Origin of the sequence: Gemmobacter sp. 24YEA27 (assembly GCF_030052995.1) — a bacterium.
In the GTDB taxonomy this organism is placed as follows: Bacteria; Pseudomonadota; Alphaproteobacteria; order Rhodobacterales; family Rhodobacteraceae; genus Pseudogemmobacter.
Map to the genome: position 1 here is coordinate 1,826,804 of NZ_JASJPW010000001.1, position 226,325 is coordinate 2,053,128.

At 63.6% G+C, this 226,325-nt stretch carries 207 protein-coding genes, 3 tRNA genes, 18 pseudogenes and 1 riboswitch (2 of these 229 running past the window's edge); of the genes and pseudogenes, 144 read left to right on the plus strand and 84 right to left on the minus strand.

From position 1 onward, the window contains the following. Positions 1-898, minus strand: a protein-coding gene (locus QNO18_RS09065; RefSeq protein ID WP_283177405.1) for an IS3 family transposase whose coding sequence is annotated in 2 segments (ribosomal slippage) — positions 1-637 and positions 637-898 — 1,104 coding nt in all; it reaches 205 nt to the left of the window's first position. Because the reading frame shifts where the segments join, the coding sequence is not laid out codon by codon here. A gap of 5 nt (positions 899-903) precedes the next feature. Next, positions 904-2,095, minus strand: a pseudogene (locus QNO18_RS09070) (IS3 family transposase). Positions 2,096-2,184: 89 nt separating this feature from the next. Here QNO18_RS09070 and QNO18_RS09075 point away from each other — a divergent pair. Continuing rightward, positions 2,185-2,310, plus strand: coding sequence for a hypothetical protein (locus QNO18_RS09075; protein WP_283177406.1), 126 nt, complete (start codon positions 2,185-2,187; stop codon positions 2,308-2,310). Between the two features lie 1,501 nt (positions 2,311-3,811). Here the strand turns inward: QNO18_RS09075 and QNO18_RS09080 are convergent. Continuing rightward, positions 3,812-5,080 (minus strand): annotated as a pseudogene (locus tag QNO18_RS09080) (DEAD/DEAH box helicase); the annotation flags it as partial. Between the two features lie 362 nt (positions 5,081-5,442). On the opposite strand from QNO18_RS09080, the pseudogene QNO18_RS09085 reads away from it, so the two are divergent. Continuing rightward, a pseudogene (locus QNO18_RS09085) lies at positions 5,443-5,564 on the plus strand (zf-TFIIB domain-containing protein); the annotation flags it as partial. Positions 5,565-5,582: 18 nt separating this feature from the next. Further along, positions 5,583-5,882 (plus strand): hypothetical protein, encoded by a 300-nt coding sequence (locus QNO18_RS09090; protein WP_283178767.1) that lies wholly within the window; start codon positions 5,583-5,585, stop codon positions 5,880-5,882. A gap of 98 nt (positions 5,883-5,980) precedes the next feature. On the opposite strand, the gene QNO18_RS09095 is transcribed toward QNO18_RS09090, so the two are convergent. Beyond that, positions 5,981-7,579, minus strand: a complete 1,599-nt coding sequence (locus tag QNO18_RS09095) for a peptide chain release factor 3 (protein WP_283177407.1) — start codon at positions 7,577-7,579, stop codon at positions 5,981-5,983. 153 nt (positions 7,580-7,732) lie between these two features. On the opposite strand from QNO18_RS09095, the gene QNO18_RS09100 reads away from it, so the two are divergent. Further along, positions 7,733-8,665, plus strand: a complete 933-nt coding sequence (locus QNO18_RS09100; RefSeq protein ID WP_283177408.1) for a hypothetical protein — start codon at positions 7,733-7,735, stop codon at positions 8,663-8,665. Positions 8,666-8,677: 12 nt separating this feature from the next. Here the strand turns inward: QNO18_RS09100 and QNO18_RS09105 are convergent, their stop codons facing one another. Beyond that, positions 8,678-9,829 carry a Hint domain-containing protein gene (locus QNO18_RS09105; protein WP_283177409.1) on the minus strand — a complete coding sequence of 384 codons (1,152 nt, stop codon included), beginning with the start codon at positions 9,827-9,829 and terminating at the stop codon, positions 8,678-8,680. Positions 9,830-10,242: 413 nt separating this feature from the next. On the opposite strand from QNO18_RS09105, the gene QNO18_RS09110 reads away from it, so the two are divergent. Then, positions 10,243-11,022: an SDR family oxidoreductase gene (locus tag QNO18_RS09110; protein ID WP_283177410.1), complete on the plus strand. Its 780-nt coding sequence runs from the start codon at positions 10,243-10,245 to the stop codon at positions 11,020-11,022. An 18-nt stretch (positions 11,023-11,040) separates the two neighbouring features. Here QNO18_RS09110 and QNO18_RS09115 read toward each other — a convergent pair whose 3' ends face one another. Continuing rightward, positions 11,041-11,412, minus strand: coding sequence for an HTH domain-containing protein (locus tag QNO18_RS09115; RefSeq protein ID WP_283177411.1), 372 nt, complete (start codon positions 11,410-11,412; stop codon positions 11,041-11,043). Between the two features lie 245 nt (positions 11,413-11,657). Here QNO18_RS09115 and QNO18_RS09120 point away from each other — a divergent pair, with 245 nt between their 5' ends. From QNO18_RS09120 to QNO18_RS09140, 5 genes and pseudogenes are all read left to right on the plus strand, one after another. After that, positions 11,658-11,879, plus strand: coding sequence for a twin-arginine translocase TatA/TatE family subunit (locus tag QNO18_RS09120; RefSeq protein ID WP_198837520.1), 222 nt, complete (start codon positions 11,658-11,660; stop codon positions 11,877-11,879). Positions 11,880-12,037: 158 nt separating this feature from the next. Then, positions 12,038-12,331 (plus strand): annotated as a pseudogene (tatB, locus tag QNO18_RS09125) (Sec-independent protein translocase protein TatB); the annotation flags it as partial. A 590-nt stretch (positions 12,332-12,921) separates the two neighbouring features. Further along, a complete protein-coding gene (gene tatC / locus QNO18_RS09130; RefSeq protein ID WP_283177412.1) occupies positions 12,922-13,830 on the plus strand; it encodes a twin-arginine translocase subunit TatC in 909 nt (302 codons plus the stop codon). Then, the gene (locus tag QNO18_RS09135; protein WP_283177413.1) at positions 13,827-14,699 is read left to right on the plus strand and encodes an ATP-binding protein; all 873 of its coding nucleotides are present in this window, start codon (positions 13,827-13,829) and stop codon (positions 14,697-14,699) included. The genes tatC and QNO18_RS09135 overlap by 4 nt, the downstream gene beginning before the upstream one ends. A 64-nt stretch (positions 14,700-14,763) precedes the next feature. After that, positions 14,764-16,047, plus strand: a complete 1,284-nt coding sequence (locus tag QNO18_RS09140; RefSeq protein WP_283177414.1) for a hemolysin family protein — start codon at positions 14,764-14,766, stop codon at positions 16,045-16,047. Positions 16,048-16,192: 145 nt separating this feature from the next. Here the strand turns inward: QNO18_RS09140 and QNO18_RS09145 are convergent, their stop codons facing one another. From QNO18_RS09145 to surE, 3 genes are all read right to left on the minus strand, one after another. Continuing rightward, positions 16,193-17,323, minus strand: coding sequence for a peptidoglycan DD-metalloendopeptidase family protein (locus QNO18_RS09145; RefSeq protein WP_283178768.1), 1,131 nt, complete (start codon positions 17,321-17,323; stop codon positions 16,193-16,195). Positions 17,324-17,478: 155 nt separating this feature from the next. Continuing rightward, positions 17,479-18,159 carry a protein-L-isoaspartate(D-aspartate) O-methyltransferase gene (locus tag QNO18_RS09150; protein ID WP_283177415.1) on the minus strand — a complete coding sequence of 227 codons (681 nt, stop codon included), beginning with the start codon at positions 18,157-18,159 and terminating at the stop codon, positions 17,479-17,481. Further along, positions 18,156-18,941 (minus strand): 5'/3'-nucleotidase SurE, encoded by a 786-nt coding sequence (gene surE / locus QNO18_RS09155; protein WP_283177416.1) that lies wholly within the window; start codon positions 18,939-18,941, stop codon positions 18,156-18,158. Before surE ends, QNO18_RS09150 begins: the two co-directional genes overlap by 4 nt. 246 nt (positions 18,942-19,187) lie before the next feature. On the opposite strand from surE, the gene QNO18_RS09160 reads away from it, so the two are divergent. From QNO18_RS09160 to QNO18_RS09200, 9 genes are all read left to right on the plus strand, one after another. Continuing rightward, positions 19,188-19,985 carry a S49 family peptidase gene (locus tag QNO18_RS09160; protein ID WP_283177417.1) on the plus strand — a complete coding sequence of 266 codons (798 nt, stop codon included), beginning with the start codon at positions 19,188-19,190 and terminating at the stop codon, positions 19,983-19,985. A gap of 162 nt (positions 19,986-20,147) precedes the next feature. After that, positions 20,148-20,951, plus strand: coding sequence for an SDR family oxidoreductase (locus QNO18_RS09165; RefSeq protein WP_283178769.1), 804 nt, complete (start codon positions 20,148-20,150; stop codon positions 20,949-20,951). 326 nt (positions 20,952-21,277) lie between these two features. Continuing rightward, positions 21,278-23,131, plus strand: a complete 1,854-nt coding sequence (gene uvrC / locus QNO18_RS09170) for an excinuclease ABC subunit UvrC (protein WP_283177418.1) — start codon at positions 21,278-21,280, stop codon at positions 23,129-23,131. Positions 23,132-23,218: 87 nt separating this feature from the next. Beyond that, positions 23,219-23,728, plus strand: a complete 510-nt coding sequence (locus tag QNO18_RS09175) for a hypothetical protein (RefSeq protein WP_283177419.1) — start codon at positions 23,219-23,221, stop codon at positions 23,726-23,728. Positions 23,729-23,956: 228 nt separating this feature from the next. After that, positions 23,957-24,286 (plus strand): hypothetical protein, encoded by a 330-nt coding sequence (locus tag QNO18_RS09180; protein ID WP_283177420.1) that lies wholly within the window; start codon positions 23,957-23,959, stop codon positions 24,284-24,286. Between the two features lie 193 nt (positions 24,287-24,479). After that, on the plus strand, positions 24,480-25,214 hold the full coding sequence (locus QNO18_RS09185) for a hypothetical protein (RefSeq protein ID WP_283177421.1): 735 nt from the start codon (positions 24,480-24,482) through the stop codon (positions 25,212-25,214). A gap of 485 nt (positions 25,215-25,699) precedes the next feature. Further along, positions 25,700-26,365, plus strand: a complete 666-nt coding sequence (gene pgsA / locus QNO18_RS09190; RefSeq protein ID WP_198835600.1) for a CDP-diacylglycerol--glycerol-3-phosphate 3-phosphatidyltransferase — start codon at positions 25,700-25,702, stop codon at positions 26,363-26,365. After that, positions 26,362-26,610 (plus strand): molybdopterin converting factor subunit 1, encoded by a 249-nt coding sequence (moaD, locus tag QNO18_RS09195; RefSeq protein WP_283177422.1) that lies wholly within the window; start codon positions 26,362-26,364, stop codon positions 26,608-26,610. The genes pgsA and moaD overlap by 4 nt, the downstream gene beginning before the upstream one ends. A 3-nt stretch (positions 26,611-26,613) precedes the next feature. Continuing rightward, positions 26,614-27,066, plus strand: a complete 453-nt coding sequence (locus tag QNO18_RS09200; RefSeq protein ID WP_283177423.1) for a molybdenum cofactor biosynthesis protein MoaE — start codon at positions 26,614-26,616, stop codon at positions 27,064-27,066. A gap of 18 nt (positions 27,067-27,084) precedes the next feature. Here the strand turns inward: QNO18_RS09200 and QNO18_RS09205 are convergent, their stop codons facing one another. Beyond that, entirely contained in the window at positions 27,085-28,095 is a 1,011-nt protein-coding gene (locus QNO18_RS09205; RefSeq protein ID WP_283177424.1) for a P1 family peptidase, read from the minus strand. Positions 28,096-28,412: 317 nt separating this feature from the next. On the opposite strand from QNO18_RS09205, the gene QNO18_RS09210 reads away from it, so the two are divergent. Continuing rightward, positions 28,413-29,285: a L,D-transpeptidase gene (locus QNO18_RS09210; RefSeq protein ID WP_283177425.1), complete on the plus strand. Its 873-nt coding sequence runs from the start codon at positions 28,413-28,415 to the stop codon at positions 29,283-29,285. A gap of 171 nt (positions 29,286-29,456) precedes the next feature. Here the strand turns inward: QNO18_RS09210 and QNO18_RS09215 are convergent, their stop codons facing one another. Next, the gene (locus tag QNO18_RS09215) at positions 29,457-29,804 is read right to left on the minus strand and encodes a cupin domain-containing protein (protein ID WP_283177426.1); all 348 of its coding nucleotides are present in this window, start codon (positions 29,802-29,804) and stop codon (positions 29,457-29,459) included. Positions 29,805-30,020: 216 nt separating this feature from the next. Between QNO18_RS09215 and panB the strand changes: the two are divergent. Together panB and panC are read left to right on the plus strand one after the other, a co-directional pair. Continuing rightward, positions 30,021-30,859, plus strand: a pseudogene (gene panB, locus QNO18_RS09220) (3-methyl-2-oxobutanoate hydroxymethyltransferase). Further along, positions 30,856-31,695 (plus strand): pantoate--beta-alanine ligase, encoded by an 840-nt coding sequence (gene panC, locus QNO18_RS09225; protein ID WP_283177427.1) that lies wholly within the window; start codon positions 30,856-30,858, stop codon positions 31,693-31,695. Before panB ends, panC begins: the two are co-directional and overlap by 4 nt. A gap of 165 nt (positions 31,696-31,860) precedes the next feature. Here the strand turns inward: panC and QNO18_RS09230 are convergent, their stop codons facing one another. After that, on the minus strand, positions 31,861-32,910 hold the full coding sequence (locus QNO18_RS09230; protein ID WP_283177428.1) for a substrate-binding domain-containing protein: 1,050 nt from the start codon (positions 32,908-32,910) through the stop codon (positions 31,861-31,863). Positions 32,911-33,197: 287 nt separating this feature from the next. Between QNO18_RS09230 and QNO18_RS09235 the strand changes: the two genes are divergently transcribed. The 7 genes from QNO18_RS09235 to mdoH all read left to right on the plus strand — a co-directional run bounded on the left by QNO18_RS09235 (position 33,198) and on the right by mdoH (position 41,555). Continuing rightward, positions 33,198-33,437, plus strand: a complete 240-nt coding sequence (locus QNO18_RS09235; protein WP_283177429.1) for a hypothetical protein — start codon at positions 33,198-33,200, stop codon at positions 33,435-33,437. Between the two features lie 249 nt (positions 33,438-33,686). After that, on the plus strand, positions 33,687-34,601 hold the full coding sequence (locus QNO18_RS09240; protein ID WP_283177430.1) for a LysR family transcriptional regulator: 915 nt from the start codon (positions 33,687-33,689) through the stop codon (positions 34,599-34,601). Between the two features lie 132 nt (positions 34,602-34,733). Then, complete coding sequence (locus QNO18_RS09245; protein ID WP_283177431.1) at positions 34,734-35,108, plus strand: pore-forming ESAT-6 family protein; 375 nt, start codon at positions 34,734-34,736, stop codon at positions 35,106-35,108. Between the two features lie 120 nt (positions 35,109-35,228). Next, positions 35,229-36,662: a protein adenylyltransferase SelO gene (locus tag QNO18_RS09250; RefSeq protein ID WP_283177432.1), complete on the plus strand. Its 1,434-nt coding sequence runs from the start codon at positions 35,229-35,231 to the stop codon at positions 36,660-36,662. A gap of 302 nt (positions 36,663-36,964) precedes the next feature. Next, positions 36,965-38,227, plus strand: a complete 1,263-nt coding sequence (locus tag QNO18_RS09255) for an OpgC domain-containing protein (protein ID WP_283177433.1) — start codon at positions 36,965-36,967, stop codon at positions 38,225-38,227. After that, the gene (locus QNO18_RS09260; RefSeq protein WP_283177434.1) at positions 38,224-39,825 is read left to right on the plus strand and encodes a glucan biosynthesis protein; all 1,602 of its coding nucleotides are present in this window, start codon (positions 38,224-38,226) and stop codon (positions 39,823-39,825) included. Before QNO18_RS09255 ends, QNO18_RS09260 begins: the two co-directional genes overlap by 4 nt. Positions 39,826-39,827: 2 nt before the next feature. After that, positions 39,828-41,555 (plus strand): glucans biosynthesis glucosyltransferase MdoH, encoded by a 1,728-nt coding sequence (mdoH, locus tag QNO18_RS09265; protein ID WP_283177435.1) that lies wholly within the window; start codon positions 39,828-39,830, stop codon positions 41,553-41,555. 198 nt (positions 41,556-41,753) lie between these two features. Here mdoH and QNO18_RS09270 read toward each other — a convergent pair whose 3' ends face one another. Then, positions 41,754-43,397 (minus strand): CTP synthase, encoded by a 1,644-nt coding sequence (locus QNO18_RS09270; RefSeq protein ID WP_283177436.1) that lies wholly within the window; start codon positions 43,395-43,397, stop codon positions 41,754-41,756. Between the two features lie 151 nt (positions 43,398-43,548). Next, positions 43,549-44,016, minus strand: a complete 468-nt coding sequence (secG, locus tag QNO18_RS09275) for a preprotein translocase subunit SecG (protein WP_283177437.1) — start codon at positions 44,014-44,016, stop codon at positions 43,549-43,551. Between the two features lie 365 nt (positions 44,017-44,381). Between secG and QNO18_RS09280 the strand changes: the two genes are divergently transcribed. Next, complete coding sequence (locus QNO18_RS09280) at positions 44,382-45,365, plus strand: DMT family transporter (protein WP_283177438.1); 984 nt, start codon at positions 44,382-44,384, stop codon at positions 45,363-45,365. On the opposite strand, the gene QNO18_RS09285 is transcribed toward QNO18_RS09280, so the two are convergent. Beyond that, positions 45,344-46,036 (minus strand): thiamine diphosphokinase, encoded by a 693-nt coding sequence (locus tag QNO18_RS09285; RefSeq protein ID WP_283177439.1) that lies wholly within the window; start codon positions 46,034-46,036, stop codon positions 45,344-45,346. The two genes, QNO18_RS09280 and QNO18_RS09285, sit on opposite strands and share 22 nt — an antisense overlap. A gap of 135 nt (positions 46,037-46,171) precedes the next feature. Here QNO18_RS09285 and QNO18_RS09290 point away from each other — a divergent pair, with 135 nt between their 5' ends. Continuing rightward, positions 46,172-49,339 carry a hypothetical protein gene (locus QNO18_RS09290; RefSeq protein WP_283177440.1) on the plus strand — a complete coding sequence of 1,056 codons (3,168 nt, stop codon included), beginning with the start codon at positions 46,172-46,174 and terminating at the stop codon, positions 49,337-49,339. A 610-nt stretch (positions 49,340-49,949) separates the two neighbouring features. Beyond that, a complete protein-coding gene (locus tag QNO18_RS09295; RefSeq protein WP_283178770.1) occupies positions 49,950-51,554 on the plus strand; it encodes an APC family permease in 1,605 nt (534 codons plus the stop codon). Between the two features lie 73 nt (positions 51,555-51,627). Here the strand turns inward: QNO18_RS09295 and QNO18_RS09300 are convergent, their stop codons facing one another. The 3 genes from QNO18_RS09300 to QNO18_RS09310 are packed head-to-tail and all read right to left on the minus strand — an operon-like array spanning position 51,628 to position 53,465. After that, positions 51,628-51,912, minus strand: coding sequence for a putative quinol monooxygenase (locus tag QNO18_RS09300; protein WP_092896387.1), 285 nt, complete (start codon positions 51,910-51,912; stop codon positions 51,628-51,630). A gap of 1 nt (position 51,913) precedes the next feature. Continuing rightward, complete coding sequence (locus tag QNO18_RS09305; RefSeq protein ID WP_283177441.1) at positions 51,914-52,168, minus strand: DUF2842 domain-containing protein; 255 nt, start codon at positions 52,166-52,168, stop codon at positions 51,914-51,916. A gap of 4 nt (positions 52,169-52,172) precedes the next feature. After that, positions 52,173-53,465: an adenylosuccinate synthase gene (locus QNO18_RS09310; protein WP_283177442.1), complete on the minus strand. Its 1,293-nt coding sequence runs from the start codon at positions 53,463-53,465 to the stop codon at positions 52,173-52,175. 225 nt (positions 53,466-53,690) lie between these two features. Here QNO18_RS09310 and QNO18_RS09315 point away from each other — a divergent pair, with 225 nt between their 5' ends. From QNO18_RS09315 to QNO18_RS09340, 6 genes are all read left to right on the plus strand, one after another. After that, positions 53,691-55,070: an L-serine ammonia-lyase gene (locus QNO18_RS09315; RefSeq protein WP_283177443.1), complete on the plus strand. Its 1,380-nt coding sequence runs from the start codon at positions 53,691-53,693 to the stop codon at positions 55,068-55,070. A 205-nt stretch (positions 55,071-55,275) separates the two neighbouring features. Continuing rightward, positions 55,276-56,061, plus strand: a complete 786-nt coding sequence (gene rpiA / locus QNO18_RS09320; protein WP_198835579.1) for a ribose-5-phosphate isomerase RpiA — start codon at positions 55,276-55,278, stop codon at positions 56,059-56,061. After that, positions 56,061-57,485, plus strand: a complete 1,425-nt coding sequence (gorA, locus tag QNO18_RS09325) for a glutathione-disulfide reductase (RefSeq protein WP_283177444.1) — start codon at positions 56,061-56,063, stop codon at positions 57,483-57,485. The genes rpiA and gorA overlap by 1 nt, the downstream gene beginning before the upstream one ends. Positions 57,486-57,604: 119 nt before the next feature. Further along, a complete protein-coding gene (gene hflK / locus QNO18_RS09330) occupies positions 57,605-58,834 on the plus strand; it encodes an FtsH protease activity modulator HflK (protein WP_283177445.1) in 1,230 nt (409 codons plus the stop codon). Then, positions 58,831-59,796, plus strand: a complete 966-nt coding sequence (locus tag QNO18_RS09335) for a protease modulator HflC (RefSeq protein WP_283178771.1) — start codon at positions 58,831-58,833, stop codon at positions 59,794-59,796. Before hflK ends, QNO18_RS09335 begins: the two co-directional genes overlap by 4 nt. A gap of 467 nt (positions 59,797-60,263) precedes the next feature. After that, positions 60,264-61,670, plus strand: a complete 1,407-nt coding sequence (locus tag QNO18_RS09340; protein WP_283178772.1) for a Do family serine endopeptidase — start codon at positions 60,264-60,266, stop codon at positions 61,668-61,670. A gap of 102 nt (positions 61,671-61,772) precedes the next feature. Here QNO18_RS09340 and QNO18_RS09345 read toward each other — a convergent pair whose 3' ends face one another. After that, positions 61,773-62,378, minus strand: coding sequence for a peptidoglycan-binding domain-containing protein (locus tag QNO18_RS09345; protein WP_283177446.1), 606 nt, complete (start codon positions 62,376-62,378; stop codon positions 61,773-61,775). Positions 62,379-62,724: 346 nt separating this feature from the next. On the opposite strand from QNO18_RS09345, the gene QNO18_RS09350 reads away from it, so the two are divergent. Continuing rightward, positions 62,725-63,048: a 2Fe-2S iron-sulfur cluster-binding protein gene (locus QNO18_RS09350; protein ID WP_092896405.1), complete on the plus strand. Its 324-nt coding sequence runs from the start codon at positions 62,725-62,727 to the stop codon at positions 63,046-63,048. A 120-nt stretch (positions 63,049-63,168) separates the two neighbouring features. Here the strand turns inward: QNO18_RS09350 and QNO18_RS09355 are convergent, their stop codons facing one another. The 3 genes from QNO18_RS09355 to QNO18_RS09365 all read right to left on the minus strand — a co-directional run bounded on the left by QNO18_RS09355 (position 63,169) and on the right by QNO18_RS09365 (position 65,277). After that, positions 63,169-63,567, minus strand: a complete 399-nt coding sequence (locus QNO18_RS09355; protein ID WP_283177447.1) for a hypothetical protein — start codon at positions 63,565-63,567, stop codon at positions 63,169-63,171. 98 nt (positions 63,568-63,665) lie between these two features. Further along, the gene (locus QNO18_RS09360) at positions 63,666-64,028 is read right to left on the minus strand and encodes a bleomycin resistance protein (RefSeq protein ID WP_283177448.1); all 363 of its coding nucleotides are present in this window, start codon (positions 64,026-64,028) and stop codon (positions 63,666-63,668) included. Positions 64,029-64,074: 46 nt separating this feature from the next. Further along, positions 64,075-65,277 carry a pyridoxal phosphate-dependent aminotransferase gene (locus QNO18_RS09365; protein ID WP_283177449.1) on the minus strand — a complete coding sequence of 401 codons (1,203 nt, stop codon included), beginning with the start codon at positions 65,275-65,277 and terminating at the stop codon, positions 64,075-64,077. Between the two features lie 96 nt (positions 65,278-65,373). On the opposite strand from QNO18_RS09365, the gene QNO18_RS09370 reads away from it, so the two are divergent. The 3 genes from QNO18_RS09370 to QNO18_RS09380 all read left to right on the plus strand — a co-directional run bounded on the left by QNO18_RS09370 (position 65,374) and on the right by QNO18_RS09380 (position 66,692). Then, positions 65,374-65,796 (plus strand): helix-turn-helix transcriptional regulator, encoded by a 423-nt coding sequence (locus QNO18_RS09370; RefSeq protein ID WP_198835573.1) that lies wholly within the window; start codon positions 65,374-65,376, stop codon positions 65,794-65,796. Between the two features lie 3 nt (positions 65,797-65,799). Next, positions 65,800-66,093, plus strand: a complete 294-nt coding sequence (locus QNO18_RS09375; RefSeq protein ID WP_233092598.1) for a succinate dehydrogenase assembly factor 2 — start codon at positions 65,800-65,802, stop codon at positions 66,091-66,093. A gap of 101 nt (positions 66,094-66,194) precedes the next feature. Continuing rightward, positions 66,195-66,692, plus strand: coding sequence for a winged helix DNA-binding protein (locus QNO18_RS09380; protein ID WP_283177450.1), 498 nt, complete (start codon positions 66,195-66,197; stop codon positions 66,690-66,692). A 1,231-nt stretch (positions 66,693-67,923) separates the two neighbouring features. On the opposite strand, the gene QNO18_RS09385 is transcribed toward QNO18_RS09380, so the two are convergent. Together QNO18_RS09385 and QNO18_RS09390 are read right to left on the minus strand one after the other, a co-directional pair. Continuing rightward, the gene (locus QNO18_RS09385) at positions 67,924-68,391 is read right to left on the minus strand and encodes a DUF1178 family protein (RefSeq protein ID WP_283177451.1); all 468 of its coding nucleotides are present in this window, start codon (positions 68,389-68,391) and stop codon (positions 67,924-67,926) included. Positions 68,392-68,516: 125 nt separating this feature from the next. Continuing rightward, the gene (locus QNO18_RS09390) at positions 68,517-68,975 is read right to left on the minus strand and encodes an NUDIX hydrolase (protein WP_283177452.1); all 459 of its coding nucleotides are present in this window, start codon (positions 68,973-68,975) and stop codon (positions 68,517-68,519) included. A gap of 260 nt (positions 68,976-69,235) precedes the next feature. On the opposite strand from QNO18_RS09390, the gene thpR reads away from it, so the two are divergent. From thpR to neuC, 3 genes are all read left to right on the plus strand, one after another. Continuing rightward, entirely contained in the window at positions 69,236-69,802 is a 567-nt protein-coding gene (gene thpR / locus QNO18_RS09395) for an RNA 2',3'-cyclic phosphodiesterase (protein WP_283177453.1), read from the plus strand. An 84-nt stretch (positions 69,803-69,886) separates the two neighbouring features. Further along, a complete protein-coding gene (locus QNO18_RS09400; protein ID WP_283177454.1) occupies positions 69,887-70,927 on the plus strand; it encodes an N-acetylneuraminate synthase family protein in 1,041 nt (346 codons plus the stop codon). After that, a complete protein-coding gene (gene neuC, locus QNO18_RS09405; protein WP_283177455.1) occupies positions 70,924-72,048 on the plus strand; it encodes a UDP-N-acetylglucosamine 2-epimerase in 1,125 nt (374 codons plus the stop codon). Before QNO18_RS09400 ends, neuC begins: the two co-directional genes overlap by 4 nt. A 21-nt stretch (positions 72,049-72,069) precedes the next feature. Here neuC and QNO18_RS09410 read toward each other — a convergent pair whose 3' ends face one another. The 5 genes and pseudogenes from QNO18_RS09410 to QNO18_RS09430 form a co-directional block, all read right to left on the minus strand. Next, positions 72,070-72,861, minus strand: a complete 792-nt coding sequence (locus tag QNO18_RS09410; RefSeq protein ID WP_283177456.1) for an SDR family oxidoreductase — start codon at positions 72,859-72,861, stop codon at positions 72,070-72,072. Continuing rightward, entirely contained in the window at positions 72,854-73,564 is a 711-nt protein-coding gene (locus QNO18_RS09415) for an acylneuraminate cytidylyltransferase family protein (RefSeq protein WP_283177457.1), read from the minus strand. Before QNO18_RS09415 ends, QNO18_RS09410 begins: the two co-directional genes overlap by 8 nt. Next, positions 73,561-74,508, minus strand: coding sequence for a Gfo/Idh/MocA family oxidoreductase (locus QNO18_RS09420; RefSeq protein WP_283177458.1), 948 nt, complete (start codon positions 74,506-74,508; stop codon positions 73,561-73,563). The genes QNO18_RS09415 and QNO18_RS09420 overlap by 4 nt, the downstream gene beginning before the upstream one ends. A gap of 146 nt (positions 74,509-74,654) precedes the next feature. Then, positions 74,655-75,326: an amidase family protein gene (locus tag QNO18_RS09425; RefSeq protein ID WP_283177459.1), complete on the minus strand. Its 672-nt coding sequence runs from the start codon at positions 75,324-75,326 to the stop codon at positions 74,655-74,657. A 113-nt stretch (positions 75,327-75,439) separates the two neighbouring features. Beyond that, a pseudogene (locus QNO18_RS09430) lies at positions 75,440-76,120 on the minus strand (amidase family protein); the annotation flags it as partial. A gap of 151 nt (positions 76,121-76,271) precedes the next feature. After that, positions 76,272-76,510, plus strand: a riboswitch (cobalamin riboswitch). A 137-nt stretch (positions 76,511-76,647) separates the two neighbouring features. Here QNO18_RS09430 and QNO18_RS09435 point away from each other — a divergent pair. The 9 genes and pseudogenes from QNO18_RS09435 (at position 76,648) to QNO18_RS09475 (ending at position 84,535) form a co-directional block, all read left to right on the plus strand. Next, positions 76,648-78,546, plus strand: a complete 1,899-nt coding sequence (locus QNO18_RS09435; RefSeq protein ID WP_283177460.1) for a TonB-dependent receptor — start codon at positions 76,648-76,650, stop codon at positions 78,544-78,546. A 116-nt stretch (positions 78,547-78,662) separates the two neighbouring features. Next, positions 78,663-79,187 (plus strand): annotated as a pseudogene (locus QNO18_RS09440) (ABC transporter substrate-binding protein); the annotation flags it as partial. Between the two features lie 86 nt (positions 79,188-79,273). Next, positions 79,274-79,405, plus strand: coding sequence for a hypothetical protein (locus QNO18_RS09445; RefSeq protein ID WP_283177461.1), 132 nt, complete (start codon positions 79,274-79,276; stop codon positions 79,403-79,405). Beyond that, complete coding sequence (locus tag QNO18_RS09450; protein ID WP_283177462.1) at positions 79,402-80,385, plus strand: iron ABC transporter permease; 984 nt, start codon at positions 79,402-79,404, stop codon at positions 80,383-80,385. The genes QNO18_RS09445 and QNO18_RS09450 overlap by 4 nt, the downstream gene beginning before the upstream one ends. Further along, positions 80,382-81,125 (plus strand): ABC transporter ATP-binding protein, encoded by a 744-nt coding sequence (locus QNO18_RS09455; protein WP_283177463.1) that lies wholly within the window; start codon positions 80,382-80,384, stop codon positions 81,123-81,125. Before QNO18_RS09450 ends, QNO18_RS09455 begins: the two co-directional genes overlap by 4 nt. Beyond that, on the plus strand, positions 81,122-81,808 hold the full coding sequence (locus QNO18_RS09460) for an adenosylcobinamide amidohydrolase (protein ID WP_283177464.1): 687 nt from the start codon (positions 81,122-81,124) through the stop codon (positions 81,806-81,808). The genes QNO18_RS09455 and QNO18_RS09460 overlap by 4 nt, the downstream gene beginning before the upstream one ends. Positions 81,809-82,541: 733 nt before the next feature. Then, complete coding sequence (gene rpmG, locus QNO18_RS09465) at positions 82,542-82,709, plus strand: 50S ribosomal protein L33 (protein WP_023666545.1); 168 nt, start codon at positions 82,542-82,544, stop codon at positions 82,707-82,709. 87 nt (positions 82,710-82,796) lie between these two features. Continuing rightward, the gene (locus QNO18_RS09470; protein WP_283177465.1) at positions 82,797-83,465 is read left to right on the plus strand and encodes an AAA family ATPase; all 669 of its coding nucleotides are present in this window, start codon (positions 82,797-82,799) and stop codon (positions 83,463-83,465) included. A gap of 22 nt (positions 83,466-83,487) precedes the next feature. Further along, positions 83,488-84,535, plus strand: a pseudogene (locus QNO18_RS09475) (IS5 family transposase). Positions 84,536-84,620: 85 nt separating this feature from the next. Here the strand turns inward: QNO18_RS09475 and QNO18_RS09480 are convergent. The 3 genes and pseudogenes from QNO18_RS09480 to QNO18_RS09490 all read right to left on the minus strand — a co-directional run bounded on the left by QNO18_RS09480 (position 84,621) and on the right by QNO18_RS09490 (position 87,716). Then, positions 84,621-85,884, minus strand: a pseudogene (locus QNO18_RS09480) (IS3 family transposase). A gap of 592 nt (positions 85,885-86,476) precedes the next feature. Then, complete coding sequence (locus tag QNO18_RS09485; RefSeq protein WP_283177466.1) at positions 86,477-87,253, minus strand: Bax inhibitor-1/YccA family protein; 777 nt, start codon at positions 87,251-87,253, stop codon at positions 86,477-86,479. Between the two features lie 241 nt (positions 87,254-87,494). Beyond that, positions 87,495-87,716, minus strand: a complete 222-nt coding sequence (locus QNO18_RS09490; RefSeq protein ID WP_283177467.1) for a DUF1127 domain-containing protein — start codon at positions 87,714-87,716, stop codon at positions 87,495-87,497. A 127-nt stretch (positions 87,717-87,843) separates the two neighbouring features. On the opposite strand from QNO18_RS09490, the gene QNO18_RS09495 reads away from it, so the two are divergent. Next, positions 87,844-88,707 carry a LysR family transcriptional regulator gene (locus QNO18_RS09495; RefSeq protein ID WP_283177468.1) on the plus strand — a complete coding sequence of 288 codons (864 nt, stop codon included), beginning with the start codon at positions 87,844-87,846 and terminating at the stop codon, positions 88,705-88,707. Positions 88,708-88,718: 11 nt separating this feature from the next. Here QNO18_RS09495 and QNO18_RS09500 read toward each other — a convergent pair whose 3' ends face one another. Then, positions 88,719-89,696: an NADPH:quinone oxidoreductase family protein gene (locus QNO18_RS09500; protein ID WP_283177469.1), complete on the minus strand. Its 978-nt coding sequence runs from the start codon at positions 89,694-89,696 to the stop codon at positions 88,719-88,721. 419 nt (positions 89,697-90,115) lie between these two features. Here QNO18_RS09500 and QNO18_RS09505 point away from each other — a divergent pair, with 419 nt between their 5' ends. Beyond that, positions 90,116-90,472 (plus strand): helix-turn-helix transcriptional regulator, encoded by a 357-nt coding sequence (locus QNO18_RS09505; protein ID WP_092896451.1) that lies wholly within the window; start codon positions 90,116-90,118, stop codon positions 90,470-90,472. A gap of 170 nt (positions 90,473-90,642) precedes the next feature. Next, positions 90,643-91,509, plus strand: a complete 867-nt coding sequence (locus QNO18_RS09510; RefSeq protein WP_283177470.1) for an inositol monophosphatase family protein — start codon at positions 90,643-90,645, stop codon at positions 91,507-91,509. A 91-nt stretch (positions 91,510-91,600) separates the two neighbouring features. On the opposite strand, the gene QNO18_RS09515 is transcribed toward QNO18_RS09510, so the two are convergent. After that, positions 91,601-92,071: a hypothetical protein gene (locus QNO18_RS09515; protein WP_283177471.1), complete on the minus strand. Its 471-nt coding sequence runs from the start codon at positions 92,069-92,071 to the stop codon at positions 91,601-91,603. A gap of 118 nt (positions 92,072-92,189) precedes the next feature. On the opposite strand from QNO18_RS09515, the gene QNO18_RS09520 reads away from it, so the two are divergent. The 4 genes from QNO18_RS09520 (at position 92,190) to QNO18_RS09535 (ending at position 95,327) form a co-directional block, all read left to right on the plus strand. Further along, on the plus strand, positions 92,190-92,342 hold the full coding sequence (locus QNO18_RS09520) for a hypothetical protein (protein ID WP_283177472.1): 153 nt from the start codon (positions 92,190-92,192) through the stop codon (positions 92,340-92,342). Between the two features lie 32 nt (positions 92,343-92,374). Then, positions 92,375-92,704 carry a ribonuclease E inhibitor RraB gene (locus tag QNO18_RS09525; RefSeq protein ID WP_283177473.1) on the plus strand — a complete coding sequence of 110 codons (330 nt, stop codon included), beginning with the start codon at positions 92,375-92,377 and terminating at the stop codon, positions 92,702-92,704. 321 nt (positions 92,705-93,025) lie between these two features. Beyond that, positions 93,026-94,888, plus strand: coding sequence for a divergent polysaccharide deacetylase family protein (locus QNO18_RS09530; RefSeq protein WP_283177474.1), 1,863 nt, complete (start codon positions 93,026-93,028; stop codon positions 94,886-94,888). After that, positions 94,878-95,327, plus strand: a complete 450-nt coding sequence (locus QNO18_RS09535; protein WP_283177475.1) for a GNAT family N-acetyltransferase — start codon at positions 94,878-94,880, stop codon at positions 95,325-95,327. The genes QNO18_RS09530 and QNO18_RS09535 overlap by 11 nt, the downstream gene beginning before the upstream one ends. Positions 95,328-95,352: 25 nt before the next feature. On the opposite strand, the gene QNO18_RS09540 is transcribed toward QNO18_RS09535, so the two are convergent. Then, positions 95,353-96,066, minus strand: a complete 714-nt coding sequence (locus tag QNO18_RS09540) for a nuclear transport factor 2 family protein (protein ID WP_283177476.1) — start codon at positions 96,064-96,066, stop codon at positions 95,353-95,355. Positions 96,067-96,161: 95 nt separating this feature from the next. Beyond that, complete coding sequence (locus QNO18_RS09545; protein ID WP_092896463.1) at positions 96,162-96,623, minus strand: Lrp/AsnC ligand binding domain-containing protein; 462 nt, start codon at positions 96,621-96,623, stop codon at positions 96,162-96,164. Between the two features lie 103 nt (positions 96,624-96,726). Between QNO18_RS09545 and putA the strand changes: the two genes are divergently transcribed. The 4 genes from putA (at position 96,727) to QNO18_RS09565 (ending at position 101,480) form a co-directional block, all read left to right on the plus strand. Beyond that, positions 96,727-100,167 (plus strand): bifunctional proline dehydrogenase/L-glutamate gamma-semialdehyde dehydrogenase PutA, encoded by a 3,441-nt coding sequence (gene putA / locus QNO18_RS09550; RefSeq protein WP_283177477.1) that lies wholly within the window; start codon positions 96,727-96,729, stop codon positions 100,165-100,167. A 292-nt stretch (positions 100,168-100,459) separates the two neighbouring features. Beyond that, complete coding sequence (locus QNO18_RS09555; protein WP_283177478.1) at positions 100,460-101,083, plus strand: hypothetical protein; 624 nt, start codon at positions 100,460-100,462, stop codon at positions 101,081-101,083. Next, a complete protein-coding gene (locus QNO18_RS09560; protein WP_283177479.1) occupies positions 101,080-101,265 on the plus strand; it encodes a hypothetical protein in 186 nt (61 codons plus the stop codon). The genes QNO18_RS09555 and QNO18_RS09560 overlap by 4 nt, the downstream gene beginning before the upstream one ends. Next, positions 101,253-101,480, plus strand: a complete 228-nt coding sequence (locus QNO18_RS09565; protein WP_283177480.1) for a hypothetical protein — start codon at positions 101,253-101,255, stop codon at positions 101,478-101,480. Before QNO18_RS09560 ends, QNO18_RS09565 begins: the two co-directional genes overlap by 13 nt. 61 nt (positions 101,481-101,541) lie before the next feature. Here the strand turns inward: QNO18_RS09565 and QNO18_RS09570 are convergent, their stop codons facing one another. Then, a complete protein-coding gene (locus tag QNO18_RS09570; protein ID WP_283177481.1) occupies positions 101,542-101,910 on the minus strand; it encodes a hypothetical protein in 369 nt (122 codons plus the stop codon). Here QNO18_RS09570 and QNO18_RS09575 point away from each other — a divergent pair. Continuing rightward, entirely contained in the window at positions 101,903-102,124 is a 222-nt protein-coding gene (locus QNO18_RS09575; RefSeq protein WP_283177482.1) for a glutaredoxin family protein, read from the plus strand. The two genes, QNO18_RS09570 and QNO18_RS09575, sit on opposite strands and share 8 nt — an antisense overlap. 144 nt (positions 102,125-102,268) lie before the next feature. On the opposite strand, the gene QNO18_RS09580 is transcribed toward QNO18_RS09575, so the two are convergent. Then, positions 102,269-102,343 (minus strand) — tRNA-Thr (locus QNO18_RS09580). A 186-nt stretch (positions 102,344-102,529) separates the two neighbouring features. Here QNO18_RS09580 and QNO18_RS09585 point away from each other — a divergent pair. From QNO18_RS09585 to QNO18_RS09595, 3 genes are all read left to right on the plus strand, one after another. Continuing rightward, positions 102,530-102,709, plus strand: coding sequence for a hypothetical protein (locus tag QNO18_RS09585; protein ID WP_283178773.1), 180 nt, complete (start codon positions 102,530-102,532; stop codon positions 102,707-102,709). A 200-nt stretch (positions 102,710-102,909) separates the two neighbouring features. Continuing rightward, positions 102,910-104,178, plus strand: a complete 1,269-nt coding sequence (gene murA / locus QNO18_RS09590; RefSeq protein WP_283177483.1) for a UDP-N-acetylglucosamine 1-carboxyvinyltransferase — start codon at positions 102,910-102,912, stop codon at positions 104,176-104,178. Positions 104,179-104,188: 10 nt separating this feature from the next. Continuing rightward, entirely contained in the window at positions 104,189-104,665 is a 477-nt protein-coding gene (locus QNO18_RS09595) for a DUF2948 family protein (RefSeq protein ID WP_283177484.1), read from the plus strand. A 45-nt stretch (positions 104,666-104,710) separates the two neighbouring features. Here QNO18_RS09595 and QNO18_RS09600 read toward each other — a convergent pair whose 3' ends face one another. After that, positions 104,711-105,229: a hypothetical protein gene (locus tag QNO18_RS09600; RefSeq protein WP_283177485.1), complete on the minus strand. Its 519-nt coding sequence runs from the start codon at positions 105,227-105,229 to the stop codon at positions 104,711-104,713. Further along, entirely contained in the window at positions 105,226-106,476 is a 1,251-nt protein-coding gene (gene tyrS, locus QNO18_RS09605; protein WP_283177486.1) for a tyrosine--tRNA ligase, read from the minus strand. The genes QNO18_RS09600 and tyrS overlap by 4 nt, the downstream gene beginning before the upstream one ends. A 78-nt stretch (positions 106,477-106,554) precedes the next feature. Between tyrS and QNO18_RS09610 the strand changes: the two genes are divergently transcribed. Then, positions 106,555-107,700, plus strand: a complete 1,146-nt coding sequence (locus QNO18_RS09610; protein WP_283177487.1) for an anhydro-N-acetylmuramic acid kinase — start codon at positions 106,555-106,557, stop codon at positions 107,698-107,700. Between the two features lie 187 nt (positions 107,701-107,887). After that, a complete protein-coding gene (locus QNO18_RS09615) occupies positions 107,888-108,904 on the plus strand; it encodes a Hint domain-containing protein (RefSeq protein ID WP_283177488.1) in 1,017 nt (338 codons plus the stop codon). Between the two features lie 65 nt (positions 108,905-108,969). Here QNO18_RS09615 and purN read toward each other — a convergent pair. Together purN and purM are read right to left on the minus strand one after the other, a co-directional pair. Next, a pseudogene (gene purN, locus QNO18_RS09620) lies at positions 108,970-109,562 on the minus strand (phosphoribosylglycinamide formyltransferase). Beyond that, positions 109,559-110,627 (minus strand): annotated as a pseudogene (gene purM / locus QNO18_RS09625) (phosphoribosylformylglycinamidine cyclo-ligase). Before purM ends, purN begins: the two co-directional pseudogenes overlap by 4 nt. Before the next feature lie 205 nt (positions 110,628-110,832). On the opposite strand from purM, the gene QNO18_RS09630 reads away from it, so the two are divergent. After that, positions 110,833-110,908, plus strand: a tRNA-Ile gene (locus tag QNO18_RS09630). Positions 110,909-111,001: 93 nt separating this feature from the next. Next, on the plus strand, positions 111,002-111,271 hold the full coding sequence (locus QNO18_RS09635; RefSeq protein WP_283177489.1) for a DUF6538 domain-containing protein: 270 nt from the start codon (positions 111,002-111,004) through the stop codon (positions 111,269-111,271). A 482-nt stretch (positions 111,272-111,753) separates the two neighbouring features. Here the strand turns inward: QNO18_RS09635 and QNO18_RS09640 are convergent, their stop codons facing one another. Together QNO18_RS09640 and QNO18_RS09645 are read right to left on the minus strand one after the other, a co-directional pair. Beyond that, positions 111,754-112,641, minus strand: a complete 888-nt coding sequence (locus QNO18_RS09640) for a hypothetical protein (protein WP_283177490.1) — start codon at positions 112,639-112,641, stop codon at positions 111,754-111,756. Between the two features lie 3 nt (positions 112,642-112,644). Further along, entirely contained in the window at positions 112,645-114,231 is a 1,587-nt protein-coding gene (locus tag QNO18_RS09645; RefSeq protein WP_283177491.1) for a hypothetical protein, read from the minus strand. A 142-nt stretch (positions 114,232-114,373) separates the two neighbouring features. Between QNO18_RS09645 and QNO18_RS09650 the strand changes: the two genes are divergently transcribed. Next, a complete protein-coding gene (locus tag QNO18_RS09650; protein ID WP_283177492.1) occupies positions 114,374-115,072 on the plus strand; it encodes a hypothetical protein in 699 nt (232 codons plus the stop codon). On the opposite strand, the gene QNO18_RS09655 is transcribed toward QNO18_RS09650, so the two are convergent. The 7 genes from QNO18_RS09655 to QNO18_RS09685 all read right to left on the minus strand — a co-directional run bounded on the left by QNO18_RS09655 (position 115,043) and on the right by QNO18_RS09685 (position 121,728). Next, complete coding sequence (locus tag QNO18_RS09655; protein ID WP_283177493.1) at positions 115,043-118,474, minus strand: phage tail protein; 3,432 nt, start codon at positions 118,472-118,474, stop codon at positions 115,043-115,045. The genes QNO18_RS09650 and QNO18_RS09655 overlap by 30 nt on opposite strands. Beyond that, a complete protein-coding gene (locus tag QNO18_RS09660; protein WP_283177494.1) occupies positions 118,471-118,917 on the minus strand; it encodes an NlpC/P60 family protein in 447 nt (148 codons plus the stop codon). Before QNO18_RS09660 ends, QNO18_RS09655 begins: the two co-directional genes overlap by 4 nt. A gap of 3 nt (positions 118,918-118,920) precedes the next feature. Then, the gene (locus QNO18_RS09665; protein ID WP_283178774.1) at positions 118,921-119,166 is read right to left on the minus strand and encodes a DUF2312 domain-containing protein; all 246 of its coding nucleotides are present in this window, start codon (positions 119,164-119,166) and stop codon (positions 118,921-118,923) included. A gap of 151 nt (positions 119,167-119,317) precedes the next feature. Beyond that, a complete protein-coding gene (locus QNO18_RS09670) occupies positions 119,318-119,842 on the minus strand; it encodes a hypothetical protein (protein WP_283177495.1) in 525 nt (174 codons plus the stop codon). Further along, a complete protein-coding gene (locus tag QNO18_RS09675) occupies positions 119,839-120,258 on the minus strand; it encodes a hypothetical protein (RefSeq protein ID WP_283177496.1) in 420 nt (139 codons plus the stop codon). The genes QNO18_RS09670 and QNO18_RS09675 overlap by 4 nt, the downstream gene beginning before the upstream one ends. Further along, the gene (locus QNO18_RS09680; RefSeq protein WP_283177497.1) at positions 120,255-121,181 is read right to left on the minus strand and encodes a phage tail tip lysozyme; all 927 of its coding nucleotides are present in this window, start codon (positions 121,179-121,181) and stop codon (positions 120,255-120,257) included. The genes QNO18_RS09675 and QNO18_RS09680 overlap by 4 nt, the downstream gene beginning before the upstream one ends. Next, the gene (locus QNO18_RS09685; protein ID WP_283177498.1) at positions 121,072-121,728 is read right to left on the minus strand and encodes a hypothetical protein; all 657 of its coding nucleotides are present in this window, start codon (positions 121,726-121,728) and stop codon (positions 121,072-121,074) included. The genes QNO18_RS09680 and QNO18_RS09685 overlap by 110 nt, the downstream gene beginning before the upstream one ends. A gap of 323 nt (positions 121,729-122,051) precedes the next feature. Between QNO18_RS09685 and QNO18_RS09690 the strand changes: the two genes are divergently transcribed. Then, positions 122,052-122,969 carry a DUF2971 domain-containing protein gene (locus QNO18_RS09690; RefSeq protein ID WP_283177499.1) on the plus strand — a complete coding sequence of 306 codons (918 nt, stop codon included), beginning with the start codon at positions 122,052-122,054 and terminating at the stop codon, positions 122,967-122,969. A 7-nt stretch (positions 122,970-122,976) separates the two neighbouring features. On the opposite strand, the gene QNO18_RS09695 is transcribed toward QNO18_RS09690, so the two are convergent. The 5 genes from QNO18_RS09695 to terL form a co-directional block, all read right to left on the minus strand. Further along, positions 122,977-123,510: a phage virion morphogenesis protein gene (locus QNO18_RS09695; RefSeq protein WP_283177500.1), complete on the minus strand. Its 534-nt coding sequence runs from the start codon at positions 123,508-123,510 to the stop codon at positions 122,977-122,979. A gap of 101 nt (positions 123,511-123,611) precedes the next feature. Further along, positions 123,612-125,087, minus strand: coding sequence for a PBECR2 nuclease fold domain-containing protein (locus QNO18_RS09700; protein WP_283177501.1), 1,476 nt, complete (start codon positions 125,085-125,087; stop codon positions 123,612-123,614). 104 nt (positions 125,088-125,191) lie between these two features. Beyond that, the gene (locus QNO18_RS09705; RefSeq protein ID WP_283177502.1) at positions 125,192-126,586 is read right to left on the minus strand and encodes a DUF935 family protein; all 1,395 of its coding nucleotides are present in this window, start codon (positions 126,584-126,586) and stop codon (positions 125,192-125,194) included. Then, positions 126,583-126,723: a hypothetical protein gene (locus QNO18_RS09710; RefSeq protein ID WP_283177503.1), complete on the minus strand. Its 141-nt coding sequence runs from the start codon at positions 126,721-126,723 to the stop codon at positions 126,583-126,585. Before QNO18_RS09710 ends, QNO18_RS09705 begins: the two co-directional genes overlap by 4 nt. Continuing rightward, a complete protein-coding gene (terL, locus tag QNO18_RS09715) occupies positions 126,720-127,337 on the minus strand; it encodes a phage terminase large subunit (protein ID WP_283177504.1) in 618 nt (205 codons plus the stop codon). Before terL ends, QNO18_RS09710 begins: the two co-directional genes overlap by 4 nt. 515 nt (positions 127,338-127,852) lie before the next feature. Here terL and QNO18_RS09720 point away from each other — a divergent pair. The 8 genes from QNO18_RS09720 (at position 127,853) to QNO18_RS09755 (ending at position 134,572) form a co-directional block, all read left to right on the plus strand. Beyond that, on the plus strand, positions 127,853-129,385 hold the full coding sequence (locus QNO18_RS09720) for an acyl-CoA carboxylase subunit beta (protein ID WP_283177505.1): 1,533 nt from the start codon (positions 127,853-127,855) through the stop codon (positions 129,383-129,385). Positions 129,386-129,410: 25 nt separating this feature from the next. Further along, positions 129,411-129,830: a DUF6497 family protein gene (locus QNO18_RS09725; RefSeq protein ID WP_283177506.1), complete on the plus strand. Its 420-nt coding sequence runs from the start codon at positions 129,411-129,413 to the stop codon at positions 129,828-129,830. 211 nt (positions 129,831-130,041) lie between these two features. Then, positions 130,042-130,182 (plus strand): hypothetical protein, encoded by a 141-nt coding sequence (locus QNO18_RS09730; RefSeq protein WP_171909468.1) that lies wholly within the window; start codon positions 130,042-130,044, stop codon positions 130,180-130,182. 222 nt (positions 130,183-130,404) lie between these two features. Further along, on the plus strand, positions 130,405-130,533 hold the full coding sequence (locus QNO18_RS09735) for a hypothetical protein (protein ID WP_255532374.1): 129 nt from the start codon (positions 130,405-130,407) through the stop codon (positions 130,531-130,533). Positions 130,534-130,686: 153 nt separating this feature from the next. After that, positions 130,687-131,085 carry a hypothetical protein gene (locus QNO18_RS09740; RefSeq protein WP_198836207.1) on the plus strand — a complete coding sequence of 133 codons (399 nt, stop codon included), beginning with the start codon at positions 130,687-130,689 and terminating at the stop codon, positions 131,083-131,085. Between the two features lie 181 nt (positions 131,086-131,266). Continuing rightward, entirely contained in the window at positions 131,267-131,521 is a 255-nt protein-coding gene (locus QNO18_RS09745) for a hypothetical protein (protein WP_092896514.1), read from the plus strand. Between the two features lie 129 nt (positions 131,522-131,650). After that, positions 131,651-133,654 (plus strand): acetyl/propionyl/methylcrotonyl-CoA carboxylase subunit alpha, encoded by a 2,004-nt coding sequence (locus tag QNO18_RS09750; RefSeq protein ID WP_283177507.1) that lies wholly within the window; start codon positions 131,651-131,653, stop codon positions 133,652-133,654. Between the two features lie 270 nt (positions 133,655-133,924). After that, on the plus strand, positions 133,925-134,572 hold the full coding sequence (locus QNO18_RS09755; RefSeq protein ID WP_283177508.1) for a restriction endonuclease: 648 nt from the start codon (positions 133,925-133,927) through the stop codon (positions 134,570-134,572). A gap of 7 nt (positions 134,573-134,579) precedes the next feature. Here QNO18_RS09755 and QNO18_RS09760 read toward each other — a convergent pair whose 3' ends face one another. Further along, positions 134,580-135,077 carry a DUF4174 domain-containing protein gene (locus QNO18_RS09760; RefSeq protein WP_283177509.1) on the minus strand — a complete coding sequence of 166 codons (498 nt, stop codon included), beginning with the start codon at positions 135,075-135,077 and terminating at the stop codon, positions 134,580-134,582. Between the two features lie 92 nt (positions 135,078-135,169). Between QNO18_RS09760 and scpA the strand changes: the two genes are divergently transcribed. The 4 genes from scpA to QNO18_RS09780 all read left to right on the plus strand — a co-directional run bounded on the left by scpA (position 135,170) and on the right by QNO18_RS09780 (position 146,813). Continuing rightward, positions 135,170-137,311, plus strand: a complete 2,142-nt coding sequence (gene scpA, locus QNO18_RS09765; protein ID WP_283177510.1) for a methylmalonyl-CoA mutase — start codon at positions 135,170-135,172, stop codon at positions 137,309-137,311. 203 nt (positions 137,312-137,514) lie between these two features. After that, the gene (locus QNO18_RS09770; RefSeq protein ID WP_283177511.1) at positions 137,515-137,742 is read left to right on the plus strand and encodes a hypothetical protein; all 228 of its coding nucleotides are present in this window, start codon (positions 137,515-137,517) and stop codon (positions 137,740-137,742) included. Between the two features lie 438 nt (positions 137,743-138,180). Next, the gene (locus QNO18_RS09775) at positions 138,181-138,315 is read left to right on the plus strand and encodes a hypothetical protein (protein ID WP_283177512.1); all 135 of its coding nucleotides are present in this window, start codon (positions 138,181-138,183) and stop codon (positions 138,313-138,315) included. Positions 138,316-138,467: 152 nt separating this feature from the next. Next, entirely contained in the window at positions 138,468-146,813 is an 8,346-nt protein-coding gene (locus QNO18_RS09780) for a glucoamylase family protein (protein ID WP_283177513.1), read from the plus strand. A gap of 39 nt (positions 146,814-146,852) precedes the next feature. Here QNO18_RS09780 and QNO18_RS09785 read toward each other — a convergent pair whose 3' ends face one another. The 3 genes from QNO18_RS09785 to QNO18_RS09795 all read right to left on the minus strand — a co-directional run bounded on the left by QNO18_RS09785 (position 146,853) and on the right by QNO18_RS09795 (position 149,581). Further along, complete coding sequence (locus QNO18_RS09785; protein ID WP_283177514.1) at positions 146,853-147,740, minus strand: transglutaminase family protein; 888 nt, start codon at positions 147,738-147,740, stop codon at positions 146,853-146,855. A 545-nt stretch (positions 147,741-148,285) separates the two neighbouring features. Next, entirely contained in the window at positions 148,286-148,567 is a 282-nt protein-coding gene (locus tag QNO18_RS09790; protein ID WP_283177515.1) for a hypothetical protein, read from the minus strand. A gap of 279 nt (positions 148,568-148,846) precedes the next feature. Next, a complete protein-coding gene (locus QNO18_RS09795; protein WP_283177516.1) occupies positions 148,847-149,581 on the minus strand; it encodes a Crp/Fnr family transcriptional regulator in 735 nt (244 codons plus the stop codon). 152 nt (positions 149,582-149,733) lie between these two features. Between QNO18_RS09795 and QNO18_RS09800 the strand changes: the two genes are divergently transcribed. The 3 genes from QNO18_RS09800 to QNO18_RS09810 all read left to right on the plus strand — a co-directional run bounded on the left by QNO18_RS09800 (position 149,734) and on the right by QNO18_RS09810 (position 152,330). Beyond that, entirely contained in the window at positions 149,734-149,976 is a 243-nt protein-coding gene (locus QNO18_RS09800; RefSeq protein ID WP_283177517.1) for a hypothetical protein, read from the plus strand. Positions 149,977-150,106: 130 nt separating this feature from the next. After that, positions 150,107-151,687, plus strand: coding sequence for a chaperonin GroEL (groL, locus tag QNO18_RS09805; RefSeq protein ID WP_283177518.1), 1,581 nt, complete (start codon positions 150,107-150,109; stop codon positions 151,685-151,687). 289 nt (positions 151,688-151,976) lie between these two features. Further along, positions 151,977-152,330 carry a hypothetical protein gene (locus QNO18_RS09810; protein ID WP_283177519.1) on the plus strand — a complete coding sequence of 118 codons (354 nt, stop codon included), beginning with the start codon at positions 151,977-151,979 and terminating at the stop codon, positions 152,328-152,330. Positions 152,331-152,729: 399 nt separating this feature from the next. Here QNO18_RS09810 and QNO18_RS09815 read toward each other — a convergent pair whose 3' ends face one another. The 3 genes from QNO18_RS09815 to ccmI all read right to left on the minus strand — a co-directional run bounded on the left by QNO18_RS09815 (position 152,730) and on the right by ccmI (position 154,954). Next, the gene (locus tag QNO18_RS09815) at positions 152,730-152,969 is read right to left on the minus strand and encodes a DUF1289 domain-containing protein (protein ID WP_283178775.1); all 240 of its coding nucleotides are present in this window, start codon (positions 152,967-152,969) and stop codon (positions 152,730-152,732) included. 103 nt (positions 152,970-153,072) lie between these two features. Next, positions 153,073-153,549 carry a Holliday junction resolvase RuvX gene (gene ruvX / locus QNO18_RS09820; RefSeq protein WP_283177520.1) on the minus strand — a complete coding sequence of 159 codons (477 nt, stop codon included), beginning with the start codon at positions 153,547-153,549 and terminating at the stop codon, positions 153,073-153,075. After that, complete coding sequence (gene ccmI / locus QNO18_RS09825) at positions 153,539-154,954, minus strand: c-type cytochrome biogenesis protein CcmI (protein WP_283177521.1); 1,416 nt, start codon at positions 154,952-154,954, stop codon at positions 153,539-153,541. Before ccmI ends, ruvX begins: the two co-directional genes overlap by 11 nt. Positions 154,955-155,289: 335 nt before the next feature. Between ccmI and QNO18_RS09830 the strand changes: the two genes are divergently transcribed. The 7 genes and pseudogenes from QNO18_RS09830 to QNO18_RS09860 all read left to right on the plus strand — a co-directional run bounded on the left by QNO18_RS09830 (position 155,290) and on the right by QNO18_RS09860 (position 163,162). Then, a complete protein-coding gene (locus QNO18_RS09830) occupies positions 155,290-156,537 on the plus strand; it encodes a sarcosine oxidase subunit beta family protein (RefSeq protein WP_283177522.1) in 1,248 nt (415 codons plus the stop codon). 85 nt (positions 156,538-156,622) lie between these two features. Further along, positions 156,623-156,946, plus strand: a complete 324-nt coding sequence (locus tag QNO18_RS09835; protein WP_092896530.1) for a sarcosine oxidase subunit delta — start codon at positions 156,623-156,625, stop codon at positions 156,944-156,946. Next, positions 156,943-159,952, plus strand: a pseudogene (locus QNO18_RS09840) (sarcosine oxidase subunit alpha family protein). The gene QNO18_RS09835 and the pseudogene QNO18_RS09840 overlap by 4 nt, the downstream one beginning before the upstream one ends. After that, on the plus strand, positions 159,945-160,508 hold the full coding sequence (locus tag QNO18_RS09845; protein ID WP_283177523.1) for a sarcosine oxidase subunit gamma family protein: 564 nt from the start codon (positions 159,945-159,947) through the stop codon (positions 160,506-160,508). The pseudogene QNO18_RS09840 and the gene QNO18_RS09845 overlap by 8 nt, the downstream one beginning before the upstream one ends. A 196-nt stretch (positions 160,509-160,704) precedes the next feature. Next, the gene (locus tag QNO18_RS09850; RefSeq protein ID WP_283177524.1) at positions 160,705-161,118 is read left to right on the plus strand and encodes a hypothetical protein; all 414 of its coding nucleotides are present in this window, start codon (positions 160,705-160,707) and stop codon (positions 161,116-161,118) included. A 144-nt stretch (positions 161,119-161,262) separates the two neighbouring features. Continuing rightward, complete coding sequence (locus QNO18_RS09855) at positions 161,263-161,862, plus strand: superoxide dismutase (protein WP_283177525.1); 600 nt, start codon at positions 161,263-161,265, stop codon at positions 161,860-161,862. A gap of 235 nt (positions 161,863-162,097) precedes the next feature. Continuing rightward, positions 162,098-163,162 (plus strand): TraB/GumN family protein, encoded by a 1,065-nt coding sequence (locus QNO18_RS09860; protein WP_283177526.1) that lies wholly within the window; start codon positions 162,098-162,100, stop codon positions 163,160-163,162. 73 nt (positions 163,163-163,235) lie between these two features. Here the strand turns inward: QNO18_RS09860 and QNO18_RS09865 are convergent, their stop codons facing one another. Beyond that, positions 163,236-163,802 carry a TIGR00730 family Rossman fold protein gene (locus tag QNO18_RS09865; RefSeq protein ID WP_283177527.1) on the minus strand — a complete coding sequence of 189 codons (567 nt, stop codon included), beginning with the start codon at positions 163,800-163,802 and terminating at the stop codon, positions 163,236-163,238. A 168-nt stretch (positions 163,803-163,970) separates the two neighbouring features. Here QNO18_RS09865 and QNO18_RS09870 point away from each other — a divergent pair, with 168 nt between their 5' ends. Together QNO18_RS09870 and QNO18_RS09875 are read left to right on the plus strand one after the other, a co-directional pair. After that, entirely contained in the window at positions 163,971-165,305 is a 1,335-nt protein-coding gene (locus QNO18_RS09870; RefSeq protein ID WP_283177528.1) for a hypothetical protein, read from the plus strand. Further along, positions 165,296-165,457 (plus strand): annotated as a pseudogene (locus QNO18_RS09875) (LysM peptidoglycan-binding domain-containing protein); the annotation flags it as partial. The gene QNO18_RS09870 and the pseudogene QNO18_RS09875, both read left to right, overlap by 10 nt. Here the strand turns inward: QNO18_RS09875 and QNO18_RS09880 are convergent. Continuing rightward, positions 165,438-166,061 carry a metalloregulator ArsR/SmtB family transcription factor gene (locus QNO18_RS09880; RefSeq protein WP_283177529.1) on the minus strand — a complete coding sequence of 208 codons (624 nt, stop codon included), beginning with the start codon at positions 166,059-166,061 and terminating at the stop codon, positions 165,438-165,440. The pseudogene QNO18_RS09875 and the gene QNO18_RS09880 sit on opposite strands and share 20 nt — an antisense overlap. A gap of 114 nt (positions 166,062-166,175) precedes the next feature. Between QNO18_RS09880 and QNO18_RS09885 the strand changes: the two genes are divergently transcribed. The 5 genes from QNO18_RS09885 (at position 166,176) to der (ending at position 175,451) form a co-directional block, all read left to right on the plus strand. Next, positions 166,176-168,008 carry an ABC transporter ATP-binding protein/permease gene (locus tag QNO18_RS09885; protein WP_283177530.1) on the plus strand — a complete coding sequence of 611 codons (1,833 nt, stop codon included), beginning with the start codon at positions 166,176-166,178 and terminating at the stop codon, positions 168,006-168,008. 234 nt (positions 168,009-168,242) lie between these two features. Continuing rightward, entirely contained in the window at positions 168,243-171,650 is a 3,408-nt protein-coding gene (locus tag QNO18_RS09890; RefSeq protein WP_283177531.1) for a caspase family protein, read from the plus strand. Between the two features lie 156 nt (positions 171,651-171,806). Next, a complete protein-coding gene (locus QNO18_RS09895) occupies positions 171,807-172,517 on the plus strand; it encodes a hypothetical protein (RefSeq protein WP_283177532.1) in 711 nt (236 codons plus the stop codon). An 83-nt stretch (positions 172,518-172,600) separates the two neighbouring features. Next, positions 172,601-173,929, plus strand: coding sequence for a PQQ-binding-like beta-propeller repeat protein (locus QNO18_RS09900; RefSeq protein ID WP_283178776.1), 1,329 nt, complete (start codon positions 172,601-172,603; stop codon positions 173,927-173,929). Positions 173,930-173,972: 43 nt separating this feature from the next. Continuing rightward, positions 173,973-175,451 carry a ribosome biogenesis GTPase Der gene (gene der, locus QNO18_RS09905; protein WP_283177533.1) on the plus strand — a complete coding sequence of 493 codons (1,479 nt, stop codon included), beginning with the start codon at positions 173,973-173,975 and terminating at the stop codon, positions 175,449-175,451. 139 nt (positions 175,452-175,590) lie between these two features. On the opposite strand, the gene serS is transcribed toward der, so the two are convergent. Further along, entirely contained in the window at positions 175,591-176,883 is a 1,293-nt protein-coding gene (gene serS, locus QNO18_RS09910) for a serine--tRNA ligase (RefSeq protein WP_283177534.1), read from the minus strand. A 384-nt stretch (positions 176,884-177,267) separates the two neighbouring features. Here serS and yajC point away from each other — a divergent pair, with 384 nt between their 5' ends. From yajC to QNO18_RS09955, 9 genes and pseudogenes are all read left to right on the plus strand, one after another. Continuing rightward, complete coding sequence (gene yajC / locus QNO18_RS09915) at positions 177,268-177,594, plus strand: preprotein translocase subunit YajC (RefSeq protein WP_092896554.1); 327 nt, start codon at positions 177,268-177,270, stop codon at positions 177,592-177,594. A gap of 92 nt (positions 177,595-177,686) precedes the next feature. Beyond that, positions 177,687-179,354 carry a protein translocase subunit SecD gene (gene secD, locus QNO18_RS09920; protein ID WP_283177535.1) on the plus strand — a complete coding sequence of 556 codons (1,668 nt, stop codon included), beginning with the start codon at positions 177,687-177,689 and terminating at the stop codon, positions 179,352-179,354. Positions 179,355-179,369: 15 nt separating this feature from the next. Beyond that, positions 179,370-180,344, plus strand: coding sequence for a protein translocase subunit SecF (secF, locus tag QNO18_RS09925; protein WP_283177536.1), 975 nt, complete (start codon positions 179,370-179,372; stop codon positions 180,342-180,344). 24 nt (positions 180,345-180,368) lie between these two features. Beyond that, positions 180,369-180,725 carry an Mth938-like domain-containing protein gene (locus QNO18_RS09930; RefSeq protein ID WP_198836465.1) on the plus strand — a complete coding sequence of 119 codons (357 nt, stop codon included), beginning with the start codon at positions 180,369-180,371 and terminating at the stop codon, positions 180,723-180,725. 82 nt (positions 180,726-180,807) lie between these two features. Next, positions 180,808-181,458: a heme ABC exporter ATP-binding protein CcmA gene (gene ccmA, locus QNO18_RS09935; RefSeq protein WP_283177537.1), complete on the plus strand. Its 651-nt coding sequence runs from the start codon at positions 180,808-180,810 to the stop codon at positions 181,456-181,458. Continuing rightward, positions 181,455-182,110: pseudogene (gene ccmB, locus QNO18_RS09940) on the plus strand (heme exporter protein CcmB). The gene ccmA and the pseudogene ccmB overlap by 4 nt, the downstream one beginning before the upstream one ends. 63 nt (positions 182,111-182,173) lie before the next feature. Then, on the plus strand, positions 182,174-182,905 hold the full coding sequence (locus tag QNO18_RS09945; protein WP_283177538.1) for a heme ABC transporter permease: 732 nt from the start codon (positions 182,174-182,176) through the stop codon (positions 182,903-182,905). Positions 182,906-183,073: 168 nt separating this feature from the next. Beyond that, positions 183,074-183,601 carry a DsbE family thiol:disulfide interchange protein gene (locus QNO18_RS09950; protein WP_283177539.1) on the plus strand — a complete coding sequence of 176 codons (528 nt, stop codon included), beginning with the start codon at positions 183,074-183,076 and terminating at the stop codon, positions 183,599-183,601. Then, positions 183,598-184,038: a hypothetical protein gene (locus QNO18_RS09955; RefSeq protein WP_283177540.1), complete on the plus strand. Its 441-nt coding sequence runs from the start codon at positions 183,598-183,600 to the stop codon at positions 184,036-184,038. The genes QNO18_RS09950 and QNO18_RS09955 overlap by 4 nt, the downstream gene beginning before the upstream one ends. Before the next feature lie 112 nt (positions 184,039-184,150). On the opposite strand, the gene QNO18_RS09960 is transcribed toward QNO18_RS09955, so the two are convergent. Both QNO18_RS09960 and acnA read right to left on the minus strand, forming a co-directional pair. Further along, on the minus strand, positions 184,151-184,393 hold the full coding sequence (locus QNO18_RS09960; RefSeq protein WP_283177541.1) for a hypothetical protein: 243 nt from the start codon (positions 184,391-184,393) through the stop codon (positions 184,151-184,153). 148 nt (positions 184,394-184,541) lie between these two features. Beyond that, positions 184,542-187,306, minus strand: a pseudogene (gene acnA, locus QNO18_RS09965) (aconitate hydratase AcnA). Between the two features lie 358 nt (positions 187,307-187,664). Between acnA and QNO18_RS09970 the strand changes: the two are divergent. Continuing rightward, positions 187,665-188,429, plus strand: coding sequence for a DUF1223 domain-containing protein (locus tag QNO18_RS09970; protein WP_283177542.1), 765 nt, complete (start codon positions 187,665-187,667; stop codon positions 188,427-188,429). 185 nt (positions 188,430-188,614) lie between these two features. Here QNO18_RS09970 and QNO18_RS09975 read toward each other — a convergent pair whose 3' ends face one another. From QNO18_RS09975 to purB, 5 genes are all read right to left on the minus strand, one after another. After that, a complete protein-coding gene (locus QNO18_RS09975) occupies positions 188,615-189,523 on the minus strand; it encodes a lysophospholipid acyltransferase family protein (RefSeq protein WP_283177543.1) in 909 nt (302 codons plus the stop codon). Positions 189,524-189,548: 25 nt separating this feature from the next. Further along, positions 189,549-190,415 (minus strand): DMT family transporter, encoded by an 867-nt coding sequence (locus QNO18_RS09980; RefSeq protein WP_283177544.1) that lies wholly within the window; start codon positions 190,413-190,415, stop codon positions 189,549-189,551. 990 nt (positions 190,416-191,405) lie between these two features. Next, on the minus strand, positions 191,406-192,407 hold the full coding sequence (locus QNO18_RS09985) for a FliG C-terminal domain-containing protein (protein ID WP_283177545.1): 1,002 nt from the start codon (positions 192,405-192,407) through the stop codon (positions 191,406-191,408). A 259-nt stretch (positions 192,408-192,666) separates the two neighbouring features. Then, positions 192,667-192,843, minus strand: coding sequence for a hypothetical protein (locus QNO18_RS09990; protein ID WP_283177546.1), 177 nt, complete (start codon positions 192,841-192,843; stop codon positions 192,667-192,669). A 134-nt stretch (positions 192,844-192,977) separates the two neighbouring features. Further along, on the minus strand, positions 192,978-194,282 hold the full coding sequence (purB, locus tag QNO18_RS09995; RefSeq protein WP_283177547.1) for an adenylosuccinate lyase: 1,305 nt from the start codon (positions 194,280-194,282) through the stop codon (positions 192,978-192,980). Positions 194,283-194,396: 114 nt separating this feature from the next. Here purB and QNO18_RS10000 point away from each other — a divergent pair, with 114 nt between their 5' ends. The 4 genes from QNO18_RS10000 to QNO18_RS10015 all read left to right on the plus strand — a co-directional run bounded on the left by QNO18_RS10000 (position 194,397) and on the right by QNO18_RS10015 (position 196,795). Next, on the plus strand, positions 194,397-194,741 hold the full coding sequence (locus tag QNO18_RS10000; protein ID WP_283177548.1) for a hypothetical protein: 345 nt from the start codon (positions 194,397-194,399) through the stop codon (positions 194,739-194,741). 139 nt (positions 194,742-194,880) lie between these two features. Beyond that, positions 194,881-195,438: a hypothetical protein gene (locus QNO18_RS10005; RefSeq protein WP_283177549.1), complete on the plus strand. Its 558-nt coding sequence runs from the start codon at positions 194,881-194,883 to the stop codon at positions 195,436-195,438. Then, on the plus strand, positions 195,435-195,758 hold the full coding sequence (locus tag QNO18_RS10010; protein WP_283177550.1) for a hypothetical protein: 324 nt from the start codon (positions 195,435-195,437) through the stop codon (positions 195,756-195,758). Before QNO18_RS10005 ends, QNO18_RS10010 begins: the two co-directional genes overlap by 4 nt. A gap of 272 nt (positions 195,759-196,030) precedes the next feature. Further along, a complete protein-coding gene (locus tag QNO18_RS10015) occupies positions 196,031-196,795 on the plus strand; it encodes a hypothetical protein (RefSeq protein WP_283177551.1) in 765 nt (254 codons plus the stop codon). Between the two features lie 118 nt (positions 196,796-196,913). On the opposite strand, the gene QNO18_RS10020 is transcribed toward QNO18_RS10015, so the two are convergent. The 3 genes from QNO18_RS10020 to QNO18_RS10030 all read right to left on the minus strand — a co-directional run bounded on the left by QNO18_RS10020 (position 196,914) and on the right by QNO18_RS10030 (position 199,318). Further along, the gene (locus tag QNO18_RS10020; RefSeq protein WP_283177552.1) at positions 196,914-197,708 is read right to left on the minus strand and encodes a DUF3445 domain-containing protein; all 795 of its coding nucleotides are present in this window, start codon (positions 197,706-197,708) and stop codon (positions 196,914-196,916) included. Positions 197,709-197,874: 166 nt separating this feature from the next. Then, entirely contained in the window at positions 197,875-199,209 is a 1,335-nt protein-coding gene (tig, locus tag QNO18_RS10025) for a trigger factor (protein WP_092896590.1), read from the minus strand. A 24-nt stretch (positions 199,210-199,233) separates the two neighbouring features. Beyond that, a tRNA-Leu gene (locus QNO18_RS10030) sits at positions 199,234-199,318 on the minus strand. A gap of 282 nt (positions 199,319-199,600) precedes the next feature. On the opposite strand from QNO18_RS10030, the gene QNO18_RS10035 reads away from it, so the two are divergent. After that, positions 199,601-200,083: a Hint domain-containing protein gene (locus QNO18_RS10035; protein ID WP_283177553.1), complete on the plus strand. Its 483-nt coding sequence runs from the start codon at positions 199,601-199,603 to the stop codon at positions 200,081-200,083. Positions 200,084-200,136: 53 nt separating this feature from the next. Here the strand turns inward: QNO18_RS10035 and QNO18_RS25660 are convergent, their stop codons facing one another. The 3 genes from QNO18_RS25660 to QNO18_RS25665 are packed head-to-tail and all read right to left on the minus strand — an operon-like array spanning position 200,137 to position 201,808. Then, the gene (locus QNO18_RS25660) at positions 200,137-200,475 is read right to left on the minus strand and encodes an NAD(P)H-hydrate dehydratase (protein ID WP_349293848.1); all 339 of its coding nucleotides are present in this window, start codon (positions 200,473-200,475) and stop codon (positions 200,137-200,139) included. Continuing rightward, positions 200,469-201,662, minus strand: coding sequence for an NAD(P)H-hydrate epimerase (locus QNO18_RS10040; protein ID WP_349293849.1), 1,194 nt, complete (start codon positions 201,660-201,662; stop codon positions 200,469-200,471). The genes QNO18_RS25660 and QNO18_RS10040 overlap by 7 nt, the downstream gene beginning before the upstream one ends. After that, entirely contained in the window at positions 201,644-201,808 is a 165-nt protein-coding gene (locus QNO18_RS25665) for a hypothetical protein (RefSeq protein WP_349293850.1), read from the minus strand. Before QNO18_RS25665 ends, QNO18_RS10040 begins: the two co-directional genes overlap by 19 nt. A gap of 177 nt (positions 201,809-201,985) precedes the next feature. Here QNO18_RS25665 and QNO18_RS10045 point away from each other — a divergent pair, with 177 nt between their 5' ends. Together QNO18_RS10045 and glnA are read left to right on the plus strand one after the other, a co-directional pair. Further along, the gene (locus tag QNO18_RS10045) at positions 201,986-202,324 is read left to right on the plus strand and encodes a P-II family nitrogen regulator (protein ID WP_092896596.1); all 339 of its coding nucleotides are present in this window, start codon (positions 201,986-201,988) and stop codon (positions 202,322-202,324) included. A gap of 91 nt (positions 202,325-202,415) precedes the next feature. Further along, positions 202,416-203,825 (plus strand): type I glutamate--ammonia ligase, encoded by a 1,410-nt coding sequence (gene glnA / locus QNO18_RS10050; RefSeq protein ID WP_283177554.1) that lies wholly within the window; start codon positions 202,416-202,418, stop codon positions 203,823-203,825. A gap of 51 nt (positions 203,826-203,876) precedes the next feature. Here glnA and QNO18_RS10055 read toward each other — a convergent pair whose 3' ends face one another. The 4 genes from QNO18_RS10055 to rpsF all read right to left on the minus strand — a co-directional run bounded on the left by QNO18_RS10055 (position 203,877) and on the right by rpsF (position 205,980). Next, positions 203,877-204,548 (minus strand): metal-binding protein ZinT, encoded by a 672-nt coding sequence (locus tag QNO18_RS10055; protein WP_283177555.1) that lies wholly within the window; start codon positions 204,546-204,548, stop codon positions 203,877-203,879. Positions 204,549-204,745: 197 nt separating this feature from the next. Next, the gene (gene rplI / locus QNO18_RS10060; RefSeq protein ID WP_283177556.1) at positions 204,746-205,318 is read right to left on the minus strand and encodes a 50S ribosomal protein L9; all 573 of its coding nucleotides are present in this window, start codon (positions 205,316-205,318) and stop codon (positions 204,746-204,748) included. A 13-nt stretch (positions 205,319-205,331) separates the two neighbouring features. Further along, a complete protein-coding gene (gene rpsR / locus QNO18_RS10065) occupies positions 205,332-205,559 on the minus strand; it encodes a 30S ribosomal protein S18 (RefSeq protein ID WP_022704737.1) in 228 nt (75 codons plus the stop codon). A 28-nt stretch (positions 205,560-205,587) separates the two neighbouring features. Further along, entirely contained in the window at positions 205,588-205,980 is a 393-nt protein-coding gene (gene rpsF, locus QNO18_RS10070; RefSeq protein ID WP_092896604.1) for a 30S ribosomal protein S6, read from the minus strand. A 302-nt stretch (positions 205,981-206,282) separates the two neighbouring features. On the opposite strand from rpsF, the gene QNO18_RS10075 reads away from it, so the two are divergent. Beyond that, positions 206,283-206,864 carry a YceI family protein gene (locus tag QNO18_RS10075; RefSeq protein ID WP_283177557.1) on the plus strand — a complete coding sequence of 194 codons (582 nt, stop codon included), beginning with the start codon at positions 206,283-206,285 and terminating at the stop codon, positions 206,862-206,864. Between the two features lie 199 nt (positions 206,865-207,063). Here QNO18_RS10075 and QNO18_RS10080 read toward each other — a convergent pair whose 3' ends face one another. Continuing rightward, positions 207,064-208,296, minus strand: a complete 1,233-nt coding sequence (locus QNO18_RS10080) for a cytochrome b/b6 domain-containing protein (protein WP_283177558.1) — start codon at positions 208,294-208,296, stop codon at positions 207,064-207,066. A gap of 165 nt (positions 208,297-208,461) precedes the next feature. Here QNO18_RS10080 and fabD point away from each other — a divergent pair, with 165 nt between their 5' ends. The 22 genes and pseudogenes from fabD to QNO18_RS10190 all read left to right on the plus strand — a co-directional run. After that, a complete protein-coding gene (gene fabD, locus QNO18_RS10085; protein ID WP_283177559.1) occupies positions 208,462-209,394 on the plus strand; it encodes an ACP S-malonyltransferase in 933 nt (310 codons plus the stop codon). Positions 209,395-209,532: 138 nt separating this feature from the next. Then, on the plus strand, positions 209,533-210,270 hold the full coding sequence (gene fabG, locus QNO18_RS10090; protein ID WP_092896612.1) for a 3-oxoacyl-[acyl-carrier-protein] reductase: 738 nt from the start codon (positions 209,533-209,535) through the stop codon (positions 210,268-210,270). Between the two features lie 228 nt (positions 210,271-210,498). Continuing rightward, on the plus strand, positions 210,499-210,732 hold the full coding sequence (locus tag QNO18_RS10095) for an acyl carrier protein (protein WP_092896614.1): 234 nt from the start codon (positions 210,499-210,501) through the stop codon (positions 210,730-210,732). A 406-nt stretch (positions 210,733-211,138) separates the two neighbouring features. Continuing rightward, positions 211,139-212,398 carry a beta-ketoacyl-ACP synthase II gene (gene fabF, locus QNO18_RS10100; RefSeq protein WP_283177560.1) on the plus strand — a complete coding sequence of 420 codons (1,260 nt, stop codon included), beginning with the start codon at positions 211,139-211,141 and terminating at the stop codon, positions 212,396-212,398. Between the two features lie 3 nt (positions 212,399-212,401). Next, the gene (gene mltG / locus QNO18_RS10105) at positions 212,402-213,583 is read left to right on the plus strand and encodes an endolytic transglycosylase MltG (protein WP_283177561.1); all 1,182 of its coding nucleotides are present in this window, start codon (positions 212,402-212,404) and stop codon (positions 213,581-213,583) included. A 243-nt stretch (positions 213,584-213,826) separates the two neighbouring features. Further along, the gene (locus QNO18_RS10110; protein ID WP_283177562.1) at positions 213,827-214,171 is read left to right on the plus strand and encodes a hypothetical protein; all 345 of its coding nucleotides are present in this window, start codon (positions 213,827-213,829) and stop codon (positions 214,169-214,171) included. Beyond that, on the plus strand, positions 214,122-215,465 hold the full coding sequence (locus tag QNO18_RS10115; protein WP_283177563.1) for a terminase family protein: 1,344 nt from the start codon (positions 214,122-214,124) through the stop codon (positions 215,463-215,465). The genes QNO18_RS10110 and QNO18_RS10115 overlap by 50 nt, the downstream gene beginning before the upstream one ends. Before the next feature lie 127 nt (positions 215,466-215,592). Then, entirely contained in the window at positions 215,593-216,837 is a 1,245-nt protein-coding gene (locus tag QNO18_RS10120; RefSeq protein WP_283177564.1) for a phage portal protein, read from the plus strand. Further along, positions 216,834-217,058 carry a hypothetical protein gene (locus QNO18_RS10125; protein ID WP_283177565.1) on the plus strand — a complete coding sequence of 75 codons (225 nt, stop codon included), beginning with the start codon at positions 216,834-216,836 and terminating at the stop codon, positions 217,056-217,058. Before QNO18_RS10120 ends, QNO18_RS10125 begins: the two co-directional genes overlap by 4 nt. 29 nt (positions 217,059-217,087) lie before the next feature. Beyond that, positions 217,088-217,651, plus strand: coding sequence for an HK97 family phage prohead protease (locus QNO18_RS10130; protein WP_283177566.1), 564 nt, complete (start codon positions 217,088-217,090; stop codon positions 217,649-217,651). Between the two features lie 40 nt (positions 217,652-217,691). Beyond that, positions 217,692-218,885, plus strand: a complete 1,194-nt coding sequence (locus QNO18_RS10135; RefSeq protein WP_283177567.1) for a phage major capsid protein — start codon at positions 217,692-217,694, stop codon at positions 218,883-218,885. A 74-nt stretch (positions 218,886-218,959) separates the two neighbouring features. Beyond that, on the plus strand, positions 218,960-219,559 hold the full coding sequence (locus QNO18_RS10140) for a hypothetical protein (RefSeq protein ID WP_283177568.1): 600 nt from the start codon (positions 218,960-218,962) through the stop codon (positions 219,557-219,559). Then, a complete protein-coding gene (locus QNO18_RS10145; protein ID WP_283177569.1) occupies positions 219,556-219,894 on the plus strand; it encodes a head-tail adaptor protein in 339 nt (112 codons plus the stop codon). The genes QNO18_RS10140 and QNO18_RS10145 overlap by 4 nt, the downstream gene beginning before the upstream one ends. Continuing rightward, on the plus strand, positions 219,891-220,286 hold the full coding sequence (locus QNO18_RS10150; protein WP_283177570.1) for a DUF3168 domain-containing protein: 396 nt from the start codon (positions 219,891-219,893) through the stop codon (positions 220,284-220,286). The genes QNO18_RS10145 and QNO18_RS10150 overlap by 4 nt, the downstream gene beginning before the upstream one ends. 31 nt (positions 220,287-220,317) lie before the next feature. After that, positions 220,318-220,731, plus strand: a complete 414-nt coding sequence (locus QNO18_RS10155) for a phage major tail protein, TP901-1 family (protein WP_283177571.1) — start codon at positions 220,318-220,320, stop codon at positions 220,729-220,731. Next, entirely contained in the window at positions 220,731-221,051 is a 321-nt protein-coding gene (locus QNO18_RS10160; protein WP_283177572.1) for a gene transfer agent family protein, read from the plus strand. Before QNO18_RS10155 ends, QNO18_RS10160 begins: the two co-directional genes overlap by 1 nt. After that, a complete protein-coding gene (locus tag QNO18_RS10165) occupies positions 221,048-221,185 on the plus strand; it encodes a phage tail assembly chaperone (RefSeq protein ID WP_349293851.1) in 138 nt (45 codons plus the stop codon). Before QNO18_RS10160 ends, QNO18_RS10165 begins: the two co-directional genes overlap by 4 nt. 71 nt (positions 221,186-221,256) lie before the next feature. Further along, a pseudogene (locus tag QNO18_RS10170) lies at positions 221,257-221,909 on the plus strand (phage tail tape measure protein). Positions 221,910-221,919: 10 nt separating this feature from the next. Beyond that, positions 221,920-222,549: a DUF2460 domain-containing protein gene (locus QNO18_RS10175; RefSeq protein WP_283177573.1), complete on the plus strand. Its 630-nt coding sequence runs from the start codon at positions 221,920-221,922 to the stop codon at positions 222,547-222,549. A 32-nt stretch (positions 222,550-222,581) separates the two neighbouring features. Further along, positions 222,582-223,459: pseudogene (locus QNO18_RS10180) on the plus strand (DUF2163 domain-containing protein). After that, complete coding sequence (locus tag QNO18_RS10185) at positions 223,446-223,901, plus strand: NlpC/P60 family protein (RefSeq protein WP_283177574.1); 456 nt, start codon at positions 223,446-223,448, stop codon at positions 223,899-223,901. Before QNO18_RS10180 ends, QNO18_RS10185 begins: the two are co-directional and overlap by 14 nt. Positions 223,902-223,919: 18 nt before the next feature. Beyond that, positions 223,920-226,325: pseudogene (locus QNO18_RS10190) on the plus strand (glycoside hydrolase TIM-barrel-like domain-containing protein) (it continues 1,493 nt past the right edge of the window).

Sequence of the window (226,325 nt, forward strand, 5' to 3'; positions counted from 1 at the left end):
GTGGGTTTCCCCGGTCGGGAGAAGTCCAATGTGACACCATTGGCATAGGCCCACAGATCCAGGTCGCGGGAGATAAACTCGCTGCCGTTATCGACCCTGATCGTCTGCGGGTAGCCGATCTGCCGACAGACCCGTTCGAGCGTCTGAACCACATCCTCGCCCCGGTAAGCAAATCGGGGATCCGTCGCCGGGCAATAACGCGAATGGATATCCACGATGGTCAGGATCCGCAGTTTCTTGCCCAGGGCGAGCTGGTCATGGACAAAATCCATCGCCCAGACCTCGTTCGGTCCGGAGGCCTCCTGTCGGTCCTCGCGCAGCCTCGCCTTCACCCGGCGCTTCGGATGCCTGTTGCGCAGCTGCAGGCCCAACTCATTGTAAATCCTGCGTGTCTTCTTGATGTTCACCTGCCAGCCCTCCCGCCGCAGCAGCACATGGATGCGCCGGTAGCCATAGCGCACACGCGTTTCGCAGATCTCGCGGATCCGCAGTTCGAGGCCGGCCTGCCCGGTGCGACGGGATTTGTAATGGTAGCTCGAAGTGTCGAACCGCTGCGCCTGGCAGGCCCGTCGGATCGAGACACCCCAGTCAACCAGAAGCCCGTCAACAAGCTTGCGCGTCCGGACAGGCCTCAGAGCTTTCGGCGGATGACGTCCTGCAGCATCTCGCGGTCGAGCGTCAGGTCCGCCACGATCTTCTTCAGCCGTGCATTCTCGTCCTCAAGCGCCTTCAACCGCCGCATCTCATCGGGAAGCAACCCGCCATAACGCTTCTTCCAGTTGAAGTATGTGGCCTGGCTGATCCCCGCCTTGCGGCAGATCTCGGCAACAGGCGTGCCTTCCTCGCCCTGCTTCAGAATGAACGCCTTCTGCGCTTCCGTGAACTTCGATGCCTTCATCGTCTTCAGCTCCTCTCCCAGCCAGGGAAAACTAGCCGAAAACTCCAGCTTAAGACGGTCCAGTTTCCAGGGGGCAGAGCAGATTGCACAAGCGTCCGGCGCGTTCTGAGCGGCGTCTTGTTTCCCAGAGACGAATGCGGTCTGACGGCGTTGTAATCGCAGCGCCAGAGCGCCAGCTTGCGGCGGGCGTCGTCCAGGGCATCGAGGATCCCCTCATTCAAGAGCTGGTCGCGCAGACTGCCATTGAAGCTTTCGCTGAAGGCGTTCCGCTGCTGTTTGCCCGGGTCGATGTAATGCCAGGGCACCTCGTTCTTGTTGGGCCAATTCAGGATGGCACGGCTGGTGAACCCGGTGCCGTTATCGCTGACTATGCAGGCGGGCTTTCCGTCGATCCGCACCAGCGCATCCGGCTCGCAGGCGACAGACATGCCCGAGATGCAGGTATCGGCAGTCAGGCAGAGGTTCTCCCGGCAGCAATCGTCGATCACCGCCAGACTGCGGACCTTGCGCGAGGCGTCGAAGCTGTCGGCGAGGAAGTCGCGCGAGCAGCGGGCCTTGGGATGTGGCCCCCGGCATAGGCATGCGTGACCCGCGGGCCCGCTTGCGCCCGCGCCGCCGCTTCACCGAACGCCCTTCCTCCCGATAGAGCCGGCAGAGCTTTTGAGGGTCATGAGCATGCCCTTGCGCTCAGGCAGGATACCGGTCCGACAATAGCCGAAGCGGAGCCGCTTCCCGGCGATCTCCTTCATTTCCTCGCGGATTTCGGGCCTTGCCAGTGGGCCTGACCCAATGGCGCCGTAATGGCTCGATCCGGCGGGCATGTGCGCCGGATCGTTTTGGGGTCGACACCGACAAGCTGGCAGCCGCGGCGTTGCGAGATATCCTGATCCTGCATGGCCCCGGGCGCGGCCTCTTGCCGCCTGGTCAATGTCGTCAGTTTTTTGCCGGAAGATCCCTCAGGACGACATTGTCGGGCATCGTGTCGGCCAGCAGGCGCATGAGCCTCGCGTTCTCATCTTCCAGCGCCTTCAGCCTGGCGGCCTCGGAGACCTCCATGCCACCATACCTGGCTTTCAGCTTGTAGAACGTCGCCGGGCTGAGGCCATGCCTGCGCCATACCTCAGTTGTTGGCATGGCCGTCTCTTGCTCCCTGATCATCCCGATTATCTGTGCCTCGGTGAAACGGCTCTTCCTCATGCGTCTGCTCCTTCGCGGTTGAGCAGACCCTACATCAGACTCGGGGACCTCGCGGGGGGCTGGTCAGGAGTGCAACGCTGCGTGCTGCCATGGCACAGACGGTCGTCGCGGTTTTCACGCGACGGCTTCGGGAACACGCGACCGAACGCGCGGCGCTGATCGCTGCCTATTTGCTCGAAGGACTTTTCCGTCCCGTGCTGGAGAAGGCGATGTGAGACGTCATCGGCCCCTGCTCGAGCTGGCTGAAGGAGCACCAGATGCGCCAGGTCCCTTCGCCTGGCATGTCGGGAAGATTGGCGGAGCCTCCTTTCATGCATGTCGCAATGATGATTTGCTGACTATACTCCACCGGCTGCTCGACAATGAGGAAGCGGAAGGCGAGGCGGCGTTCGAGCTCGGCCTCGCGCATACGGTGTGCGCGTTCGATGGCGGAGATGTGGTAACAATTCTTGCCGGCTAGGACACGGCGAGGCTGCTTTTCGCGCGCGCGCATGGCCGATGATGAAAGGTCCGACGCGCGAGCCCATAGGTCATCGATTGATCTCGTTCCCGGCTTTGCGGCGAAGCGGAGTGCGGCGGATATGCAAGACAGTCTGACCGATCTGGCCACCGCAGCGCGGGTTAGAACAAAAGCGTTGCGAACTGGCTGCGTGGCGCGATGGCTTGCGCCCCATCAGGACGTGGATCTTGAATGGACCGAACTCGCACGCACTGTCCAGCGAGCGGCCGACAATTTTGCCCGTCTCAGCTGGATTAATGCCGCTACAACCATGGATCGCATCCTGGCCGTCTTTGACGCAGGCTGCGCCACCGCGCATGGCAACGGCTTGCGGTCCATGCAACGGGCCTGTGGCGATGCGTCTTTCCTGTCTGCGGCTGCGGCCTCTTCGATACTGACGGGCTGGCTGTGGCCATTATCATCCGGAGATTTGACCGCAGGGGGATAGTGGCGCGGCGCGCGCGCGGGGCAAGGTGATGCTTTGGCGCAGGGAAGCTGTCGCAGGAGTGTCGGCTTCAGGGCCTTGAGCTGCGCAGTCTTTCCGGTTTCAGGCGCGAGATGGCCCAAGCATAGGGTCTGCGCGCATCAGATAACAGCTCGGATGCGCGCAGATCTGTTCAGATCGGCTGAAGCCAGTCTTCGCTTTCGCCAGCCTCATCTGCGGCCTCGTTTCCGGCCACATCTGCCACCGCCGGAGCCAATGCCGAAACCTCTGCGGCAGCCGGGGTGCTTTCCGGGTCGCGGGCGGCACTCTGTGCTGCCATTGCGGGCGCGGCTGCGGGCGTCTCTTCCGGGCTGTGGTCCGGGGCGGGATTGTCTTCCGCCGCGCTGTCCTCGGTGGGGGAGGGCGTGCTGATCCGGAAGCTGCGCAGCAGGAAGTCGGGAACATGGTCGCCCATGCCGATCACGGCGGGGCCATCGTCGCGGCGGTCGCGGCGGTCGTTACGGCGGCCACCTGCATCCCGGCTGCCAGTATCACGGGCGAGCGATTCGCGGCCAGCGGACTCGCGGTTGCCATCGCGGGCGACCGGCTCGCGGCGGGGTTCGCTGTATGAGGGGCTGCGCGAGCCGCCTTCACGTCCGGAGCTGCCCCTTGCACTGGCCTCTTTCTGGGGGGCCTCGCTGCGCTCGGGCTGCGCCTTCGGCGCGACGGCGTCTGCCTGGGGGGCTGCAGCGGCGCGGTCTTCGTCCTGAGCGCGTTCGCGCCCGCCGCGGGACCGTTCGCGGCCCTTGCCACTGCGCGAACGCTCACCACGCTCACTGCGGTCCCCGCGGTCAGACCGCTCGCCACGCGGTTCGCGGCTGGTGCGCGACGAACCGGCGTTTTCGAGATCGAGCCCTTCGGGCAGCTCTGCGCGCGGGATTTCCTGTTTCACCAGGCTTTCCACCGCAGCCAGCTGCTTGGCGTCAGACGGTGTGGCCAGGGTGAAGGCGCGACCATGGCGGCCGGCGCGGCCGGTGCGGCCGATGCGGTGCACGTAATCCTCGGGATGGCCGGGCACATCGAAGTTGAACACATGACTGACCGCCGGAATATCAAGCCCGCGCGCCGCCACATCAGAGGCCACGAGGATATGCAGCGAGCCGTCGCGGAAGGCATCGAGCGTTTTTGTCCGCTGCGACTGGTCAAGGTCACCATGGATGGGAGCTGCGTTGAAACCGTGCGATTTCAGCGATTTGGCGACAACATCTACATCCATCTTGCGGTTGCAGAACACGATGCCATTGGTGCAGGTTTCGCCTTCTGCCGCGATCAGCGACCGCAGCACGGCGCGCTTTTCGGTGAAGGACCGGTCTTTGCGCGACGGTGTGAAATACACGACCTTCTGGTCGATATTCGTATTGGTGGTGGCCTGACGCGCAACCTCGATCCGCGCGGGGGCGGTCAGGAATGTATTGGTGATCCGTTCAATCTCGGGCGCCATGGTGGCCGAGTAGAACATCGTCTGGCGGGTGAAGGGGGTGAGCTGGAAGATGCGCTCGATATCGGGGATGAAGCCCATGTCAAGCATCCGGTCGGCCTCATCGACCACCATGATCTGCACGCCGGTCAGCAAAAGCTTGCCGCGTTCAAAATGGTCGAGCAGCCGGCCCGGCGTCGCGATCAGCACGTCGACGCCACGGTCAATCAGCTTGTCCTGTTCGCCAAAGGCCACGCCGCCGATCAGGAGCGCCTTGGTCAGCTTTGTATGTTTGGCATAGGTGTCGAAATTCTCGGCCACCTGGGCTGCAAGTTCGCGCGTCGGCGCCAGCACGAGGCTGCGCGGCATCCGGGCGCGCGCCCGGCCCTGGCCGAGCAGCGTGATCATCGGCAGCGTGAAGCTTGCGGTTTTACCGGTGCCGGTCTGGGCGATCCCAAGCACATCGCGGCCCTTCAGAGCTTCGGGAATGGCTTCAGCCTGGATCGGCGTGGGCGTCTCATACCCTGCTTCGGAAACGGCCTGGAGAACCCGGGGATCAAGGGCGAGGTCGGAAAATTTGGTCATATGCGTCCAATAGTGGCGGCAAGGGTCATGAGGACCGGCCGCGAGTGGGGGCGGGACGCAGGATTTCAGGCGCCCCATCGGAACAGCCCGCCGGATTGCGGGTTCCGGCGCCAGATAGCGTGATTTTGTACAATGGTCAATCTGAGGCACCTTTTTGTGCCGGATTGTGACCTTCTGGTTGCGAGTTCAGCGTGTTTTCGGCGGATTGGTTCCGCTCTGAGGGCGGTGCAAAGGGGCACCCCGGGGCAGGCAGCGGATCTGCGCCTGTTTCGCCGGGCGACCGCAGATTGAGGGCGCGCGGGGCTTGCGCGGGAGAGCAGCTATCCCGACATGCGCAAAGGAAACCCAGTTCGGAGACGAGAATGAAATGTCCGGTCGACAACGAGACGCTGCTTATGACAGAGCGCCAGGGGGTCGAGATCGACTACTGCCCAAAATGCCGGGGCATCTGGCTCGACAGGGAGAGCTGGATAAGCTGATCGAGGTCGCCGCCAGCAAGGCGATGCCGGCTGTGACCCAGGCCGAGCCGCAGCGCGCCAGCCCGCCACCTCCTCCGCCGGTCAGCGAAGCGGCCAGGCCGCACCCTGAACAGGACCGCTCTGTCTCTCCCGCCGCCCGCGCGTCAGAGCGGATGGGCTTTGATCAGCGCGCGCGCCATACGCCGATCCCGGATCCGAGGGATCAGGACATGTCCGGCAGCCGCAAACGCTATGATGACGATGACGAAGATTATGATGACCGCAACCGGGGGCGCCGCAAACGCGGAATGGGGAGTATCCTGGGCGAAATATTTGATTTTTGATAAAAAAAGGGCCGGGACAGGGATCTCCCGGCCTTTTCAGTCAGTCCTGGTGATGCTTCGCTCTTGCGCTCGGGTCGGTATCCCGGGCGCAGACCAGCTCAGGCCATCATTTCTTTCGTCGCCGTCAGCCGCAGCGCGGGATAGTCGCGCGCCACGCGGTCGATGTCCCATTGCAGCCGGGTGAGGAACACGAGGTCGCCGTCATTATCGGTGGCGATATGCTGCTTGTTCAGATTGACCATCTTTTCGATCTCGTCCCTGTCGCCCGAAATCCAGCGCGCCGAGGCGAATTGCGAGGGCTCGAACCGCACCGGGATCTGATATTCCAGCCCGATCCGCGAGGCGAGCACGTCGAATTGCAGCGCGCCGACCACGCCGACGATAAAACCAGAGCCGATGGCGGGCTTGAAGACCTTGGCTGCACCTTCCTCGGCGAACTGCATCAGCGCCTTTTCCAGGTGTTTGGCCTTCATCGGGTCGGTCGCGCGGATATTTTGCAAGAGCTCGGGCGCGAAAGACGGGATCCCGGTGAAGCGCAGCGTCTCGCCCTCGGTCAGCGCGTCGCCGATCCTGAGCTGACCGTGATTCGGGATGCCGATAATGTCGCCGGCCCAGGCCTCATCCGCCAGTTCGCGGTCGGCGGCGAGGAACAGTACCGGATTGGTCACCGCCATCAGCTTTTTCGAGCGCACATGCGTCAGCTTCATGCCGCGTTCAAAATGGCCCGAGGCGAGGCGGACAAAGGCCACGCGGTCGCGGTGTTTCGGGTCCATATTGGCCTGGACCTTGAAGACAAAGCCGGTGACCTTTGGTTCTTCGGCGGCCACGGCGCGTTCGGCCGCCTTTTGCGGCTGCGGTTCGGGGCCGAAATTGCCGATCCCCTCCATCAGCTCTTTGACGCCAAAGGAATTGATCGCCGAGCCGAACCAGATCGGCGTCATCGCGCCTTGCAAAAACGCCTCGCGGTTAAAGGCGGGCAGCAATTCCCGCGCCATGGCGATTTCCTCGCGCAGCTGCGCCAGCTGGTCTGCGGGGATATGATCGGCAAGGCGCGGGTCATCCAGCCCGTTCAGCCTGATCGATTCCGCCACTTTGTTGCGGTCGGCGCGGTCCATCAGCTCAAGGCGGTCATTCAGCAGGTCATAGGCGCCGAGGAAATCGCGCCCCGAGCCGATCGGCCAGGAGGCCGGTGCCACGTCGATCGCCAGATTCTCCTGGATTTCGTCTATGATCTCGAATGTGTCGCGCGCCTCGCGGTCCATCTTGTTGCAGAAGGTCAGGATCGGCAGATCGCGCAGCCGGCAGACCTCGAACAGTTTCCGCGTCTGGCTTTCCACGCCTTTCGCCCCGTCGATCACCATGATCGCGGCATCGACGGCGGTCAGCGTGCGATAGGTGTCTTCGGAAAAATCCGAGTGGCCGGGCGTGTCGACCAGATTGTACCGGAACTCGCGATATTCAAACGACATCGCCGAGGCCGAGACCGAGATGCCCCGGTCCTGTTCCATCTTGAGAAAGTCCGAGCGCGTGCGCCGCGCCTCGCCCTTGGCGCGCACCTGGCCCGCCATCTGGATCGCTCCCCCGAACAGGAGAAACTTTTCGGTCAGCGTGGTTTTGCCAGCATCCGGATGCGCGATGATCGCGAAGGTCCGGCGGCGGGAAATCTCGGGCGGAAGGGTGGGGGCGTTGTCCAGCATGGCCGGGCTTTTAGCGCCTGTCGCTGTCGCCGTCTATCGCGCAGGCGGGCCGGGGGAAAGATCCGCTCCCGAAACCGGCCAGGCGTTGCCGGCTGGACAAAGCGGGGCCCGCATGTTTGCCTTTTGCGCAGGTGTGTTACGAGGATCTGGTCGATGCGTCTTCTGGCTGTTGTTTTCGCGCTGATGTCCGCGCTTCCGGTGCAGGCGGCCTGGTTCACCGACAATGGCGCGCGCGAAGCGATGTCGGTTCTGCGCGCGAAGCCTGTCGCAGATCTCAGCCCGACCGAACGCGAGATCCTGACGGCGGCGAACCGCATCGGCTGGATTGCTGTGCCTGACTGTGGCTGGGGATCGAACGCGGTTCTGGTCACGGTAGAGGGCCAGGATTACGCGGTGACCTCACTGCATCTTCTGACCGGAAGGGGGCCGGGCCAGGTGCATTGCGACCCGGGTCTTGACGCGATTTTCCTGCCCAATGCCTCTTACATCTTGCCAGACATTTCGTACCAGACCGGCGACGAGGCTGTCCGCCGCATGGAATTCGAAAACAGGATTGTCGATCTGGAGCCGGATCCGGTGAATTTCACCCGCTCTGGTGCGGGGATGCCCTGGGTCGGGGACTGGGTCGCCTATCGGCTGACCGAGACCGTCTCGGATGATATCATGCCCGATTTCGCCTGGGGGGCCGGGGGACTGCGCGGGTCGATGCCCTGGTCCGCGCAGCAGAACCCGGCCGGGCCGGTCTGGGTGATCGGCTATGACGGGCGGTTCGAGCAGGAAAACGGCTGGGAGTTTTCCTGGCAGGGCTGTGAACAGCGCAAGACGCGGCCCGATAACGGCATGATCTATTTCACCTGCGATGCCGCGCCCGGCGCAAGTTCCTCGCTGATTGCGGTGATGGAAGACGGGCGGCTGACCTTTCAGGGTATCGTGACCGGGGTGATGGATCCGGCAATCGGCACTGATATTCCGGTCCCGAACAGCGCGCTGATGTGGAACATCGGCACGCAAAGCGCAGGCATCCAGGCGAAACTCGACCCCGGATCCCTGCCAGAACCAGACGGCTGGCGCGGCCTCTGGCGCTGATCCGCGCGCCGCTCAGCCCGGTTTGTTGTTTTGCCCGCTGCTCTGTCCCGTGCTCTGTCCGGCGACACCTTGTGCCGGGTTCCGGTTGCCGCCTGCGCCACGGCTGTGCCAATGCGCCGGGCCTCCGATGGAATCGAGAAATTGCCGCCCGGCCTCGGTGCCGAAATGCTGCAGATGCGCGAGGCCGGGAAATTGTGCGCGCACCTCGGAGGCGAATTGCGGTGGCAGCCGCGAGATGGTGGCGTCGTTCACCATCAGGCTTTCGACCGGGATACCCTCGGCATAGATGATCTCATGACGGTCGAAGATCAGGCTGAACCAGTCTGTCACTCCGGATTCGCGGATGAAAACATGTTCTTCATCAACCAGATGGCGGGCCTGGACCAGCAGCTCGGACGTGGCCAGCCCCGGCAGTTTATGACGCTGGTAAAGGAACATACGGTGATGCTGTCCGACGATCAGATCGCCGGAATTGCCCAGCGTTCCGGCCAGAATCACCACCGGCGCGAAGGCCCCGATGGCGCGCAGGCTTGCCCGCCCGATATGGCGCAGTTCCTGCGGGCCATGATCGCGGGTCAGAAGCTTCATCCCCGGGCGCAGCGTCTCGATTGCGACCATCTGACCGCTGGCGAGCGAGATCCTGGTGCCGCGCGCGAAGGAAAGGCTCATCATCGCCGTCAGCCGGGCATCGCGGGGCGAGATCTCGACCGCCAGCAGCGCATATTCCGCGCGGTCCGAGACCGGAGACAGCGGCAGCACCCAAAGCGCGTCCGCCCCGTCCTCGCCGATCCGGATCAGCAAAAGTTCCACCCGGTCACCATCATCGGCCATCAGGGTGTAGCGCGCGATCAGCCGCACAAGATCCCCCGCCTGACCGACCGCCGAGCCGGCAGCAACCCGCTGCGCGCCGCAGTCACCGGCGGCCTCAAGCAGCAGGCGCGACGGGGCTGCGCCCAGCTCAAGCTGATAGATGTCGCCGCTTTCGACGTCATCGGGCAGGCCGAGCCCGTCGCCACTGTTCACACCGGAAGAGACGAAAATATCCCCGGCCGCAAAAACCTGGCAGGCCTGGCCCGGCGCCGCGCCGCCCGCCGTTGCGGCAGATGCGGTATGGTGCTCCTGGCCGGGGCTCTGGCCGGGGCTCTGGTCGGGGAGAGTAGTCATTTTGCCGGATCTGTCCTGAAACTATGCCCATGAAAACGAGGCCTGCTAATCTGAAATCAGGCCCCAAAAATCGCCCTTGCCGCCATCTTGACGTCGCCGGCCAGGGTTTGACCGCAAGGTGTTTCCGACTGGTTATTACGCTGATCTATAACAGTCCGCGTCGCGCGCGGTCAAACGCGGCTTGTGATAAACACCCGGGAAGAAGCGCATTTTCCTGGATTTTCCTGCGCGGCCGCAACGGCGTTGCCCCCGACGCGACTGTGCGTCTGGCCCCGGTCGCGCATAACCGCGTCGCGCAGAGGCCGATCCTGTGCCGCAGCGCCCTTGCGCGAGGTACTGAGTTTGAACGGGGGCTTGCAACCCGGCAGGGGCATTGTCAGGCTGGCCGCCGTAAAAGCGCGAAAGGAAGCGACATGGATCTGGGCATCAGGGGTAAGACCGCGCTGGTCACGGCGGCGTCAAAGGGGCTTGGCCGGGGCTGTGCGGAGGCATTGGCGGCGGCGGGGGTCGATCTGGTGATCTGTGCGCGCGGCGAGGCGGCTTTGGTGAAGACTGCCTCGGAACTGTCTGAAACCTATGGGGTTTCGGTGACGCCGGTCGTTGCGGATATCACCGATGCGGCGGCACGGGCGCGGGTGCTGGAGACCGCCGGCGCGGTGGATATTCTGGTGACCAATGCCGGCGGCCCGCCTCCGGGCGTCTGGAGCGACTGGGACCGCGACGATTTCATCCGCGCGCTTGATGCGAATATGCTGACGCCGATCGCGCTGATGCAGGCGCTGGTGCCGGGGATGATGGAGCGGGGCTGGGGCCGGGTGGTCAATATCACCTCGGCTTCGGTGCGGGCGCCGGTGGATGTGCTGGGTCTCTCAAACACCGCGCGCACCGGGTTGACCGGCTTTGTCGCCGGCACCGCGCGTCAGGTGGCGGGGAAGGGGGTTGCGATCAACAATCTCTTGCCCGGCATCCATGCCACCGACCGCGCCGTGGCGCTGGATCAGGGGGTCTCGGCCAAAACCGGGCTCAGCCCTGAAGAGGCAAAGCGCCAGCGCGAAGCCACGATCCCGGTGCAGCGTTACGGCACAGCGGCGGAGTTTGGCGCGACCTGTGCCTTCCTCTGTTCTGTCCATGCCGGGTTCATCATCGGGCAGAATATCCTCGCGGATGGCGGGGCGACCAATCTGACGATCTGATCACCTCCCCCGGCGGGGTCACTCATCCGCCGGGTCCATATCGTCCGGACCTATCCCGGCCTGGGGCAAGAGCGTGGTGATCTTGTAAAGCAGATTGCGCGCCGCCCGGGCGAGGCCGGGATCATTGGCCTCGACATGTCTGAGCCCGCAGGCGAGTGCTTCCAGCTCATCGGGCGTCAGCACGGTCGGCGGCAGCATCAGTGGCGAGCGCAGGATATAGCCCAGCCCGCGTTCGCCCGTCACCGGCAGGCCGGTCGCCGCCATCATCGCCATGTCGCGCCAGACCGTGCGGGTCGAGACCCCAAGGCTGACTGCCAGCTCTTCCGCCGTATGCAGCTTGCCGTCGCGCAGGATCTGCACGAGGTCGTAAAGCCGGGCATCGCGTTTCATCTCATCGACCTCTCAGCCCTGGGGCGCCCGTGCCGCGCCTCCTGTGGTGCCGCCCGGGCCGGGCATCCCCGTCAGGGCAACTGACAAAATACTGTCAGTTGACCAGAGGGCACAAGTGGAATGGCTCTTTTATCCGCCCGTCGATTGGCCCTACCCTGGGACCATATCGCGGTCACAGCGGCCGCGAAGACGTGAATCACGCCCTGGCTGTCAACCACCGGGGCCCCGTTTGGATGGAGGTTTCCATGCTTCAGAATATCGGCCTTCCCGGCCTTCTGCTTATCGCCGTTGTTGTTCTCGTGCTCTTTGGCAAGGGCAAAGTGTCCTCGCTGATGGGTGAGGTCGGCAAGGGCATCACCGCCTTCAAGAAAGGCGTGTCTGATGGCACTGCCGAGATCGAGAAAGAGCGCGCCGAGGTTGCCAAGGATGTGACCCCGGCCGAGACCGTGGCAAAAGACAAGGTCTGAGCCGCAAGGGTCATCGCTTCCTCTGACGACCCCTTACCGGGCCGGGCAGAGACGGGCGAGGCAGCCTTGTTGCAGGCAATGCGCCGGCCGGATGGCTGGCCGCAAGCCTTGCAGGCGGGGTGACCCTGGGGACAACACGCATTTAAGGAGAGGCGCGGATGGAAGTCGGCTGGTCCGAGCTTCTGGTCATTGGTGTGGTGGCGCTTGTCGTCATCGGACCGAAAGACCTGCCCGAGATGTTCCGCACTTTGGGGCGGTTCACGGCAAAACTCAGATCCATGGCACGGGAATTCTCGCGCGCCATGGAAGATGCCGCAAAGGAGAGCGGTGTCCAGGATGTCGCCAATGACCTGCGCAAGGTGACGAGCCCCAAAAGCATGGGGCTCGACGCGGTGAAATCGGCGGCGGATAAGTTCGAGAAATGGGATCCGCTCAAGACCGCGCGGGGCAGCACGCCTGCCACGACGGCGGCAGCGGGCGGGGCTGTGGCACCTGCTGCGGCGGTCGGGCTTGGATCCGCCGTTGCGGCCGATCCCGCCGGGGCTGAGACGGGCGCGATCCCGGATCCCAATGCGCCTGTTTCTCCCGGTGCCGCTGCTGGCCCGAACACCACCGATCTCGCAATGAAACGCGCCGAGCGTGAGGCCATTGCCCGCGAAGCGGCAGAGCGGCTGCGCAATACTCCGCCTCCGGCGCAAAGCACCGCGAGTGCTTTCGAGGATGCGCCAGAGACAATCCCGGCGACGATCATCGCGCCGCCGGTGACCAGCACACCGCTGGGCGTGGCGCCCGCCGCAAAGCCCGCCGCAAAGCGCAAGGTCGCGGCGGCGAAGGCCGAAGCCGCTGGCGATCCCGGCACCAAAGCCAGCGCGAGGACCGCCGCAAAGACCAAAGCGGCACCTGCCCCGAAGTCTGAAAAGCCGGCGGCAAAACCCAGAACGGCAGCGGCAAAGGCAGAGACCGGCACAACCGCCGCGAAGCCCCGCAAGACTGCCGCAAAACCGGCTGTAAAAACTGGCCTCGATAAGGCGGAGGATCAGGCATGACCCAGGAGATCGAAGACAGCTCCGCCCCGCTGATCGAACATCTGATCGAACTCCGGAACCGCATTCTCTGGTCGGTCGGGGCCTTCCTCGTCGCGATGCTGGCCTGTTTCGTGGTGGCGGAACCGATCCTCGGCTTCCTGCTCAAGCCGATCGAAAATGCGATGCGCGCGCTCGGAAATCCCAATCCGGTGATGCAATATACTGCGCCGCAAGAATATTTCTTTACCCTGATCCATGTCTCGGTGATCGCGGGTCTGGTCGTCAGCTTCCCGGTGATCGGCTATCAGATGTGGCGTTTCGTGGCGCCGGGGCTTTATAAAAGCGAGAAGCGCGCTTTTCTGCCCTTCCTGCTGGCCTCACCGGCGCTGTTCCTGCTGGGGGCCGCCTTCGCGCAATTCGTCGTCACCCCGATTGCGATGCAGTTCTTCCTGGGCTTTGCCTCGGTCACCTCGATGTTCAACGCGGTCTTCGGCCAGGTCGCAGGGGCGCTGCATGACAGCTCACAGGTGGTGATCCCCGGCGCGGCACCGGCGGTGCCGGCTGCGACCGGCAGCGGGATCGGCATCGTCTTCCAGGGTAAGGTCAATGAGACGCTTGATATTTCGCTCAAGCTGATCTTTGCCTTCGGTCTGTGTTTCCAGCTGCCGGTGCTTCTGACCCTGATGGGGCGCGCCGGGCTGGTGACGGCAAAGGGCCTGGCCGGCGTGCGCCGCTATGCCATCGTGATCATCCTGATCGTGGCCGCAGTCGTCACCCCGCCCGATATCATGTCGCAACTGATCCTGTTCGCCGCCGTCTATCCGCTCTATGAAGTTTCCATTTTCCTCGTGCGCCGTTTCGAGAAGAAACAGGAAGCCGAGGCACGTGCGAATGGCGAATGGGAAGAGGACGCGGACGAAGCATGACGGATACTCTGAGCGGGGGCGATCTGGCCCCCCAACTCACCCGGATCGCAGCGGCGCTGGAGCGAATGGCTCCGGCGCCTTTGCCCGATCCTGATTTCACCGAGGCCGAGGCCTTTGTCTGGGCCACGGGGCCGGAACGGCTTGACCCCGTTCCGCATGTCTCGCGCGTTGATATCTCGCTGCTGGTGGGCGTCGACCGGTCGCGCGACACGCTTCTGGAAAACACCCGCCATTTCGCGCGCGGGCTGCCCGCGAATAACGCGCTTCTGTGGGGCGCGCGCGGCATGGGGAAATCGAGCCTCGTCAAAGCCGCCCATGCGCAGATCCTCGCAGAAGGGCTGAGCCTCAAGATCGTGGAACTCGCGCGGGAAGACCTGCCGACGGTGGCGCGGCTCCTGTCGCATCTGCGCGCGGCGCCGGAGCAGCGGTTCCTTCTTTTCTGCGACGATCTCTCTTTCAGCCATGACGACCAGCATTACAAATCGCTGAAAGCTGTGCTGGATGGCGGGATCTCGGGCCGACCGGAAAATGTGCTGTTCTACGCCACTTCGAACCGCCGTCACCTGATGCCGCGCGATATGATCGAGAATGAGCGTTCTTCTGCGATCAATCCCGGCGAGGCGGTCGAGGAAAAGGTCTCGCTTTCGGACCGGTTCGGGCTCTGGCTCGGCTTCCATCCCTGCAGTCAGGATGAATATCTGGAGATGATCCGGGGCTATTGCGACGCGCATGGCGTGACCGTCAGCCCCGAGCGGCTGCGCGCCGAGGCGATTGAATGGCAGGCGACGCGCGGCTCGCGCTCGGGCCGGGTGGCCTGGCAGTTCTTCTGCGATCTGGCGGCGCGCGAAGGCGTGACGCTGGCGGCATGACAACAGACTGAATGTGGCGCGGGCCGGCCACTTTGCGCCCGTTGCGCAAAGAAAGGGCGGCCCGATGCTGACGGAAATCCTGGTCCTTCTGGCGCTGATCGCGTTGAACGGCGTCTTTTCGATGTCAGAGCTGGCGGTCGTGTCCTCGCGGCCGGCGCGGCTGAAAAGCATGGCCGCCACGTCGCGCGGCGCCGCCCAGGCGCTGCGGCTGTCGGAAAATCCGGGGCGGTTCCTCTCGACGGTGCAGATCGGGATCACCGGGGTCGGGGTGCTTTCGGGCGCGCTGGCGGGGGATACGCTGGGCGGGCGCCTTGCCGCCTGGCTGGCGGCGGGGGGGATGAGCGACGCCTGGGCCTCGCGGATCGGGGTCGGCGGTGCCGTGATCGCGATCACCTATGTCTCGCTGATCATCGGAGAACTGGTTCCGAAACAGATCGCCTTGCGCAATCCCGAGGCGGTGGCGGCAAAGGTCGCGCCGATGATGGCGCTTTTGTCGGTCGTGGCGGCGCCGGTCGTGTGGTTTCTGGAAAATTCCGGCCGGCTGATCCTGAGGCTTCTGGGGCAGCGCGGCGAGAGCGGTAACAGGGTCACCGAGGAAGAGGTTAATGTGCTTTTGACCGAAGCGCAGCAGGGCGGCGTTCTCGAAGAAGAAGAGCGCAATATGATCTCGGGCGTGATGCGGCTGTCCGATCGCACCGCACGCGCGCTGATGACGCCGCGCCAGGAGGTGACGACGCTGCCGGTGGATCTGGAACCCGATGAGGTGGCGGCGCGGGTCAGCGGGATCAGCCAGAGCCGTATCCCGGTTGCCGATTCGGCGGGAGATGTGCTGGGGGTGATCCGGCTCGCGGATCTCTATGGCGTATTGGCGCGGGGCGATCTGCCGGATCTGCGCAGGCTTTTGCGCAATGTTCCGGTGATCTCCGACCGGATGGAGGCGCTGGATGTCGTCGCAGTGCTGCAGCGGTCGGGCGAACACCTCGCGCTGGTCTATGATGAATATGGCAATTTCGAAGGGCTGATCACGCAAAGCGACCTCTTGCAGGCCATCACCGGCGCCGAGGCCGGGGCGGACCCACGCGAGCCCCCGGTCTTTGAACGCACCGACGGATCGCTCCTCGTCGCAGGCTGGATGCCGGCTGATGAGTTTTGTGACCGTATGGGCCTGCCGCGCGATGCGGCCGGCGAATATGACACCGTGGCGGGTCTGGTCCTGCACCAGCTCGGCCATATGGCGGGTCTTGGCGAGCGTTTTGCCCTGCAGGCGCCGGATGGCGTGGCCCTAAGCTTCGAGGTCGTGGATCTCGACGGGCTCAGGATCGACAAGGTGCTGGTGTCAAAGCTCTGATGCCGGCGCGTCTGGCTGGCTGCGGATGCCTCCGGCGGGGATATTTAAGAGACAGATGAAATCCGCTCTTCGTCTTTTCATCTGTCTCTAAATATCCCGGGGGGTCTGCGTCAGCAGACGGGGGCAGCGCCCCCTTCCGCAGGTGTCACTGGAGATAGGGCATCGGATCCAGGCTGTCGACGCCCTTGCGGACCTCGAAATGCAGGAAGGACGGGTTGCCCGAACGCACCACACCGATCTGCTGTCCGCGGCTGACAGAGTCGCCCTTCTTAACCTTCAGCTGGTCGACGCCGGCATAGACCGTCATCAGCCCGTTCGAATGCCGGATCACCACGATCTGCACCTGTTCAGTATCGCGGGTGATCGCGGCCACCGTGCCGCCATCTGCGGCCTTGACGGCAGAGCCCGCCGCCGCGCCGATATTGATGCCCTGGTTCGACTTTCGGTCATAGCCTTTGACGATGCTGCCCGAGGCCGGCATCGTCATGCGCGAGGCCGAAGCGCCGGTGCGGCTTGCCCCCATATCGGGAGACGATGGGGTGCCTGCGGGTTTCGTGCCGGTTGGCGTCGTCTTCTCATCGGGCAGGGGTTTTGAGGCCGAGGGCGGCACCGGGGTCGCGCTGCCGGAGCCCGGAGCCGAAGGTTTCGGCTCGGGGTTCGGGGCGGCGCCGGTGGCGACCGGGATGATCAGCGTCTGACCCTCGCGGATCGCCATATCCGATCCCAGCCCGTTCCATTCCGCCAGCGACTTCGCCGAAACATTATAGGCGCGCGCGATGATGAAGGCGGTTTCGCCGCGTTTCACCGTGTGGCGGGTCGGTTCCTTGCCGCCGCCTGGCGTGCTCACGGCCACCGGTTTCGTGCTGGCCGGAGGCGGCAGGGCCGAGCTTTCCACCCGGTCAAGCGCCGCCGTTGCGCCTGCGGTGATATCGACCGGGGCAGTTGCGACCATCGGCTGCGGCGCCGCGGCGACCCGGCCGGGGAGCAGCAAAAGCTCGCCCTCGCGCAGCGGGTCGTTGATCTGCAGCGAGTTGGTGCGCGCCACATCGGTTGCACTCAGCCCCAGCCGTGAGGACATGGTGGCGACCGTTTCGCCGCGCCGCGCCTGTGCCATCTGATAGCCAGGGTAGGACAGCACGCCATTGCCATCGGGGACCGGGCGCGAAGCTGTCGCCTGGCGCGCCTCTTCCGAAGTGCCGCCGGGGCCGCCGCGCAGATCCCAGTCGAAATTATTGTTGTTCACGCAGCCCGTCAGCGCCATCGTGGCACAGGACATGAGAACCAGCCCCAGCCGCGTCCGTCCCTTGCCTTCGCCTGGCAAAACGCTGCGCCTCACGGGATCATGGGAAATCTGGGTCATCTGCTCCGCCTTTTGCCTTTTCGCCTCATTCTTCCGGGATTTGCCCCCGGTTCTGCCTGTTTCAGCTGATTCTACTCATTCCCGAGCCCTTCGACCAGAGGGACAAACCGCACCGGGCGAAGTTCCTCGTAGTCGAAGCCGTTCGGCAGCCGTTTCACCCGGATCAGCTGTTGCACCGTATCGGATTGCCCGACCGGCAGCACCATGATGCCACCCGGTTTCAGCTGCGCGAGCAACGGTCCCGGCGGGTCTTCGGCGGCGGCGGTCACGAGGATGCGGTCGAACGGTGCCTGATCGGGCAGGCCGAAAGAGCCATCCCGCGCCAGCGCCGTCACATTGGTCAGGCCCATCGCTGCGAAAATATCCTGCGCTTCGCGCGAGAGGCGCCGCCAGCGGTCGACCGTATAGACCCTTCGCGCCAGCGAGGACAGGATCGCCGCCTGGTAGCCCGAGCCGGTGCCGATCTCGAGCACGGTATCGCGCGGCCCGACCTGAAGCGCCTGGGTCATCAGCCCCACAATCGAGGGCTGCGAGATCGTCTGGCCGCAAGAGATTGGCAGCGGCATGTCATCATAGGCGCGCGCGGCAAAGACGCCTTTCACAAAGCGGCCGCGATCGACTTTTTCCATGGCCGAGAGCACGCGGCTGTCGGTCACCCCATGCGAGCGCAAGGCAAAAAGAAAACGCATTTTTCGTTCGGCATGGCTGCCGGAGGCCTCATCTTCCGTATCCTCCGGCTGCCATGCGCTCATCCGAGGCGCGCCGCCAGATCGGCGAGCAGGTCATGGGCGGTCAGATCGGCGCGCAACGGCGTGACCGAGATATGACCGGCAAGGTTCACCTCGGCATCGGTCCCGGGAAGAGTGGGGCTGTGTTGCGGCCCGCCTTTGATCCAGAGGAACCGGCGCCCATTGGGCGAGACCTGACCTTCGGCCGAGAAAGCCGTGTCGCGGCGGAAGCCCTGGGCGGCCACGCGCAAGGGTTTGGTCTCCGCCGCCGGCAGCGGCGGGAAATTCACATTGTAAAAGATGCGGTAATCATCTTCGGTCCAGATGCCATTTTCCAGCAGGCGGCGGATCACCCCGGCGCCATGGACCCGCGCGCTTTCGAACTGGTCGGGAAGACCCTCAGTCTCGGGCCCCATATATTGCGACAGGGCGATGGCGGGGATGCCTTGCAGCGCGCCTTCCATCGCGGCGCCGATGGTGCCGGAATAAAGCACATTCTCGGCCGAGTTATTGCCGCGGTTCACGCCCGACAGCACCAGATCGGGCCTGGCGCCCTGAAGCACATCATAGATCGCCGCCAGCACGCAATCGGCGGGGCTGCCTTCGGCCGCATAGCGGCGATGGCCGAGTTTCGCGATGGCCATGGGCTTGTTGTAGCTGATGCAATGGCCGACGCCGGATTGCTCGAAAGCGGGGGCGACGGTCCAGACTTCTCCGCCCGGTCCGGCGATCTCGGTGGCGATCTCGTACAGCACTTCAAGCCCCTGGGCGTTGATGCCGTCATCATTGGTGATCAGAATGCGCATGATATCCTCTGGCTGGACTTCTGATTAGCCGCATCGGGGCTTTGCTACAAGCTATGTGGCCCCGAAAGACCCGTCTGCCGCCCTGAATGATGTGTATATGCCCGGTGCCAATACCGCAGATTGCGGCAAGGCGGAGCCCTGTCGCGTTAAGCCTGCCGCGCTGAACCCGCCGCGTCTGATGTCGCAAAGCTGCGTGACGGCGGTGGGGGACTTGCCGCGAGAGGGCAGAGGCCTTAGCTCTGGGCCATGCGCAAATTCATCCCCTTTCTGAAAAAACCGCCGCTGGTTCCGGTGATCCGTCTTGAGGGCCAGATCGGCCAGGGAGGGCGGGCGCTCAATGATGCGGGCCTTGCTCTGGCGATCGAGCGCGCCTTTTCGCGCGGCAGGCCTGCGGCTGTGGCACTGGCGATCAATTCGCCCGGCGGCTCGCCGGTGCAATCAAGCCTGATCGCGGCGCGGATCCGCCGGCTGGCCGAAGACAAGAAGATCCCCGTCCATGCCTTTGTCGAGGATGTGGCAGCCTCGGGCGGCTATTGGCTGGCGACGGCTGCCGACGATATCTGGGTCGATGCAAGCTCGATCATCGGCTCGATCGGGGTGATCATGGCGGGCTTTGGTCTGACCGATCTGATTGCCCGCCACGGGATCGAGCGCCGCGTCCATACGGCTGGCACGTCGAAAAGTTTTGCCGACCCGTTCCGGCCGCAGAGCGAGGAGGATGTCGCCCGCATCCGCGCGCTGCTGACGCCGCTGCATGAAAACTTCATCGCCCATGTAAAGGCCCGGCGCGGGGCCAGGCTGGATGCCGGGGCCGATCTCTTCAACGCCGATATTTGGCTGGGCCAGCAGGCGGTGGATCTGGGCCTTGTCGATGGCGTCGCGCATCTGAAACCGAAGCTGCGCGAGATCTACGGCGACAAGGTCCGCCTGCTGCCGGTGACCACCCGCAAACGCGGGCTGCTCAGCCGTTTCGGCCTCAACCTTGGCGAGGCGGCGCTGGCTGCCGCAGAGGAGCGCGCGATGTTTGCACGTTACGGGCTCTGACATGGTGTGGAAAATCATCCTCATTTTTCTCTGCGCCATGGCTCTAGTCGGGATGATCGGCAAGATCCTGTTCCCCGATGCGCGGATGCTGCGCGGGCGCCCGGCAAAGGCCGGAAAATGCGGGCAGTGTGGCCGGCCATTGCTGGGGCGCTCGCCCTGTGACTGCCGCAAGGGGAAAAAGTGAAGACGGCGCTGGTCACCGGGGCCGGGCGCAGGCTTGGCCGCGCGATGGCGCTCTATCTGGCCGGTCGCGGCTGGGATGTGGCGGTGCATTACCAGCGCTCCGGGGCGGCGGCGGCAGAGGTGGCGGCAGAGATCACCGCGCTTGGCCGGCGCGCGGTGGCCTTAAAGGCCGATCTGCTGGATGAGGCCGCCTGTGAGGCACTGATACCTGCGGCAGTGGCAGAACTTGGGCCGCTGACGCTTCTGGTGAACAATGCCTCGATTTTCGAGGCGGACACGATCCGCACAGCAACACGCGAAAGCTGGGATCGCCATATCGGATCGAACCTGCGCGCGCCCTATCTGCTGATCCAGGGCTTTGCCTGCCAATGCCCGCCTGCGCTGACCGATGCGGCTGGCGAGCGGCTGGCGCGGGGGATGGTGGTCAATATGATTGACCAGCGGGTGCTGGCACCGGGGCCGGATTTCTCGACCTATACGATTGCCAAAATGGGCCTCTGGGCGCTGACGCAAACGGCGGCGCAGGAGCTTGCGCCCGATATCCGCGTCAATGCCATCGGGCCGGGGCCGACTTTGATCGCGGAGAGCCAGTCCGAGGCCGATTATGGCGCGGAACGCCGCGGCACGGTTTTGCAGCGCGGTGTCGGTCTGGATGACATCACTTCCGCGCTTGGCTACCTGACAGAGAGCCCCGCCGTGACCGGCCAGATGATCGCGGTTGATGCCGGTCAGCACCTCGGCGCCCGGGGGGCGGGCGCGTTCCGGCCGGGGCAGGGGCGTTAACTTGTCCACTTTCGCCCCTTGCTTCACAAGCCTGTTACGAAAAGGCCTGATTTCTCAACGCCTTGTCGTGAGTGAGAAAATATTCTGCTGTTTTTCAATGCCTTATGAAAATGCACAAAAATTAGGCAAATCGGTGAGGCCTGCCGAAAACAAGGAAAATTCCGGCTTCCGGAAAGTTTCTCCTCATACTTATCCACAGAAACGGTGGACTTCTTCCCTCTTGCTCCTGGCTCTGGTTCATTGCAGCGCGGAGGCAGAATCGTGACCTTCTGCATTTGTCTTTTGCCGGGAACGGAAATGTCAGCGGATGCGCCACGGGGCAGGCCATGAGCACAGCGACACGCAGCGGATATGAGGTGATCCAGGACTATCTGCGGCTGCTTGACGGCAGCCCGGGGGTGTACCGGATGCTCAATGCCGCCTCCGAGGTGCTTTATGTCGGCAAGGCGCGCAATCTGAAGGCGCGGGTGTCGAATTATGCGCGCCCGACCGGCAATTCGAACCGTATCCAGCGGATGATCTCCGAGACGCAGTCGATGATGTTCCTGACGACCCGCACCGAGGTCGAGGCGCTGCTTTTGGAACAGAACCTGATCAAGCAGCTGAAGCCGCGCTACAATGTGCTGATGCGGGACGACAAGTCCTTCCCCTATATCCTGATCGGCGGCGCGCATGATTTCCCGCAGCTGAAAAAGCATCGCGGCGCGCGGAAGGAAAAGGGCAGCTATTTCGGGCCGTTTGCGAGCGCCGGCGCAGTGAACCGGACGCTAAACCAGTTGCAGAAGGTGTTCCTGCTGCGCAATTGCACCGACAGCGTGTTCGCCAGCCGGACGCGGCCCTGCCTGCAATATCAGATCAAACGCTGTGCGGCTCCTTGCGTGGGGAAGGTGTCAGAGGCGGAATATGACGCGCTGGTCCAGGATGCCGGGCGGTTTTTGTCGGGGAAATCCTCGACCATCCAGGCCGAGCTTGCGGGGCAGATGCAAAAGGCCTCGGATCAGCTGGAATTCGAACGTGCGGCGGCTTTGCGCGACCGGATCCAGGCGCTGACGGCGGTGCAGACTTCGCAGGGGATCAACCCGCGCACGGTTTCCGAGGCGGATATCGTGGCGCTGCATCTCGATCATGGCCAGGCCTGTGTGCAGGTGTTTTTCATCCGCGCGAATCAGTCCTGGGGCAATCAGGATTTCTACCCGAAAACCGGCTCGGGCGCGGAGGAGGCCGAGATCATCGAGGCCTTCCTGACGCAGTTTTACGACAATAAGGAACCGCCGCGCCTCGTGTTGCTGTCACATGCGCCGGAAGACCCCGATCTGGTCAGCGCGGCACTGAGCGAGCGCGCCGGCCATAAGGTCGAGCTTGCGGTGCCGCAGCGGGGCGAAAAGGCCGAGCTGGTCGAGAATGCCGCGAGGAATGCCCGTGAAAGCCTTGCGCGGCGGATGTCGGAATCGGCGACGCAACGGCGGTTGCTTGACGGGCTGGCCGAGGCCTTCGGGCTGGAAGGCCCGCCTGACCGTATTGAGATCTATGACAACGCCCATATCCAGGGCGCGCATCCGATCGGCGGCATGGTGGTGGCGGGGCCGGAGGGCTTTCTGAAATCGCAATATCGCAAGTTCAATATCAAGGGCGCGGCCGGTGCGGCCGGTGACGATTTCGGCATGATGCGCGAGGTGATGACGCGGCGGTTTGAACGGCTGGTGCGCGAAGATCCGGACCGGCAATCCGATGCCTGGCCGGATCTCCTGCTGATCGACGGCGGCGCGGGGCAGATTTCGGCGGTCGAAGAGATCCTTGCCGATCTGGGGATCGAGGATATGCAGGTGATCGGGGTCGCGAAGGGCATTGACCGCGACCACGGCAAGGAAGAATTCCACCGCAAGGGCCAGCGTCCCTTCGCGCTGCAACGCAATGATCCGGTGCTCTATTTCATCCAGCGTCTGCGCGATGAGGCGCATCGCTGGGCCAATGGCGCGCATCGGGCGAAACGCGCGAAAGTGGTCAGCGCAACGCCGCTCGATGAGATCCCGGGCGTTGGGGCGGCGAGGAAACGCGCCTTGCTGGCGCATTTCGGCTCGGCCAGGGCGGTCAGTCGGGCGGCCTTGCCGGACCTGATGGCGGTCGAGGGGATTTCCGAAGCGATGGCCGAAACAGTCTATAATTTCTTCCATCGCGAGTAGGGGCCTGTCGCCAGGGGTTTCGTACCCCCGGACCCCCGCGGGATATCTATCGACAGAAAATGAGCGGAGCTTCAGGCGGGGGGCAATATGCGGTTTCTGGATTTCACCTCATGGCAGACATTGCTGGCGACGGTTGCCAGTTTGCTGCTGGTGACGCTGATCGGTGTGGGGATCCGCATTGTTATGATGCTGACGATTCAACAGCGTCAGCAACGGATGAACCGTCAGATCAATGAGCGGCTGAAAGTGCTGATCGCGGCTTACAAGGTGCTGGGCGGATCATTCACGGGCACGCTGACGGTCGATCCGACCCATTTGCGTGACCTGCGGGCCCGGCTGGAAGCCGAGGGCGCCGAGGCAGAGGTGATCACCTCTTCGGCCAGCCGGCTGGAGCGGACGCGGGTGGTGCGCGATGCGGTCGAGGCGGCGCTGTCGGATATCATCCTGCTCGGGACAGAGGAGCAGGTGCGGCTTGCGGCCGCAGCCGCGGCCGATATGGCGGCGGGCGGCCGGTGCCGACGGCGGAGCTGGTCGTCTCACTGCGCGCCTATATCCGCGTGGCGCTGGATCTGGAGCCGGTGCCGGGGGATGTGGTGATCCCGTCCCAGGGGCCGACGCGGGGCGGCGCTGCGGCGGGAAAATCCGGGGGCGTGGCGGGGATGGCGGCGGCTCTGGTGGCGGTGGCGGCGGTATGGGCGGCGGTGGCATGGGGGGCATGGGGATCGGACCGGGTCGGCGCGAGGGCGAAAACGGCTGAGGCGGCTGGAAAGGAGTCCTTAAACCTCTGGCGGCACTATGGGGTGATTCTGATCGACAGGTGCCGATGTGACCCGCCCGACCGAGCTGACCGATAATTGTGAGGCTGAATTCGCCTTTTCCGAACTGATCTATTCGCGCACCTGTCCGCGCGGGCTGATCCGGTCGGGGAATTCCGTGTTCCGACGCATGGCAGGGATCCCCTGGTCCGATCTGATCGGGGCACCGCACCGGGTTATCCGCCACCCCGATATGCCGAAAGGGTTCTTCTACCTGTTCTGGCAAATGCTGAAAGCGGGCGAGCCTGCGGTCGGCTATGTAAAAACCGCAAAGCGGATGGCGGCTATTACTGGGTCCTCGCGGCGGCAATGCCCTGCGAAGGGGGGTTCTTTTCGGTAAGGTTGCGCCCCTCAAGCCCGATTTTTGAAAAGATCCGGTCGGAATATGCCGGTTTGCGCGAGCGCGAACAAAGCGAGGGACTGACCCCGAAGCCTCGTCGCAGATCCTGCTGGCGCGGCTCGCAGAGCTGGGGTTCCCGAGCTATGATGCCTTTGCGGCCCAGGCGCTCGCGACAGAAATCCGGTCGCGGGATATGCAGCTGAAACGGTCGGTGGATCGCAGCACCGAGACGCTGGCCTCGCTCCTGAACCTGCTTGTCGAAACACTATCGGAACAGGCGCGGCTGGTGTCGCAGTTTTCCGATCTGGTGCTGCTGCCGGTGAATATGCGACTGGTTGCGGCCAGGCTGGAACCCCAGGGCGGGCCGATCAGCCAGATTTCGGTGAATTACAAGAATTCCTCGGAAGAGATCTCGCGCCGGCTTGCGGAATTCGTATCTGGCAAGGGCAATCTTTGTGGCCAGATGGCCAGCGCCGTGCGCCGAAGCCTGATCCTCGCCGGCACGTCGCGGCTCCAGGGCGAGCTGGTCGAGATCTACAATACTGGCGAAAGGGTTGAACGCGAAAAAGACGGCGAGGAGCGACGGGTCGAAGGCAAGGTTCTGGAAGGGGTGATCCGCGATTCCCGCAGCTCGGCTCAGGTTTCCCTGAAAGAGGCCGGCAAGCTGGCGGGGATTCTCAATGAGGCCAGCATGGATCTCAGGCGGATGATCCTGGGCCTTGATACGATCCGCATTCTGGCCCGCGTGGAAAGCCGCAAGACCCAGAACAGCCAGACCGCGCTGACCGCCACAATTGACCGCATTGACGAGGTGCAGGCGTCGGTCTCGGAAAGCCTGAAGGCATTGATGGATCGTTCTGCCGCGATTGATCAGGCACTGACCCTGCTGCGTGCGCCTGACCGCAGCAAGGCCCTGGCTGCGAGCTGACTGAAATGGGTAGCGGATACCTGTCCGTTTCCCGGCAGCAGGAAAGGTCTTCTGAAAAGCGGGGCTACCGACGACATCAGTATCACCTGTCTGGCAGCGGGCCGCGCCAGACGCCGCCCGCGCCGAAAAGGGGAGGCTGTGAGAGGGCTGGGCCTTTGCAGCAGGTGACCCTGGCAATCACGGGCACCAAACCGGGACTGGTGCCTTCCGGCAACAGGAGGCAACCGATATGTGCAGTCAAGAACCCGCGGGCGGATTTCAGCTGTCGCAGGTTCACCCTGATCAGAACGCTGCTTCGGCCTGCAACCGGAAAAGAACGTGACGCGTTTCTTCTCTTTCTGACCGGCGAGCCGGGCAAAGAGATCTGGCCTGCCTGCGATAACGAGTGGTCGACAGCGGTATAAAGGTCACCCTGTCGGGCCAGGTCTTTGTCAAATCCTTTGTCCCCCTTTCCAGAGGCCGAAGCCTCGGCTACGAATGGCGGCATGCGCTGGACGATCCCAAATACCCTCACTTTCATGCGGCTGCTCGCGGCTCCCGGCGTAGCTGTGTTGTTTCTGTATTTTCACAGGCCATGGGCCGACTGGCTGGCGCTTGCGCTTTTCATCGGCGCGGCGGTGACCGACTATTTCGACGGCTATCTTGCGCGCTTGTGGAAACAGGAATCCAAATTCGGGGCCATGCTGGATCCGATTGCCGACAAGGCAATGGTGGTGATCGCGATCATGGTTCTTACAGGCTATAACGGCATGAACCCCTGGCTGATCCTGCCCGCCACCGTGATCCTCTTCCGTGAGGTCTTTGTCTCGGGGCTTCGCGAGTTTATCGGGGCTAAAGCCGGCACGCTGCGCGTGACACAGCTCGCCAAATGGAAAACCACCGCGCAAATGGTTGCGATTGCAGCGCTTTTTCTTGGGACCGGGCTCGATTACGTCAACGGGATTGCGGCGCGTGGCATGACGGTCGAGCAATATGTCGATGCGGTCCGCGCCGGCACGGCCGATCCGATCCGGGCCTGCGTCACACAAAACTGCGCTTCTTATGCCAATTCCATCGGCCTTGTGCTGATCTGGATCGCGGCCATCCTCACCGCCTTCACCGGCTGGGAGTATTTTGCGAAATCAAGACCATATCTGCGGGATGATCCATGATCGAGATCCTCTATTTCGCCTGGCTGCGCGAAAGGATCGGTCTGCCACGCGAGAGGGTCGAGACCGGGGCGGCAACGGTTGCCGATCTCGTGCAGGAGCTCGCGCTGCGCGACGAGGCCTACGCTCTGGCCTTCGCCGATCTGACCAGCCTGCGGGTGGCGCTTGATCATGAACTGGCGGATTTTGACGCCCCGCTTGCAGGCGTGCGGGAAGTGGCTTTCTTCCCGCCAATGACCGGGGGCTGAGCCGTGACCGCGCCACAGATCCGGGTGGAGGCGGAGGCGTTTGACCAGGGGGCAGAGCTGAACCGCTTTACCTCTGCCGCCGCTCCGGCTGGCGCGGTTGTCAGCTTTTCCGGCCTTGTACGCGATGAGGGCGGCATACTCGAAGCGCTTGAAATTGAACATTATCCTGCGATGACCGCCGTCGCGATCCAGGCCATTGCCGAAGAGGCCGCGCGCCGCTGGTCGCTGACCGCGACGCTGGTGATCCACCGTTTCGGGCGACTGGTTCCGGGCGAGGCGATCATGATGGTTGCCACTGCCGCCCGGCATCGTCGTGAGGCCTTCGAGGCGGCAGAGTTCCTGATGGATTATCTCAAATCGCGGGCGCCGTTCTGGAAAAAGGCCTTCACCGCCGGGGGCGCCGAATGGGTTGCCGCCAAAGACAGCGATGAGGATGCGCTGGGCCGCTGGGGCTGAATCTCCTGTCCTGACCGGCTAGCCCTTCCGACCAAACCGTTCAGACCAGCAGGGTTGCAGATCGCCGCGCTGCGGGCTGGCGAGCCAGACCGCCCGGGCAATGGCGCGCGACAGGCAGACCGCCGCCGCATGGCCGATCTGGAACAGATCGGTCAGCGGGTCCTGCAAAGCCCGTGCGCCACTCGCGGCTGCAAAGACCAGATCTCCGTCGAGCAGCGTGTGCGAGGGGCAGATCGCCCGCGCCATGCCATCATGTGCCGCAACCGCGACCCGATGCGCCTCGGCTTTGGTCAATACGGCGTCTGTGGCGACAATCGCGATGGTGGTGGCCTCGCCCATCCGCTTCATCGGCAGGGGAGCGGCGGGTGCGGGCAGCGCCGGTGCGGGGCCGAGGCCGCCGAATTCGGCGCCCTCTTCGAACGGGGCGGCGAGAAACCAGGGGCCGTTACCCGCCGTCACCTGACCAAGCGCATTGACCGCGACCAGGGCCCCGACCGTGATCCCCGAGGGCAGCACCGCCGAGGCCGAGCCAAGCCCGCCCTTCAGCGTGCCGGTCATTGCGCCGGTGCCGGCACCGACGCTTCCGAGGCCGAAATCTGCGGCCGCCGCCTCCAGCGCGGCGCGGCCAAGGGCGGGGTAGGGGCTGGTCACGGCCGCTTCGGGCCAGGACTTGTCACCGCCATTCAGCAGGTCGAAGAGGATGGCACCAGGCACGATCGGCACCCGCTGATCGCCCACCGCATAGCCACGGCCCATCGCGCGCAGCCCCGCCATCACGCCGGAACAGGCGTCAAGACCAAAGGCTGATCCGCCGGACAGCACAAGCGCGTCCACCCCGTTCACCAGCCGGTCGGGCGCGAGAAGATCGGTCTCGCGGCTGCCCGGGGCGCCGCCCATGACATGTACCGCCGCCGTGAAGGGGCGGTCCGCCGTCAGGACGGTGACGCCTGATCGCAGGACCGGATCCGAGGCATTGCCGACCCGAAACCCTGCGACATCGGTGATCAGATTGCCTGGTCCTGGCCGCATCCGCCGCATCCCTTCCGCATCTTCTGCTCGACCCTGTTCAAGGCGCAGACTGCCCGCATTTCTGTCATTGATCCAGTGCCTGCACCCGTACTTGCGCCCGCGCCGCATGGTCCGGCCCGGGCAAAGCCCGCTGCGGGGGGATGGCTGATTTGTTGCCTCAGTCGCAACACTTAACCTGTGCATTGGCTGCTCTGGCACCTGAATCGACGCGCGCGGCCCTTCGGGACTTGACGTGGCGCGGAGGGCGTGGCGCATGGACTCTATGCGGGACGGCGGGGGCCGTCCTGAGTCGTTTTCACCACACCGGGATGATCTTCGTGATTTTCACACTGCCCCGCCTTGTTGCCGTGCTTGCCCTTTCCGCCCTTGCTGCCTGTGGCGCGAAACCGCAAATCGAAGAGACGCCGGGCGTGGTCGCCGGCTATGAGGCCGTCGATGACGGCGCCATTCATATTCCGGCGGTGGCGCCGAAATATCTGATGGAGGACCATCGCCGCGCCGAGGTCGCCTATAACGGCGATGACGCGCCCGGCTCCATCGTGGTCGATGTCTATTCGCGCAAGCTCTATTGGGTGATGCCTGACGGGCGCGCAGTACGCTATGCCATCGCGGTGGGCCGCGAGGGCACCTCGTTCCGTGGCAATGGCTATATCGGGCGCAAGGCGGAATGGCCGTCCTGGACGCCGACCGCCAATATGATCCGCACCCGCCCCGATCTTTACGCGGAATATGCCGGTGGTCTGCCGGGTGGCCTTGAAAACCCGCTGGGCTCGCGCGCGCTTTACCTTTATCGCGGCGGCCGTGACACCATGTTCCGCATCCATGGCACCATCGACAATGCATCGGTCGGGCTGGCGACCAGCGCGGGCTGCATCCGTCTTTACAACCAGGATGTGATGGATCTCTACACCCGCGCCGGCAATGGCACCCATGTGAAGGTCCGCAGCGAAGCCGAGAGTGTCGCGCTTGAGGGTCCCTATATGGATGACGCCTTTGGCCGTGCCGTGCCGGAGACCGAGGCGAATATCGCGAAGAAGGCGGCAGATGAGGCGGCCATCGTGAAAGCCGAGGCAGCTGCCCGCGCCGCGGCTGAAAAGGCCGAGGCAAAGCGCCTGAAACAATGCAAGCGCAAGAAGATCGCGGCCGAGGATTGCCCGCTGCCAGAGGCCGATACAGCCGCTGCGGGCTGAACCCGCCCAAACCTGAACAGATGAAAACCGCGCCAGATCCTGGCGCGGTTTTTTCATGTGGAGGACCGTTTGCGGCTGTCATATTCGCGGTCAAAGTCCAGATCACCGCCCCTGATATATGGGCATTGACCGGGGCATTGTCCGGGGTATTCCCGGGGCCTCAGGCGATGTTCAGGCGACGATCACATAGTCTTTCAGCGTGGTTTCGATCACCTCCCAGGTGCCGGCATAACCGGGGCGGATGATGAAACTGTCGCCCGCTTTCAGATGAGTTTCAGCGCCATTCTGGTCGGTCACCACCGAATGGCCCTCATGGATATAGACATATTCCCATTCGTCATAAGAGACCTTCCACTTGCCTTTGGTCGCCTGCCAGAGGCCGGAATAAAGCCCCTCCTTTTCCTCAAGGCTCCAGGTCGTATGGACCGGATCGCCCGCGATCACCTTTTCGGCCGAAGGGCGGTCGGTTTCGGGCGTGATGCCGTCACGGGTGACGCGCAGGATCAGGGGATGGGTCATCAATTGCTCCGTGGCTGAAAGGGGCTGCACGGGGCGTAAGCCCTGGCGCAAACCGGTTTGGCCCATTGGCGCCGGGAGGCGCAGCGCCGTCAAGAGGGGGCGACGGAGGGGCGAAAGCCCAGGTGCTGCACTGCGGCGCTTAATTCTTGCACAAGTTGCAGCGCTATGCCCTTATGCCGCGCAATCTGTTAACGAAGCCCGGGACCTGCACCGCCCATGAGCGCCACTTCCTCCGCCAGGGCGGTTCTGCCGCCCGATATCAGGGCCATGAAAGGGGGGCGCCGATCGTCACCCTCACCGCCTATACGACACCGGTCGCGCGGCTGGTCGATCCGCATTGCGATGTGATCCTGGTGGGTGACAGCCTTGGCATGGTGATCCACGGACTGCCCTCGACCATCGGCGTGACGATGGAGATGATGATCCTGCATGGCCGCGCCGTGGTCCGGGGCGCATCAAAGGCCATGGTGGTGATCGACATGCCCTTCGGGTCTTATGAGGAAAGCCCGGCTCAGGCCTTTCGCAATGCCGGCCGGCTGATGGCCGAGACCGGCGCGACCTCGGTCAAGCTTGAAGGCGGCGCGCATATGGCGGAAACAATTGCGTTCCTGACCGCGCGCGGCGTGCCGGTGATGGCGCATATCGGGCTGACGCCGCAATCGGTGAATACGCTGGGCGGCTATAAGGTCGTCGGGCGTGACGGTGAGGCTGAGAAAGTTATGGCCGATGCCCGGGCAACCGAGGCGGCGGGTGCCTATTCGGTGGTGCTGGAAAAGGTGCCCGCTGGGCTCGCGGCGCGGATCACCGGGGCACTTGCGATCCCGACCATCGGGATCGGCGCGGGTGTCGATTGTGACGGCCAGGTTCTGGTGGTCGATGATATGCTGGGGCTCTTTACCGAATTCCGCCCGAAATTCGTCAAGCGCTATGGCAATCTGGGCGAGGCTGCGGATCAGGCCATCGCGACCTATGCCGCCGAGGTGCGCGCACGCGCCTTCCCTGGCCCTGATCATTCCTTTGCTGACACTATGCCAGGACCAAAGACTTCCAAATGACTGAAATCATTCATACTGTGGCCGAGCTGCGCCAACGTGTGCGGGCCTGGCGGGCGGCTGGCGATATGACCGGCGTGGTGCCAACGATGGGCGCTTTGCATGAGGGACATCTTTCGCTTGCGCGGCGGGCGCGGCTGGAATGCGAGCGCGTGATCACCACGATCTTCGTCAACCCGCGCCAGTTCAATAATCCTGACGATCTGAGCCGCTATCCCCGCACGCTGGACTCCGATGCGGCGCTTTTGAAATCGGTGCCGGTGGATGTGGTCTTCGCGCCGGATGTCGATGAGGTCTATCCAGATGGCTTTATCACCACGGTCTCGGTCGGTGGCGTGTCAGAACCGCTTGAGGGACGCATGCGCCCGGGCCATTTCGACGGGGTCGCGACGGTGGTGACCAAGCTTCTTGGTATGACCGAGGCGCAGCGCGGCTATTTCGGCCAGAAGGACTGGCAGCAGTTACAGGTGGTGACGCGGCTGGTGGCTGATCTCAACCTGCCGGTGCAGATCGTCGGCTGCGAGACGGTGCGCGAAGCGGATGGTCTCGCCATGTCCTCGCGCAACCGCCAGCTGACCGGGGCGGGCCGCAACATCGCGCCGGTTCTATACGCCGCGATCAGCCGCGCCGCCGATGAGATCCGTGACGGCCAGAGCGACCGTATGGCGATCCGCGAGGCGGCGGAAACCATGCGCAATGCCGGGTTCGAGCGGGTGGAATATATCGAATTGCGCGATGCCGGCACGCTGATGCCCTCGGATGACCCGAAGCGCCCGCGCCGGATGCTTGCCGCCGCCTGGCTCGACGGCGTGCGCCTGATCGACAATATCCCGGTCTGACCCTTCCGGGTGGAGGATAGCAGCCAGGAGGACCTGTCGGCTTCCTTCTGATCCGCACAGTCCCGGGGGGCGGCCGCGCCGCCTTGCACCGTCAGAAAGAAAAAGGCGCCCGGATATCTTCCGGACGCCTTTCGTTTTTCGTGAAGTCACCAGTCCCGGCAGGGATCAGTTCAGCGGGCCCATCGGGGTTTCTGCCTCGACCATAGCCTGGGTTGCGGCCAGTTCCGGATCCGAGACGAGGCCGTAAGCGGCGAGCGGGCCATCCGGGCCAGCCACTTCATCCGAGACGAAGAACTGGACGAAATCCTTCAGGCCAGGCACCACGCCGAAATGGGCTTTCTTGACGTAGATATAGAGCGGGCGCGAGATCGGGTATTCGCCGGCCGCGATGGTTTCCACCGAAGGCACGATACCGTCGATGGTGGCAACGCGCAGTTTGTCGGTGTTGTTCTGGTAGAAGCTCAGGCCGAAGACGCCGATGGCGTTCTTGTCGGCGTCGATGCGGGCGAGGGTCTCGGTATAGTCGCCGTCGATATCGACCGAAACGCCATCGGTACGCAGGGCGTGGCAGCCCGAAACTGCGGCTTTTTTCTTCGCATCGTCGTCGCCTTCGGCCGCGGCGAAGAACAGGTCATAGGCGCCGGTGGCCTTGCAGCCGACTTCCAGAACCTTCACGTCGAACACTTCGCGGGTGCCGTGCTTGGTGCCCGGGATCATGGCGAGGATGTTTTGCGCCGGGAAATCGGCCTTCACATCGGCCCAGGCCTTGTTCGGGTTGGCAACCAGAGCGCCGTCTTTGACGACCTGAGCGGCGAGCGCATTGTACCAGTCAGCCGGTTCAAAAGCGAATTCCGGGCCATCCACGGCCGAAGCGAAGACGATGCCGTCATAGCCGATGCGGACTTCGAGGATCTCGGCCACGCCGTTTTTGGCGCAGAGGTCGATATCCGATTGCGAAATGCGCGAGGACGAATTCGCGATGTCGATGGTGTTTTCGCCAACGCCTTCGCAGAGTTTCTTGCGCCCGCCGCCCGAACCGCCACCTTCCACAACCGGGGTCGGGTGGTCGAAATTCTCACCGAAAGCTTCGGCGACGATGGTGGCATAGGGCAGAACGGTGGACGAGCCCGACAGCTGGATCTGGTCGCGCGCAGAGGCGGCCGAGGCCGCAGCAGCCATCGCAAGAGCGGAGACGGCGAGTTTCACGGTGTTCATGGATCACTCCTGATGTGCAGACCGGCGAGTCGGCCTTCGCCTGCCGGAATATGCGGGTTCGGTAACGGCAATCCTGCATTTGTGTAACAGGGTCATGACGATTTCGGTCTCGCGGCCCGCAGATCTCGTGGGCGCGCAGTGCCAGGACAGCTTCTGCGCTGCGGCATTGATCAGCATATATGAACACAGATGTCGAGAAAGCGGGCCTGATGTTAGCGGATACGCAGGTCTATATCCCTCTCATCCGACGCAGAACAGCGTCACGAAAAACCCGAAAGGACAATAAAATGAAACGCTTCGCTACCATCGCCACCGCTGCCGCCCTCATCGCTGCTTCGAGCCAGTTCGCTCTGGCCGCTCTGCCGGCTCCGAAAATCACCCGCGCTGCTCCGGAAATCGTCGAAGTGCCGGCAGCCCAGATCAAATCCAGCAAAGAGCTGCATCAGCTTGGTCTGGAACGCTCGACCCCGGTTGAAGTGACCAAAATCCCGGCTGGCCCGCGCGACACCAGCAAAGGCCGTGGCTGAACCAGGATCCGGGCGCAAGGCGGCCGGATGGCAAAAGGGGCAGCTGCATCAGCGGCTGTCCCTTTTTTAAACAGGAAGGCGGCAAAGGGCCGGTATCTGTGCCGCGCATGTTCTGCTGTCATTTAACAGTAACATTGATGTGAAATTCGCGCTCTGCCGCACAGATGCGCCGCGTGGTCTCCGGTTGTCGGAAGACCTTCGCATGCCTAAGTCCTGCACGTATAAATCACCGGAAACCGGGTACGTGTTATGGATACGGCAGTTCTGCGCACTTATGTTCATATTATCGAAGAGGGCAGCTTTGCGGGGGCTGCCAGGCGGATGGGGGTCTCGCGCAGCCTTGTCAGCAAATATGTCTCGGATCTTGAGGCGCGGCTTGGAGCGCAGCTCCTGACCCGGTCGACCCGCTCGCTGAGCCCGACGGAGCTGGGGCGTTCTTATTTCGAACAGGTACGCGAGATCCTGCAACATCTGGATGACGCAGATGATTCCGTCCGTCAGGGCGTCGGTATGGTGGCGGGGAAGCTGCGGATCGGGGCGCCGGTCACGTTCACGCTCCAGGTTCTGAACCCGCATGTGATGCGCTTTATGGAAGCCTATCCCGATGTGCGGCTGGATCTCTCGCTTGATGATGGCTGTGTTGATCCGGTTGCGGCGGGGTTTGATGCCACCATCCGGGTGGGGGTGCTGGATGACAGCAGCATGCGGGCCCGGCATCTGTGCGAGGTCGATACGGTGCTGGTCGCCTCGCCGGATTATCTTGCCGAACATGGCACGCCGACAGAGCCGGCCGATCTGAGCGAACATCGTATTCTCTATTACACCAATACGAAAAGTGCCGGCACCTGGCCGTTCCGTCGCGGCAATGAGGTGATCCATCAGAAGGTGACGCCGGCATTCTCGACCAATAACGGCGATATGATCCGCACGGCGGCGCTGGACGGGCAGGGGGTCGCGCTGACGGTCGGCTTTCAGGTTGCGGCGGATCTGGCGGCGGGGCGGCTGGTGCCGATCCTGACGAATTACGGCCTGCCGGAACTGCCGGTGAGTGTGATCTGGCCCAGCTCGCGCAATATGGGGGCGGCGCTCCGGGCCTTTGTCGATTTCCTTGGTCAAAGCGATTTCCACACCCGTCGGGTCGTCTCTCCGGAATTGGTCAAGTAGCGAAATCCCGCCGTTTCATCTTGAATTTCAGCAGGTTCTTGCCTTGCTGCGGGCGCCGCGCGATGAGAACTTGCTCTTTGCGTGGCGGCCCTGTTTTGTGCCGCAGCAATGATCCCAATTGTGGAGTTTGATATGCGTAAGTCTCTGGTTCTGTCTTCGGCTGCTCTGGTGGCTTCTCTTTTTGCCGCGCCGCTGATGGCGCAAACGATGGATGACGCCGTGGCTGCGGCGCGCAATCAGCTTGGTTTGCTGGAATACTGCCAGACCGAGGGTCACACCGATGGCGCGGCCGTCGAGGCTCAGACCAAGATGATGGCGCTGCTGCCGGCAGCGACCGATGCTACCAAAGGCGACGAAGCCTATGCCAAAGGCAAAGAGGGCAAGCTCTCGGTCGGCGGCGTCGAGCAGGATCTGGCCGCGGCGGAAGCCCAGGGCAGCAGCATTGCCGATATGTGCAAGCAGATGGCGGATGCTGTCGTTGCGGCTTCGGCCCAGATGGGCGGCTGATCGCCCCGGCTGGTCAGGGATCGTGACGCGGTCCCGGCGTGTCAAAGGCCCCCTCAGGGGGCCTTTTTCATTGCCCGCCAAACCCCTATCTTTTGTATTGGATTTTAAGGGGACCGTGCGATGCAGCTTCACCACAGCTATCTGACCGAGCTTCCGGGCACATTCCTGCGTCATATGCCGGATGTGGCGCCGTCGCCTGCCCTGATCGTGCTGAATGAAACACTGGCAGAGGCCCTGGGTCTGGATCTGACTGAGTTGCGGGACGAGGGCGCGGCATGGTTTTCGGGGGGCACGGTGCCGGAAGGCGCGGATCCTGCGGCGCTGGCCTATGCCGGGCATCAGTTTGGCGGCTTTTCCCCGGCTCTGGGCGACGGACGGGCGCATCTTCTGGGTGAGATCCGGGGGCCGGACGGGCGGCTTTGGGATTTGCAGCTGAAAGGCTCGGGCCGCACACCGTTTTCGCGTGGTGCGGATGGCAAGGCAGCCCTTGGGCCAATGCTGCGCGAATATCTGATCTCCGAAGCGATGGCGGCGCTTGGCGTGCCAACGACCAGGGCGCTGGCGGTAACAACGACGGGCGAGCGCATCGCGCGCGATGGCGCGCTCTTGCCCGGCGCGGTTCTGGCGCGGGTGGCCGCGAGCCATATAAGGGTCGGCACTTTCCAGTATTTCGCCGCGCGTGGTGACAACGAGAGGCTGCGCGCGCTCGCCGATTACGCGATCCGCCGCCATTATCCGGAAATCCCCGCCTCGCCAGAGCGTTACCTTGCGTTCTTCGATCAGGTTTGCGCCCGCCAGGCCGCGCTGATTGCCGAATGGATGGGGCTTGGTTTCATCCATGGCGTGATGAATACCGACAATATGGCGATCTCGGGCGAGACCATCGACTATGGCCCCTGTGCGTTCATGGAGGCCTTTACCCCGGGAACGGTGTTTTCCTCGATCGACCGCCAGGGGCGCTATGCCTGGGCCAACCAACCGCTGATCCTTGCCTGGAATCTCGCGCGGCTGGCGGAATGCCTGCTTCCGCTGATCGCGGAGGATGAGGCGGCGGGGGCAGAGCTGCTGAACACCCGGCTTGAAGGGATCGCGGGGCTTTACCGGCGCGAATGGCTGCGGGTGATGCGGCGCAAACTGGCGCTTTCGGGCGAGGATGACGCGGATGACGCGGATGGCGCGCTGATCGACGATCTGCTGGCGGCGATGACCGGAGCGGACTGGACCCTGACCTTCCGCCGCCTTGCACCCCTGGTTGAGGGCGATCCGGTGCCGCTGAAAGCGCTGTTCGAGGATTTCACGAAGATGGAGGCCTGGCTGCCACGCTGGCAGGCGCGGCTTTCGCCCGACGCGGCGGCGCAGCTGCGGGCCGCCAATCCGGCGGTGATCCCGCGCAATCACCGGGTCGAAGAGGCGCTCGCGGCTGCAACGGAGGGCGACCTTGCGCCCTTCCGGGCGCTGCTGGCTGCGGTGCAGAATCCGTGGGAAGAGGCGGAATATTACATGCTGCCCGCGCCGCAGGGGTTTGGGCGATATGTGACTTTTTGCGGCACCTGACCCGGGAAACGGTTCCATCACATCTTTTTTGCAGAGGCAGCAACCGCCCCATCGGCGGAAAGCTGCACAAAGACGTGCCCCGGGGTCGTGGTTTCCCGCACGAACGGGTGTTTTCAAACACTTATCAGTTGAAGGAAATGTGTCACAGCAGTATCGAATCGCCCGATGATCCCAATGCTGCAGGTGCGAAATGCTCGATTCGCACCCTGTGGCAGAAGGATCGCCCAGCAAGACGGGAACCGGCAGTCAGGACGTCCTGACCCGCAAGGCCCGCCAGCCAGCACAGGGTGCAGAGGCGAGACGTGAGCGACAAACCAGTGACCGCCAGAGCCGAAGGCGGTGAGCGGCGTGAACGCGACATAAGGCTGGATTTTTTCCGCGGCCTCGCGATGATCGTCATCCTCATCGCCCATATTACCGATAACCCCTGGACCCTCTGGATGCCGGGCCGGTTCGGATTCTCGGATTCCACCGAGATCTTCGTGTTCTGCTCGGGCATGGCTTCGGCGCTGGCTTATGGCGTGATTTTTCACCGCGCCGGCTGGCTGATCGGTACAGGGCGCATCTTTTACCGCATCTGGCAGGTCTATTGGGTGCATATCGGCGTCTTCCTTGTCGCCGTTTTCGCGATGCTGTCCCTGAATATGTCGGGGATCTTCCCTCGCGACGAGGTCGGTTCGCTGAACCTCTATCCCTTCCTGAAAAACACCGCGTCGAACTTCTTCGGGCTGATGACGCTGACCTATGTGCCGAATTATTTCGACATTCTGCCGATGTATATGGTGCTGCTGGCCCTGGTTCCGGTGATGATCGCGCTGGCCAAGATCGATCCGCGCCTCGCGCTGGCGGCCTCGGTCGTGCTTTGGCTTTGCGGCACCACAGGCAGCCTCTGGCTGCCGGCGGAATGGTGGTTCGTGAACAATTCGACCCGGCCCTGGTTCTTCAACCCCTTCGCCTGGCAGCTGGTCTTTTTTACCGGCTTTGCACTGATGTCGGGCTGGATCCCGGCGCCCCCCCTGCGGCGTGAGCTGGTGGTCCTGGCGCTGGCCATCGTGATCCTGACCGTGCCCTTCGCCTGGCATGTGGTGATCGGCAAATCGACGATCCTGCAGGACTGGCGCAATGAATGGCGCCTGCTTTACGACAAGACCGGCTTTGGCCTGCTGCGCTATGTGCATTTCCTTGCGCTGGCCTATCTCGCCTGGGCGCTGGCGGGCGAAAAGGGCGCAAGGCTGCGCGGTCTCTCCGCCGACTGGCCGCGCGTTGTTGGCATGGTCACCGATATCGGGCGGCAATCGCTGGCGGTTTTTGCCGTGTCGATGGTGCTGGCGCGGGTGCTGGGCGCCTTCCTCAAGCTTTTCGGACCGGGCGTGATCGTGACCCCGGCCATCAATTTGACCGGCCTTCTGCTGATCTGGCTGACGGCGCGTATCGCCGCCTGGTTCAAGGGGCAGGGCTGGAGACGTCATATGAGCGCTGGCGCAGCACCGGATCCGGTGCCAGCCCAGGCGCCACACATACATGAGACCGGCAGCGTTGTGCCGTCCCAGGGAGCCAAGGCATGACCAGGACCGTTTCCGATTTCCTCACCTCGGCCGCGCTGAACCGGCGCGGCGCGCTTGGCCTCGTGCTGGCCATGGCGGCGGCCGGCGTCTTGCCGCGGGCAGGGCGGGCCGAAGAGCTGCCTGAGGGCGGGATCGTCACCCCTGAAGGCGTGAAACTCGGCGCGGCCGAGCCCTTTGCCGATGGCATGGTCGAGGCGCTGGCCCGCGCCATGGCCGAACAGCCCTATGCGCCCCCGACCGAGATTTCGCCGGAATGGAAGGGCCTGACCTATGACCAGATCCGTGAGATCTGGTTCGATGGCAAACATGCGCTTTACGGTGCGACCGAAAGCCCGGTCCGGGCCGAAATGTTCGTGGCGGGCCTCTATCAGCATTTCCCGGTCGAGATTTTCGCCGTCGCCCGGGGCGAGGCGCGCGCGATCCTGTTCGATTACGATCTCTTTGTCCGCACCGACCGTTTCCCCGAACTGCCCGAGACCGGCACCGGTTTTTCGGGTTTCCGCCTGACGGGCGAGATCGAGACCAGGGGCACCTTCCAGGAATATGCCGTCTTTCAGGGCGCGACCTATTTCCGCGCGGTGGCCAAAGGTCAGCAATACGGGCTTTCGGCACGCGGTTTCGCGCTGAACACCGCAGCGCCGGATCAACCCGAAGAATTTCCGCAGTTCCGCCGCTTCTGGATCGAAGAGGGCAAGCTGCATGACGAAGAGGCGGTGGTCTGGGCGCTGATGGACAGCCCGTCTTTGACCGGAGCTTACCGTTTCGCGATCCGCAAGGGCGATGTGACCACGATGGATATCGAAGCCGTCGTTTTCCCGCGCGTCACGCTGACGGCGACGGGTCTGGCGGCGGGGACGTCGATGTTCCTGTTCAATGATATGAACCGGATCGCCTTTGATGATTTCCGCGAAGGCGTGCATGACAGCGACGGTTTGCTGGTCGCGACCGGCTCGGGCGATCTGCTGTGGCGCCCGCTCAACAACCCGAAATCGGTCGAAACATCCTGGTTCAGCGATGAGAACCCGCGCGGGTTTGGCCTGATGCAGCGCGCGCGCGATCCGGGCAGTTATAACGACTTTGCCGCGCATTATGAGCGCCGTCCCTCCTTGTGGGTCGAACCCAAAGGCGACTGGGGCAAGGGCTCGGTGGTGCTGGTCGAGATCCCGGCGGATAAGGAAATCTATGACAATATCGTCGCCTTCTGGCGCCCCGAGGCGCCGATGGAGGCCGGATCGGAAAACCGCTTCGCCTATCGCCTTTACTGGGCCGATGGCGCGCCGCCGGTCGATGGTGAAAAGGCCCGCGTGATTGCGTCCCGTCAGGGAGACCGGGTCTTTGAGGCGGGCCGTATGTTCGCGATTGATTATGAGGCGCATCCGGCGCTCGGCTCTGATCCGGGCGCGCTGGAGGCGCGGGTCACGGCCTCGGCCGGAGACGTGACCGGCACGCTGATCCACAGGAATGATGCGACCGGTGGAATGCGGGTCGATGTGACGCTGATCCTGCCGGAGGACCGACCGGTGGAGCTGCGGGTAGAGCTGTGGCGCGGTGGCGTGACCATGGTTGGTGAAGTCTGGCTTTATCGTTGGGTGGCCTGAACATGTCTCGTGCCTTTCGTCCGCAATATGGCTTCCGCCCGGTCACGCTGCCGGCGCCTCTGTCGATGCCTGACCAGCTGCTCGACCGGCCCGCGCATGACCCGGCCGCGCGGGCAGGCGGGCCGATCCGCAGCCATTCGCGGCTGGCCCGCGCCGCCGTGCTGCTGGTGCCGCCGCCCTTTGCGATCGGCTTTGGCTATATGACCGGCACGGTGCTGGCGGCGGATGGCATCTTTACGCCGGCCGATCTGCTGCTGGCGGCTTTGTCGGGCTTTGCGGTGTTCTGGATGGCGATGTCGGTCGTGTCGTCTTTCTTTGGCCTGTTCTGGCGCGCGCCGGCCAAGGCCAATGCGGCGGCCCCCGGCCTTCGGATCGCGATCCTTTTGCCGATGTATGGCGAGGATCCCGAAGCGACGCTGGCGCCGTCGGTGGCGCTTCTCGACAGCCTGCGGGCGCCGGGCCACGCGCATCGCTTTTCGCTTCATGTTCTGTCGGATACCCGCAACGGTCGGGCGGCGCTGGACGAGGCGGCTATGGTTGCGAAACTGACCGCGAGCCGTCCGGATCTGGCGATCACCTATCGCCACCGGCTGAAGAATACCGATTATAAACAAGGGAATGTGCGGGACTGGATCACCCGTCAGGGCGCGGCCTATGATGCAGCGCTGATCCTTGATGCGGATTCGGTGATGGGGCGCGAGACGGTGCTGACGCTGGCGGACACGCTGGTCGCCGATCCCGGCTGCGCGCTGGCGCAGACCCTGCCGATCACCGGCGCGGGCGAAAGCCGCTGGCAGCGTATGCAGAGCTTCGCGAGCCGGGTTTACGGCGGCCCGCATGGTCGTGGCTTTGCGATCTGGACAGGGTCTGACGGCAATTTCCTCGGCCATAATGCGATGGTGCGGATGAAGGCTTTTGCCACCAATTGCGGCTTGCCGCATCTTCCGGGCCCGCGCCCGATGGGGGGCGTGATCCAGAGCCATGACTTTGTCGAAGCGGCTTTGTTGCGCCGGGCCGGCTGGGGCGTACGGATCATCCCCGAAGCCGCTGACAGCCATGAAGAGGCGCCGTCGAACCTGCTGGCCCATATCAAGCGGGATGCGCGCTGGTGCCAGGGCAATCTGCAACATATGCGGCTGTTGAAAGTGCCAGGGCTGCACTGGGTCTCGCGGCTGCATTTCCTCTCGGGCGCGATGGCCTATATCGGTTCGGTGCTGCTTTTGGTGATGCTGGTGCTCTGGGCAATGGCTGATCAGGGGCGGACGGGGCAGACAACGGACCGGCTGGAGATCTGGCTGGCAGGCACGGTGATCTTCCTGCTGTTTGCGCCGCGGGCCTTTGGGGTGCTGGATTACCTGCGCCGGGTGGGCGTGGCGAAGGGGCGGCGGCTTGGCTTCGTGAAGCTCTTGCTGATCGAGACGGTGGTGGCGGTGCTGTCGGCACCGGTGATGATGCTGCATCATGCAAAGATCATCTTCCGGGCGCTGACCGGGGCCGATACCGGCTGGCCGCAGCATATGTCGGGGCGGATCCCCCTGAAGGCGCTGCTGAAGTTCCATGCCGGCGAGACCGGGCTTGGGGTGCTGCTGAGCGGGATGATCGCGCTTGGCATCCTGAGCGTCTGGTTCCTGCCGGTGGCGGCCGGGCTTTTGCTGGCGGTGCCGGTTTCGGCCTGGGTCTCGGAACCGGCGGGGGACCTGGCAGTGGTGCCGCTCGTGCCGGAGCGCTGAGGCTTGCAGCCTGAAGGGGAATTCAGGCTGAGGCAGAGCTGTTTCTGAGGCAAAGCAAAAGGGCGACCCGACCGGGTCGCCCTTTTGCTTTATGGCGGGCCGGGAAGGGGGCTCTGCCCCCGTCTGCGCCTGTGGCGCAGACTCCCCCGGGATATTTTGAGACAGATGAAAGGGCGGGTTGCGCCCCAGATCCTGAGGTCAGACCAGGCGGCCGCTGTCTTTCGCGGCGCGGACGAAATCGGCAAAGAGCGGGTGCGGCGAGAAGGGTTTCGACTTCAGCTCCGGGTGGAACTGGACTCCGATGAACCAGGGATGTCCCTTGATCTCGACGATTTCCGGGAGTTTGCCATCGGGCGACATGCCCGAGAAGGTCAGGCCGCAGGCTTCAAGCTGCTCGCGATATTGGATATCGACCTCGTAGCGGTGGCGGTGGCGTTCCTCGATCACGGTGCCGCCATAGACTTCGGCGACGCGCGAGCCTTCTTTCAGCTGTGCGGTATAGGCTCCCAGACGCATGGTGCCGCCTTTGTCATCCGAGGCCTTGCGGCGGACCTTGTGATTGCCCTGCACCCATTCTTTCAGGTGATAGACCACCGGGACGAAGCGATTCCCGCCCGCCTCATGGTCAAATTCTTCCGAGCCGGCGCCTTCGATCCCAGCAAGGTGGCGCGCGGATTCGATCACCGCCATCTGCATCCCAAGGCAGATGCCGAGATAGGGCACGCCCTTTTCGCGGGCGAATTGCGCGGCGCGGATCTTGCCTTCGGTGCCGCGTTCGCCAAATCCGCCGGGGACGAGGATGGCGTCATAGCCATCGAGCCAGGCAGCAGGATCTTCTTTCTCGAACAGGGTCGAGTCGATCCATTCGGCCCGCACCCGCACCCGGTTCGCCATGCCGCCATGGGTCAGCGCCTCGGCGATCGACTTATAGGCATCTTCGAGCTGGGTATATTTGCCGACCACCGCGACGCGGACCTCGCCCTCGGCATGGTCGAGCCGGTCCATCACATCTTCCCACCGTTCAAGATTGGGGCGCGGCGCCGGCGAGATGTCGAAGCAGTCGAGCACAGCCTGATCGAGGCCGGCGCGGTGATAGGCCAGCGGCGCCTCATAGATTGATTTCAGATCATAGGCGGGGACCACATGTTCCTGACGCACATTGCAAAAGAGCGCGATCTTTTCCCGCTCGCGGTCCGGGATCGGATGTTCCGATCGGCAGACCAGCACATCTGGCGCGAGGCCGATCGATTGCAATTCCTTGACGGAATGCTGGGTCGGTTTGGTCTTCAGCTCTCCGCTCGCCGCCAGATAGGGCAGGAGGGTGAGATGCATCAGGATGCATTCGCCGCGCGGGCGTTCATGGATGAACTGGCGGATGGCCTCGAAGAAGGGGAGGCCCTCGATATCTCCGACCGTGCCGCCGATCTCGCACAGCATAAAATCGACCTCATCCTCGCCGATGCGGAGGAAATCTTTGATCTCATTCGTTACATGCGGGATGACCTGGATCGTCTTGCCGAGGTAATCGCCGCGACGTTCCTTTTCGAGCACGTTGGAATAGATCCGCCCCGAAGAGATCGAATCCGTCATCCGCGCCGAGACGCCGGTGAAGCGCTCATAATGGCCGAGGTCGAGATCGGTCTCGGCACCGTCATCGGTCACGAAGACCTCGCCATGTTCAAAGGGCGACATCGTGCCGGGATCGACATTCAGATAGGGGTCAAGCTTGCGCAGGCGCACCGTATAGCCCCGGGCCTGCAACAGCGCGCCCAGAGCCGCAGACGCGAGACCTTTCCCGAGTGACGATACAACGCCACCGGTGATGAAGACATAACGCGCCATTGGGGACTCCCGTAGTTCTGGAAACAGGCGATTCGGACAGGTGGAATCGCATCACCACGGGAGTCGGCAAATAGCCTGATGCGCGTCAGAACGCAACCGCCTGCCGCAAGATCATGTTTGCGGCAGGCGAAACCCGTCAATGGATTGTAGATCAGTTGGCCGGTTGGGCCGGTGTGGTTTCGGGGGCCGCTTCAGGCGCCGCTTCGGCCGGAGCGGTCTCCGCAGGGGCAGGCGCGGAAGGTGCAGGCGCGGCAGGAGGAGCGGCGGGATCCGCAGCAGCAGGCGGTGCTGCCGGATCGGTGCTGCCCGAGGCCGGAGGCGGCATCATGCCCGAGATGTCCGGATTGCTGCTGTTGGTCTGCGCGGCCGGGGGCATCAGCCCGTCAACCACCGAGCCGGTGCTTGCCCCGCGCGTGGCCAGCACGGTCAGCGCCAGCGAGGTCACGATGAAAGCGCCCGCAAGGATCCAGGTCACGCGGGTAAGGGCATTGGGCTTGGCGCGCGCCTGCATATTGCCACCGCCGGACAGCAGGGCGGAGCCTTCGCTCTTCTGGACCAGCACCACTCCGATCAGCAGCAAGGCAAGGATCAGGTGGATCGTAAGGACAAAGGTTTCCATCGGGCAGAGGCTCCATCAGCGGATGCGGCTATCTATTCACAAGATCGCGCCTGCGCAAGGGCAAGGCGGTCTTGCTTGTGGCAAAGGCTTCGGGAAGCGGGGGGAGCCTGTGGTCCTGACCTCGTCAGGGCGGCAGTCGCCGGGGGGCGGCCTGATCGCGCGGCGGCCCCGGCGTATGCCGGACCTTACCCGGTGCAGGGCAGGGTCGAGGCGCGCGGCGCCCGCCCCGCGCCCGCCCCGCGCCCGCGTCGTCATATCGCGTATTGCTATCCGGAGGTCTTTGCGGGCGGTCTTTGCTGTGAAAACGCGCTGCGCGCTGTCGCTTTCAGCATGGCAGCGACCGGCGGGGCAGGATAGCCAGACACATGACCCAGGCCCTTTCCCCCTCTCGCCCGACCGGCGCCCAGGCCGCCTCGGCCGGCGCCCGCGCCACCGACCGCATCCTGCCCGGCATCATTCTGATGCTGGCCTTTTGCACGCTCGCGCCGTTGCTGGATGTCTCGTCTAAGCTTGCGGCCGAGGCGGGCGTGCCGGTCGGCTGGATCACGGCGGCGCGGTTCATCGTCCAGGGGCTGATGATGGCGCCGGTGATCCTCTTGATGGGGATCTCGCCTGCGCTGAACCTGCGTGCGCTTGGCCTTGTGTTCCTGCGCGCTTTCCTCCTGGTCTTTTCGACCTTTTCCTTTGTCTCGGGGCTGACGGTGATGCCGATTGCCGATGCCCTTGCCGTCGCTTTTCTTGAACCCTTTATCCTGCTGCTCCTCGGCAGCTGGATCTTTGGCGACGAGGTCGGGCCGCGCCGGATCGCCGCCTGTATCGTCGGCTTTGCGGGGTCGCTTCTGATCATCCAGCCCTCGATCACCGTTTTCGGGCTGATGGCGCTCTGGCCGCTCGGGACGGCCTTTGGTTTCGCGCTCTATATGCTGGTCACGCGCGGCATGTCGTCTTTCATGCATCCGGTTGCGATGCAGTTCCACACCAGCTGGGCGGGGGTGGTGCTCTGCCTGCCGGTTCTCGCGGTGCTGTGGAACGGCCCCCTGCCACAATTCGCCTTTGTCATGCCCGAGGGGATTACATGGCTCTGGCTGATCGGTGTCGGCTTCTGGGCCTGCATCAGCCATATGTGCATGACCATGGCGCTGAGCTTTGCGCCCTCGGCCACGCTTGGGCCGCTGCATTACTTCGAGATCGTGATCGCGGTGATTCTGGGCTACCTCGTTTTCCACGATCTGCCAAATGCGCTGAGTTTCGCAGGCATCGCCATCATCATCGCCTCGGGCCTCTATCTTGTGCATCGTGAGCGGGTGGCGATCCGCGAGCGGGTGCGTCAGACCGCCGCCGCCGGATAAAGCGCCCGGATCACCTTACGCAGACGACGGCGCGGCAGGATCGCCACCATGCCCGGCTGATCCAGCCTGAGCACCACATCCGCAACTGAGGCACGGTTCGAGGTGGCGATAAAGCCGTCGGGCTGAAAGACATGGCCATCCAGCGGCCATTCCAGCCCCTCGCTTCTGCCCGTCACACGCGCGAAGGGGAACAGGGACACCCGGTCTCCGGCCTTCAGCCGCAGCCGTGTCTCGCCCGGGGGCAGCGCAAAGGCCACATCCTGCGGGCCAAGCACCAGGCAGGGGCGCTCGGGATGGCGCACGAGGCTGTTGAGGACGGCAAGCCCGTGATCCATCCTCGCCCCGGTAAAGCCCAGCCCGAGGATGAAAGGCGCCGCAATCCGCCGCAGCGCCTTGTCGAAATCGGTGCTGTCCTGTTCCGCAATCCGGTGCAGCCGGTCGGACGGGATCTGCGCCAGTGCTGCGGGCGAGATCGAATCAAGGTCGCCGATCACCGCCTCGGGGGCGATCCCTGCCGCAATCAGCCGGTCGGCGCCGCCATCTGCCGCAATTGCGACCGGCGCCAGCCGCAGCGCCAGTGCGAGGTCGCGCGCCGGCACCGGGCCGCCGCCCACCAGCGTAATCCCAGCGGAGAAGTGAAGGTTCGGGCATTGATCAAGAGGCAATTTCATGCGGATACTGTTCGAATTAAGGCAAAACCCGGGGCGGGCGAACACAATCAATCCTTCAAATTACCCCGGTCTGTCCATGGATTCGCACAAAGCGCCAGCAATGTTTCCGTGATGGAAAGTATGAGGTCCGCGTCGATGAATGATGCCAGCAAGATCCTGACTGTCTCTTATGGGACCTTTAGCTGCACGCTCGAGGGCTTTGATGAGCCCTTTACCACGATGCGGGCGATTGCCGAATATTTCCGCGATCTCGCCGCCGAGGATCGTTATTTCGGTGCAGAACCGCCGCAGCCCGATGCCGCCATGCTGCACCGGATAGCCGAACGCGAGATCCAGCGCCGGGTCGAGGCGAAGATCACCGATAACAGAGTGGTGCTGCGCGCCGGCGACCAGGACGAGGCCGTTCCCGCCGGGGATGCGTCTGCACCGCTGACGGCTGCGCCTGTTGCTGCCGCGACGGTTGTGCAGGCCCCGGTCGCCCCGGAAGAAAAGAACCTCCCGGCTGCGGTGCTTAGGCCGGTGGCGGAAGAGGTTATTGAAGGGGTTACAGAAGTGGCTCCGGCTGAGGCACCCGCGCCCGCCACGGCTGGGGACCGCACGGCTGGCGACCGTAAGGTTGCGCGCGACTCCGTGATGCGCGCCACGCCCGAGAACCACGCATTGACGGCAGAAGATCCGGCACAGGTTGCACCGGCCCAGGCGGCGAAAACGCGGCGTGACGATCCGGTGGGCAATGCTGCGCCTGCGCTTCGTGATACGGTCCCGGAAGGGGTGGCCGCAAAACTCGCCCGTCTGCGCCGCGCAATCGAGCCGGCCTCGCGCATTGAAGAAGCTTCGGCGGCACCACTGGCAGCTGCGGCGGCGGCTTTTGCCGATATCGCTGAAGACCCTGATCTGGCAGAGCCCGACCTGGTTGCGCCCGACCTGGAGGAAGCTGCCGCGTTTGTGCCAGGCATGGGTAAGCCGGAATTTGGCAAAGATGAGGAATTCGAGCCTGAACTGGGCGATCAATCGGACGACGCCATTCTCGCGGCGGTCGATGAAGACCTGCGCGCAGCCTTTACCGAGGTAAGCGATGCGGCCGAAACGGCGGTGGCGCCTGAAGCGGGCGAGGTCGGCCTGGCCATGTCGGCTGAGTCACTGGGTGAAAGCGCTGAGGACGATCTTGCGCAGGCTCCTGCATCCCCGCCGCGCGCGGAGGGCACCAGTGCTGCCGCTCTGGCCGAGCTGCGGGAACTGGCGGCCGAACTCACCAGCGCACCCGCCGCAGGGCAAAGCGAGGCTGCTCACACCGCCTCCGCTGTGGCAGAAGAGGCTGTGGCGGAAACCGCTGCGGATGATGTCGACATCGGCAGCCTGATCGCCAGCCTCTCGCGTGAAGCATCGCCCGAAGAGGCCGCCTCGGCCGCTGCGGCAGAGGCGCAGGCGGAAGCTGATGCGGGAGAGGCCGCGCAGAAAGCAAAGGCGAAAGCCGCCGGGATCCCGGACGATGCCTTTGCCGATGACCCTGAATATGATGAAAACGAGGCGGCCTGGGAGGCCGTGCTGGAAGAAACCCCGCCAGGGGGTGGTGCAGCAATGTCTGCGGCTACGGCGGAGGATCTTTCGTCCGCGGAGCTGATTGCCGGGCTGGACCAGGATCTGCGCGCCGAACTGGCACAAATCGAAAGCGAGCTTGGCACGCCCCCTGGTGACGTCGTGGCTGACCGCGGTTTTGAAAGCGATCTCGCGGCAGCGCTGATGGCGGATGCACCGGCTGCGGCGCGTGATCTTGCGGACAGGGGGGAAGAGGCAAAAGCACCTGTTGGCGCTGATACCGCCTTGCGCGCGGAAACGCTGGAAGACCCGGAAGAGGCTGCGCGCAGCGCCGCGCGCGACGCATCGGCCCGCGATGACGCCGAGGATGCGGATCACAAGTGGCGCGATGCGGCAGAAAGCCGGGCCGTGGCCGATGATCTCCCGGCACAGTCAGCTGGTGACGTCACCCGGGACAGAGAGGTTGCCCGTTCCAAATCGGATCAACCGGTGGCGGCGGAGACCTCTGATGCGCCCACAGGCCTGGATATGAAAGCCCGCCCCGGCGCCGGTCTGCCCGAAGATGGCGCCGCAAGCCCCGCGCCGGAGGCGCCGCCGCTTGAACCGGCCGCCGCTGCCCGGCTGGAGCGCGCCCGTGCCCGGGTGATCCGGATCCGCCGTGTCGATGCTGTTGTTGCAAGCCCCGAGGCAGCAGCCCCCGGCACCGAAGCCGTCGCCGCAGAGGTGACAGGTCCGGTTGAATCCCCCGCTCCGGCCCCGGAAACGGTTCCGGCACGATCGGACGAAGATCTCGCCCGGCTGATGAAACAGGCCGATGACGAAATGGCCGGGCCGGAAAACAAGCGCCGCATCGCCTCGATTCAGCATCTGAAGGCGGCTGTGGCGGCTGCCATCGCGGATCGCCGCGCCGGCGTGACGCCGGCGGATCCCGGCAAGCGCGAAGGCGCCTACCGCGACGACCTCGCGCAGTCGGTGACCCAGTCGATCACGCCGCCCATGCCGCATGCGCCGCGCCCTGTGCGTCCGGTCCGTCCGGTGCGGCCGATGCGCGAAAGCGGTGAGGCCACCCCGGCCACGGTCGCAGCTGCGGGCATGGAACAGGAGCCCGGGACTGTCGCCCAGTCGCAGCCACAGACATCGCCCGCCGCCGCCCGCCCGGCGCCGCTGGTGCTGGTCTCGGAGCAGCGGATTGACCAGTCGAAGCGCAGTGATCTGCGCGAAACCGGCCCGCGCCCGCATCTGGTGCATGGCTCTGCCGCAGTGGCGACGCCGCTTGGCAGTTTTGAGGCAGAGCTGGATGAGGCCGCAGCGGCGCCCGGGATCGCAGAGGAAATCCAGGAGACTGCAAGCCGTCCGGACGCCGATACCGCAGCTTTCGCGCTGAATGATCTGGCCGATGACAGCGCTGATCTGGCCGCAGAAGACAGCGCAGAAGATGATGACATCGCCGATGACGGCAATATCTTTGCGACCAACGGCGCATTCGCGGCCTTTACCGAAGAGGTTGGCGCCCGCAGCTTGCCCGATCTGATGGAAGCTGCCGCCGCCTGGGCCGCCTGTGTCGACAAGCGTGAACATTTCACCCGTCCCTATCTCATGAGCCGGGTCATTGCGGGCGAACTGGGGGAGATCTTCACCCGCGAGGAAGGTTTGCGCGCCTTTGGGACCCTCCTGCGCGAGGGCCGTCTGGTGAAGCTGCGCCGTGGTCAGTTTGCCATCGCTGAAACCTCTGCGATCCTCGCCGAAGCGCGCCGCAGTCTCGGCTGACCGCATCCGGGCCTGAACCCGGTACTGGGGCCGATCCTGTTCTGTGGCCACTGCAATCAGATGAAAGGCCGGTGCCGCAGGGTGCCGGCCTTTGTCTTTTTGGCCGCCCTTCGGCGCTGATTTCCTGAAAATCCCAGCATTCCGCGGCTGGTTCCGCCCGTATTTTCTGCAATCAGAGCGGGAGTGGCGTTTCTTCTCCTGGGAATTAATTTCCTGAGATTAAAATTAAGCTTCCCGAATCGGACCTGAGGCCGCATCGTCCGGCTGGTATTTCGCAGCCCCGGCCTGGCGTCCTGAACGTCCGGCTGGTTCGGGCGTCGGGCAGTCTTGGGTGTCGGGGAGGTCCAGGGTCGTGATTTCGGCGAATTCCTCTGCTCCGGTCTTTGGGCCGGTGGCTGCCCACTCAGCCTTTTTCAACAGCGTGCAGCGGCTTTTTGCGCCCCGGGTCTTTCGGTCCCGAGCTGCGCCGGACGGCACGCGACACTTCCGGCGGCACGGGAATAACCCGGGCCGGAAAAAGGGTGGCCCCTGAGCGCCACCTTCCAAAAGGGCACCGCAAAATAAAAGCCGCGGGCCCATCAACTCTGACCAACAGGAGGGGGATTTGAGCATGAATGATGCGGGAACGGGGCGTGAGGAGAACACGCTTCATCGGGTGATTGGCTGGCCTGCGGCCTTTTGGGTGGCCGCGGGCGTCCCCGCGCTGGTCTTGTTTTCGATTGGCGGGATCGCGGCGACTGTCGGCACGCCGAGCTGGGTGATCTGGATCATCTCGGTCGCTTTCGGCTTTATCCAGGCGCATACCTATGCCGAGATCGCGGGGCTTTTCCCGTCGAAAAGCGGCGGCGCCTCGGTCTACGGGGCTTCGGCCTGGGTGCGTTATTCCAAGGTGATCGCGCCTTTGTCGGTCTGGTGCAACTGGCTGGCCTGGACGCCGGTCCTGGCGATCGGATCAGGTCTGGCGGCGGGCTATATGCTGAACGCCTTTGCCCCTGCCGATTCGGCGCTGCTGTCCTGGCAGATCACGCTAGCGGATCTGGGCTTCCTGAAAGAGGGCATCACGCTGAGGATCAACGCCACCTTCTTCATCGGGGCGGCGGTGCTGCTGGTGGTGTTTGCGATCCAGCATCGCGGTATCCTTTCAACCGCGCGGATCCAGACAATTTTCGGCATTGCTGTGATCGTGCCGTTGCTGGTGGTGGGTCTCGTGCCGCTGCTGTCGGGCAATGTCCATTCCGAGAACCTCTTCCCGCTGGTGCCGATGGCGACCGATGAGGCCGGGAATGTGGTCGACGGGATCTGGGACCGCCACGGCATCACGCTGTTCCTCGGTGGCCTCTTTATCGCGGCCTGGTCGACCTATGCGTTCGAGACGTCGATCTGCTACACCTCCGAATTCCGCCGTCCGGAGCATGACACCGTGCGGGCGATCCTTTATTCGGGCCTGCTTTGCGTGGTGATCTTCACGCTCGTGCCGCTGGCCTTCCAGGGCTATCTGGGGGTTGACGGTATCCTGCAGCCGGGCATTGTCGATGGCACGGCGGTTGCCGGCGTCATGGGCGAGATGGTTGGAGGCGGTGCATTCATCACCAAGCTGATGGTGGTATTGCTGATCCTTGCGACCATGCTGGCGATCATGACCTCGATGGCGGGCTCGTCGCGCACACTCTACCAGGGCTCGGTTGATGGCTGGCTGCCGAAATACCTGTCCCGCGTCAATGAACACGGGGCACCGGTCACGGCCATGTGGACGGATCTTGGCTTCAACCTGATCCTGCTGATGATGTCGGATTACCTGTTCGTGCTGGCGGTTTCCAACTGCTGCTACCTGATCTTCAACTTCCTCAACCTCAATTCCGGCTGGATCCACCGCATCGACAATGCGGATGTGCCGCGCCCCTGGCGCTGCCCGACGATCCTGATGGCGGCAGGTGTGGCGCTCAGCTTCGTCAATATGGTGCTGCTTGGCGCCGGGGCGAACGTCTGGGGGGCAGGGACGCTGATGTCGGGCATCGTGGCGGCGGCTTTGATCATCCCGGTCTTTGCCTGGCGCCATTATGTCACCGACAAGGGCAAATTCCCCGACCGGATGCTCGAAGATCTTGGCGTCTCGTCGCGCGATCTGCTGGTGAAGAAGGCCGGCATCCTGCCCTATCTGGTGCTGGCGGCCGGTGTCGCGGTGGCAGCGGCCTCGAATATGTATTTCACCCTCTGATCCAGGGGCAAAAATGAAGAAGGCGCGCAGGGGAGGTCCCTTGCGCGCCTTTTTGCATGAGCTGAGGATCGTATCAGAACGCATCCATCAGAAGGAAGGTCCCCTCCTGCCGGCGCAGCGCGTCAATCTGCGGCACCAGACGGCGGAAATGCTCGGTCTCGCAATGCAGATCAAGAGCGGCACGATCCGGCCAGGTCTCGACAAAGATGAAATGGCCTGGATCTTTCTGATTGGTGAACAGATCATAGCTGATGCAAAGGGCTTCGGCCTGGCTCAGCCGCACCAGTTCCTCATACAGCGGACGCACTTCGGCAAGCGCCTCGGGGCGGATGAAATCCTGCGCGATGACTTTCAGCATGTCACGGCTCTTTCGGCGCCCCGGGGTCGGGCTGGCCGATCCCGAGGAAGATCCTGCGCAAAGGCAACGCCCAGGCAAGGCCGAGGCCGATAAAGATCGCCGCTTCGATGAACAGAGGCATCCGCTCGCCGGGCTCAGACCACCAGGTGTCATTCGCCAGCCCGATCAGCACCAGCGTGACAAAGCAATAGACCGGCACCCCGATCACAAGGATCAGGAGCGCCAGATTTTTGCGTTTGCGGTAGCTGAGCGCCATCAGCTCAGTCCGCGAAAGGGTCGGTGACGAGGATGGTGTCGTCGCGTTCCGGGCTGGTCGACAAAAGGGCAACCGGGCACTGGATCAGCTCTTCGATGCGGCGGACATATTTCACCGCAGCCCCGGGGAGGTCATTCCAGGACCTGGCCCCTTGCGTCGATTCGCTCCAGCCTTCCATCTCTTCATAGATCGGCGTGACGCGGGCCTGAAGGTTTGCGGCGGTTGGCAGATAGTCATAGCGTTCGCCATCAAGATCATAGCCGACGCAGATTTTCAGCGTTTTGAACCCGTCAAGCACGTCGAGCTTGGTGAGCGCAATGCCCGACACGCCCGAGGTCGCGCAGGTCTGGCGCACCAGCGTGGCATCGAACCAGCCACAGCGGCGCTTACGCCCGGTGACGGTGCCGAATTCATGACCGCGCTGGCCCAGACGCTCGCCGTCCTCATCGAACAGCTCGGTCGGGAAGGGGCCTTCGCCGACGCGGGTCGTATAGGCTTTGACAATTCCGAGCACGAAATCAATCGAGGTCGGGCCAAGGCCCACGCCGGTTGCCGCCATACCTGCAAGGGTGTTCGACGAGGTGACATAGGGATAGGTCCCGAAATCGACATCCAGCAGCGAGCCTTGGGCGCCTTCAAAGAGGATCCGTTTGCCGGCGCGGCGCGCCTCGGTCAGGACTTTCCAGACCGGTTTTGCATAGGGCAGGATCTTGCCTGCAACTTCTTGCAGGGCCGCTTTCAGCGCCACCACGTCAACCGGCTCCAGCCCGAGGCCGTTGCGCAGGGCGTTGTGATGCGTCAGCAGCCGGTCGATACGGGTATCCAGCGTTGCCTCATCGGCCAGATCCGCCACGCGGATCGAGCGGCGTCCCACCTTGTCCTCATAGGCCGGCCCGATGCCGCGCCCGGTGGTGCCGATCTTGCCAACCGAATTCTGCGCCTCGCGGGCGCGGTCCAGCTCGCCATGGATCGACAGGATCAGCGGCGTGTTTTCCGCAATGATCAGGTTGTCTGGGTTGATCTCGACGCCCTGCGCCGAAAGCTTTTCGATTTCGGCCAGCAGCGCCCAGGGGTCGAGCACCACCCCATTACCGATCACCGACAGTTTGCCGCCCCGCACAATGCCCGAGGGCAACAGCGAAAGCTTATAGACATTACCGTCGATCACCAGCGTATGGCCGGCATTATGGCCGCCCTGGAATCGGGCAACGATATCGGCCCGCTCCGAGAGCCAGTCGACGATCTTGCCTTTACCCTCGTCACCCCATTGGGCGCCTACGACAACCACATTGGCCATTGAGCAGCCTGCCTTTGCGAAAGAAAAAATGCGGCTGAGCTATAGCGGCTGTGTCGTCCGGGGGAAACAGGAAAAACCGGTGGCACGCCAATCCTGCCCGCACCCGCACAAATACATGCAGGTCAAGGAAAGCCGCTCGCAGGATTGCTTCTGTCGTTTTAGCGCTTACCTGTAAAGCCGCGCCCGGTCATTCTGGCGCGAGAAAACAAGCCAGGATTCGCGCGAATGTTCCTTTCGGTCTTTGATATGTTCAAGGTGGGGATCGGCCCCTCGTCGAGCCATACGATGGGCCCGATGGTTGCGGGCGCCCGCTTTCTTGACCGACTGCGCAATTCGCCTTTCCAGGTGAAAGGGGTGCGGGCGGTGCTGCATGGTTCGCTGGCCTTTACCGGGGTGGGCCATGCGACCGACCGCGCGACGGTGCTGGGCCTCGCAGGCTTCGTGCCGGAAAGCTATGACAACGACAAGGCCGAGGCGGCATTGGCCGCGATCCGCGCGACGAAGACGGTGACGCCGCCGGGTCTGCCGCCGCTGGCCTTTGATCCGGCCACCGATCTCAGCTTTGATTTCGGCCCGTCTTTGCCGGGTCACGCCAATGGCATGGTGCTGAAAGCGACCGATGCCGAGGGTGATGTGATATTCGAAGAGATCTATTACTCGATCGGTGGCGGTTTCGTCCTGACCGCCGGAGAGCTTGCAGATCAGGCCGGTGGTGGTGCCCGGGCAAAGGCTGATGTGCCCTGGCCCTTTGAATCCGCAGCTGAAATGCTAGAGATGTCGAAGAAATCCGGCCTTACGGTTGCGGCGATGAAACGGCAGAACGAGCTGAAATTCCGCTCGGCCCCGGATCTTGATCGCGGCATGGCGCGGATCTGGGAGGTGATGAACAGGTGCATCGACCGCGGCATCGAGGTCGATGGCATCCTGCCCGGCGGGCTGAAGGTGCGCAGACGGGCAAAAGGCATCTATGACGCGCTCCAGGCCGAGCGCGGCCTGAACCTTGTGGCGCCGCATACGATCAATGACTGGATGTCGCTTTACGCAATGGCGGTGAATGAGGAAAATGCGGCCGGAGGCCAGGTGGTGACCGCGCCCACCAATGGCGCGGCAGGTGTGGTGCCGGCGGTGATCCGCTACTGGCTCGACCATGTGCCGGGCGCCTCTGCGTCGAGAGTGGGCGATTTCCTGCTGACCGCTGCCGCCATCGGGGGGCTGTGCAAACATAATGCCTCGATCTCGGGCGCGGAATGCGGCTGCCAGGCCGAGGTCGGCTCCGCCGCTGCTATGGCGGCGGCCGGCCTCTGCGCGGTGATGGGCGGCACGCCGGAACAGGTTGAAAATGCAGCAGAAATTGCGCTCGAACACCATCTCGGCATGACCTGCGACCCGGTCAAAGGCCTCGTCCAGGTCCCCTGTATCGAGCGCAACGGCCTCGGCGCGATCAAGGCGGTCTCCGCCGCCTCCCTCTCTTTGCGCGGCGATGGCCAGCATCTCGTCAGCCTCGATGCCTGTATCGAGACCATGCGTCAGACCGGACATGACATGCATGAGAAATACAAGGAAACCTCGCTTGGAGGCCTTGCGGTCAACGTACCCAATTGCTGACCGCCGCGCCGCTTGCTGGCTCCGGAAGCCTCCGGCGGGGATATTTAAGAGACAGATGAATGGAGCAGCTTCTTTCATCTGTCCTTAAATATCCCGAGGGGGCAGGGCCCCCTCTCTCTGCGGCCAAAAGCCTTTTGCCCTCCGGCTGCGATTGGGGTAAGCCCGGGCCCAGGCCGCGCGCCGCTGTCACAGCCCGGAGACCCCCATGCCTGCCGATCTGAACCCTATCGACAAAGCTAAATTCGTTGCCGCCAAACGGGCGGTGGAATTCGTCGAGGACGGGATGAAACTCGGGCTCGGCACCGGATCGACCGCGGCCTGGATGGTGCGCTGCCTGGCGGAGCGCGTGCGCGAAGAGGGGCTGCGGGTCACCTCGGTTGCGACCTCCAGCCGTACGGCTGAGCTGGCCACCAGCCTCGGGCTGAGTGTTCGCAGCCTTGATGAGGTGCGCTGGCTCGACCTGACGATTGACGGCGCCGATGAATTCGACCCGGATCTGAACCTGATCAAGGGTGGCGGCGCCGCGCTTTTGCAGGAGAAGATCGTCGCCACGGCCTCGGATCAGATGATCGTCATCGCCGATGCCGCGAAAGAGGTCACGCGGCTTGGTGCTTTCCCGCTGCCGGTCGAGGTGATTCCCTTTGGCTGGCAGACCACCAGGGCGCTGATCGAGGAAACCCTTGTCGCGATGGATGTGATGACACGCGATGTCAGTCTTCGGATGACCGGCGAGCGGGCGCTTGTCACCGATGAGGCCAACCATATTCTCGACCTTCATCTGGGCCGGATCGGTAATCCGCGCCAGCTGGCGCTGGTGCTGAACCAGATCCCGGGCGTGGTGGAAAACGGTCTTTTCATCGATATCTGCGATATCGTGGTGATCGGAGCTCCGGATGGCAAAGTTACGGTGCGCGACATCAATACGGGCTCGGTCACCGATGATCAGATCGTGTTCGCTCCCACCGACAATATTTTTGCGGATCTCGACTGATGGCTTTTGATTGCGATCTCTTCGTTATCGGCGGCGGCTCCGGGGGCGTGCGCGCCGCGCGGATGGCGGCGGCCACCGGCGCATCTGTCCAGCTGGCCGAGGAAAGCCGGATGGGCGGCACCTGCGTCATCCGGGGCTGTGTGCCGAAAAAGCTGATGGTTTTCGCCTCATCCTTCCGCGAATTGCCTTCGCAGGCCCGCGCCTATGGCTGGGATATCCCCGAGGGCCATTTCGACTGGCAGGCTTTCCGCACCCGCCTTCATACCGAGCTGGACCGGCTGGAAGGCGTCTATCGCCGGCTGCTGGACGGGTCGGGTGTCACCATCCATGACAGCCGCGCGATGCTTGTCGATCCGCATGAGGTCGAACTGGCCGATGGGCGCCGGATTTCGGCGAAACACATCCTGATCGCCACCGGCGGGCGTCCCGAACGCCCCGATCTGCCCGGTGCGGGTCTGGGGATCGTCTCGGATGACGTGTTCAATTTTGAAAAGCTGCCTGAGCGGCTGCTGATCGTCGGCGGCGGTTTCATCGCTTGCGAGATGGCCTGTATCCTCCAGGGCCTCGGCGTCCGGGTTACGCAATTCTACCGCGGTGCCCAGATCCTGCGCGGCTTTGACGAAGAGGCGAGGGGCCTTGTGGCCGAGGCGATGCGCGCCTCTGGCATCAACCTGCGCGTCGGCACCAATATCGCGGCGATGGGGCCGAAGGGCGCTTTGGAGGACGGGTTCGACGCGCCGGTCTCGGAACTGCAACTCGAAACACGCCGGGCGCTCGCCACTGCAGGGCCCTGCGCGGTCCGCTCGACCACGGGCGAATTGTGCGAGGTTGACCATGTGCTCTTTGCGACAGGGCGGCGGCCGAACAGTGACGGTCTCGGGCTGGAAGAGCTGGGCATCGGTATCGGGCGGCGTGGCCAGGTCGAGGTGAACGAGTACAGTCAGACCGCAGTGCCCTCGGTCTATGCCATAGGCGATGTCACCGACCGGGTGAACCTGACCCCGGTCGCGATCCGCGAGGGTATGGCATTTGTCGATACCGTGTTCCATGGCCGCCCCACGCCGGTCGATCACGACCTGATCCCGATGGCGGTCTTTACCCAGCCTGAACTGGGCTCGGTCGGGCTGACCGAAGAGGCGGCGCGCGATCTGGGCCCGATCGAGGTCTATGCGACCAGCTTCCGTCCGATGCGCACTGCCTTTGCCGGCTCGGATGGGCGGGTGCTGATGAAGCTGATCGTCTGTGCCGACACGCGCCGTGTGCTTGGCTGCCATATCGTCGCGCCCGAGGCGGGCGAGATGATCCAGCTTGCGGCCATCGCGATAAAAATGGGCGCGACCAAGGAAGATTTCGACCGCACCTGTGCGGTGCATCCCACCATGGCCGAGGAACTGGTGACGATGCGCAGCCCTGTGCGCCGGTAACAATTGCGAAAATCCTGACTTTCCCGCGAGATCGGACCGCAGCGACCCTGCTGTGGCTTGAATTCCGGGGCGGGATGCACAATTGAGATCATGATATTGTGAAGGAAAAGGACGTATCGATGGCAGGAGGTCCCTGGGGCGGAGGCGGCGGCGATGATGGTCGCGGCGGGAACCGTGGTTCTGACGACGACGGGCGCCGCGGCCCGAACGGGGGTCCGAATGGGGGCCAGAACAGCGGCCCCAATGGTGGCCGGCGTCCGGAAGGCGGGGTGCCGGAAGTCGATGATCTTCTGCGCAAGGGCCAGGAGCAGCTGCGTGTCCTGATGGGCGGGCGCGGCGGCCAGCGTGGCAATGGCGGCGGCGGGCCCCGTGGTCCGCAGGGACCGGGCCTTGGCCCGATCTTTACCAAACAGGGGCTTGTCTTTGGCGCCCTCGCGGCGGTGGCGGCCTGGGCCTTCATGTCCTTCTATACGGTGCGCCCGGAAGAACGCTCGGTCGAGCTGTTCCTCGGCGAGGCTTCGGGCATCGGCAATCCTGGTCTGAACTTTGCGGCCTGGCCGGTTGTGACCTATGAAAAGGTCCAGGTGACGGGCGAGCGCACCACCGATATCGGTGCTGCCGACGGCAATGCCGGCGAGCTGATGCTGACCCGCGACCAGAATGTCGTCGATATCGGCTTCCAGGTCGTGTGGAACATCACCGATCCGCAGGCCTATCTCTTCAGCCTGGCTGATCCCGAGGAAACCATCCGCGCTGTGTCGGAATCCGCGATGCGCGACATCATTGCGCGTTCGGAACTGTCGCCGATCCTCAACCGCGACCGGGGTGCGATTTCTTCGGATCTGCGGATCGCGGTGCAATCCACGCTCGACACCTATAATGCCGGGATCCAGGTCATCCGTGTCAACCTGCGGCGCGCGCAGCCGCCATCTGACGTGGCCGACGCTTTCCGTGCGGTGCAATCGGCGCAGGCCGAACGCTCGCGGCTGGAAAACGAGGCGGACGGTTACGCCAATAAGGTGACCGCAGGCGCTCGCGGTGAGGCAGCACGCCTGACCGAAGAGGCCGAAGCCTATCGCGCCAATGCGGTGAACTCCGCCGAGGGTGAAGCCGCGCGCTTTGTCTCGGTCTATACCGAATATGTCAAAGCGCCGGAAATCACCCGCCGCCGTCTCTATCTCGAGACGATGGAGCGTGTTTATGCCGGCATGAACAAGGTGATCCTTGACGGGGTCAGCGGTGGCCCCAATGGCCAGGGCGTGCTGCCGTTCCTGCCGCTCAATGAACTGGGACGCGGCTCTGCCGCCACCCCCGCCGCACCTGCAGCGGCAGCCGGAGGGTCCAACTGATGCGCTCGATTGTCATTGTTCCCGTCCTGATCGCCATCGTTGTCACGGCGCTGTCCTCGGTCTTCATCGTCGATGAACGCAAAAAGGCGCTGGTGCTGCAATTCGGCCAGGTCCGGCAGATCAAGGAAGATGCCGGCCTTGGCTTCAAGATGCCCTTCATCCAGGAGGTGGTCTATTATGAGGACCGTATTCTGGGTCTGAAAACCGCGCCGATCGAGGTCACGCTGCTGTCGGATCGCCGGCTGGTGGTGGATGCTTTCGCACGCTGGCGGATCAGCGATCTCCAGGCATTCCGCCAGGCGGTCGGGGCTGGTGCCGAAGACCGCGCCCAGGCGCTGCTGAACAACATCCTGCAACAGGCGATCCCCGAGGTGCTGGGCAATACCACCCAGGACCGCGTGCTCAGCCAGGACCGTAATGCGCTGATGAACGAGATCCTGACCATCGCGCGGCGCGAAGCGCAGTCGATGGGGGTCCAGGTGATCGACGTGCGTCTGACCCGCACCGACCTGCCGGATGCCAACCTCAAGGCCACCTTTGACCGGATGCGGTCGGAACGTGACCGTGAGGCAGCTGACGAGATCGCACGGGGTGGCGAAGCCGCACAGCGCGTGCGTGCCGCCGCCGACCGGACCGTGGTCGAGGAAACCTCCTTCGCGCGTCGCAGCGCCGAGGTGATCCGAGGTGAGGCCGATGCAGAACGTAACTCGATCCTTGCCGAAGCCTATGGCGCGGACCCGGAATTCTTTGCCTTCATCCGCTCGCTCACGGCTTATGAGCAGGCGCTGAGGGGGCAGAATTCCTCGATCGTGATGGAGCCGGACAGCGATTTCTTCGCCTATCTGCGCTCGCCGGGCAGCACGGCCTATACGCCGGTCGAGACGCCGGAAAACCTGCCTGCCCCGCCGGTCGCGCCAGAGGTCGTCCCGGCGCCGCAACCGGTCCCGGCTCCGGTGGAGTGAGGCAGACCCCCGCGCGAATGTGCGCAGAAATACAGGAAAAGGGCTGGCTTTTGCCGGCCCTTTTGATTTTCAGGGCGGTGATCGGGAGGAGGGGCGGTCCTGGGGGAGTGGACCAGGATCACAGCGGTCTTTCGTGATCCTCTCAGCGTGATGCAATCTGTGCGCTTATCTCGCCTGCGGGCAGGGTTGTTCCCGATGGACCGAACGCCTGCGACAGGGTGCAGTCACGCGCCGATCCGCGCTGTTCACGCGGCTTTGACAGGACGCGACAGGGTTTGCATTGCGCGCCGCTTTGGCTCAGAGTTTCTTATGCACTTATCCGGACCGGCCTCAGGCGACTCCAATCCTTGACGATCCGGCTGCACGTCCAAAGGAGACCAGATTTGTCCCGCCCCCACACCGTTTCCCTGCGGCCAGCCCGCTCGTCCATCCGGTCTTCCGTCCTGACCGGGTTGCGCAACAGCACGATGCTGGCGCTCGCGCTCAGCGCCGGGCTTGCCTTTACTGCGCCGGCCCCGGTGCTGGCCTTCGGCGCCCCGGATACTTTCGCCGATCTTGCCGAAAAGATCAGCCCTGCGGTGGTCAATATCACAACCTCTTCCGTGGTCTCGCGCCCCTCGGATGGGGGCCCGATCGTGCCCGAAGGCAGCCCGCTTGAAGATTTCTTCAAGGATTTCGGGGGCAGGGGCAATTCCGGCCCGCAACGCTCTGAAGCGCTCGGATCGGGTTTCGTGGTCTCGGAAGACGGCTATATCGTCACCAATGATCACGTCATCAAAGGCGCCGATGAGATCACCATCGAGTTTTTCGGCGGCGATAAACTGCCGGCGAAACTGATCGGCACCGACCCGCAGACCGATATCGCCCTGTTGAAGGTCGAGACGGATAAGCCGCTGGCCTTCGTGTCCTTCGGCAATTCCGATCTGGCCCGTGTGGGCGACTGGGTGGTCGCGATGGGCAACCCGCTTGGCCAGGGCTTCTCGGTCTCGGCGGGGATTGTTTCTGCCAGAAACCGTGAGCTTTCGGGTACTTATGACGACTATCTGCAAACCGATGCTGCGATCAACCGCGGCAATTCGGGCGGGCCTTTGTTCAATCTGGACGGCCAGGTGATCGGGGTGAACACGGCGATCCTGTCGCCAACCGGCGGCTCGATCGGGATCGGGTTCTCGATGGCCTCGAATGTGGTGACTAAGGTTGTCGATCAGCTGAAACAATATGGCGAGACGCGGCGCGGCTGGCTGGGGGTGCGCATTCAGGACGTGACCCCGGATATTGCCGAGGCGATGGGGCTGGCCACTGCCACCGGTGCGCTGGTGACGGATGTGCCGGAGGGCCCTGCCAGAGAGGCGGGCATGATCGCAGGCGACGTGATCCAGCTATTCAACGGTCAGGATGTGAAAAGCGCCGGCGATCTGACCCGGCGTGTCGCCGATGCGCCGGTGGGCGAGGCGGTTCCGGTCGTGGTGATCCGCGATGGTGGTTCCGAGACGCTGAACGTGACGCTGGGGCGGCGCGAAGAGGCAGAGCCGAAGACCTATCCGGCCTCGGCCGACCCGCAGGAGGTGCTGCAGGGGCAGCTTGAGATCCTCGGGATGCAGCTGGAACTGGTGACAGATGCGCTGCGCGATCAGCTTGGCCTGCCGGGTTCGACCGAGGGTCTGGTGGTTGCGGGCATCGATCAGACCTCGGAAGCCTGGACCAAGGGGCTGCGCGAGGGCGATGTCATCACCGAAGTCGGCCAGCAGAAAATCGCGCGCGTGCAGGATCTGAAGGACCGGATCGAGGACGCGAAAAAGGCGGGCCGTAAATCGGTGCTGCTGCGCTTCAGCCGTGGTGGCGATCAGCGCTTCGTGGCCCTGCTGGTGAAGTGAGCCTGGCCCTGAACCGGGCCTGACATCGGGGCGGCGGGGGAAACCTTGCCGCCTTTTTGCGCGGGCGGGGCCAGCGTCTCAGGGCAAAGCTGCGGGACGCGGTCAGAAGTCCCCGACCACAAGACCCAGCTCGCGCGCGGCTGCAAGCGAGAGGTGGTCGGAATCGAGCCCCCGGCTTTGCTGCCAGCTCCGCAGCGCCTTGCGGGTTGGCCCGTCTGTCACCCCGGTCAGCGGCAAAAGATAAAGGCCGCGCGCCTTGAGCGCCCGTTGCAGGGTGGCGATGAATTCGGGCGTCATAACCTCGGGGCAGGGCACGCGGAACCAGACCGTGCTGCGATCCGTGACAATGCGCTGCCGGGCCTCGGACGCAAAGCGCGCCGGGGTGAGAAGCGTACCGGCCTCGTCCCGGGTCTCGGGCGAGACCAGGACCTGTTCCGTGACCGTCTCGATGACCGCCGGGCGGATGTCAGATTGCCAGCAGGCGCCCTTCGGCCCCTGGGGCGGCCCGGGTTTTCCCTTCAGATCTACCAGCTCGGCCGAGAAATCGGCGCGGGTCGGGCCTTTGGGAGTGCCCGCGCCGGTGCAGGCGGCGAGGATCAGCACGACAGGGATAAGGCAGGCGAGATACCGCTTGCGATATGGGTTTGCCCTGTCATGGGCGAAGCCCTGATGCGGCGCAGCGAGGCAGGGCAGGTCAGAGGGGGTCATCGGCTTCTGCTCTTGTTTTCCGGTCACCGGCAGGCCCGATCAGTCCCTGAGGATCCTGTCTGGTCCGGCGCTGCTGCGGGCACCCGCTCAGGCTGTAAGGCTATCCGCATCGGGAGAGGGTGGCAACAAGCGGCACGCGCCGGGCAAGGAAAACACATGGTCATTCTGTACATGGCGATCCTGCGGGGGCCGGAGGCGTGGGGAAACCCTGTTTGTCGCAATTCGACTGTGTGGTGACTGCTCTGGCACAGCGGCGCGGGATGACATATGTCATGGGCAAGACAGGGAATTCAGCGCCGGGCCCGGCTTACGGGCCCCAGAAAACAGACGGAAACCGGGGACGGCAATGGCGAAGATCACCTATATCGAATTCGGCGGCAAACAGCATGAGGTCGAGGTCGCCTCTGGCCTGACGGTCATGGAAGGGGCCCGCGACAATGGCATTCCGGGCATCGAGGCCGATTGCGGCGGTGCCTGCGCCTGCTCGACCTGCCATGTCTATGTCGATCCGGCCTGGGTGGATAAGATCCCTGCCAAGGATGCGATGGAAGAGGATATGCTGGATTTCGCCTGGAATCCGGATCCGCTGCGATCACGCCTGACCTGCCAGCTGAAGGTAACGCCGGCAATGGACGGGCTGATCGTGCATATGCCCGAGAAGCAGATCTGACCCCGCATGAGGGGCGTCGACGGGCGGGCTAAGATTTTTCAGAAAAAATCTTAGAAAATTTCTTAAAAGAAATTTGACCGGAATTCGATGAATTCCGGCGCCTCTGGCCGCTGTTGCACCTCAGGTCGTCAGTCGCTCGGCCTTCCTGCGCACCAGGACGCTGCGCAGGTCATGCATCGCAAGCAGCAGGGCATCGGTGACCTCGTCAAGCTGCGCATCACTGGCCTTTGACTGGGCCCATTGCGAGGTCATGTTCAGATGATCCACGGTGCGCAGGATGTCATCCGTCTCGCGGGCGTCGAGCAGCGCGCGCCGCTTTGCAATCCAGGTGCGGATCGCCTCAAGATCTGCCTCTGAAAGCTCGCGATCCCCATGTGGCCGGATATTTCCATTCTTCACATTGACGCTGGCGATCTCGTCCAGCTCGATGCGGCGCTGGCGGTTTTCCGTGTCCACCCGGCAGACCGAGGCCCCATTTTCCCGGATACGAAAGTAATAGGGGGGTAAGCTGTCGGACATGTCGGGACTATTCCTGGCGCCATGGGCAAAAACCGTCAATCCGGCTGATTTAAGCGCAAATTCCTATAAAAACCAGCCCCTGCTGATGCCCGCCCAACTCAGTCGCGATTGTCGATCACCCGCAGCAAAGACCCATCAGGATCGATCAGTGCGAACATTCGCGGCGCACCATCCGGGCGGAAAAAACCGGTGAGGCGCGGGATCCCCTCGGCGGGGAGGCCGAGCTTTTGCCATTCCCCAAGCAAAGCATCCGGGTCATCCACCCGGATACAGGCCGAGAAACTGCTCTGTGCCGGATCAAGATCAGGCCAGGCAAAAAACTCCAGCTCCAGTGCGCCCCGTCCGAGGATCATCCAGCCCTCGCTGAAATAGCGCGTGGCAAAGCCAAGCCTGGCATAGAACTCTGCCGTCGCCCGCATATCGCGCGACGGCAGATTGGCGGTGATCCGGTCCCGGGTCATGGCTCCCCCATGCTGCGCTCCACCGATCATGATCGGAGGTTATCACTCAGACGAGGCTCGCGCAAAACCGCTGGATCCGGTCGCAGGCGTCGCGCAGCACCTCATCCGAGGTGGCGTAGCTCACGCGGAAATTCGGGCTGAGGCCGAAGGCCGATCCGAAGACGACAGCAACCCCGGTCTCTTCCAGAAGTGCTGTTGCAAAGACTTCGTCATTGGTGATCACCACGCCTGCGGGTGTCGCCTTGCCGATACAGCCCGAGATGTCCGGATAGACATAGAAGGCGCCTTCCGGTTTCGGGCAGGTGATGCCGGTCGCCTTGTTCAGCATCGAGACCACCAGATCGCGGCGGCCCTGGAAGACGCGGCGCCAGTCGGCGAGGAAATCCTGCGGCCCGCTCAGCGCCTCGAGCGCCGCCCATTGGCTCACGGAACAGGTGTTCGAGGTCGATTGCGACTGGATCGTCCCCATCGCCCTGATCAGCGCCACGGGGCCTGCCGCATAGCCGATCCGCCAGCCGGTCATCGCATAGGCTTTCGAGACGCCATTGCAGGTCAGAGTGCGGTCATAAAGCCCCGGCTCGACCTGGGCGGGGGTGGTGAATTCGAAATCGTCGAACACCAGATGTTCATACATATCATCCGACATCACCCAAACATGCGGGTGGCGCATCAGGACATCGGTCAGACCCTTCAGCTCGGCGCGGCTATAGCCCGCCCCGGTCGGGTTCGAGGGCGAGTTGAAGATCAGCCATTTGGTCTTTGGCGTGATCGCGGCCTCAAGCTGTTCGGGGGTGATGCGGAAGTTATTCTCAAGCGTCGCGACCACCTCGACCGGGGTGCCGCCCGCCAGCTGCACCATATCGGGATAGCTGACCCAGTAGGGCGCCGGGATGATCACCTCATCGCCCTTGTTCAGCGTGGCGATCAGCGCGTTAAAGAGGATCTGCTTGCCGCCGGTGCCCACCGTCACCTGGTTCGGTGTATAGGTCAGCCCGTTCTCGCGCAGGAATTTCGCGCAGATCGCGGCTTTGAGCTCCGGGATGCCATCGACGGCGGTATAGCGGGTCTTCCCCGCATCAATCGCGCGCTTTGCGGCATCGCGGATATGTTCCGGCGTGTCGAAATCCGGCTCGCCGGCACCAAGGCCGATCACATCCTTGCCGGCTGCCGCCAGTTCTCGCGCCTTATTTGTGACCGCGATCGTGGCCGAGGGTTTCACGCGGGCAAGCGTATCGGACAGAAAGGCCATTTCCGGGTCTCCGGTGGGATTGTTTGCATTTTCCGGTCTCGGGTCTTAAGTTCGCCCCCCCGTTCATACAAGCGATATCAGCAAAGGAGAGGCGTGATGGCGGAAAGCAGCACAGGACGTGAGCCGGGTGTGGATCTGGCACCCGAGGACTGGTTCTCGGCGGATGTGGCAACCTTTGGCGACCGGCTTGCCGGCGCGCGTGAGGCGGCCGGGCTGAGCCAGGAAGATCTGGCGCAACGGCTGGGGGTGCGGCTGACCACGCTGCAGGCCTGGGAAGACGATATGGCAGAGCCGCGGGGCAACCGGCTTTCGACGCTGGCGGGGATGCTGAATGTCTCGCTCGCCTGGCTCCTCACGGCCGAGGGCGACGGGCTGGGCCTGCCGGAGGCGGAGGCAATGCCAGTGGCGCTGAGCGATGCCCTGGCCGACCTGACGCGGCTCAGGGCAAAGGCGGCGGGGCTTGTGCAGGAGATCGCAACGGTGGAAAAGCGGCTCAGACAGGCTTTGCGGCAGGAGTGAGCGATGGTTGCGAAAGAGGGGGCGGTGCCGGGAGAAAGCCATGACGCCCGGCTCCGCCGGATGCGGATGCGCAGCTGGCGCCGTGGCATTAAAGAGATGGACCTTGTGTTCGGGCCCTTTGCCGATGCCGGGCTGGCGGGGCTGACGGCGGAAGAGCTGGATCTTTATGACCGGCTTTTATCCGAGAATGATCAGGACCTTCTGACCTGGGTTCTGGGCACGGTTCCCGCCCCGGACTGGACCGCGCCTTTGCTGCCGCGCATCGCGGATTTTGCGGCGACCCGGCTCGCAGGCTGATCCTTTCGCGATAAATCGCGGTAAAATCGTCGCGAGTTTACGGAATGTTTGTGCTTTGTGCTGATTCTGTCTCCGTCTGTTACGTGCGGAGCAAAGTACAAATGTCCCTCCATCAATCCGTCCTCGATGGATCGCAGAAAGCGTTCCTCTCCTGCTATCTCGACAATCTGGGCCTGGTAGAACGCCTGCACAGATTGCTGCTTGATGTCATCAAGGATGAGTTCGAGCGCCTGCGCGTGTTGGAGGTCAACCCGGTCCAGGCCCTGCTCCTGTTCAACATCGGCGAAAACGAGGTGACCGCGGGCGAGCTGAAAAGCCGCGGTTACTACCAGGGCTCGAATGTCAGCTACAATCTCAAGAAGCTGGTCGATCTTGGCTATATGCACCATCAGCGGTCTGAAATCGACCGGCGTTCGGTGCGGGTGCGTCTGACGGAAAAGGGCCGGATCCTGCGCAATCAGGTCTCGGACCTGTTCCTGCGCCATGCCGAGGGCCTCGAAAAACGCGGTGTGATCGATGTCAGCGGCATGGATGAGATCAATACCTCGCTGCGCCGGATGGAGCGGTTCTGGACCGAACAGATCCGCTATATCTACTGAGATATCACCTTGCCTGCGGGGATGGCGTCCGGGGCGCACCTCTCCCGGACCGGCGCGAGGACATGGCAGTGAAAGCCGTCCTGCCGCCGTTTATCTCAACGGCCTGAAGGGCCTCACATTTCCGCAGGGGGCACTTTGCTGGTCGTGCGGGAATGTGGCCTGCTGTCGCAATGCCGCACAGGAAGATAGGATCGTCACGAGGGCTCCGGATCGTGCAGATCTGGATAATTAAGGTCAAAGCCGGGGCGGTGGGGCCACCGAGGGATCGAGGTGTCTTTGTGGTGCAGTCCAGGCGCGACCTCAATGTCGCAGGGCGCGAGTTGCGCCGCCGGATGCGGTTTGCAGAGGACCGAGCAGAGGATCTGCATCAGGCCCACCAGGTTTAACCGTTCCGGCTTGTCCAATGGGCCGCCGAAGTCGGGGTGATGCCCCGAAAATCCGCGTCGAGGCTATACGGCGCCACGTTGATCACCTGCCGGGTCCTGCGCGGCGGGAGCCGCGCGGGGCTGCGGGCCTCACCGGATCGAACGGCTGATGCGGATCATGGTCCTGAAGGCCCGGCCAGGATGCCGGGAAAAGCAAAAGACGTCATCGAGCGCTCGGACATCGCAGATAACATCCACAACCCGGGCATTCAGGCGGACTGACCCCAGCAGAATTGGCAGGCCGGTTTCACCCGCATCGGCGCCGCGAACGGCTGGCACTGCATCGCAGTTACAACGGACCGTTTGTCAGGAAAATGCCCCTTCTCCCTCTGGCAGGAGATTGTCGGGCGGTCCATGAAGGCGGACACGGCGCCACTCTGGCCAGGGATGCACTGACAGTGGGGATCGGGCGGCGCAGCCGGCTCGATGCGCTCCTTCATCCTTCGAAAACTGGTGCGTTTCATGGCTAAACAATTTCAATGAGGTAACTTCAAAGAAACGGGATACCCTTTCCTCAGAGCCAGGCGGGGAATGTCCGGGAACTGGCTCTGGAAGCCCCACGGAGCCGGGGGCTCAGCTGGTCGCGCGAAGGAGAGCGTCTTCTCGTCGCCGGAGACAGTACGGACGAACCGGAAGGTCTGCCGAGGCGGCGACGCAGCGCATGCTGGAATGTCCGGTAACGCCGAACGCTTTCACGACCCACAGCACTGACAGTCAAAACCCGAACAGTTCCACCCTGCAGAGCGCGAGGCCGGATCAGGAATGGCCTGCCTCGCTGGTCGCGTCGCCTCCCGCGGGAGGGGGGCTCAGTTGGCTTTGCGGCGTGGCAGGAACGGCAAAGGCATCACATGCACGCCGTCTTCCAGCAGTTTCTTTGCCTCTTCCGGCCTGGCCTCGCCATAGATCGAGCGCTCGGGCGCATCGCCGTCATGGATGCGGCGCGCCTCGGATGCGAAATTCATCCCGACATATTCCGAGTTCTTTTCGACCTCGCGGCGCAAAACAGCCAGGGCATTTTCGATCTCGGCGCGCGAGGGGACCGGTGACGCAGCAGGGGGGGCTTCGGGCGTGCCCGAAGACGGCGTTACCCCGCTGGGTGCAGCCTTGCGGGCGGGGCCAAGCGAGGGGGTCATCAGCGCCTTTTCAACGCGCGCGCTGCCGCAGACCGGGCAGGCGAGGTGGCCGGCGCGCGACAGGCTGTCAAAGGCCTGGCCGTCGGCGAACCAGCTCTCAAACCCATGGCCTGCCTCGCATTGCAGCGTGTAGCGGATCATTCTTCGTAATCTCCTGCTGGCCCGGGCCTTTGGTGCCGGGCCATATAGCGGGGAAGCTAGTGTTTCCCGGGCGCGGGTCAAGGCCACTGCCGCCGGATCCTGTCAGAGCCGGTGCAAGGAGCAGGTCAGACCTGACCGCCATCCTGCTTTGTCCCGCTCTGTTTTGAATTGCCAGCCGCGAAGGCAAGGATCAGCTGTTGCAGATCTGGCTCGTCAACCTTGCGCGCCGCTTTTTCCGGGCTGAACCATTTGCGGCGGCGCTGACGATATTCGGGATATTTGCGGGCAAGGCTGGCGACCCGTACCGGATAGACCTCGACATCGCAGCGCTGCGCCAGATCGGTGTCGCGGCACAGAACCTTGTCATAGCTGTAATTTCCAACCGGAAACCCATCGGTTGCCCCGGTCACCCCGGCCTCTTCCCAGGCCTCGGTCAGCGCCGCATCGGCATTGCTGCGATCTGCCATCGGCCAGCCCTTGGGAAGCACCCAGCGGCCGGTGTCTCGGCTGGTGATCAACAGAATCCGCGTGCCGTCCTTGCTTTCATTCCAGCACAATGCCGCAAGCTGAAGCCTGATTTCCAAATCGGAATCCCGATGCGCTAGCCTGACCTCTTTGTTCATATTATTTACCAGCTACCTTCGCACCCGTTCGGCCGTTGCAGCAAAACCCTGCGGACCCGGGAGTCTGTTATACATATGGTTCATTGTGCCTGACGCGCATCGTCCGGCCTATGGCTATATAGAGATTTATCAAGATTTTCTGTCTGTGAGACTAATATGCACAAGATTGTGACGATGTGCCGGATCGAAATCCCCGCCCGGGCGGGATGTGGGGTGGGCTGATGCGGGTATTCATCGGGCTGGAAATGCCCGGATCTGTGCGCGAGGCGCTTGTCCTGCAGCAATTCCTTCTACCGCTGCAGCGCAGGGTTGCGGCAGAGGACATGCATCTGACGCTACTCTTTTGTGAGGATCTCGCCGACGACCTCGCGGATGCATTGCATGTCGCGCTGTCCGATCTGCATCTGCCGGGGTTTGCGCTGTTGCTGGCGGGGCTCGGGCTTTTTGGCGGCACAAAACCGCACAGCGCCTGGGCCGGGGTCGCGCCCTCTGTGCCGCTGGTCGCTTTGCAGGCTGCGGTCGAGGCGGCCGGGCGGCGCGCCGGGCTTGATCTTCCGCATCGCCGTTTCATGCCACATGTGACGCTTGGTCGTTTCAGCCGCCCCGATCCCGCCACGCTGATGCGGCTGGAACGCGGCATCGCGGCCGGGGCGGGCTTTGCTGCCGGCCCCTGGCATGTTGATGAGATTGTGCTCTGGCAAAGCGTGCTGACCGCGGGCGGCCCCCGCTATACCGAGCTTGCCCGTTATCCATTTGCGCAGCATCGCCGCCCGCCGCGCGATCCCTGACCGCTTCCTTGACAAGTCCGGGGCAGGGGTGCAGCACGGGCAGAGCTTTACACGATCAGTCCAGGACAGAAAGCAGACCTGCCGATGACCCGTTCCATCACCATTGCCGGCCGCGAGATCGGCCCCGCCCATCCGCCGCTGGTCATCGCCGAAATCGGCATCAATCACGGCGGCGATCTGGATGTCGCGAAAGAGATGGTGCGCCTTGCCGCCGGGGCCGGCTGCGAGATGATCAAGCACCAGACCCATATTCTCGAAGACGAGATGACGGAGGAGGCGAAGCAGATCTTCCCGCCGAATGCCGATGTCTCGATCTGGGAGGTGATGGCGCGCTGTGCCCTGAACCAGAGCGACGAGGCAGAGCTGAAACGCTATACCGAAAGCCTCGGGATGATCTGGATCTCGACGCCGTTTTCGCGGGCGGCGGCCGATTTCCTCGAAACCCTCGACGTGCCAGCCTATAAGATCGGCAGCGGAGAGGCCGATAACCTGCCGCTCATTCGCCATATCGCGAAAAAGGGCAAGCCGGTGATCATGTCGACCGGCATGCAGACCATCGATACGATCCGCGCGAGCGTGGATATTCTGGATGCCTCGGGCGTGCCCTATGCGCTGCTGGAATGCACCAATCTTTACCCGAGCCCGCCGGAGATCGTATCTTTGCGCGGTGTGACCGAGCTGCAAGACGCCTTCCCGAACGCGGTTGTCGGCTTTTCCGACCATTCCATCGGGCCGGAAATGGCACTGGCAAGCGTAGCGCTTGGTGCCACGATCCTCGAACGCCATTATACGGATTCGCGCTACCGCAAGGGCCCGGACATCATCAATTCGATGGACCCGGCCGAGCTGCGCCTGCTGATCGACCGTTCGAAAGAGATCTGGATCGCGGCAAACAACCCGAAGCAACGCTCGGCGCCGGAAGAGGATGTCTACCGTTTCGCGCGCGGCTCGGTCGTGGCGGATCGTGACCTGCCGGAAGGCCATGTGATCCATGAGATCGATATCTGGGCGCGGCGCCCGGGCTCGGGCGAGATCCCGGCCTATGACTTTGACAGGCTGATCGGCAAGCGTCTGACGCGCGCGGTCACGCGCAATACCCAGCTGAAATGGAGCGATCTGGCGTGACGTCGGTGCCGCGCAGGATCCTCTTCCTCACCGGCACCCGCGCCGATTTCGGCAAGCTGGAGCCGCTTGCGGCGGCGGCGCGTGAGGCGGGGCATGAGGTCACGTTTTTCGTGACCGGCATGCATATGATGACCCGCTATGGGCTGACCGCGCATGAGGTGCGCCGCCAGCCCGGCATTGCGACGCATGAATTTCTGAACCAGCGCCCCGGCGATCCACAGGATATCGTGCTGGCGAAAACCGTAACCGGCTTTTCGGATTTTGTCACCGAAAGCCGCCCGGATCTGATCGTCCTCCATGGCGACCGGATCGAGGCAATGGCGGGAGCGCTGGTTTCGGCCACGAATTACATCCGCTCGGCCCATATCGAGGGGGGCGAGGTTTCAGGGACCATCGACGAGGTGTTTCGCCACTGCAATACCAAGCTCTGCACGCATCACTTCGTGTCCTCCGAGACCGCGAAACGCCGGGTGATGGCGCTTGGTGAGCCCGAGGATGTGATCCATGTGATCGGCTCGCCGGAGCTGGATTTCCACGCCCGCCCCTCGGGCGTGACGCTGGACGAGGTGCGGGCGCGCTATGCGATCCCCTTTGCCGATTACGGCATCGCGACCTTCCACCCGGTGACCTCGGAACAGGCGACAATGGGCGCGCAGGCCGAGGCGCTGTTCGCGTCTCTGGTCGAAAGCCAGCGCAATTTCGTGGTGATCGCGCCGAATAATGACCCAGGCTCAGAGGCGATTTTCCGGGTGCTGGATGCTTTGCCGAAGGCACGGTTCCGGGTGCTGCCCTCGATGCGCTTCGCGCATTTTTCCGAACTGATGCGCAACGCCGCCTGTATCGTGGGCAATTCCTCGGCGGGCGTGCGCGAGGCGCCGTTTCTGGGCGTGCCCTCGCTGGATGTCGGAACGCGGCAGACCAATCGCTCGGATGCGGCCTCGGTCACGGCGGTGTCTGCCTTTGACCGCGCGGCGATCCTCGGATTTCTCACCAACGCGTGGGGCAATAAAGCGCCCCGCGATGCGGGTTTTGGCGAAGGCGCTGCGGCGGATCGTTTTGTCGAAGTGCTGGCCGACCCCGCCTTCTGGGACCGGCCTTTGCAAAAAGCGTTTCACGACTGAGGTGCCGCGAGGGGCGGGCCGTTACCAGCCCGAGAAACCGCCATCCACATTGATCAGCTGCCCGGTGATATAGCCGGATTGCGGGCTTGCAAGGAACAGCATCGCATCGGCGATCTCGTCGGGTTTTGCCATCCGGTCGAGCATGATCAGCTCGCCCACGCGCTTCTGGAATTCCTCGGAATGGCCGTTGAACACCGCGCCCGGGGCAATGGTGTTCACGGTCGCGCCGCGCCCGGCCCAATACCCGGCAAGCCAGACAGTCAGCCCATGCACCCCGGCCTTTGAGACGCCATAAGCCGAGAAATTCTTGAACGGCATCCCGTCATAGATCCGATGATGCGCCCCGTTCAGCGCATACATCGAGGCGACATTGACCAGAGTGCAGGGGCGACGCCCGACAATGTCGCGATCCATCTGACGCGCGATCATGAAAGGCGCGGTCAGATTGGTGCGCATGGTCTTTTCCCAATCCGCCACTTCAAGATCGGCAAAGTCGGGAAAGCCCTTGCCTGCGCCCATCAACAGCTCGCCGGTAATGGCGGCATTGTTGAGCACGACATTGGGCTCCCATCCGTCTTTTTCGATGCGTTTGAAAATGGTTACGATCTGATCTTCATCCGATACATCAAGCTCGTAAAAGCGGAAATTCTCGTTTCCCGCATGGGCTTCTTTCAGCGCCTCGGCCCGGTTCCCGGCAAGGTCGGAACTGACCACCCGCGCGCCTTCGGCCAGCATGCGGCGCACGTAAGTGCTGCCCAGCACGCCACCCGATCCGGTGATGAAAACCGTGCGGCCTTTCAGTTGATCAGCCATGATGCGCCCCTTCCTGAGCTTCTTTCAGCAAAAACTCGACCAGCCGGAAATCGAACGGGCTGTCGATGTCGACACAGCGCTCGGGGGGCATCAGGTAAGGGATCACGCGCCCCTCCCATAGTCCTTTCGAGCGGTGCAGATAATCGGGTGCTACGACATAGGTCGAGGCCGCATGTTCATAAACCACCGGCGCCTGCTGACGCGCGACCACCCCGCCGGGCAGCGGTTTTGACACATGCAGCGCGCCACTCGCATCAGGTTCCACGAGGTTGAAATAGGGGTTCTTGCGCGCCTCGCAGCAGGACATGACCATGTCAGGCGCCTCGGCCGCGAAGAGATCCAGCGCGCCGCTGATATCCTCGGGCTGCCGCAAAGGCGAAGTACAGTCAAGATCCAGAAACGCGATTACCGGACGGTCGAGCAAAGCCTGTGACGCCTCCAGCGCATGCGCCCAGACCCCCCACTTCCCCGCCTGATCAGTGGCCAGATGCGCAGGCCTGAGCCCGATTTGCAGCGCGCCCTTTGCCACGGCATGATCATAGATCTCTTCATCATCGGTCGAGACCACCACCGCATCAACGCCGGGATGCGCGAAAAGCTGATCCAGCGACCAGTCGATCAGCGGCTTGCCGCAGATCTCGCGGAAATTCTTGCGAGGCACGCCCTTGGACCCTTTGCGCGCGCCGATATGCCCCAAAATCATGTGAGTTCCTTATCGATCAGGCCGATGAAACGGCGGTTCTGCCAGGCCTCGCTGATGAGTTTCGCCGAGGCGATAACGCGGTCAAGCCGCGGCAGATGTTCGACCGGATCGGGGCTTTGCCCGGCCACCAGCGCCAGAAAGGCCCGCATCGCATCGAGGAACATCGCATTGCGCTCCAGCGGCAGGTCAAGCACCCGCTCGCCCGCCAGGTCCTGGACCCGGTAGATCTGGGCCGCGAAATCAAAGTCAAAGCTCTGGCGGGTGCCGTGCAACACCGCCCGCCGGTGCAGGCGCGGCGTCAGGTAATCCATTGCGACCGAGCCCGCCGCCCCCCCCTCGCGCTGCCTGAGCGTGATGAAGCTCGCCAGATCAACACCCGGGTAAGCGGCATGGCCCTGCGACAGCACCTCGTCTGTCTGCAGCCCGGGGAACAGGCATTGCGCCATATCAAGCTCATGGCACAGGTCCAGCAGCACTCCGCCGCCTTTCTCCTGCGCGGCATAGCTTTCCGCAAAGGACCAGTTCTGCCGCCACTGGGTGACATCATGGCCAATCGCAAAGGAAAACCGAAAAATATCCGACAGATCGCGGCGCGCGAGTTCGCGAAACGCCGGATGCCAGCGCATCATATAGCCAACCATCGACCGCTCTGCGACCGGCGCAGAGCAGGTGCTGATCGCCTCCACTTCTGCCGGTGAAAAGGAAAGCGGCTTTTCCACATAGACCGGCAGACCCCGATCCGCCGCCGCGCAGATCACCTCGGCGCGCACATCGGTCGCGGTCGCCACCACCACCGCATCATGGTCGCGCAGATCCGCCTGCAATCCGGCCGCACCATATCCCCGCCAGCCGCGCAAGCTCGCCAGCGCCCCAAGCGTCTGCAGGTTATCATGATGGCGCCTCCCGATCGAGCCCGCACCCACCACCAGAACCTTCACCACCATCGCCAGCCTCCGCTTTCCCTGTCCGGCATCGCATGAACCCGCAGCGCCGAACAGCCCTTTTCATCTGTCCGAAAATATCCTCGGGGGGAGCGCGGGCACCGCGCGCGGGGGGGCAGACAGCCCCCCGTTGCCCGATCCGTCAGGCCTCACCCCGCCAGGGCTGCGCGCCGGTTCCAGTACACGGCCGCCTCCACCTCGGCGCACAGCGCGATCAGCTCCTCATCCGCGCCAAAGGGCGCCGCCAGATGCACGCCGATCGGCAGGCCCGAGGCCGACCAGCCGAGCGGCAAAGACGCCGCCGGCTGGCCGCTTGCATTGAACACGGCGGCAAAAGGCGAATAGTCGAAACAGCGCCCCGGCCCGAGGCGGAAATCAACGTAATCCTCGGTCTCATGGCTGAAGCGCCCGACATGTGCCGGCGGCTCGGCCAGCGTGGCCGAGAGCAGGATGTCATAACCAGCGCCGGTTTCAGGCCGGAAGAAATACGCCATCTCGCGTCCGAAATCATGGATATCCTCGACCGCTTCCAGATAGCGCAGCGGCCCGAGCGCCTCGGCATGTTTCACCGCGCCGCGCCCGACACCCTCGACCAGATCCGCCGTCAGCGCGCTGCCTTTCAGCTTTTGCCGGATCGTCAGCGCTGTGCCGACCGCAACGATATCGGTCCAGGCCCGCATCATTGCCCCGATATCCGCCTTTGGCCGCGCCGGTTCCACATGGTGGCCAAGGCTTTCCAGCAGCTGCCCGGCCTCCCGCACCGCGGCTGCGACCTCCGGGTCAATCGCGGCGCCGGTAAAGGTCGTGTCGCAGATCGCCACGCGCAGCCGTCGGGGCGGGGCCGAGATCGCCTGGCCGTAGCCCTTTGCCAGCGGCGGCGCGACATAGGGGCACCGAGGTCAGGTCCCTCGCAGGCATCCAGCATCACCGCCGTGTCGCGGACGGAACGCGTCAGGAACCCGTCAATCGCCATGCCGGCCCAGCCCTCGCCGGACCAGGGCCCGTCGGGCAGCCGCGCGCGGGTTGGCTTGAAGCCGAAAAGCCCGCAATTCGAAGCCGGAACCCGGACCGAGCCGCCGCCGTCTGATCCATGCGCGAAAGCGACGATCCCCGCCGCGACCGCCGCCGCCGCGCCGCCCGAAGAGCCGCCGGCGGTATGGTCAGTGTTCCAGGGGTTGCGGGTTGGCCCGCCATAGGCGGCGGCCTCGGTTGCGATGCCGACCCCGCCTTCGGGGCTTGTCGTGCGCCCGAAGGTCACCACCCCGGTCGCCCGCATCCGCGCCATCATATTGCAATCGGCGGCATAGGTCCTGGCCGGACCAAGCCGCGTGCCGTTAAGGGATGGCAGATCCTTTGCCTCGAGCCCCAGATCCTTGATCAGGAAGGGCACGCCGCGAAACGGCCCGCGCGGCAGGCCGGCGCGAATTTCAGCGCGCGCAACCTCTTCCTGCACCAGAACCACGGCATTGATTGCCGGATTTCGCGCCCCGACCGCCGCCAGCGCCGCATCCAGCAGCTCATCCGGGCTGACCTCGCCCTTTGCCACCAGCCCCGCAAGTTCGGTCGCATCCCGCGCGCCCAGATCCCCGATCATCTGCGATTCCCCGTTATCCATCACCCGGCCAGTCTGGACGCGGCGCCCGGGAAAGGTCCAGAGGCGCCGCGCATCCGGCTGTTACCGCAACCATGTGGCCCGGGCGACCAAAGCGGCCCCTGCCGCAGGCTTGCGCCCCGTCAGCCGCTTGACAGAGGGCAAGGGCGGGTCGCATGGAAGGCAGAGCAACGGTTCCGGCGCCGTGCCCGCAAGGTGCGGTTTTCCGGAGAATAGGGAATGTGGCCGGGCCTTCTGCGCAGGGATCCGGGACCACAGCTGCCCCCGCAACTGTAAGCGGTGAGCGGCGGTTGAGGATGCCACTGGAAGTGCCTCAGAGGGGCAGGTCCGGGAAGGCCAGCCGTTCGCCCGGACCCGCGAGCCAGGAGACCTGCCGCTGCTGATCACCCTTTCCCTCGCACGGGGCGTGCGGCGGAGGGCGGAGTGCCGCCAGAGGTGACGTTCATGCGCAACGGGAGGGCTTTCCCCCGCGGCGAAAACGCATCAGGGCGGCGGTCAGCGACCGGTGGCTCCGAAGAAAGGGCTGAGAGATGTTTCACAGGGTTTCCCATCTGGCAGTGATCACCGCGCTGACCGCCGCCGGTGCGACCGGCAGCGCGTGCGCGCAGGCACAGAACGATGCCCCTATTGAACTGGGTACGATCACGCTCTCGGCCCTGCGGTACGGGGCCGATATTGCGCGCACCGGCGTCTCGGTCAGTGTGGTTGACCGCGCCGAGCTGGACAAAAGCGCCGATCTGCGGCTCGCGGATTTTCTTGGCACATTGCCGGGGGTCTCGGTGATCAGCCAGGGTGGTTTTGGTGCCAATACCGCCTTGCGGATCCGGGGCTTCGACGGGCGTCATATCGCGGTCTATATCGACGGGATCCGCATTGACGATCCGTCCGGCGTGCAGGTCTCGACCGATTTCGGCGCGCTGATGACCGATGATATTGCCCGGATCGAGGTGCTGCGCGGGTCGCAATCGGCGCTTTGGGGCGGCTCGGCCGTGGCCGGGGTGATCAATATCTCGACATTGTCCGGGGCAGAGCCGGGGCTGCATCAGAAGGTGCGCATCGAAGGGGGCAGCCATAATTCGGCCCGCCTTGCCTGGGGGCTGACCCAAAAGGATGACCAGCTTGAACTCGCCCTGAATGCCAGCCATTTCCGCACCGACGGGATATCGGCCTTTGCCGGGGGCACCGAGGCGGATGGCGCCGAGGCCAGCCGGCTGTCGTTTTCGGCGCGCTACCGGGTCTCGGATCTGGTGACGCTGGGGGGTGCCGCTTTCTGGCAAAAAACCCGCAGCGATTATGACGGCTATATCGATACGAATGGCGACGGTTATACCGATACGTTCACCGATCTGCCCAATGAGATGCGCCGTCAGGATCTTGGCCTGCGCCTCTTCGCAGAGCTGGAGACCGGCAATACCCTGCATGTGCTGGGCATCGGCTTTTCGCGCAACAAGCGCGATATGGATGACGAGAACGGCAAAAGCGCCTTTACCGGCGAGCGTCTGACGCTGGACTGGCAGGCGACCAGCACGCTTTCAGATCAGATAACCCTGTCTTATGGCGCGGATTTCAACCGTGAAGAGGCGAAAACCTCGGCCATGCCCGGAGGCTCGGGTGATACGGATACCAAAGGGGTCTGGGGCCAGCTCGCCTGGTCGCCGCGCGAAGGTCTCGATGTGACGGCGGCGCTGCGATATGATGACCATTCCGCCTTTGGCGGTTTTGGCACCGGGCGACTTTCCTTTGCCTTGGCGGCGGCCGAGGGGCTGACCCTGCGCGGCGCAGTCGCGCGGGGCTTCCGCGCGCCCTCGCTTGACGAGCTGTACGGTGATTACCCGGGGCTGTTCTTCACCGGCAATCCCGATCTCGATCCCGAAACCAGCGTTTCCTACGAGCTGGGCGCAGATTATGCCTTCGGGACAGGTGCGTCGCTGTCTTTCACGGCGTTCCGCATCGAGGTCGAAGACCGCATCGCCGCCGATCCCGCGACCTTCTGGTCAACCCTGGGCAATCTGGCGGGAAGCTCGGTGTCGAAAGGCGTCGAGCTGGCCGCGAAAACCAGGCTGAGCGACACGCTGAGCCTCACGCTCGCCTATACCTATACCGATGCGCATGACCCGAATGGCGCGCGCCTGACGGCGGTGCCGCGCCATAATCTGGCGCTCGCGCTGGATGCTGAGATCAGCGAGAGGGTCTCGGCGCGCTTTACCCTCAGCCATCTGGCCGGACGCCGCGACAGGCATGTGAACAGCTTTGCCGCCCTCGACATGCCCGACGTCACCTTGCTGGACGCGGCCTTCAGCTATCAGATCAGTGACAGTATCGGGGCCACATTGCGCATCGAGAACTTGGCCGATGAACACTGGCAGTCCTCGCATGGCTACGGCACGCCGGGTCGCACGGCCTGGCTCGGGCTGCAGGCGCGGTTCTGATGCTGCGTGCCGCCACCCTTGTCCTGCTTTTCGGGGCCCTGCCGGTGGCGGCCGACCCTCTTCGCCCTCCGGGGCGGGTGGTCTCGATAAACCTTTGCACCGATCAGCTGGCAATGATGCTGGCCGCGCCGGGGCAACTGGTTTCGGTCAGCCATCTGGCCTCGGACCCGCTGGCGTCGTCCATGCCGGATGAGGCAGCCGCCTATACCGCAAACCGGGGCGGTGCCGAGCAGGTGTTTCTTATGAAACCAGATCTCGTGCTGGCCGGCACCTATACCGCCCGCGCCAGTGTCGATCTGCTGCGCCGGCTAGGCATCCGGGTGGAACAGGTCGCGCCGGTCACCTCGCTGGAGGGCGTCAGCGCGCAGATCCGCGAGGTGGCGGGGTATCTCGGGCGCGAGGCGGCGGGCGAGGCGCTGGTCACTGAATTCGAGGCCGGGCTTGCGGCGCTGGCGACTGATCTGGCCCTGAAACCGGCGGCACTTTATTATCCCAATGGCTATACGACGGGGAAGGGCACCCTGTCGGATGATGTTCTCGCACATACCGGTTTTGCCAATATCGGCGCGGTCGCGGGCGTCACTGGCGGAGGTGTCCTGCCGATGGAGCTGATCGTGATGGCGCAGCCCGACCTGATCGTGACCTCGAAACCCTATCCCGGCGCCTCGCGTTCGGAAGAGATCCTTGACCACCCGCGCTGGCGCTTTTACAGGCTCAGGCCGGGGTGGTGGCCTTCAGTGATGCTGACTGGATCTGCGGCACACCGCATATCCTGCGCGCGGTCGCGGCGATGCGCGCGGCGCGGCTGGGGCTGGAGGCCGCATCGGCCACAAAAGACGCGGGGGAGCGCGCGGAATGAAAATGCTGATCCCGCTGTTGCTGGCGCTGGTGGCGGCGCTGTTTGCGGCCTCGCTTCTGATCGGGCCGGCAGGGCTGGGCCTTGGCGAAAGCCTGCGCGCGCTTCTGGGCGGCGAGGGCGGGCCGGTTATGCTGGTCATGCAGGAGATCCGCCTGCCGCGCGCGCTCCTCGGGCTGCTGATCGGCGCGGCGCTCGGGATCTCCGGCGCCGCGATGCAGGGCTATCTGCGCAACCCCCTGGCCGAGCCGGGGCTGATCGGCGTTTCGGCCTCGGCGGCCCTGGGCGCAGTTCTGACCCTGCAGACCGGGCTTGCAGCGGCCTTTTCGCTGGCCTTGCCGCTGGCGGCGCTGGCGGGGGCGGGGCTGGCCTCACTGCTGATCCTGGGGCTTGCCGGCCCGCGCGGCGGTGCGCTGGCGCTGATCCTGGCCGGGATCGCGATTTCCGCGCTGGCCGGCGCGGCGACCTCGCTGATCCTGAACCTCTCGCCCAATCCCTTTGCCGCAGCCGAAATCGTCTATTGGATGATGGGCTCGCTGGCGGACCGGTCTTTCACCCATGTCTGGCTGGCGGCGCCGTTTATCCTTGTGGGCCTCGTGGCGCTGCTGAGCCTCGGGCGGGGCCTTGATGCGATGACCCTGGGCGAGGATGCGGCCGAGAGCCTTGGCATCCGCCCCGCAAGGCTGCGCCTTGTGCTGATCCTCGGGTGTTCTGCGGCGGTGGGCGCTTCGGTCGCGGTGGCGGGAGCGATTGGCTTTGTCGGGCTTGTGGTGCCGCATGTGTTGCGCCCGCTGGTTGGGGCCAGTCCCTCGCGGCTTTTGCCGGCTTCGGCCCTTGGCGGCGCGGCGGTGCTGCTTGCCGCCGATATCGCGACCCGGCTGATCGCGCCGGATCGGGACCTGAAGCTCGGCGTGCTGACGGCCCTCGTCGGCGCCCCTTTCTTCCTGCACCTGATCTGGAAGATGCGGAGGGTCGAGGCATGACATTGCTGACGCTGGACAGAGTAACCGTGCGTCGCGGCGCCCGCGCAGTGGTCGAAGCTGTTTCGCTGACGGTGGGCGAGGGAGAATTCATCGGGCTGATCGGCCCGAACGGTGCCGGCAAGACCACTCTTATGCGCGCCGCTCTGGGGCTTTTACCGCATGAGGGGCGGTCGAGCCTTGCGCTGATGCCGGCACGGGCACGGGCGCGGACAGTGGCCTTCCTGCCGCAGGGGCGCGAGATTGCCTGGCCGGTCTCGGTTGCGGATCTGGTGGCCCTGGGCCGTGCACCCTGGGGCCATGCAGATCCTGCCGACCCGGCAGTGGCATGGGCGCTGAGACGCCTCGGGATTGAGGGTTTCGCGACCCGGCCTGCGACCGAACTTTCCGGCGGCGAACAGGCGCGGGCGCTGATTGCCCGCGCGCTGGCGCAGGAGACGCCGTTGCTGATCGCCGATGAGCCCGGCGCCGGTCTCGACCCAGAAGCGCAGATCCGCATGATGACGATCTTCGCCGCTCTGGCGGACGAGGGGCGCGCGGTGGTGGCTTCTGTCCATGATCTGGGCCTCGCGGCCCGTCATTGCACCCGGCTCTTGCTGATGGATCACGGGCGGCTGGTCGCTGATGGACCGCCGCGCGAGGTGCTGACTGCGGCGCGGCTTGCGGCCACATTCGGCATCCGCGCCCATCTGTCGGAAGGCCCGGACGGGCTGATCTTCCAGCCGCTCGGTGTGATCCGGTGATCCGTGACCATCTCGCCCGGCCCTGGCTCTTTGCGCAATTGCCCGGTACGATGCGCATCCTGTCCCATGCGCCCTTTGGTGCGGGGTTTGTGACCGGCGACACTATCGCCTGGCGTGAGGTGCGCGACCAGGATCTGAAGCCGGATTTCCCGGTGGAAGACTGGTTCGGGGCCGAAATGGCCCGCGCCCCGATGCAGGCGACGGTTGGCATGATGACATCGCGCGATGTATCGAGCCGGGTGCTGGCCGAGGCTGAGACGGAAGGCGTCCGGGCGGCGGCGCTGGTGACGCTGGGCCTTTCGAATGCCGAAGCCGTGGGGCGACGCCTGCCATGGCACCGCGCCGACGGGACAGGGTTTGGCACGGTGAATATCCTCGTCACCACCGATGCCGCCCTGTCACAGACCGCGCAGATCGAGGCGCTGACCATTGCCGTCGAGGCCCGAACCGCCGCTATCATGGATCTCGGGCTGGATCTCGCCACCGGCCGCGCCACGGGAACCGGCACCGATTGCCTGGCGCTGGCCTGCCTGCCGGGCGAGGGGCGCTATGCCGGGCTCCATACCGCGGTGGGCGAGGCGGTGGGTGCCGCCGTGCGCAAATCGGTGACGCAGGCAGGCGCGGAATGGATGGCCTGGCGCGCGCAGAAACTGCGGAACCAGGGCGCCCGCCCCAGCGGTTAAGCCCGTGCCGGCCCGTCAGCGCTCTCCTCCCCGGGGCGTATCCGACGATCATCGGGGCTGAGGACAGATGAGGATCGGGGCGACAGCAGCGGCGGCCCCTGTCTTCGGCGAGGGGCGGGCAAGTGCCTTTCGAATCACGACTGCCAGAAGGTCAGAACTGCAGGGCTTTATCCGCCAGGAATCCGGCTCTGGCATGGATGTATGTTTTCACCGGGGCCCGACAGCTGTGCCCCGCCTGTACTGACCCCAGGGTATCTGCTCCGGTTGAGCCGCCAATCGCAACAGCCTTGTATTTGTGGCCGGGCATGAGCCTCATGCGGTCCGCGCGGCGTGCGTTTCAGAACCGGATCCCGTCAGCTGCAGCACCTGCGGCGTGGCGGATGTGTGCGGCCTGCTGGCGATGCAGGCCTTGTGCTTGCAGGGTACGATGAAGTGCCTGACCTTGCCCTCCGCTGACGGAGGGGCGGCATGATGACCTCCTGCATCAGTCGGCAGCTTCGGACCGGGACGGCGTCGCTGCAGGCCTCCGGTTTGCCGCTGCCATGGTCGTCTTGTCCCTTGCCAGTCTTCCCGCCGGAGCCTTCCCCCGCCACCGCCGGCGGGAAGGCGGCGCAGCTGCGGAAACTCGCCCATCAGTGCATTTTTGACTGTTGACACTGGCAGGGATGCCCTTAAAAGGCTGGCTCAGAGATTTCGCGGGGAAGCCATCTTTCCCGATGCAGGAGAGACGACTATGGCGAAGCCGACGACGATCAAGATCCGTCTGAACTCGACGGCGGGCACCGGGCACTTCTACGTGACCAAAAAGAATGCCCGCACCATGACCGAGAAGATGGTTGTTAAGAAATACGACCCCGTCAAGCGGGAGCATGTCGAATATAAAGAAGGCAAGATCAAGTAAGATCTGCCTCCCATTCGGGATGAAAGGCCGTGCCCTCCGGGCGCGGCCTTTTCGCTTTTGCGGCACAGACAATCCGGAGAGCCTGGCATGCAGCGCATCATGATCATCGGTCAGCCTGGCTCGGGGAAATCAACACTGGCGCGGGCCTTGTCGCAGATCACCGGGCTGCCGGTCATCCACATCGACCGCATTCACTGGCAATCGGGCTGGGTGGAGCGCTCGCGCGCGGAAAAGACCCGGCTGTGTCATGAGGCAGAAGCGGGGGAGGCCTGGATTTTCGAAGGCGGGCATTCTGCCACCTGGAACAATCGTATCCGGCGGGCAGATCTGCTGATCTGGCTGGATCTGCCGCCGGGGCTCAGGATGTGGCGCGTGCTCTGGCGGCTTGTTCGCCATTATGGGCGCAGCCGCCCCGATCTGCCCGAGGGCTGCCCCGAACGTCTGGGGCGCGAGAGCCTGGCAATCTGGGCCTGGATCTGGAACACCCGCCATTCGGCGCGCCAGGGGATGGCGCGGCTTGCCGGATCAGAAGCGGCAGGGGGCAACTGGTGCATCTGCGCTCGCGTCGTGAGGTGGCGGCATGGTTGCAGGCGCAGGAGTCTGCGCGCAGGAGCGGGCGTGGCCACGCCGAGCCGCGATAAGGAACAGGGGCGGACAAACGAAAACCCGGCGCTGCCGGAAGGCTGCGCGGGGTTTCTGTTCTTACCAGGCGGCTTTGTTGCACTGTCCTTCCTCCTGTCGGATTCATGTTTGTGAGTCAGCGGGTTATGTTGGCCCCATGGGCAAGCCGATCCCTCTTTTCCGCACGACGAACTCGTCGAGCTACAGTCGAGCCTTGAAGCGTCGTGGCTCGCTGATGGTGTGGTTTGACCCTGAGATGGCCTGGTTCGCTGTCCCGAGCGGCAAAGCGGGTCACTCTGAGAGGTTTTCTGCGGCGGCCATCCAGTTCTGCCTCTCGATCAAGGTGCTTTTCGGGATGCCGCTGCGGCAAAGGACAGGGTTTGTGGAGAGCCTGCTGGCCCTGTCAGGCCTCGACTGGCCCGTGCCGGATTACACCACGCTTTGCCGCCGGCAGATCGGAGCAGGACCGTGGCCCCGGTGGGGCCGCGTAAGCCTGCGAAGGCCTGAAGGTGCAGATCCCATATCGTTCGGCGCCCGGGCCGCTGCAACTGCTGGTGGACATCGAGCCATGAAGCCGCCACTGGTTCAAGGCCATGGCGAGACGGCATCAAGTTCTCGGGCGAAGGCGAGTGGCAGGTGCGCAAACATGGAGCCAGCCGCCGCAGGCAATGGCGCAAGGTCCATATTGGCATTGACGCTGATACGCTTGAGGTTCGGGCGGTGGAGATAACCAGCAACCGTATCGGGGATGTCGAGCAGGTGAAGCGCCACCGGTTCGAGCGAACCGGCGAGGGGTATTGCCGGATCTGCTGGCACAGATCCCGGCGGAGGAACAGATCGGCAGCGTCACCGCCGATGGCATCTATGATACCAGGGGTTGTCACATCGCTATCGCGGCCCGAGGTGCAGATGCCGTTATCCCGCCCCGCCGGAATGCCCGGGACTGGAAGGGACATGATCCCGGCCTGCAGGCTCGCAACGAAGCCCTGCGCGCCTGCAAGCGCTTCGGACGGACCAACTGGAAGAAATGGCCCGGATATCATCGACGAAGTCGCATCGAGGCCAAGATGAGATGCGTCAAGATCCTCGGCGAGCGCATCATGGCGAAAGACTTCGACCGGCAGGATGCAGAGGTTCAGATCCGCAGCGCACTCATGAACCGCTACACATCACTCGGCACGCCCGAGACCGTCCGCATGCGCTGAAAATATCTGGGAAAGGGACAGGTCCGGCCTCAATCCGAATAGCGCAACAAAGCCATCCATCTGTGACTGAATGTCCCCGAGTTTCTTAGACGCGTTCACGTCTCATCTTCTGCTGCCGTTCGAACTCGGCGGGCGACAGCATCCCGTTCCTCGCATGTTTGCGCTTTGGATTGTAGAACATCTCGATGTAATCGAACACGTCCTGCCTTGCCTCTTCGCGGGTCCGGTAGGTCCTGCGCCTGATCCGCTCGCTCTTGAGGCGGTTGAAGAAACTCTCGGCGACGGCGTTGTCGTGGCAGTTGCCGCGGCGGCTCATCGAATGCTCAAGATTGTGGGCGCGTGAGGCAACGCAGCCCAATCCATGCAGGTCGAACTGGCTGCCCTGATCGGAGTGGATCAGCACCTTTCCTTTCGGTTTGCGCCGCCAGACAGCCATGAGCAGGGCCTGCAGAACGATATCCGTTGTCTGCCTGCTTTGCATCGACCAACCAATCACGCGCCGGGAATAGAGGTCGATGACCACAGCGAGACAGGCGAAGCCCTCCAGGGTCCGGATGTAGGTGATGTCCGTCACCCAAACCCTGTCCGGGGCCTCGACGTCGAACTGCCGGTCGAGGCCTCGCCGGTTCTCTCGAACCGGTGGCGTTCACCGGCTCGATATCGACCACGACTTATGGCTTGCCGCCATAGCTGCCGGGGCGGCGTTTATAGCCTGTCTGAGCCTTGATCCCCGCAAGCTGGGCCAATCTGGCCACCCGGTTCGGACAGATGCTTTCGCCCTGTTCAACCAGATCGTCATGCAGCTTGCGATATCCGTAGACTTTCCCACTCTCCGCCCAGGCGCTCCGCAGCAGTTCAGTCTGGCGCCTGTCTTCCTGGGCTCGCGCACTCATCGGAGCCTGTAGCCAGGCATAGAACCCGCTCGGCTGGATGCGCAGGCACCGGCACATGGCACGGACGGAAAACTGCCCCCGATGCGCGGCCACAAACGCCGTCGCCATTGGGCTCGAACCAATGGCGCCACAATGGCTCCACTCACTTTGCATCCCTGACGAAATACGCGGTGGCCCTTCGTCGGGAAAACAGTCCACTGGACTGTTTTCTCACCCTCCTCGATTTAGGATGTCGCGCTCGTCGCAAACCCGGGCCAGCTCCCGCTTCAACAGGCGGATCTCGGCATCCTTCCCGGTCTCGCCTGATGCCGTCTTCGCGAACTTGCGCTTCCAGGCATAGAGCGAGTGCTTGCTCACGCCGAGCCGTTCAGAAACCTCGCTGACCGGGTAGCCCCGCTCCGTGATCTGAGCGACCGCATCGCGCTTGAAGTCGTCGCTGAAAGTGGCTGTGCCCATCATGGCCTCCTTGTCTCAAAATTAGCAAAGAAGGCGTCCACAAAACATGGGGCTATTCAGACGTTGTTATGCACTCCTTATTCTCGTTGCTCCAGTGAGGAGCTTTGCCAGTCCCAAGAGTTCACCGTGGATGGTGTTTCGGCTGCGACCGGATCTCGCGAGGTGTGCGGCATAGAGAGTGCCGATGATGCAAACTGATCCGCGCTCTCGGTCGAGCAACAGGTATTGCGGGGCGTATGACGCGTTAGGAGCGGGGGTGTGAAGGAGACGGTAGTTCAGCATCGATATCATCCATGAGCCGGAGACAAGCCTGCGTGCATTCGTGTATCGAGATGTGAATAGGGTAAGCATGTTGCAGGCCATACGCCTACACTTTTCTTGTGGGCGATGGGGCAAGTGGGCTGGCCTTCTCCACCTTCACTGTTTGATGGCTGCGGTGGAGAAGGCCAGCCCATCCATTGCTTTGCTCCCCGGTGGCCCAGGGCGGATATGCTGTGGTCTTTCCTCCAACGAAGGCGCGCAAGCTAAAAAAAAGGCCCCGCCAACTTGCGCTGGCGGGGCCTCCTGTGCCGAGTGTGATCTCGGAAAAATTTTACTCTCTGTTACCCATAAATTGCAGCAGGAACATGAAGAGATTGATGAAGTCGAGATAGAGGCTCAGCGCGCCCATGATGGCGGCCTTGCCGAGCCATTCCTGATCACCGGTCACTGCGTGCTGGATATAGGTGTTCTTGATGTTCTGCGTGTCATAGGCGGTCAGGCCGGCGAAAATCAGCACGCCGATCACCGGGATCGCGAAAGCAAGACCTTCCGATTGCAGGAACATGTTCACGACCATCGCGACGATCAGGCCAACGAGGCCCATCATCAGGAAGGTGCCCATGCCCGACAGATCGCGCTTGGTCAGATAGCCATAGAGCGACAGCGCCAGGAAGGAGATCGAGGTCACGAGGAAGGTCGAAGCGATCGATCCGCCGGTGAAGACGATGAAGATCCAGGACAGCGACAGGCCCATGGCCGCCGCATAGACGTAGAAGAACAGCTGGGCCGACGCGACCGAGAGACGGTTGACCAGCGCGCCAAAGGCGAAAACCATCACCAGCGGCAGGAACATGATCACCCATTTCAGCGGCGAGGCGAAGAGGGTGTAGCCGAACTGGGTCAGATAGGTGCCGTTGCGGATCTCAGCCACGGCCAGCGACGGATCCGTGGTCGTGGTCAGACCCGAAATCCCCCAGGCAATAGCAGCCGTGATCAGCATAGCCACGGACATCAGCCCGTAGACCTTATTCATATGGGCGCGAAGCCCTTCATCGATCTGAGCGCGGGCGCCAACGCCTACACCGCGGACCGTTTCATATTGAGCCATTTAAGCCTCCGATGTTGTCCCTAAGGGCAACGCCGGGGAGTCCGGCGCACCTCACTGCCCGAATATCGGAAAGGATCGGCGTGATTTCAAGGATTTCTGCCCGCGTGTGGGTTAAAAATCATGTCATCTGTTGCGATTTGTTGTCTCTGGTCCGGCTAGGGGCCCGCATCGGCGCCCGGGCAGGGCAGGCGCAGGGGGCGGGATGATGCCGTGAGACCCCGCGCAGCCCGCAGCGATACCCTCAGCGATACCAATGGCCCGGCGCATCCCAGAAGGGGCGGGCAGCCTCGGCTTCGGCCTCGCGGCGGCTCAGGCCGATATCGCGCAAAAGCCGGCCGTCCAGCCTTGTGAGCTGCCGGCGATGGCGCCGGAGGGCATAGGCGAGCGCGATCCGGCGCCAGATCCCGGAGCGCGCATTTTTGCGGGACAGGCGCGAGAGGAAAGCCAGGTTGAGGTCTGACATCAGCGGAGTCCTTTTGATCTGATTCTGTGATGCGGATCTGTGTTTGCATCAGGTATATTGATGTCTCCCTGAAATCCTTTCATAATGGAAATGAATGATTGTTGGGTTATTCATCAGGATTTGTGATATGCCGCGCAACCTCGACATGACAGCGCTCCGTTCCTTCGTCACCGTGGCCGATGTCGGCGGTGTGACGCGGGCTGCGGGATTTCTCAATCTGACGCAATCGGCGGTTTCGATGCAGATCAAGCGGCTTGAAGAGGCGCTTGGGCTGCCTTTGTTCCTGCGGGCGGCGCGCAAACTGGTGCTTTCGCCCGAGGGAGAGATGCTGGTCTCTTATGGCCGGCGCCTGCTTGAGATCAATGACGAGGCGCTGTCGCGGCTGGGGGGCGCGAAATACCAGGGCGAGATCCGGCTGGGGGTGCCCTATGACATTGTTTATCCTGCGATTCCCCAGATCCTGAAGCGGCTTGGGCAAAGCTGGCCGCTGATGCGGATCAATCTGGTGTCCTCGTTCACGCTGCACCTGAAAGAGGATTTCGCACGCGGCAAATTCGATGTGATCATGACCACCGAAGACCAGCCCGATGCCGGCGCCGAGGTGCTGTCATTGCGGCAGTTGCAATGGATCGGGGCGATTGATGGTACCGCCTGGCAGCGCCGGCCGCTGCGGCTTGGCTTCAAGCAAAGCTGTATCTTCCGGTCGCTGGCGATGACCGCGCTGGACCAGGCCGGGATCCCCTGGGAGCTGGCGGTTGATGGCGAAAGCGACCAGGTGGTGGATGCCTCGGTCGCGGCGGATCTGGCGGTCACGGTGCGCATCGCAGATGGCCTGCCCGAAGCGACCCAGCCGATCAGCGGCGAGAATGCGCTGCCCGCCCTTGGGCGGACGAAGATCGGGCTCTATGCGCTCGACACAATGCGCGGCGATGCCGGGGGCGAGGTGGCGGCGGCGCTTCTGTCCGAATTGCGCTGCGCCTATGGCGGGTAGGGGCGGTCGCCTCAGCCGGGGGTGGTCAGCAGAACCAGCTTGCCGGTCGCCTGGCGGTTGCGGATGGTCTCCAGCCCTGCTTCCAGTTGCGTGAAGGGCAGCTGTTGCGAGATCAGCGGGTGAATGCGCCCCTCCTGCCACCAGGCGAAGAGCTGGCGCAGGCTCGCCGCAAGCTCGCCGGGGGCGAAATCGGAATAGCCGCCATACCAGAAGCCGATCACCGTAATATTGCGCACGAGCAACTGGTTGAGCGGCACCTGCGGCACCTCGCCGCCGGCGAAACCGATGGCGAGCATCCGCCCGCCCGGCCTTGTCGCCCGCATCGCGGCGTCAAATCCCGCTCCTCCCACCGTGTCATAGGTCACGTCGATGCCGCCAAGCGCGCGCAGCCGGTCCTTCAGGTCGGGCGCGTCGCTGTCGATCACCGCATCGGCGCCGGCGGCGCGGGCGATGGCTGCTTTCTCTGCGCCCCGGACCGAGGCAATCACCCGCGCGCCGAGGAGATGCCCGATCGCGACCGCCGTCAGGCCGACCCCGCCCGCAGCGCCGGTGACAAACAGCGTCTCACCTTCCCGCAGCATGGCCTTGCCCGCGAGCGCCAGATGCGAGGTGCCCCAGGCGATCTGGAACCCGGCGGCCGTGGCGAAATCCATGCCCTCGGGCAGTTCGACCAGCGCCGCCGCCGGCACGACCGCATATTCCGCAAATCCGCCCTTTGACACCAGCGCCGCCACCCGCGCGCCGGTCGCGGGCCCGCCGGTTTCAGCGGTTCCGGGCCCGATAGCGACCAGGCTGCCGGAAAGCTCCAGCCCGCCGGTCACCGGCAGTGAATGGCGCACCTGATACCGCCCCTGGTTCATCAGCAGATCGGCAAAATTCAGCCCTGCCGCTGCAACCTGGACCAGAGCCTCGCCCGGGCCGGGGATGGGAATATCCACCTCGCAAAGTTGCATCGGCGCCCCAGCGGCCAGCGTTTGCCATGCTTTCATCCGCGTCATCTGCCTGATCCCCTCCAGTCCCGGGCGCAGACTTCCTGCACAACTGACAGAAAGCAAATGGTTTTCTCACATATGTCGCGCAGGTCCGCCGGTGCCTCTGGCAGAGATGTGTGCAATTTGAAAGATATTCTCATTTTGAGACGCATAATGTAAATATCGTAATGGGCGAGTGGTTGCCCGTGCAAAGCATCTATAGGTGAAGTTGCCTAGAGCATCCGGAATAAACTGCGCGGCCGGAAAATTCATCTGGCCAAAACCAGCCTGTTTTATGGTCAATCGTCGGATGGTGCTGAAAAATCTCGGTGCGGCTGTGCAAATGGCACGAAATATGCTTGTATCTTTATGGGAGGAGCCCGTCCTAAAGGCTCTCTTGCGGTTTAGTTCCTGGTAGAAGTCGTACGGAGTTGAGAATGAAGCACCCTGTTGACGCCCATGTGGGCAAACGTATTCGTCATCGTCGCTGGATGGTGGGGATGACTCAGCAACAGCTGGCCGATAAGGTTGGCATCAAATTCCAGCAAATTCAGAAATATGAAACCGGCATGAACCGGGTCAGCGCGTCGCGGCTCTGGGATATTGCCGATGCTCTGGGGGTTCAGATTGCCTTCTTCTTCGAAGGCCTGGCCGAGGGTGTCGAGGCTCATTCCGGGCAGGGTGATATGATGGCGGATAAAGAGGCACTGGAACTGGTGCGCTCCTATTATTCTATCCCCGAGGCGCAGCGACGTCGTCTCTTTGATCTCGCCCGGGTTCTTTCCGCCGCCTGATCGCCTGACGCGAAATTTCCCGCGTTATTGGCCCCGACAGGCCAGCCCGTTATTTTCGGGTGACGGGGTGGGCCGGGGTGTGGGCGTAGCAGCCCCCATCCTGGCCACCGGGGTTTCTTGACCTCATGACCCGGGGCGGTTAGCGCCGGAGGGACATGTAAGGTGAGACGATGACATCTGATTCCCTGACGCTTTCCGACAGCACGCTGCGCCGCCCGCCCTCGGGCCTTGCCGCTGCGCTGCCGCTGACCGAGATCAACGCGCTGATCGCCACCGCCCATGCGCTCGCCGATGCGGCGCGGGTGGCGACGCTGGACTATTTCCGCCGCCCCGGCCTTGCCGCCGATAACAAAGAGACCGTGCGCTTTGACCCGGTCACCATGGGCGATCGCCTCTCAGAGCAGCGGATGCGCGAGATCCTCGCTGAACGGCGGCCGCAGGATGCCATCCTTGGCGAAGAATTCGGCACCAGCACCGGCACTTCGGGCCTGACCTGGGTTCTCGACCCGATCGACGGCACCCGTGGCTTTCTGACCGGCAGCCCGACCTGGGGCGTGCTGATCTCTCTGCGCGACGAGACGGGCCCGGTTTACGGCATCATCGACCAGCCCCATATCGGTGAGCGTTTCGAGGGCGGCTTCGGTCTCTCCCGCGTCGCCGGGCCGCGTGGCACGCATCCGCTCGCCACACGCCCGGAGCGGGGTCTGGAGGAGGCTTTTCTTTATAGCACCTTCCCCGAGATCGGCAGCGAAGCGGAATATGCCGCCTTCCGCCGCGTGTCGCAAAAGGCAAAGCTGGTCCGCTACGGCATGGATTGCTACGCCTATGCTTTGCTGGCGGCGGGGCAGATCGATCTTGTGATCGAGGCCGGTTTGCAGGCCTATGACATCCAGGCGCCGATGGCGGTGATCCGGGCGGCGGGAGGGGTTGTGACCTCCTGGGACGGGGGCGACTGCGCGCAGGGCGGGCGGGTTCTGGCGGCGGCCAATCCCGGGATCCATGCGGCGGCGCTGGAGCTTCTGAACGCGACCGCCTGACCTGGTATCACCTTCCCGCATGACAAAGGGTGGTGCCTGCAGGCGCCGCCCTTTCTGGTTCAGATGATCTGGCTGGTGATTTCGCGCTGGATTACCTCCGGTCCCAGCCGATCAGCGCGGCGAGCAGCAACAAGGCCGAGCCGGCAAACCAGGCCCAGGCGCCTGGCCCGGCAAGGTCGGTTACGGCCCGGACGATGTCATTGGCCTTGCCGATATCGAGATTGGCCGGCACCGGCAGGTCTGAGGCGCCCTTACTGATCTTCCACACCGTCCAGCCGGTCAGGCCCACACCAAGGCCCCCGCCCAGCAGGCCGATCAGACGCGATGGCAGGTTGAACAGAACAAGCACCAGAAACACCGCCGCCAGCGCGAAGGTCGCAAGGAAGGCCACCAGTTCCCCGGGCGAGCTGGCGATAAAACTGCGCAGCGCCTCGACATCGGGTTTCAGCGCGCTGATCAGATCCCAGGGCGTGACCGCGGGGATCGGAAGGGCAGGGCCGGTCCAGGACAGGAAAAGGCTGACCAGAATGGCAATGGCGGAAAGTATAGAAAGGGCACGCAAATCAAGGCTCCGATACTGACTGTCCGGCGGCCAGGCGACATGGGGCCCTGCCGGCGGTTCACGGCGATGTGATGGATGTGATCCGGCCATCGCTTTGCGGTCAAGTATAAAGATCGGCATGTCGAAGACCGGGCAGAGAGCCGGCGAGGCGGCGGCGCGGATGCGGCCATTCCAGGACAGTTTTGCCCGGATGGGCGCGATTTTGCCGCCGCGTGGCACGGGGATCGGCCTCTCACGGCGCGTTTTCCCCCGCCTGCATTCGGGCGATTGAGCCGGCGGCCCGGCTCGGCTATCACTGGCGTCATGAGCCATGATTTCTCTTTCCAGCGCCGTGAGACCTTTGACACCTTCCGCGAGTCGAAAGGGGTGAAACTGCCGGCCCGTGCCGTGGTGGATTTCGCCTTTTTTCCCGAGCTGGAACAGGCTGACTGGTCGGGCATTTCCCGCGCGCTCGAGGCGGCGGGCTATCGCGTCAGCCGCCCTGATGCAGAGGGTGAGGAAAGCGAAGAGCTGATCGCCTCGATCGGGCCGATCCCGATCAGCGCCGAGGAAATCTGGAAATACGAAGAGGCGGCGACGAAGATCGCGATCCGCTTTGATTTCTATCCCGATGGCTGGGAACTCGATATCTGAGGCGGTGATGGTGCCGGTGGTGTTCAGTGGCGCCAATAGGCCCCTTCGCGCCAGGCGACGCAGCGGCTTTTCACTCACAGATGCTGAAAATGGATGAAGCACGCCGATGCGCGGGCTATAAAGATGCAATCAGTTGGATAGTCTTATCCGGATGCGGGTCAGGGATAGTTGTCCGGGAAAGCTGTCGGGGCCTGAAGGGCCTGGCAGGGATCCGGGCGGCCGTAACGGGCCGGATGAGAGGCCAGCATAAGGGACAGCAGACGGTTCTGCATAAATGTCCGGCGTGAGGGGTTGGAGCGGTTGAGCGGCAGGGAGAAACAAGTGTTCGGCAGATTCCTTCTTGGAGCGGGGCTGGGTGGTCTGGTCGGGACCGGCGTGCTTGCGCTGGTGTCGGTGTCGCTTTCCGGGCCGTTTCCGCAAAACCGCAGCGCCGGCACACTGCGGACCGAGGTCGGAATCGAAGACGCTGACGCCCGCCTTGCTCCTGACGCCAAAGCCGTGACGACAGAGACTGCCGCCGAGACTGCCGCAGTGGTCGATCCCGTGGCCGATCCTGCTGTGGCCGGGATCCCGACAGCACCGTCCCTTGATGCGCCAGGCGCTCCGGAGGAGACAGAGACCGCAAAGCCGAGCGTTCCCGAGGATAAGGCCGATCCCGACTTCGCCGCGGCGCCGAACCTGATTGACCTTCCCGAACTGGCTCTGGAGCATTCTTCAGACCCGGCACTCGCTGCGGCGCTGGAGGCTGCGCTTGATGCGGGTGACAGGGCTCCGGGTCTCGTGCCCGATCAGCCGGCGGATCTTGCCGATGCTGCCAGCGACGCTGTGCCAGAGGCCCCCGCCGCGCCCGAGGCCGCGCCGCTGGTCGCAGGGGTAACGGAGGGTCCCGACACTGTCGCGACGCCGCCGGCTGAGCTGGCGGGGCTGCCGGAAACGCCGGCTCTGCCGCAAGACGGTCTCGCGGATGGCGAAACCGGGGTTGCCGCCGCCGGAACAACCGTATCGCGCCCGGCCGGTCCTGCCGAGGACAGCGCGCCGGCGCTCGCATCAGCGCCCGAACCACCGCCGCTTACGGTCGAGGAAGAGCGGATGCTGGCGCAGATGGCGGCCGATCCGTTGCCGCAGGGCACAGAGCCGGCCAAAAGCGCTCCTGTGGCAGGCGATGGCTTTGTGATCCTGGAAGACGTTCCGACACCGTCACCGGCAGAGGCCGCAGCCGATACCGCTCTGGCAGATGCTGCGGGGGATGGGCAGGTCGCCGTCGAAAGCCTGCCGGCGGATCGCGATCCCGCAGCGGATACTGCGGATCCTTCTCCCGACAGTGGTGGGCCAGAGACCGGCGCGGCATCGGACCCGGCGGCGGTTAAAATGCTTACTCTGGACGATAAATCGTCATTGCCCGGCAATGGCACGATCAGCCGCGAGACCGGTGATGGCAGCACCCGTCTGCCGCGGATCGGCGAAACGCCGGAAGAGGCGGCGGCTGAAAGCACCGCAATCGGCTCTGACGCGCCGCGTATCCTTTTTGCGCGTGACTTTGCAAACCCCGCCAACAAGCCGCGTTTCGCGGTGATCCTGCTCGATGACGGCTCGCCGGAGCTGGATCGCGCCGCCCTTGCCGATCTGCCTTTCGCGGTCAGTTTCGCGATCGATCCGCAATTGCCCAATGCCAGTGAGATCGCCGCGCTGTACCGCGCCGCCGGCCAGGAGGTGATCATGGTCGCGTCCGGCCTGCCCAAGGGCGCGGCGGCAAGCGATGTCGCGGTGGCCTTTAGTGCCATGGCGCAGGTATTGCCCGAAGCGGTGGCGACAATGGACGCGCCGGGGCGCAGCTTTCAGGCCGACCGTCCGCTGGCCAGCCTTGTCGTGCCCGAAATCGCCGCGCAGGGGCGCGGGCTCATCACCTGGAATATCGGCCTCAACGCCGCCGACCAGGTGGCAAAGCGCGAAGATGTTCCGGCAGCCGTGATCTTCCGCGACCTTGATGCCGAGGGCGAGGAGGCGCCGGTGATCCGCCGTTATCTCGACCGCGCCGCTTTCAAGGCGGCGCAGGATGGCGGCGTCACGGTCTTTGGCCGGGCCAGCCATGCGGCGACGGTGACCGCGCTTCTGGAATGGGCCGTTGAGGGCCGCGCCGCCAGTGTCGAACTGGCGCCTGTTACGGCAATGCTGGATGTCGACTGAGCGGATGGTGGTGATCCGCCCGGCGCTGCGCGCCGATGTGCCTGATATCTTCCGCGTCCGTCTTGCGGTGCGGGAAAACGCGCTGAGCGAGGCGGAACTGGCCGCGCTCGGCATCACGCGCGAGACGGTGGCAGAGCTGGTTGAGGCGCCCGGCACCGCCTGGGTGGCGGAAGAGGCCAGCACGCTTCTTGGCTTTTCGATGATCGACCGCGAGGAAGGCTGCCTCTTTGCCGCCTTTGTGGTGCCGGAGGCCGAGGGCAGGGGCATCGGACGCGCGCTGACCAGGGCCGCAGAAGCCGCGCTTTTCGCCGAACACGCGGAAATCTGGCTGGAAACGGCGGCCGGCAGCCGGGCCGAGGGCTTTTATCGCCGCCTTGGCTGGGGCGGCGCTACGCCGGTGGGGGACGGCGATCTGCGGCTGACAAAGCAGCGCGGCTGAAGCGTCACGCTGCGTCACCGGCTGCTCAGCTGCGCGCCTTGCGGTAGCTGTCTTTCACCGCGATCAGCGCGCCGTCAAAGCTGAAAATATCGCAGCCCCGCACATCGACGCTGGCCCCAGTCGCCGAAGTGCCGCGAAATCGCCAGGTCGACAGCCCGGTCTCGCCGGTGATGTGATGCGCGCCCTCAAGCCAGGCGGCATCAGGAAAGTCCGCGAACAGCGCCGCATAAGCCGCCCGTACCGCCGCCTGACCCTGATGGATCACACCTTCGGCCTCGGACCCCGCAGCGCCGTGAAAGGCAGGATCGGCAGACATGCAGCCCATCAGCCCGTCAAGATCGCGCGCATTGAAACAATCCATCAGCCGCGTCATAGTCGCGAGGCGTGCCTCATCCCGGGCATCATCAACCACCTCAACCTCGAGGAAAGACAGCGGCGCGGTGCCGGCATTGGTCACATTGTGTTCGACCCCGACCCGTCGCGAATAGGGCACGCCCTGGGTCAGTGTCGCCTCTGCCCGCCCGCCACCGGCAAGGTCAAGGCCCAGTACCCCATCCGTCAGCGGCACGATCACATAATCATGGCCATGGCGGTGCCAGCCGGTCTCGGCCCCCGGCGCGAAACGCCATTCGGTGACGCGAAAACGCTCGTCATCGATATGGGTGACGGGCTCGGCCTGGGGGGGTGAGGCCTGGGGTTTCGGGGCCTGAGGCTCAGGTGCGGGCGGGTGTTCAGACATGGTGACCTCCGGGTTGCTGACCGATGCTGGCGCAGGCCGGTTGCCTGCGGCAAGGCTGTTGGCCGTCTGGCCTGACCATCCGGACCGGTCTGGCGTTAAAGCGCCTCTTTCACCGCCTCCATCGCGACATAGGTCGAGGTCTGCGCCACATGTGGCAGCGCCGAGATCCGTTCCGCCAGCACCCGGCGGTAATCGGCGATATCGGCGGTGCGCACCTTCAGGAGGTAGTCAAAGCGGCTGGCGATCATATGGCATTGCTCGACTTCGGGCACGGTCAGAACGGCGCGGTTGAAGGCCTGGAGCGCCGCCTCGCGGGTATCGGCCAGCCGCACTTCGACAAAGGCCACATGCGCCAGGCCCATTTTCACCGGGTCGAGAATGGCGCGATATCCCGCGATCACCCCGTCTTCTTCAAGCCGTTTCATCCGCGCCTGGACAGGGCTTTTCGACAGGCCGACGCGGCGTGCAAGCTCCACCGCTGAAACCCGGCCCTCGACGGCCAGAATGCGCAGAATCGCATGATCAAATCGATCAAGATCAACAAGGGGATTTGGCATGTAAAATCAACCTTTTCTGGCCATAATGGCCAGCGTTTACGGAAAGATCGGGAATACTGACTGGCAGATCAGGTGTATCATAGTCAAAACGCAGGAGGTCTGCATGACAAATTCGCTTGATCTGGTCGCTGATGGAAGTCTTGCCCCCGAGGGGGAACTGGTGCGGGCTCTGATCGCGCAAAGCGGTTTGGATCAGGCCGATCGCGACCGGATCGCGGCGGCGGGCGCCGATCTCGTGCGCCGCATTCGCTCGGGCGCTAAGCCAGGGCTGATGGAGGTGTTCCTCGCCGAATACGGGCTCTCGACCGATGAGGGCATTGCGCTGATGTGTCTGGCCGAGGCGCTCTTGCGCGTGCCGGATGCGCCGACCATGGACGCACTGATCGAAGACAAGATCGCGCCTTCGGACTGGGGCAGGCATCTGGGCCATTCGGCATCTTCGCTGGTAAATGCCTCGACCTGGGCTTTGATGCTGACCGGCAAAGTGCTGGACGAGCGTGGCCCGGGCATTGCCGGCAGCCTGCGCGGCGCGATCCGTCGGCTGGGCGAGCCGGTGATCCGCTCGGCCACCACGCGCGCGATGAAAGAGATGGGCCGCCAGTTCGTGCTGGGGGAAACCATTGAAAAGGCGATGAAACGCGCGACGGAGCTGGAAGGGAAGGGCTATACCTATTCCTATGATATGTTGGGCGAAGGCGCGAAGACCGAGGCCGATGCCCGCAGCTATCACCTCGCCTATACCCGCGCGATCACTGCGATTGCCGGGGCGGTGAAAGGCCGCGATATCGGCGCCAATCCGGGCGTTTCCGTTAAGCTTTCCGCAATTCATCCGCGTTATGAAGTAGCCCATGAGGCGCGCGTGATGGAGGAACTCGTGCCGAGGCTGCGGGCTTTGGCTGGGCTCGCGAAATCTGCGGGCATCGGACTGAATGTCGATGCAGAGGAGGCGGACAGGCTCGATCTGTCGCTGAAGGTGATTGCGGCCACGCTGGAAGACCCGTCGCTGGCGGGATGGGACGGCTTTGGCGTGGTTGTGCAGGCTTACGGTCGGCGCTGCGGAGCGGCGATCGATGTGCTTTACGATCTGGCGACGCGTCTGAACCGCCGCATCATGGTGCGCCTGGTGAAGGGCGCCTATTGGGATTACGAGATCAAACGCGCCCAGGTGATGGGGCTGGAAAGCTTTCCGGTTTTCACCCGCAAACAGGCGACAGATGTGTCCTACATCACCAATGCGCAAAAGCTTTTGGGCATGACCGACCGCATCTATCCGCAATTTGCGGGGCATAATGCGCATACCGTGGCGGCGGTGCTCGACATGGCATCTGCGGCGGGCGTGAAACCCGAACAATATGAATTCCAGCGCCTGCATGGCATGGGCGAAAGGCTGCATGAGATCGTCCATGCCGATCAGAATACCCGCTGCCGCATCTATGCGCCGGTGGGCGCGCATCGCGATCTCCTCGCCTATCTCGTGCGGCGTCTGCTGGAAAACGGGGCGAATTCGTCCTTTGTGAACCAGATCGTCGATGAGGATGTAACGCCGGAACAGGTCGCCGCCTGCCCGCTGGCCTATATGGAAAGCGTCTCGCCGGTCGAGAACCCGGCTGTGCCGCCGGCGCCGCAGATCTTCCCGGGCCGGGTCAATTCGAAAGGCTTTGACCTGACCTCGCGCGCCGATCTGCGCGAGATCGAGGCCGCGATGCAGCCGCATCTGACCCGGACTTACAGCGCCGGGCCGATCATCGCGGGCCGCGCCGCCGGGGCTTTGCGCACGGATGTGGTGAACCCCGCGACGGGAGAGGTGGTGGGCCATGTCCTCGCCGCCTCCCGCGCCGATGTTGATACCGCTTTGCGGCTGGCCGAGCCCTGGGCCGCCGATGCCGCCACCCGCGCCACCGTCCTGCGCCGCGCAGCCGACGCCTATGAGGCGAATTTCGGCCAGATCTTCGCGCTGCTTACGCGTGAGGCCGGCAAAAACGCCCCGGATATGGTCGGCGAACTGCGCGAAGCGGTTGATTTCCTGCGATACTACGCGAATGGCGCCGAGGCCCTGACCGCCCCCGCCCGGGGTCGCTTCACCTGTATCAGCCCGTGGAATTTCCCGCTGGCGATCTTTTCGGGCCAGATCGCGGCGGCGCTCGCGGCTGGCAATGCGGTGCTGGCGAAACCGGCGGAACAGACGCCGCTGATCGCCGCGCTCGCGGTCGATCTTTTGCATCAGGCCGGGGTGCCGGTCACCGCGCTGCAGCTTTTGCCGGGCGAGGGCGATGTGGGTGCCTTGCTCACCTCTGATCCGCGCGTGGATGGGGTCGCCTTTACCGGCTCGACCGAAGTGGCGCTGCTGATCCGCCGCGCGATGGCGGAAAACCTCGCCCCCGGCGCGCCGCTGATCGCCGAGACTGGCGGGATGAACGCGATGGTGGTCGATTCCACCGCGCTGCCGGAACAGGCGGTGCGCGATATCGTGGCCTCTTCCTTCCAGTCGGCGGGGCAGCGCTGCTCGGCCTTGCGCTGCCTTTACGTGCAGGAAGATATCGCGGCCCCGATCCTTGAGATGCTGGAAGGCGCGATGGATGAGCTGTCGATCGGCAATCCGGGTCTTCTGACCACCGATGTCGGGCCGGTGATTGATGCCGAGGCGCTTGCAACCATCCGCGCCCATATCGATCAGGCGCGGATCGAGGGGCGGCTGATCAAGGAACGCGCGGTGCCGGGGCAGGGGACATTCGCGCCGCCTGCGGTGATCCGCGTGCCGGGGATCGCTGCGATGGAGCGTGAGATTTTCGGCCCTGTCCTGCATGTTGCGACGTTCCGGGCCGGTGAAATCGACAAGGTTATCAATGAGATCAACGCCACCGGCTATGGTCTGACCTTCGGTCTCCATACCCGTATCGATGACCGCGTGCAGCATTTCGTCGAGCGCATCCATTCCGGCAATATCTATGTCAACCGCAACCAGATCGGCGCGGTGGTGGGCAGTCAGCCCTTCGGTGGCGAGGGGCTTTCGGGCACCGGGCCAAAGGCCGGCGGGCCGGATTACCTGACCCGCTTCACCCGCCAGGCAGCGCCGCTGCAAGGGGCCGCCGGCGCGGTCACCGGCGAGGCCGTGGTCGCCGCAGCTCTGGCCGGGGCAGGCCAGGTCGCAGCGCCAGAGCCGCTCGACCTGCCCGGCCCGACCGGAGAATCGAACCGGCTTGGTCATTTCGCCCGCCCGCCGGTCCTGTGCCTCGGGCCAGGGGCTGCGGCGGTGGCGGCTCAGGCCAATGCGGTCACCGCACTCGGCGGGGTGGCGATTGCGGCCGATGGTCTTGAGCCTGAGGCGCTGACCAGGCTGCAAGGCTTCAGCGGCGCGCTGTTCTGGGGCGAAGAGGCCGGGGCTCGCAGCCGCGCCCTCGCGCTGTCCGCCCGCAAAGGCGCCATCCTGCCGCTGATCACCGGCGCGCCCGACCGCGCCCATGTCACGCTCGAACGTCATGTCTGCATCGATACCACGGCATCGGGCGGCAATGCCAAACTGCTCTCCGAGGTGGCGGAGGCATAGCGACCCGACCTGATGGGCGGGCCCCGGCAAGGCTCGCCCAGGTTTGCGATATGTGCCAACAGCCCTAACGCGCTTGCCGTTTTCATTACCTTCGCTCTGATCGCGCTGAACATGGCAGGGCTTTCGCCCGGTAATCCTCGCCGTTTTAACGAGGCGCAGAAGCAGACATCCGGCAGCCATCTTCAGTTGTTGCTCCGCACCCGGAGACCCTCGCCACACCTGAAGCGCAATCCGCTTCTCATCATGCCCGGCCGCCGCGCCGGGCTTTTTCACATCCATCATGGAGAACGACATGACCGAGGCATTCTTTGCCGCGATCCGTCCGCTGTTCGGCGGCAGCCTGAAACAGGCGCAGGTTGATGGCCTCAACGCCATCCTTGCCGCCACCACGACCCTGCCGCGCAGTTTCCGCGCCTATATCCTTGCGACCGCTTATCACGAGACTGCCCACACCATGCAGCCGATCCGGGAATATGGCCGGGGCAAGGGTAAGAAATACGGCGTGGTCGATCAGACCGGCAAGGCGCCCTATGGCCGGGGCTATGTCCAGCTCACCTGGCGCGAGAACTATCAGCGCGCAGATCGTGAGCTCGGTCTGGGCGGCCGGTTGGCGGCGGATTACGACCTCGCGCTTGATCCGGCGATTTCGGCGCAGATCCTTGTCGAGGGAATGCTCGACGGCTGGTTCACCGGCAAGGCGCTGCGGGATTACCTGCCCGGGGACTATATCGGGGCCCGGCGCATCGTGAACGGCACTGACCGGGCGCAGCAGATCGCGGGCTATGCCAGGGACTTTGAGGCCGCGTTGGTGGCCGGTGATGATCCTGCAGGCGCTGCGGCCGATCCTTTCGCCGCGCCCGGCTGGCTCGCTGCCTTCCTCAAATTCATTGCAACCCTGCTCAGGAGGTCGAAATGATCGCCCCGCTTTCCCGCATCCTCGCCCGCTATACCGCTTCGGCGCTCGTAACCTATGGCGCCATCGCCCCGCCGGATGCGGCATTCATGGAGCCGGAGATCACGTTGCTGATCGGTCTCGGCATCGGCGCCCTGACAGAAGGCGTCTATGCGCTGGCCGTGAGGTTCGGATGGGCGCGCTGATACTCCGCTGGCTCTGGAAGCCCGTCGCCGTGCTGCTGGCCCTGCTGGCGGTCTGGCTGCGGGGCAGGGCGAGCGCAAAGCAACAGACCGCGCTGGAAGCCGCAGAGGCCTATGTGCGCGGGCGGAAAGGAATGGACAAAGCAGATGCTGAGATTTCCGATGCTCCTCATGTGCTGCGGTCTGCTCTCAGCGTGCGTCCGCCCGACACCAAATGACAGCGCCATCTGCGATGGATCGCGGGCGGCGCGGGCTGATCATGCGGCGGCGCTGGCGGTCTCACCGGACGACCGGTCGGTGGTGAGCGGGGCCCGGCTTATCGCGCTGATCGATGCAGGTTGTCGCTGATTTTGTGATTTGCAGAATCGGCGAATGTTCCGCAAATGTTCCTGCATGTTTGCTCACCATCTGCACCTCACCTGTCGATGCGGTCACCACCGCCAAATCCTCGCTGAGGATATCCCGGAGGCATGGCAACAGGACCGGCTGAACATTCGGCCCGAGATATTCGACCGGATGCTTTGCCTCGCCTGCGGCACACGCGGGCGCCCGCAGTCGACCATCATATCGCCCGTCTGCACCGGGCCAGCCGGCGATGGCTGGCTGCTCAAAAGCCAATCTCAGGATCAGTGAGGCACCCATGATCATCCTCTACACCTCGCCGGGCTGTGGCCCGTGCGTTGCGACGAAGCGCGCGCTGGATCGGGCTGGGCCGGTCTATGAGGAGCGGGCAGGGGCTGACTGGCCGGAAGAGGTCGAGCGGCTGGCCCGGATCGCCGGGTCGCGACAGGGGCCGCTGGTGGTGGCTGGTGATAAGGTTTGGTCGGGGTTTCGGGCGGATATGCTGGCGGGGCTGACCTGATGCATCGAATCAGGAACGAGGCAGGAACATACCTTGCCAAAAACTTGCCACAGGTCAGCGCGCGTTCCTGCAGCGTTCTGCGCGGCTCACATCAGGCATGTATTGGGTTTTCTGTCATTTATCCAGTATTATCATGTGGATAAATGGTGCTGTGAGAGAGGATTGAACTCTCGACCTCTCCCTTACCAAGGGAGTGCTCTACCACTGAGCTACCACAGCGCCGTCTCGGTGAGCGGGGGAATAAACATAATCATTCCCGACCGCAAGCCCCTTTTCTTGCTCTTGTGACAGGTTCCTTCCGGCGGGCTCTGGACCGTGCCGGGGGGAGAGGCTATTTCTTTCGGGCATGGACCAGTTCGAGAAAAAGCCCCCCAGGACAGACCCGTGGACAGACCCGCGCACAAGGTGGCCGGTGCTCCGGTTGTGAGCGCGGCGGTCACGCGGGAAGGGCGTCTCAAGGCGGCGCTGAAAGCCAATATGGCAAGGCGAAAGGCGCAGGCGCGGGGGCGGGCGGAAGGTTCCGGCCCTGAGGTGGGGACACACGGCCAGAGGGGCGGAGATCTCGGTTCAGGGGAAGGCGGTTAAGGCCTGATCCCGGGATCTGGTCGCAGGAGGTCTGATCGAAGGGGATCTGGTCAAAGAGGATCAGGGCAGCAGATCTGACTGGCGGGAAGATCGCCGAGAGGGCCATGTATAGCGCGGATCTGCTGGGCCAATGCGCAAATAGGGCTGTGACCGGGCCCGAGAGTGGCGGTCATAACAAGGACAAAGGGTAAGAGGCGGGCATGGATTCGATTCTGGTTAAGGGCAACGGCGCACTCAACGGGGTGATTCCCATCGCGGGCGCCAAGAATGCCTGTCTGACACTGATGCCGGCGACGCTTTTGTCGGAAGAGCCCCTGACGCTGACCAATGCGCCGCGGCTCTCGGATATCCGCACCATGACGAGCCTGCTCGAATCACTCGGCGTTGAGGTTTCGGCGCTGCAGGATGGCAAGGTTATCACCATGTCGTCGCATGGCACGCTGAACCCGACGGCGGATTACGATATTGTCCGCAAAATGCGGGCGTCCAATCTGGTCCTTGGCCCGCTGCTGGCGCGGCTGGGTCATGCGGTTGTGTCGCTGCCCGGGGGCTGTGCGATCGGCGCGCGGCCGATGGATATTCATATCGATGCGCTCTCGGCGCTTGGGGCCGAGATCGATCTGCGGGACGGCTATCTCCATGCGAAGACGCAGGGTGGGCTGAAAGGCGCGGTGCATGAGATGCGTTTCGCCTCTGTCGGGGCGACCGAGAATTTCGTGATGGCGGCGACGCTCGCGAAGGGCACCTCTGTCCTGAAAAACGCCGCGCGCGAGCCGGAAATCGTTGATCTTGTTCAGTGTCTGCGCCGCATGGGCGCCGAGATCGAGGGCGAGGGCACCTCGACCATCACCATCCAGGGCGTGACCAGCCTGCGCGGCGCCACCCATCCGGTGGTGACCGACCGGATTGAGCTTGGCACCTATATGCTCGCGCCCGCGATCTGTGGCGGTGAGGTGGAATGCCTGGGCGGGCGGATCGACCTGCTGGCGGCGTTCTGTGAGAAACTCGACGCGGCGGGGATTTCCGTCACCGAGACCGAAAAAGGTCTGAAGGTCGCGCGCAAGAATGGCCGCGTGAAGGCGGTTGATGTGGTGACCGAGCCTTTCCCGGGTTTCCCGACCGATCTCCAGGCGCAGATGATGGCGCTTTTGTGCACCGCCGAGGGCACGAGCGTGCTGGAAGAGAAGATCTTCGAGAATCGCTTCATGCATGCGCCGGAACTGATGCGGATGGGCGCCAGAATCGAGGTTCACGGCGGTCATGCCACCGTGCATGGCGTCGAGAAACTGCGCGGCGCGCCGGTGATGGCGACCGATCTGCGCGCGAGCGTGTCGCTTATTCTTGCCGGGCTCGCGGCCGAGGGGGAGACGGTGGTGAGCCGGGTCTATCACCTGGATCGCGGCTATGAGCGGGTCGAGGAGAAGCTTCTCGCCTGTGGAGCGCATATCGAACGGATCAGTGGCGTCTGAGGGGGCGGATATGGCAGATGCACGTTTCGAGGATGGCGAAGAGGCACCGCTGAAGCTGGTGGCGCTGGAGCCAGAGGATCTGACGGTGATCGCCAGCCTGATCCAGGATGCGGTTCTGCCGGCCAGTGAGATGAAATATGATCGCAAGCGCCGCCGTTTCGCGGCGCTTGTCAATCGCTTCCGCTGGGAAGACAGCGATTTTGCCGAACGTTCCGGCCGTGCCTATGAACGGGTGCGCAGCCTGTTGACGGTTGAAGATGTGCTGGATGTACGCAGCCAGGGCATCAGCCCGGGCGACGCCGATCAGGTGCTGTCGGTTCTGGATCTGGCTTATGCGCCGGGCGAGGATGGCACCGGGGCGCTGACGCTGATCCTCGCCGGAGACGGGCTGATCGAGCTGCGGCTGGAAGCCCTGGAAGTGGTGCTGACCGATGTGACAAAGCCCTATCTCGCGCCATCGGGGAAGAAGCCGGAACACCGGGACTGACCGCAGGCCCTTGCCGGGCTTGCTGTCAAAGGGGCTGCCGCAGTTTCAGCCGGGCGGGCAGGAGGTCAGCCAGAGCTGATCCCAGGGTTCATCCCCCGGGCTGGTGAAAATGGCATAGCGCAGCTGGCGCCCGAGATCGGTGAAGAGGAGGCTCGGCGGAGCCTTGTGGCCCTCGATGGGGAAGGCGCCGATCTGGTTGCCCTCGACCGAATAGACCAGACCCTCCCAGACGCGGCAGGCCTCAAGCTGTTCGTCAGAAGGCGCATCTTCGGGCCCGGGGGGCGGGCAGCCGTCATAAATCACACCGGTATCGCGGCTGGTGCCCATATTGGTGCGGATCTCGCCCCAGAGCATGCGCCCGTCCCGGGTTTCAATGTCGAAAATCGCAAGCACCATGCCGCTTTGTTCCCAGCTTTGCAGCGGTCGGAAGCTGAGGCGGAAGCCGGTTGCCTTGTCGGTATAGACGGATTGGGTCACCGGGCAGGCGACGTCCGCAAGTGCGGGCGCCACAAGTGATGTCAGCGCGAGGGCGAGGCCCGTGCGGCCGAGGAGGGGGCGGATCACTCCAGCACCACCAGCGCGTGGCGCTTCTTGCCGGCGGTGAGTTTCACCGGATCGGCCAGCTCGCCCGCGCCAAGGCGCAGGCCCGCATCAAGGATGATCTCGTCATTCATCTTCGCGCCGCCCTCGGCGATCAGCCGTTTGGCATCTTTGCCCGAACCCGAAAGCCCGGCGCGGACCAGAAGCTGGACGATGCCGATCCCATCGGCCACTTCCGCCGCGGTCAGCGCCACGGTCGGCAGGTCATCACCGATACCGCCCTTTTCAAACACCTCGCGCGCGGTTGCCTCCGCCGCCTTCGCCGCCTCTTCGCCATGCAAAAGCGCGGTTGCGAGATTGGCGAGGATGATCTTCGCCTCGTTGATCTCGGACCCTTGCAGCGCGCCCAGCCGGTCGCATTCTGCAACCGGCAGTTCGGTGAAGATCTTCAGGAACCGCGCCACATCGGCATCGGTCGTATTGCGCCAGAACTGCCAGAACTCATAAGCCGAGAGCATCTGGTCATTCAGCCAGACCGCGCCATTCGCGGATTTGCCCATCTTGCGCCCGTCAGACGTGGTCAGAAGCGGCGTGGTCAGCCCGTAGATCTCTTTCTCCGCGACGCGGCGCGCAAGGTCGATCCCGTTGACGATATTGCCCCACTGGTCTGATCCACCCATCTGCAACAGGCAGCCATAGCGGCGGTTGATCTCAACAAAATCATAGGCTTGCAGAATCATATAGTTGAATTCGAGGAAAGACAGGCTCTGTTCCCGATCCAGCCGCGATTTGACGCTTTCAAAAGACAGCATCCGGTTGACCGAGAAATGCCGCCCGATATCGCGCAGGAAATCGAGGTAATTCAGATGATCCAGCCATTCGGCATTATTGAGCATGATGGCCCCATTCGGCGCATCCGAGTAATCGAGATATTTCGCGAAAACGCGGCCCATACCGGCGATATTCTCGTCGATCTTTTCCGGGGTCAGCAGCGGACGCTCTTCGGACCGGAACGAGGGGTCGCCCACCTTGGTCGTGCCGCCGCCCATCAGCGTGATCGGTTTATGGCCGGTTTTTTGCAGCCAGCGCAGCACCATGATGTTCATCAGATGGCCGACATGCAGGCTTGCCGCCGTCGCGTCATAGCCGATATAGGCGGGCACCACCCCCTTGATCAGGGCCTCGTCCAGCGCCTGATAATCGGTGCAATCGGCCACAAAGCCGCGCTCGAACATCACACGCAGGAATTCTGATTTCGGATGGTAGGTCATGGGTCGCGCTCCGCGCTTTCGCTTGCATATAGTCAGGCGGGTATAGCCGGGCGGGGGGTAAAGGAAAAGATGGGCAGCATGGCGGAAAGAGATCCCTGGAAAAGTGCCGTCCAAAAAGGGGAGAGCGGCCCGGCGGTCTGGGCCCTTGGCACCATGTCGGGAACTTCGCTTGACGGTGTCGATGCGGCGATGGTGCTGACCAACGGCCATGAGGTGCTGGAATTCGGCCCCTCGGCCTTTCGCCCCTATACGGCGGCCGAGCAGGCGATCCTGCGTGCAGCCCTCGGGCGCTGGCCCGGCGAGCCTGGCGTGGCCGAAGCCACCGAGATTGTCGAAACCGCTCATGCCGAGGTGATGGCGCGCTTTGACGGCGTGCAGATCGCGGGCTTCCACGGCCAGACCCTGGCGCATGATCCAGGGGGGCGCGGCACGCATCAGGCGGGGAATGGCCAGCTGCTGGCCGATACGCTCGGGCTGCCGGTGTTGTGGGATTTCCGTACCGCAGATGTGCAGATGGGCGGGCAGGGCGCGCCGCTGGCGCCGTTCTATCATTTCGCGCTGGCGCGCCGGATCGGCGCGACGGGGCCAGTGGCGTTCCTGAACCTGGGCGGCGTTGGCAACCTGACCTGGGTGGACCCCACGCTGCCACATCCGCAATCCGATGGCGCGCTGCTGGCTTTTGACACTGGCCCTGCCAATGCGCCGGTCAATGACCTGATGCAGGCCCGACTTGGCAAAAGCCATGACGAGAATGGCGCGGTGGCGGCAAAGGGACGGGTGAAAAAGCCCGTGCTGGATCAGTTCCTCGCCCATCCGTATTTTCTGAAAATGCCGCCAAAATCGCTGGATCGCGATGCGTTCGCGGGGCTGGTCGCTGCGGTCAGAAAGCTCGACACGGCGGCAGCGGCGGCCACACTCACTGCAGCGGCGGTCTCGGCGGTGGTGGAAGGCGCTAAACATTTCCCGCGCCCGGTGTCGCGGCTGCTTGTGACCGGCGGCGGGCGGCATAATCCGGTGATGATGAAGGGCCTCGCAAAGCGGCTTGGCTGCCCGGTCGATCCGGTCGAGGCGGTGGGGCTGGACGGGGATATGCTCGAAGCCCAGGCCTTCGCCTTCCTCGCGGTGCGGGTGGCGAAGGGGCTGCCGACCTCATGCCGGACAACCACCGGCGTTGCGGCCAATATCGGCGGCGGCACCCTGTCGCGGCCAGCCCTGTCAGACTGAGCGGCGGCAGACCCCGGCCCGTTTCAGCACTGCCGCACCTTATGAATCCTGTATTTCACAGTAAGTTTTGCGTGCCAGGAGTTTAATTCCTGCGCTAAAATTTTATGTGTTGCCAGAACTGTCGCGACGGGGGTTGCGACCCGGAAATATGCGTCCCGAAGGGCGTTGCTCGGAATGGATGACTGGCTTGGCAACCTTTGAATTTTACGCGACCGGCGATCAGATCGGCACCTATGGCGCCGCGAGTGGCCAGGGCAATGGGATGGGGATGGTCGTCACCCTGACCAATGTCCATGCGATCGGAAGTGCCACCGATATTTACCGGATCGTTGTCAGCCAGGCCAACAGCAACGACACCACTTTGCATAATGGCCAATGGGTGTCGATCTATACCTGGTCGGAAAGCAATCCCTCCGGCACATTGGTCTACAGCCAGCTGAACCCGCAGGACGATATGTTCCAGGGCCGGGCTTCGGGGGAAAATTACCAGATCTTCAGCTACAGCTCGAACCTGGTGATCGACCTGCGCGGCGTCGCGAGCGGCACGACCACCTATGGCGCCGAACAGAACGAGGCGCTGAATGCGCAGCTGCCCTTCAGCGGGTTTGCGAAATCTCCGCAGGATCTGTTTCCGCCAACGCCTTGTTTCCTTGCCGGAACCAGGATCCTGACAAAGCGTGGCCCGGTTGCAGTAGAACAGCTGCGGCCCGGCGACCGGGTCTGGACGCGCGGCCATGGGATGCAGAAGATCCGATGGATCGGATCGGCGCCTGCGGCCGGTATCGCCCATCTCGCACCGGTGCGTTTTGACACCAGTGTCCTTGGCAATGACCGTCCGGTCTTTTTGTCGCAACAGCATCGCGTGCTGATCAGCGGCTGGCAGGCGCAGCTGAATTTCGGCGCGGAGGAGGTTCTCGTCGCAGCGTTGCATCTGGTGGATGGCGAGCGGGTCCGGATCGAGAGCCGGCCGCAGGTCGAATACTGGCATATCGCCTTCGCGCAGCATGAGATCATCTGTGCCGAAGGCATGCTGGCCGAGAGCCTCTTCCCGGGCCCGATGGCGCTTGCCTCGGTTTCACCTGCCGCGCGGGAGGAATTGCTGGCACTGTTCCCGGACTATTTCGGCGAGAGCGCGCGGGCGACGCCGCAGACAACGCGTCTCTGTCTGAACCGGCGCGAGGCGCAGGTGCTGCATCTGAACTGAACTGCGATCAGGCCCGAAGGGCAGTCTGCTCTGAACAGGGGTCGGATCCGGGGCTCAGACGCGGCTCAGCCTGTGGTGAAAACCGGGCTGTGATCGCCTGCCGCATAGCGGCGCAGCACCGCCGGGTAGAGACGGTGTTCCTCGCGCAGCACCCGTGCGGCAAGGGTTTCGGCAGTGTCTCCCGCCAGGACCGGCACCCGTGCCTGACCAAGCAATGGCCCGTCATCCAGCACCGCCGTCACCTCATGCACCGTGCAGCCCGCCTCCTGATCGCCCGCGTCAAGCGCGCGCTGATGGGTGTGCAGCCCGGGATATTTCGGCAGGAGGGACGGGTGGATGTTCAGCATCCGGCCCTGGAACCGCGCGACAAAGCCCGGCGTCAGCACGCGCATGAACCCGGCAAGGCAAAGGATATCCGGCTGTGACGCCTCGATATGGGCGATCAGTTCGGCCTCGAAAGCCGCGCGGTCGGTTTTGAACGGGCGGTGATCGACGGCGGCCGTGGCAATGCCGGCCGCGCGCGCTTTTTCCAGCCCCGAGGCCGCGGGGTCATTCGACGCCACCAGCACCGCGCGGGCCGGATGGTCGCCGGTCATCGACCTGACCAGCGCCATCATATTCGAGCCACCCCCGAAATCAGGATGGCGACGCGTTTCACAGCAGGCGCCCTTTGTAGATCACGCCTTCGCCCGAGGCATCCTGCGCTACGATCCGGCCCATGCGCACCGGCGCTTCGCCGGCGGCTTTCAGGCTGGCCTCGATGGCATCCGCCTGGTCCGGGTCAACCACCAGCATCATGCCGATGCCGCAGTTGAAAGTCTTCAGAAGCTCCGGCTCCGACATGCCGGCGGTCTCGGCCAGCCAGCGGAAGACCGCCGGCAGATCCCAGGCACCAAGGTCGATCTCGCAGGCCAGCCCTTCGGGCAGCACGCGGGGGGATTCTCGGTGATGCCGCCGCCGGTGATATGCGCAAGGCCATGGACCCCGCCCAGTTTCGCCGCCGCCAGCGCCTGTCTGACATAAAGCCGGGTCGGCTGAAGCAGCGCCTCGCCCAGCGTCGATTGTGCCCAGGGGCAGGGGTCTGACCAGCCAAGGCCGGAGATTTCGACCACTTTGCGCACGAAACTATAGCCGTTGGAATGGACACCGCTGGACGTCAGGCCGATCAGGATATCGCCCTCGGCAACGCCTGCGGGCAGGTGGGTGCCGCGCTCCATCGCGCCGACCGCGAAACCGGCGAGGTCGAAATCACCCTTGTGATACATTCCCGGCATCTCGGCGGTCTCGCCGCCGATCAGCGCACAGCCCGATTCCGCGCAGCCCTTCGCGATCCCCTCGATGATCCGGGTCGCCTCATCGACATCGAGCTTGCCGGTGGCGAAATAGTCAAGGAAGAACAGGGGCTCCGCGCCCTGGCAGACGAGGTCATTGACGCACATCGCCACCAGATCGACGCCGATCGTATCGACATTACCGGTATCGATCGCGATCCGCAGCTTGGTGCCAACCCCATCGGTCGCCGCCACCAGGATCGGATCCTTATAGCCGGCATCTTTGAGGTCAAAAAGCGCGCCAAAACCGCCGAGCCCCCCATCACGCCCTTGCGCGACGTGGCTTTCGCAGAGGGTTTGATCCGGTCGACCAGCCGGTTTCCGGCGTCGATATCGACGCCCGCGCCCGCATAGGTCAGCCCTTGTTTCCCGGCATTCTCGCTCGTGGTCATTCGCCCGTCTCCCGGCCCGCTGGTCGCCCGTTCAATATCTGGCCCGCTTAGCCCAAAGCCTTGCAAAGCGCAACGCGCCCCGGGAGGCAAGACAAAGGTAGCGGATTTCGAATCCTTGACCCCCGGCCATCATCTGCTTAGGCAGGTTCCACTTTCCGGGAGGCGGATTGCACAGGGGATGCCCCCGTGGCCATCCGCTCCTGCCGGGCCTGTAGCTCAATGGTCAGAGCAGGGCGCTCATAACGCCTTGGTTGGGGGTTCGAGTCCCTCCGGGCCTACCAATCTAACCCATTGGTGTCAAAGAAAACCCTTGTATTGCTGGGGTTTTCCCCATTACGTGACCCCAAAATTGACCCCAAAACGAGAGCGGGATCATGGCGGGCCGGTCAAAGTATCTCTACTTCAAGCGCAAGCGCTACAGTGCCAGAATCGCGGTCCCTAAGCCTTTGCAAGGGATCATGGGTAAGACTGAGCTGACGAAGGCACTGGGCGCAGATCGGCGCGAGGCAGAGAAACGCCTTCCCGGCGTGGTCGCGTCTATGTTGCGCGATCTTGAGCTGGCAGAGCGCAAGCTGAAAGGCGAGAATCTGCATGGGGCCGATGATCTGTTGCGGCTGGCTAACTTCTGGACAAATGCGGGCTAACTTCTGGACGAAAAAGTTCGCCGATAGGATCCCTTTGCGGCGCGCTACCATCTGCACAGGTGATTTTGGTTGGCGTTGACGAGAACAGTCTGTACGCCCTTGAAAAATGGCGCGGAGGCTTCGAACTTAGGTTGAGAACACGTCATACGAGGTATTACCAATGATCCTTCTCAAGTCATCCCACCCCGACTGCCGTTACAGGTCATACCCTTTTGCTCTCAAAGATGCCCCGTTGGCGCCTAGCCAGGTATCCAAACTTCCAACGGTGGTGTGCTCCTCAAACGCCAAGTCCCTTTGCAGTGTCCATCTAATGCCGCAATTAAAGGGCTAGCACGGACTTCTTCGACGGATGAGACTGCCGTCAGGATCTGACCCCCGCAGCAATTCCCACGTGGATCCTGACAGCTAAACCAGCCCGCCGATCAGGGTCGCCCATATAGCGGCCCCGCCGAGGATCGACGGGACCAGCCACCAGCAGGGCGTCACGGGAATGTCGCAGGATCAGGATAAGTGTCGCCGAACCATTCCCCGCCCGGTGCATGCGCGGCGGTGAACATCGCAAAGTCGATGGCATCAAGCTCCGCGTAGGTTCGCCCAGAGACCGTCATGTCTTCAATATAGACCCGCTCAATGATGCCCGACACGCCCGGAAGGTTGAATGCGCCGTATCCAGGGACAGTTCCAACACTAAAATACGGGGAGTTTGTCAGGCCCACATTGGCGGGCTTCTCTAAACCATTGCCGTTCCATCCCTGCCGACCGATGTTCCGAATACGCGGGGCGTCGGTGTCCCAAAGCGCATTGAATGTGCCTTGGCCCGGAAATCTCTGCCCCAAGGTGTACGCGCTGCCACTGCCAGAAAGGTCGAACAGGGTGCTGCCACTTGGAGAAGACACCCGGGAATAGATGCCCAAAGGCATTGGGGCATTCTGAGAGCCTTGTACGCCACGACGAAGCGACCGCATCCAGATGCTGGCAAAGAAAGCGTGGTCACTGTTATCGAACAGGTAATTCTTAAGGAAAGCGGCCTCGATGCCCAACCCACTAGGCGTGGTAAGACCCGAGGTATGGCTCCACAGACCATAAATTCCGCCCTTGGAAGTCCGCTGTTTCAATGCCGGGACGCTGTTCGCAGGATTGGTGTTAAAGATGGTGGGACGTGCGACAGATGGGGATACACCGAGGATACCACCGGAGATATCTGCGGCGATGTTGCTGAGTGCAGCACCAGCAACCACCCCTCTAGCATCGCCGCCATCAGAGTGGGTCGGATCCCAGAGCAGCAGGCTCCCTTTCGACATGATCGGATCGGCGTAAATCTTCGGGCCGGTGAACGAAGTGATCCCCGGAATGATAAGGCGCTTGCCCATGGTTCAGCTCCAGTAAGAGAGGGAAACGCCTGCCAGATAGAAGCAGACGGCGATGACGTATTGCCCAGCATCGTTGTGGTGGACCCCATCAGAACGAAGGGAAGGCGGGATAGAGCCGACCGCGATGGCGGCGAGGTCGTCGCTGGTAGGCGTTAGCCCTGCGACCTGAAAAGCCCAAAGCGACGAAAGCATTGCCCGAATGTTCACAAAGCGCGGGCCGAACTCTTTCAGATATCGCGCTTCCATCTCGGCGTTTGTGGCGGCGTTGACGCCTGTCCGGGTCCAGACGAGGAAGCGACCGGCCCGACCCTGACTGGTCCAGTTGATCATGGCCCAGTTCATCCGGATCAGGTCTTCAAGATCCGAATAGCCACCATTCTGACCGATGCCGATGATGGGGAAACCATCCCGATAAGCGTCATAGGCAGCGGTTTTCACCCTACAGGGTGAAGGCATCATGACCGCAGCGCCGGCTGCGGCCCGCGTAAAGCGATAAACGACCGAGGTGTCTTCGAGAACATGGCGGGACAGGGTGCCGCGAATGCCACATATCTCCACCGGGTTTACCCCAAGGCTCCCCTGCACGAGAGGCGCAACAGAGAGACCGTCCTGATAGGTCAGTGTGATGTCCACTGGCGCTGTATCTGCCGGGATGTTGTTTCCCGGAAATCCTGCAAGAAAGCTGAGCGCCGATGTACGGGCGGTAATGGTGCGCGCGGTCTCGCCACCGATACCCATTGGATCATGGGGGATGCCGGTAAGGTTGGACAGGACATCGCGCCAACGATTACCAGCAGTTCCGCCAGCGCCAGCGCTCAGGCTGTCCCCAATGGGTAGCAGACGATCAGGCGGACGATCCCAAAGGTTTGCGACAGGCATGCGCTCCTGGAACCACGACAACAGCCGCAGCATGACCCGGTCTGTCAGATGCCCGGCCTCATCCAGTTCGAGATCCGAGCTGTTGCCGTCCTCATCGGTGATCGCGAACGAGACGGTTGCCTGTTCTGGCAGATCGGCTGCCGTCACCCCGCCAAGCGAAGCCGGTGGCAGGAAGGGAGCGACACCCCCCGCGATATTCTCAAGGGCGCGCGGCGTGAAATGCCCCTCAGGGTCAAGCTCGACATCGGATGCATTGCCGTCTTCGTCAGTGATGGCGAAGGAAATCTCCGCAGCCGGTGCAATCGCGCCGAACCGCGCATCGCCGATCTGGCTCTGCAATTGCTCCATGTCTGACCGTTGCGCCTTGTCAGAAAGCGCCGGCACGCTGGGCGTCGTCGCGATCAGCGTGGCAACCCCGCCTGCATCGTGCCGGTAGATGTAGAGCGCGACATCCGGATCGGCCGAGGTCAGGTTAAAGGTCTGATCCACCTCAGTGGCGGCGAGGCCCTCGACCGTGGTCGGGTAGATCTTGGTCTGATCGCGCTCGAGGTTACGGAGGTCCTCCATACCGTCTGCAACAGGACCAGTTGCCACCAGTTGAGTGGCGAAATCATTGAAAGCCTGACGCCCGGTCCCATCGGGGCCGTTGACCAGCAGCTCTGCCGAGATACTGACGCGCGCGATGTTTTCAGAGCTGATGCCGCCTGCCATGCCTGTCTCCTGTGGGATCAGTCATGGCTTTACGCGCGCGCGCGATGATGTTGGTCCGGACATCTGTCCGGGCGCTGCCCCGGCCACTATTCAATTGCTTACAAGGCGGTGTAGGGTTTGAGATTTAGAGGACGGAGGTTTTATGAATTTTGTTTCCTTGGTCATCGGAGGAACACCTCCGACATCCCCGACGTGGCTCTCTGCTGTTTTACCAGGAATCACCGTTGCGCTAGGAGCAGGCATAACGCTGTTCCTGCTGAACTGGCTCAGAGAGTGGCTCACAGCGCATTGGAAGCGCAAAACCGATGCCGGAGTACTCGCCTTTTCACTCGTGACTGAATTCGACCGCCTCGTCGGTGACTGCACAGAGGTGATCAATGATCCTTTGCAAGTTAATGGACAAGGCTGGCGCGCGACAGTGAACTCTCCCAGGATGACTTTTCCCGAAAGCTGGGACTGGCGATGCTTTCCGTCGAAGCTTCAGTACAGAATCCGGTCCATCCCGAACCAGATCGCGCTAGCGGACGGCTACGTGCATGACCTGTATTTCTACGGCGAAGGCCCTCCAGAATATGAAGACGCCTTTGATGAGCGCATTCTACGCTATGCAGCAATCGGTATTGAGGCAGTTTTGATCAACGAAACCCTCGCTAAGGAATATGGTGTGCCCTTGCTGGACCGAGGTGACTGGGATCCTGTGGAAAAATTCAACAGAGAGATTCAGAAAATTAGGGTCAAGCACAAGGTAGCAGAAGCAAAGGCAAAGGCGGCTCGTCGGAGGAAGCCGACCAACGCGCGCGCTAAGGTTGCTTCAGACAACCATGACGCTGAACGGCCCTGAAACCGGCCCCGGCACACCCTCGGAGGTCTGCGGCTCGAGCCAGACAAAATGCTCGCCTTGCGAGAGACAGGCGGCTGTCTCGAGATAGGCGACGACACCGGTGATCGAGCCGTCAAAATCCGCAGACGCGAGGAACTCGATGCGGGTGTTTCCGGTGACCGCCTGGATGCGGTCGAGATGCTCGCCATTCCCTGACGCCGCCTGCCCCGGACGGGTGCTGCCGCCGCTGAGGCGGGGCGTGACCGTCCCGGCCGTGCGCCCCGTCACAGTGAAGGCGAGGCGATACCATTTGCCCGTGATGGTTTCGAAGCTCTGCCCGATCACATCGGCCGTGCCGGGTGTGTGTGTGGCGAGACCGCCTGAAACTTCCCATCCCGCTTCGGCATCCCATGCGGCCGGGTTTGTCATCAGGCCGCCAGTGACCAGATTAGATCGCGTGGTGTCTCCCAGCGGGATCGACATCGCCTGCAGAGGCGTCGAGCTGTGCGCCGCGCCAACCGCATCTGTCTCACGATAGAGCAGATCCCAGTCTGCCCGATAAATCTGGATCCGGGTTGTCAGGGCATCGTCGCCGGTGGAAAGCTGGATCAGAGCGCCGCCGAGCAGCGGCGTGATGGAAATCGCCTCCTGATCCAGCGCCGCCGGCAGATCGATGCTGCCACCGACCAGCAGGGTCAGCTCTGTCGTTCGGGGACCAGCGATTCCATTGGCTGAAATTGCCCGCGCGCGGATCTGGACGGTTTCACCGGAGCTATACTCCTCGATGCTGCCGCCGCCATTCGCGGCTGGAATGCTGACAGTCGTCCAGATGCCCGACGTGCCGTCGCGGTGATCGACTTCGAAACTGGCGGTGCTGACCGGCCCGCTGCCCGCCACGAGGGAGTAGAAGATGAACCCCGCCTCATCCGTTTCCGCCACGCCGAAACTGACGCCGGAAAACCGGGGCGCGGGCGGCTGCATGGTATTCTCGCCGATCTCGGCGCCGACCCGGCCGGACCAGGGCGGGATCTCGGCCGCGTCCGTCAGCTCGTCGATGATGTCGGCGGCGGCAACCGCCCGGATGATCGCACATTGATCGGTGGTCGCTTCGATATTGGTGACCACGAGGTCAAAGCTGTCCTGCCCCATTATGCCGAAATGCACGATGTCATCCGCCGCCGGCACCGGCCCCGTGCCAGTCATCGTCAGCAGCACCGTTTCCCCGGGAACCGTCCGGACAGGGCGCACAACCGACTGGCCAATGGTGTCAGGTGCCATATGCGGGGGGCGGCTCTCATAGACCCGAAAGCGCAGGGCGTAGCTCGCCCCCTCGGCCATGGTCATGAGATTGTCGATTTCGACCAGCTGGCCCTGAACCAAACGGACGCGGGCAACCTGCTGGGTCTGGCGCAGAACATAATGGTTCAGCGCCACCTTGTCGCCTCGTGTCGCGACCCGCAGAAGGCCATCCTGTGTGACCTCGATCACGTCGGGGCGGTGCTCAGCCTCATGAAAGCGACGGGTCGCCTCGCGCCAGACGATGGCCGCATTGGTCAGGCCGGGCAGCGACAGCTCCTCGGTCAGGGTGATGTCACCCTCATAGCCCGGACGGCGCACGATCCGCCTCGCCTCGCGGAAATCGTTCTCCTCGTCGTTGAAGGGCACGATCCAGGCATGGGGCTTTTCAGTATAGGTGCGGCGCAGGTTGAAATCCCAGCTGTTGCGCGGGCTGATATGATCGACGATCAGACCCTCGGGCCGGTCGATGACCACGCCCCATTTGCGACCGTCATGGCGCGGTGACGCCCGGCCGGCGGCGGCGATCTCGGCCCGCGCCTCGCGCAAGGTCATGCCCGCCTGGTCCAGAACCCGGTTGTAATGCAGCTGCCTCGTCCGACAAAATTCGTGCCAGTCGGCCAGCAGCTCCAGATCGATCTGATCATCGCGCTGGCGGCGGGGATTGAAGGGTGCCTGAAGGGCGAAGCGGAAAAGGCTTGCGGGGTTCGAGGTCGGGCGTTCGATCCAGGTGCCGGTTCCCTGGTCCCAGTCGAGGCACCGCCGCGCCACAAGGGCGCTGAAATTGTCCAAAGCGCCAGACAGCTGATGTGTGGCTTTGACCCGCATCGCGACCAGCGCCAGCGGATGCGGGTAGTCAATCGGATATTCCGGCCGAAACGTCTGCAACGCGGCCCAGACCGTGCGCATCTGGACTTTGTCGTCATCGCTTTCCACGCTGAGCATGGTGCAGCGGATCTCCCAGCGACCGCGCGTCGGAAATGACCAGGAATGCTGACGGTAAAAGGCCTGCGTCGTTCGGGCCGAGACCGCCAACTCTGTAATGAACTGCCATTCATCAGATCCAGCGAGCCGTTGTTCGATCCGGACATAGACGGTGATATATCGCCGCTCGCCGTCGTCATCGAAGCGCGCGAGACCAGCGGGAAAGGCAAGGATGACATTGGCCGAGGCAGCGTCCGCGCCCGTTGTCCGGATCACCGGCTGATCCTCGTCAGGCAGGTCACCTATGACATCGACGGTAACCCATTCCCATTCGTCCCGGCTGAGCCGTCTCTTGTAGGTCCGCTGGCCGACCTTTCCCCTGATGACATTGCCCTGATCATCCCGCTGCAATGGCTTGATCAGATCAACGCCGATCTGCTCTTCCAGCACCTGCTGCGGATAGAGGGTGACCGACTCGTCATCTGCCAGACCCTCACGCACCTCGATTTCGACCTCGTCGTAATCGGCGAGACTGGTTTCGCCGATCCGGAAATCTGACAGAGACAGCGGGCCTTCGCCGAACGCGAAAAGCGCACGGACATACTGACGATCCCCGACGATCTCGGTGTAAGATCTGGCCGCGAAGGGCGGCGCATATCGGGTCTGACCCAGCACGACCGGCACCGCACCGTCAGGATCCAGCCGATTGCGCCAGCCCGACAAGGCGTAGTTAGGCTTCGTTTCCTCGGGCTTGACCGGTGGAATCAGCGCATTGATCAGCAACGACCCGAGCAGACTGACGCCCATACCCACCAAGGCGGATGTCACCGCGTAACCAACCTCGCCAGCCACAAAACCCATAGCACCCGCCGCCCAGGCACCAATGGCGACAGCCGCGACAGCCACGACAATCGACAGGACCGCGCGCAAGGCATTTTTACCGGGGACCAGTCGGATCACGACCCGAACCCCCTCGCGCGGCCTGACGCTTTGCCAGCGTTCCGGCAGCACAACAGCGGATCCCCGCGCGCTGACCAGTACCACCCGGGCGCGCGCCCTCATGGCGGGTTCAAGACCCGGCAATGCCGCCGCGACAATATCACCGACCGTCATCCCGACCGGCAGTGTCATCTCGATACGGGCGCTGCCTGGATCAATGGCAGGCGCCGCAAGGACGGGGATGCGGGCCAGGTCACAAGTCATCGCGAAGCCTCGGAAACGATGTGAACAGGCCGTTCAACGGCCTTTGAAGCATGCCGAAAGATCCCGGTCAGACGGTGAGACCAGCGCCCGGACCTGTAATCGGCCAGTTTGGCGCAATCCTCGCCCTCCATATGGATCATGAGGCCATCCCGGACGACGACACCCAGATGCGAGGTCAGACGCCCGCGCCGGATCACCGCGATATCGAAGGCCTGCGCCGGGCCGGAAACCGGCGCCCAGAGCGGCGAAACCTCAGCGCCGCCGATCAGCGCCGCGATCTCGCCCTGCTCCTCGGCCGAGGCATAGTCACCGAGGTAATCCGGCAGCGAGATGCCCAGTTCCTCGCGGTAAATCAGCCAGGCAAGACCCCAGCAATCGCAACCGCCGCGCGCACGGCCGAGATCCTCGAAGGGGATGCCGATGAAGCGATCTGACCAGTTCATAGCTTACTGCATCCCGAGCGCGGTCATGTAGACCTCGAGCATGGCTTCGGCTTCCTGGCGCTCATTCGCATCCTGCTTGCGCAACGATACGATTTTGCGGAGCGCCTTGGTGTCAAAGCCCCGGCCCTTGGCCTCGGCGTAGACCTCTTTCAGCTGCTCGGCGATATCCTTCTTCTCTGCCTCATATTGCTCGATCCGCTCGATCAGTTGGCGCAGCTCGTCGGCGGTGATGTTGAAAGCATCGTTCATGGAAGCCCCCATGCTGGTTATGAATGCAGGCCCGGAATTGGACGCCAAAGCGCCCCCCGCTGAACAGTTGACCGGATCTGAGCTGAAGACAAAGGCCGCACGAGCATACTGATCATCACCAACGATTTCGGTGTAGGACATGTGCTTCTCCTCATGAATGCAGGCCCGGAAACCGCAGTTTCGTGAGCCGCCCGGGCGGAAACGGCTCGAGGTCGGTATTCTCGCGCGACAGCGAGAGGACGATCTCGCCGGCATTGATGTCGGCCGAGATGACCTGAAGGCCGATATGCTCCTCCTCAATCAGGTCCGGCGACGAGGCGAGCACGATGGCAATGTCGATATCGGGCGGGGTCGTGACCGAAAGCACCAGCTCGACCATCGCACTGTCGAGGTTTTCCAGCACGATCTGGGCAGTGGCCGGCGCATCATCTGCGTCCCCGGGCAGCACGGCCGAGGCGATGATCCACAAGAACGGCTCCGTCACCGGATTGGCGCCACCCCAGCTGGACCGGGTGCCGTAGATCTCGGGATCGACCTGCAAGCGCTCGGTGTTGTCGGTTGAGAGCAGGATCGGCGCGGCCAGCTCCGGATGGCTGATCCGGAAGAGCGCCACCTCGATCTCACCGGTTGCCGGCGCATCCTGCGCCATGCGGGCATTCAGGCTGAGCCGTCTCATGGCAGCACCACGATGGAAAAGGATTTGCGGAATTCGATCCCGACCACGGTCTCGACCGGCAGCTGATCCCCCCAGGCGCAAAGCCAGCGGCCCGCCATCAGGATCGGAACACCGGCGCTGGTCAGCAGAGGCGCCCCACCCGAAGTCAGCAGAGACCAGCCTTCGGTGGTCGGATCCGGCATCCAGAAGCGCAAAGCACCCTGGGCGCAGGCATCTTCGAAGAAATTGTCAAAGACCGCGCGCTGATTGCGATCCAGCAACACCGAGAGCGTGACCAGCTTCGGCACACCGGAAAACCGGCGCCGATAGCGCGGCGGCCCCATATCGGCCTGCGTCTTGCGTCGGGCCTCCTGGGATTGCCGCTGCCAGCTGTCCCGTTCGGGGCGCGGCAAGGATGAGGGCCAGACCGCGATCATCCGCGCCTCGTGGCTGGCTGGCGCAATCCATAGCCCTGCTGGAGCGCACGGGCGCCGCGACCGCCCGGAGTGGTGATGCCCTCGGCCGTCGCATCCGAGAAGATGAAACGCTGCTGGCGCTGACCGCGCGCGTCGGTGGTTTCCTCGGTTTCGACCCGGACACCGTTCGAACTGCGATCCTCGAAGGTCTGGTTGATCTGAACGACGGCCGGCGCATTGCTGTTCGCCGCCATGACCGGCGCGCGCGATGTCAGGATTTCACGGGTCTGCGCCGCGTTGAAGATCCGGGATGCGCCGGTCGCCTCCAGCTCCGGACCATTTTCGCCGACAATGCGCCAGCCGCCACGGTGATCACCGCCAGAGGCAAAGCCGGGCAGACCGATGGCACTGGCGATCCCGCCGGCCAGGGTTCCGAGGAAGCCCATGAACCCACCCTGCGCACCGCCCGAGGTGAAACCGTTCACGCCGCTGACGAGCGCGTTGCCAAAGGCGTCCATGCCGGTGCCGAGCGTCCCAAGATTGGCGGTTGCCTGCGTGGCCGTGGTGCCAAATTTCGCCAGAGAGGCTTCGGCCGCCCCGAGCCGGCCATTCCAGTTATGTGCTCCGGTCGGATTGGCAGCGGTCCAGCCCTGCGGGCGTTCGAAACCAGCAAATGCCGCAGTCGCCTGCTGAACATTGGTCGAGGCCATGAGCTTTTTCATGGCCGCGCTCTCAGAGGTCTGAAGCTCCTTCCAGACATACTCGAGCTGGGCGTTCACATTGCCGAGGCCAGCCTTGCCGCCGGTCGCCGCCAGCAGGCCATCAGCGCGGTCCTTATGGTGTTGGAACAAGCCGAAGGATGTATACTGTCCGTTGATCTTGTCGCCCTGCGCAAGCGGATTTCTCCTTTTCACGGTTGGGGGGAATGACGGGCGGCGTGTCACCCGAAAAGCTGGGGAGCGGAGACTTTTCGGCCTCCTCGAGCCAGTCGATTTCCCAGGCGGGCAGTACCTTATCGGCGGCATCGAGACCGTCGCGGTCGATCATCCAGTCGCGGAAGCGGCGGAAGAGCGAGGCGGTTTGTGCGGCGGCGCCGAATTCAGCGGTGAAAACCACACCCGCCTCACCGGCGAATTGCGCGTTCTTCAGGCCGGGGACGCCAGGCGCTGCGCCACCGAGGAAACCGAGGTGTTTCGGATACCAGGTGCCCGCGACCGGATTGTGCGCCTGATCCGGGCTGAAGAAGGCCATGGAGACCTTCTTGAACCGACCGGCTTTGACCAGCCCGGCGAATTCCGGTTCGATCTCGCCAATGGTGGCGAAGAGGCGCTCTTCCTGGCTGTCATAATCGAAGGACTCGATCCAGCCATAGGCCGGCGCGTCCGTGGCAGGGTGCCCGATGACGACAGGCGCCGGCGCCGTGGCTGGATCATAGCTGTCGGCCACCGCCTTCAGGTCAGCGGCGGAATAGGTGATCGCGGCGCCGGCCATCGGTTTGAAGGTGCCGGGGCGGAATACCTCGATACGGGCTGTCAGGGGTTTGGTCATGGATATCCGGCTCGGTCAGGGTGCCGAACTGGTTTCGCATGACGCTGGAGGGGATAGGTCCGGACATCTGTCCGGTCAGCCTGAGAGGGGTGTTTCAGGCCCCGCCCGCACCATGCTCTGACGACAGGGCGGCGGTCAATGGGTTTGAAGGCGCCAGGGTTGATCCGAATTGGCCCGTAGAGCGATCCTGACAGGGGCCTGACAGGGGATGAGCTAATCTGACGGGGGACGTATCACCGACCACCACTTCTATCGCTGACGCGCAAATGTCAGAGTTGCGCATCTTCAACCAGAATCACTTGCCGGAGTTTCAGTTTCGAATGTCGATGAAGATTATTGCGGCCACTTCGGCGAAAAAAGCCACGCACCTCACTCATTATACGAACTTACAAGGCCTCAAGGGTATCATCACGGGAAGAAGTTTGTGGTTGAGCCACGCAAGTTTCCTGAATGACCCAGCGGAGCTCAAGCATGGCTTGAGGCAAGCGAGACAAGTTTTGCGGTATCTCCTCGATGAATCGGATCGCGATCCTTCGCTTCCCGTCGCGACCGAACGAAGAAAAATTCTTCTGGAGAGACTGATCGCTGAGGTGCCGCAGATAAAAGATCCGAATGCCTACGTTACCTGTCTTTGCGAAGAGGACGACCTCCTAAGTCAGTGGCGAGGCTACACCCCAGGCGAAGGGGTGAGTATCTCATTCGAAATTGATGCCCTGCGGCGGGTGTTCGGCACCAGAGGAGCCGAGCTGCATCAAGTGCAATATGGCATATCCAAACCAACCCGAGGAATTCTGTCAGAACTGAAGAAACAACTTCCGGACATCGTTGGTGACTTGGAAAGCTTCATAGGGGAGAGATCGGACGATACGCTGAGTGAAGAATTCCGAAAACTAGTCCAGAAGCTCACACCTAGGTTCAAGGTGCGAGGATTTCAGGAGGAACGCGAGTGGCGTATCGTTGTCATGGACCCAGAGCGTAGCTTGGTTGAGTTCAGGCCACGTGGGCCGATCATGTTGCCATATACGTCCCTGGAAGCCTCAGAACCCTTGCTACCCATCTCCCACATCACAATCAGCCCTGGGGTAAATGACGATGCGGTCGCCGCGAGTTTGCGTTTGTTTCTGGACCACCATGAATATAAGAAATGCACCGTCCGAAAAAGTTCGACTCCTTACAGAAAATAGATCTGTATCATAATGTCTCTAGCCAGACCTCTGCGATGCGGATCACCTCGGCCTCGTCGGCGGCAGAGAACCCCAGAAACGGACGCGCCGGGATATCTCCCCAGGGCATATGCATGAAAAAGTCTTGGGATTTGGCGCGCTTCGCCGACGGCTTCGTGCGCCCCATCTTCGCGCCAAAGGAACCCTGAGGTGCACCAAAATGCATCACCGCCGCCTGCGGAGCTGGCGAGCCGATCAGGAGCTGAGTGTCGGAGGCCTGATAGTTGATGCCGGCCGCCATCCGGCTGGTCGCGCGCAAGATCGTGGTGGCGGTGATGCCGGCCTTCTTGCGGCGCTCCAGGGTGAGCGGGCGCAGGCTGGCCCAGGGTGTCCCGTCCGGGCCGGTTTCGCTGGCGAAATTCCGGGGAATGGCCTCGTCGGTCATGTATTCGCCGACGTTCTTGTAGAAGCCTGCCAGGTTCTCCATGCGCGAGGCCAGCTCCGCGAGCCTTGCCCGTGCCTGCGCGTCGTCGAGCTCCGCTCGGAATGTGATGCCTGCCACTGGATTTTCTCCTCAAATGCGCTAAGTTTCAGGTGTCAGCCCGGTGAGGCGGTGCCTGCCCTCACAACCGGTCTGACGCGGCGGCCCGAGCACCCGGGCCGCTATTTTCTTTTCCAGACCAGCTTGCCGATCCGCTGAGCGTCGAGATGGCGCATATCCGGCTTTGACCGGTTCAGCGGCGCATAGCCGGTGATCTCGCGCCAGAATTTCCGGCCCAGCTCCATCATCACCACCAGACCATTGCCAGGATCGGCGCGGATGTAGCGACGGGTCAGTGCCTGATCAAACTGTCCAGGATGCGCATCGAGCGGCACTTCCCGCACCCCGAGCCAGATTTCGTCAGGATCTGCCAGCGCCTCGGCTATAAGCGCGGCATAGGAGGCATGGCCGCGCTTATAGCCCTTCCAGCGACCGTCATTGCCGAAGAACATCTCGCCCGAGATCGGGAAACGATGGCCGGCCTTATCCTCGAACAGCGCGGCGCGGCCGACATCGCCGCCAAGCGGCTGCAGCAGCGCTCGGATGTAATCCTCGGCCGCAAGACCCTCCGGCATGACCGTGGCCTGAAACGGCCGGGCCTTTGCCAGCAGATCCGCAATCGGCTCCGGCTGATCGATGCTGACAACATGCCGGCCGCGCGGATCGCCGGTCGGGACAGCATCCGGATCCTGCAGGAGGGCTGAAGGCACGAGGCCGCGCTCCCAGTGATCACCGGGCATGTAGTCCCAGCCCTTTCCGATTCCCATCGGCTGCATGACCAACTGCCCGGTGGCGCGGTCGATCTGCGGGATCAGCGCATCCCGGGGTGCTTCATCCGGCCCTGTTTTGCCCAACCGCTCAAGAGACCGGCGCGACAGGGTCCGGACACCGCAGCTGCAGAGCCAGTCATTCGGCGGGAAATGGGTATCCCACCACGGGTCGTTCCACATCAGAACGAGGCCATGCCAGCCGAGGTGCTGCTTGCGGGGAACCTTCGGGGTGCGGCTGTCGCCGTGCAAATACTGCCAGTATGGCCGGAGCTTCACCACATCCGGGTCGCGCATCTGCTTCAGGCGGCCGGCCATGAAGCTGGTGCGGATATTGGTCTCGAAGATCGTCCGGATCCGCCATTCCCGCTCGCCCTTATAGGACCAGCCATATTTCTCGACGAGGCGGTCGAAGTCCTTGGCGAAGTCCTCGACATAACGGCCGTTCTCGGCGGCGTCGATGATCGCGGTCTGAAACTCCTCGAGCATCGCGGTATCGGTGACGCCGGCCACGACGAAGGCGCGGTCGTGGATCCCGTGCATCGCATCGAGCCAGCTCCTAGTCGGGAGCGGCCGCTTCTGGCGCAGGAAGTCGATCTGTTCCTTGAACGGGAGCCGGCCGGGGGTGATGGCAAAGGCGGCACCTTCATCATCATCGAGGAAGACATGTTCCCGGCCCTCCCATGCCGCCAGTTCCATCGCATCTGTCAGGATCGAGGCGAGCGGCGCCGGTGTCCAGCGCGCAGCGAGCTCGAGGAGGCCGGAGAGTGCCGCCGCCCAGCCATCCTCTGTCGCGCCGAAGCCGGTGGCCTGATCGAGAACCTGACGCACCGCCGCGACCCGGCGCTGAAAATGAAGCTCGGCCGTCTCCAGCGCCTCAGTGACGACGCGCTCGACCGGCCCGTCAGGCTCAGAAAAGCAGACGTGACGATGCGCTACCGTTTTTTTTTAAGCCGGACGGCCGAGAACTGGGCGACATCGGCGGTCTGGAACGGGTCGGGTTCCTCGGCCTCTCCCGCGAAGGCGTGGCGGGCCGCGACCAGCGCATCAATCGCCTTGTCCGAAAGCGCGTCCGTCACCTCAAAGCTGACGATGTATTCCCGCGCGACCTGATCATCCTCGAATTTCGCGGCCTGTTTGACAATGATGCTGATCGCCTCATCCGTCAGCTTCGCGGCCTCGGCCTTCGACTTCCGGGTTTCTGCTGCGGCCTTTTCGTTCTTGGGGCGCAGCCTGCGCACCGTGGGCACCGCAGCCCCTGGCAGGTTGTATTCGACAATCCAGCGGCAGAGTGATCCCCGCAGCGTGTCGGCCAGCTCGTCCCCATCACTGTCGGCGCGCACCTCGAGCTGGTCTGCATGGACCTCGCCAAGCGCGCGGTTGCCGCCGCCCTCGGTGACCTGGCTGGTCAGGGTCTCCCCGGTGACTGCAATCGAGATCTGCTTGTCCCAATAGGCCACGAACTGTTCATAGGTGACCGTGCCGCTGCGCGATGCCTCCAGAAACTCGATATCCGTCCCGATTGGCACGGTGATCGCCGAACTGGTACGGACATTGACCAGAGTGTTCATCAGCCGGGCCTGTTCGTCCGAGAGCATCCCATATGGGGTTTTACCCACCACGGTCGGCGCCGAAAACTTCTCGAGGAAGTGCAGCCAGAAGGTAATCCCTTCGCGCTTGAACAGGACTGCCCAGAACAAAGACGAGCCGAGACCGAGGCCATAGGGGTTGTTCCCGACCACGCCGACACGGTGAACGATAAACTTGCGCGCCGGCAACAGCTCGCCCTCGGTCATGTTATTCCACGTCAGGAGGCGCAGCTGCCAGTCCCGGTCAAAGACGAAGCGGCGCTGGTCATGGGCGATAATCCTGACAGGCCGGATCTCGGCGCCGACGCGATCCCAGACCAGCTCGGCCGCTGAAAACCCCATCAGGGTTGCGTCGAGTAGATCGCGGCAGACCTTGTCGAAGGGCAGCGCTTCGAAACAGCGATCCACCAGGTCAGCCGCTTCCTTGTCGATGGGGCGATCCCCGCCGGGCTCAGCCTCCCAATCCCGGGACACCAGGGCGCTTTTGCGCTTCTCCAGCATCGAGCCGGCATGCGGATCGCGCTTGATCTCCTGATAAATCGCGAGGCCCTTGCCGCCGCCTTGTTGGATCAGGGTGTCGTCGGCATGCTGCATCGCCCCGGAATAGAACGGGATGGTGATATCGTTCGCCACCGAGGCGATCAGGGTGCGGGCGTCCGAGGGCAGGTTTTTGCGGGCCGATTCCGCGAAGGCGGCCGGCTGTGCGCGTGGGGCGTGTTTCGGCTTCTTGCGGCGGCTCATTTCTTATTTCCCCTGCGCTGGACGATTGCCCTGCAAATCCCTTCAAGGACTTCGATGATCTGACCAGCCGCGTTCCAGCCAAAGCGGGCACCGAGTCCGGCAACCAGGGAAAAACCAAAGATCTGAAACAGGATCATCCGCGCCCCCCCAGCCTGAAACCTGACCGCTGGCCAGCGCCCGACGCCGAGGCGGTCTGCATGTTGCCCGCGCCACCAGCGCCACCGCCGCCCGCGTAAAGCAGGGTGTTCTGCCAGAGCATGTCGAGGGCGTCGGGGCCGTCATCATGGGCGCCGTTCGGCCACTGCTGCAGCTGCTCGATCATCGTGGTCTGTGTGGTGTTGAACCGGATCAGCCCTGCCGTGACGGGGGGCTGAAGGCGCTCGATGCGCAGATCCTTGTCGGCATTCGGGATGATCGGCACGGCCGAGATCCCGACGCCCTGCTTTGCCGCCGTCAACATCAGCGTGGTACGCAGAAATTCCTGGAACTGGACGGTCTCGACGAACCACAGCATGCAGCGGTATTTCCGCTGCATCTCGATGGTGTCCGAGATGATGATGTCCGGCAGACGTTTGCGGATCGATGCTTCAATCAAGTCCATGACGCCGGTCAGCCGGTTAACCGGCGCAGTAAATGCGTCATTGCGCGGCCGTTCCCAGGAAAAGATGTGCCAGGTATCACTCAGACGCTCGAGGACACCTGAGGCAAAGCCGGACCAGAGAGGGCGAGGGTAAGGATTGAACTTCGGCACGGCGGTAAGCTCCCTTCAGGATGAAGTTCTCTGGTCCGAAAAGCGGGCGCTTATCGGTTTGGGTGAATGATGAATGTTGGAGGCTGGAACAGTCGTGCCTGGGAAAGCCGGCCTGAGCTTCAGCGAGTGAGCGTCAGGTTGGCGAGGGTGGAGTTCAGCGTCAAGCGATGCGGCCGGAGACCTGAGGAGCGCGGCTCATGGCGGCCACGGATGCAGTGCCGAAGGGTGAACTCTTCTAGTGCATTGAAATATAACAATATAAGCTGGGTTCGGCGAAAAATGGTCGTTAATCGCCTTGTTTATGGTCGCCGAAACCCCGGAAATGGGCCTTAATTGGCTGGTATTTCAAAAGACCGGAACACGACCTAGCCTGGTGGGGTCCTGGTGGGTGGGCTTATTTGCTTATTTGCATTTTGCGAAACTTGTGGTGGCAACAGTTTGCAAATTTCCGAAGTTTCGTTTTCTTTTCCAGTCGCGCAATATTATTGTTCTCTCGATTCCCCGGGAGGTGCGCCATGAAAGATATCCTGCAAGAGCTTGAAGACCGTCGTGCAGTGGCGCGGGCAGGGGGCGGGCAGCGGCGGATTGATGCGCAGCATGCCAAGGGTAAGCTGACGGCGCGCGAGCGGATCGGGCTTTTGCTTGATGAAGGCTCGTTTGAAGAATTCGACATGTTCGTGGCCCATCGCTGCACCGATTTCGGGATGGAGCAGGACCGGCCCCCGGGGGATGGGGTTGTCACCGGCTGGGGCACCATCAATGGGCGGATGGTCTATGTCTTCAGTCAGGATTTCACGGTTTTCGGCGGCTCGCTTTCCGAGACCCACGCGCAGAAGATCTGTAAGATCATGGATATGGCGATCCAGAATGGGGCGCCGGTGATCGGGATCAACGATTCCGGCGGGGCGCGGATCCAGGAAGGGGTTGCCTCGCTCGCGGGCTATGCTGATGTGTTCCAGAGGAATGTTCTGGCCTCCGGCGTGGTGCCGCAGATCTCGCTCATCATGGGGCCCTGCGCGGGAGGCGCGGTCTATTCGCCCGCCATGACCGACTTTATCTTTATGGTGAAAGACAGCTCTTACATGTTTGTCACCGGCCCGGATGTGGTCAAAACCGTGACCAATGAGGTGGTGACGGCCGAGGAACTTGGCGGGGCATCGACCCATACGAAGAAATCCTCGGTGGCGGATGGTGCGTTTGAAAACGACGTCGAGGCGCTGGCCGAGATCCGCAGACTGTTTGATTTTCTGCCGCTCAACAACCGCGAAAAGGCACCGGTGCGGCCCTTCTTTGACGAGCCGGGCCGGATCGAGCAAAGCCTTGATACGCTGATCCCGGACAATCCGAACCAGCCTTACGACATGAAGGAGCTGATCCATAAGATCGCCGATGAGGGCGATTTCTATGAGATCCAGAAGGATTACGCCGGCAATATCATCACCGGCTTCATCCGGATCGAGGGGCAGACGGTGGGCGTGGTCGCGAACCAGCCGATGGTGCTGGCGGGCTGTCTGGATATCGACAGCTCGCGCAAGGCGGCGCGGTTCGTGCGCTTTTCGGATGCCTTCGAGATCCCGATCCTGACGCTGGTTGATGTGCCGGGCTTTCTGCCGGGCACAAGCCAGGAATATGGCGGTGTGATCAAACATGGCGCCAAACTGCTGTTTGCTTACGGCGAGGCGACGGTTCCGAAGGTGACGGTGATCACCCGCAAAGCCTATGGCGGCGCCTATGACGTGATGTCGTCGAAACATCTGCGCGGCGACTTCAACTATGCCTGGCCCACCGCCGAGATTGCGGTGATGGGGGCGAAGGGCGCGGTCGAGATCCTGTACCGCTCGGAACTGGGCGATAAGGACAGGATCGCCGAGCGCACGAGGGATTATGAGAATCGATTCGCCAATCCTTTCGTCGCGGCTGAGAAAGGCTTTATCGACGAGGTGATCCAGCCCAGATCCACCCGGCGCCGTTTGGCGCGCGCTTTTGCGAGCCTTCGCAACAAGAAGCTCTCGAACCCGTGGAAGAAGCACGACAATATCCCGCTCTGAAAACCCCATGAGGTGAGGTCGGGATATGTCTTCTCTGTTCAGCCGTCTTTTTATTGCCAGTTCTCTGGCGCTTTGCCTTGCGGCGGGGCGCTGCGACGATGGGGAGGCGGCCGCGACGGGCGAGGGGGCAATCGCACTGCCTTCGGGCAAAACCGCCGAATGGCTCGACGTGCAGAGCGATACAGCCGGAGTTGAGGGCGCGACCGCGCGCTTTCGTTTCATCGACAAGAGCCTGAAGCCGGGCGAGGACCGCAGCGCAGATATGCAGAGCCTTTGTGACACATTCGCGCGTGAGCGGGTTGCGGCCATGGTGCCTGCGCCACGCCAGATTGTGATCACGCTGGCCGATCGCCCGGTTGCCTTCGGTGCAACTGATCCTGAAGCCGTGCAGCTTTTCGAGGCATATCGCCTCGAAAACGCTGCCTGCATCTGGGAGATGTTCTGAAGATGGCACTACATCTGGTTGAAAACTGGGGCAAAACACCTCCTTCTGATGTATTGGAGTCACAGGGTAGCAACTTACTCACGCGCGCGTGTTTTTCGGCCCCGGATTCCGCTATCTTCACCCCAGGCCGACCCCAAGCGGCCTTTACCTCGCAAAGGGACAGGGCCGGCATAGTGCTGGCCTCAAGATCCCTGAATGAATGGAGCAGAAGATGTCGAGCACTATCCGTATTGTCGTTGCACTGGCTTTCGTGGGCACCATTGCTGCCTGCGCAAAGAAAGTTGAAGAAGAAGTCGTCTATATCGACCAGCCGGTTTCGGTCGAGCCGGTCTATACCGGTAAATACAAGTAAGACGACCGCTCAGCCCGGACGGAGATTCGGACGGGCTGAGCCGTTTCTGCGGCGCGTGGCACTGGCCGGCGCCGCCTGTTTTGGGCCTGTCTCAAAGCATGGCAGAGCTGTTGCCGCATTCGTTGCGCAGGCTTTTGCAAATTCTGTGAAATCTCCGATTCCCTTCTGCGAGCGCACACCATATGGTGCGGCACATCACCCTGATTCGCACTGGAGGTTGTCATGCGGACCACTGCTATCGTCGCCCTTATCGCTCTCTCGACCCTGGCCGCTTGCGCCAAGAAAACCGAGACCGTTGTTGTTGCTGAGCCCGTTTCGGTCGAGCCGACCTACACCGGCAAGTACAAGTGATTTCGCAGGGCGGTTGATCCCTGACGGATCGGCCGCCCGGCTTTCCTGCCTGACCGGATTTATTCCGGGTTTTATACCGAATGTTTCTGGCGCCGCTGGCGCCACGCCTGCCCATCCTGCTAAAGCCGGTTCCGCAAAGAAAGGAACCGCGCCATGTTAAAGCACAGGGGCTTTCCGGGGCGTCTTACCGGAACCGATTTCCAGTTCACCATCCGTCGCGCCAATCTTAAGGATGGGCCGGCAAAGATCATCCGCCGCGAGCGGTTCAGGGATCGCAAATTCGTCGACCGCAAGGCTGACGAGGCCTTTATGGCAGCGCTCTGGGCCTGTTTCGGCGAAGAGGTGTTTGAGCGCGGCAATCTTGACGCCGGGCGACTGTCCTGGCTGTTTGGCCGCGAGGTCGTGGCCGCAGAAGATCCCTTCAATCCGGCCAGCTATGAGGCCTTGCTGAAGATCGACGTCAAACGCGCCGAGGCGGCCTTTCCGGCGGTTTTTGCGCCGGATGCACCGGCTGTCAGCTTTGACGAGGATGACGGGGAGGATTGGGAATGATCCTCCTGCCGGCAGTCTTTCCGCGCAACATGACCCTTGCGGCCACGGCAAAATGCGCTGGCCTGGCGGGTTTCAGCCGTTTTGGCGGTCGCATTTGCGTGAGAACTGCCGGCATATCTTTTGCAACTCAAAAGAATGCGCTAGAATCGGCCTCAACCATAACAAACCGAGGCAGTCTCTCATGCGTAAACTTGTCCTGCTCCTCCCGATTCTCGCCCTGCCGCTGGCTGGCTGCGTCAATAATGGCGGTGGCTATAACAACGGCTATGGCAGCTCTTCGCCGATGGACAGCGCCGCTGTGCGCACCGTTGGCGGCGCCGCAGCCGGCGCGCTGGTTGCAAGCGCAACCGGTGGTTCGAAAACCCAGGGCGCCCTCATTGGCGCCGTTGCCGGCGGCGGCTCCTGCATGGTGCCCGGCCTCAACAACTGTAACTGATCCGTCGCCCGCAGCCGCGGGGACCGATCTTATTTTCGACAATCTGAAACGGGGTCTTCCGGCAGCTTATGCCGGAAGACCCTTTTGCATTTCGGCCCGGCTGAAGCGGGCCGGGACTGAGGGAGAGCCATGTTCAAGAAGATCCTGATCGCGAACCGGGGTGAGATCGCCTGCCGTGTCATCAAGACCGCGCGGAAGATGGGCATTAAGACGGTTGCCGTCTATTCCGATGCCGACCGCAACGCGCTGCATGTGCAGATGGCGGATGAGGCCGTGCATATCGGCCCGGCCCCGGCGAACCAGTCCTATATCGTGATCGGGAAGATCCTTGACGCCATCCGCCAGACCGGCGCCGAGGCGGTGCATCCGGGCTATGGCTTCCTGTCCGAACGGATGGATTTCGCCGCCGCCCTTGAGGAAATGGGTGTGGTGTTCATCGGGCCGCCCTCTCCGGCGATCGAGAAGATGGGCGATAAGATCACCTCGAAGAAACTGGCGCAGGAGGCCGGGGTCTCGACGGTGCCGGGCTATATGGGGCTGATTGCTGACGCGGAAGAGGCCGCGCGCATCTCGGACCAGATCGGCTATCCGGTGATGATCAAGGCAAGCGCGGGTGGTGGCGGCAAGGGGATGCGGATCGCCTGGTCGGCCGATGAGGCGCGCGAAGGGTTCGAATCGTCAAAGAACGAGGCGGCGAACAGCTTCGGCGATGACCGCATTTTCATTGAAAAATTCGTGACGCAGCCGCGCCATATCGAGATCCAGGTGCTGGCTGATCAGCACGGCAATACCGTCTATCTGCATGAGCGTGAATGTTCGATCCAGCGTCGGAACCAGAAAGTCATCGAGGAGGCGCCGTCGCCCTTCCTTGACGAAGCGACCCGCAAGGCGATGGGCGAACAGGCCTGTGCGCTTGCGAAAGCGGTGGGGTATACCTCGGCGGGGACGGTGGAATTCATCGTCGACGGCGCGCGGAATTTCTACTTCCTCGAGATGAATACCCGGCTGCAGGTGGAACATCCCGTCACCGAACTGATCACCGGCATCGATCTTGTCGAGCAGATGATCCGTGTAGCAGCGGGCGAGAAACTGCCCTTCGCGCAGTCCGATCTGAAGATCAACGGCTGGGCGATGGAGAGCCGGCTTTACGCCGAAGACCCCTATCGCAACTTCCTGCCCTCGATCGGCCGTCTGACCCGCTACCGCCCGCCTGTCGAAGGTCAGACCTCGCGTGGTGGCATCGTTCGGAATGATACCGGCGTCTATGAGGGCGGCGAGATCTCGATGTATTACGACCCGATGATCGCGAAGCTCTGCACCTGGGCGCCGACCCGTGAGGCCGCGATTGGCGAGATGCGCCTGGCGCTGGATACATTCGAGGTCGAGGGGATCGGCCATAACCTGCCTTTCGTCGCGGCGGTGATGGATCACCCGAAATTCGTCGCCGGTGACATCACCACGGCGTTTATCGCCGAAGAATATCCCGAAGGCTTCCAGGGCGCGACGCTGCCCGAGGGCGAGCTGAAGCGGATGGCGGCGGCGGCGGCGGCGATGAACCGCGTGGCCGAGATCCGGCGGACGAAGATTTCCGGCACGATGGACAATCATCAGCGCCGGGTGGGGGATGACTGGGTCGTGAGCCTTGGCGGGTATGATTTCGCGGTGACGATTGCGGCGGATCGCGAGGGGTCGACCGTGGGCTTCGCGGATGGCAGCAGCCTGCGCGTGAGTTCAGACTGGGTGCCTGGCCAGCCGCTGGCGCGGATCGCGGTCGATGGTTCGGATCTGGTGATGAAGGTCGAAAAGATCCCGATGGGCTTTCGCCTGCGCAGCCGTGGCGCCGATCTGAAAACCCATGTGCGCAGCCCCCGCGCGGCGGAGCTGGCGAAGCTGATGCCCGAGAAACTGCCGCCCGACACCTCTCGCTTCCTTCTGTGCCCGATGCCGGGGCTGGTGGTGAAGATCCAGGTCGAGGAAGGCCAGGAGGTCCAGGAAGGCCAGGCGCTCGCCACCGTCGAGGCGATGAAGATGGAGAACATCCTCAAAGCCGAGAAACGCGGCGTGGTGAAGCTGATCAAGGCGAAACCCGGCGAGAGCCTCCGTGTGGATGATGTGATCATGGAGTTCGAATAGATCCATGGCGATCCCGGAATTTCAGACATTCATGCGGCCGGTTCTCCAGGAGGTCGCGGATCGTGGACCTGTCCTGACACGCGACCTGACGGTGATTGTCGCCGACCGGCTTGGACTCTCTGAGGATGAGCGCGCTGAGATGGTTTCTTCAGGCAATAAGACGCGGCTTTTTGACCGCGTTGCCTGGGCTGCAACCTATCTTTGCCAGGCGGGGTTGCTGGAGCGCCCCGTCGGGCGGTGCTGCAAATCACCGCAGCCGGTCGCGAGGCCTTGCAGTCGGGCCCGGAGCGCATCACCCGGGCATGGCTACAAGAGGTCTCACCACAATTCCGGGTCTTTTCGCTGGGGGCGGCGGGCGATGAGAGTGATGCAAATGCGGTCGCGGAGACGGCAGCAGCGGCATTGACGCCTGATGAGGCGATCCGGAATGCACATCGTCAGCTGGATGAGGCCTTGGGTCAGGAGCTTGTGGAGCGGCTGGTCACCGCCAGTCCCGCATTCTTTGAACACACGATCCGTGAGCTGCTGGTAAAAATGGGCTATGGCGAGGGGCGCCATGCTGCCGATGTTCTTGGTGGTGCCGGAGATGACGGCGTTGATGGTGTCGTCAACCTTGATACGCTTGGCGTCGATCAGGTCTATTTTCAGGCCAAACGCTACCGCCAGGATATAGCTGTCGGCTCGGGCGCCCTGCGTGATTTCTTTGGTGCGCTTGCGCTGAAGGATGTGACCAAGGGCATCTTTGTGACCACAGCGCGCTTCTCCGACTCCGCACGTCTGACGGCCGAAAAGCTCAACAAGCGTATCGTTTTGATTGATGGGGCAGAACTCGCACGGCTTCTCATAAGGTTTTCGGTAGGATGCCGCATTCGGGAAACCTACAAGGTTTCCGAAATCGAAGAAGATTTCTTCGAATGAGCGGAATTTACCGCCCCGCCGGGTTTTTCTCCAGCGCCTCGGTGCGGGCGATGGGCATTTTGTCGATGGTGTTGATGATCTCGCGTGGCGCGCGGGGCGAGGGGCGGCGGACCGGCGAGCGCCAGTCCTTGTCCATCATCACCAGCGAAAAGCCACGCGGGCGCAGCTTGAGGCGGATCTCTGACGGGGTCGCGGGATCGGTGTCGGTGATCAGCACCACATCGCGCGCCACCAGCTGCGGGTAAAGGTCGGGCAGGATCTCCATCTGCCGGATGAAATTCGGGTCATGCGGATTGTCGGCAAAGACGATCACGGGGCGCCGCAGGAATAATTCGTCTGCTTCGGAAATCCCTGAGGCAGGCACCGGGCCGAACGGGGCGCCCAGATCGGGTATCTCCGCCACCGGCTCTTCGGACGGGGCCTCCTGCGCCTGCAGGAGGGAGGGAACAAGGCCCGCAATCGCGGCCATGAGAACGAGGGAACGGCGGTCGAGCTTATGATCCATGCTCCGGATATAGAGTGGATCGGGCGAAACCCCAAGCGGCGAGATGCGCCTGATCGACAGATCGGGTCAGTCTGGCGAACGGAGTGACGAGAATGAGCGATCAGAACACCCCTGACCTGGCCTCCTGGGAGGCCTTGGCCTCGAAGGAGCTGAAGGGCAAACCTGCCTCCAGCCTGAACTGGCAGACGCTGGAGGGGATCGAGGTCAAGCCACTCTATACGGCGGCCGATCTGGAGGGGCTGCCGCAACTGGGCGAGCTTCCGGGCGTGGCGCCCTTCACCCGTGGTCCGCGCGCGACGATGTATGCGGGCAGGCCCTGGACGATCCGGCAATATGCCGGGTTTTCGACCGCCGAAGAGAGCAATGCTTTCTACCGCAAGAACCTTGCGGCGGGGCAGCAGGGGGTTTCGGTCGCCTTCGATCTGGCCACGCACCGGGGCTATGACAGCGATCATCCGCGTGTGGTGGGGGATGTGGGCAAGGCCGGTGTGGCAATCGATTCTGTCGAGGATATGAAGATCCTGTTCGACGGCATTCCCCTGGACAAAGTCTCGGTTTCCATGACGATGAATGGTGCGGTGATCCCGATCCTCGCCTCGTTCATCGTGGCGGGGGAAGAGCAGGGCCATGCGCGCAGCCTGCTGTCGGGCACCATTCAGAACGACATTCTGAAAGAGTTCATGGTCCGCAACACCTATATCTATCCGCCCGAGCCAAGCATGCGGATCATCGCGGATATCATCGAATATACCTCGAAGGAGATGCCGAAATTCAATTCGATCTCGATCTCAGGCTATCACATGCAGGAGGCGGGGGCGAACCTCGTCCAGGAGCTGGCCTATACGCTGGCCGACGGGCGCGAATATGTCCGGGCGGCGCTGGCGGCGGGGATGCCGGTTGATGAATTCGCCGGAAGGCTGTCCTTCTTTTTCGCCATCGGCATGAATTTCTTCATGGAGATCGCGAAACTCAGGGCGGCGCGGATGCTCTGGACCCGCATCATGCAGGAGTTTGAACCGAAGAAGCTGTCTTCGCTGATGCTGCGCACTCATTGCCAGACATCCGGCGTCAGCCTGCAGGAGGCCGATCCCTATAACAACGTGGTCCGCACCGCCTATGAGGCGATGTCTGCGGCTTTGGGCGGCACGCAGTCACTCCACACCAATGCGCTCGACGAGGCGATTGCGCTGCCGACCGAGTTCTCGGCCCGGATCGCAAGGAACACCCAGCTGATCTTGCAGGAAGAGACTGGCATCACCCATGTCGTCGATCCGCTGGCCGGGTCTTACTATGTCGAAAGCCTGACCGCACAGCTGGCGGAAGAAGCCTGGAAGCTGATCGAAGAGGTCGAGGCGATGGGAGGCATGACCAAGGCGGTGGCCTCGGGCATGCCGAAGCTGAGGATCGAGGAAACCGCGGCCCGGCGTCAGGCCATGATCGACCGCGGCGAAGAGGTTGTGGTCGGCGTCAACAAATACCGCAAGGCGAAAGAAGACCCGATCGACATCCTCGAGATCGACAATATGGCGGTGCGCGACGCCCAGATCGCGCGGCTTGATCAGATCCGCGCGACCCGTGACCAGGTGGCCTGTGATGCGGCGCTGCTGGAACTGGGGCGACGCACCGTCGAGGGCGGCAATCTGCTGGAAGCCGCCGTCGAATGCGCGCGGATGCGGGCGTCGCTTGGCGAGATCAGCCTCGCGATGGAAGGCACATTCGGGCGTCACAGGGCGGAGGTGAAGACTTTGGCAGGGGTATACGGGGCCGCCTATGAGGGCGATGCGGGTTTCGAGGCGATCCAGAAAGACGTCGAGGCTTTCGCGGAAGAAGAGGGCCGCCGGCCCCGGATGCTGGTCGTGAAAATGGGCCAGGACGGGCATGATCGCGGCGCGAAAGTGATCGCGACCGCCTTTGCCGATATCGGATTTGACGTGGATGTGGGGCCTTTGTTCCAGACCCCGGAAGAGGCGGCGCAGGATGCCATCGACAATGACGTCCACATTATCGGCATCTCATCCCAGGCGGCGGGGCATAAGACACTCGCGCCGCTGCTGATTGCGGCGCTGAATAAGGCCGGTGCGGGTGATATCATGGTGATATGTGGTGGCGTGATCCCGCAACAGGATTACGACTACCTGAAAAAGGCCGGGGTGAAGGCGATTTTCGGGCCGGGCACCAATATCCCCGATGCAGCGAAAGAGATCCTCGACCTGATCCGGGCGACACGCGCCTGATACCGGCATTTTTTCTGATACCGGCATTTTTACAGGGAAAAGGGGGCGATACCGCCCCCCTTTTTTCATTTGATGAGGTTCGGTTCGCGGTTTGCTGCGCTGATCGCCCTTTCACTGATCCTGCGTTGGCTCTGTCATTGCTCGGCCAAGACCATAAAAAAGGGAATTCGCGGGTCATCGCGCCAGAGGATTGCACCATCCTGATGCCGCAGCTCCTGGCAGAGTTTTCCTTTACCCACCCGGAGGTGATGGCGTTGATTTCCGGGGCGAAGGGGCCGGGCGAGGGCAATGGCGCGGGCTGCTTTATCGGTTTCGGTCGGGACATGGTCGAGGCACTGATGAAAAGCCGGGGCTGGGATGAGGTGAGGGCCAATCGCGAGCGTTTTCGCGTGGTTGGGTCAGGTGCCGCCTCGGACGTGGTTGGCTTTTAAGGCGAGGATCCGTTGTCGACGATCTGTTCGTCAGCCACAGGACCCCGGCTACGGCAACAGATCCCGCTGCACACTTCTTCGGGTATGGGGGCGCATCTTTCTGTACTGCCGTCGTGCCCCCTTCTGGCAGGGGCGGGGTGGCGATGTGATGTGCCACCGGGCTGGCGGCATCGGCGGTATTTCGTAGGGATGTCCGGATTGCGCAATCCACGCCTTGTCTTCTGCGCTGTCCGGCCCCATCTTGTTCTTACGACCGTTGGTCATGCGTCGAGAAGTCTCCGCCTGACCTCGTTTGCCTTGATACCCTGAAATTGTCGGCACCTCAAAGATCTGGGGTGTTTCCGGTTCCCGGTTCTGATCCGACCCTGCGGCTTTTGCCTTTGCAGGGACTGAACCCCATATCCGTGCCCCAGGGCCGGATCATCAAAGGATAATCTCGTGGCCAGGGAAAACAAACGCGGCAACCGCGAAGCGAAAAAGCCCAAGCAGGTCAAAGTCGCGCCCGTCGCGGCACCGCTGTTCGAAAAGGGCGCCCTGTTTGCGGCGGCAGCGCCAAAGAAGAAAAAGACTTGATCCGCCTCCTCCTCTCGGCCGCGGCACGCTTACGAAACGGGGGCGGAACAAGGGAGAGGAGAGGTGAGACTGGCCCCGGCGCCGCAGGCGGGTTTCCCGGTTCTGCCGGCGAGTACCCCGGTTCTGCCGGCCTTTGGTCGGACACCGCACCTGTGCGGGCAGAGCTTTTCAGCGTAGAGCGGCTGGAGCAGCACGCGGTCACGCTGGCCGCGGCACAATCGGTTGCCTCACATCGCAACAGGATGCCGCCGCTGCGCCGCAGGCTTGATGCCAATGCCAGGGTCCTGCTCGCCGCCTGGCGGGCCAGCGCCAGAGAAGTGGCTGCCGGGCATGATGTGGTTCCGGCGGCCGACTGGCTTTTGGACAATTATCATCTGGTCGAAGCGCAGATCCGCGAGATCCGCACCGATCTGCCCGATGGATATTACCGTCTTCTGCCGAAGCTGGCGGAGGGTCCGTTTGCGGGGTATCCGCGCGTCTTCGGTATCGCCTGGGCCTTTGTCGCCCATACCGACAGTCATTTCGACCCGAAAATCCTGCGCCGCTTTCTGGTGGCCTATCAGACGGTCCAGCCGCTGACGATCGGCGAGCTCTGGGCCGTGGCCATCACCCTTCGCATCGTGCTGGTCGAGAATCTGCGGCGGCTTGCAGATCAGATGACGCTGGGCCGGGCCGAGCGGGCCGAGGCCGACAGCCTTGCCGATCAGATCTGTGCCCCGGGTCAGGCCCATGCGGCGCTGCTGCCCGAGGTCGAACGGCGCGCGCGTGGCCCCCTGTCAGAGGTATTCGCGGCCCAGCTGGCCAAACGCCTGCGCGACCGCGATCCGCGCACCAATCCGGCACTTGGCTGGCTCGAGGAACGGCTGGAGGCTCAGGGGACAAGCATCGATACGGTCGTGCGTCACGCCCAGGAACGGCAGGGGGCGTCAAACGTCACGCTGCGCAATGTGGTGACCGCGATGCGCAGCATCTCGGCCACTGACTGGGCCGATCTCTTTGAAAGCGTCAGTCTGGTCGAGGCACGGCTTCGGGAACAGCCGGGCTATGGCGCGATGGATTTTTCCAGCCGCAACCTGTACCGCAGCGCCATCGAAGACCTGTCGCGCGGCAGCGCGCTCAGCGAGACTGCCGTCGTGGAACAGGCGCGGGCCCGCACAGAAGCGCACCAGGCGGGAGAGGCGCAGGCCGATCCGGGCTGGTCGCTGATCGCCGCCGGACGGCAGGCTTTCGAGCGGCAGATCGGGTTTCGCCCCTCTGCCCGGCAGCGCTTTCGCCGTTGGGGGATCGCTGCGGGCTTGCGGGGCTATCTTGGCACGATCTGCGGTCTGACGCTGGCCCTGCTGGCGCTCTGCGCGGTTTGGGTGGCGGACAGCGGCTCCGGTCTCATCTGGCTCCTCGCGATGGTGCTGCCGGTCAGCGGCGTTGCGGTGATGCTGGTGGACCGGGTGGCGGGCGCCGGCCTCGGGGCGACGTTGCTCCCAGGTCTTGATCTGCGGGGCGGAGTGCCGGAACAGCTGCGCACCGTCGTTGTTGTGCCGGTTCTGGTCACCGGCAGCAAGGATCTGGAAGACCAGATCGGGACGCTGGAGGTGCATCACCTTTCCGGGGCAGGGGGAGATCTGACCTTCATCTTGCTGACGGATAATGTGGATGCCCCGCAGGAGGTTATGCCGGAAGATGCAGCGCTGCTGGCTCAGGCAGAGGCAGGTATCGCCGCCCTGAACCGCTGCTATCCGCCGGGGCCGGCCGGTCCGCGCTTCCTTCATCTGCACCGCCCCCGGCAGTTCAATCCCGCCGAAGGTGTCTGGATGGGGTGGGAGCGTAAGCGCGGCAAACTGCATGAGCTGAACCGCCTGTTGCGCGGTGCGACGGATACCCGCTTTCGCACAGCCGACGGCCAGGTGCCGGCCGTTCCCGCTGCGGTGCGCTATGTCATCACGCTGGACGCCGACACCCGGATGCCGCGTGACACCGCGGCGCGTCTGATCGGCAAGATTGCCCATCCGCTGAACCGACCGGTCCTTGACCCGGAGGTGCAGCGCGTGACCAGTGGCTATGGCATCCTGCAGCCGCGCGTCACCCCGGCGCTGGAGCCGGGTGCCCCGGCGACGCTTTATCACAAGGCCAGCGCCGGTCCAGGCGGGATGGATCCCTATGCATCCGCAGCCTCGGATCTGTGGCAGGATCTGTTCGGCGAGGGCGCCTTCACCGGCAAGGGCATTTATGACATCGACGCTTTTGAGGCCGCGATGCGCGGTCGGGTGCCCGAGAACTCCCTGCTGAGCCATGATCTGCTGGAGGGGATCTTTGCCCGCGCCGGTCTTGCCTCGGATGTAGAGCTGGTCGAGACATTTCCGGGTCGCACCGACATTGCAGCGCGCCGCCAGCATCGCTGGACACGGGGCGACTGGCAGCTCCTGCGCTGGCTTTTTGCGCCCGCCGTGCCGATGCTGGGCCGGGTCAGGATGGCCGACACGCTGCGTCGCTCGCTGATCGCGCCGTCGATGCTGGCGGCGCTGGTGCTGGGATGGGTGCTGCCGGGAGGGGCCGCACTGGCGGCGACGCTGCTGCTGCTCGCCGCTCTGGCAGTGCCGCTGGTGTGGCCGACGGTTCTCGGGCTGATTCCGCACCGGGCCGGGCTGGATCTGTCGGGCCTGTTGCGCCAGGCGGCGGGCGATCTGGCGATGACGGGCCTGCGGGTCGGGCTGGCGGTGACATTCCTTGCCGATACCGCCTGGCGGATGATGGATGCGATCCTGCGCAGCCTGTGGCGGACCGGCGTTTCGCACCGCCATCTGCTGCAATGGACCACGGCGGCGCAGGCCGCGGGCGGGGCGAGACCCGGGCCGTGGCGCCTTGCAGGTTTCATGGCCGGCGGCATTGGCCTCGGCGTTGCGCTGGTGGTGGTGGCTGTGCTCATTGCGCCCGCAGCGGCGCCGCTCGCGCTGCCTTTTGCAGCATTGTGGCTTTGTGCGCCGTTGATTGCCTGGCGGATCAGCCATGCATCGGCCCGGTCGCCGCAGGAGACCCTTACCCCCGATGCGGCGCGGGATCTGCGGCTGATTGCCCGCGCCACCTGGTCCTACTTTGAGACCTTTGTGACGGCGGAGCACAGACACCTGCCGCCCGACAATTTTCAGGAAATTCCGGTGCCGCTGACAGCGGCCCGCACATCGCCCACCAATATGGGCCTCTATCTGCTGTCTTGCGTGGCGGCGCGCGATTTCGGCTGGATCGGCACAATAGAGGCCACTGCGCGGCTGGAGGCGACGCTTGCCACGATGCAGGCGCTGCCGAAGCAAAAGGGCCACTTTTACAACTGGTACCGGACCCTGGATGACGAGGTGCTCAGCCCGGCCTATGTCTCTTCGGTGGACAGCGGCAATCTGGCGGGACATTTGATCGCCCTGGCAAATGCCTGCGACGCCTGGGCGATGGATGACGGCTTGCCGGACAGCGAAACCCAACGCGCGGGTCTCACCGACACGCTCAGCCTTGCCCGCCGGTCACTGGGGGGGCGCTCACAGGGGGGAGATGTTTCCGGGATCAGCGCGCTGCTCGACGATCTGGAAGCCGCGATCCTCGCCCCGGGCGAGGGCATTGCCTGGCCTGCCATCCTGCGTCTCGCCGTCAAGGCAAAGGGCGCTTTGGCGAGCGATCCGCTGGCTGACAGCCTGCGGGGATGGTTGCAGGCCCTGTGCGATCAATGCACCTGCAATGCCCATCCGCATGATCCCGAAGCATTGCCGCCGCGCCTGCACGTCCTGTCAGCAAAGGCACGGGAAATGGCGCTGGCGATGGATTTCGCCTTCCTTTTTGATCCCGATCGCAAGCTCCTGTCGATCGGCTGGTCGCGTGACGACAACGCCCTTGACGAGAGCTGCTATGATCTGCTGGCATCCGAGGCCCGGCTGGCAAGTCTTTTTGCCATCGCCAAAGGCGATGTTCCGGTGCGTCACTGGTTCCGGCTGGGCCGCTCGGCCAGGCCGGCGCGGGGCGGTTCGGTGCTGGTGTCCTGGTCGGGCTCGATGTTCGAATATCTGATGCCGGCGCTGGTGATGGAGGAGCCGGCGGGAAGCCTGCTGGATCAGACCAGCCGGCAGGTGGTGTCCTGGCAGCGCGCCTATGGCCGCCAGAGCGGCATTCCCTGGGGCATATCGGAATCCGGCTTCAATGCCCGCGATCTGGATATGAATTACCAGTATTCCACCTTTGGCATCCCGGGGATGGGGCTGAAGCGCGGGCTTGCCACCGATCTGGTGGTGGCCCCCTATGCCACCGGGCTTGCAGCTATGTTCGCACCGGTCAGGGCTCAGCAAAACTATGCCGCGCTGGAGGCGACAGGCGGTCGCGGGCGCTACGGCTTTTATGAGGCGCTGGATTTCACCCCCTCGCGGCTGCCCGAAGGCCAGGCCGTTGCCGTGGTGCGCAGCTATATGGCGCATCATCAGGGCATGACCATCGTTGCCATCGCGAATGTTCTACATTCCGGCCGCATGAGAGCGCATTTCCATGCCGAGCCGATGATCCGCGCCACCGAGCTCCTGTTGCAGGAACGCATTCCGCGCGACATTCCGGCGGTGACCCCGCGACCCGAGGCGGTTGTTGTTCCAGACAGCACGACCGCGCTCGACATTCAGCGTATGGCGCAGATCACGGGCCCGCCGCAGGGGCCGCCTTTCAGCCATCTGCTGTCGAACGGGCAGCTTTCGGTGATGCTGACCGCAACGGGCGGCGGCTATACCCGCTGGGGAGACATCGCGCTGACGCGCTGGCAACCCGATCCGACCTGCGACACTGACGGCCTCAGGATCTGGCTGCGGGATCTGGCGGATGGGCGCCTTTATCCGGTTGCAGGCTCAGCCGTGGCCGAAGACCGCGAAGTGCAGTACTTCGAGGATCGCGCCCTGTTTGCGCATCGTGCGGGCACGCTGACCACGACAATGGATGTCCTGGTGTCGGGCGAGGACGACACCGAGGTGCGGCGGGTTTCGATCAGCTCTTCCTCGCGGCGCCCGCGCGAGGTGGAGCTGACCTCTTACCTCGGCCTCGCGCTGACCACACCGGCGGCAGATGCGGCGCATCCGGCCTTTGCGCGGATGTTCGTCGAGACGGAATATCTGCCCGAATTCGGGGCGATCATAGCCACGCGCAGGTCGCGCGCGGCTGATGAGGCTCCGGTCTGGGCCGCCCATTTCCTGACGGTCGAGGGGGAGACTGCGGCGGCGATGCAATTTGAAACCGACCGCGCCGCCTTTGTCGGGCGCGACAATGACATGTCCTCGGCGCAGGCGCTGAGGCCCGGGGGCAGGCTGGCGGGCGGCACCGGCACTGTGCTTGATCCGGTCTTTGCGCTGCGCCAGCGCGTCAGGATCGCCGCCGGCGGCACGGTGCGGCTGGCATTCTGGACCGTGGCCGCGCCGGGCCGGGCCGAATTGCTGGACCTGATTGACCGCCACCATGATCGCAGCGCCTTTGACCGCGCCCGCACCCTGGCCTGGACCCAGGCCCAGGTGCAGCTGCGCCATCTCGGTGCGACCCCGCTGCAGGCGGCGGCGTTTCAGCGGCTGACCGCGCCGATCCTGTTCAGCGATCCGCGCTTTCGCGCCCGGCCCGATCTGATCGCCAGGGGGGCGGGCAAACAATCGGCGCTCTGGCCGATGGGGGTCTCGGGCGACCTGCCCATCGTGCTGCTGCGCATCGATGATGCCGATGACATGGCGCAGGTGCATGAGGTGCTGCTGGCGCAGGAATACTGGCGCGGCAAACGCCTCGCGGTGGATCTGGTGATCCTGAACGAGCATCCCGCCTCCTATGTTCAGGGGCTGCAATCGGCAATCGACGCCGCGCTGCGGGGCGCGCGCACTGCCGGGGGCAGCGGCGGGGGCCAGGTCTATGCCTTGCGCGCTGATCTGATCTCACCCGAGGCGCGGGCGCTGCTGATTTCGGTGGCACGGGTGCTTCTGGTGGCACGGCGCGGCCCCCTGGCCGAACAGATCGCCGCGATCCTGGCGGAGGATAGTGACGAAGAGGCGGTCGCCGCGCCGCGCCTGCGGCAGCGCCCCGCCGCGGCCAGCCCGCCTCCGGTCGAAGAGCTGGAGTTCTTCAACGGCATTGGCGGCTTTGCGCGGCAGGGACGGGAATATGTCACGGTCCTTGACGGGGGCGCCCCAACCCCCGCGCCCTGGATCAATGTCATCGCAAATGACAGCTTTGGCTTTCAGGTCTCGGCCACCGGCAGCACCAGCGCCTGGGCAGAGAACAGCCGTGAGAACCGCCTGACCCCCTGGTCGAACGACGCCGTGGCAGATCCGGCGGGCGAGGCGTTCTACATCCGCGATGACGCCACCGGCGAGGTGTTCTCGCCCACCGCCGCGCCCTTGCACCAGCCAGGCCGCCATATCGCGCGTCATGGCTTTGGCTACAGCCGGTTCCGGCATGAGGCGGGCGGGATCGGCTTTGATCTGCTGCACTTCGTCCCGCTGACCGACCCGGTCCGGATCTCGCGCCTGACGTTGCGGAACCTTTCGGGGCAGCCAAGGCGGCTGACTTTAATCAGCTATGCCGAGCCGGTCATGGGCCCGTCGCGTGCGGGCGCTGCGCCGTTCCTGATCACCGGCCACGATGCAGAAACCGGCGCGCTCTTTGCCCGCAATCCGTGGAACATCGCCTTTCCGGACCGGGTCATGTTCGTCGATATGGCGGGTGCGCAATGCGGCTTCACCGCTGATCGCACCGGGTTTCTGGGTCGGGGCGGCACTTTGGCCAGCCCCCTGGCGCTGGGCCCCGGGCAAGCGCTTTCGGGCCTTAGCGGCGCGGGCCTTGATCCCTGCATGGCGCTGGAACGCCAGGTGGACCTGGCGCCCGGAGAACAGGTCGTCACGGACCACTTCCTCGGCCAGGCGGCCTCTGCCGAAGAGGCGCAAAGCCTTATCCTCCGCCTGCGCGCAAGCGATCCTGATGCCTTGCTGGCCGAGGTCGAGGCGCATTGGGAAGCGGTGCTTGGTACGGTTCAGGTCACGACACCCGACCGCGCGACCGACATCATGGTAAACGGCTGGCTGCAATACCAGACGCTGGCCTGCCGGGTGCAGGCCCGGGCCGGGTTTTATCAGGCCAGCGGGGCCTATGGCTTTCGCGATCAGTTGCAGGATGGCATGGCGCTGACTGTGCCGCAGCCCGACCGGGTGCGCGCGCATCTCTTGCGCGCAGCCGGACGGCAGTTCCCCGAGGGCGACGTGCAACACTGGTGGCTGCCGCATTCCGGGCAGGGCGTCCGCACGAGGATCTCGGATGATTGCGTCTGGCTGGCCTATGCCGTCGCCGATTATGTTTCGGTGACGGGCGATACGTCGGTGCTGGACGAGGGGGTCCCCTTCATCGAAGGGCCCGCACTGGCGCCCGGCCAGCATGATGCCTTCTTCCTGCCCGATGTCTCTGGCTGCAAGGCGGCGCTCTGGCAGCATTGTGCGCTTGGGCTGGACCGGGCGATCACGCTCACAGGCGGGCTTGGCCTGCCGCTGATCGGGACGGGCGACTGGAATGATGGCATGAACCGGGTGGGCGAGGGCGGGCGGGGCGAGAGTGTCTGGCTTGGCTGGTTGCTGCTTGACACGCTGCGCCGCTTCCTTCCCCTGGCCGTGAGCCGCGATCCGGCCCGTGCCGCGCGCTGGCAGGCGCATGCCGACGGGCTGCGCATGGCGCTTGAGCGCGAAGCCTGGGACGGAGACTGGTACCGCCGCGCGACCTTTGACGACGGAACATGGCTTGGTTCTGCCGCAAGCGCCGCGTGCCGGATCGATTCCATTGCGCAAAGCTGGGCGGCGCTGTCGGGGCAGGCTGACCCCGTGCGCACCGCGCAGGCCATGGCATCGCTCGACCGGCACCTGATCCGTCCGAAACCGGGTATCGCCCTTCTGTTCACCCCGCCTTTTGACAAGGCTGATCCCGGATCTGGCCCCGATCCGGGCTATATCGCGGCCTACCCTCGCGGATTGCGCGAGAATGGCGGCCAGTACAGCCACGCGGCGATGTGGGCGGTGCTGGCGCGGACAAAGCTGAGAGATGGTGACGGGGCCGCGCGCCTTTTCGCGATGCTGAACCCGGTCAATCACGCGCTGACACCGGAAGACACGCAACGCTACAAGGTCGAACCCTATGTTGTGGCGGCCGATGTCTATTCTGTCAGCCCGCATGAGGGCAGGGGCGGCTGGACATGGTATACCGGCTCAGCGGCCTGGATGTATCGCGCGGCGGTCGAAGGCATTCTGGGCATCCGGCGCGAGGGGAGCTATCTGCGGATCGCCCCCTGTCTGCCTGCCCATTGGCCGGGCTTTGCCGCGCAGCTGCGCATCGCCGGCACCAGCCTTGATGTAAGCGTGACGCAGGGAAATTCTGCACCGGAAGGGTCGGTAACCGCGCAGGGCGGCGAGATGCGGGTCGCCCTGGACGGCGCGCAGCATAGGCTCAGGATCCACCTTCAGACCGGCGCTGCCTGAGCGGAGGCCACCGCAATCCGCCCGCTTGCGCAAGGCGTCTCAGCCGGGCGGCTCTGCGCAAGCGTCTTCCGAGACAGTGACAGTGACTGCCATATCGATCAGGGCGTCACTGCGGCCGGTGAAACTGCCCGTGACAGGCACGATCTGACGCACGTCGCGGGCCACGGCCACCGGAATCAGGTTCTTCGGGCCGACGCTGCGATTGGTCGGATCAAAAGTGATCCACCCCGCACCGGGGACATAGATCTCGGTCCAGGCATGGGTCGAGCCCGGCCCGGCCGTGCCCTGCAGTTCACTCTGAGGGTTGAACAGGTAGCCCGACACGATACGGGCGCCAAATCCCAGAACACGCACCGCTTCGGCCAGCAGGACCGCAAAATCCCGGCAGGCGCCCCAGCCACGCCGGAGCGTCTCGAGTGGCGTCTGGGTGCCTTCGGTTTCGCGGCATTGATAGGAAATCTGGTTGGCCACCCCGTTGCTGATATCCTTCAGCAGGGACAGCGTGTCGGTCGGGCGGCTGTAGACAAAGCCTTCGGCCCAGCGGAGGAGGTGACCTTCCGGATCAGCATATTGTGGCGCGGATAATGCGCCAAGATCGCTCCATTCGTCATCAGGGTAGCGGAAGGGCCAGTTTATCGCCGGAGCCGCGATGGAGAAGACGGGCCAGACCTGCGCCGTCAGCTCGATCCGCGTCCGGCTCTCGATCTCGAGATAGGCCGCAGGGTCTGCGAATGTTGCTGTGGCAACGGTATTGCCCGCCACATCATGCGCCCAGGTCATGTCCGCGTCCGGAGACACGGAAACGCTATGGGACAGCAGGCGCAGATCCCGCGATTCACGCGGGCGCAGCATCAGCCGGTGTTGCCCAAGAAAGACCTCGGTGCGGTAGCGATAGAGCGTTTTGTGAAATGTTGTGAGAATGGTCAACCGGCATCCAGTTCTGTCCTGTGGAGCAGCCCCGACGCCTGTGAGCTCCTCAGGTCTTCCGGGGTGTTGCGTGATGGAGGTTTGCGGGGTTTTTCCAGGAATGCGATCCTTTGCAGCGTTTGCAGATGCGTTCGCCGAACCCTTCGCTCGGGAACGCCGTCGCGCAACGCAGACAGAAACGCTCTTTCGGCGAATCCGCCAGGGCACGTTGCACAAGGGGCTCGTCCGGCACATCCGCGTTCATGGCTCTGTCGGCCACCCCGCACTCAGCCGCCCGCCCCCTGCCTCCCGCATCCGACCGCGCCCGGTCAGCCGCGCCTGATCTGCGGGCACGCGCCGGATCGGTTTCAGCATCCCTGCCTCCCGGGCCTTTGTCGTCCCAAAGAGACCGCAGATCCGCCCCTGTAATGTTGCGCAGGCCTTCCACCCCGCCCGGTCGTTTATACCGTTCCTTGTGACCGGCTTCGACGGCGCAGGCGACATGACGGCGGAGATCTGCTGCCACCTGGCCCCCGGGGCGGCGCCGGAGATCGGGGTTTCCCGGATCATCGCTCATTTTGCGCGACCCCTGGCGGGCGTGGCGCCAGATCGCGGTATACGGCGGCTTCCAGGTCTTTCTCGGTGACGGGACGCATCTCATCCCGACCGGAGCGGTCGCTGACCATTATATAGGTTGAGGTTCTGCGCCAGGCCTCGAAACTCAGCCCCTGCAAAAGCTCTTCCTCGATGAGGATATCATAAGGCCCGGCGGGGAGCTGGTCCACGTAGCCGGGCAAGGTGAAGGAATGGGCGAAAGACACGCGCTTCCTGGATGACCGAATGTTCATCTGTGGCCTCCGATCAGGTCTGAATGGCATGCCCGAGCGTCGCGTCAGACCCGCAGACATGCGACGGCAAGGTCTGGTCAAACATAGGACAGGCGGGCAGGGCCGGGGCTGATGGGTGTTAGCTTTCTTTAAAAATACAGCAACATGGACGCAGGCGGTCGGATTTCCTGGGGCGGGCCGCCGATCTGGCACGGACCGGGTGAAAAACAGCCCAGGGCTGCCCGAATTGATCCCCTGATGCGGCCCCGTGCCATCCGCCTGTCGTCCCGGCCAACCTGTTCAGCGCAACAGCGGGCCTTCATGATCCATATAGGCCGTATCGAAGCCCGCGAGGGATTGCAGCCGGGTCAGGTCGTTGAAGACAACCCTGCCTTTCTGGAAGGTGACCAGTCCGTCCTCCCGCAACTGCCGCAGCACCCGGTTGACATGGATGGCGCTCAGGCCAAGCGCATCGGCCAGGTGGTATTGCGTCAGCGGGCAGGAGAACCCCGTCCTGTCGCCAACCCCGACTAGGTTCAGCCGTGCCCCGAGTTCCAGCAGCAGATGCGCCATACGCTCGACCGCCGAGCGGCGCCCAAGGTTGACCAGATGCTCGACCATCATCGCCTCGTCCCGCGAGGACGCCCAGAGCACAGCGGTTGCAAGCCGGGGCGCTCTGGCAAAGGCGCCGAGAATATCCGGCGCGAAGACCTCGGATGCTTCGATATCTGTCAGCGCCTCGAGGCTGAGGTCCGAGCTGCGAAACAGAATGCTGCGCAACCCCAGAAAATCGCCGGGAATCTGGAAGTTGATAACCTGACGCCCGCCATCAGGCAGCATCTTGTAAGAACAGGCCCAGCCTTCGGCCAGGATAAAGGCGGAAGCGTTGGACTGGCCTTCATGCATCATCGTATGCCCGGCAGGAAAGGTTCTGCGCCGGTGATGAAAGCGCGCAAGCGTTTCCAGATCAGCCTCGGAGAGGGCCACAAAGGCCGAGAGTTTCCGGGTCAGGGCACTGCTTTCGACAAGCTTCAACGGCGTCTCCCGAAAAGGGGCGGAATGCAGAAATTGGATCGGTGAGGCTGCTCTGGATCAGTCCGCCCGGCAGAGCTTCCTGTCAGGATACAGCAGCGCATCGGGATTCTGTCTTGTCCTGATCCCTTATACACCAAAAAGGACCACGCGTGATGCCCGTCCAGACAGATCATGCAGGTATGGCCGCGCTTGCCATCTGCGAGGCGCTTTTGCTGGCCATCAGTGACCACAGGCTTCTGCCCGAAAGCGAAATCGCCGGAATTTTGCGCGATGCGGCGGCGGCGCATGAAAATGCGGTGGGCGATACGGCAGAGATGGAAATGCATCAGAGCGTTGCCTGCCTGATCAACGGGATCAATGCCGGCATGAACTCATCCGGTCTGCACCGGGGCTGAACAGGGCGGACCTGCAAGTCCGCAGGGCTTTCCGGGGCACAGACCAGACGGCCCGCAGATGCGGCCATCCCCGGCGGTCGCAGGGGGTGTCCCCGCCTGCACGATATCGAAGCGCGAGGAGCAAAACAGCATGTCTGCAAAAGATGTCATATTCGGCGATGAAGCCCGCAGCCGGATGATGAAAGGCATTGATATCCTTGCCGATACGGTCAGGATCACCCTTGGCCCAAAGGGGCGAAACGTCATCCTGGACCGGAACCATGCGCCGCCGCGCATCGCCAAGGACGGCGTGACTGTGGCGCAGGAAATCGAGCTTTCGGACAGGTTCGGCAATATGGGCGCGCACCTCGTTCGGGAGGTGGCATCCCGCACTCATGACGAGGCCGGAGACGGCACAACGACCGCCACGGTGCTCGCGCAGGCCATTGTCCGTGAAGGCATGAAAGCCGTGGCCGCCGGCATGAACCCGATGGATCTGAAGCGCGGCATTGACAGGGCCGTGCGTCTCGCGGTCACAGGTCTCAGGGATATGTCGCGCCCGGTCACTGACAGTGACGAGATTGTCCGTGTCGGCACGATCTCGGCCAATGGCGACGCGGCCATCGGCCGCCAGATCGCGGATGCGATGCAGCGGGTTGGCAAAGAGGGCGTGATCACCGTCGAAGACGCCAGAGGCAGGGAGACCACGACCGAAATGGTGGAAGGCATGCAATTCGACCGCGGCTGGCTGAGCCCCCATTTCATCACCGATCCGCAGCAGATGAGTGTCGTGCTTGAAGACGGTGTGATCCTGCTGCTCGACAGCAAATTGTCGGCGCTGAAACCGATGCTGCCGCTGCTTGAGGAGGTGCTGGAGGCCGACAGGCCGCTTCTGCTCGTCGCCGAAGACATCAGTGGCGAGGCGCTTGCGATGCTGGTCGTCAACAGGCTCCGGGCGGGGCTGAAGGTTGTCGCGGTGAAATCTCCCGGCTTCGGTGAAAGCCGCAAGGCCATGCTGGAGGATCTTGCGATTCTCACCGGGGGCGAGGTGATCTCGGCCGATCTGGGAACGCGGCTTGAGGATGTGACCCTGGCCCGGCTGGGCAAGGCGAGGAAAATCCTCGTCAGTAAGGACGCCACGACCATCATCGACGGCCAGGGGGACAAGGCGGCAATCGCCGCACGGGTCAGCCGGATCCGCGGGCAGATCGCGGAGCAGGTTTCGGATTATGACAAAGAGAAACTGCAGGAACGCCTGGCACGTCTTGCTGGCGGCATTGCCGTGATCCGTGTCGGCGGCGCCACCGAGACCGAGGTGACCGAACGCAAGGACAGGATTGATGATGCGATCCATGCAACACGCGCGGCGGTCGAAGAGGGGGTGGTCCCCGGTGGCGGGGTGGCGCTTTTGCTTGCGGGCAAGCTGTTGGCGGATCTGAAAGGGGACAATCCCGATCAGGATGCCGGGATCAGGATCATCCGCAGGGCGCTGCAGGCCCCCTTGCGCCAGATTGCCGTGAACGCCGGAGCCGATGGGGCCGTCATCGCGGGGAAGATCTCTGAGGTCGGACGTCCCGGCTATGGCTATGATGCGCAGACCGGAACCTTTGTCGACATGTTCGAGGCGGGGATCCTGGACCCGGCCAGGGTGGTGCGTATCGCACTGGAAGATGCCGCATCGGTTGCGGGCCTTCTGATCACCACAGAAGTGATGATCGCCGAGCACCGGTGAAGACGCAGCGCTGCCGGCAAGATCTTCTGCCGCGTTGCCGGCCCCGGCAGCGCTCTGGCGGTCTGAATCTGTCGAATTTCGGCAAGGACCCTGAAACCTCGCAGCCAATCCTAACATCGATCAGCCCCGGGGGGCCGGCCAGCCTGTAAGAGTGACTGACCCGGACGGAGTGGTTCAGGTCGCCACTGACCTCAGATCAATCTCTCTGGCTGCAAGACAATATCTGCCGGTGATCCGCATCCGCTCATTTTTTTCGCCCACGACGCCTGCATCCTGAAAGGACGCAAAGATGACACCTCCTGAATGGCTCAAACCCGGCATTTATGGCGCTATCCTCGGCGGTATCACGGTGGCTGTGATCGGCTTCGGATGGGCGGGATGGTCTACCGCAGGCGGCGCCAGCCGAATGGCACAGACCGCGGCGAGCGAGCAGACCGTTGCCGCCCTTGTCCCGGTCTGTCTGGCAATGTCTGCCGCCGATCCCGAGCGTGTGACCAAGATCGCGACGATCCGCCAGGCGACAACTCCTGGCAGGCGCGATGCGCTGATTGCGACCGGCTGGGCGACGATGCCCGGACGTGAAGCGCCGGATCGCGCTCTTGCGACCGCATGCCTCGCCGCGCTGGAGCTTCCCACCGCCTGATCGCGGCTCTGATCATATAAGATTTCGATCAGGCCGGCGCATTGTGCGGCCCGATTGCCTGGTCCTGCAGCGCGCCCCGGGATCATCCCGGGCGCGCTGGCGTTTGCGCAGGGGCAGATCTTCGGCACGGAACACCATGTGCAGAGCCGCCGCGTCTCAGATCTTTGCACCGGCCAGGCGGCACTGCGCGATGATCCCGACCCATCCCCTGGCGCGCAAAACTGCACGACCGCACGCTGGAGGCGCGGATCCGGCGGCGACGCTTTTCGGGTGGCCCTTTGTCACTTTCCACGGGAAAAACCAGAGGCAGATGACATCGGATCCATGCCCTTTCATCTGTCCTTAAATATTCCTGGGGACGCGGCAAAGCCGCGCGGGGCAGGGCCTCCGACTGGGCCCTTAATCCTCGCCCCGGCCGAGCCGGGCCGCGCGGCCACCCCGGCGCTTTACCAGCGAGGCCGCGCGCGAGGGAAGCTCATCCATGATGCGCCGGCGCTCGGAGGCGGTGATCGAAGACCAGGCGCCGATTTCGGAAAGCGAGCGGTAGCATCCGACGCAGATCTTCGCGTCGGAATGGATCACACAGATCTTCACGCAGGGGCTCTCGATCTCGTTGCGGGCCCAGATGTCGTCCTTCACGATATGCCTTTCTGCCTTCAGCCCCGGATCTTTGGTCATGCGGTCACCGGTCATGCGGTCACCGGTCCGGCGGTCATCGGACATCTGGTTATCGGCACCGCGCTCATCCATGGCGCGCGATCTGGTCCAGCCGGTCCAGCGCGCCTTGCAGAATATAGCCCGCCGCCACCGCGTCGATCACCTCTTTCCGACGCTTTCTCGACGCATCCGCCTCAAGCAGCGCCCTTTCTGCCGCAACTGTCGACAGCCGCTCGTCCCACCAGGTGATCGGCAGCGGCGTCAGCTTTTCCAGATTGCGGGCAAAGGCGCGGGTCGATTGTGCCCTTGGCCCCTCGCTGCCATCCATGTTCAGCGGCAGGCCCAGCACGATCGCCTTCCCCTCGCGCGCCTTTATCAGCTCCAGCAGCCGCGCCGCATCGAGGGTGAATTTCTCGCGCCGGATCACCAGGGTCGGCGTGGCGACCGAGCGGCGCAGGTCCGAGATCGCGACGCCGATGGTTTTGGTGCCCAGATCCAGACCGATGATCGCGCCGGAGGGCGGCAGTTCGGCCATCAGCCCCGAGATATCATCAAGGATCATGGGGAAACCTCTGCTGGGGGATGGCTTTGGCGGCGGCTTCGATCAGCGCGCGCTCAGGGGCCTCAGCCCCCCCGGACCCCTCCGGCCAGGCGCTGCGGGCGTGATCGAGCATGTCCTGCGCCTCGTCCAACCGGCCCAGCACCACAAGGCCGCGGATCAGCTGCGCCCATTCTGCGCCCGAGCCGCCCTCGCTTTGCAGCCGCGCACTGAGGCCCGCAACCATGCCCGCTGCCATCTCGCCGATCTCGGCCTCGCTCTTACCGGCGGCGGCCGCGATGTCTTCGGCACCTGGCCCACGCAGCGCTGTGTCCCGGGCGGCGGGTTCTGCGGCATCTGCCTCGGGCAGCTGATAATCCCAGGCCCCGGCAAACCAGGCCGCAGCCCGGATCTGATCGCGCAGGCGCGGCACCCAGAAGCCATCCTGCGGCCCCTGTTCGATCAGCGGCCGCCAGAGCGCGAAGGCCCGGTCCGGCCGCCCGCCCTGGGCATAGAGCTCGCCGGCAAAGAGGAAGAGGGGGCCGGTGGCCTCGCTGACCGGCGGCAGCGCCGTCAGCACCGCGCGGTCCTCGCCCTGGGGCTGGAAGCCCTGGGCTGCGGCCAGCAAAAGATCCGCCACCCGGTCCAGCGCGGCGCGCCCGTCAAGGCCAAGGCCCCGGACCACCTCGGCCTCGGCCTCGGGCGAGACATAGCCAGAGGCCTGTTCCACCAGCAAAAGTGTCAGAAAGCTGTAATCGGTTGCACTGGCCTCAGCGCCGCGCACCTCGATCAGACGCCGCTGCGCGAGGATCGCATCGGCGTAATTCCCCAGCCGCGCTTCGATGGTTGCGCGCAGCCCGAGGCCCTGGAGGTTGTCAGTCACCGCCGGATCCACCGTTTCGCGCAGCTTTTGCAGCGGCTCGACCATATCCGGCTCCGGCTCGGCCGGGATGATCGGGGGAAGATTTGCGACATAGACCGCCTGTGAGGGCCGGGTTGCCATGCGGGATTCAGCTTCGGCCAGCCGCGTCGCCATTGGCAGATCAGGCTGACCGGGCCGCCCGAGCTGCAGATAAAGAAAGACCGCCCCCGCCACTGCAAGCACGATCACCCCCGCCGCCAGCACCAGATCGCGCGACGAGCCCGCACCCGATACCGCGCGCCGGTTCAGACGGTCTGCCTCCAGCAGACGGCGCCCGATTTCAGCCTTAAGCCGCTGCGCCTCGGCCCCGGTGAGCCCCCCGCGTGCCTCTTCCTGCCCGATCCCGGCAAGCTGCTGGCGATAAAGGCTGATATCGCGTGCGAGTTCTGGTTCCGGCGGGGTGCGACGGGCAAAGAACAGGCTGAGGGTCAGGAGGATCGCAATCCCGCCCGCAAGCATCGCCGCCACCATCCAGAACCCGGTGGCATCGCCCAGTCCATCCATCATCCGCCCCATCATCCGCACATCAACCCTCTGGGTGATGTAATGGTTTTACCGGCTTTGCAAAAGCCCGCGCTGCCGGGCCAATCGACGCAGCCCGGCACGCGGGTACATGCCTGCGGTCTTGCCGGGGCCTCCACGAGGTCGCGGTGTCGCAATTTTCCCGATTGTGCCGCGTGAAGGCGGTGGCGTTTTCCAGCTGTCGGGCAGAAGATAAGAGGCCGGATTCCGGGCCTGCATTCCCCGACCGCCCTGGTCACGACTACGGGCCGGGCAGGGGCATGAGCGGAAATCGGAGGCTATGAAAGCGACATGCGAAACGCGCGGCGGAGGTTCACCAGATGAGGCGTTATTCGGTCTTTGCCCTTGCCCGCGAGGCGTTGCGCTACCATTCCGGCTGGGGAAAGGCCTGGGCCTCGCCGGAACCGAAGAAACACTATGACGCCATCATCATCGGCGCTGGCGGTCATGGTCTCGCAACGGCTTATTATCTTGGCAAAAACCACGGCATCAGGAATGTCGCGGTGATCGAGAAGGGCTGGCTCGGCGGCGGCAATACCGGTCGCAATACGACCATCATCCGCTCGAACTATCTGCAGGATCCCTCCTCGGCGATCTTCGAAAAGGCGCGCGCGCTTTATGAGAACCTGAGCCAGGATCTGAACTATAATATCATGTTCTCGCCGCGCGGTCTTTTGATGCTGGCGCAGACCCATCACGAGGTCCGGGGCTATAAGCGCACGGTTCACGCGAACCAGCTGCAGGGCGTCACCACCGAATGGCTGGAGCCCGAGCAGGTCAAAAAGGTCGTGCCGATCATCAATCTGCACGGGCCGCGCTATCCGGTTCTGGGCGGTCAGTGGCAGGCGCGGGGCGGCACGGCGCGCCATGACGCCGTGGCCTGGGGCTATGCGCGGGCCTGTTCCGACATGGGTATGGACATCATCCAGAATTGCGAAGTCACCGCCGTGCGTCAGGAAAACGGCGTGGTGACAGGGGTCGAGACCACGCGTGGCGAGATCTCCTGCAAAAAGCTCGGCATCGTCGTGGCCGGTCATTCCGGCGTGCTCGCAGAAATGGCGGGCTTCCGGCTGCCGATCGAATCGATCGCGCTTCAGGCGCTGGTCTCGGAACCGATCAAGCCGGTGCTCGATATCGTCGTGATGGCCAATACCGTCCATGGCTATATCAGCCAGTCCGACAAAGGCGAGCTGGTGATCGGCGGCGGCACTGACGGCTTTAACAACTATACCCAGCGTGGCTCCTTCCATCATGTCGAGGAAACACTGCGCGCCCTGGTTGAGACTTTCCCGATCATCTCGCGGCTCAAGATGCTGCGCCAATGGGGCGGCATCGTCGATATGACCGGCGACCGCTCGCCGATCATCTCGAAAACCCCGCTCGGAAACTGCTTCATCAATTGCGGCTGGGGAACGGGGGGCTTCAAGGCGATCCCGGGATCCGGCTGGGCGATGGCCGAGCTGATCGCCAAAGGCGAGCCGGGCGCTCTGGCCCGGGAATTCGACATGTGGCGCTTCAAAGAGGGCCGCTTCATCGACGAATCCGTCGCCGCCGGGGTGGCCCATTGATGCGCCCGCTCATTCATCTGTCTCTAAATATCCCGGGGGCCCGGGGGCAGCGCCCCCGGCTCGCGGCCAGCCCGAGGGCGCACCAATGCTGATCCTTGAATGTCCCTGCTGCGGCGTCAAAGCCGAGGAAACCGAACTCGCCCCCGGTGGCGAGGCGCATCTGAAACGGTTCGGCCCCGGCTCCTCTGACGCCGAATTCGAGACCTATATGTTCGCGCGCAAAAACCCCAAAGGCGTGCATTTTGAACGCTGGCGCCATGCCTATGGCTGCGGCAAATGGTTCCTTGCCGCGCGCGACACCGCGACGCTCGAGGTCTTCGGGACATATCCGGCCCAGACCACGGAACCCCCTGCGGAACTGATTGCAAAGATCCAGGCGAAACGGCCGGGTTGGAAGGGCTGGAAATGAGCGCGAGGCTGCAAAAAGGCGGGCGCCTGATCAACCGATCGGCCCGGATGGAATTCACCTTTAACGGCAAAAAGCTGAACGGGCTTGCCGGCGACACGCTGGCCTCGGCGCTTCTGGCCAATGATCAGCTGCTGGTCGGGCGCTCGTTCAAATATCACCGTCCGCGCGGCATCATGGCCTCGGGCCCGGAAGAACCCAATGCGCTGGTCGCCCTGGGCGAGGGCGCGCGGTTTGAACCCAATCAGCGCGTCACCACGACCGAGCTCTTTGACGGGCTGACCAGCGCCAGCCAGAATCACTGGCCCTCGCTGGAATTCGACATTGGCGCGGTGAACAACAAGCTCGCGCGCTTCCTGCCGGCGGGCTTTTATTACAAGACCTTCATTCATCCGCGTTCGGCCTGGAAACATCTCTTCGAGCCAGTCATCCGCCGCTCGGCCGGCCTCGGCAAACCGCCGGAAGAGGCAGATGCCGACCGCTACGAATATACCTATGGCCATGCCGATATCCTTATTGCGGGCGGCGGTATTGCGGGCCTGCAGGCGGCGCTGGTTGCGGGGGCTTCGGGCGCGAAAGTGCTCCTCCTCGAACAGACCGCGCATTGGGGCGGCCGCGCGCCGGTCGATGGCGATATCATCGACGGCAAACCGGCCGAAGCCTGGATCGCCCAGGCGCTGCAGACCCTTGGCGCGATGGAAAATGTCAGCTTCCGCGCACGCACGATGGTTTCGGGCGTCTATGATCACGGCTATGTGCTGGCCGAAGAGCGCATCGCCGACCATACCCCCGGCGACGGGCGGCCCCGCAAACGCCTCTGGCGTATCCGGGCTACGAAAGTCATCGCCGCAACCGGGGCGCTGGAACGCCCGCTGTCATTTGCCGGCAACGATGTTCCCGGCGTCATGCTGGCCTCTGCCACCCGTGATTATGCCGTGAATTTCGCGGTCTCGCCTGGCGAGCGCACGGTTGTCGTCACCAATAATGACGATGCCTACCGCACCGCGCTCACACTGAAAGAGGCGGGCCTTGAGGTCACCGTGGTCGATGCGCGCGCCTCGACCTCCGGCGAGCTGCCGTCCCGTGCCCGTGCGATGGGCATCCGGATCGAGACCGGGCGCGGCATCGTTAAGGTGAAAGGCGGCAAGCGCGTCACCGGCGTCGCCATCGGTCTCCAGGCCGGTGAGGGCGGCGCGGTGGAAGACATCGTCTGTGATGCGGTCGCCATGTCGGGCGGCTGGTCGCCGGTCGTGCATCTGTGGTCGCATTGCGGCGGCAAGCTGATCTGGGACGAAGCGCGCGCGCTGTTCCGTCCCGATGCACCCGCCCGCGCTGGGTGAGGATGGCACCGCCATGGTCTATCCGGCAGGCGCGGCCAATGGCGCGCTGGCGGCGGCAGAGGCGCTGAGCGATGCGGCGGCCCAGGCCGCTCTGGCGGTTGAGGCCACTGGCCATAAGACGGGCGCGGCTGCGACTGCTTCGGCGGATGTGGTCGAAGAGGGCGCGATGCTTCCGGTCTGGATCATGCCGGCCTCGGCGGGGATCGATCTGAAATCGAAAATGTGGCTCGATTTCCAGAATGACGTGAAGGTCTCTGACGTGCAGCTTGCCGCGCGCGAAGGCTATGTCTCGGTCGAACATACCAAGCGCTATACCACGCTGGGCATGGCGACGGATCAGGGGAAACTTTCGAATATCAACGGGCTCGCAGTGCTTGCTGATGCTCTGGGCGAACAGATCCCGCGCGTCGGCACCACAACCTTCCGCCCGCCTTATGCGCCCGTCACGATCGGCGCGCTGACGGGTGAGGCACGCGGCGACATCTTCCAGCCGCTGCGCAAGACGCCCATGCATGACTGGCACCTCGCCCATGGCGCCTATATGGAGCCCGTCGGCCTCTGGCAGCGGCCCTATACCTATCCGCGTGCGGGCGAAACGCATGACCAGGCGGTCAACCGCGAGGTGCTGAACACCCGCGAAAGGCTGGGCCTGCTTGATGCCTCGACGCTGGGCAAGATTCTCGTGAAAGGGCCGGATGCGGGGAAATTCCTCGATATGCTCTACACCAATGTGATGTCGAATCTCGGGATCGGCAAATGCCGCTACGGGCTGATGTGCAACGAACAGGGCTTCCTGTCGGATGACGGTGTGGTGATCCGCATCGCCGAAGACACCTGGCTTTGCCACACCACATCCGGTGGGGCAGACCGGATCCATGGCTGGATGGAAGACTGGCTGCAATGCGAATGGTGGGACTGGCAGGTCTATACCGCCAACCTGACCGAGCAATATGGCCAGATCGCGGTTGTCGGCCCCAATGCCCGGAAACTGCTGGAAAAACTTGGCGGGATGGATGTCTCGAAAGAGGCGCTGCCCTTCATGACCTTCAGGGATGGCGAGCTTGCGGGCTTCCCGGTCCGCGTTCACCGCATCTCTTTCTCGGGCGAGCTGAGCTACGAGATCGCAGTGCCTGCGAGCCATGCGCTTGCCTTCTGGGAACTGCTTTACGACGAAGGCCAGGAGTTCGGTCTCCAGACCTATGGCACCGAAGGCCTGCACGTCCTGCGCGCCGAAAAGGGCTTTATCATGATCGGGGACGAAACCGACGGGACGGTGATCCCGCAGGATCTCAACCTCGACTGGGCGATTTCGAAGAAGAAAGAAGACTTCCTCGGCAAACGCGGCCAGCAGCGCACCTTCCTCGCGGCAAAAGACCGCTGGAAGCTGGTGGGCTTTGAAAGCCTGGACGGATCGGTGATCCCCGATGGCGCCTATGTCATCGCGGCGGGCACCAATGAATACGGGTTCCGCAATTCCCAGGGCCGCATCACCTCGACCTATCATTCGCCGACGCTGAAAAGAGGCATCGCGATGGGGCTTCTGAAAGACGGCCCGGCACGGATGGGCGAAGTGGTCGAATTCACCGCGATGACCGGCGGCGTCTCGGTCGCGGCAAAGGTGGTTGACCCGGTTTTCTATGACAAGGAAGGGGAGAAGCAGAATGTCTGATCCGGTTTCTGCCCTGCAAGGCGCGGTGGCCCAGGGCTTTGCCCGCGTGGAAGAGATCGGCCCGCTGGGGATGATCACGCTGCGCGCCAAGCCCGGCACTGAGGGGCTGGAGGCGGCGATCAAAGCCGCAACCGGCTGCGATCTGCCCGGGGCGCGCAGGATCACCCATCAGGGCGCGAACAGCTGCGGCTGGATGAGCAATGACGAATTCCTGCTCGTCCTGCCTTACGCCGATGTGGCGAAAGCGCTTGCCGCGATTGCGGTGGCGATGGCAGGCGCGCATCATCTGGCGGTCGATGTCTCGGATGCGCGGGCGGTGTTTCGCGTGACCGGGCCGCAGGCCGATCAGGTGCTGCGCAAGCTGACCCCGGCCGATCTGGATAAGGTGGAGGCGGACGAGATCCGCCGTTCGCGCTTTGCCCAGGTGGCGGCGGCCTTCTGGCCGGTCGCAGCAGCGGGGACAGATTGTGGCTATACGCTGGTCTGCTTCCGCTCGGTCGCGGGCTATGTCATGGGTCTTCTGACCCATGCGGCGCAGGCGGGCAGCGAACTCTGACCGGCGACGCTTCCGGGCCGGGATTAATACCGCACAGATCCGTTTCTGACGGGTCTGGCTTGCAGTTATTCTGCATCGCAAAAGCGATTTGGCATTGGCCAGAGGCCCGGTCTCTGCCTTCCGGAACCGCAGTTGCATATAGCGAAGGGTCGGTTAGTCTCGCGGCATATTGCTTTCTGATCCGGAGCTTTCGCATATGCCGAGATTAGGCTTTCTCGCTTTTTTCCTCCTCGTTTTAACATCTTCTCTTGCCAGGGCCGAGATTGGTGTCTGGCGTTGCACGCTTGGACCGATCAGCGACCGGACGCCCTTTTTCTCGGGGGATCTGCTGATCGCCTATGACCCCGAAACGACACAGCTTTGGGTCAATGATGTCGGGATTGCGGGGATAGATAAGGGCTTTATCCCGGCAAAGGTTTCAATTGACGCAGGCCAGGTCGATCTGCGCTGGAAGCTCAGACTGGCAGAGCATCTGGGCGAAAGAATCGCACGCTTTGCCTATAAGGCGCAATTTGATGCGAGCGGGCGCCAGTTGACCGCAACCGGCTGGGCTGACGGCTATCGCAACCCGCCCGCGGCCACAGTTTCCGGCCCCTGCGTCAGGGCATAGGGCAAAACCGGCGCGTTTTGCGGCGCGCGATCAGGCGCCCTTGTAAGGCGTTGTTTCGCTTTGTCTTGCCCGCAGGGCTTGACCTTCGGGGCGGATGCGCCCTTATTCCAGACGTAACGCCCCATCCGAACAGGAGTGAGTCCGATGACGTTTCATCTTCCCGATCTGCCCTATAAATACAACGCCCTTGAGCCGCTTGGCATGTCGATGGAAACGCTGGAATTCCACCATGACCTGCATCACAAGGCCTATGTCGACAACGGCAACAAGCTGATTGCCGGCACCGAATGGGAGAAGAAGTCGCTCGACGAGATCGTCGTCGGCACCTACCAGGCTGGCGCTGTGGCGCAGAATGGCATCTTCAACAATGCTTCGCAGCACTGGAACCACAATCTGTTCTGGGAAATCATGGGGCCGGACCAGGTCGGGATCCCCGGCGCGCTGGAAAAGGCGCTGACCGAAAGCTTCGGCTCGGTTGCAAAATTCAAGGAAGATTTCGCCGCGGCCGGTGCTGGCCAGTTCGGTTCGGGCTGGGCCTGGCTGGTGAAAGACAAGGACGGGTCGCTCAAGGTCACCAAGACCGAGAATGGCGTGAACCCGCTGGTCTTTGGTCAGACCGCGCTTCTGGGCTGCGACGTGTGGGAGCATTCCTACTATATCGACTTCCGCAATAAGCGCCCGGCTTACCTGTCGAACTTCCTCGAAAAGCTGGTGAACTGGGAAGCCGTCGCCGCGAAACTCTGATCCGTCCCTGACGGATGACAAAAGGGGCCCCGCCGCATTGCGCTGGCGGGGCTTCTTTTTTTTGGCGCGGCTTTGCCATGTGATCCTGTGCACCAGATCCTGGCTTTGCGCCGCCTGACCCGGGACAGCCCGGCGTGTCGCGGATGTTCCGGGCATGTACGGAACGCGTCTTCCCTTTCCGCCGGCCCGGGGCGAAAGTCGTCGCCGGAGAATGGCTAAGCGCAGGAGCAGCGGCATGGGGTGGAGAAAGACGGTGCCAGCGCTTTGCCTGGCGCTCAGCGCAATGCCCGGGCTGTCAAAACCGGCAGCGGCTCAGGACTGGTTCACGCGTGAGGCCTGTAGCACGGGCGAGATCCGGGTCTGGCCCGAGGTTCTGTCCGTCGCGGATGAGGCGCGCTATTCTGCCATCGCCGGGGAGGTGCCGAACAGCCTTGGCCGGTTCTGGAAGATCACCGCGCCGGGCGGCCAGATCTCCTGGCTCTGGGGCACCTATCATGTCTCTGAGCGCCGCCTGCTTGCTTTGCCACAAGAACTGCGCGAGGTGCTTGAAGCTGCTGATGTTGTGGCGCTGGAGTTCAATCCGCAGCCCGGGACCCGCGCCGATATCCGCCGCGCCAATGACCAGGCCTGGATGTTCATTAGCCCGGGGGCAGCGCCGGATGACCGCGCGGATTTCCCGCCACAGATCCTCGACCATATCGCGCTGCGGCTTGAGACCTTTGGCTGGGATCCGGGCTATATGTCGATGATGACCGATGCCGGTCTGTTCAGCCTGTTGCTGTCAGACCCCTGTTCGGATTTCACCCCGTTCATGCCGGCCCAGGACTTTTTCATCGCCCAGACCGGCTGGCTTGCGGGGGCGCGGATTGCAGGGCTGCAAGAGCCATGGGAACTCGGCGCAGAGCTGACGGTGCCGGAACGCGCGGCGGCGGCACGGGCGGCGCTGCTGCTTTACGGGCTTTATCTCGGGCCGGATTCCGCGCTTGCCGGGCTGCGGGAGACCGGCTTCGCGCTTTATCTCGAGGGGCGGATCGGGGTGATGGATGCCTGGTCGGATGGCTGGGCGGAACAGGTGCTGGGGGCTGCGCGCGGGCGTGAGGTGGTGGATCTTGCCGAGAGCTATCTGCTGGTCGAGCGCAATGCGATCTGGATGGAAAAGATCCGGAGCCTGGCCGGTCAGGGCAATGCGGTGATTGCGGTCGGGGCCTCGCATCTGCCGGGGGATCTGGGGCTGGTAAGCATGATCCGCGATGCAGGCTACCAGGTGGAGCGGGTGGTTTTGCCGGGCGAGATGCCCTGAGCCCGGTCACTCCTGGCCACTGTGGCCCGCCGGGGATGCCTCCGGCGGGGGTGTCTGGATCAGGAGGAATGGCTCAGGCGGTAAGGCGGGCCTGGAGCGCGGCAGTGAGCGCCTCTGTCAGCGCCGGCACATCGGGGACGGCGCTGAACTGGCTTTTCAGCGAGGCATCGGCGAAGCCCTCGCGGATGATATGGTCGATCAGCGCGAGCAGCGGCTGCCAGTAGCCATCGGTATCGAGCAGGAAGATCGGTTTCTTATGCAGCCCGATCTGCGCCCAGGTCAGCACTTCGAAAAATTCGTCGAGGCTGCCGGCGCCGCCCGGCAGCACCACAATCGCATCCGAATTCATGAACATGACCTTTTTGCGCTCATGCATGTCTTCGGTGATCACAAAAGTGGTCAGATCGCGTTTGCCTTTTTCAAGCCCCAGCAGATGCACCGGAATCACGCCAAGCGTGGTGGCGCCGGCCCCCTGGGCGGCGCGGGCGACCTCGCCCATCAGGCCGACATCACCGGCGCCATAGACGAGGCGCCATTTTTGCGCCGCGATTTCGCGCCCGAAGCTCTGGGCGGTGGCGACATGGGCGGGATTGGATCCGGGGCGCGAGCCGCAGAAGACGCAGATTGAGGGAAGCTGCATTGGGACTCCTGAATTCGATTGCCAGCGGGGGCGATATCGGGGTTTCCTTTAGGCGATAACCTGCCGGGATGCGATGGGAAACCTGACGAAGAGGCGTCGGGGAAACCTGTCCGGCCGGAAGGGGCTGAGGCCGCGCGGATCGCGCGACGGTGACGGAGAGGGGAACGGATGAAGGCCTGGAGTGACTTGGGCGCGGGCACGCGTACGGTGGTATCGGTTGCGGGTGCGGGTGCGGCTCTTGCTCTGGGGGTGGTGATATCGGGCTGGCGACCAGAGGCCGGTGGAGGCACGGGCGGGGGCGGGGGGACAGAGCCTGCCGCGCAGGTCGCACAGCTTCCGCAGGAAGGACAGACTGAGGACAGCGCCGCACAGGCAGGGCAGGGCGGGGCTGTTGCTGCCGCCGATGCGCCTTCCGGGGCCGCAGATATTGCGGCGCCGGTCATCACCACCTGGGCGGTGGCTCCGGGAGGTCATGCGACCATCGGCGGGCTCGGCGAGCCGGATGCGCAGGTGCTGGTTCTTATAGACGGGGCCGAGATCGGCATGACGCGGGTGACCCGTGGCGGCGAATTCGCGCTGGTGACCACGCTCGCGCCGAACCCGTCGCCCGCGATCCTCAGCCTGATGATGGTGCTGGAGGATGGAAGGCGGATCCCGTCGGCCGAGGTGATCGCTATGGGGCCAGTGGCTGGTGCGGTCGTGCCGCTTGCGGAGACTGCTGCGGCGCAAACTGCAACGGGCGCCGCAGCCACGGCGGAGCAGCTTCCCGATCTCGCACCGGTTGCGATTGCGGAAGCAGGCGCAGAGGCTGCTCCGGTGGCGCTGAAGATCAGTGAAGAAGGGGTTGTGCTCCTCCAGCCCGCAAACCCGGCGAGCACAAATCTTGTGCCCCCGGTGCTTGTCCAGACCATCTCTTATCTGTCGCCCGGCATCGTGCAGATCGGCGGCAGTGGCGCGCCCGGGGCCTTTATCCGTCTCTATCTTGATGACCAGCCGGTGGGGCCGGCAGAGGTCGGGGTCGAAGGGTCGGGCGGCTGGCAGGCAGAGATCCCGGGCATTGCGCCGGGGCTCTACACGTTGCGGGTTGATCAGCTGGATGGTGAGGGCAAGGTGACGTCGCGGGTTGAGATCCCGTTCCGCCGTGAGACACCCGAGGCGCTTGCGACGCTGGCGGGGGCGGTGTGGATGCGGCTGGCACCGGGACGCCGCCGCCCGAAAATACGCGGCCCGAGGGGCTTTCGCCTGAAACAGCGCCGCAGCCGGCAGAGGCCGCGGCCCCTGCTGTCGTGGCGGCGGCGCCAGAGCCGGAGCCGGGGGCTCAGGCCGCAAGCGAGGCAGTACCGGCAGAGCTTGCCGCGCTGGCCATGGCAGAAGCCGCCCTGCCGGAAACATCAGAGCAGCCGCTTGCCTCAGCGGCGCCCGCCGGTGCTGAAGCGCCCGCTCCGGCCGTGCCGGGGATCCCGGTACAGACCGCCTTGCCGGCGTCGCCCGCCATTTCGGTGACGGTGCAGCCTGGCCATACGCTCTGGGCCATCGCGCGCGAGGAATTCGGCGAGGGGGTCTTGTATGTCCAGCTTTTCGAGGCCAATCGCGACCGTATCATCGATCCGGATCTGATCTATCCCGGCCAGGTCTTTACGATTCCGGGGCGTTGACCGGCTGGTTTGCGCCAGACTGGTTTGCGCCAGACTGGTTTGCGGCAGTCTGATCCGCAACGGGCGGGTTCGCAACGGGCGGGTTCGCGACGGGCTTGCCGCTTTGCGGCGGCCCGGCCCTGGTCATATTGCCCTGGCAGCAGGCAATCACTTCGGGATGCTCGGCACAGCAATCATTCAGCAAATGCGAAATCGCGGCGCCGACACCGGCGGGATCAACCGCGTAGAACACATTCCGCGCCACTTTGCGGGCGGTCAGCAACCCGGCCTGTTCCAGTTGCGACAGGTGAAACGACAGCCGCGAGGCCGAAAGCCCAAGCAGGCGCGCGATCTCGCCCGCAGCCAGTCCGTCCGGTCCGGCGGGAACCAGCAGGCGGATCAGGTCAAGCCGGTCGCCATGTGACAGCGCCGAGAAGGCGCGCAGGGCCTGCCCGCGCTGAAGCGGATCAAAGGGAGCGGCCATCCCGGGAGCGGCCATACCGGCTTCGCCGGAGGGCGCCGCACGGAACGCCGCAGGTCCAGGCACCGCGGTGAGATCTGCGGGGCGCGCCAGGTCCGGCAGATCCGTGGTGCCTGGGTGATCGGGGTCTTTACTCTGATCCATGTTTCAACTATTCATGAATCCTTGAAATAACTCAAGCCACCATTGCGCCCGGCCGCAGAATTTGCGGCCGCAGCACACAAAGCCCGCAATGGCAGCTCTTCGCGAAGGCCATCCATGTCCGCTCCCGACCCAATTCCCTCCGCATCGCCCGATGCGCCGGCCTCTGGCTGGCAGACCATCCTGCGGGTTGCGCCGCATCTGTGGCCGAAAGACCAGCTCTGGGTCCGGCGCCGGGTGATGATCGCGCTGGCCTTCCTGCTGGTGTCCAAAGTGATTTCGGTGATCACACCCTGGTTTTACAAACTGGCAGTGGATGGCCTTGCCGGAGAGGGCGCAGCGGATCCGGCGCGGATCATGGCGCTTGGCGCGGTGGGGCTGGTGGTGGCTTACGGGCTGGCGCGGCTTGGCGCGGTGTTGTTCCAGGAATTGCGCGACGCGGTCTTCGTGCGGGTGGCGCAGGGGGCGCTGAGGCGGCTGGCGCTTGACACCTTCAGCCATATTCACCGGCTGTCGATGCGCTACCATATCTCGCGCCGCACCGGCGGCCTGTCGCGGATCATCGAACGCGGTGTGAAAGGCGTCGAGTTCCTGTTGCGGTTCCTCTTGTTCTCGATCGGGCCGCTGATCCTTGAACTGGTGCTGGTGACGCTGATCTTCGCTTTTGCCTTCGGGGTGAACTATGCGGTCGTCGTCGCGGTGACGATTGCACTTTATGTCTGGTTCACCTTCGCGGTGACCGAATGGCGGGTGAAGATCCGTCAGGAGATGAATGATCAGGATACCGATGCCAATCAAAAGGCGGTGGACAGCCTGCTGAACTATGAAACCGTCAAATATTTCAACGCGGAAGCTCGTGAGGCCGAGCGCTATGACGGCGCGATGAAGCTGTACGAATCGGCGGCGGTGAAGACCGGGCTCTCGCTCTCGATCCTCAATGTCGGCCAGACGCTCCTGATCACCGCAGGGCTGATCGCGGTGATGGTGATGGCGGCTTTGGGCGTGCAGCAGGGGCAGCTGACGGTTGGCGATTTCGTTATGGTCAATGCCTATATGATCCAGATCACCTTGCCGCTGGGTTTTCTGGGCACGGTTTACCGCGAGATCCGCCAGGCGCTGGTCGATATGGGGGCGATGTTTGGCCTTCTGTCGCAGCCAGCTGAAGTGGTGGACGCCCCCGATGCAAAGCCGGTCGCGGTTAACGGCTGCGAGATCACCTTCGACAATGTGTTCTTTTCCTACGATCCATCGCGCGAGATCCTGAAAGGCGTGAGCCTGCGGGTGGCCCCGGGTGAGACCCTCGCGCTGGTCGGGCATTCCGGCTCGGGCAAGTCGACGATCGCGCGGCTCCTGTTCCGCTTCTATGACGTGACCGGAGGGGCGATCCGGATCGACGGCCAGGATATCCGCGATGTGACGCAGAGCTCGCTCCATGAGGTGATTGGCGTCGTGCCGCAGGATACGGTGCTCTTCAATGACACGATCCGCTACAATATCGGCTATGGGCGTGCCAATGCGAGCGAGGCTGATATCATCGCAGCGGCGCGGGCGGCAAAGATCCATGACTTCATCGAAAGCCTGCCCGACGGCTATGACACCACCGTTGGCGAGCGCGGGCTGAAGCTTTCGGGCGGTGAAAAGCAACGGGTTGGCATAGCGCGTACCATCCTGAAGAATCCACCGATCCTGATCCTCGATGAGGCCACTTCGGCGCTTGACACCCAGACCGAACGCTCGATCCAGGAGAGCCTGCATGAGATGGGCGAGGGCCGTTCGGTGATCACCATCGCACACCGGCTCTCGACCATTGCGGATGCGGATTGCATCCTGGTGATGGAGGCGGGCCGTGTGATCGAACAGGGCCGCCATGAGGCGCTTCTGGCCAAAGGTGGCCGCTATGCCGCGATGTGGGCGCAGCAGCGCGCCGAAGAAGAGGACGCGGCGGCGTGACCTTTCTCCGGGCTTTGCAGCCCGGATGCCTCCGGCGGGGATATTTGAGAGACAGATGAATAATACTGCCCCTTTTCATCTGTCTCTAAACATCCCGGGGGTGAGCGGCGAAGCCGCGAGGGGGCAGGGCCCCCTTTCCTGCCTGGTCAGGATTACCGCATCCGGATGAGGGGATTTTCCCTTTGACCCCGGCGCGTGGCGGGGTGAGACTGGCGGGAGTTCCGGATCACCCAGATGCTGCGCCGCTTTCTCTTTGTTCTCCTTCTGATATTCGGCCTCGCGGCGCCGGCTCTGGCCGAACGGCGTGTGGCGCTTGTGCTTGCCGCGCAGGACTATCGCCATCTGCGCCCGCTTTCGAATCCGGTGAATGATGCCCGTGCGATTGAGGATATGCTCAAGGGGCTCGGGTTTGAGGTCTGGACCGAGACGGACCGCGATCTGAGGCGGATGCGCCGGGCGCTGGAGGATTTTCGCGCGGATGGTGCGGGCGCCGATCTCGCGCTGGTCTTTTATGCCGGGCATGGCGTGGCGATTGACGGGGTGAATTACCTGCTGCCGGTCGATGCCGAGGCGAAAAGCGCGGCCGGGCTCGCGGCCACATCCCTGCCTTTGTCCGAGGTGCAGGAGACGCTCGCGGCGATCTCGCCCAATGCAGTCTTTCTGCTTGATGCCTGTCGCGATGATCCTTTTGCCGGCAATGGTGCCTCGGATCCGGACGGGCGCGGCGCGGTGGCTCTGGCGGATGACAGCGGTGATGCGCCAAAGACCGTGCCTGGGCTCGGGCGCATCGGGCGGGCCGATGGGGCGCTGATCGCTTTCGCCGCCGCCCCGGGCGAGACCGCCGCTGATGGCAATGGCAAGAATTCGCCTTTCACCGAGGCGCTTTTGCGTCATTTCGGCCGCGAAGGCACCGAGCTGCGGCTTTCTCTGACCCTCGTGCAGCAGGATGTCTATGACCGCTCGCGCGGGCGCCAGATGCCCTATATCGAAAGCGGCCTGCCGCGCCTTGTCTATCTCTCGGGCGAGGGAGACCTTCCGGAACGCGAGCTGCTTCTGGTCGCGATGGAGAAATACACCCCCGACCTGCGCGGTGAGGTTGAGGCGGTGGCGGCACAAAATGACATGCCGCTGGCGCCGCTTTACCGTGCGGTGGTGACGGGGGATCTGGAAAAGCTTTCAGCCGGGGAGCGCCGGATCAAGCTGGAAGAGGCCGCCCGGTCTTATACGGCTTTTGAATCCGATTTGCTCCGGCTGGCCTCCGATGATCCGCGGGTCTCGGAGCTCAGGACGAAGGCCGAGGAGCAATTCGCGCTTGGGGCCTCGGAGGCAGGCCGGGTGCTGATGGCCGAAGCGGCGGCGATTGATGCGAAATCGGAAAGCTCGATCCGCGACAATCTCGTGGCACGCACCCTGTCGCAGGCGGCGACCCATGTGCTGAATGCCAATGCGGCGCGGGCCAGCCTGCGCTATGATCTGGCGATCGGCGATCTCACCCATGCGACCGAGCTTTACAACCGGGTCCGCGCCGATCTGCCCGACCGTGATGCGAAAGAGGCCTATGCGCTGGCCCTCAGCGATCTTGCCTGGCTCTATCTGGTTGCGGGCAACAGCTCGTCCGCGCTGAGCATCACGCTCAGCCAGGTGGATTATCTTGACAGCCTGACCCGCGCCGAGCCGGATGATATCGGCTGGCGCCGCCAGTTGATGTGGGCGCTGAAAGGATCGGGCGAGATCAAGGCGCAGCAGGGCTTCCTTGCCGAGGCCGATGCCGACTATGCCCGTGCCGATGACCTGACCGCCGCGCTGATAGCCGCCTGGCCCGAGGACCAGGATCTGCGTCGCGAGCGCGAGGTGATCCTGAACAGCCGTGGCTCGATCCGGCTGACCTTGTCGGATTTCCAGGGCGCGCTTGCCGCGCATCAGGCGGCGCTGGAGATTGCGCTGGCGCTGTATGATCTGTCGCCAGACAGCGTGACCCATGCGCGCGATGTCTCGTTCACGCAGGAAAAGCTCGGCGATGTCTGGTCGGCGCTTGGCGATTATGAACGTGCACGCGCGGCCTATGACATCGCGCTCGGGATCAGCCAGGACCTCGTCAACAGACATCCCGGCATCGCGGGCTACCAGCTTGATCTGGCGGTTGGTTATGAGCGGCTGGGCGAGATGCTGATGGGCGAGCAGCAATATGATTCGGCGCTGGCCGTGCTGATGGAGGCGCAAAAGATCCGCGACGAACAGCAGGCGAAGGATCCGGGCAATGTCGTGCATAAGCGCGACAGCGCCGTCACCCTGTCGCGGATCGGTGATGTGCTGCTGGCGATGGGTGACACCGGCTCTGCGCTGATGAACTGGCAGCATGCGCTCGGGCTCCGGCGTGAACTGGTCGATCTTGACCCGCAAAACGCGATCTGGCTGCGCGATCTGTCGATTTCCTATGAGCGGATCGGCGGCCTCTATCTGGGCGAGGGCGCGCTTGACGAGGCGCTTGAGGCGGCGAATGAGGCGCTGATCCTGCGGCAGGCGGTGGTCGATATCGACCCGCAAAACCTGCCGCCGCAACGCGATCTGACGATCTCGCTGGAGCGGCTGGCGCGGATTTATGGCGAACTGGGCGACGCGACCACCGCGCGCGAGTTTTACACGCGCTCGCTCGAGATCCGTCGCTGGCTGGCCGCGACCGCGCCGACGGTGCAACTCTATCAGCTGGATGTCGCTTTTACCCTCGTCTCGATGGGCGAGGCGCTCTGGCGCAGTAATGAGCCGGCGGCGGCGCTGCCGCTGCTGGATGAAAGCCGCGAGATCCGCGAGGCGGTGCGGGCGGCGGCGCCCGCAGACCGGCCCGAGGATGTCTCGCTTTTGCGCGAGCTGAGCATTGGCCTGAACATCCAGGTCCAGGTTCTGCTGGCTTTGCAGGATATTCCCCGCGCAATCGATCTTGCCCGCCAGTCGGTTGAACGGATGGACCGCGTGGCTGTGCTGCGCCCGAATGACCCCAATTTGCTTCTGGACCGGATGTTCGCCGCCAACCGGCTGGCAGGCGCGCTGGAAGCCTCGGGTGATCTCACGGCGGCGCTTGCGGCGTATCGCGAGGCGGCGGGCTATGCATTCGCGGCGTCCTCGGCTGATCCCTGGAATGTGATCGCGGCCCAGGATTACGCCACAGCGCTGGAAAATGCGGGCCGGGTGCTGATGGCACAGGAGAATTTCACCGCCGCAAAACAGGATTACGAGGCGGCGGTGGCGCTGCGGAAATGGATCGCGGGGCAAAAGCCGGCCTCTCTTGTCGATCAGCGTGCGCTGGCCTATGCGCTGCGCTTTTTGTCAGACGCGAACTACTTCCTCGCGGAGCTCGAAGCCGGGCGCGGCAATGAGGAAGAGGCGCTGGCGATCCTGCGCTGGCTTGCCGGGGTCGAACCGGAAAACCCTTATAATGTGACCGATCTGGCGCAGAGCCTGTATCGCGCGAGTTTCTACTACCGCGATGGGTCGGTCTATCTCACCGAGTCGGTGGCGCTTTTGAACGGGCTCGAAACCGCGGGGCGGCTGCCGGAGGGGCCGTTCCGCGACTGGATCAAGATCTATGGCGAGAGGCTTGCGGCCTTGCGGGCAGGGACGGGGGCGGATGCCGCGCCGGTGCCCTGACCCGGGAGGGGAAGGCGCGGGCGGCGGAGGCCGGCCCCTGGCACAGGTCATGGGGGCGGATAGGGGCCTAAAGGGGCGCGCGGGACTTGGCAAGATTGCCGGAATCCCTGTAAGACGTGGCGGAACAAGGACTGATGGCAGGAAGGCCTGGGGCAAGTGAGCGACACCAACAGTTTCATTGACGAAGTCACCGATGAACTTCGCCGCGAAAAGCTGACACGGGCTTTCCGCCGCTGGGGCTGGGTCGGCGGCGTCCTGATCCTGGTGATCGTGGCCGGTTCGGGCTGGCAGCAATGGTCACAGGCCCGGGATGCGGCGCGGGCCGAGCTTTTTGGTGATGCGCTTCTCGAGGCACTGGATACCGGCTCGCCCGAAGCGCGGCGCGAGGCGCTGGCGGCGATTCCCGCGACCGGCTCCCAGGCGGTGATCCGCGATATGATCGAAGCCTCAGATCCGCAGGAAGACAGGCTGGCCACGCTGGCGGCGCTCGACAAGGTGATCGCCGATCAGACCCTTGACCCGGCCTGGCGTGATCTTGCGATTCTGCGGCGGGTGATTGTCGCAGGCGCGGATCAGCCCGCAGCCGAGCGTCGTGCGGCGCTTGAGACCATTGCGGTGCCTGGCCGGCCCTACCGGTTGCTGGCGTCCGAACAGCTGGCCTGGCTGCTGATCGAAGAGGGCAATGCCACGGCGGCGATTGCGGCGCTGAACAGCCTCTCGACCGATCAGGAGGCCAGCGCGGCCTTGCGCGGCAGGGCAGAGCAGATCGTCACCGTGCTGGGTGGCAAGCCGGCCGAAGTGGTGAGCGATGTAGCACCGTCTGACGCTGCGGCAGCGTCCGGCGCAGCGCCATCGGGCAACGATTAAACGGCACAGACCACGTGCTGCGGGAGAGGCCAGAGCGCCGCCTGCAGAACAGAGAAACTGGAATGATGAGGCAGGGCGTGAGCATGAAACGGCGGATCGGCTGGCTGATGGGCGCGGTGGCGGGGCTGGCACTCCTTGGTGCCTGCGGAGAACGTGAACTGATCCTCTCCGGTGAGCGGGTCGATGTGCGCGATGTGCTGGCCGGCTCTTCGTCGCGCGATGCGGGGCCCGTGGCGCGTTCCGCCCCGATCAGCCTGCCCGCACAGCAAAACAATGCCGACTGGGCGCAGCGCGGCGGCAATGTCCGCCATGACGCCCCGCACGCGGCGCTGCGGGCCACGCCGCAACTGGCTTTCGCAACCTCGATCGGCGAGGGCTCTTCGCGCCGTCACCGCATTGCAGCCGCGCCGGTTGTCGCGGGGGGGCGGGTTTTCACCATCGACGCGGCCATGGTCGCCTCGGCAGTTTCCACCAGTGGCGCGCTGTTGTGGCAGGCCAATCTGACGCCCGCAACCGACCGCGGTGGCCGTGTGTCTGGCGGCGGTCTCGCGGCGGATGGCGGACGGCTCTATGCCTCGACCGCATATGGCGAAGTCATCGCCATGGATGCGGCCACGGGCCAGATGCTCTGGCGGCAGCGCGTCGACAGCCCGATCCAGGGCGCACCTGCGGTGGCGGATGGCGTGGTCTATGTTGCAGGGCGTGACGGTTCGGCCTGGGCGATCAATGCCGCTGACGGCAAGGTGCAATGGCAGGTGATCGGCACGCCGGGCGCTGCGGGTTATATGGGCTCGGCCGCGCCAACGGTTGCGGATCGCGCGGTGATCTTCCCGTCGGGCGCCGGTGACCTGCTGGCGGTGATGAAGATCGGCGGCGGCTCGAAAATCTGGCAGAAATCCATCGCAGGGCGCCGCCCGGGCATCGCCTATGGCGAGGCGCAGGACGTGACCGGTGACGCGGCACTTGTGGGCGGCACACTTTACACCGGCACCGCAGCCGGTCGCACGGTTGCGATGGATGTCAGCTCGGGCGAGCGGATCTGGGAGACCGAAGAAGGCGCGCTCGGGCCCCTGGCGATGGGCGGCGGTTCGGTCTTTATCGTCTCAGACGAGGCGCGGCTGGCGCGGCTTGACGCCGCGACCGGGGACGTGATCTGGGCGGTGGCATTGCCCTATTTCACCGCCGAGAAAGTGAAAAAGCACAAGGCGATCACCGCCCATTACGGTCCGGTTCTGGCCGGTGGCCGGATCTGGGTGGCCTCGTCGGATGGCGTGTTGCGCGGCTTCTCGCCGGTCGATGGCGCGCTTGTCGCGACTGTCGAGATCCCCGGCGGTGCGGCCACACAGCCGGCGGTCGCGGGCGGCACGCTGTACGTGGTCTCGAACAGCGGTCAACTTCTGGCTTTCCGCTGAGGCGATTGCCGTGTAACAGGGCGAGCTTCAGGAGAACCGTGTCATGAGCTTCACCCTCGCCATTGTTGGCCGCCCGAATGTGGGCAAATCCACGCTGTTCAACCGGCTGGTGGGCCGCAAGCTTGCGCTGGTCGACGACCAGCCGGGCGTCACGCGCGATCTGCGCGAGGGCGATGCAAAGCTGTTTGATCTGCGCTTTACCGTGATCGATACGGCGGGGCTTGAGGAGGTCACCGATGACAGCCTTCAGGGCCGGATGCGCCGCCTGACCGAACGCGCGGTCGAGATGGCCGATGTCTGCCTTTTCGTGATTGACGGACGGGCAGGGGTCACGGCGACTGATGAAACCTTTGCCGAGATTCTCCGGAAGAAAAATGCCCGCGTGATCCTTGGCGTCAACAAGGCCGAGGGCAAGGCCGGCGATTCCGGCGCGCTGGAAGCCTATTCGCTGGGCCTTGGCGAGCCGGTCCGCATGTCCGCCGAACATGGCGAGGGCATGGATGATCTCTATCACATCCTGCGCCCCTTTGAGGCCGAATTCGCGGAACGCGAGGCCGAGATCACGCCGCAAACCGATCTCGACCTGCCCGAAGACAGCGAGCTCGACAGCGATGACGAAGGCGCCGATGAGAGCTGGCGGCCCTCGGCGGCGAAACCGCTGCAGATCGCGGTGATCGGGCGCCCGAATGCGGGCAAGTCGACGCTGGTGAACAAGATCCTTGGCGAGGACCGGATGCTGACCGGCCCCGAGGCCGGGATCACCCGCGATGCGATCTCGATCAAGACCGACTGGCTGGGCACGCCGATCCGGATCTGGGACACGGCCGGCATGCGCAAAAAGGCGCGGGTGGTCGAAAAGCTTGAAAAGCTCTCCGTCTCGGACGGATTGCGCGCGGTGCGGTTCGCCGAGGTCGTGGTGGTGCTCCTCGACAATGAGATCCCGTTTGAAACCCAGGACCTGCGGATTGCCGACTTTGCCGAGACTGAGGGCAGGGCGGTCGTGGTGGCGATCAATAAATGGGATCTGGAGACGGAGCGCCAGGACAAGCTGGCCGAGCTGAAAGAGATGTTCGAGCGGCTGCTGCCGCAGCTGCGCGGCGCGCCTTTGGTGACGATTTCCGGCAAGACCGGGCGCGGCATGGACCGTCTTCATGACGCGATCCTGCGCGCCCATGCGGTCTGGAACCGGAGGGTGGCGACGGCGCGGCTGAACTCCTGGCTCTCGGCCATGACCGAAGCACACCCGCCGCCCGCGCCGGGCGGGCATCGGATCAAGATGCGCTATATCACCCAGGCCAAGACACGGCCGCCGGGCTTCGTGATCAAATGCTCGCGGCAGGATGAGGTGCCGGAGAGCTACAAACGCTATCTGATCAACGGGTTGCGGGATCACTTTGAGATGCCCGGCACGCCGATCCGCCTCTTCCTGCGCGGCCAGGGCGATCAGAACCCGTTCCGTGAGAAGAAATTCCACACGCCGTCGCGGCTGCGGAAACACCAGGGCAAACAGGTGAAGAAGTAGAAGAGGGGGGACAGCCCCCTCGCGGCTTTGCCGCTCACCCCCGGGAATTTTCAGACAGATGAAAATGCTCTGAGCCTGTTCATCTGTCTTTAAATATCCCCGCCGGATGCAAGGGGCTCGCGAGGGCCCCTGTTCTGTTTCAGACGAGGCCCCCATCCGCGCCGATGCGGGTTTTGCCACCGAGATAGCGGTGCAGCACCTCAGGAATCTCGACCGAGCCATCCGCCTGCTGGCCGTTTTCCAGGACCGCGATCAGGCAGCGCCCGACCGCAAGACCGGAGCCGTTGAGCGTCGCGATGAAATCGGGCTTGCCCCCTTCGGAAGGGCGGTAGCGTGCGTTCATGCGCCGCGCCTGGAACTGGCCACAGGTCGAGATCGAAGAGATTTCGCGAAACCGGTTCTGCCCGGGCAGCCAGACCTCGATATCATGGGTTTTCTGCGCGCCAAAGCCCATATCCCCGGTGCATAGCACGACGGTGCGATAGGGCAGGCCCAGCTTTTGCAAAATCGCCTCAGCCTGTGCCGTCATACGCTCATGTTCCGCCAGCGCGGTTTCCGGCGTGCAAAGCGTCACCATCTCGACCTTTTCGAACTGGTGCTGGCGCAACATGCCAGTGGTGTCCTTGCCGGCCGAGCCGGCTTCCGAACGGAAGCATTGTGTATGGGCGGTCATGCGGCTCGGCAACGCGGCCTCGTCGATAATCTCGCCGGCGGCCGAGTTGGTGAGCGTGACCTCCGAGGTCGGAATCAGCCACCAGCCATTGGTGGTCTCATAGCTGTCTTCGGCGAATTTCGGCAGCTGGTTGGTGCCGAACATCGCGTCCGATTTCACCAGAACCGGGGTCCACATTTCAGTCAGCCCATGGTCGTCAACATGCGTGTCGATCATGAACTGCGCCAGCGCCCGGTGCAGGCGGATGACTGCGCCTTTCAGCACCACAAAGCGCGCGCCGGAGAGCTTGGCGGCGGTGGCGAAATCCATGCCCGGTTTCACGCCGGCGATCTCGAAATGTTCGACCGGAGTGAAATCGAAGGTTTTCGGCGTGCCCCAGCGACGGATCTCGACATTGTCAGTCTCGTCGGCGCCGTCGGGCACTTCGGCGAGCGGCAGGTTCGGGATCGTGGCCAACCGGTCGCGCAGCGCTTTGTCTTCGGCCTCCGCTTCCGAGGTCAGGAGGGCAATCTCGGCCTTTTTCTCGGCCACCAAAGCGCGCAGCCGTTCGAATTCGGCATCATCGCCACGCGCTTTCGCCGCGCCTACCTCTTTCGAGGCCCGGTTCTGGTCTGCCTGAGCGGTCTCAGCCGCGAGGATCTTCGCGCGGCGGGCCTCATCCAGCGCCAGCAATGCAGGCGAAAGAGCGGCCAACCCGCGACGGGAGAGCGCCGCATCAAAAGCGGCAGGGTTTTCGCGGATCATGCGGATATCATGCATGGAACTGGCCTCGCTGGCTTGCAGGAATTGCGGTGCTGTTTATGGCAGATGCCTGCGGGCGGGGAAAGAGGGCGACGAGCGCGCCCCTGGCTGCGGGCGGATGCCTCCGGCGGGGATATTTAGAGACAGATGAAATCCGCGCTGGTTATTCATCTGTCCATAAATATCCCGGGGGGTGAGCGGCTTTGCCGCGAGGGGGCGAGCAGCCCCCTTCTGCTGCCAGACAGGGCTGCCATCACGCCTGTGCCTGTCATGGTGCGGTTCCTCTGGCGCAAGCGGCAAAAACCGCTTACATGGGCCGGTGATCGGGGAGGCGGGGCGCGCGCCGGATGGTGCGACCTGCCTTCTCACTGCCAACCGACAGATGCCGGAGACATAGCCACAATGTTCGTGACCCCCGCTTTCGCCCAGGCCGCCGCGCCCGGAGCAGGTTCCGCCCTCGCTTCCTTTGTTCCGCTGATCCTTATCTTCGGCATCATGTATTTCCTGATGATCCGCCCGCAGCAAAAGAAGATGAAAGAGCATCGCGCCATGGTCGAAGCGCTGCGCCGGGGCGACCAGGTGGTCACCCAGGGCGGGATCGTTGGCAAGGTGGTCAAAGTGCAGGAAGACGGCATGGTCGAGGTCGAGATCGCTGAAGGCGTCAAGGTCAAAGTGGTCCGTCAGACCATCACCCAGGTGCTGAACCGCACCGAAGCCGCGGCGTCCTGAGACCCCGCGTAACCCCGGGCTTTCCCCGGGGCCGCACCTGATGCCGGTCCGCCTCCCGGTCCGGTATATGATATGTGATTTCTGAGGCTGACATGACGCCGACCGAGACCTGGAAAAGAGTTCTGATCCTGCTGGTATGTGCCTGGGGGATCATCGCTGCGCTGCCCAATGCGTTTTACGACCGTGTGGAGCGGCATAATGATGCGGCTGCCGATATCGCGAAGGCCGATGGTGTGGCCACAGTGGAAGAGGCGGCGGATCTGGCGCTCTGGCCGAACTGGGCCCCTTCGGCGCTGATGCCGCTGGGGCTTGATCTCAGGGGCGGCGCGCATCTTCTGGCGCAGGTCCAGGTCGAGGATGTCTACAAGGCGCGGATCGACGGGCTCTGGCCCGAAGCGCGCGATGCGCTGCGCGATGTGCGCGATGATGTCGGGGCAGTACGCCGCGCGCCCTCGCCGGAAGACACGCTGCGCATTACCATCTCGCGCCCCGAGAACATGGCCAAAGCCATGGCCGCGCTGCAAAAGCTCGCCTCGCCGGTGATGACGCTGACCGGCTCGCAGGCCTCGGATATCACCATCACCTCGCAGGGCGCGGATATCGTGATCCAGTTGACCGCGAGCGAAAAGACCGCGACCGATGACCGCACGATGCAGCAAAGCCTCGAAATCATCCGCAACCGCGTCGACCAGGCCGGGACCCGCGAGCCGACCATTCTGCGCCAGGGCTCTGACCGGATCCTGATCCAGGTGCCGGGCATCGGCTCGGCCGCCGAGCTGAAATCGCTGATCGGAACCACCGCGAAACTGACCTTCAACGCCGTGGTTGGCAGCACCTCGGATGCCGGTGCCAATCCGGGGCCGCGCAATATGCTCTTGCCGTCGAAAGACCAGCCCGGCCTTTACTATATCGTCGAGGAAACGCCGGTCGTCTCGGGCGAGAACCTTGTCGACAGCCGCCCGGCCCAGGATGAGATGCAGCGCCCGGCGGTGAGCTTTCGCTTTGACACGGCAGGCGGGCGTCGCTTTGGCGATTACACCGCCAATAATATCGGCAAACCTTTTGCCATCGTGCTCGACAATCAGGTGATTTCGGCGCCGACGATCCAGTCCCATATCTCGGGCGGGGCAGGGATCATCACCGGCCGCTTCTCGGTCGAGGAAACCACCGAGCTTGCGGTTCTTCTGCGCGCCGGCGCCCTGCCGGCCAAGATGGATTTTCTGGAAGAACGCACCATCGGGCCGGAGCTCGGCGCCGATTCCATCGAGGCGGGCAAGACGGCCGCGATCATCGGCCTGGCGGCGGTGCTGATCTATGTGGTTGCCTCTTACGGGCTGTTCGGCTGGTTCGCCAATGTGGCGCTGGTGCTGAACGTGATCATTCTTGTGGCGCTTTTGTCGGCGATCGGGGCGACACTGACATTGCCCGGGATCGCGGGCATCGTGTTGACCATGGGCATGGCCATTGACCAGAACGTGCTGATCTTCGAGAGGATCCGCGACGAGTTGCGCGACGGTGCCAACCCGCAGCGCGCCTGTCAGGTCGGGTTTGAACGCGCCTTCTCGGCCATTATGGACGCAAACGTGACCGCGCTGATGACCGGTTTCATCATGTTCTGGATCGGATCGGGCCCGGTCAGGGGCTTTGCGGTGACCTTCACCCTGGGCGTGATCACTTCGATGTTCACCGCGGTCTATGTGACGCGGCTGGTGGTCGAGCTCTATATCAACAACAAACGCCCGAAAACGCTCGTGGTTTAAGGGGAGGATACGGTTATGGCATGGCGTCTTAAACTCGTCCCCGCAAAGACGAATTTCGACTTCTTCAAACATCAGTGGATCACCTTCTCGCTTTCGATCGGGATGATTGTCGCCTCGCTTATCTGCGTGGCGGTGATGGGGCTGAATTTCGGGGTCGATTTCAAAGGGGGCACCACGATCCGCACCGAATCGACCGCAGCGGTCGATGTGGCGGAATATCGCGAGGCGCTGGCCGCGCTTCAGCTGGGGGATGTCTCGATCTCGGAAGTGAAGGACCCGTCCTTCCGCGATGATCAGCATGTCGCGCAGATCCGTATCGGCGCGCGTGAAGGCGAAGAGGCGGTGACGCCCGAGGTGATCCAGGAGATCGAAGAGGCCCTGAAGGCCGTCGATCCGGCGATCACTTTCCCTTCGGTGGAATCGGTCGGGCCGAAAGTCTCGGGCGAGCTGATCTGGAAAGCGGTTGCCGCGATCCTTGCGGGCTCGGCCGCGATCCTTGTCTATATCTGGATGCGGTTCGAATGGCAGATGGCGGTCGGGCTGGTGGCGGCGCTGTTGCATGACGTGATCGTGACGGTGGGGATCTTCTCGCTGTTCCAGATCCGGTTCGACCTTTCTATCGTGGCGGCGCTGCTGACGATTCTTGGCTATTCGGTCAATGATACCGTGGTGATCTTTGACCGGCTGCGCGAGAACCTTGCGAAATACAAGGCGATGCCACTGCGTGAGATGATGAACCTCACCACCAATGAGACGCTGTCGCGGACCGTGATGACGGCGACCTCGACGCTTCTGGTGCTGATCGTGTTGCTGATCTGGGGCGGCGATGTGATCCGGGGCTTTGTCTTCGCGATGACGCTGGGTGTGGTTCTCGGAACCTGGTCGACGCTCTATATGGCAAAGAATATCGTGCTTTATCTGGGTGTTGATCGTGGTGACAAACCGAAAGCCCCGAAGAAATCGAGCGAATTCGCCGATGTCGATGCGTAAGTCAGCATTGCGGATGGGTCGGGCATGCGCCTGACCGAAATCAGCTATGCCGAGGCCCGGCCGATTGACGGCTATGGGCCCGGCTTTTTCCGGGTGAATGATCATGTGCTGCGCGGGCCTTCGCTGATCACGCCCTGGGATGCCGGCCCCTGGGGCGGGCTTGAGGATCTGGCGAGCCTGCTGGACCTGACCGGGCGGATCGATGTGCTGCTTCTGGGCATGGGCGCCGAGATCGCATGGCCGCCGCGCGCCCTGCGCGAGACGCTGGAAGCCGCCGGGATCGGCGTCGAGCCGATGTCCTCGCCGGCCGCCTGCCGCACCTATAACCTTCTGCTCTCCGAAGGCCGCAGAATTTCGGCAGCGCTTTTGCCCCTCGGCTGAGGCAGCCCGGAATTTTGGAAAATTCCGGCCCAATTCCTTCACAGGAATTGGCGCGGCGCACGAAACGGGCTAGGTCAGTGCGATGGAACTCAGGGTCGAAAATCTCGCGGTCGCCCGTGGCGGGCTTGTGGTGTTGGAGGGAATCAGTTTCACCCTGCGCCCTGGCCAGGCCCTTGCGCTGCGCGGCCCCAATGGCATCGGCAAGACCACTTTGCTGCGCACCATCGCCGGGCTGCAACCCCCTGTTTCCGGCGCGATCAGTGCCGCCACGGATGACCTCGCCTATGCCAGCCATGCCGACGGGCTGAAATCCGCGTTAACGGTGGACGCGAATATCTCCTTCTGGGCTTCGGTCTTTGGCACGGGTCAGCCGGCAGCAGGAGCCGCACTGGAGCAGCTTCAGCTGACCGCCTTGCGCCACCGCGCCGCCGGGCAACTGTCCGCCGGTCAGAAACGCCGCCTCGGCCTCGCGCGGCTTCTGGTCACCGGCCGGCCGGTCTGGCTGCTGGATGAGCCCACAGTTTCGCTTGATCAGGCTGCCGTTCTGCTTTTCGCAGCTGTCCTGCGCGCCCATCTCAAAGAGGGCGGCGCGGCGCTGATCGCCACTCATATTGATCTCGGACTTGATGAGGCGGGGGTGCTGGATCTCACCCCCTTCCGGCCAAAGCACCAGCGCGCCGTCGCGGGTGGCTTCGACGACGCGTTCGGCGAGACCATCGGAGTAACAGGATGATCGCGCTCCTGGCCCGCGACCTCTCGCTTGCCTTCCGCGCCGGGGGGGCTTTGGCCTTGGTCTCGCCTTCTTCCTGCTTGTTGTGGTGCTGCTGCCTTTGGGTGTCGGGCCGGACAGCGCCATTCTTGCCACGATCGCGCCCGGCGTCCTTTGGGTGGGGGCGCTTCTCGCCTCGCTCCTCAGCCTCGACCGTATTTTCGCGCTGGATCATGAGGATGGCAGCCTTGACCTTCTGGCCACGGCGCCCTTGCCGCTTGAAGGGGTTGTGGCGATCAAGGCGCTGGCGCATTGGCTGGTCACGGGGCTTGTGCTGACGCTGGCCTCGCCGCTGCTCGCGGTTCTGCTGAACCTGCCTGCCGCAGGATACCCCTGGCTGCTGCTCTCGCTGGCGGTCGGCACACCGGCGCTTTCGGTGATCGGGGCCTTTGGGGCCAGTCTGACCATCGGCCTCAGGCGCGGCGGGCTTTTGCTCTCGCTGCTCGTGCTGCCGCTTTACGTGCCGACGCTGGTCTTTGGCGCCGAGGTCGTGCGGCGCGGCGCGACCGGTCTGGCGCTGGCGACACCGCTTGCGCTCCTTGCCGCAATCACGGCCGGCTCGCTGGCGCTGCTGCCCTTCGCCGCAGCCGCCGCAATTCGGGTTAACTTGCGCTAAATCAGTCTATAACAGAGTCTCGCGCGCTACAAAGCACGGGTGAGGCAGAACAGACGGGCCGATATGTCGATTTGGGAATTCGCAAATCCGAGAAATTTCATGCGGCTTTCCGGGCGGATCCTGCCCTGGATCGCAGCACTTGCGGGCCTGTCTCTGGGGATCGGTCTGACCTGGGGTTTTTTCTTTACCCCTGACGACTACAAACAGGGCTCGACGGTCAAGATCCTCTTCATCCATGTGCCAGCGGCGATGATGGCGATCAATGCCTGGATCATGATGCTGGTCACCTCGCTGATCTGGGTGATCCGGCGCCACCATGTCTCGGCGCTGGCGGCGCGGGCGGCGGCCCCGGCGGGGCTTGTTTTCACGCTGATAGCCCTTGTCACCGGCGCGCTCTGGGGCCAGCCGATGTGGAACACCTGGTGGGAATGGGATCCGCGCCTGACCTCATTCCTGATCCTCTTCCTGTTTTACCTTGGCTATATCGCGCTCTGGTCGGCGATCGAAGATCCTGAAACCGCCGCTGATCTGACAGGCATTCTTTGCGTCGTTGGCTCGGTCTTTGCGGTGATGTCGCGCTATGCGGTCAAGTTCTGGAACCAGGGGTTGCATCAGGATTCGACCATCCTGAAAGTCGGCGAGAAAGACCCGCTGGATGTGGCCTATTACGTGCCCCTGGTGATCTGCCTCGTCGGATTCGTGTTGTTTTTCATACTGATCGTCCTCTTGCGGACCCGGATGCTGATCCGGGCGCGGCGGCTGATCGCGCTTGAGGCAAGGGAGAGGCTTGGATGATGCCGGATCTTGGAGACTACGCGGCAACCGTGCTGGGCGCCTGGGGGCGACGCTTCTGGCCCTGGCCGGGCTGCTTGCGCTGACGCTTGTGCAATCCCGGCGGGTGGCGCGGGCACTGGCCGGGGCAGAAACACGGCTCGCGCAGGCAAAAGCTGCGGAGGCCAAAGCATGAAGGCGCTTTATCTGGTGCCGCCCCTGGCCTTTGCCTGTCTCGCCACTGTCTTCTGGTTCGGGATGCAGCGCGACGGGCAGGGCGAGATCCCCTCGACCTTTATCGGGCGCGCGGCGCCGGTTCTGCCCGAGACATCCTTGCCCGGAACACCACTTCTGACGGCGGATGACCTCCGGAGGGGCGAGGTGACGGTGGTGAATTTCTGGGCCTCCTGGTGCCCGCCCTGCCGGGCCGAACATCCGGTTCTGAAGGCGATGGCGGCGGATGGGATCCGGGTCGCCGGCGTGAATATCATGGATAAAGAAGCCGATGCGGCCGGCTATCTTGAGAAAGACGGCAATCCGTTCTTTGCCATTGCCACCGATCCTGGTGGGCGCAACCGGGTGGAATGGGGCGTGTCCGCGCCGCCCGAGACCTTCATCATTGATGGAGATGGCACGGTTCTGTTCAAATTTACCGGTCCGCTGGTCGGCACCGATTACGAATCGCGCTTTGTCCCCGCCCTTGCTGCGGCGTTGAAATGAAGGCTTTTATCTTTGCCGCAGCGTTTCTGACCTGCGGGGCGATGGCACAGGCAGAGACGATCCGGCCAGATACCAGCTTTTTCACCGGGGTCTATGAGCGGGTCGGGCGCAGTGGTGCCGAGGCTCCGGCGCTGATCGACGATCTCGTCCGGATCGCGCCGGTTAAGGGGACCTGGGCGCTTGATGTCGTCCCCTGTGCGACCGGGGCGGACCATGATGCGCCGATACGCCTGAGCCCGTCGGGCTATGATGAAGTGCCCAATTTGGTGGTGGGGAAAGCCGGTTCCTTCGGCCTCTGGTGTCAGTATTTCACCGATCACAGCAATTACCCGATCCTCACCTGCCAGTCCGAGACAGGCGCGCGGTTCACGCTCTGGCCGATTACGGATGAGCGTGTGACCGCCTGCAAGACAGCGGCGGGACAATCGCTGCCCTGAGACAAGGCGATGCGCAGGCGAGGCCACCCTGATGCGGGGCACCATGAGGCGAGCTAACGTGACGCAGGCGTGACGCAGGACAGGCCGCGTGAGGCCCAGACCGGGCAGACCTTCAGTTCAGCAGTGACAGTGTCAGCATCCCGAACGGCATCAGCAGTTCGGCAAAGGGCAGCGCGGGCAGGGAGAGCCGCCTGGACGCCACGCATCGCGATGCGGGCGCATTCAGCCGGGCGGTTTTTGTAAGAAATGCGGCGCTTTCGGCCTGCCATATCTCGGATTGCGAGGGCAAGGGCGGGAACAGGGCGCGGGCCGGGATCCTGCGGTCACGCATGTCGAGGCGGGTGGAATGGCGCATGGAAAAGCCCTTCTGGCTGAACCCTTCCAGATTGCGCGATTCGGGTAAAAAGGAACTTAACCGGAACAAATGGGCCGGATCGCTCCGGCCCATTTGCGATGCCGCTTTGTCATCCGCCCCTATCTGGCGCCCCGATCAGACACCCCGATCAGACGCCGGCAAGATTTCGCAGCACGTAATGCAGCACGCCGCCGTTTTCGACATATTCGACCTCGATTTCGGTATCGATGCGGCAGCGGATCTCGACGGTCCGCTCGCTTCCATCTGCTCTGCGGATCGTCATGGGGACCAGGCTCAGGGGTTTCAGCCCGCCGGCGAGACCATGGATCGAGATTTCCTCGTCCCCTTCAGGTTCAACGTTTTGCGGGTGTCTCCGCCGGTGAATTCAAAGGGGATGACCCCCATGCCGACGAGGTTGGAGCGGTGGATGCGCTCGAAGCTTTCCGCGACAACCGCTTTGACCCCCAGCAGCGCCGTGCCCTTGGCCGCCCAGTCGCGCGACGACCCCGCGCCATATTCCACGCCGCCAAAAATCACCAGCGGCCGGCCCTGCGCCTGCCAGGCCATCGAGGCGTCAAAGATCGAGGTCTGCGCCCCGTCCGGCCCCAGTGTATAGCCGCCCTCGACGCCGCCCTGATCATTGGACAGCATCTCGTTTTTGATGCGGATATTGGCGAAAGTGCCGCGCATCATCACTTCATGGTTGCCGCGACGCGAGCCATAAGAGTTGAAATCGCGTGGCGCCACCTGGCGTTCCAGCAGGTATTTCCCCGCCGGAGTCGTCGGTTTGAACGAGCCCGCCGGTGAAATATGGTCGGTCGTGATCATATCGCCGAGGATCGCCAGCACCCGCGCGCCCTCGATATCCGAGATCACGCCGGGGGCACGCCCCATATTCTGGAAATAGGGCGGGTTCTGGATATAGGTCGAGGCGGGCGGCCAGTCATAGGTCTCGGCGCCGGTGACTTCGACCGCCTGCCAGCGGGTATCCCCTTTGAAAACATCGGCATATTTCGCCTGGAAAACCTCGCGCGTGACGACTTTGTCGACGATCTCACTGATTTCTTTCTGCGTGGGCCAGATGTCTTTCAGGAAGATGTTCTCGCCCCCGGGCGTCTGTCCGATCGGGTCGCGGGTCAGGTTGACGTTCAGGTCGCCGGCAATCGCATAGGCGACCACCAGCGGTGGCGAGGCGAGGAAATTTGCCCGCACATCAGGGCTGATGCGGCCCTCAAAGTTGCGGTTCCCCGACAGAACTGCCGTCGCAACCAGGTCATTGTCACTGATCGCTTTCGAGATCGCCGGATCGCCCAGCGGCCCGGAATTCCCGATACAGGTGGTGCAGCCATACCCCACGAGGTTGAAGCCGAGCGCATCCAGATCTTCCTGCAGCCCTGCGGCCTCAAGATATTCCCCCACCACCTGTGAGCCGGGCGCGAGCGAGGTCTTGACCCAGGGTTTGCGGGTCAGCCCCAAAGCGCGGGCCTTGCGCGCTACCAGCCCCGCGCCGATCATCACATAGGGGTTCGAGGTGTTGGTACAGGAGGTGATCGCCGCAATCACAACCGAGCCATCGGTAAGGGTGTAATCCTTGCCCTCGACCGGTACGACCTTGCGCACATCCTTTGGCGGCGCGGTGATCGCGCCGCCCTCATCGCCCATATCCAGCGCATCCGGGCTGACATCAATGCCGCGGTAATCTGCCACGACCTTGTAGAAGCTGCGGGCCGATTCCGTCAGCGGCAGGTAATCCTGCGGCCGTTTCGGCCCCGAGATCGCCGGGACAATGCTGCCCATGTCGAGCTCCAGCGTGCTGGTATAGATCGGATCGTAATCGCGCCCGCGCCAGAAGCCGTTTGCTTTGGCATAGGCCTCGACCAGCGCGATGCGGGCCTCGTCGCGGCCGGTATTCCTCAGATAGCGCAGCGTTTCGTCATCAATGGGGAAAAAGCCGCAGGTGGCGCCGTATTCGGGGGCCATGTTCGCGATTGTGGCGCGGTCGGCAAGCGGCAGGTGATCAAGCCCTTCGCCGTAAAACTCGACGAATTTGTTCACCACGCCATGTTTCCTCAGCATCGCCACGACCTTCAGCACCAGATCGGTCGCGGTGGTGCCTTCGACCATTTTCCCGGTCAGTCTGAAGCCAACCACTTCCGGGATCAGCATCGACACCGGCTGGCCCAGCATCGCCGCCTCGGCCTCGATCCCGCCGACGCCCCAGCCCAGCACGGCGAGGCCATTGACCATGGTGGTGTGGCTGTCGGTCCCGACGAGGGTATCCGGGTAAGCCACCAGCTCGCCATTCTGGTCTGTGTCGGTCCAGATTGTCTGGGCCAGATATTCCAGATTGACCTGGTGACAGATTCCGGTGCCGGGTGGCACGACGCGGAAATTGTTGAACGCCTTCTGCCCCCATTTGAGGAAGGTATAGCGTTCCATATTGCGTTCATATTCCAGGTCGACATTCATCTGGAACGCGCGGGGATTGCCGAATTCGTCGATCATCACCGAATGGTCGATCACCAGATCAACGGGGTTCAGCGGGTTGATCTTTTGCGCGTCACCGCCAAGCCCGATGATCCCATCCCGCATCGCGGCCAGGTCCACCACCGCCGGAACACCGGTGAAATCCTGCATCAGCACGCGGGCCGGGCGGTAGGCGATCTCGATCGGATTGCGCCCGCCCTGGGCGCCCCAGGTCGAAAACGCGCGGATGTCATCGCTGGTGACGGTTTTACCATCCTCAAAGCGCAGCATGTTCTCAAGCACCACTTTCAGCGACGCGGGCAGGCGCGAGAAATCCCCAAGCCCGGCCTCTTGCGCCGCCGGGATCGAATAATAGCTGACGGTCTGGCCGCCCGCGCTCAGGGTTTTACGGGTTTTCTGGCTGTCATGTCCGACGGTGACGGTCATGTCTTCGCTCCTTGAAAAACTGGCGTGGCATCTTGCGGCTGCGGCGGGCGAGGCGGTGCCCGGGGATCTCAGAAGTTATGTATGCAGTAGTATACCGAATTTCCAGACCCCGGAGGCCGTGGTGGCGGACGCGGCGGCAATAGGGGCAGAAGCGCCGGCGAAACTACACTGCGATTGCAGCATGGAGAGGGCGGCGAGGAAAGGGGGAAAGCGGTCCGGGGCGCGGAAGATTGCAGGCAATCGCAAAACCTTGATTGGCAGGCAGGGGGTCGGTTTCCTATACAGGGTTGAGTACAGGGACGGGCGGTGTCCGGGCAATGCTCCGATAGCCGCTGACGCCAGCCGGGAAAGACATGAGATGCGACATTTGCTCAGCGCCGCCTGCGGCCTGGTTCTGACCTGCGCGCTTGCAGGTCCGGGCACCGCCGAAGACCTGGCAGAGAAGGCGGCGCCTCTGGCCGCCGGCGCCGGCCCGGTGGTGGTCGAGCTCTTTACCTCGCAAGGCTGTGTCTCCTGCCCGCCGGCGGATGAGTTTTTCGCAAGCCTCACCAAAGACAAGCGCGTGATCGCGCTCTCGCTGCATGTCGATTACTGGGATTACATCGGCTGGGAGGACAGTTTCGGCTCGGCGGCGTTCACCGAGCGGCAAAAGGAATATGCAAGGACCATCGGATCGCGCACGATCTATACGCCGCAATTCATCATCGGCGGTGTCGAGCGCATCGAGGGCTTTGACCCGGAAGCGACGCTGAAGGCGCTGGCCGATCACGTTGCCGCCAAAAGCCCGGTGACGCTGGTGGTCACGCGAGAAGGCGACAACCTGGTGATCCGCGCCAAAGCCGACCCGCCGCTGGAGGCCCCGGCCCGGGTCGAGCTTGCGCGCTATATGCCCGAGGCCACGGTCGATATCGAGCGCGGCGAAAACGCCGGCAAAATCGTGACCTACCGCAATATCGTGACCGAATGGGAGAGCCTTGGCGACTGGGCCGGGCAGGAGCCGCTTGAGGTCAGCATCCCAATCACCGGTAGCAATCCTGCGGTGGTGTTCATTCAGGATGTCAGTGGAAAAGGGGCCAAAGCGGCAGGGCCGGGGCAGATCTTTGCGGCTGCGGTGGCCCCCTGAGACAGAATGGGCTCGGGCTGTGTCTGCCGCTTGCCGCCAGACCACGGGACAGGTGTTTCCCGGCAGCCGTGCTTCGGGTCGAAGCCGTAACGATACTGCAGGCTTCTCCATTGTCAGAAATCAGCTGAAACGGGTTGTCCCGGGGGCCGATCAGGCGCGGAAGCAGGCCGGAAACAGACCCTGGATCAGGTTTCGGCATCCGGCGAAGGCAGTCTGGCGCCGCCATGTTTCCAGCGTTTGTGGATCCAGAACCACTGGCCGGGATAGCGCCGCACCAGCGCCTCAAGGCTGTCATTCAGCGCCTGGGTCATGGTGACCGGGTCACTATGCGGGATCGGATCCTCCACGATGACCTGGAAGGACAGCCCGTCCTGCTGGCGCACCGCATAGACCGGCACACAAAGCGCATCATATTTCAGCGCGAGCTCTGCCGCCGAAAGCGCGGTCTGCGCCTCATGGCCGAAGAAACCCAGAAGCGGTGCGCGGGTCATATGCTGGTCGATCAGCATCCCGAGCATGCCGCCCTGGCGCAGGAATTTCACCATCTGCCCCAGACCCTCGCGCCCGCGTGGGAAAAGCGGTGTGCCGATGGTGGAAATCGCCCTGAGGTAATGTTCGTTGAAATAGCGGTTCGACATATTCATGTAGAGCGCGCCGACCGGAAATCCGCGTGCGATCAGGGCGGCGCGGGTGGCATCATAATTGCCGAAATGCGCGGTGACGAGGATCACGGGGCGGTTCGCGCGACGGGCTTCCTCCAGCGCGGCAACCCCTGCGCCGGTCAGTGGCAGTCCGGCGGCGCGGGCGATGAACTCCTCGCCTGAATAGATCTCGATCAGGGTGCGGCCGACATTGTCGGGCACGTCGCGGACGATCTTCTCGACCTCGGCCTTTGGCAGATCCGGCATGACGAGGGCCAGATTGCTGCGGATGCGGCGGCGGTAGCCCGCCAGCGGTGCGATCACGCCCGAGACGATCTTGCCGCAAAGGGGCACCCTGATGCGGTAGCGCAGCCGCTTCAGGGCCCAGATCAGCGCCCGGAACAGCCGGTCCTGCAGCCAGTGGCGTGGATTTGCCTCATGTTTCTCGCTCATTATGCAGCCCGTTTGCAATCCTGGATCAGCGCTTGTGCAGCCGCGTTTCCCGGTGCCAGACATAGAGACCGGCCCCCACGATCACAAGCGCGCCGGTCACCGTCCAGAAATCGGGATATTCCGAGAAGAAAAGCGCGCCCCAGAGCGTGGCGAAAACCACACCGATATAGGTGAAGGGCGCTACGGTTCCAGCCTCGGCAATCGAGAGGGAGCGGATCATCAGCACCTGGCCCAGCGTGCCGATACAGCCGACAAAGATGAACAGCGGAAGATCGGCAGCCGCGACCGGCACCCAGTTTGTGGGAAGAAAGAGGGAGAAGGCCAGCGTCCCGAAGATCCCGCCCCAGAGCATTGCGGTCCAGACCGGCTCATATTGGCCGATGCGTCGGGTCAGGAGCGAATTGGCCGCGAAAGAGACAGCTGCGGCAAGCGGCATCAGCGCCCACCAGGTGAACACGCCGCCGCCGGGGCGCACGATGATCACCGCGCCGACCAGCGCCACACAGATCGCAAGGATCCTCCTCGGCCCGAGCCTTTCTCCCAGAAACAGCGCGGCCCCGAGCGTGACAAGAACCGGGCTCGTGTCGGTGAGCGCGGTCGCTTCGGCGAGGCCGATGAAATTCAGCGAGGTGAAAAACAGCGCGGCCGTGGTGACCTGGAAAACAGCACGCAGCACATGAAGGCCGGGGTAGGAGGTGCGAGCCATGGCCAGCGTCCGCCCCCTCAGGATCAGCACCACGATCAGCACCTGACCGAGAAAACGTGCCCAGATCACCTGCGGCGCGGGATAGCGCTGCAACAGGCCCTTGGCGCTCGCATCGAGCAGGGTGAAAGCGAGGATTGCGAGGATCATCAGAAGGATGCCTCGCGCGTGGTTCTGCGCAGTTTGCATGATGCCAGCGACGCTACCTGGGTGCCGGGAAAGAGACAAGAGAGGATGGCTGGTCTGGAGCCAATGTGGATGGCTGGAATGCGGCTGGTTCAGACCAGGACCGTGACGGCCTGCCCATGCGAGCAGGGTGGGGGTGAGGAAAAAGTTTGTTTCCGCAAGTCAGCGTCAGGGGCCGGACAGTTCAGCGACACTGGTGACTGGATTGCGACGTGCGGGTCGCCTTTGGCACGGGCCGGCAGATTTTGCCCTTTTGCCTTCTGAAATCAAAGATCGGACCGGGAAGGCGAGGCGGGGGAGCAGAAAATTCCCGATGGGCCTGCGCCATCTGCACAGGGTCAGGCCGGAGATGCAGAAAATGGGGCATGGGCTGCGCTGATTTCCAGGTAACCGGGGCGGTACAATTGAGGCACCTCCGCCCGGCCGGGAGGCGTGCGCAGACCGCAGTCGCTGTCGGCCAGAAGACCCGCATGCGAATGCCCAAGGCGTGTGATGGGCACCGGAGATCGGCTGTATCTGCGCAATAAGAGGCAAGGCTGAGTGAGGTGCAGGAGGCTTGCGACGCGGCCATGCCAGCGCTGCCGGCGTGGAGAAACGCAAAGCCGGGGTCATCCGTCACGGCGGCAATGGGTCGGGGAACAGGCGAATGGGGTGAGATGTGATCCGGCGCCTCCAACAGAGGCTCTTTGCGGAAAGCATCGGGCTGTTACCGATGGGGTTTGCGCCCGGGGCCCGGCCTGCCATGCCAGTGGCTGCGCCGGACGATCTGGTTAAGGCCGCGTGAGAGCCGGACGCTCTCACGCGGCGCTGGCCGTTTTGCAGCCGCTATGCGGGTGCAAAACGGCCGTCCGGTCGTTCCGCGCCGCGAAGGGGACGTGCCCGCAGAGGAGCCCCCGGATCTTTTGTGGCGGAGATTTCTGGCCGGGGATGCGGCCAGAGAGGCCTTAGGCCAGAGACGGGCTTTGCCAGAAAGGCGCTTTGGGCGCTGGCGGGTCATTCCTCCTCTTCGGGCAGCAGCATGACCAGCTCGCCCTGCGCCTCCAGGCTGCGTGCGGCGGCGACGATTGCGCTCATCGCGGTCTCGCCGTCCCTGTCCTTGATCTTCGGCGCCTGTTCGACCTCGTCACGGATGTTTTGCGCCATGCGCTGCGAGATACAGGCGAGGATGAATTCGCCGGCGGCCTCCAGCGGTGGTTTGCCTTTGCTATAAGCGATGGCGGTGACCAGCGTAGCCTGATCGACCAGCCGCACGACTTTCGGAATGTCGCGGCCAGTGACGCGGCCGGGGAAATGCGCGAAGGTGAAGATGGCGCGGCGCACCTCTTCGGCAAAACCGGCATCCGCGTCTTCCAGACCTTTCAGCACATCTTCGCGCACCTGGGCGGGCGAGACATTGAGGATCGCCCCCACCCGTTCAACCGGGCCACGGTCAAAGGCCTTTTGCGGCTGCGCGTCGATCTGGCCGAGAATGGCTATGCCGATCCGGCGCACGGTATCGGGGTCGGTATTGGCGGTTTGCGAGACGGCAAAGGCAATGCGGCGCGCGCGTTCGCCGGGGAGTTTGCCCAGAAACTCTGCCGCCTTTTGCACCGGCATTTTCGACAGGATCACGGCTGCGACCTCGATCGCTTCATTTTCGAGCACCGGAACCAGCCGCTCGGGGGGCAGCGCACCCAGCCGTTCCCAGGGATCACCGCGCGCGCCCACCCCCACTTTGCGGCGCAGCCGGCTCGCGGTGGATTGCGAAATATGGCCATCCATCGCGTTCAGCGCCCCTTCCAGCCCGCCGGGAAAGGCGAGGCCGACCGAATCCAGCTCGGTCATGAATTCCGAGATGACCTGGTCCAGCGTTTCGCGGTCGACCAGCCGCATCTGGCCCATCTGTTCGGCCAATGCGGTCTGAAGATGGTCCGGCAGCTGCGCAATCGGCAGCTCGGCCCCCTGCGCCAGCATATAGCGCACCACCACGGCGGCCTTTTCGCGCGCGCTGAGCATCCGGCGCACCCCGTTTCCCTGCGCGCTGTAGTGACCACCCGCACCCGGACTCTGGGCCGGAGTTATCCGTGCCAGCTGAACCCCATGGGACATCTCCTGCCTCTCAACCTGATCTCTGGCTGATCCTGGCAAAGCGGGGTTAACCGGAGATTGTCAGAGCAGGGTATTTTCACAAGAAATGCGGCCTGAACAGCCGGGCCGCATAAAAACTGCCCGCGACAGCCCAGCCGCAGGCAATTTCAGCGGGGCTTTGTGCCCGTCAGCTTGCGGGCTGGATCATGCAAGAGGCACTTGCCTCATCCCAGACCGCGCCGGGCATACAAAGGGACGCCGTCATGTCTTTCGGTTTCATACAATCGCGCGCCGAGGCGAGGCCCGGCATCAGTATCAGGGGAAGCACGGCGATCAGTGCGGCCCTGCGCAGAGGTCTCGTCATCTCAAATCCTCCTGTGTTCCGCCGCCGGAGGGACGACGCCCGCAGGATGCCATGAAAAACCCCCGCCCGCAGGGAAACTGCGGACGGGGGGCATGCTGCGGGTCACAAGCGCGACAGCTGCGCCGTGTCAGGGCTTATTTGCCGAAAACGCGGGCAAAAATCGTGTCGACATGTTTGGTATGGTAGCCAAGGTCGAATTTCTCCTCGATCTCGGCGGGGGAGAGCGCTTTGGTCACTTCCGCATCGCCAAGCAGTTCGGTTTTGAAATCAGCGCCCTGTTCCCAGACCTTCATCGCGTTGCGCTGCACCAGACGGTAGCTGTCTTCGCGCGACACGCCGGCCTGGGTCAGGGCCAGAAGTACGCGCTGCGACATCACAAGCCCTTTGAATTTGTTCATGTTTTTCAACATATTCTCGGGGTAGATCACCAGTTTCTCGATCACACCCGCCAGCCGGTTCAGCGCGAAATCCAGCGTCACGGTGCTGTCAGGGCCAATCGCGCGTTCGACCGAAGAATGCGAAATGTCGCGCTCATGCCAGAGCGCCACGTTTTCCATCGCCGGGATCACCGACATCCGCACGAGGCGGGCAAGACCGGTGAGGTTTTCGGTCAGGACCGGGTTCCTCTTATGCGGCATCGCCGAGGAGCCCTTTTGCCCGGGCGAGAAAAACTCTTCCGCCTCAAGCACTTCGGTCCGCTGCATATGGCGGATCTCGATCGCGATGTTTTCAATCGACGAGGCGATCACGCCCAGCACCGCGAAATACATCGCATGACGGTCACGCGGGATAACTTGCGTCGAGACCGGCTCCGGCTCCAGCCCGAGTTTCTCGCAGACATATTCTTCGACGCGCGGGTCGATATTGGCGAAAGTGCCGACCGCGCCGGAAATTGCGCCGGTGCGAATCTCGTCTTTCGCGGCTTTCAGGCGACGCAGGTTGCGGTCCATCTCGGCGTAAAACCGCGCGAAGGTCAGGCCCATCGTGGTGGGTTCCGCATGGATCCCATGGCTGCGGCCGATGCGGACGGTGTCCTTGTGTTCAAAGGCGCGGGTCTTCAGGGCGGCCAGCACCCGTTCCACACCCGCGATCAGGATATCGGAGGCACGCACCAGCTGGATGTTCAGCGTGGTGTCGAGCACGTCGGATGAGGTCATGCCCTGATGCACGAAGCGCGCCTCGTCGGCGCCGATGATCTCGGCCAGATGGGTGAGGAAGGCGATCACGTCATGTTTGGTGACAGCCTCGATCTCGTCGATCCGGGCCACGTCAAAAGCCACGTCCTTTGCCTTCCAGACGGCGCTCGCATTCTCGCGCGGGATCACGCCGAGATCTGCCTGGGCGTCGCAGGCATGGGCCTCGATCTCGTACCAGATGCGGAATTTGGTCTCGGGCGACCAGATGGCCACCATTTCGGGGCGGGAATAACGCGGGATCATCACGGACCTCTGACTGGCGGCTTGACTGGCCTTCCCTTAAAGAGCGGTCGGGGCAGGTGCAAGCAATCGCAGGAACAGATGCGCAGAAATGGCGCATAGAAATGGCAGGTCGAAATGGCAGGACGGATGTGGAAAGCCGGGGCGCTGGTGTTGAGCCTTGCGGCCGGTATGGCGCATGCGGCGGCGGACTGGGCCACAGTGCCGGATGACCGGGTCGAGACGGTGCTGGCCGCGCGGACCATTGGTTTCGCGGATGGCGTGACCTGGGGGTTCTTTGCCGATGGCCGTGTCCTCTCGGGGGATACATGGGGGCGGTGGAGCCTCGGCGATGAGACGGTCTGCCTGTTATGGCCCGGGGCCGAAGCCATTTGCTACCGGCTTGACGAAAAGGGCATCGACCTGCGGTTTACCCCGGTTTCTGGCGGTGCGGCGCGGGTGGGGCGCTATATCGATCTCTGACGCGCCCTCGCGGCGGGCAGCGTTCGTGGTGTGATTGCCGCAGCACTGGCGCTGATCAATGTGGTGGCTTTCAGCGATTCCTTAACCTTCGCGCTCCAGTCTCCGGGGAAATACCCCATGGCGACAGAAGGAGCCTGCGATGAGACTGCTGCTGCGACCAGAGGATCGGAGCGACCGACAAGACCGTAAAACCTCTCCGCGCGGCCAGGTCTTTGCTTCGGGGGGCATTCATCGCGCCATGTCGCAACGGGCGCCGGGGCGGGGTGGATCCGCCCTGGCCGACCCCGGCCCGAAGACACTGCTCGAGGCAGATCTGCCGCAGATGCCCGCGACGCCGTGGCGGGTGCCCGGCTTCACCCGGCCCGCGCGGCTGAGCCGCAGTGACTGGCTGATCCGGGCGTTTGCATTGCTCGCGCGATCCGGGCATCCTGCGCTGAACTTACCGGTTCTCTGTGATTTTCCGGGCGCATCGCGGGCCGGGTTTTACGGGTTCTTCCCCGATCTGGCGGCCTATCGCTTTGAGGTGATTGCCCTGTGGGAACGGACCTCGCAACAGCCGGTTCTGTCTATCGCCCCGGCTGAAAATGGCGCCCCCCGGCTGGCATTGGCGCGCCTGCTGGAACTGGCGGATGAGGCCATGGCCCCCCCTCCGCCGGAACCAAAGACGGTGACCCCGATACACCTTGTGCCGTATTGATCGAACGCGCGATTCGCGACTGGGCGCGGTGTGATGTCATGGTGGCGGCGGCGCTTGCGCGCGTTGATGGCTGGCGGCTCGCGCAGGTGCAGGATCTGCTGGTCAGGGCAGGCCTGTCACAGCGCCGCGCGGCAGAACGGGCGGCGGTTTTCTACGCGGCCCGGCTTGGCTTTGACCGGCTGCGCGACAGCACCGATATCCTCGCGGCGGCGCCGATGCGGGCGCTGGCACTGGCCATTCTCGGCGGTCGCGACATGGGCGGGGTGATGCCGATATGCGAAACGCCCCCGGTGCGGCATTCGGAGATGGTGGCCGGGTAGTGTGCGCAAACTGATCCGGGTGTTGCTCGCTTTCGGACGGTAAGCCGGTCCGGCACGAACTGCCTGTAAACCCGGAACAATGCCATAATTGTGCCAGTTTCAGGTCTTTTTCCAGGCGCATTCCTGCCGCCTGACTGATTTTTTCCGGATCTTGCCGCCTGACATTCCTGGCAGGAGGGGCCCTGGGCAGGGAACCGTCCGGGGCAATAAGTGATGCAAGGGCCGGGGCCGCTGGTGCGGTTTCGCGAGTTATGTGAGCGACGGATTTAAAGATGATGAAAAGTGACAGTGATGAGTCCCGTCCGGCAATCTGGGCAGAGGGCAGTCAGAAGCCCCCGTTCGAGCCGCGCGCTTTTGCCCGTGTCGCGCTGAAGATCGGGCGCGAAACCGTGTCCGGCATCCTTGCGCGCTGTGGCAGCAATGCCAAAGACATCGGCGGCGATCTGCGCGCCGGAAGACTACGCATCCCTGAGGAGCGGCTCGGCCATACCGGGCGCTTTCTGCCTTCTGCGTCCAGCACCGGGCTCGCGGTTCTGGGCGGGGCCGGAATTTTGCGCCGTGCGTCAGAGCTTACCCGGCCCAATGCTAATGTCAGCGTGCCGAAAGATATCGACGCCGCGTATCGCGATCTGTTTCGGGGGCGAGTCGCACCCGCCAGCCCCGCGCCCTCGGCGCAGACCACAGCACTCAGCGCAGGTCAGGCTGCGGCCACGGCTGAGCAGCCCGACCCTGCCGTGGGGCAGACCGGCCCGGATGAGCTCGCCGCGATCCGGGATAAGCTGCGTAATCCGCAGCAAGGGGCGGAGGAGACCGCAAGAAAACTGGGCGGCAGTGACGAGGCTTTGGCACAGCCACATCGGGCAATGGCCAGGAGCCTCACTCTGACCCAAAGGCTGCGCCATGCGGCCGGGGAAGGGGCTGCGCGTATTCTTGGTTACTGGATGATCGCTTTTGCGATTCCCTATGGTGCGATCCGTGCCGGGCTTGCCCATTTCAGGGGCGAAGACCTGCGCGAGACACGCGGCAGCGGCGAATAATCCGCAGACTTTGCGGGCGGGGCGAGGGGCCCGTCCGCCGACACCGGAGCTTCAGGTGCCGGGCCCGCGTGTTTCTTGCCATTTCAAGAGGCAGATCCGGGCCTGAGCCTGACGCTGGTCAATGCACCGCCGCCAGCAAGGCCGCATGTTCATCGGCCGTCACCGTATCTGACCGGACCAGCCAGGTGTGAATCGCGAAGACCACCGCCCTGGTGACCGGCAGCCGGATCAGCGCCTGTTTCTCGCAGCGGATATAGCGATGCTCTTGTGGCCGCGGTCGCGGCTGGCTTTCGGGGCGCGGCTGATGCAGCTCCGGATCGTCATAGGTCAGGTAATTCATCCGCCAGAGCGGCTGCTCCGGCCGGATCGCATCAAAGAGCCGCTGCACCCCACGGGCAAGGCGCTCATCATAGGGCTCGACCGGCTCATGGATGCGCAAAAGAGAACGGCCGATCTTTTGCGAGAGCGTCCAGCCCGCCGGGAAACACAAAAGCGCGCCGGTCAGGCGATGGCTGTCCTCGCCGGTCTCTAAGATGCAGAGATCCTCCTGCACCAGCCGCCCGAGCGTCAGCAGCGGCTGCTCAGGATCGGGGCGGATCGTGCCGCCATCGGGGCGTGTGATCACGGCACCGTCCTGCGCAAAGCGGTAGCCGGGATCACGGCCAAGCCGCGCCAGCACCATGTCATAAAGCTCGCGCGCGGCTGGTTCTGCCTCGGGCAAAAGCGCGTGGACACGGTCGGGGATATCAGAGATCAGCGCGTCGCGTCGCGCCATCTGGCCGGCGAAAGCCTCGTCGCGGGCGATCCAGCTGTCATCGGTGAGGGGCTGGATGCCGGGCAGGCGGCTGCTGCGCGGATCCATCCAGGGCAAAAAGGGCAGGCGGGTCTGCAGGATGGCGGGATCGGCTGTCACTGGCGCGTCGGTCTCAAAGGGGCATCGCCGGAGACCCTAATCCGGCTGGCCGCGCCAGGGCAAGGCCAGAGCAAAGTCAGAGCCGGACCAGCAACCGGCATGGCCTCCGGCCAAAGAAAAAGGCCGCCCCCGAAGGAGCGGCCCGTTTTAACCACTGACCGGAAGATCAGAGCTCGTCCAGAGCTTCGACCGCCTTTTGCAGGTCGTCTTTCGAGACGTCCTTCTCGGTCACTTTCGCGAGGCCGACGATGTGATCGACAACCTTGTCTTCGAAGATCGGCGCGCGCAGCTGCTGCTGGATCTGCGGGTTCTTCTGCACGAATTCGAAATAGGCGCGCTCCTGGCCCGGATACTGACGGGCGGTCTGGATCACGGCCTGGGTCATTTCGGCATCCGACACGGTGACCTCAGCCTTGCGGCCGATTTCCGCGAGCAGAAGACCCAGACGCACGCGGCGCTCGGCGAGCTTCTTATGCTCGTCGGTCGCTTCGATATTGCCGTGGTTATGGCCATGCTCTTCCGGGTGCTCTTCATGCCAGAGCTGATGCGCGATCTGGCTGGCTTCCGCCTCGACCAGTTTCGACGGCAGCTCGAACGACACGAGACCATCCAGCTGGTCCAGCAGCGCACGTTTCAGAACGGCGCGCGAAGCACCTTTATATTCGGCTTCGAGGCGCTCACCGATCTGGGTTTTCAGACCTGCAAGATCTTCAGCGCCGAATTTCTTCGCCAGCTCATCATCGATCTCGGCGGCTTTCGGCGCCTTGACCTCATGCACGGTGCATTTGAAGAGGGCTTCTTTGCCTGCGAGATGGGCTGCGCCATATTCGGCCGGGAAGGTCACTTTGACCTCAACCTCGTCACCGGCTTTGGCACCGGTCAGCTGATCCTCGAAACCGGGGATGAAGCTGTTCGAGCCCAGAACCAGCGGATAGCCTTCGCCCTTGCCGCCTTCGAACGCTTCGCCATCGACGAAACCTTCAAAATCGATCACGACCTGGTCGCCCTCTTTGGCTTTCGAGCCTTTCTTGCGGGCTTCGAAATCTTTCGCATTGTCGGCGAGGTTCTTCAGCGCTTCGTCCACATCGGATTCAGCGGCCTTCACGACCAGCTTTTCCAGTGCGACTTTCGCGGTGTCGAGTTCCGGGATCTCCGGCAGGGTCTCATAGGCGACCTCGACCACGACGTCCTTCTCGGGCGACCAGCTTTCGCCGCCTGCCATCTTGACCTCGGGCTGCAGCGCCGGGCGGTCGCCGGTTGCCTCGAAATGGTCCTTCATGGCACCATCGACAGCATCCTGCATGGCTTCGCCCATCAGGCGGTCGCCAAATTGCTTGCGCAGAATCGCCAGCGGCACTTTGCCCTTGCGGAAGCCTTTGATTTCAATGTCGGGCTGCGCTTCGAGCAGCTTTTCCTGCACTTTCGCATCCAGCTCTGCTGCGGTCACCGTGATGGTATAGCCGCGCTTCAGGCCGTCTTTCAGGGTCTCGGTGACCTGCATCTGTTTACCTTCCCAATCCTCAAATGGTGCGGGTGGAGGGACTTGAACCCCCACGCCGTAAGGCGCCGGAACCTAAATCCGGTGCGTCTGCCAATTCCGCCACACCCGCATCGCTCATGTTCTTCCGGGATAACGAAACGGGGACCAGACCCTGATGTGACAGGCCGGCCCCCGCATATGCCCGGAAAATCCGCGCCCTTCTAGCAAAGGCCCGATTGGGATGCGAGCGGAAAATCATCGCGACAAGACTGCGGGAAAGCGGACATTCCGGCCACAAAACCGGTGCATCGGCGGGCAAAAGCCTGGAAATAAGCGCAGCCCTGACCAATTCCTGCCATAGTTCGGCGCGAAACTGGGTCACATAGCGCGAAGATCAGGGATTGAGACCATGATGATCGAAAGCCTTCTCAGCGTCGAAACTGACCTTCCGGCTGTCGAAGTCACCGCGGCGTCCGGTCTTACGGTTGGAACCACTGTTCTCACACTTGACGGCGATCTCCCGGTCCAGTTTCTCGCCCCGGGCGACCGTGTTGTCACCAGATCGGGCGTCAGGGTTCTGAAATCAATCAAAGTTTCGGTGATGCGCGATGCCGGTATGATCCGCGTCAGCGCCTCGGCGCTTGGTCATGACCGCCCGGAAGCTGATTGCTTTCTTGCGCCGGGCCAGAAGATCATACTGCGCGACTGGCGCGCCCGGGCCCTCTATGGTCAGGAGGTCGCCATGATCGAGGCGCAGCGTCTGTGTGACGGCGATTACATCCGCTCTGAGACCGTGTCGGAAATCCGCCTTTTCACGCTGGTCTTTGATGGCGACGAAATCATCTATGCAAATGGCATGGAACTGCTTTGCACCAGCGCCAAAATAACCGCCTGATCTCTCCTCCTGGTCCATAAGCGCGGGCGTGCGACCGGTTGCGCTTTGCCATGTTACCCTGACACAAACAGGCCCGCCGGAGGCGTCCCGAAGGCAGCCAGAGGCTCCCTCCACCGCTCTGTCGCGCGGAGAACCTTTGGCAGCGCCTCGGGCAGATCTTCCGCGATCAGCCCAGGGCCGAAGCTGCGCGCTGCTTCGACATGTAGCCAAGGGCCGAGACAGGCGGCCTCAAAAGGCCTGATCCCGCGCGCCAGAAGTCCGGTGATGATCCCGGCCAACACATCCCCCGATCCCGCTGTCGCGAGCCAGGGCGCCTCCCGCCCATAGGCGGCGGAATTGATGTCTGCACCGCCATCCGGTGCGGCGATCACGGTGTCGTGACCCTTCAGCAAGACGATACAACCCGACTGCCGTGCCGCCGCGCGCGCCGCGTCAATCCGGGAGAAAACCGGCCCCGCGCCGGGGGGCGTCGCCAGTTGCGCCGCGATTTCGGGAAAAGGCGGCTGAATTCGCCGCCATGCGGTGTCAGGACCGTCTTTTCATGCAGGCGCGCAAAGAGATCCGGATCGGCGGCCAGCAGCGACAGCGCATCCGCGTCCAGCACCGCCGGCCTCCCGGAGTCCAGCACCGCCCGCACCAGATCGGCCTCTCGCGGACCTGTCCCAAGCGCTGGCCCGATGCAAAGCGCGTTGATCCGCTTGTCCTCCAGCAAGGCGGTCAGCACTGCCGCATCCCTGACAGGTGACAGCATGATCGCATCAAGTCGCGCCGCATTTTCGGCCATTGCCTCCGGAGGGCTTGCCAAAGTCACCAGCCCTGCACCGATCCGAAGGGCGCTGCGGGCCGAGAGCCGCGCGGCGCCACTGCGCCCGGCGGCCCCGCCTGCGACCAGCGCATGGCCATGGCTGAATTTATGGCCGCCGGTATCATACCAGCCCTTGTCGAGCCTGCTTTTCTTTCCTGAAAATCCCGGACGCAGTTCACGACCATCTACGATCCAGGTCACGTCCGTAAGATCAAGGCGGGGCCGGGGGCGTTCGCGATTTATACGGCGAAAAAGCCTGGAAGGCGCCTCCGGATCCAGCCCGATATCGCAGCAAAGCAGCCTGCCGCAATGGGATGGGCCCTCGGCGAGAAAATGGCCGCATTTGAAAAAGCCGAAGGTGACGGTCAGATCGACCTCATACAGACTGCCGAAGGCCTTGCCGCTGTCAGCGCAAAGCCCTGAGGGAAGATCGACCGCGACCGAGAGCACTTCGGTCAGGGCCGCCGCCTCCGACAGCTTATCCCGCGCCACCAGCATCGGCCCCGAAATCGGGCGCGAGACACCGGTCCCCAGCAGGGCATCCACCACCAGATCGGGCCGGACATCCGAAGGATCGCAGGTGGCAGGGTCCTGGGTCGGGCCGAGTTGCAGCCAGAGATCGTGGTTGAAGCGCGCATCCGCTGGCATCCGCGCCGGATCGCCGGTCAGATAAACATCAACCTTCCAGCCCTGATCATGCAGCAGGCGCGCGATGACAAACCCGTCGCCGCCATTATTGCCCGGGCCGCAGAAGATCATGGCGCGTCCAGGCAAGGTTTGATCCGGGCCCGGGCGGCGAGAACCGCGTCAACCACTGCCTGACCGGCGCGCTCCATCAGTTCCAGCCCGGTGAACGCACCCGAGGCAATGGCGTCATTTTCAACCGCCCGCATCTGCGCCGAGGTCAGAACTATGCTCATTTTTTGCCTGTTTGCTGCATGGGCGTTCCAATGTCGCCTGTTTTTGTGACGGTGTGATTAAATATTGTGCATGTCGCGCGAATTTCCGCCCGGCTTGAACGCTTGCCGGGCCATCGCGATTGCCCGTCTGATGCGGAAATGGTCGATGGTCAGAGACAGGAACGGAGGAGTCGGCGGATGAAGAAGGTTGAGGCGATCATCAAGCCCTTCAAACTTGATGAGGTCAAGGAAGCCCTGCAGGAAGCCGGAATCCAGGGGCTCTCGGTCACCGAGGTCAAGGGGTTCGGGCGCCAGAAGGGGCATACCGAGCTGTATCGCGGGGCCGAATATGTCGTCGACTTCCTGCCCAAGGTGAAGATCGAAGTGATCCTGGCGGATGACATGGTCGAAGCGGCCGTCGAGGCCATCGTTTCGGCCGCGCGCACCGACAAGATCGGCGACGGTAAGATCTTTGTCTCTCCGGTCGAACAGGCGATCCGCATCCGGACCGGCGAAACCGGCGATGACGCGATCTGATCCGGCGATCTGATCATACGAATTTCCGAATACGGGCAGGCGCAGAGGGCGCAGACCCGGCAAGTGTTAACCCTGAACGAAAGGCAGTCAGATGAGCGCGGTTGCGAAGGCTCTCAAACTGATCAAGGACGAGGAAGTCGAATATGTCGACGTCCGCTTCACCGACCCGAAAGGCAAGCTCCAGCATGTCACGCTGGTTGTTGATCTGATTGATGAAGACTGGTTCGAAGAAGGCTTTATGTTCGACGGCTCGTCGATCGCGGGCTGGAAGTCGATTGATCAGTCCGATATGAAACTGATCCCGGATCCGACCTCGATCTATCTCGATCCCTTCTATGCCGAGAAAACGCTCGCGGTGCATTGCAACGTGGTCGAGCCCGACACCAATGAGGCCTATGACCGTTGCCCGCGTCAGACCGCGACCAAGGCAGAGGCCTATCTGAAAGCCACCGGGATTGGCGATACGGCGTTCTTTGGCCCGGAAGCTGAATTCTTCATCTTCGACGACGTGCGCTACTCGATCACGCCGCAGAAGGTCTCGTTCCAGATCGACGCCGAAGCGGCTGCCTGGAATACCGATGCCAAAATCGAAGGCGGCAACCTCGCCCATCGCGCTGGCCATAAGGGCGGCTACTTCCCGGTGAACCCGGTGGATGAGGCCCAGGACCTGCGCGGCGAGATGCTCTCGACCATGAAGCGCATGGGGATGAAGGTCGACAAGCACCACCACGAGGTCGCCACCTGCCAGCACGAGCTGGGGATGATCTTCGGGGGTCTGGTCGAACAGGCCGACAATATGCAGAAATACAAGTATGTGATCCACAATGTGGCGCATGCTTACGGCAAGACCGTGACCTTCATGCCCAAGCCCATGAAGGGCGATAACGGCTCGGGGATGCATGTGAACATGTCGATCTGGAAGAACGGCAAGCCGCTCTTCGCAGGAGATAAATATGCTGATCTGTCACAGGAAGCCCTGTGGTTCATCGGCGGCATCCTGAAGCATGCGAAAGCGCTTAACGCGCTGACCAACCCGTCGACCAACAGCTACAAGCGTCTGATCCCGGGCTTTGAAGCACCGGTTCTGCGGGCATATTCGGCCCGCAACCGCTCGGGCTGCGTTCGTATTCCGTGGACGGAATCGCCGAAGGCAAAGCGTGTCGAAGCGCGTTTCCCCGATCCGGTCGCGAACCCCTATCTGGCGTTTGCAGCGCTGCTGATGGCTGGCCTTGACGGCATCAGGAACAAGATCGATCCGGGCCCGGCATCGGATAAAGACCTTTACGACCTGCCGCCCGAAGAGCTGGCAGCGATCCCGACCGTTTGCGGTTCGCTTCGTGAGGCTCTGGAAGAGCTGGAAAAGGATATGGACTTCCTGGTCGCAGGCGATGTGTTCACCAAAGACCAGCTGCAATCCTATATCGCCCTGAAATGGGAAGAGGTTTATGCCTATGAGCATACGCCGCACCCGATCGAGTATGCGATGTATTATTCCTGCTGATCCGCAGGGAAAGATCGGAAAGGGCGGCCCGATGGGCCGCCCTTTTTCATTTCAGTGCGCGGTCATTTCGGTGACGATCTCTGCCCCGCTGAGCGCGGCGGGGTAATAGGTCGGCCAGTTGGTCAGTTCCTGCAGCAAAGCCGCGCGGTCATCGCCGAAATAGAGATGGAAATGCCCGGATTTTTCGGGCGCGATGATGTGGTCGCTGAACTGGATGAAGCCTGGCGCCTGCGCATCGCCGGCGGTCTTTCTGAAGATAAAGCGAACGCCGCGATTGCCCTTTTCATAGGACAGGATCTCATAACCATCCGCAGCATAGGTGCCGGTCGCCGTGCCGTCCGCGGTCTGGAAGGTGATCTGGTCGCCGGTGATGGTGATGCGGTCGGTTTCGGTGGCATAGCCCGTCTCGTAATAGGCTTTGTACCCGGCCGCCGATTTGTCGCCATGCGCGGCCTTTTCGGCCATAACGGGGTCGAGCGTGCCGTCTTTCAGCAGCGGATAGACCGATTGCCAGTCGCCTTCCCAGTCGGAAAGCGCGCGGGTGCCGATCTGGCTGTCTTCGAAATATCCCTTGTAAATCTGGCTCTTCGCCTCGTCATGGCTGTGGGAATGACCATGCGAGTGGTCATGGTCTTTCTTTGCAGTATCGGCCATGGCAAGCGAGAGCGAGGCGGTGAAAGCAAGCGCGCCGAGGAGCAGCGGGCGGTGAAGGAAGGCGGCCATGGTCTTTATCCCCTGGATCGGGCGGAAGATTCCGCGATTCGTTATGTGATACTATAACTATTTATGCCTACCGAGGCTCGCAGCGCGGGGCAAGAGAAACCTGCCGGCCGGGGCAGGGATCCGCCGCAGGGATCCGCCAATGAAAAAGGCCGCGCCCGGTGGGGCGCGGCCTTACCGATCCGGAGCGCCGGATCTGATTATTCGTCGTCCGACGCGGCAGAGCCCATGTCGTCGAACAGCTCGGAGATCTCGAATTCCGCCTGGGCTTCCGCCTCGGCTGCGAGTTCCTGGACCGACTTGCCCGAAGCCTGCAGCGCAGCTTCTTCGACCGAACGGGCCACGTTCACCGAAACGCTGACCGAGACTTCCGGATGCAGCACGACGGTGATCGGGTGGATGCCGAGATACTTGATCGGCTGATCCTGTGCGACCTGGCCACGGCCGATGGTGAAGCCCGCAGCAGTAGCCGCTTCGGACACGTCACGACCGGTGACCGAACCGTAAAGCGCGCCCGATTCGGAGGCCGAACGGATCACGATGAAGGTCTGACCGTCGATCTTGGCAGCGGCGGCTTCGGCTTCTTTTTTGGTCTCGAGGTTGTCAGCTTCGAGCTGCGACTTGCGCGCCTCGAACCCTTTGATGTTGGCCTCATTGGCGCGCAGCGCCTTGCCTTGCGGCAGGAGGTAGTTGCGGGCATAGCCCGGCTTGACGTTGACGACTTCGCCCATCTGGCCGAGTTTCGCCACGCGCTGGAGCAGGATCACTTGCATGGTTCGGTGCTCCTCACTTCACGGCATAGGGGAGAAGCGCGAGGAAACGTGCGCGCTTGATGGCCCGTGCCAGTTCGCGCTGTTTCTTCGCCGAGACGGCGGTGATGCGCGACGGAACGATCTTGCCGCGCTCGGAAACGTAGCGCTGCAGGAGACGGGTGTCTTTGTAGTCGATTGCCGGAGCATTGTCGCCCGAGAAGGGGCAAACCTTGCGGCGGCGGAAAAACGGTTTATTCGCCATGGTTTATGGACCTTTCTTCAGGCGTTGATCAGCGACGCTCGCGGCGTTCGTAACCGCCACGGTCGCCGCCTTCGCGGTCGCCACGGCCTTCACGCTCGTCACGTTTCTGCATCTGAACCGAGGGGCCGTCGGTGTGCTTATCGACCTTGATGGTCAGGATACGCATCACGTCGTCATGCAGACGCATCAGACGTTCCATTTCCTGCACTGCAGCAGCCGGAGCATCCGACTTCAGCAGGGTGAAATGGCCCTTGCGGTTCTTGTTGATCTTATAGGCCATCGTTTTGACGCCCCAGTACTCGTGCTCGACGACTTTGCCGCCGTTATCTGCGAGAACCGTGGAGAAATGTTCGATGAGGCCTTCGGCCTGCGCGTTGGAAAGATCCTGGCGCGCGATGAAGACATGCTCGTAAAGCGGCATGAGGCTTCCTTGCTGACAGGGCGGCTTCATAGGACGGGCAAAGACCTTTCCGGGCCCGTCCACGAGAGGCTACGCCGGTTCATGGGTATTCGGAAAGGATGGGGCCTTATACAGGGAAAGCGGAGGGGCGCAAGGACGAAGGGGGGCGGAGGGGACAATGGCAAAAGCCCGCCGTTCACGGAAGGTCTGGCGGGATTGTGACTGTTCACAGGTGCAGGGATGCTGTTCGCTCCTGCCGGATTGTGCGTCTGCAGCATGACCGGCACTCTCGCGCCATCTTAAGTCCATTCATGGAGACTGGTATGAACCGCCCGCTTTCTTTCGCTCTTGCCGCCGCCCTGGCCGCTTTCACCGCCCCGGCTTTCGCAGAGGCCGTGAAATACAATGTCGATCCGGGGCACAGCCAGATCGTTTTCAGCTATAATCACCTTGGCTTCTCGACCAATTACGGTATGTTCTCGGGTTTTGAGGGCGTGGTGAATTTCGATGCGGATGCACCGGCGGACTCGTCGGTGGAAGTGTCCTTCCCGGTTTCGACCCTGATTACCGGCTTCCAGGCGCGCTATGATCACTTCATGACCGCAGATTTCTTCAATGCCGAAGTGAATAAGGACGTGACCTTCAAATCGACCTCGATCGAGGTGACCGGTGAGAAGACCGCGAAGATCACCGGAGATCTGACGCTGAACGGTGTGACGAAAGCGGTGGTGCTGGACACCGTGCTGAACCAGGCCGGCGAGCATCCGATGGAGAAAAAGCCGTGGATCGGCCTGACCGCGACCACCACGCTGATCCGGTCTGAATTCGGGCTGGGCATGGTCGCGCCCTTCGTCAGCGACGAAGTGCCGGTGACGATCAACCTCGAGGCGGGCAAGGCTGACTGATCAGTTTCGACGCAGGAAGATCTGAGGCCGTCCGGAGAGATCCGGACGGCCTTTTTCTTTGGCGGGCCGGGGCTGCATCCGGCGGGAGTGTTTTTCTCAGGAGGAAGGTGCGGCTTATGTGTTTTGTGGAAACCGGGGGCGTACGAAAACGCGCGCCCGTGGAGGAGGGCGCGCGTTTAGGTAGGCAGGCTGGGATCTGTCAGTTCTGGCGTTTGGCAGTCAGCCCGATGGTGACGAGGACCGGGAAGCCGACCTGAGATTCGTCGCCGAAGCTTGTGCCCATGCCGAAGTCACGGCGGTCGATTGTGGTTTCGCCTTTCATCACGGCGGTGTCGCCGGTGATCGTGAGGCTGAAGGGCAGGCTGACCGGTTTCACCTGGCCGCGCAGATCAAGCGTGCCTTCGGCGATGTAAGCCGTGCCTTCGGGGCGGATGGTTGCGGTGAAGATGGCGCCGGGATGGTTGGCCACGTCGAAGAAATCCGCGCCTTTCGCCTGGTCGGAGACCGAGCCGAGGCTGAGGCTCGTGGTGTCGATCTTTACGGTGACGGTGCCGTTGCGGCCTTCGGTCGGGGTCTCATCGAAGGTGATATCGGCGGACCAGGTGGCGAACTGGCCTGCAACGGCGCTGCCCATTTGCTGCACCGAAAGCGCGAGGCTGCCGCTTTCAACCTGCCAGGCGGCGGTGCCGTCTGCTGCGGGGGCCTTGGGCTGCGGTTGCGCCTCCTGAGGGGGGGCAGAGGCTACGGCCGTGTTGGGCAGGGTATTGGTGGGGCGGCTGATCTCCCATGCGGCAAAGCCGGCGGCGGCCCAGAGCAGGAGCGCGGCCAGGACTGGCGCGCGGGTCTGATGCGGATGGCCAGCCATAGAGGGCGTGCCTTTGACCATGCGCGCCAGCGTCACATCGCGGTCGATGATCACATGTTTCAGCGCCCCGGCGATATGGAGGACCAGCGCGGCCAGCAGGATCCACACGAAAAGCCCGTGGGCCGCGCCGAAGACATGGCCGATAGTTTCGGATTTCGGCACGAAGGGCAGGTTTTGCCCGAATGGCCACAGGATCGGGGCAAAGCCCTCGACCGCCGCGTGATGGATCCATCCTGTCAGCGGCACGAGCACCAGCGAGATATAGAGCGACCAGTGCACCGTTTCGGCCGCAAATGTCTCGAGCCTGCGGCCGGGATGGACCGGCGCGGGGCGGGTCTCGGTCAGGGCCCAGAGGATGCGGGCCAGAGCCACGAAGAACACCGTGACCCCCAATGTCTTATGGACCGAGAAGAGCTGTGCCTTGAGCGCGAGCTCTTCCGAGGTGGCATAGGGCAGGTTTTCGGCGATGAGGCCGAGGGGGAAGGTCGTGATGATCAGGGCGGCGGTCAGCCAGTGGAAGATGCGGCTGACGCGGCCATAACTGGCAACCGTGTTGCGGGCTTGCATTATGGGCTCCGGGATTGGTCTGGAGAGGACTTTGACCGGCAGAATAGCAGGATCGGGGCGCGGAGACATCGCGGATCAGGGCACAGCGACTGTGCGGCGCTTTTGCTCAACATTGCGAGAGGGGGGGATCGCGCTATCTGAGAGGAAATTCATGGAGGATCACGCATGAGCCGTGCATTTGTTTTTCCCGGTCAGGGCGCTCAGGCGATCGGGATGGGAATGGAACTGGCCGCGACCTGGCCGGTTGCGCAAGCCGTCTTTGATGAGGTTGATGAGGCTTTGGGCGAAAAGCTCTCGGTCCTGATCCGCGAGGGGGATATTGCCGAACTGACGCTGACGCAGAACGCGCAGCCGGCGCTGATGGCGACCTCGATTGCGGCAGTGCGGGTGCTGGAGGCGGAGGGCTTTCCGCTGAAGGGCACGGCGGATTTCGTCGCCGGGCACAGCCTTGGCGAATATTCGGCGCTTTGCGCGGCGGGGAGCCTGAGCCTGACCGACACGGCACGGCTGCTCCGGGTGCGCGGTGTGGCGATGCAGGAGGCGGTGCCGGTGGGCGTGGGGGCGATGGCGGCGCTTCTCGGGCTTGATTTCGCGACGGCCTCAGAGGTGGCGGCAGAAGCGGCGCAGGGCGAGGTCTGCCAGGCGGCGAATGACAATGACCCCGCCCAGGTGGTGGTGTCGGGCCATAAGGCGGCCGTCGAGCGTGCGGTCGAAATCGCAAAAGCGCGTGGCGCGAAGCGGGCGATCCTTTTGCCGGTCAGTGCACCGTTCCATTGCGCCCTGATGCAGCCTGCGGCGGCCCGGATGGCAGAGGCGCTGGCCGGGGTGGTGATTTCCGACCCGGTGGTACCGCTGGTCGCCAATGTGCGGGCCGAGGCGGTGACGGAGGCATCGAAGATCACCGATCTTCTGGTGGCGCAGGTGACCGGCTCGGTCCGGTGGCGGGAATCGGTCCTGTGGATGGAACGTGCGGGCGTCACGGAATATTGGGAAGTCGGCGCCGGTAAGGCTCTGGCGGGGATGATCCGGCGGATTCAGAAAGAAGCCGTTGTGAAGCCTGTGGGCACGCCTGCGGATGTGGCGGCGCTGAAGGGCTGAGCCTTTCGAGAGGGGGCACGGGCCGGGGACCGGCCCCCTGCAACTATCGGTTTCCCGAACCAGTGGCACGGGCAATGGTCCCGCCCCGGGATGTTTAAAGACAGATGAAAAGGCCTCAGGCCTTTGGGAGAATGGTTTATGTTTGATCTGACGGGAAAGACGGCGCTGGTGACCGGCGCTTCTGGCGGGATCGGCGCAGATATTGCACGCGCTTTGCACAAGGCGGGCGCTGTCGTCGGGCTGTCGGGGACGCGGGTTGCGCCTTTGGAGGCGCTGGCGGCAGAGCTTGGCGCGCGGGCGCATGTGCTGGAATGCAATCTTTCGGTTGCGGAAGAGGTCGAGGGCCTTGTGAAACGCGCAGGCGAGGCGATGGGATCGGTCGATATCCTCGTCAACAATGCCGGGATCACCCGTGACGGGCTTGCGATGCGCATGTCGGATGAGGATTGGGCCAGCGTCATCGACGTCAATCTGACCGCGAGCTTCCGGCTCTGCCGTGCCGCGATCCGGGGTATGATGAAGGCGCGCAAGGGGCGGATCATCAATATCTCTTCCGTCGTCGGCACCACCGGCAATCCGGGCCAGGCGAATTACTGCGCGTCGAAAGCGGGTCTGGTGGGGATGTCGAAAGCCCTTGCGACGGAAGTCGCAAGCCGGGGCATCACCGTGAACTGCGTGGCGCCGGGCTTCATCGAGACCGCGATGACCGACAAGCTGAACGAGGCACAGAAGGGGGGGATTCTCTCGGCGGTGCCTGCGGGGCGGATGGGGCGCCCCGAAGAGATTGCGGCGGCGGTGATTTATCTGGCCTCGGATGAGGCGGGCTATGTCACGGGCGCCACTTTGCATGTGAATGGCGGAATGGCGATGATCTGAGCCCGGACACAGGCGCTGATATGAGGTTTTCTGGGCCTTCGGATGGGGTCGGCAGGGTGTCGGCACTTGACCTTTGGCCCGGAAAGCATTTGCCATGGAGCGCGGCTGTGCTATAGCGCCCGCCAGAATCCGGGGGCTCGCCCGGTGCTGCCGCGATCGGGGAGACCATCTCCGGCGCGGATAACCAGGCCGGGGGCATGACCCCGCGAACGGAGTAGAGGACGAAACATGAGCGACATCGCAGATCGCGTGAAAAAGATCGTTGTCGAGCATCTCGGCGTTGAAGAGGATAAGGTCACCGAGACCGCTTCCTTTATCGACGACCTGGGTGCTGACTCGCTGGACACGGTCGAGCTGGTCATGGCTTTCGAAGAAGAATTCGGCATCGAGATTCCGGATGACGCCGCTGAAACCATCCAGACCTTCGGCGATGCGGTCGGCTTCATCTCGAAAGCTGTCTGATCGTTTTGTCCCTTTCGGGATAAGAAAGGCTCCCCGGTTTCGGGGAGCCTTTTTGTTTGTGCAGGCTTTGCGGCAGGGGCTCAGCCGGGGCTGAGGAACTTCGCGAGTCGCAGAGCGCCTCCCGCTCGCCCGGAGGCTCGGCTTCGCAATCAGCCGGGGTGATAGAGGCTGTCGAAACTGGCGCTTAGCAGGCTGTTCATGGTTGCCCTGACGGAGGAGGGCCCAGGTAGATTGGAGAATTCTCTCATGACGCAGCCTCTGATCCGGAGAATTCAGGAGGCAGGCGAGGCGTGTGGCATCCGGTTGGTGGCATGGCTTTGCCCGCCTTCTACCCCTTCTGTTGCGGGCGCGCGGGTGCGCGTGTATCAGGCGAAGGGAAATGATCGCCTTGCGAGGGAGTGCACATATGCGCCGTGTAGTCGTTACGGGTCTGGGAATGGTCACACCGCTGGCCTCCGGGGTGGAAGAGACCTGGAGCCGCCTGCTGGAGGGAAAATCCGGCGCAGGCCCGATCACGCGGTTTGATGCCTCGACTGTGGTTACGCAATATGCCTGTGAGATTCCGCGCGGCGACGGCAGTAATGGCACCTTCAATCCCGATGACTGGATGGAGCCGAAAGAGCAGCGCAAAGTCGATGACTTCATCCTTTACGGGGTGGCAGCGGCGGTGCAGGCAGTGCGGGATTCTGGCTGGGAGCCTGGATCTGAAGAAGATCGCGAGCGCACCGGTGTGATGATCGGATCGGGAATCGGCGGGCTTTCGACAATTGCCGAAACCGCGATCCTGATCAAAGAAAAGGGGCCGAAGCGGGTTTCGCCCTTCTTCATCCCGGCCTCGCTGATCAACCTGATCTCGGGCCAGGTCTCTATCCGCTTTGGCTTCAAGGGGCCGAACCATGCGGTTGTCACGGCCTGTTCGACCGGGGCGCATGCGATTGGCGATGCGGCGCGGCTGATCAGCTTCGGCGATGCCGATGTCATGGTGGCAGGCGGCGCGGAGAGCCCGATCTCGGAAATCGGGATTGCCGGGTTCAACGCCTGCAAGGCGCTGTCGACGAAGCGCGGCGATGAACCAACAAAAGCGAGCCGGCCCTATGACGCGGACCGCGATGGATTCGTGATGGGCGAGGGCGCGGGCGTCGTGGTGCTGGAGGAATATGAGCACGCAAAAGCCCGTGGCGCGAAGATCTATGCCGAGGTGCTGGGCTATGGGCTTTCGGGCGATGCCTATCATATCACCGCACCCTCGGAAGATGGCGATGGCGGCTTCCGGTCGATGAAGGCGGCGCTGGCCCGGGCCGGGATCACGCCCGACCAGGTGGATTACATCAATGCGCATGGCACCTCGACCATGGCGGATACGATTGAGCTGGGCGCGGTGGAGCGCCTGCTGGGTGATGCGGCGGGGAATGCGGTGATGTCCTCGACCAAGTCCTCGATTGGTCACCTGCTGGGGGCGGCCGGCGCGGTGGAGGCGATTTTCTGTATCCTCGCGATCCGCGACCAGGTGGCGCCGCCGACGATCAATCTTGATAATCCGGCAGTGGCGCCGAAGCTGAACCTGGCTGCGAACAAAAAGGTCGAACGCAAGATCGATATCGCTTTGTCGAACAGCTTTGGCTTTGGCGGCACCAATGCCAGCCTTGTTCTTGGTAGGGTCAAGTAATCTATGTGGAAAAGTATCGCCTCTAACGCGCTGACGTTTTTCATCGTTCTGTTGATCGTGGCGGCGGCGCTGGTGGCCTGGGGGCGCAATGTCTATGTCAGCCCCGGGCCGCTGACGGAGGCGGTCTGTGTGCAGGTCGAGCGGGGCGCGAGCCTCGCCTCGGTCTCGCGCACCCTGGAGACGCGCGGCGCTGTGGCCGATGCGCGGATCTTCCGGATCGGCGCGGAATATTCGGGGCGGGCCAAGGATCTGAAATTCGGCTCTTACCTGATTCCCCCCGGCGCCACGATGGATGACGTCCTGGGGGCGCTGACCCTGGGCGGGGCCTCGACCTGCGGGCAGGAGATCCAGCTTGTGATCGGTGTGGCGAGCGCGAATGTGGTGCTGCGCGAACTGGACCCCGCGACCAACCGCTTTGTCGAAGTGGCGAAATTCGCGCCTGATGCGGTAGAGCGGCCGGCGGATTATACCGAAGCGGCGGCCAAACCCGATATGCGGTTCACGGTGACGGTGGTGGAGGGCGTGACCTCCTGGGCGGTAGTTGATGCGCTGAAGAAGGTGGATTTCCTGTCGGGTGAGATTTCCGGCGTGCCACCGGAGGGCTCGCTTGCGCCGCAAAGCTATGACGTGGTGCGCGGCGGCGACCGTGCGGGCCTGATCGCGCAGATGAGCGCCAATCAGGAACGGATCATGGCCGATCTGTGGATGGGTCGTGATGAGGGGCTGCCCTATGACACGCCGGAACAGGCGATGATCATGGCCTCGATTATCGAGAAGGAAACCGGCGTTTCGGAGGAGCGCGGGCTGGTCGCCAGCGTCTTTGTCAACCGGCTGCGGCAGGGGATGCGGCTTCAGACCGACCCGACGGTGATCTATGGCATCACCAAGGGAGAGGGCGTGTTGGGCCGGGGGCTGCGGCAAAGCGAGCTGCGCCGTTCAACCCCTTACAATACCTATGTTATTGACGGGCTGCCGCCGACCCCGATTGCCAATCCGGGGCGGGCATCCATTGCTGCGGCGCTGCATCCGGAACAGTCGGATTATGTGTTCTTTGTTGCGGATGGCACGGGCGGACATGCCTTTGCGGTGACGCTTACAGAGCATAACGCGAATGTCGCGCGCTGGCGTGAGATTGAGGCGCAGCAGGGGCAGGCCGGTCAGGGCGGCGTGCAGAGCGCAGAGTGAACGGGGTTGAGTTCTTAACAAAACGTAAACGCTGCGTTCGTTTAAGTGGCTGGTTTAATTGATGTTTTTCTTGACTCTGCGTCCGCTCTGACGTAGGGATTGTGACATGCTGAAAGAGGTGTGAAAGCGGCCAGGGGGCGACCCCGGGGCCGCTTTTTTATGTCGCAGGTTTGCAGGCCCGAGACGGCCCGCAACCGGCAGGGTTGGCTTTAGAAGGAGCGGCAAAAGGGCGGGCTGGCATCTATGACGATCATATTTGCGGAAGGGGGCGGCGACCCCGCCCGCGCGAGCGAGGCGGCGGGTGCGCTGAACCTGACCGAAGAGCTCTACCGGATCGCGGTGGAGGAGCTGAACGAGGCTTTTGCGGGGATCCGCGAGGGCCGGTTCGAACTGGCAAAAGAGGGCCGGCGGGCGGTCAGGGATCTGGCCGATCTGTCAAAGGCGCTGCTGGAGGAGAGAAGGAATGTCGAGAAACTCCGCAAAGAGCTTGCCGGCGGGGGCGCAGGAGACGGCGAACTCGACCTCGGGGCGGCGCGCGATGAGATCGGGCGCCGACTGGCTCGCCTCCGCGCTGCCCGGGGAGATTGATGAATTTCTGAGCGGCTTAAGTGACAATGCGCTGCGGGCGCTGCCGTGGATCTTCGATTTCTGGGCGCTGCCGCATCAGATGCCGCCCGAAGGCGCATGGAAGTCCTGGGTGATCATGGGCGGGCGTGGTGCGGGCAAGACGCGGGCCGGGGCGGAATGGGTGCGCGCCATGGTCGAGGGTGACACGGCCCTCGCCCCGGGACGGGCGCGGCGGGTGGCGCTGGTTGCGGAGACGCTGGAACAGGCGCGCGAAGTGATGGTGCTGGGAGAAAGCGGCATTCTGGCCTGTTCGCCCCCGGACCGGCGGCCGAAATGGATGGCCTCGCGCAACCGGCTTGAATGGGCGAATGGCGCGGTGGCGCAGTTGTTTTCAGCCCATGATCCGGAGCGGCTGCGGGGGCCGCAATTCGATGCGGCCTGGGCGGATGAACTGGCGAAATGGCCGAAAGCCGCAGAGACCTGGGATCAGCTGCAGTTCGGGCTGCGGCTGGGGGAGAACCCGCAGCAGGTGGTGACGACGACACCGCGGAATGTGGCGGTGCTGAAGGCGATTTTGCAGAACCCTTCGACGGTGGTGACCCATGCGCCCACCGAGGCGAACCGGGCCTGGCTGGCCGAGAGCTATCTTGAGGAGGTGAAAGCGCGCTATGGCGGCACCTCGCAGGGGCGCCAGGAGCTTGAGGGGCTTATGATCGAGGAGGCCGAGGGGGCGCTCTGGTCGCGAGCGATGATCACCGCGGCGCAGGCGGCGGCAGAGATCCCGCCGATGCGGGTGGTGGTGGCGGTCGATCCGCCGGTGACGGCGACTAAGAAATCCGACGAATGCGGCATCGTGGTGGTGGGCGCGGATACAAGCGGAGCGCCCGGCGAGTGGCGGGCGGTGGTGCTGGCGGACCGGACAGTGCGCGGCGCGAGCCCGGATGGCTGGGCGCGGGCGGCAGTTGCGGCGATGGAAGAATTCGGCGCCGAGCGGCTGGTCGTCGAGGTGAACCAGGGCGGCGATCTGGTCGCGGGCGTCGTGCGCCAGGTTGATCCGCTGGTGCCGGTGCGGGAGGTACGGGCGATGCGGGGCAAGATGCTGCGGGCCGAACCGGTGGCGGCTTTGTATGAGCAGGGCCGGATTGCGCATCGGCGGGGGCTTGGCGATCTCGAGCAGCAGATGGTTAAGATGACGCGGACCGGCTGGCAGGGGCAGGGAAGCCCGGACCGGCTGGATGCTCTGGTCTGGGCACTGACCGAGCTGATGATCGTACCTTCCTCGCGGATCGGACAGCCGGGCGTGCGCACGATCTGAGGCTGGGCTGCGGGATTGCGGCCGGGGGCCAGCCCCCGGACCCCCGGAATATCTGGATCAAGAGGAAATTAGCGGCGGGGTGCCTTTTCGGGGCGGCTTTCGCATGGCTTACGAGAGGAGCGGCTTTGTGTTCGATTTCCTGAAGATCGGGTCGAGGGTGCCGCCAGTGCCCGGGCAGAAGGCAAGCGCGACGGGGCGGGTGATCGCCCGGAGCGTGGTCACGGGAGGCGGTGGCCGGGTTGCGGGCGGAGTGCGTGATGCCGTCTCGCTGACCCGGGCGGGGTTTCAGGGCAATCCGGTCGGGTTTCGTGCCGTCAGGATGATTGCCGAGGCGGCGGCGGCTTTGCCGGTGATCTGTCAGGATTGCGAGCGTCGCTATGAGGCGCATCCGGTGCTGGCGCTGCTGGCGCGGCCCAATGGGGCGCAGGGGCGGGCGGAGCTTCTGGAGGCGGTTTACGGCCATCTTTTGCTCAGCGGCAATGCCTATGTGGAGGCGGTGCCCGGGCCGGGCGAGCCGGGAAGCGGCACAGTGCCTGGGGAATTGCACGCATTGCGCCCCGACCGCATGTCGCTGGTGCCGGGGGCGGATGGCTGGCCGGTGGCCTTTGACTATTCGGTGGCGGGCCGGGTGCATCGCTTTGATGTCACAGAAGGGCTGAGCCCGGTCTGTCATATCCGCAGTTTCCATCCGCAGGATGATCATTATGGCCTGTCGCCGATGCAGGCGGCAGCGGTGGCGGTTGATGTGCATAATGCGGCTTCGGCCTGGTCGAGGTCACTTCTGGACAATGCGGCGCGGCCTTCGGGGGCGATCATCTATAAGGGCGCCGACGGGCAGTCCGTTCTGACGCCCGACCAGTATGACCGGCTGGTTTGCGAGATGGAGGCGCATCACCAGGGCGCGCGGAACGCCGGGCGTCCGATGCTGCTGGAGGGCGGGCTGGACTGGAAACCGATGGGGTTTTCGCCCTCTGACATGGAGTTTCACGAGACGAAACTCGCGGCAGCGCGCGAGATTGCGGTGGCCTTCGGGGTGCCGCCGATGCTGATGGGGATCCCCGGCGACGCCACTTACGCCAATTATCAGGAGGCGAACCGGGCCTTTTACCGGTTGACGGTCTTGCCGCTTGCGTCGCGGGTGCTGGCAGCGCTGTCGCATTGGCTGGCGGGATTTGGCGGCGAGGCGGTCGGGCTGCGGCCTGACCTTGACCAGATCCCGGCACTGGCGATGGAGCGCGACCAGCAATGGGCGCGGGTCGGCGCGGCGTCTTTTCTGAGCGAGGCGGAGAAACGCGCGCTTCTGGGCCTGCCGCGCCTGCCCGGGCCAGGGGATGGGCCAGATCACGAAACGGGCGACGAGGGGCGCTTATGAACCAGCACAAAGAGGGAGCGGGCTCGCGCTTTGTCTTTGACAGTTTCGACGCCGCTCATGCCCGGATCGAGGCCAATGAACGGGTGATGGAGGAGCGTTGGGCGGGGCTGGAATTCCGGCTTGGCCAGATCGACGCGGCGCTGGAGCGGCTGGAGCGGCGGATCTGGCTCGGGGTCTGCGGGGGGCGGGGTTTTTGCTGGCTCAGGGCGCCGAGGCGGTGATCCGGGCGGCGATGAAATGAGGGTGAGCGATGCTGGAACATAAATTCTGCCGGCCCGAATCGGGGCTGACCCTGAGCGAGGGGCGCGAGCTGTCGGGCTATGCCTCGCTGTTCGGGGTGAGGGACCAGGGCGGTGATCTGGTGGCGCCGGGGGCCTACGCGAAATCGCTGGCCCGACTTAAGGCGAAGGGCGGCAAGGTGCGGATGCTGTGGCAGCATGATCCGACCCAGCCCATTGGCATCTGGGATGAGGTCCGCGAAGACGCGACCGGGCTTTGGGTCAGGGGGCGGCTGCTGACCGAAGTGGCAAAGGGGCGCGAGGCAGCGGCTTTGCTGGAAGCGGGCGCGCTGGACGGGCTGTCGATCGGCTACCGGACGCTGCGCGCGGAGCGCGATGGCGCCGCGCCGGGCCAGATCGCCGGGCAGTGCAAGGGGCGCAGGCTGTTGGAACTCGAGCTTTGGGAGGTCTCTCTGGTGACCTTCCCGATGCTGAGCGAGGCGCGGGTGGCGGCGAAGTCCGAGGAAGTGACGTCGGTTTTCGACGGGCTCGCCGCGCTGTTTGAGAGCGCAAGGCGTGACCTTGCGAGGCGCTGAGCGCGCGCCCGGGAATTCTGCCTGACAGAAGGAATTACGGATGACGGAGAGAGAGATCCGGGCCGGGGAGATTTCCCCGGGCCTGAACCCGGCTGTGGAGGTGAAAACCGCCATGGCCGGATTCCTGAAGGAATTCAGTTCCTTTCAGGCTGACGTGAAACAATCGCTGCAACATCAGGAAGAGCGACTGACCATGCTTCAGAAGAAAACCATGACCTGGGGCCGCCCGGTACTTTCCGCCGTGCCGGAGGAAAATGCACCGCATCGCCAGGCGTTCAATGCCTATCTGCGGTCGGGCGATGACGAGGGATATCGCGGCCTGAGCCTTGAGGGCAAGGCGATGTCGACTGCGGTGGCGGCGGATGGCGGTTATCTGGTTTCGCCGCAGACGGCCGATCAGATCCGCTCGATGCTGATCTCGACCTCGTCCCTGCGCGCGGTGGCCAATGTCGTGCAGGTCGAGGCGACCTCGTTCGACGTGCTGGTGGACCGTTCCGAGGCAGGCTCGGGCTGGGCGACCGAGGCGGTGGCGACGACCGAGACGGCGACGCCCACGCTGGAGCGGATCCAGATCCGGCTGCATGAGCTCTCAGCCATGCCGAAGGCCAGTCAACGGCTGCTTGATGACAGCGCCTTTGACGTGGAAGGCTGGCTTGCGGGTAAGATCGCCACGCGTTTCATCCGGGCCGAGGCTTCGGCTTTTATCAACGGGGATGGCGTTGATAAGCCGAAGGGCATCCTTCTGCCGGCCAAGGTGGCGAATGCCTCCTGGACCTGGGGCAATCTCGGCTATGTGCCGACGGGGGCCGCCGCCGATTTCGCGACCACCAACCCGGCAGATTGTATCATCAACCTGGTCTATTCTCTTGGTGCCGATTACCGCGCAAATGGCACTTTTCTGATGAATTCGAAAACTGCCGGCGCGGTCAGGAAGATGAAGGATGCCGATGGCCGTTTCCTGTGGTCGGATGGTCTGGCGGCGGGGGAACCTGCGCGTCTGATGGGCTATGCGGTGCTGATCTGCGAGGATATGCCCGACGTTGGCGCGAACAGCTTCCCTGTCGCGTTCGGCGATTTCAACGCAGGCTACACCATCGCCGAACGCCCGGATCTGCGCATCCTGCGCGACCCGTTCTCGGCCAAGCCGCATGTTCTCTTCTATGCCACCAAGCGCGTGGGCGGTGACATTGCCGATTACGCAGCCATCAAACTGCTGCGTGTCGCGACCTCCTGACGACCTGATGCCGGGCCCGGCCGTTCCCGGCCTGGCCCTCTTTTAAGGGCCGCGAGCAATTGGGGGCGCAGGGTATGAGACTGACGGAAGAGACGGTGGTGCCGGTGGCGAGCCTGCCGCTGGACGCGCTGAAGGAACATCTGCGTCTTGGCAGCGGGTTTGCGCTGGCTTTGGGGCAGGATGCGCTGCTGGAGAGCCATCTGCGCGCGGCGATTGCGGCGATCGAGGGGCGGGTCGCCAAGGCGCTGATCCGGCGCCGGTTTCTGCTGGAGATGGAGGCCTGGCGCGATGCCGATGCCCAGGCACTGCCGCTGGCGCCGGTCTCGTCTTTGGTGAGTGTCGAATTGGTCTCACCGACGGGTGTCGCAACTGCGGTCAACCCGGCGCGCTACCGGCTGATCCAGGATCAGCACCGCCCGCGGGTCGCAGGTACGGGCGCGGCGCCGCCAGAACCTGCGACCGGGGGCGGGGTCAGGGTGCTGTTCGAGGCGGGGTTCTCGGTGACCTGGGCTGGCGTGCCTGCCGATCTGCAACAGGCGGTGATGCTGCTTGCGGCGGAGTATTACGAGTTCCGGCATGATCCGGGCACGCTTGGCGCGGGACTTCCCGGCGCGGTCGAGAGCCTGATCGGGCGCTGGCGGCTGATCCGCGTGCTGGGCGGGGGGCGGCGATGAGGGTACCGCAACTGCGCCAGCAACTCGCGCTGGAAGAGGCGAGCCGGTTTCCGGACGGCGTCGGAGGGTTCACGCTGAGCTGGGCGCTGGTGGGTCTGCTTTGGGCAGAGATGGTTTCGGGCAATGGCCGAGATGCTTCGGGTGAGGAGGTGATCCTGACCTCGGTGGCCTGGCGGATCACGGTGCGCGGCGCAGCCGCAGGGACGCCCGCCCGCCCGCGCCCCGAACAGCGGTTCAGACTGGGGGCCCGTATTTTTACCATCCTCGCGGTGGCTGAGAATGACCCGGGCGGCCTCTGGCTGACCTGCACCTGCCGCGAGGAGGCGCCGAAATGAGCTACGCAGCAGCAGCAGCCCTGCAGACGGCGATCTTTCAGCGGCTGAGCACGGCGCCGGCTCTGGCAGGCGTTGCCGTGCATGACGCGCTGCCGCCCTCGCCGCCGGGGCTTTTCGTACTGATCGGGCCGGAGGAGGTCCGCGATGCTTCGGATAAGTTGGCAGAGGGCGCGGATCACCGGCTGGTCCTCAGCGTGATCAGTGATGCCGAGGGGTTTTTGGCCGCGAAAACTGTTTCGGTACTGATCTCGGATCTCATGGCGGGGCCGATGCCGGCGCTGTCGCGCGGGCGGCTGGTGCGTCTTTCCTTTGACCGCGCTGTGGCGAGACGGATCGGCGAGGGTGCTGTGCGGCGCATTGACCTGACCTTCCGGGCGCGGATCGAACTCTGATCCCCGTATTCACTTTTTCAAGGAGACAACCATGGCAGTTCAGGCCGGGAAAGACCTTCTGATCAAGATCGACCAGACCGGCGATGGCCAGTTTGAAACCATTGCCGGCCTTCGGGCCACCCGCGCCAGTTTCAACGCCGAGACGGTCGAAGTCACCAGCCTTGAGAGCTCGGGTGGCTGGCGCGAATTGCTGGCGGGGGCGGGGGTGAAAACGGCGAGTATTTCTGGCTCGGGCGTGTTTCGTGATGCTGAAACCGATGAACGTGCGCGTCAGATCTTCTTTGACGGTGAGATCCCGTCCTTCCAGGTGGTGATCCCGGATTTCGGCGTGGTGCAGGGGCCGTTCCAGATCACCAGCCTTGAATATTCCGGCAGCCATAACGGCGAGGCGACCTATGAAGTCTCGCTCGCCTCGGCGGGCGCCCTCAGTTTTACGGCGCTCTGATGGTGAACCCTTACGCAGGGGAGGTGGAGATCACGCTGGACGGGGAGCCACATGTGGCGAAGCTGACGCTTGGCGCGCTGGCGGAACTGGAGGCGGGGCTGGGCGAGGCCTCGCTGATGGATCTTGTCGAGCGGTTCGAGGTGGGGCGGTTTTCGGGCCGCGACGTGCTGGCGCTGGTGGTTGCGGGCCTCAGGGGCGGCGGCTGGAAGGGGCAGGCGGGCGATCTGGTCGCCGTTGAGATTGGCGGCGGGCCGGTGGCTGCGGCAAAGGCCGCAGCGGAGCTTCTCGCCCGGGCGTTCTCGCTCGGGGAGACGAAATGAGCAGCAAATTCGACTGGCCGGGGCTGATCCGGGCTGGGATGCACGGGCTGGGGCTGGAACCGCGCGTGTTCTGGGGCCTCACGCCGGTCGAGTTGCGGATCATGCTGGGGCGGAGCGGGGGGCTCCGCCCCTGACGCGGGCGCGGCTGGCAGAACTCGCCGCATCTTTCCCCGACAGGGGGGCGAGCAAATGAAAGGCGACGAAGATGGCGGAACCGGATCTGCTGGCGGAACAGCTGGCGGGGCTTGAGGAAAGGCTGGGGGCCTCGGCTGCGATGGTCGCGGCTTTTGATGGCGAACTGGCGCGACTGAGGGACAGCGCGACCTTCACCTCGCGCGAAGTCTCGACCTTGTCGAATGGTATTTCAGGGGGCCTCAGGCGGGCGTTTGATGGGCTGGCCTTTGACGGGATGCGGCTCTCGGACGCGCTGAGGGGGTGGCTCAGACGATTGTGGATACGGTCTATTCGGTAGCGATGCGGCCGATCCACACTGCGGTCGGCGGTGCGATTGCCAATGGGATCAACGGGTTGATGTCGGGGCTGATGCCCTTTGCCAAAGGCGCGGGCTTTGCGCAGGGGCGAGTGATGCCCTTTGCCAATGGCGGCGTGGTCTCGGGCCCGGTGTCGTTTCCGATGCGCGGAGGGCGCGGGCTGATGGGCGAGGCCGGGCCGGAGGCGATCATGCCTCTGTCCCGTGGCGCGGACGGGAGGCTCGGGGTGCAGACCCAGGGCGGCGGGCGACCCGTCAATGTGGTGATGAACATTTCCACGCCCGATGTGACGGGGTTCCGGCGCTCGGAAAGCCAGATCGCGGCACAGATGGGCAGGGTTCTGGCGCGCGGTCAGAGGAACAGGTGAGGAGAGGCGCATGTTTCACGAAGTAAGGTTCCCCGCCAATCTGAGCTTTGGCTCGGTCGGAGGGCCGGAGCGGCGCACTGAGATCGTGACGCTCGCCAACGGGTTCGAGGAGCGCAACACGCCCTGGGCCCATTCGCGCCGCCATTATGATGCAGGCGTAGGGCTGAGGTCGCTTGATGATCTGGAGGCGCTGATCGCGTTTTTCGAGGCGCGGCGCGGGCAGCTGCATGGGTTTCGCTGGAAGGACTGGTCGGATTACCGCTCCTGTCTGCCATCGGGCAAGGTTGGTCCCCTGGACCAGCTTCTCGGACATGGGGATGGGGCAACAACGGCTTTCCCGCTTCTGAAGGCTTACCGTTCGGGCGAGGAAGGCTATTCGCGACCGATCCGCAAGCCTGTGGCCGGCTCCGTGCTGGTCGCGCTGGCAGATGATCCGAAGGTCGAGGGCATCGAATTCACGGTCGACAGCGCGAAGGGCGAGATCCTTTTCGAAGTGCCGCCTCCTTTGGGCACAAGGGTTACGGCGGGGTTTGAATTCGATGTGCCGGTGCGGTTCGACGCCGACCGGATCCAGGTTTCCGTCGCGAGCTTTCAGGCCGGCGACGTTCCGAATGTCCCGGTGGTGGAGATCAGACTGTGACACTTGCGCTTCACGACCATTTACAGACCGGGGTGACTGGCCTTTGCCATCTGTGGACCGTTGCGCGGCCGGATGGAGTGGTCCTTGGCTTCACCGATCACGATTGTGATCTTGCTGTAGAGGGGGTGATCCATCGCGCGGGGTCGGGGCTGACCGCCAGCGCATTTCAGCAGGCCACGGGGCTTGCGGTGGACAATTCCGAGGCTGTGGGGGCGCTCAGTGCTGCGGCAATCACGGCAGAGGATCTGGATGCGGGGCGGTATGACGGCGCCGAGGTGCGGATCTGGCTTGCGATCTGGGCACAGCCCTCAGAGCGGCGAGAGCTGTTTCGCGGCTCGCTGGGCGAGGTGAGCCGGCGTGGTGCGGCCTTTCGGGCGGAGTTGCGCGGGCTCGCTGAACCGCTGGGGCAGCCGGGGGCTTTGCTTATGCGCGAAGTTGTTCGGCCGTGCTGGGGGATGTCCGCTGCAAGTTCAGCCTGCAGACCCCGGGCTATTTCTGCGACATCGGGGTGCAGCAGGTCAGCGAGGAGCGGAGAGAGTTCATCTTTGATGCCTTGCCGGGCTTTGATCCGCGCTGGTTTGAACATGGCCGGCTGGAAGTGCTCAGCGGTGCGGCAGCTGGTCTCAGCGCGATGATCCGCTCGGACGATCTGCGGCCCGGGGGGCGGCGCGTCGTGCTTTGGGAGGGCATTCGCGCGCCACTGATGGTGGGGGATCAGCTACGGCTGTTTGCCGGTTGCGATAAGCAGGCTGGAAGTTGTCGCGCTAAATTCAGCAATTTCAATAATTTTCGAGGATTTCCTCATCTTCCGGAGGAGGATTGGCTGACAAGTTACCCCCGCTCTGACCGACCCGCGACCGGGGGTCGGCGCGTCATGCCGATCTGGGCGAATACCAATGGCAGAAACTGAAGCGACGGATCGCACGGCATTGCGCGCGGTTGGTGAGGCGCGGCTCTGGCTTGGAACACCCTATGTCCATCAGGCGAGTTGTGCCGGCGCCGGCGCCGACTGTCTTGGTCTGATCCGGGGCATCTGGCGCAAGCTTTATGGGGCAGAGCCCTGCACGCTTCCAGCCTACAGCGCCGACTGGGCCGAGGCCGGCGCGGGAGAGGTTTTGCACGAAGCCGCCAGCACCTGGCTGATCGCCAAAGCCACCACGCCCGCCATTGGTGATGTGCTTTTGTTCCGGATGCGGGACGGGGGGGCGGCAAAGCACCTTGGGCTCCAGTCGGCCACGGGCCGCGATGCACGGTTCATCCATGCCTTTGCCGGCCATGCGGTCACTGAAAGCGCACTCACATTCCCTTGGGCGCGGCGCATTGCTGCGCGCTTTTCATTTCCGCCGATCTGACAGACGGAGCGATACACAATGGCAACGCTTTTGCTCTCGGCGGCCGGAGCCGCATTTGGTGCGGGCTTTGGCGGCACTGTTCTGGGCCTTTCGGGCGCCGTTATCGGGCGCGCAATCGGGGCTACGGTGGGTCGGGTCATTGACCAGAAGATCCTTGGGGGGGCGCGGATGCAGTTGAGGTCGTTCGCATTGACCGGCTCCGGCTGATGAGCGCGGGTGAGGGCAAAGCCATCGCAAAGCTCTGGGGCCGGATGCGGCTGGCGGGCCATGTGATCTGGGCCTCGCAATATGAGGAGCACAGCCGCTCCCGGCGGGGTGGCAAGGGGGCACCGTCGGGGCCATCGGTGACGGAGTATTCCTATACAGTCAGCCTCGCGATCGGGCTTTGCGAGGGCGAGATCCTGCGCGTTGGCCGTATCTGGGCCGATGGTACCGAGATCGAGCCGCGCAGCCTTTCACTCCGGGTCTATCATGGCACCGAGGACCAGCTGCCCGACCCCAGGATCGAAGCGATTGAGGGCGAGGGGGAGGTGCCGGCGTTTCGCGGTCTTGCCTATGTGGTGATCGAGGATCTCGACGTGACCGCTTATGGCAACCGGGTGCCACAGTTCAGTTTCGAGGTGGTGCGCAATGCGCAGGGGCGGCATGTGGCGCCTGAAGATACGCTTTCCGGACTGGTGAGCGCGGTCGCGATGATCCCCGGAACCGGAGAATATGCGCTGGCGACGACCCCGGTCCATATCAGCTATGGCCCGGGCGAGAATGTCGCGATCAACAGCACATCGCCCTCAGGCCTCACCGATTTTCGGACAGGGCTCGATCAGCTCTCGGGCGAGTTGCCGAACTGTGGTTCGGTATCGCTGGTCGTGTCCTGGTTCGGAAGCGATCTGCGCTGTGGCAGGTGCGAGATCCGGCCCAAAGTCGAACAGCGCAACCATGATGGTCAGGGGATGGCCTGGCATGCGGGAGGCGTGACACGGGCAACAGCCGACGAAGTGCCCAGGCGCGACAGCGGCCCGGTCTATGGCGGGACGCCAGCCGATGCCTCGGTCATCGAGGCGATACGCGCCATCCGGGCGGATGGGAAAGAGGTGATGTTCTATCCGTTTATCCTGATGGAACAACAGCCGGAGAACCGGCTTCCCGATCCCTGGTCAGGTGCGGCGGATCAGCCGGTAATGCCCTGGCGCGGACGGATCACCACCGATCAGGCACCGGGACGCCAGGGGAGCACGGATCGAACGGCACTGGCCGACACCGAGGTTGCGGCCTTTTTCGGCACCGCTCAGCCGGCGCATTTCAGCGCCGCGGGCAGTCATATCCTGTATTCTGGACCGGAAGAATGGCGATATCGCCGCTTTATCCTGCATTATGCGCATCTTTGCGCCCTTGCCGGTGGCGTCGACGCTTTCTGTATCGGGTCTGAGATGCGCAGCCTGACGCAGATCCGCAATGGAGACGACGCTTTCCCGGCTGTGGCAGCGTTGATACAGCTTGCGGCTGAGGTGCGGGTGATCCTCGGGCCGGCGGTGAAGATCAGCTATGCCGCTGACTGGACCGAATATGGCAGCTATGTCGCGGATGGAAACCTCTACTTCCCGCTGGATGATCTCTGGGCGCATCCGGCGGTGGATTTCATCGGGATCGACAATTACATGCCGCTTTCCGACTGGCGCGATGGCGAAGATCACGCCGACGCCGCCTGGCTGGCGGTCTGGAACCCGGACTATCTGAAGGCCAATATCGAGGGCGGCGAGGGATACGACTGGTATTACGACAGCCCAGAGGGGGAGGCGGCCCAGATCCGGCTGCCCATCACTGATGGCGCCTTTGCGGAGCCCTGGGTTTTTCGGGTCAAGGATATGCGCAACTGGTGGCAGATGCCGCATCACAGCCGCGCAGCCGGGGTCCGTGCGCCCACCCCGACGGCATGGGAGCCGCAGTCGAAACCGATCCTCTTTACTGAATATGGCTGTGCGGCAATCGACAAGGGCACCAACCAGCCGAATAAATTCCTTGATCTCATGTCTTCGGAATCGGCCTTACCCCGGGCCTCGAACGGGGCGAGGGATGACCTGATCCAGATGCAGTATCTGCGCGCCATGAACAGCTACTGGCGAGATCCGGCGATGAACCCGCGATCCTCGCGCTATGACGGGCGGATGATTGATATGAGCCGCGCCCATGTCTGGGCCTGGGATGCGCGGCCTTTCCCGGAATTCCCTGGCCGCGTGGATAAGTGGACCGACGGGCCGGCCTATCTGCGCGGCCACTGGCTGAACGGGCGGGCGACCGGACAGCCGCTGTCAGCCGTGATCAGAGAGATCTGCGGCTGCCATGGCATCGGGATGGCGGATACTGCAACGGCACAGGCTGTTGTGCGCGGCTATCTGCTCGATCAGGTGCAAAGCGGGCGCGCAAGCC

Bases quoted from the DNA above. Each gene is read 5' to 3' on its own strand.
- QNO18_RS09075 (WP_283177406.1), top strand. From the start codon at position 2,185: ATGGCACAGACGGTCGTCGCGGTTTTCACGCGACGGCTTCGGGAACAC.
- QNO18_RS09090 (WP_283178767.1), top strand. From the start codon at position 5,583: ATGCCGGCTGTGACCCAGGCCGAGCCGCAGCGCGCCAGCCCGCCACCT.
- QNO18_RS09095 (WP_283177407.1), bottom strand. From the start codon at position 7,579: ATGCTGGACAACGCCCCCACCCTTCCGCCCGAGATTTCCCGCCGCCGG.
- QNO18_RS09100 (WP_283177408.1), top strand. From the start codon at position 7,733: ATGCGTCTTCTGGCTGTTGTTTTCGCGCTGATGTCCGCGCTTCCGGTG.
- QNO18_RS09105 (WP_283177409.1), bottom strand. From the start codon at position 9,829: ATGACTACTCTCCCCGACCAGAGCCCCGGCCAGAGCCCCGGCCAGGAG.
- QNO18_RS09110 (WP_283177410.1), top strand. From the start codon at position 10,243: ATGGATCTGGGCATCAGGGGTAAGACCGCGCTGGTCACGGCGGCGTCA.
- QNO18_RS09115 (WP_283177411.1), bottom strand. From the start codon at position 11,412: ATGAAACGCGATGCCCGGCTTTACGACCTCGTGCAGATCCTGCGCGAC.
- QNO18_RS09120 (WP_198837520.1), top strand. From the start codon at position 11,658: ATGCTTCAGAATATCGGCCTTCCCGGCCTTCTGCTTATCGCCGTTGTT.
- tatC (WP_283177412.1), top strand. From the start codon at position 12,922: ATGACCCAGGAGATCGAAGACAGCTCCGCCCCGCTGATCGAACATCTG.
- QNO18_RS09135 (WP_283177413.1), top strand. From the start codon at position 13,827: ATGACGGATACTCTGAGCGGGGGCGATCTGGCCCCCCAACTCACCCGG.
- QNO18_RS09140 (WP_283177414.1), top strand. From the start codon at position 14,764: ATGCTGACGGAAATCCTGGTCCTTCTGGCGCTGATCGCGTTGAACGGC.
- QNO18_RS09145 (WP_283178768.1), bottom strand. From the start codon at position 17,323: ATGTCCTGTGCCACGATGGCGCTGACGGGCTGCGTGAACAACAATAAT.
- QNO18_RS09150 (WP_283177415.1), bottom strand. From the start codon at position 18,159: ATGAGCGCATGGCAGCCGGAGGATACGGAAGATGAGGCCTCCGGCAGC.
- surE (WP_283177416.1), bottom strand. From the start codon at position 18,941: ATGCGCATTCTGATCACCAATGATGACGGCATCAACGCCCAGGGGCTT.
- QNO18_RS09160 (WP_283177417.1), top strand. From the start codon at position 19,188: ATGCGCAAATTCATCCCCTTTCTGAAAAAACCGCCGCTGGTTCCGGTG.
- uvrC (WP_283177418.1), top strand. From the start codon at position 21,278: ATGAGCACAGCGACACGCAGCGGATATGAGGTGATCCAGGACTATCTG.
- QNO18_RS09175 (WP_283177419.1), top strand. From the start codon at position 23,219: ATGCGGTTTCTGGATTTCACCTCATGGCAGACATTGCTGGCGACGGTT.
- QNO18_RS09185 (WP_283177421.1), top strand. From the start codon at position 24,480: ATGCAGCTGAAACGGTCGGTGGATCGCAGCACCGAGACGCTGGCCTCG.
- pgsA (WP_198835600.1), top strand. From the start codon at position 25,700: ATGCGCTGGACGATCCCAAATACCCTCACTTTCATGCGGCTGCTCGCG.
- moaD (WP_283177422.1), top strand. From the start codon at position 26,362: ATGATCGAGATCCTCTATTTCGCCTGGCTGCGCGAAAGGATCGGTCTG.
- QNO18_RS09205 (WP_283177424.1), bottom strand. From the start codon at position 28,095: ATGCGGCCAGGACCAGGCAATCTGATCACCGATGTCGCAGGGTTTCGG.
- QNO18_RS09215 (WP_283177426.1), bottom strand. From the start codon at position 29,804: ATGACCCATCCCCTGATCCTGCGCGTCACCCGTGACGGCATCACGCCC.
- panC (WP_283177427.1), top strand. From the start codon at position 30,856: ATGACTGAAATCATTCATACTGTGGCCGAGCTGCGCCAACGTGTGCGG.
- QNO18_RS09230 (WP_283177428.1), bottom strand. From the start codon at position 32,910: ATGAACACCGTGAAACTCGCCGTCTCCGCTCTTGCGATGGCTGCTGCG.
- QNO18_RS09235 (WP_283177429.1), top strand. From the start codon at position 33,198: ATGAAACGCTTCGCTACCATCGCCACCGCTGCCGCCCTCATCGCTGCT.
- QNO18_RS09240 (WP_283177430.1), top strand. From the start codon at position 33,687: ATGGATACGGCAGTTCTGCGCACTTATGTTCATATTATCGAAGAGGGC.
- QNO18_RS09245 (WP_283177431.1), top strand. From the start codon at position 34,734: ATGCGTAAGTCTCTGGTTCTGTCTTCGGCTGCTCTGGTGGCTTCTCTT.
- QNO18_RS09250 (WP_283177432.1), top strand. From the start codon at position 35,229: ATGCAGCTTCACCACAGCTATCTGACCGAGCTTCCGGGCACATTCCTG.
- QNO18_RS09260 (WP_283177434.1), top strand. From the start codon at position 38,224: ATGACCAGGACCGTTTCCGATTTCCTCACCTCGGCCGCGCTGAACCGG.
- mdoH (WP_283177435.1), top strand. From the start codon at position 39,828: ATGTCTCGTGCCTTTCGTCCGCAATATGGCTTCCGCCCGGTCACGCTG.
- QNO18_RS09270 (WP_283177436.1), bottom strand. From the start codon at position 43,397: ATGGCGCGTTATGTCTTCATCACCGGTGGCGTTGTATCGTCACTCGGG.
- secG (WP_283177437.1), bottom strand. From the start codon at position 44,016: ATGGAAACCTTTGTCCTTACGATCCACCTGATCCTTGCCTTGCTGCTG.
- QNO18_RS09280 (WP_283177438.1), top strand. From the start codon at position 44,382: ATGACCCAGGCCCTTTCCCCCTCTCGCCCGACCGGCGCCCAGGCCGCC.
- QNO18_RS09285 (WP_283177439.1), bottom strand. From the start codon at position 46,036: ATGAAATTGCCTCTTGATCAATGCCCGAACCTTCACTTCTCCGCTGGG.
- QNO18_RS09290 (WP_283177440.1), top strand. From the start codon at position 46,172: ATGAATGATGCCAGCAAGATCCTGACTGTCTCTTATGGGACCTTTAGC.
- QNO18_RS09295 (WP_283178770.1), top strand. From the start codon at position 49,950: ATGAATGATGCGGGAACGGGGCGTGAGGAGAACACGCTTCATCGGGTG.
- QNO18_RS09300 (WP_092896387.1), bottom strand. From the start codon at position 51,912: ATGCTGAAAGTCATCGCGCAGGATTTCATCCGCCCCGAGGCGCTTGCC.
- QNO18_RS09305 (WP_283177441.1), bottom strand. From the start codon at position 52,168: ATGGCGCTCAGCTACCGCAAACGCAAAAATCTGGCGCTCCTGATCCTT.
- QNO18_RS09310 (WP_283177442.1), bottom strand. From the start codon at position 53,465: ATGGCCAATGTGGTTGTCGTAGGCGCCCAATGGGGTGACGAGGGTAAA.
- QNO18_RS09315 (WP_283177443.1), top strand. From the start codon at position 53,691: ATGTTCCTTTCGGTCTTTGATATGTTCAAGGTGGGGATCGGCCCCTCG.
- rpiA (WP_198835579.1), top strand. From the start codon at position 55,276: ATGCCTGCCGATCTGAACCCTATCGACAAAGCTAAATTCGTTGCCGCC.
- gorA (WP_283177444.1), top strand. From the start codon at position 56,061: ATGGCTTTTGATTGCGATCTCTTCGTTATCGGCGGCGGCTCCGGGGGC.
- hflK (WP_283177445.1), top strand. From the start codon at position 57,605: ATGGCAGGAGGTCCCTGGGGCGGAGGCGGCGGCGATGATGGTCGCGGC.
- QNO18_RS09340 (WP_283178772.1), top strand. From the start codon at position 60,264: ATGCTGGCGCTCGCGCTCAGCGCCGGGCTTGCCTTTACTGCGCCGGCC.
- QNO18_RS09345 (WP_283177446.1), bottom strand. From the start codon at position 62,378: ATGACCCCCTCTGACCTGCCCTGCCTCGCTGCGCCGCATCAGGGCTTC.
- QNO18_RS09350 (WP_092896405.1), top strand. From the start codon at position 62,725: ATGGCGAAGATCACCTATATCGAATTCGGCGGCAAACAGCATGAGGTC.
- QNO18_RS09355 (WP_283177447.1), bottom strand. From the start codon at position 63,567: ATGTCCGACAGCTTACCCCCCTATTACTTTCGTATCCGGGAAAATGGG.
- QNO18_RS09360 (WP_283177448.1), bottom strand. From the start codon at position 64,028: ATGACCCGGGACCGGATCACCGCCAATCTGCCGTCGCGCGATATGCGG.
- QNO18_RS09365 (WP_283177449.1), bottom strand. From the start codon at position 65,277: ATGGCCTTTCTGTCCGATACGCTTGCCCGCGTGAAACCCTCGGCCACG.
- QNO18_RS09370 (WP_198835573.1), top strand. From the start codon at position 65,374: ATGGCGGAAAGCAGCACAGGACGTGAGCCGGGTGTGGATCTGGCACCC.
- QNO18_RS09375 (WP_233092598.1), top strand. From the start codon at position 65,800: ATGGTTGCGAAAGAGGGGGCGGTGCCGGGAGAAAGCCATGACGCCCGG.
- QNO18_RS09380 (WP_283177450.1), top strand. From the start codon at position 66,195: ATGTCCCTCCATCAATCCGTCCTCGATGGATCGCAGAAAGCGTTCCTC.
- QNO18_RS09385 (WP_283177451.1), bottom strand. From the start codon at position 68,391: ATGATCCGCTACACGCTGCAATGCGAGGCAGGCCATGGGTTTGAGAGC.
- thpR (WP_283177453.1), top strand. From the start codon at position 69,236: ATGCGGGTATTCATCGGGCTGGAAATGCCCGGATCTGTGCGCGAGGCG.
- QNO18_RS09400 (WP_283177454.1), top strand. From the start codon at position 69,887: ATGACCCGTTCCATCACCATTGCCGGCCGCGAGATCGGCCCCGCCCAT.
- QNO18_RS09410 (WP_283177456.1), bottom strand. From the start codon at position 72,861: ATGGCTGATCAACTGAAAGGCCGCACGGTTTTCATCACCGGATCGGGT.
- QNO18_RS09415 (WP_283177457.1), bottom strand. From the start codon at position 73,564: ATGATTTTGGGGCATATCGGCGCGCGCAAAGGGTCCAAGGGCGTGCCT.
- QNO18_RS09420 (WP_283177458.1), bottom strand. From the start codon at position 74,508: ATGGTGGTGAAGGTTCTGGTGGTGGGTGCGGGCTCGATCGGGAGGCGC.
- QNO18_RS09435 (WP_283177460.1), top strand. From the start codon at position 76,648: ATGTTTCACAGGGTTTCCCATCTGGCAGTGATCACCGCGCTGACCGCC.
- QNO18_RS09450 (WP_283177462.1), top strand. From the start codon at position 79,402: ATGAAAATGCTGATCCCGCTGTTGCTGGCGCTGGTGGCGGCGCTGTTT.
- QNO18_RS09455 (WP_283177463.1), top strand. From the start codon at position 80,382: ATGACATTGCTGACGCTGGACAGAGTAACCGTGCGTCGCGGCGCCCGC.
- rpmG (WP_023666545.1), top strand. From the start codon at position 82,542: ATGGCGAAGCCGACGACGATCAAGATCCGTCTGAACTCGACGGCGGGC.
- QNO18_RS09470 (WP_283177465.1), top strand. From the start codon at position 82,797: ATGCAGCGCATCATGATCATCGGTCAGCCTGGCTCGGGGAAATCAACA.
- QNO18_RS09485 (WP_283177466.1), bottom strand. From the start codon at position 87,253: ATGGCTCAATATGAAACGGTCCGCGGTGTAGGCGTTGGCGCCCGCGCT.
- QNO18_RS09490 (WP_283177467.1), bottom strand. From the start codon at position 87,716: ATGTCAGACCTCAACCTGGCTTTCCTCTCGCGCCTGTCCCGCAAAAAT.
- QNO18_RS09495 (WP_283177468.1), top strand. From the start codon at position 87,844: ATGCCGCGCAACCTCGACATGACAGCGCTCCGTTCCTTCGTCACCGTG.
- QNO18_RS09500 (WP_283177469.1), bottom strand. From the start codon at position 89,696: ATGAAAGCATGGCAAACGCTGGCCGCTGGGGCGCCGATGCAACTTTGC.
- QNO18_RS09505 (WP_092896451.1), top strand. From the start codon at position 90,116: ATGAAGCACCCTGTTGACGCCCATGTGGGCAAACGTATTCGTCATCGT.
- QNO18_RS09510 (WP_283177470.1), top strand. From the start codon at position 90,643: ATGACATCTGATTCCCTGACGCTTTCCGACAGCACGCTGCGCCGCCCG.
- QNO18_RS09520 (WP_283177472.1), top strand. From the start codon at position 92,190: ATGTCGAAGACCGGGCAGAGAGCCGGCGAGGCGGCGGCGCGGATGCGG.
- QNO18_RS09525 (WP_283177473.1), top strand. From the start codon at position 92,375: ATGAGCCATGATTTCTCTTTCCAGCGCCGTGAGACCTTTGACACCTTC.
- QNO18_RS09535 (WP_283177475.1), top strand. From the start codon at position 94,878: ATGTCGACTGAGCGGATGGTGGTGATCCGCCCGGCGCTGCGCGCCGAT.
- QNO18_RS09540 (WP_283177476.1), bottom strand. From the start codon at position 96,066: ATGTCTGAACACCCGCCCGCACCTGAGCCTCAGGCCCCGAAACCCCAG.
- QNO18_RS09545 (WP_092896463.1), bottom strand. From the start codon at position 96,623: ATGCCAAATCCCCTTGTTGATCTTGATCGATTTGATCATGCGATTCTG.
- putA (WP_283177477.1), top strand. From the start codon at position 96,727: ATGACAAATTCGCTTGATCTGGTCGCTGATGGAAGTCTTGCCCCCGAG.
- QNO18_RS09555 (WP_283177478.1), top strand. From the start codon at position 100,460: ATGACCGAGGCATTCTTTGCCGCGATCCGTCCGCTGTTCGGCGGCAGC.
- QNO18_RS09560 (WP_283177479.1), top strand. From the start codon at position 101,080: ATGATCGCCCCGCTTTCCCGCATCCTCGCCCGCTATACCGCTTCGGCG.
- QNO18_RS09565 (WP_283177480.1), top strand. From the start codon at position 101,253: ATGGGCGCGCTGATACTCCGCTGGCTCTGGAAGCCCGTCGCCGTGCTG.
- QNO18_RS09575 (WP_283177482.1), top strand. From the start codon at position 101,903: ATGATCATCCTCTACACCTCGCCGGGCTGTGGCCCGTGCGTTGCGACG.
- QNO18_RS09570 (WP_283177481.1), bottom strand. From the start codon at position 101,910: ATGATCATGGGTGCCTCACTGATCCTGAGATTGGCTTTTGAGCAGCCA.
- murA (WP_283177483.1), top strand. From the start codon at position 102,910: ATGGATTCGATTCTGGTTAAGGGCAACGGCGCACTCAACGGGGTGATT.
- QNO18_RS09595 (WP_283177484.1), top strand. From the start codon at position 104,189: ATGGCAGATGCACGTTTCGAGGATGGCGAAGAGGCACCGCTGAAGCTG.
- tyrS (WP_283177486.1), bottom strand. From the start codon at position 106,476: ATGACCTACCATCCGAAATCAGAATTCCTGCGTGTGATGTTCGAGCGC.
- QNO18_RS09610 (WP_283177487.1), top strand. From the start codon at position 106,555: ATGGCGGAAAGAGATCCCTGGAAAAGTGCCGTCCAAAAAGGGGAGAGC.
- QNO18_RS09635 (WP_283177489.1), top strand. From the start codon at position 111,002: ATGGCGGGCCGGTCAAAGTATCTCTACTTCAAGCGCAAGCGCTACAGT.
- QNO18_RS09640 (WP_283177490.1), bottom strand. From the start codon at position 112,641: ATGGGCAAGCGCCTTATCATTCCGGGGATCACTTCGTTCACCGGCCCG.
- QNO18_RS09645 (WP_283177491.1), bottom strand. From the start codon at position 114,231: ATGGCAGGCGGCATCAGCTCTGAAAACATCGCGCGCGTCAGTATCTCG.
- QNO18_RS09650 (WP_283177492.1), top strand. From the start codon at position 114,374: ATGAATTTTGTTTCCTTGGTCATCGGAGGAACACCTCCGACATCCCCG.
- QNO18_RS09655 (WP_283177493.1), bottom strand. From the start codon at position 118,474: ATGACTTGTGACCTGGCCCGCATCCCCGTCCTTGCGGCGCCTGCCATT.
- QNO18_RS09660 (WP_283177494.1), bottom strand. From the start codon at position 118,917: ATGAACTGGTCAGATCGCTTCATCGGCATCCCCTTCGAGGATCTCGGC.
- QNO18_RS09665 (WP_283178774.1), bottom strand. From the start codon at position 119,166: ATGAACGATGCTTTCAACATCACCGCCGACGAGCTGCGCCAACTGATC.
- QNO18_RS09670 (WP_283177495.1), bottom strand. From the start codon at position 119,842: ATGAGACGGCTCAGCCTGAATGCCCGCATGGCGCAGGATGCGCCGGCA.
- QNO18_RS09675 (WP_283177496.1), bottom strand. From the start codon at position 120,258: ATGATCGCGGTCTGGCCCTCATCCTTGCCGCGCCCCGAACGGGACAGC.
- QNO18_RS09685 (WP_283177498.1), bottom strand. From the start codon at position 121,728: ATGGCCGGCGCCGCGATCACCTATTCCGCCGCTGACCTGAAGGCGGTG.
- QNO18_RS09690 (WP_283177499.1), top strand. From the start codon at position 122,052: ATGTCAGAGTTGCGCATCTTCAACCAGAATCACTTGCCGGAGTTTCAG.
- QNO18_RS09705 (WP_283177502.1), bottom strand. From the start codon at position 126,586: ATGAGCCGCCGCAAGAAGCCGAAACACGCCCCACGCGCACAGCCGGCC.
- QNO18_RS09710 (WP_283177503.1), bottom strand. From the start codon at position 126,723: ATGATCCTGTTTCAGATCTTTGGTTTTTCCCTGGTTGCCGGACTCGGT.
- QNO18_RS09720 (WP_283177505.1), top strand. From the start codon at position 127,853: ATGAAAGATATCCTGCAAGAGCTTGAAGACCGTCGTGCAGTGGCGCGG.
- QNO18_RS09725 (WP_283177506.1), top strand. From the start codon at position 129,411: ATGTCTTCTCTGTTCAGCCGTCTTTTTATTGCCAGTTCTCTGGCGCTT.
- QNO18_RS09730 (WP_171909468.1), top strand. From the start codon at position 130,042: ATGTCGAGCACTATCCGTATTGTCGTTGCACTGGCTTTCGTGGGCACC.
- QNO18_RS09735 (WP_255532374.1), top strand. From the start codon at position 130,405: ATGCGGACCACTGCTATCGTCGCCCTTATCGCTCTCTCGACCCTGGCC.
- QNO18_RS09740 (WP_198836207.1), top strand. From the start codon at position 130,687: ATGTTAAAGCACAGGGGCTTTCCGGGGCGTCTTACCGGAACCGATTTC.
- QNO18_RS09745 (WP_092896514.1), top strand. From the start codon at position 131,267: ATGCGTAAACTTGTCCTGCTCCTCCCGATTCTCGCCCTGCCGCTGGCT.
- QNO18_RS09750 (WP_283177507.1), top strand. From the start codon at position 131,651: ATGTTCAAGAAGATCCTGATCGCGAACCGGGGTGAGATCGCCTGCCGT.
- QNO18_RS09760 (WP_283177509.1), bottom strand. From the start codon at position 135,077: ATGGATCATAAGCTCGACCGCCGTTCCCTCGTTCTCATGGCCGCGATT.
- scpA (WP_283177510.1), top strand. From the start codon at position 135,170: ATGAGCGATCAGAACACCCCTGACCTGGCCTCCTGGGAGGCCTTGGCC.
- QNO18_RS09770 (WP_283177511.1), top strand. From the start codon at position 137,515: ATGCCGCAGCTCCTGGCAGAGTTTTCCTTTACCCACCCGGAGGTGATG.
- QNO18_RS09790 (WP_283177515.1), bottom strand. From the start codon at position 148,567: ATGAACATTCGGTCATCCAGGAAGCGCGTGTCTTTCGCCCATTCCTTC.
- QNO18_RS09800 (WP_283177517.1), top strand. From the start codon at position 149,734: ATGCCCGTCCAGACAGATCATGCAGGTATGGCCGCGCTTGCCATCTGC.
- groL (WP_283177518.1), top strand. From the start codon at position 150,107: ATGTCTGCAAAAGATGTCATATTCGGCGATGAAGCCCGCAGCCGGATG.
- QNO18_RS09810 (WP_283177519.1), top strand. From the start codon at position 151,977: ATGACACCTCCTGAATGGCTCAAACCCGGCATTTATGGCGCTATCCTC.
- ruvX (WP_283177520.1), bottom strand. From the start codon at position 153,549: ATGATCCTTGATGATATCTCGGGGCTGATGGCCGAACTGCCGCCCTCC.
- ccmI (WP_283177521.1), bottom strand. From the start codon at position 154,954: ATGATGGATGGACTGGGCGATGCCACCGGGTTCTGGATGGTGGCGGCG.
- QNO18_RS09830 (WP_283177522.1), top strand. From the start codon at position 155,290: ATGAGGCGTTATTCGGTCTTTGCCCTTGCCCGCGAGGCGTTGCGCTAC.
- QNO18_RS09835 (WP_092896530.1), top strand. From the start codon at position 156,623: ATGCTGATCCTTGAATGTCCCTGCTGCGGCGTCAAAGCCGAGGAAACC.
- QNO18_RS09845 (WP_283177523.1), top strand. From the start codon at position 159,945: ATGTCTGATCCGGTTTCTGCCCTGCAAGGCGCGGTGGCCCAGGGCTTT.
- QNO18_RS09850 (WP_283177524.1), top strand. From the start codon at position 160,705: ATGCCGAGATTAGGCTTTCTCGCTTTTTTCCTCCTCGTTTTAACATCT.
- QNO18_RS09855 (WP_283177525.1), top strand. From the start codon at position 161,263: ATGACGTTTCATCTTCCCGATCTGCCCTATAAATACAACGCCCTTGAG.
- QNO18_RS09860 (WP_283177526.1), top strand. From the start codon at position 162,098: ATGGGGTGGAGAAAGACGGTGCCAGCGCTTTGCCTGGCGCTCAGCGCA.
- QNO18_RS09865 (WP_283177527.1), bottom strand. From the start codon at position 163,802: ATGCAGCTTCCCTCAATCTGCGTCTTCTGCGGCTCGCGCCCCGGATCC.
- QNO18_RS09870 (WP_283177528.1), top strand. From the start codon at position 163,971: ATGAAGGCCTGGAGTGACTTGGGCGCGGGCACGCGTACGGTGGTATCG.
- QNO18_RS09880 (WP_283177529.1), bottom strand. From the start codon at position 166,061: ATGGATCAGAGTAAAGACCCCGATCACCCAGGCACCACGGATCTGCCG.
- QNO18_RS09885 (WP_283177530.1), top strand. From the start codon at position 166,176: ATGTCCGCTCCCGACCCAATTCCCTCCGCATCGCCCGATGCGCCGGCC.
- QNO18_RS09890 (WP_283177531.1), top strand. From the start codon at position 168,243: ATGCTGCGCCGCTTTCTCTTTGTTCTCCTTCTGATATTCGGCCTCGCG.
- QNO18_RS09900 (WP_283178776.1), top strand. From the start codon at position 172,601: ATGAAACGGCGGATCGGCTGGCTGATGGGCGCGGTGGCGGGGCTGGCA.
- der (WP_283177533.1), top strand. From the start codon at position 173,973: ATGAGCTTCACCCTCGCCATTGTTGGCCGCCCGAATGTGGGCAAATCC.
- serS (WP_283177534.1), bottom strand. From the start codon at position 176,883: ATGCATGATATCCGCATGATCCGCGAAAACCCTGCCGCTTTTGATGCG.
- yajC (WP_092896554.1), top strand. From the start codon at position 177,268: ATGTTCGTGACCCCCGCTTTCGCCCAGGCCGCCGCGCCCGGAGCAGGT.
- secD (WP_283177535.1), top strand. From the start codon at position 177,687: ATGACGCCGACCGAGACCTGGAAAAGAGTTCTGATCCTGCTGGTATGT.
- secF (WP_283177536.1), top strand. From the start codon at position 179,370: ATGGCATGGCGTCTTAAACTCGTCCCCGCAAAGACGAATTTCGACTTC.
- QNO18_RS09930 (WP_198836465.1), top strand. From the start codon at position 180,369: ATGCGCCTGACCGAAATCAGCTATGCCGAGGCCCGGCCGATTGACGGC.
- ccmA (WP_283177537.1), top strand. From the start codon at position 180,808: ATGGAACTCAGGGTCGAAAATCTCGCGGTCGCCCGTGGCGGGCTTGTG.
- QNO18_RS09945 (WP_283177538.1), top strand. From the start codon at position 182,174: ATGTCGATTTGGGAATTCGCAAATCCGAGAAATTTCATGCGGCTTTCC.
- QNO18_RS09950 (WP_283177539.1), top strand. From the start codon at position 183,074: ATGAAGGCGCTTTATCTGGTGCCGCCCCTGGCCTTTGCCTGTCTCGCC.
- QNO18_RS09955 (WP_283177540.1), top strand. From the start codon at position 183,598: ATGAAGGCTTTTATCTTTGCCGCAGCGTTTCTGACCTGCGGGGCGATG.
- QNO18_RS09960 (WP_283177541.1), bottom strand. From the start codon at position 184,393: ATGCGCCATTCCACCCGCCTCGACATGCGTGACCGCAGGATCCCGGCC.
- QNO18_RS09970 (WP_283177542.1), top strand. From the start codon at position 187,665: ATGCGACATTTGCTCAGCGCCGCCTGCGGCCTGGTTCTGACCTGCGCG.
- QNO18_RS09975 (WP_283177543.1), bottom strand. From the start codon at position 189,523: ATGAGCGAGAAACATGAGGCAAATCCACGCCACTGGCTGCAGGACCGG.
- QNO18_RS09980 (WP_283177544.1), bottom strand. From the start codon at position 190,415: ATGCAAACTGCGCAGAACCACGCGCGAGGCATCCTTCTGATGATCCTC.
- QNO18_RS09985 (WP_283177545.1), bottom strand. From the start codon at position 192,407: ATGCTCAGCGCGCGCGAAAAGGCCGCCGTGGTGGTGCGCTATATGCTG.
- QNO18_RS09990 (WP_283177546.1), bottom strand. From the start codon at position 192,843: ATGACGAGACCTCTGCGCAGGGCCGCACTGATCGCCGTGCTTCCCCTG.
- purB (WP_283177547.1), bottom strand. From the start codon at position 194,282: ATGATCCCGCGTTATTCCCGCCCCGAAATGGTGGCCATCTGGTCGCCC.
- QNO18_RS10000 (WP_283177548.1), top strand. From the start codon at position 194,397: ATGGCAGGACGGATGTGGAAAGCCGGGGCGCTGGTGTTGAGCCTTGCG.
- QNO18_RS10005 (WP_283177549.1), top strand. From the start codon at position 194,881: ATGAGACTGCTGCTGCGACCAGAGGATCGGAGCGACCGACAAGACCGT.
- QNO18_RS10015 (WP_283177551.1), top strand. From the start codon at position 196,031: ATGATGAAAAGTGACAGTGATGAGTCCCGTCCGGCAATCTGGGCAGAG.
- tig (WP_092896590.1), bottom strand. From the start codon at position 199,209: ATGCAGGTCACCGAGACCCTGAAAGACGGCCTGAAGCGCGGCTATACC.
- QNO18_RS10035 (WP_283177553.1), top strand. From the start codon at position 199,601: ATGATCGAAAGCCTTCTCAGCGTCGAAACTGACCTTCCGGCTGTCGAA.
- QNO18_RS25665 (WP_349293850.1), bottom strand. From the start codon at position 201,808: ATGAGCATAGTTCTGACCTCGGCGCAGATGCGGGCGGTTGAAAATGAC.
- QNO18_RS10045 (WP_092896596.1), top strand. From the start codon at position 201,986: ATGAAGAAGGTTGAGGCGATCATCAAGCCCTTCAAACTTGATGAGGTC.
- glnA (WP_283177554.1), top strand. From the start codon at position 202,416: ATGAGCGCGGTTGCGAAGGCTCTCAAACTGATCAAGGACGAGGAAGTC.
- QNO18_RS10055 (WP_283177555.1), bottom strand. From the start codon at position 204,548: ATGGCCGCCTTCCTTCACCGCCCGCTGCTCCTCGGCGCGCTTGCTTTC.
- rplI (WP_283177556.1), bottom strand. From the start codon at position 205,318: ATGCAAGTGATCCTGCTCCAGCGCGTGGCGAAACTCGGCCAGATGGGC.
- rpsR (WP_022704737.1), bottom strand. From the start codon at position 205,559: ATGGCGAATAAACCGTTTTTCCGCCGCCGCAAGGTTTGCCCCTTCTCG.
- rpsF (WP_092896604.1), bottom strand. From the start codon at position 205,980: ATGCCGCTTTACGAGCATGTCTTCATCGCGCGCCAGGATCTTTCCAAC.
- QNO18_RS10075 (WP_283177557.1), top strand. From the start codon at position 206,283: ATGAACCGCCCGCTTTCTTTCGCTCTTGCCGCCGCCCTGGCCGCTTTC.
- QNO18_RS10080 (WP_283177558.1), bottom strand. From the start codon at position 208,296: ATGCAAGCCCGCAACACGGTTGCCAGTTATGGCCGCGTCAGCCGCATC.
- fabD (WP_283177559.1), top strand. From the start codon at position 208,462: ATGAGCCGTGCATTTGTTTTTCCCGGTCAGGGCGCTCAGGCGATCGGG.
- fabG (WP_092896612.1), top strand. From the start codon at position 209,533: ATGTTTGATCTGACGGGAAAGACGGCGCTGGTGACCGGCGCTTCTGGC.
- QNO18_RS10095 (WP_092896614.1), top strand. From the start codon at position 210,499: ATGAGCGACATCGCAGATCGCGTGAAAAAGATCGTTGTCGAGCATCTC.
- fabF (WP_283177560.1), top strand. From the start codon at position 211,139: ATGCGCCGTGTAGTCGTTACGGGTCTGGGAATGGTCACACCGCTGGCC.
- mltG (WP_283177561.1), top strand. From the start codon at position 212,402: ATGTGGAAAAGTATCGCCTCTAACGCGCTGACGTTTTTCATCGTTCTG.
- QNO18_RS10110 (WP_283177562.1), top strand. From the start codon at position 213,827: ATGACGATCATATTTGCGGAAGGGGGCGGCGACCCCGCCCGCGCGAGC.
- QNO18_RS10115 (WP_283177563.1), top strand. From the start codon at position 214,122: ATGAGATCGGGCGCCGACTGGCTCGCCTCCGCGCTGCCCGGGGAGATT.
- QNO18_RS10125 (WP_283177565.1), top strand. From the start codon at position 216,834: ATGAACCAGCACAAAGAGGGAGCGGGCTCGCGCTTTGTCTTTGACAGT.
- QNO18_RS10130 (WP_283177566.1), top strand. From the start codon at position 217,088: ATGCTGGAACATAAATTCTGCCGGCCCGAATCGGGGCTGACCCTGAGC.
- QNO18_RS10135 (WP_283177567.1), top strand. From the start codon at position 217,692: ATGACGGAGAGAGAGATCCGGGCCGGGGAGATTTCCCCGGGCCTGAAC.
- QNO18_RS10140 (WP_283177568.1), top strand. From the start codon at position 218,960: ATGAGACTGACGGAAGAGACGGTGGTGCCGGTGGCGAGCCTGCCGCTG.
- QNO18_RS10145 (WP_283177569.1), top strand. From the start codon at position 219,556: ATGAGGGTACCGCAACTGCGCCAGCAACTCGCGCTGGAAGAGGCGAGC.
- QNO18_RS10150 (WP_283177570.1), top strand. From the start codon at position 219,891: ATGAGCTACGCAGCAGCAGCAGCCCTGCAGACGGCGATCTTTCAGCGG.
- QNO18_RS10155 (WP_283177571.1), top strand. From the start codon at position 220,318: ATGGCAGTTCAGGCCGGGAAAGACCTTCTGATCAAGATCGACCAGACC.
- QNO18_RS10160 (WP_283177572.1), top strand. From the start codon at position 220,731: ATGGTGAACCCTTACGCAGGGGAGGTGGAGATCACGCTGGACGGGGAG.
- QNO18_RS10165 (WP_349293851.1), top strand. From the start codon at position 221,048: ATGAGCAGCAAATTCGACTGGCCGGGGCTGATCCGGGCTGGGATGCAC.
- QNO18_RS10175 (WP_283177573.1), top strand. From the start codon at position 221,920: ATGTTTCACGAAGTAAGGTTCCCCGCCAATCTGAGCTTTGGCTCGGTC.
- QNO18_RS10185 (WP_283177574.1), top strand. From the start codon at position 223,446: ATGGCAGAAACTGAAGCGACGGATCGCACGGCATTGCGCGCGGTTGGT.